Genomic DNA, 176947 nt, shown 5'->3' with positions numbered 1-176947 from the left:
GACGTTGTTTAGGGCTTGTCTTAAGAACATAAAAAAATCCGAGTGCACTGAATACACTCGGATTTTGACATCCTCAGAGGATCGTTCAACCGATCATTTTTGGCTTAACTGATCGGCATTACGCCGGCTGGCGAGCTTTTTAATGATAAGCTTGACCCGCTTACATCGTGTAAGTGTATGGTGCCTGAATACCCAATGGGATACCCAGTGCCCAGTAGGCCAGCAGGAATAGTGACCAGCCAATCAGCATGGCAATCGAGAATGGCATCATCAGAGACGCCAGGGTACCGATACCTGTTGACTTCACGTAACGTTGGCAGTAAACCACTACTAGCGGGAAGAACACCATCAATGGAGATATGATATTTGAAACCGAGTCACCCACACGGTACGCGGCTTGTGATAACTCCGGAGAGATACCGACCGCCATCAGCATAGGTACCAGGATAGGACCAATCAGAGCCCACTTTGCCGATGCAGAACCAATTAGCAAGTTGACAGAAGCCGTTAGCAAGATCATACCAACGATCGTTGCTTCACCAGGTAAGTTCATGGCTTTTAAGCCTTCTGCGCCGTATAGCGCCAGCATAGTACCAATGTTTGACTGGGCAAAGGCAGACAGGAACTGGGCACAGAAGAAAGACATTACGATATAGGCACCCATAGTAGACATCGTATCCGCCATTGCTTTGATAATGTCGTTACTGGTCTTAAACGTGCCAGAAACTTTACCGTAAACGTAGCCCGGAATGATAAACAAAATAAAGATCAACGGAACGATAGACTTCATAATCGGCGCAGAGAATGCCGTGATCTCACCTTCAGGAGAACGCAGTGCCGAGTTCTCCGGCATCAGCGCAGCAACCAGGAGGGCAATACCCGCCATCATTGCCCAACCTGCGTAACGGAACGCTTTTGATTCCAGTTCGGTAAATGATCCCAGATCCGGTGCTTTTTCTGCGTCATCATCAATTGGCGTATTGGCAAGGCGTGGCTCGATAATTTTTTCCGTTACATACCAGCCAATAGCTACAATAAGTACTGACGACAAACCAGTGAAGAAAATGTTTGCCAGCGGGTTCACCACATACTCAGGATCTAGAACCTGTGCTGCAGTTTGAGTGAAACCAGCCAACAGCGGATCAATGCCCGATGGAATAAAGTTGGCAGAAAAACCACCCGATACACCAGCAAACGCTGCTGCAATACCTGCCAGAGGATGGCGGCCCGCTGCGTGGAAAATGATACCACCTAGCGGGATCACCAGTACGTAACCTGCATCCGCAGCTGTGTGCGATACAATCGCGACAAGAATCAGCATTGGAGTAAGAAGTTTTGCTGGCGTGAAGTTCAGCATCTTCTTCAGACCGGTGGTAATAAAGCCAGAAGAGTCCGCAACACCGACACCCAGCATCGCAACCAGGACAATACCTAGCGGTGCAAAACCCGTGAAGGTAGTTACCATGTTAGCCAGGAAGTTTGCTAATGCTTCACCGGTCAGAAGGTTGTTGATTGCTAGAGCTTCGCCGTTTCGCGGGTTGATAAGGTCGAAAGATACATTCGACAAAAGAGCGGATGCGGCCCAGGTAATGATAAGAGCCCAAAAAAACAAAATCGCAGGATCGGGGATTTTATTCCCTGCGCGTTCGATAAAGTTCAGGAAGCGATCCATGCCACTCGGCTTCGGTGACGGTGCTTTATTAATTGCTTGGTTACTCATGGTAACTCCATAATGAATGATGTTGGTTTCATGGCCTTATTGAATAGTTATAGCGGCCCGTTCTCAACCGAACATTCTATAAAATAGCCGCCTGCAAAGCACAAGATTCTGGCCATTTTTCCATATTTGGAGACATATATTGCAAAAAAAGCAAATCAATTAAACATAATAAAAACAGCAACCACCCAAAGCACTTAACAGCTCAGAAACCTTCCTGCAACCCAGTTAAATTCCCATAAAAACAGGTAATTAGTAAGCATTATACTGTTCACGCAATCAATACAATTGACCCGTTAGTCAAATTCACTGTATCGCGCAATCATTGTTTTCAGTTGCACCGATTGTACTTGCCCACTTCTGTCGTCCCAGCTTGCCTCAATGACAATAGTCTTCACGCTGCCTGACACTGTGCTGCTGGGTACTTCCCAACTCAGGGTGTAGCCAGCACTTACGGACATTCCCGGTATAATATCGGTAGCAAAATCTGCTACCGGAAGCGTCGACAACGCCGCAGACGCCCCTCGGGTTCGAAACCATTCCAACTTACTTTCAGCTAAGTTGAGCGCATCAACACTACGCTTAGCGTAATCGGCTTGCTGCTCAGCATAGGTTTGCAGCTTGATCAATCCCATCGCTCCTACCCCTATCAGCACAAACGAGATCAGCACCTCAATTAAACTGAACCCGGTTTGTCTACGCATCCATTTGGGCTTATTTCGCATACCAGCTTCCTTGTTTCCATCGCGGAACGACATTCGCATTCCTGGAGTTATCGATAATCGCCTTGCTATAGCGGAAATCTAAAGAGTCAAAAAACAGCGCTGCCTGCCCTTCCATATCAAAATACTGACCACCACTCACGGTAAAGGAGCCATGCTGGTAATATGCGGCGATGGTTCGGTATGACTCCTCAAACACACTTGGCACATGATTCACATAACCATCCGCTACCAGTCCACTCCAATCACTCAATGTTGGCGTGTAATCATAATTAAAATGAAAAATAACCCCGCGGAAATTATCCGTTGTGGCACCGGAAGACGGCGGCCCCATCACGGAAAACAGCCCGTCATGGACCATCACCGTTACCCCATTGGTATTCTGGGTCGCCGCGACCAAGTCGTTATACTCCGCACTCGAGATCTCACAACTTCCCTCGACCCAAAGATGATGGTTACCGCTGTTAATCTGGTTGGTCAGCTTAGTGCCGCAATCAGGCAGCACGTGGGCAGTACCTGCGGCCGACAAAACCCGAAAGGTCCCGTTATCGCGGACCTTGTTGTGCTCTTCCGCTTTGACACCGAAAAAGGATTCAAATGGCTTGACCGTTTCATCGTGAACGAAGTCTTTTCCTGCCCCGGTACCTCCGACGGATGAGGAGAGATGATCATTCCCAGCGACATTGGCACAATCCTGACTGGCCGGGTTAGAAAAGTCCGGATACGGTGACTCACCGTGAATCACCCCTTTGTTATCGACCACTGCTGAATAAAAACGGTTTTTGTAGCGGAGCGCCACACATTCCCAGCCATCGGCACCAAGCTCTCCGGGATCCGGGGTTGAGAACGTCGCACTGGAATGAAAATACACATCAGCGCTAGACTGCATTGCCCCAAAGCCCAGATTGCCGCCCACCAGTATTTCTTTACGTAGCAATGCGCCCTCAACCGCTGAACTGACCTGATAACCATTGGCTGTGGCGGTAAACTCTGGAATCGTACCAAAGCCAGAGCCACAATCGGTAACCGTCACCGGTACGCTGTTCAATGCTTTATACTGCGCCCAGCCACACTCTATTGCGCCCTCCGCCAGCCAGTGTTGCTGACGGCTCTTGACTTCATTTTGCGCCCTTTTTATCTGGAAAAACACACCTCGGTAAGCCCCCAGTACAACCACCAGCGTTACCATCAGCAACACACCCGTCACAAGTAATGTAGCGATACCAGACTCTCTATATTTCATTGCCAGTTCCTGTGTTTTATCTTTATCGCCACGGTCTTATTCACACTCGGGTTTGCCGTAAGCTGTCCAGTCATGCGAACTGTGGTAAAAGCACTGCTGACGCTCTCTCCAGCAACGGCATAGGTCTCGGAAGCAAAGTCCGTGACATTAATTTGCAAAGGATCAAAGACCGAAAAGCAGACACCTTTGTATCCAGACTGCGCGGCAGATAAGAAAGTCATTGGTGAAGGTTGTGATTTCTCGCAAATCTTAACCACACCCACGCCAGAAGAGAGCGGCTCATAGAGATACGCCGTACTTCTTAATGCATCACTGCCAGATGAAGCCACCCGGTAAACGTAGCCAATCATGTTTGGAGAAGTGTCAGAATGAATCGTCGCACTGGCCCCCGACAAAACTAAGGAGCCAGCATTGAGGCCGTCATACCCGGCTCGCTGTGCATCTTCTTTAATTTGCTGCAGGGTGCTGTTCATGTTCTGCAAAAGTAACAATTCCTGACCTCTTTGGTTTGCAGCTCGTACAGAGGAAAGGAATAGTGATCCGATCAACCCAATCGCGATCAGCGCCAACATCGAGGCCACCATAAACTCGATCAACGAACTGCCTTGTTGATTATGAACACGCGGGGTAACCATACCGGGCTCCTCTCTGACCACAAACAATGATTCGGCTCGCGCCAAAGGAAGCTTTGAGCTTTAACACTGACGCACTGTTAGCTACAGGATGAAACGTGACAGAGCCACTCTTGATTTTGCCGCGAACACCATCAAATTTGATCTGGTTTGAGGAAAAACCAGCAACGGAGAAAGAGATATTTGAGTACGGATTCCCAGAGAAAACCATCAGTGTATTCCCTGTACCAGGAGTAGCCGCATCGGTCAAAACCACTTTCCAGTTTCCGGTAGTGTCAGGCTCTGCCGACATTTCAATATGTGCCCATAAATCCTGGTTGCGAAATACCGCTTCAGCCTTAGCCTGATACAAATAAGCCTGCAGAGAATCTGCCAGCCGTTCCATCTTCATTCGCTCCGCCAGACTCGAAAAGCTCGGAGCTGCAAAAACTAACAGGCAGACCATCACCGCCAACGTTATCAACAGCTCCAGTAAAGTAAAGCCGCGAGGTGTTTCCCAATTTCCCATGCAAACCACAGTGCGTACGTTATTCATCCTTGCCTTGATGCTAACACCTACAAACAATAGACAGGACTTGTATAAGGAACTCCTCGTGATGATTCGAACTTCTGGCTGTAAACACTACAAAAAGCATGTAAATGGGATGACACTGATCGAATTAGCCATCGTCGTGGCGATCATCTCTATCTTGGCGACAGTGGCTTACCCTTCCTACCTTAACCATGCTTTGAAATCCCATCGAATGGTTGCACTTGGTGATCTGTCACGACTCCAATTGGCACTGGAGTCCTCTTACGACGGAGGGTACAACTGGAATCAGCTTATCTCTGCCGGACAATGTTTAGTGTGTGATTCGGATCCTGACCGGTATGCCTTCAGTATCATCAGTGCAGCCTCGCCGGTTTATACCATTAAAGCGACAGCCCTTTCACAACAAGGCCAAAATCAAGACACCTGCTTTAGTGGTGGCAATGTAACGGAAATCACGCTGACCTCATCGAATATCGCCTTACCTGAAGCATGCTGGAAGTAAGCCAGGCCTGTTCAAGCCGGCTTTTCATTCAGACGCTGATAAACCCGTGAACGTGAGCGTACTACGCCAGACGATATGCCAAGCCCTTTGCAGTGCGCGCGAGCCTGACTCCCCCGCTCGACAACATCGTAGCCTTTACACGCCTACCATGCTCTATACAAGGTTAATCGCAGATGATGCTGATTGCGGTCGGAGAGGGAGCCCCCGGCTATAGGAAGTGAGATTGTCTGCTTTTGTTACGGAAAGCCCCCCCAGTACAACCTCAGCCACCCCTTCATTCACGACTTAAAAAAAGACAAAAACCACACATCAAATTGCGCATGAATGAACTATACACTCCGATTTTGACACGAAAATGGGCAACATTTAACCGAGATTGCGAACTCAATCACAACAGAACGGCAGATTTAATTTTATCCGATTAATTAACGACTTCTTCTCCTGTGAGCCAGATCGACAAAGCAGCCAGAACCCATCAGAAGCTTAGAAAATATAACCTTTAAAGTAAGTAACCACTAACACACGACCATCATGACAAGTTTGGCTGCGACGCATATCAATGTTTATTTTTCACACAAACCGGCTTTAAACAGGCAAAAAATGACGTTTATGACGGAGTTAATGGCCGTTTTTACGTTTTTGACGGGAATCGAGTTTGAATTTTTACTCGAGAAGGTGTTTTCTTACCCCTGCCTAAGGCCTACAGGCCACTCTTAGACTTCAGATGAAACTGCAGAGGTAGGTCTTGGCGAGTGTTTATCAATTGATGACATTCAATTCCATAAGTGAAATGAAAGCAAATAGTAAGGAACAGCTATGCTTGCCAATATTAAAAAAACAGCACTAGCAACAGCAATTATTGCAACCGCTACAACGGGTTTTGCCTCAGTAGCCACTGCAGCAGAACGCAGTGAACTGACCATCCACCCTAAAGAGTTTACAACCTTCGTTCGTAACTTTAACCCATTCCTGGGTGCGACGAACCTACACACCACCACAGACTTTATCTACGAACCTCTTGTGATCTTCAACGAGATGCACGGCAATACACCAGTATTCCGTCTCGCTGAAAACTTTAAGATGTCTGACGACCTGATGAGCGTCACCTTCGATATTCGCAAAGGCGTAAAATGGTCTGACGGCAAAGCATTCTCCGCCGATGACGTGGTTTACTCTTTCAACTTGGTTAAAGAAAAGCCAGAGCTAGACCAATCAGGTATCAACTCGTGGATTACCGGTGTTGAAAAAGTCAACAATTACAAAGTTAAGTTCCGATTGGCTGAAGCGAACTCAAACGTGCCTTACGAAATTGCCAAAGTACCAGTTGTACCTAAGCACGTATGGAGCAAAGTGAAAGATCCAGCCACCTTCACTAATGAAAACCCGGTAGGTTCTGGTCCTTTTACCGAAATCGACACCTTTACTCCACAACTTTACATCCAGTGTCAAAACCCGAACTACTGGGATGCAGCTAACCTGGATGTTGATTGCTTACGTGTACCTCAAATCGCGAACAACGACCAGTTCCTGGGTAAAGTGGTTAACGGTGAAATGGACTGGACATCGTCATTCATTCCTGACATCGATCGTACTTATGCTGCGGCCAGCCCGAAACACCACTACTGGTACCCGCCATCAGGCACCCAGGCGTTCGTAGTCAACTTCAAGAACCCGGATCCGGCCAAGAAAGAAGCCCTGACTAACGTCGACTTCCGCCGTGCCTTCTCTATGGCCCTTGATCGTCAAACTATCATTGATATCGCGTTCTATGGCGGCGGTACAGTGAACGATTTCGCATCAGGCCTGGGCTACGCATTTGAAGCGTGGTCAGATGAAGCAACGCACAACAAGTACAAAGGCTACAACACGTACAACGTTGAAGGTGCGAAGAAGCTGCTAGCTAAAGCGGGCTTTAAAGATGTCAACAAAGACGGCTTTGTTGATACGCCTTCAGGTAAGTCTTTCGAGCTTCTCATCCAATCACCGAACGGCTGGACTGACTTCAACAACACCGTTCAGTTAGCTGTTGAACAGTTGGCTGAAGTTGGCATCAAAGCACGTGCTCGTACACCAGACTTCTCGGTATACAACCAAGCGATGCTGGAAGGTACTTACGATGTGGCGTACACCAACTACTTCCACGGCGCGGATCCACACTTGTACTGGGACAGCGCTTACAACTCGAAGCTTCAGTCGGGTGATGGTATGCCTCGTTTCGCAATGCACTTCTACAAGAATGCAAAACTGGACAACTTGCTGAACAGCTTCTACAAAACAGCTGACAAGCAAGAGCAGCTAGAAATCGCTCACGGCATTCAGAAGATCATCGCCCAAGACCAGGTAACCATCCCTGTGATGTCTGGTGCGTATATGTACCAATACAATACTACTCGCTTCACAGGTTGGTGGAACGAAGAAAATCCAAAAGGCCGTCCAAACATTTGGGCTGGTATCCCAGAGCGTCTACTGCATGTACTGGACCTAAAACCAGTTAAATAAGTCGCCGTTCTATCCTCGCGGCACACACTCGGTGTGCCGCTAATAAAAAATCCCCTCTCACGAAACCGTTATATGGCGCTCGTCGTCAGGGGATTTTTCGCTCTAAATTTCGCTAGGGGCGACCTGAAACCAGAAACAGGGAAAAAATCTGGGTGAGTAAGGTGTGAGTTATGGGTTATTTTTTCAGACGTTTGTCATTTTATCTTGTCGCGCTCCTGGTTGCGGCGACGTTAAACTTTATCATTCCGCGAGCAATGCCCGGTGATCCTGTCACCATGATGTTTGCCAACGCTTCCGTTCAGGTAACACCAGAACGTATCGAAGCAATGAAGCAACTGCTTGGCTTTGTCGACGGTCCTATTTACGTTCAGTACTTATCGTACATCAAGAACATTCTCAGCTGGGAGTTGGGGACATCAATCCAGTTCTATCCGCTATCGGTCAATAAACTGCTTGGCGGCGCGTTCGGCTGGTCACTCTTCCTGGCGGGTAGTGCTGTAGTACTTTCATTCTCGATTGCATCAATATTAGGCATCTTTGCTGCGTGGAAACGTGGTAGCAAATATGATGCTTTTGTTACTCCGGGTACACTCATCGTGCAAGCCATTCCTCAAATGGTTATCGCGATGCTGGCGCTGTTTACCTTTGCTATAGGGCTTAAATGGTTCCCTTCTGGCTATGCTTACACGCCGGGTACTGTACCGGACTGGACCAGCTGGGAGTTTTTGAAGAACGTCGGCTATCACGCTTTTCTGCCGCTATTCTGTGCAACCATCGTTCAGATTGGTGGTTTCTTAGTCAATATGCGGAATAACATGATCAACCTGCTCGCTGAAGATTACATCACGATGGCGAAAGGTAAAGGTTTAAGTGAGAACCGCGTGGTGTTCAACTATGCCGCACGTAACGCACTTCTTCCGAGTGTTACCGCCCTTTCTATGTCTCTGGGCATGGCCATCGGTGGTCAGCTTATTATCGAGATGATCTTCAACTATCCCGGCCTGGGCACCGTACTTCTGAATGCGATTCACGCACGTGACTATCAGGTACTCCAAGGCCAGCTAATCATCATGACCATGTTCATGCTCTGCTTCAACCTCACTGCAGACATGCTGTACATGATTCTAGACCCTCGCCTACGCAAGGGAGGCAAATAATCATGAAAAATCTATTCAAACTTATTTTAGGTAATGCATTTGCTCGCGTGGGGCTAGGCATTGTATCCATGTTCCTCTTTGTCGCAATCTGTGCGCCACTGCTAACTCAGCACGCACCAGACAGACGTACGGGTAATCCACATGAATACCCAGGGTTTGTTGTCAAACAGGCACAAAACAACCCGGATGGCTGGGTAGCACAAAACCTGGCAGATGATCGCCGCACCCTGCTGATGTCCAAAGATGGTGACCACCTGCTCGGCACCACCCGAATGGGCCGTGATGTATGGTCGCAAGTCGCCTACGGCGCACGCGTCTCGCTCGGTGTGGGTTTTGGCGCCGGCATCATTGTCTGCTTCCTTGCCACGGTTATAGGTATCTCAGCAGGCTACTTTGGCGGACGAGTTGACGACATCCTCAGTGCCGCGATGAACATCATGCTGGTGATCCCACAGTACCCGTTACTGTTTGTTCTCGCTGCATTTATCGGTGAAGCCGGCCCGCTCACCATAGCCCTGATTATCGCCGGGACATCCTGGGCCTGGGGCGCACGTGTGGTCAGGGCTCAAACCATGGCCTTGCGCGAGAAAGAGTTTGTCAAAGCAGCGGAAGTTCTGGGTGAGTCATCTTGGCGCATCATTTTCGTGGAAATTCTGCCCAACCTGATCCCGATTGTCGGCGCAAGCTTCATCGGCTCAGTCATGCTGGCCATCAACACCGAAGCGGTCATCTCGTTCCTGGGCTTGGGTGACACCAATACCATCAGTTGGGGCATCATGCTGTACAACGTACAAACCTCTTCGGCGATGCTTATCGGCGCATGGTGGGAAGTCTTGGCACCATGTATCGCGTTGACATTACTGGTAACCGGCCTGGCATTACTGAACTTTGCAGTTGACGAAATCGCCAACCCGCAGCTTCGTTCCCACAAAGGTATGAAGCGTTGGAAAAAAATGGCGGAAAAAGACAAAAAAGAGCGTGGGCCACAAGAGTTGACCCCACAAAATGCACTATGGAGCGGAGATAAATAACCATGACTGCACCACTCATTTCTATCCGTAACCTATGTGTTGACTACATTACAGATGCCGGCGACGTCCGTGCCTGCAACAACGTCAGCTTTGATATTGCCCCGGGCGAAATATTTGGCCTCGCCGGAGAGTCAGGCTGTGGTAAGTCCACCGTGGCTTTCTCGCTGATGCGCCTGCATAAGCCGCCCGCATTCATCACCGGTGGTGAGGTTATCTTCGATGGCGAAGACATCCTTCAATACAGCGATGGCCGCATGCAGTCATTCCGCTGGAGCGAAATGTCGATGGTTTTCCAGAGTGCGATGAACGCGCTCAACCCTGTTCTCACCATGGAAGAGCAGTTTTGTGATGTGATTATGCGTCACACGAATATGAACCGGGAGCAGGCCAAAGCGCGCGCCGCCGGTTTACTGGAAATCGTCGATATTCACCCAAGCCGCCTTAGCGACTACCCCCACCAGTTCTCAGGAGGTATGCGTCAGCGCTTGGTTATTGCTATCGCATTGGCGTTAAATCCTAAGATGATCATCATGGACGAGCCGACCACAGCACTGGATGTGGTGGTTCAACGTGAAATCTTACAAAAGATTTATGCGCTGAAAGAAGAGTTTGGCTTCTCTATTCTGTTCATCACCCATGACTTGTCATTGATGGTCGAGTTCTCGGATCGGATTGGCATCATGTATTCAGGTGAGTTGATCGAAGTTGCGCCTTCTAAACAAATTCTGGAAAGTCCATACCACCCGTATACCAAAGGGTTGGGTAGCTCTTTCCCTCCATTAACCGGCCCGAAAACCAAATTGACAGGAATTCCAGGTAATCCATTGAACTTACTTGAAATCCCACAAGGTTGTCGTTTCCAAGCCCGCTGTGACCGAGTCCACGAAGCTTGTACGAGAGTGCCAACTCAGCTACGCGAAATAGAACCCGGCCGTTTATCCAACTGCCATCTATACGGTGAAACCATCGCCAAGGCCAAAGTTTAACCTGACTGTCGCAAGCTAAGACCCAATTACACTGGAGAGAATTATGAGCAAACAACTCGGCGACCTGCTGATTGAAGGTAAAAATGTCGTCAAGGACTTTCCTTTAAACAGTAACTCGCTTAAACAAACCAAGATGCGGGCAATTAACGACGTATCGTTCAAAATGTACAAAAGCCGCGGATTGTCTGTGGTGGGTGAATCTGGTTCAGGTAAATCCACCACCGCCAAAATGATCGCTAAAATGTACGCTCCGACCGACGGCATTATCGAGTACAAAGGCCGCGACATTCAGGACATCACGTCCAGAAACGACTTGATGAACTATCGTGAAGGCGTACAGATGGTCTGGCAAGACCCGTTTGGCTCGTTAAACCCGACCCATAACATTTTCCACCACATTGCACGCCCTTTGCTGATCCACAAAAAGGTGTCACCGGGCAACAAGAAAGAACTCGAGGAGCGTGTTTACGATCTGTTAGAACAGGTCGGCCTGATCCCGCCTAAGGAAACCGCGCAGAAATTCCCCCACCAGCTGTCCGGAGGCCAACGCCAACGGGTTAACCTGGCACGTAACATTGCCGTCGGCGCAGAAGTCGTCCTGGCCGACGAACCGACTTCAATGCTGGATGTGTCTATCCGTGCCGGTGTACTCAACCTGATGGAAGAGATGAAGTTTGAAAAGCAAATGTCACTGCTCTACATCACCCACGACATCGCCACCGCCCGTTACATTGCCGAAGATCTAGCGGTGATGTATGTCGGCCATATGGTTGAATGGGGCGATACTGAAGAGATCATCCACGATCCACAGCACCCCTACACCCAGTTATTGGTTTCGGCGGTACCGGATCCGGCCAAATCGATTCACGAAAAACTCAAAGGCAACAAGGGAGAAATCCCGCTTTGGACACCTGAATCCGTAGGCTGCCCTTTTGCCGGCCGCTGTGTCCACGCAACAGACAAGTGCCGCGAACGCCTGCCTGATGTGACCCAACTGTCTGACAACCATTTTGTGCGTTGTTATTTATTTGAAAAATAATCATCACCCGGGTCAGGACACTCCTGACCCCTTTTCCCTTGATATATTGCTATTTTTCTGGAGATGTTAAATGCTGCTACTGACCAACCACATTGGCTATGAACTCCAAGGGCCCAAGAAGGCAGTGATTCAGACGAGCCAGCCTCGCTTATCCTCCTACACTGCATTGCTTGTCTGTGCACAGAGCCATCAAACCATTGCCAGCCTGCCGATAGAGCAACAAGGTAAGGTTGGCCACTGGCATCAAGGCTATTTCTATACCATCGACTTCTCCGAATTTGCCACTCCGGGTCATTACTATCTCCGCTTTGAACAACTGCGATCCGCTTCATTTGAGATCGCCGGGCATGTGCTACTGGATCGCACTTTATCCGACGTCATTCATTACTTTAAATCGCAGCGCTGCGGTGGCGTGTTTGATCAGCAAGACCGTAACGTGCCTTTATTAAACAGCAGCCGCACCACCGACGTCCATGGTGGATGGTACGATGCATCCGGAGACGTAAGTAAATATTTGAGCCACCTCTCTTACGCCAACTACCTCAACCCGCAACAAACCCCGATGGTGGTTTGGAACATGCTCAAAGGCCTGTCATTACTCGAACACAACGACAGTCTCGCCGCTTTTACCCGTGCCCGTCTGACAGAAGAGGCCCTGTTTGGTGCTGATTTTCTGGTTCGCATGCAAAGTGAACACGATTACTTCTACATGACCGTATTTGATAAGTGGAGTAAAGACACCACACAACGTGAGATTTGCGCCTACGCAACTCAGCTCGGTCACAAATCGGATGACTACCAAGCCGGTTATCGGCAGGGGGCCGGGATCAGCATCGCAGCTCTTGCGGCAGCCGCCCGCTTAGATATACAGGTAGAATACCACCAGCAAAATTACCGGGATGCCGCTGAGCGTGGTTACTGGCACCTTAGAGAGCACAATACGCAATATCTCAATGATGGCGAAGAAAACATTATTGACGAATATTGTGCGTTGCTGGCAAGTGTTGAACTGTTCAAAACAACCCGACAAGATCGTTACCTGGCAGAAAGCCGCATGTGGGCGAAACGCCTGGTAGCCCGTCAAACCAGCGACGAGCAAATCCAGCATTACTGGTCAGCAAACCAAGACGGCAGCCGCCCGTACTTCCACGCGGCAGAGGCAGGCCTGCCCGCTATAGCCTTATGTGAATACTTAGCCATTGACGACGATCTCGAGGTAGCCGCAGAGGTGACACAAGTCCTCCATCAGGCATGTGAATTTGAGCTCTCGATCACCAATAAAGTGACCAATCCATTTGGCTACCCGCGCCAATATGTGAAAGGCGTAAATGAGGCCAAACGTGACGCGTTTTTCGTCGCGCACAACAACGAATCCGGCTACTGGTGGCAAGGTGAAAACGCCCGGTTAGGCTCACTGGCCAGCATGGCCTACCTCGCGCAACCTTACATCAGTGACATCAAACTAAAAACTGAATTACACCATTTTGCCCAAGATGCCCTGAACTGGATCGTAGGCCTGAACCCATATGACATGTGTATGTTAGACGGGCATGGCCGCAACAACCCAGATTACCTTCCTCATCTTGGTTTTTACAACGCCAAAGGCGGTGTATGCAATGGCATCACCGCCGGCTTCGAGGATGAAGAGGACATCGCCTTTAATCCACCTGAACACAAAGATGACATGCTGCAAAACTGGCGCTGGGGTGAGCAATGGATCCCACATGGTGCCTGGTACTTACTCGCGATCATGAGCCAGGCTCAGCACATCTCGCATTTATGTCACTCTCAGACACTGACCGGGAAATAATCATGGGGATGTACTTTGTAGGTATTGATGGCGGTGGTACTTCATGCCGCGCTCGGATCAAAGACGCGTACGGCAACGTTATCGGTGAAGCGAAAAGTGGCAGCGCCAACATCATGCTGGGCGCAGAGATCGCCATGGAATCAATCATCACGGCCATTTCACTGGCGGCCCAACAAGGCGGTTTAACGACTAATGACTTTGCAGCGATGCACATCGGGTTGGCACTCGCCGGCGCAGAACATAACGCCTCATGGCAAGCCTTTATGTCACTGCCCCACCCGTTTGCCAGCATGACATTAAATACCGATGCGTATGGCGCTTGTATCGGCGCACATAACGGAGAAGACGGTGCGATCATGATCGCCGGTACCGGCTCTTGTGGCATTTTCCTGCAAGGACTGGAACAACACGTCGTTGGGGGACGTGAGTTCCCTATCTCAGATCAGGGCGGCGGTGCGGTAATGGGGTTACGCCTGATCCAGCAGGTGTTGCTGGCCGAAGACGGGATCCGTGACAAAACCGCCTTGGCAGAACATGTCATGGGTCACTTTGACCATGATGTTGATAACGTGGTGGCCTGGTCGAAACAAGCACTACCACGTGATTACGGCCAGTTTTCTCCGGCGGTTTTTCACCATGCCGAGCAGGGAGATACGCTGGCGATCGAGATGTTGAAGCAGACCGCAGCCGACATCGAGATGTTCCTGATCGCATTAAACAAGCGAGGTGCCACGCGTATTTGCCTGATGGGCGGTATCGCCGAGCGCATCTTGCACTGGTTATCTCCCTCGGTTCAGCAATGGGTGGTCATGCCACAGTTTGATGCGATTGAAGGCGCACTGATGTTTGCTGGCAAACCAGAGCATAACCTGTACACGCTGACGCTAGAGTAGGAGCAGATATGGAATATCGTGTTGATTTGGTTGTTCTGTCCGAACAGAAGCAAAACTGCCGCTTTGGACTGACTTTTCATAACTTAAGCGATCAGGATCTGCATAACTGGAGCCTGACTTTTGCCTTTGATCGCTACATTCTTCCCGACAGCGTTTCTCACGGCGAGCTTAATCAAATAGGCAGTTTTTGCACCTTGAAACCTGAAGAGATGCTACTCGCTGCAAACCATCACTATTACTGTGAATTCAGTATTGGTTCAAACCCTCTGCGCTACTACTCGGATGGGTTAAAAGAAGCCATCCTAAACCACGTGGTTAACGGTCATCATCAGCGCGTCAGCGTTGATGTGACACCTATTATGTTAGCTTCTCCGTATCGTGAACGCAGCGTTATCCCTGAGAGTTCAGCGCATCCTCAGCCACTCCTGCCGAAACCCAATAACATCAAAGTAAACGACCATAACTTTATCTTTGATGCTCAAGCGGGAGTGGCGGTGTACAGCGATCTGGCCTGCTCAGCCAAAAACTGGCTCCTGGATGAACTGCAACGCATTCATCAGTTTGCACTGACCTCCTCTCACAGCAGCAAAATTCTGTTCAAAGGCAATCCAACACTGGATAAAGGTTGTTATAAGCTGAACATCACGCCAGCGGCGATCAAAATTGAGGCCGGCTCGCCCTCGGGATTTACTCACGCTTGTGCGACCTTACTGCAGCTAATCCAAGTGGATAACGCATCCGGTGCCATGACCGTTGCTTGTTGCTCAATCAAAGACAGCCCGCGTTTTCGCTATCGCGGAATGATGCTCGATTGCGCTCGCCATTTTCACTCGGTAAAACAGGTCAAGCGCTTGATCAACTTTCTCGCCCATTACAAATTCAATACCTTCCACTGGCACCTGACCGACGACGAAGGCTGGCGCATCGAGATCAAGTCGCTGCCCGAACTGACCGATATCGGCGCATGGCGCGGGATTGATGAAGCTATCGAACCGCAGTTCAGCCATTTGTCTGAGCGTTATGGGGGATACTACAGCCAGGAAGAGATCAAAGAAGTGGTGGCCTACGCCGCAGAAAGGAGCATCACAGTCATCCCTGAAATTGATGTGCCCGGACACTGCCGCGCCGCGATCAAATCACTGCCACATTGGCTTGTGGAAGCCGAAGACACCACCGAGTATCGCAGTATTCAGCACTATAACGACAACGTCCTCAATCCGGCCCTGCCCGGCAGTTACCAGTTCATCGACAAAGTGCTGGAAGAAGTCGCGCTCCTGTTTCCGGCGCCTTACGTTCACATTGGCGCCGATGAAGTACCCAATGGGGTATGGTCCAAAAGCCCGGCTTGCCAGGCGCTGATGGAACAACAGGGTTACACCGATCACAAAGAGTTGCAGGGCCACTTTTTACGCTATGCCGAAGACAAACTGCGCAAACTGGGTAAACGCATGCTCGGCTGGGAAGAAGCACAGCACGGTAGCAAGGTCAGCAAAGATACCATTATCTACTCCTGGTTAAGTGAAGATGCCGCATTAAACTGCGCTCGTCAGGGTTTTGATGTGGTGTTACAACCGGCGCAAACCACCTATCTGGACATGACGCAAGATTATGCACCAGAAGAACCCGGTGTGGACTGGGCAAACCCGCTGCCACTGGAAAAAGCTTACAACTACGAGCCATTAGCCGACATACCGGCGAATGATCCGATCAGAAAGCGCATTTGGGGCATCCAAACCGCCCTGTGGTGCGAAATCATCCACAACCAATCACGGATGGACTACATGATTTTCCCTCGCCTGACCGCCATGGCAGAAGCATGTTGGACTGAAAAACAACACCGCGATTGGACCGACTATTTATCACGTCTGAAAGGACATCTTCCCCTGCTCGACCTGCAGGGGGTGAATTACCGCAAACCGTGGAAGTAATACCAAGCCAGATGCTGATACATCGCGCTTAAAGAGTTTTTAAATTTATGGCTGCAGGCGCAGCTTAGTTAAAAGGAAATACACAAATGAAATACGGCTATTTCGATAACGAGAATCGTGAATACGTCATCACTCGCCCTGACGTACCGGCACCATGGACCAACTACCTGGGTACTGAAAAGTTCTGTACCGTTATCTCGCACAACGCGGGTGGCTACTCGTTCTACAACTCTCCAGAATACAACCGTGTTACTAAATTCCGTCCCAACGCGACATTCGACCGCCCTGGGCACTATGTTTACCTGCGTGATGATGAAACCGGTGATTACTGGTCAATTTCATGGCAGCCGGTAGCCAAAAGTCTGGATGAAGCCAACTACGAAGTGCGTCATGGTTTGTCATACTCTAAGTTCAAGTGTGAATACAACGGCATCACCGCAACCAAAACCCTGTTTGTACCAAAGGGTGAAGATGCTGAAATATGGGATGTGGTAATTAAGAACACCTCTGACAAACCACGTACCATCAGTGCATTCTCATTTGTTGAGTTCTCGTTCAGCCACATTCAATCTGATAACCAAAACCATCAGATGTCTCTGTACTCTGCGGGGACGGCATACAACGAAGGCGTAATTGAGTACAACCTGTACTACAACACCAACGACTTCGAAGGCTTTTACTACCTTGCTTCAACGTTTGATCCAGATTCATACGACGGCCAGCGTGACAGCTTCCTCGGCCTTTACCGTGACGAAGCCAACCCGTTAGCGGTAGAACAAGGTAAGTGTTTCAACACCGCGCAAACCTGTTACAACCACTGTGGCTCTCTGCACAAGCTATTCACTATCCAACCAGGAGAAGAAGTTCGCTTCGCTTACATCCTAGGTATCGGTAAAGGCAACGGTGAGCGTCTGCGTGCGAAATACCAAGATCTGGCAGAAGTCGACAATGCATTCGCAGGTATTAAAGCACACTGGGATGAGCGCTGTGGCAAATTCCAAGTGACATCGCCAAACGAAGGCCTGGACACCATGATCAACGCCTGGACGCTATACCAAGCGGAAACCTGTGTGGTGTGGTCTCGTTTTGCTTCATTCATCGAAGTCGGTGGCCGTACTGGTCTTGGTTACCGCGACACGGCACAAGATGCAATTTCAGTCCCTCATGCTAACCCGGCCATGACGCGCAAGCGTATCGTTGACTTGCTACGTGGTCAGGTGAAAGCGGGTTACGGCCTGCACCTATTCGATCCCGACTGGTTCGATCCAGAGAAGGCAGACGTTAAACCCTCCAAATCGCCAACGGTTGTTCCTACTCCGTCTGATGAAGATAAGATCCACGGTATCGAAGACACCTGTTCTGATGACCACCTGTGGCTGGTACCAACCATCTGTAAGTACGTGATGGAAACCGGTGAGCACAGCTTCTTCGACGAAGTGATCCCTTACGCAGATGGCGGCGATGCAACGGTTTATGACCACATGAAAGCCGCACTGAATTTCTCGGCTGAATACGTAGGTCAAACCGGTATCTGTAAAGGCCTGCGTGCCGACTGGAACGACTGCCTGAACCTAGGTGGTGGCGAGTCTTCAATGGTGTCTTTCCTACACTTCTGGGCACTGCAAGAGTTCATCGATCTGGCCAAATACCTGGGCAAAGACGCGGACGTTGAGAAATACACTGAAATGGCAGCCAACGTTCGTGAAGCGTGTGAAACCCACCTTTGGGACGACGAAGGCGGCTGGTACATCCGCGGCCTGACCAAGAATGGTGACAAGATCGGTACAGCGCAACAAAAAGAAGGCCGTGTCCACCTAGAGTCAAACACTCTGGCGGTTCTGTCTGGTGCGGTGTCTCAGGAACGTGGTGAGAAAGCGATGGATGCAGTCGACGAGAACCTGTTCTCTGAATACGGCTTACACCTAAATTCACCGTCATTCGCGACACCAAACGATGACATCGGCTTCGTCACTCGCGTTTACCAAGGCGTAAAAGAAAACGGCGCAATCTTCTCGCATCCAAATCCATGGGCTTGGGTAGCGGAAGCGAAACTGGGCCGGGGTGACCGTGCAATGAAATTCTATGACGCACTCAATCCCTACAACCAAAACGACATCATCGAAAAACGCATTGCTGAGCCTTATTCATACGTGCAGTTCGTGATGGGCCGTGACCATCAGGATCACGGCCGCGCCAACCACCCGTGGCTGACCGGAGCCTCTGGCTGGGCCTACTTTGCGGTCACCAACTTTATCCTTGGTGTACGCACCGGATTCGATGGTCTGACTATCGACCCGTGCATCCCAACCGACTGGCCGGGGTTTGACGTCACTCGCCAGTGGCTGGGGGCAACATACCACATCAAAGTGGTCAACCCAGACTCAGTAAGCAAAGGCGTTAAGTCAATTACAGTGAACGGTGAAGCGGTAAATGGTACATCGGTACCAGTTCAAGCTGAAGGTTCAGTAAACGAAGTTATCGTTACTCTAGGTTAATCATCTTTTAGGGGAGTCCTTCTCCCCTTTTGATTTATCCGGTGCACTTGAGTTTGATCAGTGCATCGGTTCGCTAGCAAAGATTTAAGATGCGGTGGGATTCCGCTCTTCTCGAGGATCGAATTATGATCAAATTTGGTACAGGTGGCTGGCGTGCATTTATCGGTGAGGAATTCACTAAAGATAATGTACGTTTAGTTGCTCAGGCAGTCGCAAATATTACGAACAACGAATCCGTAGCTGATCGTGGCTTTGTGATTGGCTATGACCGTCGCTTTCTTTCTGATAAGGCTGGTCGTTGGTTCGCTGAAGTATTAGCTGCAAACGGCATTGTGGTCAGCTTCATCGATAAATTTGTTCCGACCCCTATCGTGATGTTCAAAGCGAAGGAAATGGGCTGTGCTTACTCAGCATGCATTACTGCATCGCACAACCCGGCGGATTACAACGGCATTAAAGTCTTCATTGAAGGCGGTCGTGACGCTGATGAAATCATCACACAAAAAATCGAATCACAAATATCAACGTTAACCGCACAAGACGTAAAAAGCGTCGACTTTGAACAAGCGGTTGAAGACAAACTGATCCAAGTGATCAACCCAATGAACGAGTTTGTCGACTCCATCATCGACTTTATCGACATTGAAGCGATCAAAAAAGCCAACCTGCGGGTCCTGATTGACCCAATGTTTGGCGTGGCAAAAAATGCCCTGCAAACCGTCCTGATCAACGGCCGCTGTGAAGTGGACGTGATCCACGATGGTAAAAATCCCGATTTTGGCGGGTTAATGCCGTCACCCAGCGCTGCCACACTGTACCGGTTGATGCACCTTGTCGCCCATGAAGGCTACGACATCGGTATCGGTACCGACGGGGATGCTGACCGGCTGGGGATTATCGACGAGAAAGGCCACTTCATTCATCCCAATGAAGTACTGATCCTGCTGTACTACTACCTGTTGGAATACAAAGGCTGGAAGGGTTCGGTAGTACGTAACCTCGCCACCACCCACTTGCTGGATAAAATCGCCGCCGATCATGGTGAGCAGTGTTTTGAGGTTCCAGTAGGCTTTAAGCACATCAGCTCTCAAATGGAAGCTGACGATTCATTGATTGGTGGCGAAAGCTCTGGCGGTCTAACTATTCGCGGTCACATCAAAGGTAAAGACGGCGTATTCGCTTCCAGCCTGTTGGTAGAAATGATTTCAGTAACTGGCAAAAAGCTTTCTGAGTTGCTGGATGAAATCTACGGTAAGTACGGCTATGCATACATGGCTGAAGGCGATTGCAAGTTCAAACCGGCGCAAAAAGAAGTATTGTTCAACAAGATTTATGTTGAAAAGCAGTTGCCTGAGTTTGAGTTTGAAATCGAAAAAGTCAGCTACGACGATGGTGCGAAAGTGTACTTCAAGAACGGCGGTTGGATCATCGCCCGCTTCTCTGGCACTGAGCCTCTGTTACGCATCTTTGCCGAAATGCAAGATAAAGACACGGCAGAACGTGTTCTTCAACAGTTCAAAGGTTTTCTGTCTTTGTAACTGCCCCGGTGCCTGCTCCGGGCACCAAACCTATAGGTGAAGAACAGTTGCCCGGCACGATTGCCGGGCTTTTTTGCCTAAGCGTTAGAAAGCCAGCACGCCCAGGGTTTCTACTTTAACCGCTACAGGCTGGCCAATATTCAAAGGCTCAGAAGAAGTCGCCAGCAATAAACTGCCCTGAACATCAATAACGTAGCGGCAGTGATCGCCCATAAACTGTTGTTCAGTGACCGTCACACTGCTATCCTCGGCGGCACTGATTTGCACATGTTGAGGCCGGAGCAATAGCTCGCATCCGGTGCCCAGTTCGATAGGATGCTGCGCGGTTGCCTCAATCAGCCCCAGCTCAGTATCAAAACCGGTTTCAGACACCCGTTTGGCGCGTAAATAACTGCCTCCACCGAGGAAATCCGCCACGAACTTACTCGATGGCTGGTAATAAAGCTCGCTTGCGGTGCCGTACTGCTCAATCACCCCATGGTTCATCACTGCCATCTTATCCGAGAAGGCAAACGCCTCTTCACGACTGTGAGTCACGAAAATGGCCGTCACGCCCTGCGCCTTGAAAATCTTACGAATTTCAGCGATCAACTCATGGCGGACTTGGGTATCAATATTGGAAAACGGTTCATCCAACAGCAAAAGATCCGGTTTGTATGCCAGAGAACGGGCAATGGCGACACGCTGCTGCTGGCCCCCTGAAAGCTGGTGCGGGTAACGCTCGCCATACCCGGACAAATGCACCAGCTCTAACATTTCCTCAACTTTGTCTCTTTGTTCCGCCCCAGGTAGTTCACGCAGACCAAACGCGATATTCTGCGCGACCGTCAAGTGAGGAAACAGCGCGTAGTCCTGAAAGATCATGCCAATATTGCGTTGCTCGGGCGGCAACCAGTTATCTCCGTCATCGATCAGGGTACAATTCAGACTCATGGTGCCGGAGCTAAGAGGAAGCAGACCGGCGATCGCTTTCAACAGCGTAGTTTTACCACAGCCACTGGCTCCCAACAGGCAGACGATCTCACCCTGCTCGACTTCCAGTGATAATGATTCGAGCACCGTTGTCTGCTCATCGTATTTACAGGTCAGATTTTTAATCGATAATGCGCAGCTCATCAGTGGGAATGCTCCAGTGAACGGTTAACAATAACTAAAGGCACCAAGCCAACCAGCACCAGCAAAACCGCCGGCATAGCAGCCAGTTCAAGGTGTTCGTCAGAAGCGAAGTTATACACATAGGTTGCTAGGGTTTCAAAATTAAACGGGCGCAACAGTAGCGCGGCATTGAGTTCTTTCATCGACTCAATAAACACCAGCAACCCTGCAATCAGCGCGCCCCGGCGGACCAACGGGAAATGTACCCGCCACAGCATGGTATTAGCATTACAACCCATAGTTCTCGACGCCATATCAAGCGATGGGGAGACTTTACTCAAACTGCTCTCAATACTGCCGATGGCGACCGCAGAAAAACGCACCACCATGGCGAATATCAGCGCAAACATTGAGCCGGAAAAAATCAGCCCCGGCCGGTTCCAGGCCAGATAGCTGGCAATGTCGTTCACCATATGATCCATAAACAACACCGGCACCATGACTCCGATAGCCAGCACAGTACCAGGAACAGCGTAGCCCATTGACGACAGACGCATAAACGCCAGGCTCTTGCGCCCCGGATTCACGCGCTGGCAGAAATTGACAACCAACGCCACCGCGACACCAATGACCGCAGCGGTAAACGACACCGAGAGGCTGTTGACTGCGTATTCGCGAAACTCTGCGGTCCAACTCTGAGCAAAGTACTGGTATGCGTAAATTAGCAGTTGCCCGAGCGGAAAAATAAACGCCACACACACCAGCCCCCAGCACCAGACCAACGCCAGCCATTTTTTCCAGCCTTGCAGCTCATAGCGAAAGTCTTCACGGCTACTGAACTGATTCTGGAATAACTTCTGCCTGCGACGGCTGTAACGTTCTGAACTGAGGAGTACGATCACCACCAACAACATTATGGCCGAAATCTTGGCGGCAGCCGTTAAACTGGAATAACCCAGCCAAGTATCGTATACCGCAGTGGTCAGCGTATTGACGGCAAAGTAGCTAACGGTGCCGAAATCCCCCAGCGTTTCCATGGCCACTAATGACAGGCCGACTGCAATAGAAGGGCGCACTAACGGCAATGAGATACGACGGAAACTTTCCCAGGGAGAGCACTTCAATAGCCGGGCAGACTGAAGCAACGACACATTCTGCTCCATAAACGCAGCGCGGCACAGCAGGTAGACATAGGGATATAGCACCAGCGACAGCACGATAACCGCACCACCGAGCGTGCGTATGTCCGGGAACCAGTATTCCCCCGGCCCCCAGCCGGTAATATCACGCAACAACACCTGGACCGGTCCGGCAAAATCAAACCAGTCGGTAAAAATATAACCGACAATATACGCTGGCATCGCAAGCGGCAGCACCAGTGCCCACTGCAAAAAACGTTCACCGGGGATGCGGCACATGGCCATCACCCAAGCGGCTGGAATACCAAAGAAGGTAGACAGTACCATGGTACCCACGACCAGCACGATCGTGTTATACGCGTAGGTAGGCAAGACCGTGGAGATCAAATGAGAGAACAGCTCATTAGTTTCGCCAACAGCGGTGGTGAATATCGCTAAGATCGGTAAAACCAGTAACAAAGCGAGCACTCCACTACTGGTTTTCCATAGGTAATTTCTTTCTTTCATCGCCTAATTACAACGAGGCGGTATGAAACTTAAATGCGTTTGCAAATAAATCTCATATCCCTTTCACAAATTAAGGGTATTTATACCTATATACCCGAATGACTTCAAGCTGTTGTGTCCAAAGCCGTGAGCTAAAAAAACCACAACCCCAAGCCGGTCATGACAGAACGACTTGAGGTTGTGCGTAAACGAGATCTCGCCTGAACAGTTACAGGTCAAACTTCACTTCATCCAACAACTTGATCGCCGCTTCATGGTACTCGGCAATTTCGTCGAGAGAAATCGTGTCGGCTTTAAAATCGCCCCAAGATGCCACCAGCTCAGAACGCTTCACCCCCACTTTCACCGGGTACTCGTAGTTCACTTCGGCATACATGCTCTGCGCCTTATCACCCGACAGGAATTCCATCAACTTGACCGCATTGGCTTTGTTCGGCGAGTACTTCGCCATCGCCATGCCAGAAATGTTCACGTGCGTACCGGTACTGTTCTGGTTAGGGAAATTGATGTACACCGCATCTGCCCATGCTTTCTGCTGTTTGTCATTGATCATCTTACCCAGGTAGTAGCTGTTACCCAGAGATACGTCACACAAGCCTTCTTTGATCGCTTTCACCTGAGCACGGTCGTTGCCCTGAGGTTTGCGCGCCAGATTGGCCTTCACCCCTTCCAGCCAGGCTTTCGCTTCTGCTTCACCCTTGTGTGCTATGATTGAAGAAACCAGCGAGACATTGTACGGGTGCTTACCGCTGCGGGTACAGATCTTACCCTTGAACTCCGGCTTTGCCAGGTCAGCATAGTCAAAGTCCTCCCCCAGACGGCCAACACGGTCGCGCGAAGAGTAAACACTACGGGTACGTGTGGTTAACGCGAACCACTCATTGTCAGTATCCTGGTACTGAGCAGGAATGTTCTGCTCTAACACATCACTTTCGACAGGCTGGACTAGCTTTCTGTCAGTTAACTCGGCTAAGCGGCTGATATCCGTAGTCAGTATCACATCTGCCGGGCTGTACTCGCCTTCTTGGGCCAGTTTTTCGGCTAAACCTTTTTTAGCAAACTTAACGTTTACTTTGATGCCTGTCTCTTTAGTGAACTCGTTGAACATTGGTTCAACCAGGAAAGGTTGGCGGTAAGAGTAGACGTTCACTTCTTCTGCTGCGATGGCGGTTGGGGCAATCAGTACGCCCGCGATTGCAGAAAGAGTCAGCACTTTTTTCATCGGGTCAATCCTCAAGTGTTGTAATGATAATATTTCTCAGTTGTGTTATTATATTCATGTTGAGTTAGAACACAATATCAACCAACAAAAAAAAACCCGCTCAGGTGAGCGGGCTTTTGATAGTTTTGTTGTTAAGTCTGTATCAGATCACATTATGGCGATCTATTGTGACGAGCTATTTCACCGTGACAAACTCAGGGTAGGCCCCTACACCACAGTCGTGCATATCCATACCTTCCATCTCTTCTTCTTCTGTTACACGAATACCCACTGTAGCCTTCAGGACAGCCCATACCACTAAGCTTGCACCGAATACCCAGGCAAAGATAACTGCAGCTCCAAGAAGCTGGGCACCGAAAGTCGCATCACCGTTGCTCAGAGGTACCACCATCAGGCCAAAGAAACCACACACACCATGTACAGAGATAGCACCGACCGGATCATCAATCTTCAACTTGTCCAGGCCAATGATACTAAACACCACCAATGCTCCTGCGACTGCACCGATTGCCAGTGCATTCAATGGTGAAGGAGACAGAGGGTCAGCAGTGATCGCCACCAGACCGGCCAGCGCACCGTTAAGGATCATCGTCAGATCCGCTTTACCCCAGGTAGTTTTACACACCAGTAGTGCCGCAATTGCACCTGCTGCTGCTGCCGCGTTCGTATTTAGGAAAATCTGCCCCACCGCGGTTGCGTTTTCAAAGTCAGAAACCATCAACTGAGAACCGCCGTTAAAGCCAAACCAACCGAACCAGAGAATAAAGGTACCCAGTGTGGCCAGTGGCATGTTAGAACCAGGAATTGGGTAGATTTCACCGTTTTTGCCGTATTTACCTTTACGAGCGCCGAGCAACAGAACACCGGCTAACGCTGCGGCGGCCCCCGCCATGTGTACAATACCTGAGCCTGCGAAGTCGCTAAAACCTGCTTCTGACAAGAAGCCCCCCCCCCATGTCCAGTAACCTTCCATTGGGTAGATAAACGCCGTTAATACTGCGGAAAAGATCAGGAAAGACCAAAGCTTCATACGTTCCGCCACCGCACCAGAGACGACAGACATTGCGGTTGCGACAAATACCACCTGGAAGAAAAAGTCCGATTCCAGTGAGTGGTCAGCCCCTTCCCCCTGGGTACCAATCAATGCGCCGAAGGAAGGCAGCCAGCCGCCTTCATCATTGCCGACATACATAAGGTTATAGCCGACCAGCAGATAGGTGGTACAAGCAATTGCGTAAAGGCAAAAGTTTTTGGTCAGGATTTCAGTGGTGTTTTTCGAGCGGACCAAACCCGCTTCCAGCATGGCAAACCCGGCTGCCATCCACATTACCAACGCACCTGAAATAAGGAAGAAAAAGGTGTCGAGTGCGTAACGTAACTCCGTTACCGTAATTGTTAAGTCCATAATGATTCTCCAATCCCTTGAATTCTTAAAGCGCTTCTGCGTCCATTTCACCCGTACGGATACGTACCGCATGATTCAGGTCGTAGACAAAAATCTTACCGTCGCCAATTTTTCCGGTCTGTGCGGCTTTAGTGATCGCTTCAACCACACGCTCTACGTTGTCGGCATGCGTCGCGATTTCTAATTTTACTTTTGGTAGAAAATCGACCTGGTATTCAGCCCCTCGATAGAGCTCAGTGTGACCTTTCTGACGACCGAAGCCTTTCACTTCAGACACGGTCATCCCTTCAATGCCGACATCCGCTAACGCTTCGCGCACATCGTCCAGTTTGAATGGTTTGATAATGGCACTAATAATTTTCATTGAATCCTCTCTGAAACTGTCATCCTTAAACAGTTGGATTAATCCAATCTACGTGCCAAGTTTTTATCTTATTGTTTTTTAAAGCAATTAATCAAATTAATACTGCAATCCAAAAAAAAATCGCACCATCATGGTGCGCCCTCTTCCCAACGATAAAGCAACCGCTTCACGGTTACCCAAAACTGTGCATTAAATATTCAAAAAGTCTTTCCACTGCTCAATTAGGCCCGCGAAATCCTCAATACCACAGCTGGCGGTACTCTCTGCATCATAGAAATCAAACTCGCTTTCCATCTCAACATCATACTCATACCCCAGAGTATTCTCTTGTACCAGGACTTCATCCCCCTGAAGCGTCAACGTGATTTCCATGCCGGTCAGGCTATGCTCTTCAGCGGGCAAAGAAAAAGACTGCTCAATCAACGCTTCCACCTGAGCAATTTTTGCCGGATCTTTCCCAATTTCTTCTTGCAGCCAACGGCCTACAATCTCATGCCCCATACTGCATTTGACATAGTACTCGCCCATCAAGGTATTACGGATGAATTCAAATTCCATCGAGATTGCCTTTACGTATCAAATTGGTGCGGAGTATAACCAATTAAACCAACATTCCCAACTGGCTTCATGCGTCTTTGTGGCGAACGGAATCCGACATTTCATTCTGCTTCAGGAATAAAAAAAGCACCTCTGTTGAGGTGCTTTTGAAACTGGCTGACGCTTATGCCGGTTCTTGGAAGATCACTTGATCCGCCTTCTTGGTGTACTGTTCCATACGGTGGAAGTTAAGGTAACGGTAGGTATCTGCTGCCGTCGCATCAATCTGATCCATGTAGGCCAGGTATTCATCTTTGGTTGGGATCTTACCAAGTATCGCCCCTACCGCCGCCAGCTCCGCAGATGACAGGTAAACATTTGCCCCTGTACCCAGACGGTTCGGGAAGTTACGGGTTGAGGTAGACATCACGGTCGCTTTGTCTGCAACACGTGCCTGGTTACCCATACACAACGAACACCCCGGCGTTTCGATACGCACCCCGGCACGGCCGTAAATGCCGTAGTAGCCTTCTTCCGTCAGTTGGTCACGATCCATCTTGGTTGGCGGCGCCACCCACAGGCGGGTATCAAGCTGACCACTAAACTTCTCCAGCAGTTTACCCGCCGCACGGAAGTGGCCAATATTGGTCATACAAGAGCCGATGAACACTTCATCAATCTGCGTACCCTGAACTTCCGACAACAGGCGCGCATCATCCGGATCATTTGGTGCACACAGAATCGGCTCATTAATGTCAGCCAGATCAATTTCGATGATGTGCGCGTATTCCGCATCAGCATCCGCTTCCATCAACTCAGGGTTAGCCAGCCACTCTTCCATCGCAGTGATTCGACGCTCGATAGTACGACGGTCACCGTACCCTTCGGCGATCATCCACTTAAGCATGGTAATGTTCGAGTTGAGATACTCTTCGATAGACGCTTGCGATAGCTTAACCGTACAACCTGCTGCTGAGCGCTCTGCCGATGCATCAGACAGTTCGAATGCCTGCTCAACGGTCAGGTGCTCAACACCTTCGATCTCCAGCACGCGGCCTGAGAATTCGTTGATTTTACCGGCTTTCTCAACCGTCAACAGACCTTGTTGGATTGCGTAGTAAGGGATCGCGTGTACCAGGTCACGTAGCGTGATACCCGGCTGCATTTCACCTTTAAAACGCACCAGGATTGACTCTGGCATATCCAGTGGCATCACACCGGTAGCTGCGGCAAAAGCAACCAAGCCAGAACCGGCCGGGAATGAGATCCCCAGAGGGAAACGCGTATGCGAGTCACCACCAGTACCGACGGTATCAGGCAGAAGCATACGGTTCAGCCATGAGTGGATAACACCATCACCCGGACGCAGAGAGACACCGCCACGGTTCATAATGAAATCAGGCAGTGTGTGGTGGGTGTTCACGTCGACGGGTTTTGGATACGCAGACGTGTGACAGAATGACTGCATGACCAGATCAGCCGAGAAACCAAGACAGGCAAGATCTTTTAGCTCGTCACGCGTCATCGGACCGGTGGTATCCTGAGAACCGACGGTGGTCATCTTAGGCTCACAGTATTGACCTGCACGTACACCTTCTACGCCACACGCTTTACCTACCATTTTCTGTGCAAGGGTGTAACCTTTATCAGAAGCAGAAGGATCAACCGGCTTAGCAAACAGATCGGTTTCTTCCAGGCCAAGAGAAGTGCGAGCACGGCTAGTCAGGCCACGGCCGATGATCAGTGGAATACGGCCACCCGCACGCACTTCATCCAGCAATACTTTGCTTAGTTCAAAGCTGGAAATCTCTTCGCCGTTTTTGCGCACAACGCCTTCGTATGGGTAGATATCAATCACATCACCCATGTTCATGCTTTGTACGTCCAGCTCAATCGGTAGTGCACCGGAGTCTTCCATAGTGTTGTAAAAGATTGGCGCAATCTTACCACCCAGGCAGATACCGCCTGTGCGTTTGTTTGGTACGAATGGGATGTCTTCCCCCATAAACCAAAGCACTGAGTTGGTGGCCGATTTACGTGAAGAACCGGTACCAACAACATCGCCCACGTAGGCGAGTGGGATGCCGTCTTTTTGCAGCTCTTCAATTTGCTTGATAGGACCAACGCTGCCCGGCTCATCTGGGTTGATACCTTCTCGCTCCATCTTCAGCATCGCTTTCGCGTGCACTGGGATATCTGGACGAGACCAGGCGTCTGGAGCTGGCGACAGGTCGTCGGTGTTGGTTTCACCGGTCACTTTAAATACTTTAACGGTAATCTTTTCCGCTACTTTCTCTTTCGCTGTGAACCATTCAGCATCCGCCCAAGATTGTAGAACTTGCTGTGCGAATGTATTGCCTGCTTTGGCTTTTTCTTCAACATCATAGAAAGCATCAAACATCAACAGGGTATGCGATAACGCTGTCACTGCGATTGGCGCCAGTAGGTCATCATCAAGGAACTCAACTAACGGAGCGATGTTGTAACCGCCCTGCATGGTACCCAGTAGCTCGGCGGCCTTTTCACGGCTCACCAGTGGTGATTCCACTTCACCTTTTGCAACAGCCGTCAGGAAACCTGCTTTTACATAAGCAGCTTCGTCCACACCGGGTGGAATACGATTCTCTAGCAGGTCAAGAATGAAGGCATCTTCACCTTGTGGGGGATTTTTCAGAAGTTCAACAAGTCCGGCAACTTGTTCTGCGTCCAGCGGTTTAGGAACAACTCCTTCAGCAGCACGCTCTGCGACGTGTTTACGGTAGGCTTCAAGCACGACTTTTTTCCTCTCATTGCGGTTCCTCCTTTTTATTACTGTTTTTCAAAGTAAAGGAGTAAACATCCTTGGAAATTGGCTCTCCATTGCCCTTGTTTTCATTCAATTCAGATTGAGAAACAGCGCCGTAGAGGCCAAACTGTGGGCGAAAGAATAGCAAATTTAACCTTAAATTAAAATCTCATCATTTTGACCAACATAGCAACTTACGACTAAAGTCCTGTGATTTCTGGTTAAATATGCGCAGATTTCACTGCATTTCACCCGGTTAATTGAACGAAGTTCCCACGATCAGGTACACCGCGTCCAGGTTTTTCTCGGTAAGTCCATAGGCCAGCATAATCGGCCCTACAGGCGAGTCGATACCGGCAAAGACTGAAGCGGCATTATATAACGGCGCTTTGTTCAGTTTCAGATCATTATCTGACCACACCCCGCCATGTTCTAATGATGCGCCCAGATAAACCGGGGCGTTAAACAGGCCGAAATCGTTATCAAACCATTTGTAGCGATAGACCAAACTGGTAAAAAACAGGTTCTGGCCAATCAGGCTGTTTCTTGGGATACCGGATAAATTGAGGAATCCGCCCAGCTCCCTCGGATCGAGTGGCAACGAGGAGTTTTTGCTTTCCACGAAACTGTATTCCACTTGTCCGACTAAAGTATGACGCTGATAACTGGCTGCACCTTTTATATGCGCGGCAATTTCATACACCGTATCTTCCTGGACATCTTCGACATCCGTGTATGTGAGCCCATCCGGGCTTCTGTCGTGAGACACCAGGTAATCCAGCCCGACCAACAGACCCCGGGTAGGGAAGGCAAAATTATCCAGGGTATCAAGCCGGTAACTGGCGAACAGCCCTAAGCGATCAAACTCGGCCGTACCGGCAGATGCCAAGGTCGTATACTCTACTTGGCCTTCGGAATAACGTCCGCCGAGGCGCAGTTCCTGCCATAAGGTAGGCTGGTAACCCAGCGCCAGTTCGGTGACAAACTCACCGTAGGAGACCGGCAGGTAGTCATTCACCGAACCAATATCCGGCTTATCAAAATCGGTTAGCGGGGCGTTGCGGCGTTCATCACTGATAGCCAACCGGGCAGCAGTAAACACCTTCTGACTGGACAGCACCGGCGAATAGAGCTCGGTTTCGATCAACTTATCGGTCCCCATTTCGACGTTAAACGCAAGCTCGGCACCATGCTGGTTGAGATTGGTAAAATTGGTCGACACCCCCACCCCGTACTGGCTGTCAGTATTAAAGTCATCCTCAAGGAAAAAGCGGAAATTAAGGTAATTCGGCCCCCAGGACTTCTCATGGACATTGACCACCAACTGGTTCAGCCCATCAACTTGCTCATACTGGTAGGTGATCAGTTCAAACCGGTCTAAGGCGTACAGGTTTTCTACCGCTTGCTCTATCTCTTCTGTGCTCAGCGCGCTTCCAGCTTCCAGGGCAAGGCGGTTCATCAGCAAGACATCACTATAGTGGGTGTCATTATTGATCACCACTTGGTCGACCACACGCTCATCACCATAGCGCAGTTGCTTGCGTGCCTGTTGTTTGTGCTCGATGTACTCCTGGTAGTCAGCGTCGGACAGCGCCAACCCCTCCAGGCGTGGCTGCATACTTTTGGCAATCTCGTAACCGGCAAGATAGGCCTCCGGCATTTTGCCAAATTCAACCGTTTCCATTTTGCCGACGTTAGGGCGTAAATAGACATCTCTGTCGCCCATCACCTGCGCCTGCTCCTGGGTGCTGCGACGCACCAGATAATTAGACAGCTGATCAGCGACTGTCAGCAGGCCGGTAAACTCTTCGGCCGTTTTATAGTCGGTGCTGATGTCCACCGCAATAACAATATTCGCACCCAGAGAGCGGGCCAGATCCACCGGCATATTGTTGACCACCCCACCGTCCACCAGCATGTGGCCATTGAGGTGATATGGCGGCAGCGCTCCGGGAACCGACATACTCGCCATCATCGCGTCCACCAGATAACCGTTATCAATCACGACCTCTTCCAGCTCCAGAATGTCGGTCGCCACTGAGCGGTAAGGGATCGCCAACTGATCAAAACTGTCAAACCGGCCAAGGTTGCCCGTGGTTTCCCGCAAAATACGCAACATATTCTGCCCCTGCACCACACCGGTCGGCGCGCGAATCTGCCCCCAGCGCAGTCCTAAATCGGTGGTGATTTGATAACGGTCTTCAAACTCTTTATCCCGGACCCGGCGTTGGCTGCGATCGACCCGATCACGATAGCCGCTGTTCCAGTCGATGCTGTAAATGAAGCTCTCAATTTCATCGGCGCTCATCCCTGTGGCATATAAGCCTCCGACGTATGCGCCCATACTGGTCCCGGTAATGATATCGATCGGAACCTGCATCTCTTCCAGCGCTTTCAATACCCCGATATGTGCCGCGCCCTTGGCACCACCACCAGCCAGTACTACAGCAACTTTGTCTCGTGGTTGCGTCGCCGCCAGGCAGGCAGACGCCAGCATAGCGCTGACCAGCCAGGCCAGGGCATAGCGGACAACTCCCTTAGCGGGGTTGATTGTGATGATTGTTCGCATCCCGGTCGTGGCCCCTTATTCTGTTAATGGATTCTTTTTACTAAGAAACCCCTCACTTAACAAGTCAGCAATACAAAATTTTCCAATCCTTACCAGTCAAATAGTCGATTTAACCAGTTGGACTGCTTTTGACACTGTTGCTTAACCTGCCCGGTTTGATCCCATACCGGTAACTTGTGCTCACTGCGGCAGTTGATTTGCAATGCCCCTTTGGCGGTCACATCAAAGCCGATGGTCGTGACCTCTTTAGGCCATGGCAGTTCAAGCCTTTCAGGTATGCGTGCCTCAAGGTACTGCGCGTAGACGCGCAACGCCCCACTGGCTCCGGTCAGGTGAATGGGCTTGTTGTCGTCCCGGCCAAGCCAGATGGTGGTCACTTCACGCCCGTCAATACCGACAAACCAGCTATCGCGGGTATCATTGCTGGTACCGGTTTTACCCGCAAGTGCAGCCCAGGCAAAGCGGTTCTGCAGATACCGGCCCGTACCCAGTGCAACCCCTTGTTTCATGGCATAAGTCGTCAACCAGGCTGCCTGCTCATCCACAACTCGAGAGGCGCGAGGCAGAGACTGGTACAACACATTGCCCTGCAGGTCGACCACCGAGCGCAGAGCCGTAAGCGGGGCGCGCTTACCAGAGTTGCTCAGGGTCTGATACATTTGCGCCACTTCAAACGGGGTTAACGAAAAAGCCCCCAAAAACATCGACGGCAATGGCCGTATCTCATTTTTGTCGATCCCCAGCTTCTCAAGAGTGGCCGATACTTGTGGGATCCCCAGTTGCATCCCCAAACGAACCGTCGGCACATTAAGCGACTTGGCCAGGGCGAGGTAAAGCGGTACGTCGCCACGGTATTTGCGATCATAATTACGAGGCGTCCAGACTGAGCCTTTGCTGCCCTTAAGGCTTAATGGTGTGTCGGATAAGGTCGTGGCTAAATTGTATTTATCTGGTTGCTCAAGTGCGGTCAGATAAACCGCTGGCTTAACCAAAGAGCCGATTGGGCGGCTGGCATTCAGGGCGCGATTAAAGCCGTCATAACCAACCCGCTTCCCGCCAACCATCGCGCGCACCTCACCACTGTGGCGGTCGACCGCCACGGCCGCCGCTTCCAGTTCATTACCGGCCCGCTTCTCCAGTTCAGGCAGCTTTTTCGCAATCGCTTGTTCAAGCTTGTTTTGTGAAACCGGGTCAAGTGAAGTAAACACTCGTAACCCCGCCTCAGCAACAAAGCGGTCACCCACTTTATCGTTCAGCTCTCTGCTTAACTGCTGGAAATAAGCTGGCTGACGGCTGGCGATCTTCGGCTTGGCCTGAATATCCAGCGGGCGGCTGGCCGCTTGTTCATACTGACTGGCCGTTAGCATGCCTTGCTGCATCAACAAACGCAGCACCAGATCTCGCCGCTGCTTGGTACGTTCCGGGAATCGCTGCGGATGGTAATATGACGGGCCTTTTACCATGCCGACTAACATCGCAAGCTGGTCAATACGCAGCTCCTGAACAGGCTGGCCAAAGTAATAGCGTGAAGCCAGGCCAAACCCGTGGATCGCTTCACCACCACTTTGGCCGAGATAAACCTCGTTCAGGTAAGCTTCCAGAATACGGTCTTTACTGTAGCGGTAATCTAAGATCAGCGCGATATAAGCCTCACGAACTTTGCGCCACAAGGTTTTATCACGGGTTAAGAATAAGTTTTTCGCCAACTGCTGGGTCAAAGTACTGCCACCCTGCACAGTCCGCCCCGCCTTGATGTTCGCCACCAGCGCCCGGGCAATCGCCAATGGCGCCACGCCGTCGTGCTGGTAGAAATCGCGGTCTTCAGTCGCCAGCAGCGCATCGACCAGGATCTCGGGAAACTGCTCGCGCCGCACGAACAAACGCTGTTCGCTCTGATCTTTTTCCAGCATACCCAACATCTTGGGCTCAATGCGCAGGTAGCCTAAATCCCCGTTTGACGCCAGTGACTCAATCCGGCGTAGGCCAGCCTCACCGAAGTGCAGCATTACATGTCGATCCGGCTCCGGGCCGTCGGTGAACTCAAACGGCCGGCGGATCAGTTCAATTTTGCTCGAGGATGAAGAGTATTCCCCCGGGTAACGCGGCTGGCTGACTTTACGGTAATTCAGCACGTCCAGCTCGTTACGCAGCTCTTGAATCGTTATGTTGTCGCCCGGGCTTAAGTTGAGAATGCGCGCGTACACCACGGTCGGCAACTCAAACAGCTGACCATCAAAACGATCTCGCACCACGCTGTCGAGGTAAATCCCTAAGAAGACTAACAACGCCACGCCGACCAGAACCAGCTTACAGCATAATAACCAGAGCGTTTTAAACCATGATTTGTTCCTTACGGCGCCTTTTTTTGGCCGTGGTGACTTGCGTGTTGGTTTCTGTCTGGGTGAACCCGCTTTGCGGGTGCTGGTTTTTTTGGCCTTAGTCTTATTCGCGGAAGGGGTCTTAGATGTCATTGAGTTAACTATCGATTGATTATTGCTACATGGTGGGTGGAATGACTAAGCCAAACCGACTCCATTTTGTCAGGTTGTATCAGGAATTGACAGTACTAATTGCAGGTCACCAAGGGGCAGCTTGGTGACCGCAGCCGCAATGAAAAACTGGCGCACGTCAGAGGGGGGAGACCGGCCTCGCTGTTGACAGGTGAAGCAATTAAAGGCACCCCAGGGATCCCATCACCCCCTGCTGAGCAACCTTACACTTAAATCCGGCTTATCTACTTGTTTTTTTTACCGAACCGGGGCAGGAATCACACCCGCCGCCACAGGGATTACCCGTCTTGAACAGCTTGCGGTAAATAAAGTATCCGGCCCCTAAAACAGCGCCGGCAACAATGACGATATCGTAAAAATTACTATTCGGATCGTACATGCTCTCACCTCACATTTTTAACCGGAATTTCATCAGGCAACTTCTTGCGGCCGAGCTGGTCTTTAAAGCCCAATAGTAGCAACACGCCCAGACCGGTAAAGTAAACCAGTGACATGACCTCGATACCTTGCAAGTTGAAACGAGTACCAAGCGAGTAAACCATGGTTGCGACAGTAAAGCCGATCAGTGTTGGTAAGACTATCGAAAGCATCATCCACTTATACTCCCCAGACTGAACCTTAATCATCATCACCGTAGCCAGGCAAGGCGGATAGAGGATAAAGAACAGGATCAATGCCACCGCCGCGATCTCGCCGTGCGCTGCCAGCTCAGAGGAGCGGCTCATCCGCTCTTCCAGTTTTTGGTTGCTGCCTTCATCCGGCTGGAACAGCACTCCTAACGTGGCCACACTGCTTTCACGGGCCGCAAAAGAGGAAAAGAGTGCAACGTTGATTTTCCAGTCAAACCCGGCCAGCTGAGTGACCGGTTCTAACCAGCGACCGAAACTCCCCAGCAAAGAAGCTTCTAAACGTGATTCTTTCATTTCCCTGCGGATCTTTTTACGCTCTGACGCCAGCTTTCTCAATGCACGGTTGACGGTTCTGGCCGACTTGTCCCCTTTCGGTGGGGCAACCACGGTATAGAAGTCACGATTTCTGGCTTTAAACTTGTCACCAACCCGTTGGGAAGCTTCCGCCCCTTTAGTGTTAAGTTTGGCTCTCTTAAAGTCCGTATAAAAATCCACCAACGCCGGCAGTGAGGTTTCATCATACTTGTCCGCATAAGCCGTTGTACTGATCGCTTGGTCAAACTTCACCACCGCCTGTTCGGCACGCAGCTTAAACCCGGCCTGCTGTTCTTCAGGGACTCCGGGGAACTGCAGTAACACAAAAATCACCGTTGATACCGCCAGCACTATGGTGCCCACTTTACGGATATACATCCAGGTGCGCTCTAATGAGCGCGTTACAACACTGCACACGGTCGGAATGTTATAACGCGGCAACTCCATAACAAACGGCGCGGTTTCGGTTTTACGTAACACTGTTTTGGTCAGAAGTTTGGCCACTAACAGGGCGGCGATAATACTGATGGTTGAGATGTAAAATGTCATCAGTGATTTTGATTCAACGAAGAAAATACTCAACAGCAGCGTGTAGAGCGGGATCTTCGCCAGACAGTTCATGTAAGGCACCGTCAGTATCGTCGCCAGCCTTGCCCGGTTATCCGGAATACCTTTGGTCGCCATCACCCCGGGCACCGCGCAGCCACCGGCAAAGACACCAGCTAAGATCATCGGCAGGGTACTCTGGCCATGCAGGCCAAATTTGTGCAACACCTTATCGGAGATAAACGCAATCCGGGCCATATAACCGGAATCTTCCAGTATGGCGATCAGCGCAAACGGGATCAGAAAAATGGGAATGTAGTTGAGCAGGGTGTTGGCCGAATCGACAATCCACAAGCCCAGCGAACGGACATAAGGATCATATAAAAAACCAGCCTCAGGCAGAAGGCCGGCAATGATCTCGCGCAGCGCTGCCAGATAAGGCCACCAGTAATTGGTCAACTCGTAACCGTAAACGATAGAGCTCTGGTAGATAACAAACACGGTGGCGATCAGGAAAAAAGGCGCAGCAAACTTGTTCAGTACCACCGCATCACAGCGTTGGGTAAAGTTTTTTTCTCAGGGTCACACCTGGCGAACTCAACACTCTGAGATAAAAGCCGCGTCACCATCAACTGACGCTGAGCAACAATATAGTCGTTAATTTCACTCCCGAGAGTTTGCTTAGCTTGATACTGTAATTGACGGATCAGACTGCTGATTTCATTCATTGATTGTGGATCCAGTACCAAACCAAGCCACTTGATTGCCTCTTGATCATTTTCCAGCAGGCACTGTTGCATTAACTCTATCCGCCGCTTCTCAGGCTCACTTTCAACTGATGTATACCCCGACCTCTCAGCTAGAGAAGCCAACCACCCTAGACATGAAATTAGTCTTTGGCCACCCGATGGAAAACGGCCATGCGATGGACATGGGTCAACCTGAAGAGTTCTTTGTTCAGTTTAAAGACAAGAAAACCGATTTACGCAAAGATCTGAAAAAGATCACCTGGGCAGGCCACGAGAACAAAGCGGATGCCTACCAGGTCGAATACAAAGTTCGCCGTAACGGTGACTACATCTTCGGCCTGGTTCCCGCTCCATACTACGAAGCGGGTGAAGACATCTATATCCAGCAAATCACCAAGCGCTACATTAATAAAGGCGGCCTTCCAACCGGTTGGGATACCCCGCTGGGCCTGAAAACGGAGATTGTACCTAAGAACAAACCTTACCAAGTGTTCGCTGGCAGCACCTTTACCGGCCAACTGCTTGCTGAAGGCAAGCCAAAAGCCGGGGTTGAGTGTGAAATTGAGTTCCTCAACACTGACGTGGATCCGAAAGCCAATGCATTTGGCCAAGACACCTACCGTGCCACACCAGCCTCAGCGATTGTCCGCCATTACCGATGAAAACGGGATGTTCATCTTTGGTGTCCCTGCAGCCGGTAAGTGGGGCTTTGCTTGTCTGGGGTCAGGTCCGGATACTGAGCTCCAGGGTAAAGAACTTTCACAAGACGCGGTACTTTGGATAGAGGCTCAAGAGCTGTAAATCCAACCTGCGGATAATTACTCAAATAACCACAAAGCTGGCCGTATGCCAGCTTTGTCTGTTTTAGGCTGGATAATAGCAATAAGCCAGGTAGCGTTAACCCTTGCTCGCTATCCGGCTTATTGCGGCTATCGATGATTCAACTGTCTTTTGGTTTTGGTTGTGGCAATGTGATTGGCAGGATCATCAGGCCAGACATGCTTGGGATAACGCCCTTTCATCTCTTTTTGCACCTCTCGGTAGCTGCCTTGCCAAAAGGCGGCCAGATCAGAGGTCACCTGAAGAGGACGCTGAGCAGGAGAAAGCAGTTCCAGCACCACGGGTTTGCGCCCTAATGCCACGGTAGGTGAACGGCTTTCACCAAACACTTCCTGCATGCGTACAGACAACACCGGCGCGTGACCAAACTGGTAACGAATGCGCTTTTTCGAGCCCGTCGGCAAGCGATACTCTTCAGGTAACCATTGGTCGATGTTTTGATTCAAAGGCCAGCCTAGCCGGGCGTTCAATGCCTCCACCAGGTTTACTTTAGCTAACTCTTTCACCGATGAAACCGAGCTCATATAAGGCTCTAACCACTCTTCTAGACTATTGAGCAAACTGGATTCATCAAAACTCGGCCACTCTTGTTCCGGCAGCCACTCTGCAGCGCAGCGTATCCGTTCCAGCAACCCGCACGCAGCCGGTGTCCAGTTTAAGGCTTGTAAGCCCTGGCGACGGACATAACTGAGTAACGCCTGGGCCATTTTATCTTTGCCCGGGCTGGGCAATGCTTCACGCTTAATCACCAATTGACCCAGCTTGAGCTGGCGTTCAGCAATCAGGCGGCCTCTGTTGTCATCCCAATCGACCATATCAAGCGAGGTAAAAAGCGCCTCGAAGGTATCTTGTAATGCGTGGATATCTAACTCACACGCCAGGTTAATTTGGCTTGAGTTCGAATGGGTACGCAGCAAATCCATGGCCACTAAATATTCACAATCGCCCAAAGTTTCTTCAGGGCGACACTCTGCTCCGTGACCATTAGCGAGGGTAAAACGGCCGTGCTGATTAACGCGTTGCTGGGCAATACGATCCGGGAAGGCCAAACTCAACACCAAAGATAAAGCATGCTCATCCGCCGCCGCCAGGCTGAATACCGAACCCAGTTTGGATGCCAACGTCTGGGCTCGTTTCAACAACATCGATTTTTTCGCGTGAGAGCCACTCACCCAGCGGTACAGACTGTGTGCGATGTTGCTAACATTCCGTTCGGGCTCTTCAAGAAGGGCGACCGCGGCCAGCGCCGTATGTAACAGCTTGTCGCTGTGGTGTTGGGACTGAACCAGCATCGCTGCCAAGCGAGGCTCAATACCCAGTTGATGCGCCAGTTTACCCTCTGGGGTTAACTGCCCCTGCGCGGTGAGCAGCCCGAGCGACACCAGCAGTTGCTTCGCCTGCGCTAATGCCGCCGGGGATGGGATGTTGAGCCACTTCAGCTCACTGATATCCCCGGCCCCCCAAAACGCCAGTTCCATCACCAGGCTGGCTAAGTCAGAGTACAAAATTTCCGGCTGCGGCACTTCTGGCTGTTGCTTAAACTGGCTTTCGGAATACAGCCGCACACACAGACCGGCTTCAATCCGCCCGGCCCGCCCGGCCCGCTGTACTGCCGAAGATTGGGCTATACGCACCTGCTCCAGGCGCGTTATGCCGGTTTTTAAATCGAAACGTGCAACCCGCTCCAAACCGGAGTCCACGACTATCCGAATCCCCTCAATGGTCAATGACGTTTCGGCAATATTGGTAGCTAACACCACTTTACGTTGGCCCGCTTTTGGCGCAGTGATCGCCCGCTGTTGCTCAGCAAAGCTAAGCTGGCCATACAGCGGGCAGATTTCGACATTACCCGGCAGTTGCGACAATCTTTCCGTGACCTGTTTTATTGCCGCAACCCCGGGCAAAAACGCCAGTAATGAGCCGGTCTCTTGCTGGAGCAGGCCTTCGATCTGTTTGGCCACCACTGCCGGCAAATGTTCGTTTACCCCTAGCGGGCGGTAACGCGTTTCCACCGCAAAACTGCGCCCTTGCGATTCAATATAAGTCGCTGCCGGCAGCATCGTTTTGAGCGCTTGGTCATCCAGCGTAGCGGACATGACGACCAACTTGAGATCGTCGCGCAACGCCTCCTGTACTTCCAGGCTGAACGCCAGTGCCGTGTCAGCGTGGATACTACGTTCGTGGAACTCATCAAAGATCAGTAAATCCACCCCGGCCAACTCCGGATCGTGCTGGATCATTCGGGTCATGATCCCCTCAGTGACGATCTCAAGACGCGTCTGGCTGCTGACTCTAGCCTCTCCCCGAACACGATAGCCGACCAGCTGGCCGACCGACTCGCCCAGCTGCTGGGCCAGATAACGGGCTATATTACGCGCTGCCAATCGCCGGGGCTCAAGCATAATGATCTTGCCCGGAATGACGTTATTCAATAACAGTTGTAATGGGAAGTGGGTAGATTTCCCCGCTCCGGGGGCCGCTTTCAGGATCACCTGGGGTTGAGTTCGGACCGCCACGAGCAACTCGGGCATCACGGCTTCAATCGGCAGTTGTGACAAAGGAAATACCTTGTGTTGTAATGATGGCACCATTGTACATAAAAACATTCCCGTCTAAATAAGCAAAATGCATTTCGAACCCGCTCTAGAGTCCGCCACTCTGCTCAAACGCTACAAACGCTTCCTGGCTGATATCCAACTGGCCAGCGGTGAAGTGCGCACCATACACTGCGCCAATACCGGCGCCATGACCGGCTGTGCTACCCCCGGCAACACGGTGTGGTATTCCACCTCCGACAATCCAAAACGCAAGTACCCCAACAGCTGGGAACTGAGTGAAACGCCGCTCGGCCAGCGCATTTGCGTTAACACCGCCCGCGCCAACCAACTGGCCGTCGAAGCGATTAAAAATAATGTGATCTCAGAGCTTTGTGGATATGACACAGTTCAAACTGAAGTCAAATATGGCAATGAAAATAGCCGAATTGATATCTTGCTCCGCGCAAGCAACAAACCTGCGTGTTATATAGAGGTAAAAAGTGTCACGCTCCTCGATGAAGCTTCGTCAGCGGGGCAAGGGTATTTTCCAGATGCGGTCACTACTCGTGGACAAAAGCACCTGCGAGAACTCACAGAAATGGCACAAAATGGAAGTAGAGCCATACTTTTATTCACTGTTTTACATTCGGGTATTGAAAAAGTCTCTGCGGCACACCATATAGACGCTCAATATTCAAAATTACTCAAACAAGCACAAGACGCAGGAGTGGAAGTTCTCTGTTATAAAGCTGAACTGAGCAATACTGAAATCAGACTCGTTTCTGCTATCGACTTTGTCAGTAAATAGCAAAAAAATGATGTCACCTTCACATTGGTGATAAGTTTGCAAATCAGTCATTGCCTGCACTGCCTCTTTTTGCTATAGATACCCGCCTTAATTCGACTGAGCCCCAGTTGACTAGGTGTAAGTAGGAGATGCTGTATGCCAGAATCAAAGAAAAAAGCGTTAGGCATCCTAGCCATTGCCGGTGTGGAGCCATATCAGGAAAAGCCTGGTGAAGAATACATGTCACCAGAGCAAATTGATCACTTTCAAAAGATTTTAGAAGCTTGGCGTAACCAGCTCATGGAAGAAGTTGACCGTACAGTGCATCATATGCAAGATGAAGCCGCAAACTTCCCGGATCCTGTAGACCGCGCTTCTCAAGAAGAAGAGTTCAGTCTTGAGTTACGCAACCGTGACCGTGAACGTCGCCTGATTAAAAAAATCGAAAAAACTCTCGATAAAATTAAGGACGATGATTTTGGTTTTTGTGAATCTTGTGGTGTTGAGATTGGCATCCGCCGTCTTGAAGCACGCCCGACAGCCGATCTTTGTATCGACTGTAAAACACTGGCCGAAATTAAAGAAAAGCAGATGCAAGGTTAACCAGGCATCATTAGGATTAAAAGGGAGCTGCGGCTCCCTTTTTGTTTTAACACCTCAAGTTAAGTGATACACCATGGCACGTTATGTTGGACGCTTTGCGCCATCGCCTTCCGGCCCATTACATTTTGGCTCTCTGGTTGCGGCATTAGGCAGCTATTTCCAGGCCAAAGCCAACCAAGGCCTCTGGCTGGTAAGGATGGAAGACCTCGATCCTCCCAGAGAAATGCCCGGCGCCGCAGACGCCATCCTGCGGGCACTGGAAGCCTATCAACTGCACTGGGATGGTGACGTGGTCTATCAGAGCCAGCGACATCACCTTTATCAGGCCAGGATCGACCAGTGGCTTACTGAAGGCGCAGCCTATTACTGCCAGTGCACCCGTAAGCAAATCAAAGCACACGGGGGGTTCTACCCTGGAATATGTCGTGATTTAAGCTTGACCGAAGGCGCGATCCGGCTAAAAATGACCCATCCGGTCGCCAGTTTCACCGATCAGAAGCATGGCCGAATCCAGATACCACCAGCGCTGGTGGATGAAGATTTTATTATCAAGCGCCGTGATGGCTTATTCGCATATAATCTTGCCGTGGTCCTGGACGATATTGATCAGGGGATCACTGAAGTCGTTCGCGGCGCCGATTTAATTGAGCCAACAGGCCGCCAAATCAGCCTGTACCGTGCATTAAATCAACCAGAAGTCAGCTACTTACACTTACCGTTAGCGATGGACATCAATGGCAATAAGCTGTCTAAACAGAACCGTGCCACCGCCATTGATATTGATAATCCAAAGCCGACACTGCTGCGTGCCATGGCATTCTTAGGCTTTGAAATTAGCGCTGAGGTAGCCGGGGCAGAAATTCATGAAATACTGCGCTGGGGGTGTGAAAATTGGCACTTAGAGCAGCTTCCCGCACAGTTCGAGATCACAGCGTGATTCTCAAATGCCACCATGTAAGCTATTATTAGCCGCAAATTTAGCCCTGAGGGCTGAGAAAACTAACCAAAGCAAGATTGGATTAAACCCAGTTATTGCCAGATGCACATGAATACAAACGACTATACACCCAGCGGTTCGGAACACTATCCAGAACTCGCGCTCAATGTCATTACTCGTGAAGAGCACAACATTTCGCGCAAGCAAATCAGTGACAATGCGCTCAAGGTGCTGTACCGGCTGCATAGTGCCGGTTTCAATGCTTTTCTCGTCGGCGGTGGGGTTCGAGACTTACTCTTGGGACAAAAACCCAAAGACTTCGATATTGCGACCAATGCCACGCCTGAACAGATCAAGCATTTGTTCAAAAACTGCCGCTTGATTGGCCGTCGCTTTCGCCTTGCCCACATTATGTTTGGCCGCGACATTATTGAAGTCGCCACATTCCGCGGCCACCATCAGGAACAGAAAAATAAGAACATCTCCCAGCAGTCAAAACAAGGCATGCTGTTGCGCGACAACGTATATGGAAGCATCGACGAAGATGCCGAGCGTCGCGACTTTACCATCAATTCGATGTACTACAATATCGCCGACTACTCGATCCACGATTATGCGCGCGGGATTGAAGATCTCGAAGATCGTTTAATTCGTTTAATTGGTGACCCTGAGACCCGTTACCGTGAAGATCCGGTCCGCATGCTGCGCGCGATCCGTTTTGCGGTGAAACTCGACTTTGACATCGAAGAAGACACCGCTGCGCCAATCGAGCACATGGCACCGCTGCTGCAAGAGATCCCATCAGCACGGCTTTTTGAAGAATCGCTCAAACTGTTGCAATCCGGTAATGGTTTGGAAACCTACCACCTGCTGCGCGAGTACAACCTGTTTCAACAGATGTTTCCAGCGATTGCGGAGTTTTTAACCGAAGATTACTCGTCACTCACCGAGCAGATGCTGGATTTAGTGTTAGACTCCACCGACATGCGCATCGAAGACGGCAAGCGCATCAATCCGGCGTTTATGTTCGCCGCCATGTTGTGGTACCCGCTGTGTGACCTGGCGGACAAGCTGATGGAGCAACGCAACCTCTGTCACTATGACGCGGTCATGGAAGCCAGCAACATCATCTTAGATGAACAAGTACGTAGTATTGCCATTCCACGCCGCCACACCGCGACCATTCGTGAAATCTGGCAGTTGCAGCTACGACTGCCGCGGCGTAACGGCAAACGCGCACTCCGCTTAATGGAACTGAATAAGTTCCGCGCTGGTTTTGATTTCCTCGAAATGCGCGGCGAAGTTGAAGGTGGTGAGACCGAGAAACTTGCCAAATGGTGGGAAACTTTCCAAAATGCCGGTCGGGAAATGCGCCATGCGATGGTCAATGACTTAGATGGTGTTCCGTCAAAACCGGGCCAGCGCCGCCGTAAGCCTTCGCGCAAAAGAAAGAGCAAGGCAAAATCATGATTACCGCGTACATCGCCGTCGGCAGCAACCTGGCCAACCCGGTCCAGCAAGCTATACAGGCCATTGCAACATTAAAATCGTTGCCTGAATGCGAATTTGTCGCCGCATCATCGCTGTACAGCAGTACACCAATGGGGCCACAGAACCAGCCCGATTACATCAATGCGGTGGTGGCGATACAAACCAGATTGACGCCACTTGAACTGCTCGACTGCACTCAAGCCATCGAACAGGAACAAGGGCGTGTCCGTAAAGAAGAACGCTGGGGGCCAAGAACCTTGGATCTCGACATCATTCTTTATGGCAATGAGGTGATCGATTCCGAAAGATTAACCATTCCCCATTATGGAATGAGAGAACGTGAGTTCGTGCTCTACCCTCTTGCGGAAATCGCACCAAGTTTACAACTCCCGGATGGGACAGAGCTGAGCGCGCTACTGGAAAAAGTAGATCGCAACGGTCTCAATATTTGGCAGTCATAGCCAACTCCTGGTAAGGAAAAACAATGAAGAAAATATCCATCAACGACCTGATGAAATGGAAACAGGAAGGTCGTAAATTTGCAACTTCTACCGCTTACGACGCGAGCTTTGCTCAGTTATTTGAAAGCCAAGAAATGCCGGTACTACTGGTCGGTGATTCTTTAGGCATGGTACTACAAGGCAAGAACGACACTCTCCCTGTAACGGTTGACGACATCGCGTACCACACTCGCTGTGTGCGCGCAGGCAGCCCTAACTGCCTGCTGATGGCTGACATGCCATTTATGAGTTACGCCACGCCAGAGCAAGCGTGTGAGAACGCAGCACAACTGATGCGCGCCGGCGCCAATATGGTGAAAATTGAGGGCGGTGACTGGCTGGTAGATACAGTTAAAATGCTCACTGAACGAGCGGTACCGGTATGTGCCCACTTAGGCCTGACTCCACAATCAGTCAACATCTTTGGTGGTTATAAAATTCAAGGCCGCGATCAGGAAAAAGCCGACCGCATGGTCAAAGACGCCCTCGCGTTACAAGCAGCGGGCGCACAAATCGTTCTGCTGGAGTGTGTCCCTGCCGAGCTGGCAGCACGGATTACTCAGGTGCTTGATGTGCCGGTGATCGGCATCGGTGCGGGTAATGTTACCGATGGGCAGATCCTGGTCATGCACGACATGTTTGGTATTTCAGCCAACTATATGCCGAAGTTCTCAAAAAACTTCCTTGCTGAAACAGGCGATATGCGCGCTGCCGTGGCAAAATACAAAGCAGATGTTGAAAGCGCGGCTTTCCCAGATGACGCTCATACCATTGCCTAGAGGATAAACGCATGCAAACTTTTGCGGAAATTTCAGCCGTTCGGGAACAGATCAAAACCTTCAAGCGTGAAGGTCGCAAAGTGGCGTTTGTGCCCACCATGGGCAACCTGCACGAAGGTCACCTGACGTTAGTACGTAAAGCACGTGAGTACGCTGATGTCGTTGTGGTAAGCATCTTTGTCAATCCGATGCAGTTCGATCGCGCCGACGATTTGAACAACTATCCACGCACCCTGGAAGAGGATTTGAGTAAACTCGCTGGTGAAGGGGTTGAACTGGTATTCACACCAACGTCTGAGATCATCTATCCCGAAGGACCAGACAAACAAACCTTTGTCGAAGTGCCGGGGCTTTCAACCATCCTCGAAGGCGCTTCCCGCCCGGGCCATTTCCGGGGGGTTACCACCATCGTCAATAAACTGTTCAACATTGTCCAGCCTGACGTTGCCTGCTTTGGGGAAAAAGACTTCCAACAGTTAGCAGTGATTCGCAAGATGGTAGCGGATCTGGCGATGGATATTGAAATCGTCGGTGTTCCTACCGTGCGTGAGATGGATGGCCTGGCAATGAGTTCGCGCAATGGCTTACTGACATTAGACGAACGTCAGCGCGCACCGGTACTGGCGCGTACCATGCGCTGGATCAGCAGTGCGATGCGCGGTGGCCGGGACGATTACGCCTCGATCATCGAAGATGCCAACGATCAACTGCGTGCCGCTGGCTTGCAGCCAGATGAAATCTTTATCCGTGATGCCCGAACCTTACAGGCCATCACCTCGGAGAGCACTCAGGCGGTGATCCTGATGTCAGCGTTCTTGGGCCAGACACGCCTTATCGACAACCAGACGGTCGATTTGACGCCGGAAAATAAAGAAGACACCGATCCGGGTAAAGCAGACGAAACCAGCGCTGAGTAAACGCTTAAAAAATAAAAAGGTCGACTCCAGGTCGACCTTTTTGATCCAACCAACAATGCTAAGAGCGCAAGCCGATCCCTTTTGTCACCAAATAGTGCGCCACTGCATACAGTATCAGCACAAAAATCCCCAGGACACTAAATGACGTCGCAATCCCGACATCCGATACGCCAAGGAAACCGTAGCGAAACGCGTTGACCATATAAACGATCGGATTCAGCTGAGACACGCCCTGCCAAAAATCAGGCAGCAAACTGATTGAATAGAATACCCCGCCCAGATACGTCAGGGGGGTCAGCACGAAGGTGGGAATGATCGAAATATCATCAAATGTTTTGGCAAACACCGCATTGATTAACCCACCCAGGGCAAACACCACTGAGGTCATCAAGACCGTCGCGATAATGATCCCCCAGTGTTCCACCTGCAGATCAACAAAGAACAGCGACACAAAAGTGACTATGGTTCCGACCAGCAGGCCACGTACCACACCGCCCATGACAAAACCAAGGATAATCACGTAATTGGGTACCGGTGCCACCAGCAGCTCTTCAATGTTGCGCTGGAACTTGGAACTAAAGAACGAAGACGCGACATTCGAGTAGGAGTTGGTGATCACTGACATCATGATCAGCCCGGGCACAATGTACTCCATATAGCTGAAACCGTTCATTTCACCGATACGCGACCCGATCAGGCTACCAAATATAATAAAATACAAGGTCATGGTGATCGCCGGAGGCACCAGAGTCTGCACCCAAATCCGCGTAAAGCGATTGATTTCTTTGGTTAACAGGCTACAAAAAGCCGTCCAATACAGTTGATACATTTACTCGTTACCTCCGCGCACAATGCTGACAAACAGCTCTTCCAAACGGTTGGCTTTATTGCGCATCGACAGCACTTTTACCCCGTGCTCAGAGAGCTGACTGAATACCGAGTTCAGCCCCTGGCTCTTGTCCAGCTCAATTTCCAGAGAACCATTGACCATCATCTGGCTATTCACCCCATCAAGGATTGGCATCTCGCCATCAAAGTCGACATCGAGAATAAAGGTTTCGACACTCAGCTTGCCTAACAACGCTTTCATGGTGGTGTTTTCAATCAGTTCACCATGGTTGATGATACCGATATTGCGGCACAGCATTTCTGCCTCCTCCAGATAATGGGTGGTCAGAATGATGGTGATCCCCTGCTCCTGATTGATCTCTTTAAGGAAATCCCACATTGAGCGACGTAATTCAATATCCACTCCCGCGGTGGGCTCATCCAGGATCAGCAGTTGCGGCTCATGCATTAAGGCCCGCGCAATCATTAAGCGGCGCTTCATCCCGCCCGACAGGTTACGCGCGCGCTCTTTGCGCTTTTGCCACAAATCGAGCTTGGTCAGATACTTCTTCGCCCGCTCTTTTGCCAAAGACTTCGAAACTCCGTAGTAACCGGCTTGCTGGATAACAATCTGCTCAACGGTTTCAAACTGATTGAAGTTAAACTCCTGCGGAACCAATCCCAGATTTTGCTTGGCCAGCTCCAGATCGGTGTCAATGTCATAACCAAATACTTTAGCCTTGCCGGAGGTTTTATTCACCAACGAAGCAATAATACCAATTGTGGTAGATTTCCCGGCACCATTAGGCCCTAACAGCGCGTAAAAATCGCCCTTTTTTACGCTGAGGCTGATCCCTTTCAGCGCTTCGAAACCGCCCGCGTAAGTTTTGCGTAGCTGTTCAATTTCTAATGCATACATAGCGTTACACTGCCATTTTCCTAATTGGTCTGCCGTTACCCATTCTCACTGAGCGATATCAAGTGTCGGGAACGGCATCGTGTACATAAGATCGCCTAGTCTATCGTCGAATCACGATTAACACAATCAGCCCCTCCGGCTTTTTCCAGCTACAACCATAACTTTGCTGCGCTTACCATTTGCAGAAAAAACACCGCTGGTATAAGCCAGCGGTGCCTCCTTAGTTACTCTGTCAACTACTCTGGCTGAAGATGGGCAGGTTTCGCTCCGACATATGCCAGCGCCGCATTCAGCGCTTCATAACGGAACTTAAATGCATTCTCACTCGCTATCAGCTCAAGCACATGAAACTTCTCTAACTGCTCACGGGTACGTTGATTCGGGCACAGCAGATACACTTCACAATCCGCATCCAGCGCATCTTTAATCGCGTTCTCTAATGCCAGGCCAACCGTCACATCGATCATCGGTACATCGGTCAAATCAAGAATCATGACTTCATAATCCGAGATACTCGAGTGCTGGCGAGAAATCGCTTTAGATACGCTGAAAATCATCGGCCCGGACAGATAGAAAAACAACACCTTACCGGCGGCACGATCCAGCAGCCCTCTTTCACTATCCGTCAGCGGCACATCATCCTCATCCGCATCACTGATGGCCTTCACCTGGCGCGCTTGTTCACGGCTCAAACGTTCAATGATAATGATGTTGGAGATGAACACTCCAAGGCCAACGGCCACAATTAAATCGACAAACACCGTCAGCAGCATGACACCGTACATCACCGCCATACCGGGGAAACTGACTTTGTGCGCACGTTGGATGAAACTCCAGTCGAGAATATTGAAACCCACATAAACCGCGATACCGGCCAATACTGCCATCGGGATCGGTTCGGTCAGGCCACCGGCCACCAGCACCACCAGCGCCAGCACCAACGCCCGGCAGACACCGGACAACGGCGAACGCGCACCCACCTGAATATTGGTCACCGTCCCCATGGTTGCCCCCGCCCCGGGCAGCGCGCCGAATAACCCCGATACCATATTGGCCAGCCCCTGACCACGTAACTCCTTATCCGAGTCGTGCTCTTTACGGGTCAAAGAGTCTCCAATCACCGCGGTCAGTAAGGTGTCGATACACCCCAGTGTTCCCAAAACCAGGGCGTCAATAACCATCTCAACCACAATCTCCGCATTGATGCTTGGCATGATCAGCGAAGGCAAACCCGCCGGGATCTCACCAATACGGCGAATCGACTGGCTATCAAACAGCAGGACAGATAGCAGAGTGACAATAACCAAGGCTACCAGCTGCGCCGGAACATATTTACGATACGATTTGGGAAACAGGAACAGAATAGCCAGGGTCAGAACACCGAGAAACAACTCACTAAACTTGAGATCCGCGATGATCTCCGGTAACGCGGATAATGTCCCCGGCACCCCGCCGGGTGGCGCGGCATGCCCTAGCAAAGGGGATAGCTGGAGAATGATCAGAATCACACCTATTCCTGACATAAAACCTGAGATAACGCTATATGGCATCAAGGTAACGTATTTACCCAACTTCAGGGTTCCGAGTAACACCTGAAAAGCCCCCGCCATCATCACCACGGTAAACGTCATCGCCATCCCGGTTTCCGGGTATTTGGCCATCATGCTCGTGAGTACCGCAGTCATGATCACGGTCATCGGCCCGGTAGGTTCTGAGATCAGTGTCGACGATCCACCGAATAACGAGGCAAACAGACCGACCAGTATGGCCCCCCATAACCCAGCTTCTGCCCCGGCGCCGGACGCGACGCCAAATGCCAGCGCCAGTGGCAGAGAAATAATCGCGGTAGTTACACCACCAAACAGATCCCCTTTCACACTAATATCTTCAAATCGATTGCCGAGCACCGTACCTCTCCCTGAATCAAAATAATGAATCGAACAATAAGCGCCATCAATCTAACAAACCATTTGGGCAAATTTAACAATTATTCGGCGATACAAAATGTCGGGTCTATTGGTTCGCTGAATGATGGCCACCAACTACAGGCATTTCCCCCCATAAACACGTCAGATGAGTTCATTTTGGCCAAATTTTAGCGAGCTTGGAATTGTAACATTGTGTATAGTAAAAACTACGAACGCATGACTAACCAGAAGTGCGCGCGTGCATTGTGAAGCTGTAGGGAAGTTATTAGCAAGATGCCAGAGATTAAACAGTTATTTGAGAACAACTCTAAGTGGTCAGAGGAAATTAAATCTGAGCGGCCGGAATATTTCGCGAAACTGGCTCAGGGCCAAAAGCCGGATTTTCTATGGATTGGCTGCTCAGACAGCCGCGTTCCTGCAGAGCGGCTAACCGGCCTCTATTCAGGCGAACTGTTCGTCCACCGCAACGTCGCCAATCAAGTGATCCATACTGATTTAAACTGCCTTTCTGTGGTGCAATACGCGGTAGATGTATTGAAAGTGAAACATATTATCGTATGTGGCCACTACGGATGTGGTGGGGTCAATGCCGCGATCGACAATCCACAACTGGGTTTGATCAATAACTGGCTATTACACATTCGCGATCTGTACTTTAAACACCGCAGCTATCTTGATCAGATGCCAGCAGAGGATCGGGCGGATAAGCTGGGTGAAATCAACGTCGCAGAGCAGGTGTATAACCTGGGCAATTCGACCATCATGCAAAACGCCTGGGAACGAGGCCAGGATGTGGAAATTCATGGCGTCGTATACGGTATTGAAGATGGAAAACTGGAATATCTGGGTATCCGCACTCACTCCAGAGAAACGGTGGACGCTTCTTACCAAAAAGCAATGGCGACCATACTGAATAGCGACAATAAGCTGTTATGTCGCTAATTCCAGCTGAATACTGAACAAAAAACAAAACGCCCATGACTCAATGGGCGTTTTTTGTATTCGCTAACTAGGTTCGCAACCGTTATTCTTGCGGTACGACTTTACCGATGTAAGGCAGATGACGGTATTTCTGAGCGTAATCGATACCCACGCCAACGACGAACTCATCTGGGATAGCAAAACCAACCCAATCTACCGGCACTTCCACTTCCCGGCGAGACGGCTTGTCGAGCAGTGTGCAGATCGCAATCGACTTTGGCTCACGCAGCGACAAGATTTCAGTGATCTTGTTCAGTGTATTACCGGTATCAATGATATCTTCAACAATCACAACATCTTTGCCTTTGATGTCATCATCCAAGTCTTTAAGAATACGAACGTCACGCGAGCTTTCCATGGTGTTACCATAGCTTGACGCCGTCATGAAATCCACTTGGTGAGTCAGATCGATAGCTCTTGCCAGGTCGGCCATAAAGACAAATGAACCACGTAGCAACCCTACCAGCACCAAGTCTTCACTCCCTTGGTAACGCTCAGTAATTTGCTTGCCTAATTCGCGGATACGCTCCTGAACTTCTTGCTCAGAAATCATAACTTCTACTGTATGTTTCATGCTGTGCTCAATTTCTTTGTGGGTTGAGGTAACTCGTACGCAAACGATCACCTTTGTTGCGGCGTGTAGTGTATCACCACAACCACAGGCTGGAAAGCCACATCCTTTTTTCATTTTTCCGACCCAAACCTGACGATATCGGACACAACTTGCTGCAAAAACAGGGTAATAATGACATTACTGTCTATAAATTATACTTAAACTATTGACCTTACTCATATGCACCATTACACTCATCAATGGCTTACACAACTATTAAAACAATCAATTAGGGAATAATCCCCATCAATCAACTCTAATGGCAAGGAATACATATGGACTCAATAGCTAAGAGACCTCGCACACGGCTTTCACCAATCAAACGTAAACAGCAGCTGATGGAAATAGCGCTGGAAGTGTTTGCTCGCCGCGGTATTGGACGTGGTGGCCATGCTGATATTGCCGATATCGCACAGGTCTCTGTCGCAACAGTATTTAACTACTTCCCTACCCGCGAAGATCTGGTAGACGAAGTACTGAATCACGTGGTACGTCAGTTCTCTAACTTTCTGTCAGACAATATTGACCTTGATCTGCATGCTCGTGACAACATCAACAACATCAGCAGTGCAATGATCGAGTTGGTCACCCAAGATTGTCACTGGCTTAAAGTGTGGTTCGAGTGGAGTGCCTCAACCCGTGAAGAGGTATGGCCACTATTTGTCAGCACTAACCGTACCAACCAACTGCTGGTACAAAACATGTTCATCAAAGCGATTGAACGTGGTGAAGTGTGCGATCAACACCAACCGGAACATTTGGCGGACCTCTTCCTGGGGATTTGCTACACCCTGTTTGTCCAGGCGAACCGCGCAAAAGATGAAGAGCAGCTTAGTACATTAGTGCAGAGCTATCTGGATATGCTGTGTATTTACAAACGTGACCACTAGAGTATGGTTTGCTAACGCATAGCGATTAAAGCTTGTCATTCGACAAGCTTTTTTTGTAACGCAGAAACAAAAAACCGCTGAATATTCAGCGGTTTTTTCTCAAGCAGGCAACTAACTATTTTTTCTTCTTCACGGCTTTTTTGTTCGGCAGATCAGTGATTGAACCTTCAAACACTTCGGCAGCCAAGCCGACTGACTCATGCAGCGTTGGGTGAGCATGGATAGTAAGCGCGATATCTTCAGCATCACAACCCATCTCGATCGCCAGACCGATTTCACCCAGCAGTTCACCACCGTTAGTACCCACGATCGCGCCACCAATTACGCGGTGAGTTTCTTTGTCGAAAATCAGTTTGGTCATACCATCGGCACAGTCAGATGCGATGGCACGACCAGATGCCGCCCAAGGGAAGGTGGCCACTTCGTACTTGATACCTTCTTCTTTGGCTTCTTTTTCTGTCTTACCAACCCAAGCCACTTCTGGCTCAGTATACGCGATTGAAGGAATAACCTTAGGGTCGAAGTAGTGCTTCTTACCCGAGATAACTTCAGCCGCTACGTGACCTTCATGCACACCTTTATGAGCCAGCATTGGCTGACCAACGATGTCACCGATCGCGAAAATGTGAGGAACGTTGGTACGCATTTGCTTATCAACGTTAATAAAGCCACGCTCATCAATTTCAAGGCCGGCTTTCTCACCATCAATCAGCTTACCGTTTGGTACACGGCCGATAGCAACCAGAACCGCATCGTAGCGCTCTGCTTCTGCCGGTGCTTTCTTACCTTCCATTGATACGTAGATACCATCTTCTTTTGCTTCAACTGCGATTACTTTGGTTTCCAGCATCAGCTTAAACTTGTCTTTGATGCGCTTGGTGTACACCTTAACGATATCTTTGTCTGCCGCAGGGATCACCTGGTCAAACATTTCTACCACATCAACTTTAGAGCCTAGCGAATGGTAAACCGTACCCATTTCCAGGCCGATGATACCGCCCCCCATGATCAGCAGTTTTTCAGGCACTTCTTTGAGTTCAAGAGCATCCGTTGAATCCCAGATACGTGGGTCTTCATGCGGGATAAATGGCAGTTTAATTGGGCGAGAACCGGCTGCAACGATAGCGTTGTCAAAGTTTACTACGGTAGACTCGCCTTCACCTTCAACAAGGATCGAGTTAGGGCCAGTAAACTTACCGTAACCGTTCACCACCGTCACGTTACGCATTTTAGCCATACCGCTCAGGCCGCCAGTTAGCTGGTTAACCACTTTTTCTTTCCAGATACGGATCTTGTTGATGTCTGTTTGCGGCTCACCGAATACAACGCCGTGGTCAGCCATCGCTTTCGCTTCTTCGATAACTTTAGAAACATGCAGCAGTGCTTTAGATGGGATACAACCCACGTTAAGACATACACCACCAAGCGTGCTGTAGCGTTCAACAAGTACAGTTTCAAGACCTAGATCCGCACAACGGAAGGCAGCGGAGTAACCAGCAGGACCAGAACCAAGTACAACAACTTGGGCTTTAATTTCTTTGCTCATTTTGACCTCTTGTAGTCATTATCCCTAACAGGCTGAGTGGGTATCGATTTTTTTGTGTTTAGAGTAATTCGCTTTAAACAATTATTTTCAGACCGCCAACAGTTTACAGAGATGTTAATGGTGTGAAAAGTAAATCAATTTAGCCTGTGAGCCAGACAACAATTCAATTATGAAAACCCTGTAGCCAGTCAGGGAGATAACCAAATTGTCGATAATTATGATTAGCCGAGGCGGCTAAGTTGCCGCCTCTTTAACATCGGTGCTTAATTAAAGAACCAGACGACGAATGTCAGACAGACATGCGTTTAGGTAAGTGATAAAGCGTGCACCTTCAGCACCATCGATCACACGATGGTCGTATGACAGAGAAAGTGGCAGCTGTAGGCGCGGCTCAAACTCTTTACCGTTCCATACCGGTTTCATCTCTGACTTAGACACACCAAGAATACCGACTTCTGGCGCGTTGACGATTGGCGTAAATGCCGTACCGCCGATACCACCCAGGCTTGAGATAGTGAAACAGCCGCCTTGCATATCCGCCGCCGTCAGCTTACCGGCACGGGCTTTCTTAGACACCGCCATCAGCTCTTCAGACAGCTCGTAAATGCCTTTCTTGTTCACATCTTTAAATACAGGAACCACCAGGCCGTTTGGCGTGTCTACCGCGATACCGATGTTAACGTATTTCTTCAGAATCAGGCTCTCACCATCTTCTGACAAAGACGAGTTAAACGCCGGGAACGCTTCTAGTGCTTTCGCTGCCGCTTTCATGATGAACACCAGTGGCGTGATCTTCATGCCAGAGTCTTTCTTCGCTTCAAGCGCGTTTTGCTCTTTACGGAATGCTTCTAGCTCCGTGATGTCTGCGTTATCCCACTGGGTAACGTGCGGGATCATGACCCAGTTACGGTGTAGGTTAGCACCTGAGATCTTCTTGATCTTAGATAGCTTCTGAACTTCAGTTTCACCGAACTTGCTGAAGTCCACTTTTGGCCATGGTAGTAGGCCAAGAGCACTGCCGTCACCTTTGCCAGATGCTGCTGCACCTGCGCCAGACTCAAGACGCTTAAGAGCATCTTTAACGTAAGCTTGAACGTCTTCTTTCAGGATACGGCTCTTACGGCCAGTACCTTTAACCTTAGACAGGTTAACGCCGAATTCACGCGCCAGACGACGAACAACTGGAGATGCATGTGCGTAATCGTGGTTTTCCTGGAAGTCACCACCTGCAGGAGCTTCAGCTTTTGCTGCTGGAGCAGATGCCGACGCAGGAGCTGGTGTTGCTGCCGGTGCTGGCACTGCTACAGGTTCCGGAGCTGCGCCCGCCACAGGAGTCCCTGCGACTTCAAATACCATGATCAGCGAGCCAGTAGACACTTTGTCGCCAACTGCAATCTTAATCTCTTTAACTGTACCTGCGAATGGTGCCGGTACTTCCATAGACGCTTTGTCACCTTCAACCGTGATGAGAGATTGCTCCTCGATCACTGTGTCGCCAACGGCAACCATGATTTCAGTCACTTCAACTTCATCGCCACCGATATCTGGTACGTTAACTTCTTTGTTAGACGCAGTTGCTGGAGCCGCAGCTGGTGCTGCTGGCGCTTCAACGGCTGCAGGAGCTAAAGCCGCTGCACCTGCTACTTCAAATACCATAACAAGAGAGCCAGTTGTTACTGAATCACCTTCAGCAACCTTGATCTCTTTAACAGTACCTGCGAATGGTGCTGGTACTTCCATAGAAGCTTTGTCGCCTTCTACAGTTAGAAGTGATTGCTCTTCTTCTACTGTATCGCCAACTTTAACCATAATTTCAGTAACTTCTACTTCATCGCCACCGATATCAGGAACGTGAACTTCTTTTAGTTCTGCTGCTGCCGCTACAGGTGCAGCTACTGGGACAGCCTCTGCTGCTGCAGCCGGAGCGCCGGCCGCCTCTGCTTCGACATTTTCTTCAACAAACAACATGATTAGAGAACCGGTAGAAACCTTGTCGCCTTCGGCAACTTTGATCTCTTTAACGATACCCGCTGCCGAGGCAGGCACTTCCATAGACGCTTTATCGCCTTCAACCGTGATCAGAGACTGCTCTTCTTCAACCTTGTCGCCAACGCTTACAAGAATCTCAGTAACTTCAACCTCATCCGCACCGATGTCTGGTACATTAATTTCGATTGCCATTTCTTATCTACCTTCTGTATTAAGCGTTGTGTTATGCGTAAAGCGGGTTAGTTTTTTCAGTGTCGATGTCGAACTTCTTGATTGCTTCAGCAATGGCAGATTTCTCAACTTCGCCACGTTTCGCCAGTTCAGTCAGCGCTGCGACTACCACGTAACCTGCGTTTACTTCGAAGTGACGACGTAGGTTTTCACGGCTGTCTGAGCGACCGAAGCCGTCAGTACCAAGAACTTTGTACGACTCAGCAGGAATGAATGCACGAACCTGCTCTGCGTAGTTCTTCATGTAGTCAGTTGCGGCGATAGCTGGCTCGTTGCCCATCACTTGTGCAATGTAAGGCACTTGCGCTTGTGCTTCTGGATGAAGCATGTTGAAACGCTCAGCATCTTGACCGTCACGAGTCAGTTCGTTAAATGACGTTACCGAGTAAACGTCAGACGCGACGCCGTAGTCATCGCTTAGGATTTGCGCGGCTTTACGTACTTCGTTCATGATAGTGCCCGAGCTCATTAGCTGAACTTTAGCCTTGTCACCAGCGTACGTTTCTAGCTTGTAAATCCCTTTGCGGATGCCTTCTTCAGCGCCTTCTGGCATTGCTGGCATGGCGTAGTTTTCGTTCATAACCGTTAGGTAGTAGAACACGTTTTCTTGGTTCTCACCGTACATGCGACGGATACCGTCTTGCATGATAACGGCAACTTCGTACGCGAAGGTTGGATCGTAAGAGATACAGTTAGGCACTGTGTTCGCCATAATATGCGAGTGACCGTCTTCGTGTTGCAGACCTTCACCGTTCAGCGTTGTACGACCAGCAGTTGCACCTAATAAGAAGCCGCGAGCCTGTTGGTCACCCGCCATCCATGCCATGTCGCCAACACGTTGGAAACCAAACATAGAATAGTAGATGTAGAACGGGATCATTGGCAGATCGTTGGTGCTGTAAGACGTCGCCGCCGCCACCCAAGATGCCATTGAACCCAGCTCGTTGATACCTTCTTGCAGAACCTGACCAGAAGTCGCTTCTTTGTAGTAAGAAACGATGTCGCGATCCTGTGGCGTGTAGTTCTGACCGTGCGGGTTGTAAATACCGATTTGACGGAACAGGCCTTCCATACCGAACGTACGGGCTTCATCACAAATGATAGGAACGATGTTCTTACCAATGTTCTTGTTCTTAAGCAGGATATTAAGAGTACGAACGTAAGCCATGGTGGTAGAGATATCACGCTTCTGTTCAGTTAGTAGCGGGGCAAACTCTGCTAGCTCTGGTACTTTGAACTCTTGAGTAAAGTTAGGCAGACGCTGTGGCGTGTAACCTTTTAGTGCTTTACGACGAGCATGTAGGTATTCGTATTCCGCGCTGCCTTCTTCAAGTTTCAGGTACGGAAGTTCTTTCACCGCTTCGTCAGTCAGGATGTCCTGAAGACCCAGACGGTCACGCAGGTGTAGTACGTGAGTCATGTCCATCTTCTTAACCTGGTGTGCGATGTTCTTACCTTCAGCCGCTTCCCCCATGCCGTAACCTTTAACCGTCTTGGCCAGGATCACCGTTGGACGACCTTTGGTCTGTTCTGCGTTTTTGTATGCCGCGTACAGTTTAGAAGAATCGTGACCACCACGCTTAAGTGCGAAGATTTCTTCATCCGTCATATCGGCGACTAGTGCAGCTGTTTCTGGATACTTACCAAAGAAGTGCTCACGTACGTACGCGCCATCTTTAGATTTAAATGTCTGGTAGTCACCGTCTACTGTTTCGTTCATCAGCTGTAGCAGCTTGCCGGTTGTGTCTTTAGCAAGTAGTGCATCCCAGTTGCTACCCCAGATAACCTTAACAACATTCCAGCCAGCCCCTTTGAATAGACCTTCTAGCTCTTGAATGATGCTACCGTTACCCATTACCGGGCCATCCAGGCGCTGCAGGTTACAGTTTACCAGGAAGCATAAGTTGTCTAGCTTCTCTCGCGCGGCAAAAGAAAGTGAACCACGTGATTCTGGCTCATCCATCTCACCGTCACCGAGGAAGGCGTATACACGTTGAGCTGACGTATCTTTCAGGCCACGGCCGTCCAGGTACTTAAGGAAACGCGCCTGGTAGATTGCAGAGATTGGCCCCAGGCCCATAGATACGGTCGGGAACTGCCAAAACTCTGGCATCAGTTTAGGGTGCGGGTAGGATGGGATACCTTTACCGTCGACTTCCTGGCGGAAGTTATCGAGCTGCTCTTCAGTCAGACGACCTTCAACGAATGCACGGGAGTAAATACCTGGAGAGATATGACCCTGGTAGTATACTAGATCGCCACCGTCCGTCTCATTTGGAGCGCGGAAGAAGTGGTTGAAACATACTTCGTAGAATGCAGCAGAAGACTGGAAAGACGCCATGTGGCCGCCTAGCTCCAGATCTTTCTTAGATGCACGTAGAACGATCATGATTGCGTTCCAGCGGATGATGGAACGAATACGGCGTTCAAGTGTTGTGTCACCCGGGTAAGCTGGTTCTTGATCTGCTGGAATCGTGTTGATGTAGTTGGTTGTGATTCCAGTTGGCATGTCAACACCGTCCAGACGTGCTTTGTCCAGAACTTGTTCTAGTAGGAACTGAGCACGTTCTACACCTTCTTCACGTACAACTGACTCAAGTGCTTGTAGCCATTCTTGAGTTTCCAGTGCATCTACGTCATGCTTCATATCAGACATGGCGATCTATCCTTCTGTTGGTTGGATCTACTTGTTTAAGTAACACTCTTACGAGTGGTTACCCTGCTGAATTCGACGTAGAGAACGCTCTCGCCGAGACTCTTCTCGAGTCAAATCCAACAATGTTTCTTCGATATAAGCCAAATGTGAGTGCGACATTTCTCGTGCCTTTTCCGGTTGACCAGAAACAATCGCGTCGACGATATTGGCTCGGTGTTTACTGACTTTCTCCACCACTTCTTTTCGGCGGTGTAGTAATTTCAAATTCTGCAGAACATTTTGCTCCAGCAGAGGAGCAAGGCTTCGAACAATATGCAACAACACAACATTGTGCGCCGCCTCGGTTAACGCGATCAAAAACTGCATCACAGCGGCCGCTTCACCTTCAACATTGTTATTTGCCTGCTCTTGGCTGATAACCTCCAAAGAGGCTTGGATGCGCGCAAAATCTTCTTCGGTACCACGCAACGCTGCAAAATACGCAGAGATCCCTTCCATCGCATGACGCGACTCCAGCAGATCAAGCTGAGTTTCAGAGTGACTAGACAACAAATTCAGCAAAGGATCGGAAAAGCTCTTCCAGATATTTTCGCTAACGAAAGTGCCACCGCCCTGACGGCGGGTCAGCAGACGCTTCGCTTCCAAACGCTGGATGGCTTCACGGACCGAAGGACGAGACACATCAAACTGCTTAGCCAGCTCGCGCTCTGGTGGCAACTGTTGCCCCGGAGATAGTGTTCCTTCCACAATCAACCTTTCTAACTCTTGTTCAATAACATCAGAGAGTTTTGGCTGACGGATCCTTTGATAAGCCATATTTATTGTTCTTCTACTCTTGTGCAGGTAATTGGTAATACCAATTTTAAGTTGATGCAGAAATTAACATAATTAAAACGCCACTGTCCAGCCAAAAATTGACCTAAATCATAGAACCAGGCACAACAGAACAACCTGATAACATTTGACCATTAAAACAACAACCAAATTGATCTTACCAATTTCACAAATAAAACAGCCGGGCGAATGACGTGCTAGTGATTTTTGGTAAAAATACGGAAAATGAGTCAACATCCGATCAGCATTCGTGGACAGCTGACAAAACCAGAGACGCAAATGTTGTTATTTTTAAACAACTGATCATATTTCTCATATTAAAAAAGGCATACACCTTGGTATGCCTTTATGATTTTGCCCTGGGCAATTTACACTTTAGCTACAATTCTATTGCGCGAGCATCTGACGATATTTCACCCAGTTAAAGCTCAGGCCAGGATCGGCTTTTCTCAATGGGGCTATGTACTGGTGACCGGTGATTCTCGGGAGAGTAATTTGCGGGTAGGTCTGCATCAGCGCATGCGTTAATTCAGTAAGTGATTGATATTGTTCCTCAGTATAAGCAACAAACTCGGTCCCTTCTAACTCCACACCGATGGCGTAATCATTACAGCGTTCCCGGCCCGCAAAGCTCGACTGCCCTGCATGCCATGCCCGATCTAAAAACGATACAAACTGGACAATCTCACCATCACGCTTAATTAAACAATGTGCCGAAACGCCCATTTTGTGAATCACCGCAAAAAATGGGTGTGCATCAGGATCAAGCTTGCCGGTAAAAAAGTCTTCTATATAAGCACCACCAAACTGACCCGGTGGCAAACTGATGTTATGAACCACCAGCAGAGAGATATCTTCAGCATCCAGGCGCGTATCAAAAAACGGTGAAGGCATGCGTTTGGCTGTCGTCAGCCAGCCATCCTTGATAATTGGGGACATATCAACCTCTCTAGTTGTAGGGGCTGTTAACCTTTCACGGTTAAATTTTGTTCGAGATAAAAGCGTTTTAACCGCGGCGAGAGGCGGACGGCTAGTTGTTTGTAGCCTAGTCATTCTAAGCAAAATCCTCTCAACAAAGAGTAAAACGCTTTTAGCGGGGGCGCCCAGCTCGAACCCTTCGGGCAGCGTTTGTGGCTCCTTTCTACGGCGTTATCGGCTTTATCAGGTAGAACAACTACATTTCAAAGCCTCAGCCTTGTATAAAGAACCCACAAACTGCTGCAAAAATCAGCTTGAAAGGTCAACCGACCCTAAATTAACTGCTGAAATTCTTGACACTCGAGAGTATCATGCGTTGCCATCTCCCTTTCAAGATAAGATTTGCGATGAAGAACACACATAATAGCCAAGAACGCCTGGAATATTTGAAGCAACAACTTCCTTTAGAAATTACGCGCGCCGTCGCAGATACCCTGAAAGAAGATCTGGGCGGCAGCCTGGATGCTGCGCAAGATATTACTGCAGCGTTGATCCCGGCTGACGCAGTGAACACCGCCACCATCATCACTCGCGAACACGGTGTGTTTTGTGGCCAATTATGGGCAGATGAGGTGTTTAAACAACTTGGCGGCCGGGTCACTATTGAGTGGCACGTTAAAGATGGCGACAAGGTAGAGCCTAACCAGACCCTGTGCACCTTAACCGGGCCAGCGCGCGATCTGCTCACCGGCGAACGCAACGCAATGAACTTTATTCAGACTCTGTCAGGCTGCGCCACCACAACCGCTAAATACGCCGAGAAAATAGCCCATACCCACTGCCGGCTGCTCGATACCCGTAAGACCATCCCGGGGCTACGTAGCGCACTCAAATACGCCGTGGCATGTGGCGGAGGCTTTAATCATCGCATAGGTGTGTTTGATGCGTACCTGATCAAAGAAAACCATATCATCGCATGTGGCGGCATTACCCAGGCGATCACCACAGCCAAGACACTCAATCCGGGTAAGCCTGTCGAAGTTGAGACAGAGAGCCTCGATGAACTGAACGAAGCGATTGAAGCCGGCGCCGATATCATCATGCTGGATAACTTCACTACTGAGATGATGCGTGAAGCGGTAAAAATCAATGCCGGGCGTGCCGCACTGGAAAACTCCGGCAACGTCACCCTGGAAACGATCCAAGAGTATGCGGAAACCGGGGTCGATTACATTTCGGTCGGCGCGCTGACCAAACACCTCAAAGCGATGGACTTGTCGATGCGTTTTCAATAACGCGCTCAGCCCTTATTGCGCTGGGATTATCCTTCCTCACCCCCATTGTTAAAGAGAGCCGACGGCTCTCTTTTTTACACCTCTCTCGCAAAACACTGCACCTCATATGCAACCTTGCACTAAAGACTTCTATCTCCCTCGCGGGGAGATTGGTTGTGTATTTTCTCACCCTCTGAGGCTTTATAACCTTTTCGCCAATGCGCACGCAGGGAAAATCACATAAGGAAAATACGCAATGAAACAAACCAAACACAACCAACAACAGGGCTTTACCCTGATCGAGCTGATGATTGTCGTGGCGATCATCGGGATTTTGGCTGCCTTCGCGGTTCCGGCTTACTCGGATTACACGCAACGAACCCGTGTGGCCGGTGCAGCCGCAGGAATCAGTGGTTTTAAAACAGCCATTGCCATGTGTGCTCAGGATCTTGGCCAGCTTAACGGTTGTGACCAAGCCTCAAATGATATCCCGGCACAAATTGCCGCAAATAATAATGGTGCGACCATTGCATATGTGGACGAGTTAACGGTTGCAAATGGCATTATCACCATGACCACTACCGGTGTTGATGACGCAGGCAACAATCTAACGCTAACCTTAACACCGACTATTGGCAATGGCGTTGTCCAGTGGGACCTTGATGGTACTGGTTGTACAACCGCTGGACGCAGCATCGATTGTTCAGGTAACTAATGCACTCCAACCTCTCTACGCTTCTTCGCCAGTCGGGGCTCCTGACTCTGGCTGAGGAAGAATCGTTAACCGAGCAGGTTAAAGCTTCCGGCATCTCAATGCCGGAGGCTTTGCTCAGTTCGGGATTAATGACCTCGACCGAACTCACGGAACATTTGAGTTCAGTGTTCGGGTTATCCACCACCACCCTAGCACAACACGAGTACGTTCCGCTTTGCCAACAGTTAGGCTTACGCGAGCTGATCACCCGCCATAACGCGCTACCGCTCAGGCGCACGGCTTCAATGTTGCTCCTGGCGGTCGCCGATCCGACCAACTTACAGGCCGAAGATGATTTTCGCTTCGCGACCGGTTTGCCGGTCGAGCTGGTCCTGAGTGATTTTCGGGAACTCCAGGCCGCTATCCGGCGTCTCTATGGCCGCGTTTTAGGCCACGAACAATCAGGCCTAAAGGAAATCAACCAGCAGGAGCTGGCCAATTTAGTCGATGTTGGCGCGGATGAAATCGAGGATATTGAAGATCTCAGCCAGGACAAATCACCGGTGAGCCGTTACATCAACCAAATCTTGTTAGATGCGGTCAGGAAAGGCGCGTCAGATATTCACTTTGAACCGTATGAAAACAGGTACCGAGTGCGGCTGCGCTGCGACGGCATTTTAATCGAAATCCAACAGCCACCCAGTCACTTAAGCCGCCGCCTGTCGGCACGGATAAAAATCCTGTCTAAACTCGATATTGCCGAACGGCGCCTGCCGCAAGACGGGCGGATCAAACTCAAAATTAGTCAGGACACCGCCATTGATATGCGGGTATCCACCCTGCCGACCCTGTTTGGGGAAAAAATCGTCCTGCGCCTGCTTGACAGCAGTTCAGCCTCACTGGATATCGACAAGCTAGGCTACAGCGAGCAGCAAAAGCAGCTCTACCTTGATGCATTGCGCCGCCCGCAAGGCATGATCCTGATGACCGGCCCGACAGGAAGCGGCAAAACCGTCTCTTTATATACCGGGTTAAGCCTGCTCAATAAGCCAGAGATCAACATCTCGACGGCAGAAGACCCGGTAGAAATCAACTTAATGGGCATTAACCAGGTTCAGGTTAAGCCTAAAATTGGTTTTGGCTTTGCACAAGCGCTGCGCTCTTTTCTGCGTCAGGATCCTGATATCGTGATGGTCGGCGAGATCCGCGATTTAGAGACCGCCAAAATCGCCATCAAAGCGGCGCAAACCGGGCACCTGGTCCTGTCGACCCTGCACACCAACTCTGCAGCAGAAACCGTGATTCGCTTGGCCAATATGGGGATTGAAAGTTTTAACCTCGCCTCTTCGCTGAGTCTGATCATTGCACAGCGGCTGGCGCGAAAACTCTGTCCTCACTGCAAGCAACCACAAGCACTCACCGCTCAATTACAGCACCTTGGCATCCGCTCGGCAGACAATATCTACCAGGCAAACCCCGACGGCTGCAGTGAGTGTACGCATGGCTATTCCGGACGCACCGGTATATACGAAGTGATGCGCTTTGACGACGCGTTGTCGGAAGCTCTGCTCAAAGGCGCTTCAGTCCATCAACTTGAAAAACTGGCGGTGGCCAACGGGATGTCCACATTAAAAATGTCGGGCATCGAAAAGCTCAAACACGGCATCACCAGCTTGAGTGAATTGCAGCGGGTGGTCTACTTCTAATTAACCAGTTCTAGCAGGCAGTTATCGATTCTATGAAAACCACCACACCTCAACTCAAAAACTTTCGTTGGAAGGGCATCAACAACTCAGGGAAAACCACCTCAGGTCAGACGCTGGCGTTGAGTGAAATGGAAGTACGTGAACGGCTGGAAGCCCAACACATCAAAATCAGGAAGTTGAAAAAAAGCAGTGTTTCTGTTTTCACCAAACTGACTCAGCGGGTAAAAGCCAAAGACATCACGATATTTACCCGTCAGGCGGCCACTATGCTGGCGACAGGTGTGCCGATTGTACAAGCGTTACGCCTGGTCTCAGCGAGCCACCGCAAAGCAGAGATGAAATCCATTTTGATCAACATCTCTAAGGCCGTTGAAGCGGGCACCCCGATATCCAAAGCGATGCGAAATGCCAGCCGTCATTTTGATCCACTGTATACCGATTTGATCGCCACGGGCGAACTGTCGGGAAACCTCGCCCAGGTGTTTGACCGGCTCGCAACCTACCGGGAAAAAAGTGAACAACTACGCGCCAAAGTCATCAAAGCTCTAATATATCCAACCATGGTGGTGCTGGTGGCACTCACGGTCTCTTACATCATGCTGACTATGGTGATTCCGGAGTTTGCCAAAATGTTTACCACTTTTGGCTCACAACTTCCTTGGTTTACCCGTCAGGTTCTCAGCCTGTCGGCCTGGATGCAAACCTGGGGGCCGTATCTGGCTTTGGGTGCACTCGGTTTACTCATCGTATCCAAACTGCTGACCAGCCGCTCAACACGCTACCGATGGCTATTGGCTAAAACCAGCTTAAAGATCCCGGTGTTAGGCGGGGTACTGTCCAAAGCCGCGATTGCCAAGTTCAGCCGTACATTAGCCACCAGCTTTAGTGCCGGTATTCCCATCCTGACCAGCTTGCAAACCACCGCCAAAACCTCAGGTAACCTTCACTACCAACTCGCCATTGAAGGTGTCTACCGCGATACTGCCACCGGTATGCCGATGTACATCGCCATGCGTAACAGCAACGTGTTTCCGGAGCTGGTGCTGCAAATGGTCATGATTGGTGAAGAATCAGGGCAACTCGATGATATGTTAAATAAAGTTGCGCACATCTATGAGTTTGAAGTGGATAATACGGTCGATAACCTAAGCAAGCTACTTGAGCCACTGATTATTGTGTTTCTCGGGGTGGTTATCGGCGGACTTGTCGCAGCAATGTACTTACCTATCTTTAACTTAATGAGTGTCTTAGGATAAAATAACCGCATTCTACTCATTTCGTCTAAGCCACACGACTGGCTCAGGCAACCCTGTAAAGAGAAACATATGGAAGTTTTCCATTACTACCCCTGGTTATTTGTTCTGTTTGCCACCCTGTTCGGTCTGATCATTGGTAGTTTCCTCAATGTGGTCATCTACCGACTGCCCAAAATTATGGAACAGGAATGGCGTCGGGAATGTGCAGAGTCTTTCCCCGAGTACCATATTGAGGCGCCGCAAGAAACCCTGACCCTCAGCGTACCCCGATCATCCTGCCGCGAGTGTGGCACCCCAATCCGCATTCGTGACAATATTCCGTTGCTCAGTTGGCTGATGCTGAAAGGCAAGTGCCATCAATGCCAGGCCCCCATCAGCATTCGCTACCCGCTGATCGAACTACTCACCGCGATTTGCTCTGGGTTTATCGCTCTCCAGTTTGGCTTTAGCTACTACACCATCGCGCTGATCTTTTTTAGCTTCGTGTTAATCGCGGCCACCTTCATCGATCTGGACACTATGCTGCTTCCCGATCAGCTGACCCTGCCTTTGGTCTGGGCCGGAGTGGCACTGGCTCTCACCGGGATCAGCCCGATAAACCTGCAGGACGCCGTGATTGGCGCGATGGCCGGTTACCTGTGCCTGTGGACGGTATTTTGGGGATTCAAACTGCTGACCGGCAAAGAAGGGATGGGCTATGGAGACTTCAAGCTTCTGGCAGCACTCGGAGCCTGGTTAGGCTGGCAAGCACTGCCGCTGATCATTTTGCTTTCATCGGTGGTGGGCGTCGTGTTTGGCCTGATCCAGCTACGCTTACAAAAGCGTGGCATCGACAAAGCATTTCCGTTTGGCCCCTACCTTGCGGTGGCAGGTTTTATCTGCCTGGTGTGGGGAGATCAAATCCTGACCTGGTACTATACCGCGATTTTAGGAGGGTAAATGGCATATGTAATCGGCCTGACCGGAGGGATTGCCAGTGGCAAAACCACCGTGGCCAACCAGTTCAAACAGCAGTTCGGCGTGGATATCGTCGATGCCGATATCGTTGCACGTGAGGTTGTTGAACCCGGAAGTGCGGGGCTGGCAGCCATCGTTGAGCACTTTGGACCAGATATTCTCCAGTCGGACGGGACACTGGATCGTCCCCAACTGCGTGAGCGGATTTTTTCTTGTCCGGAAGAAAAAGACTGGCTCAATGCTTTGCTCCACCCGATGATCAGAGCCAAAATGGTCGACGACTTGATGCAAGTGCAGTCTGATTATGCGTTGCTGGTGGTGCCTTTATTGGTCGAAAACCAGCTCCAGGGCTTATGTGACCGCATTCTGGTTGTGGATGTGGCTCCTGAAACCCAGATCAGCCGCACGATGAAACGCGACAACGTGACCGAAGCGCAAGTCCGCGCCATCCTCTCTTCACAGGCATCAAGGCAGCAAAGGCTCGCTCTGGCGGACGATGTGGTGAAAAATAACCCAGGTGACCCGGATCTTTTGCTTCAAATCACAAATTTACACGAAAAGTACCTAGCCATGTGTAAGAAAAATCTGCGAAAATAGCAATGAAACTCACCAAGGCTTATGTCGATGACCACGCACAAATTTGAACACCCTTTAAATGAGAAAACTCGTATCTACTTAAGAGTTGAGTCTCTGCTGCGTCAGGCTCACTTGGCCTCTGGTTTCACCGACCAACATCAATACCAATTGTTTTTCCGTTCGCTGTTTGATCTGCTGGAAATCTTCGAGCAGATGCAACTCAAGAGTGAACTGGCAAAAGATATTGAAAAGCAGCGCCAGACCTATCGCCACTGGCTGCATGTTGATGGTGTGGATCAAGACGCACTCAGGGCACTTTTGCAGGAAATCGACGTTGTCCACAGCCAGTTAATGGCAGCCGAACGTTTCGGCCAGGCCTTGAAAGACGACCGTTTTCTCAGCTCGATACGCCAGCGCTTTAATCTGCCGGGCGGCTCATGCTGTTTTGATCTCCCCGCGCTGCATTATTGGCTGCACCTGCCTATTGAACGCAAAACCCATGATGCCCAGCAGTGGCTGACCAGCCTCAAACCCCTATCTGACGCATTAAACTTATGGCTCAAATTGACCCGGGAGACCGGCCATTTCAACGCGCAGATGGCTCGTGCCGGTTTTTTCCAGAGTGATGCTGATGGGGCGAACATCCTCCGCCTGCACATACCAATGGACTACGGGGTCTATCCAATGATTTCCGGACATAAAAATCGTTTTGCGATAAAATTTATCGCCTTTGAAAGCGGTCAGGCCTGTGTCCAGGACATCGAATTTGAGCTGGCGGTTTGCTGTTAAGCCCATCTGGCACTACCTTTACCATGAAGACTCAAATCCAGTTTGGATGGAGTAAATGAATTATGTCAAAAATCACGATTGTACAATGCCCACAATGTGGCACCGATGTGGAGTGGGGAGAACAAAGCCCTTACCGACCTTTCTGCAGCAAAAAATGCCAGATGATCGACTTCGGGGAATGGGCAGATGAAGAAAACGCCATCCCTGGCGCTCCGGACATGTCAGACAGTGACGGCTGGTCTGAAGACCAATATTGATTCAGAACGCCGCACCTGAAGAAGAAAAAAGAGCTGATGTGAAAACATCGGCTTTTTTTGTGGGGCAGAGGAAAAGGTGCCTATATACAGAAGTGTATTTTTGGCTCAAAACGCCGATAACTTTCGTTCCGTCTAGAAAGAGCGTTCAGCCTAAGAAGAGGAGCGGAGTTTCTCTGAAGGCAGACCTGCGCCAGTAAATGACCAGCGATGACAACGGTAGAAAGGGAAATAGCCAGTTATGAGCAAACATAAAAAAACGGAGCCCAAATGGACTCCGTTTATGATGAGAACGCTAGTTATAGCATTACTTCTTAGCAAGTTTCTCTTTAATACGAGCAGACTTACCAGAACGCTCACGTAGGTAGTACAGCTTGGCACGACGTACTGCACCGCGGCGTTTAACTTCGATGCTATTAACAACTGGAGAGTGAGTTTGGAACGTACGCTCAACACCTTCACCGTTAGAGATCTTACGTACAGTGAAAGCAGAGTGAAGACCACGGTTACGGATTGCGATTACAACGCCTTCGAACGCCTGTAGACGCTCACGCTCACCTTCTTTTACCTTAACTTGTACAACAACAGTGTCACCTGGTGCAAATTTAGGCAGGTCTTGTTTCATTTGCTCTTGCTCAAGAGCTTTGATGATGTTACTCATTTTCTAAATTCCTAGAATAAACTGATACTAAATTAATTAGGTTACTGTGCATGATGTTCACGAATGAACTCAGCAAGTAATAGTTCCTGTTCGTCAGTCAGAGCTAGGTTTTCCAGGAGCTCTGGTCTTCTTTCCCAGGTACGGCCCAGCGACTGCTTGAGTCGCCAATGACGAATGTCCTTGTGGTTGCCTGACATCAGTACCGCAGGTACCTCTTTGCCATCCAACATTTCAGGACGCGTATAGTGCGGGCAATCTAACAAGCCATTAGCAAAAGAATCTTCTTCCGCCGACGCGAAATCTCCCAATACTCCCGGTATAAACCGAGAGACAGCATCAATCAACGTCATGGCTGGTATTTCACCACCCGTCATCACAAAATCCCCAATCGACCATTCTTCATCGACTTCAGATTGAATGATGCGCTCATCTACCCCTTCGTAACGGCCACAAATCAGAAGTAAATTCTCATTGCTTGCCAGTTCTTCAACTCCCTGCTGGTCGAGCTTGCGACCTTGGGGAGAAAGGTAAATGACTTTCGTCTTACCCGGTGAGGCCTGTTTGGCAGTCTGAATGGCATCGCGCAACGGCTGAACCATCATCAACATACCCGGACCACCACCGTAAGGTCGGTCATCGACAGTGCGATGTTTGTCGTGGGTGAAATCTCGGGGATTCCAAGTTTCAACCGACAAAAGACCTTTTTTAACCGCTTGACCTGTTACTCCAAAATCAGTAACAGAACGGAACATTTCAGGAAACAGGCTAATTACGCCAACCCACATGTGTCTCTCGCTCTGTAATTTGGAGATCAGAATCCAGGATCCCAGTCAACTTCGATCCGTTGAGCTTCGCGATCAACTTTGATGATCACTTGCTCTTCAAGGAACGGAATTAATCGTTCCTTTTGCCCGAAAGCATCTTTAAGATTTGCTTTAACCACCAGAACATCGTTTGAGCCAGTTTCCAGAATGTCACTCACAACACCCAGATCGTAACCTTTAGTGGTTACCACTTGCATTCCAAACAATTCGCGCCAGTAGAATTCATCTTCTGACAGTTCAGGCAGTACCGCAGGGTCAATAGCAATTTCAAAGTTGGTCAGTAAGTGCGCGTCTTCGCGAACATCCAGACCTTCCAGCTTAGCCACCATACCTTTGTTATGGCGCTTCCAGCTTTCTACTTTGTACTCAACCCACGTCCCTTTATGGTTAATAAACCAAGGGCTGTAATCGAAAATGCTTTCAGCATTGTCTGTGTAGGAAAAAACCTTAAGCCAACCACGAATGCCGTAAGTAGCACCAAACTTGCCTACAACAATCTTATCGTTGCTCATTGTTTCTTTACCTTTCATCGACATAAACTAGTTTCTACTTCTAACAGTAAAATTAAGCCGCTTTTTGAGCGTCTTTAACTAGCTTAGCTACGCGATCAGATACAGATGCGCCTTGGCTAACCCAGTGGTTAACGCGGTCTAGATCTAGACGTAGGCCTTCTTCCTGACCTTTAGCAGTTGGGTTAAAGAAACCAACTTTCTCGATGAAACGGCCAGTTGCAGCGTTGCGGCTGTCCGCTACTACGATTTGATAAAATGGACGCTTCTTAGCGCCGTGACGTGCCAAACGAATGGTTACCATGTCGTCCTCTTTGCTTTCTCAAAAATAAAATTAACCCCAAAAACCATTCAACAAACTGAATAATCTGGGGTCTCGTGCCAAAATAAAGCTCCGGAATTTTACTCTTATCCCGAAGCAATGCAAGGGGTTTAGTTACTTTTTCACCAACATAAAACGAATTTTCAGTTTGTGATGTAGCTAACACCCTGAAACTAAAGTGCTGCGCAATCGTTTAACGACCGAATGGATTGAAGCCACCGCCTCCACCCATGCCGCCCATCATGCCTTGCATATTGCGCATCATGCCTTTCATACCGCCCTTCTGCATCTTCTTCATCATCTTCTGCATCTGGGTGAACTGCTTGAGCAGACGGTTAACATCCTGAACCTGAACACCCGAACCAGCGGCAATACGCTTTTTGCGCGAACCTTTGATGATTTCCGGACGCTGACGCTCTTTCATCGTCATTGAGCTGATGATCGCTTCCATCTGCTTGAACATCTTGTCGTCGACTTTGTCTTTGACGTCAGATGGCAGCTGCGACATACCGGGCAGTTTATCGAGCATACCCATCATGCCACCCATGTTTTGCATCTGCCCCAGTTGCTCACGGAAGTCTTCTAAGTCAAAGCCTTTCTTCTCTTTGAACTTCTTCGCCAGCTTCTCGGCTTTATCCTGATCAACGTTACGTTGCAGGTCTTCAATCAGTGACAGGACGTCACCCATGCCCAGAATACGTGATGCAACACGATCCGGATGGAATGGCTCTAGTGCGTCAGTTTTTTCACCCACACCCAGGAACTTAATTGGCTTGCCAGTGATATGACGTACTGACAGCGCCGCACCACCACGGGCATCACCATCCACCTTAGTCAGGATCACACCAGTAAGTGGCAGCGCATCACCGAAGGCTTTGGCGGTATTCGCCGCGTCCTGACCGGTCATGGCATCGACCACGAACAAGGTCTCAACCGGGGTAATGGCAGAATGAAGCTGCTTGATCTCAGCCATCATCTCTTCATCGATGGCCAGACGACCTGCGGTATCGACAATCAGCACGTCGTAGAATTTCTTCTTGGCATGGTCGATAGCCGCGTTGGCAATATCAATTGGCTTTTGGTCTGGTGACGATGGGAAGAAGTCAACGCCAAGATCAGACGCCAGCGTTTCCAACTGCTTGATTGCGGCAGGACGGTAAACGTCGGCAGAGACGACCAGCACTTTCTTCTTGTCGCGCTCTTTGAGCAACTTAGACAGCTTACCTACCGAGGTGGTTTTACCAGCACCCTGCAAGCCAGCCATCAAAATAACCGCTGGAGGCTGCGCCGCCAGGTTCAGCGCTTCGTTTGACTCACCCATCACCGCTTCAAGCTCAGCTTGAACGATCTTGATGAATTCTTGACCCGGCGTCAGAGATTTCGAGACCTCGACGCCCACCGCGTTTTCTTTTACGCGTTTAACAAACTCACGCACCACCGGAAGCGCCACGTCCGCTTCCAGCAGCGCCATACGGACTTCACGTAGAGTGTCTTTAATATTCTCTTCGGTCAGACGACCTTTGCCGCTGATATTTTTCAGCGTTTTGGATAATCGATCCGTTAAATTCTCAAACATTGTTGTCTCTTCGCTAAAAATGGCGATTAATTACCATGAGTATACCTTAGCCAACGTCGCAGTCATACCCGGTATCGGTCTGTATTAGCATGAATCGCATCAACTTACTAATTGCAATATCTCATCTCTCGCGATTGGTGGTGCATATAACGTAGCCCAAACCTGAGATGCAAGGTATAATTCGCGCCATTATGCACAACGACATTTGGGATTCATGGATAGCTTAATTGCCATTGCTGCCGCGATACTGTACCTGCTCGCAATTGCGACCATCATACCGGGCCTCTCACAACAGACGGGGATCAAAGCCCAAACGGTGTTGGTCAGCGCCGTTTGCGCGCTGTTTTTCCATGCCTGGTTACTCAGCGATCTGATTTTGGCAGGTTCTGGACAAAACTTCAGCATTCTCAATGTGGCATCTTTGATCAGCTTTATCATTTCACTGGTGATGAGTATCGCGATGTTAAAAAATCGCATCTGGTTCTTGCTGCCGGTGGTCTACAGCTTTGCCGCCATCAACCTCTCTGCGGCTGCGTTCTTACCCAGTACCTTTATCAAGCATTTAGAAAACGACCCAAAACTGCTGATTCATATTTCTTTCGCCCTGTTCTCCTACGCGACCCTGACCATAGCGGCCTTGTACGCACTGCAGCTGGCCTGGCTGGATCACAAGCTCAAAGCGAAGAAATCCCTGGCTATTAATCCCAACCTGCCGCCGCTATTGATGGTGGAACGCCAGTTGTTCAAAATCATTCTGATCGGTAACCTGCTGCTGACCGGAACCTTACTCACCGGTTTTCTCTTCGTACAAGATATGTTCGCCCAGGGTAAGGCCCACAAGGCCATCTTGTCATTTGTCGCCTGGGTAGCCTATTCCATCCTGTTATGGGGCCACTACCAAAAAGGCTGGCGAGGAAAAAAAGTCACCTGGTTTGCCGTGGCTGGCGCAACGCTGTTAACCCTGGCGTATTTTGGCAGTCGGTTTGTCAGAGAAATTATTTTAAGTTAATCGCTGTCGGGTGTGGACCCAGGACCACAAGTGGTGTGATTCATTGTTTCGTTGCCACGCTAAGTTATTGGCGTAAAACCACACCGGCAAGGTTATTTGGGGATAAATAAGGAGCCGATGGCTCCTTTTCCTTTATGTTACACAGTAAATAAAATAGAGTACCGCTTACTCAATTGACATCCAGACCGAATTCGGTCATTAATTAACCAAACAGCAAAAAGGAACAGCAACGTTTTGGACGACATATCTACGGGTATCTTATTTGCGCTACTCGCGTGTCTCATCGTTATTTCAGGTTACTTCTCCGGTTCAGAAACAGGGATGATGTCTTTGAACCGTTACCGCTTAAAGCACTTGGCCAATCATGGTCACAAAGGGGCCAAACGAGTCGAAAAGCTCCTTGGCCGTCCGGATCGCTTGATCGGACTGATCCTGATTGGTAATAACCTCGTCAACATTCTCGCTTCGGCTATCGCCACCATTCTCGGCATGCGTCTTTACGGTGATATTGGTGTGGCTATCGCTACCGGGGTCTTAACTCTGGTGGTGTTGGTGTTTGCTGAGGTGACACCCAAAACCATCGCCGCGCTGTACCCTGAACGAGTTTCCTATGCGAGCAGTATCCTGCTGAGCATTTTGATGAAATTACTCTCACCACTGGTATTACTGGTCAACTTCATCACCAATGGCTTTATCCGCTTGCTCGGAGTCAAAACCGAACATACGGTAGAAGATCACCTTAGTTCCGAAGAACTGCGCACAGTCGTTAATGAAGCCGGCGGCCTGATCCCGCGGCGTCACCAGGATATGCTGGTATCCATTCTTGATCTGGAACACGTAACGGTTAACGACATCATGGTGCCGCGTAATGAGATCACCGGTATCGATATCAATGATGACTGGAAATCCATCGTACGTCAGTTGACCCACTCGCCTCACGGACGCATCGTTTTTTACCGTGACCAGATTGACGAAGTGGTCGGGATGCTGCGTTTACGCGAAGCGTACCGTCTGATGTTAGAAAAGAACGAGTTCAATAAAGAGACGTTACTGCGTGCCGCTGATGAGGTTTATTACATTCCGGAAGGCACCCCGCTCAATGTCCAGATGTTAAAGTTTCAGCGTAATAAGCAACGCATCGGTTTGATTGTTGACGAGTACGGCGACATCATTGGCCTGGTTACGTTGGAAGACATTCTGGAAGAGATTGTCGGCGAGTTTACCACTTCGATTGCGCCGAGCCTGTCCGACGAAATCTCGCCGCAGGGCGACGGTAGCTTCCTGATTGAGGGCAGCACCAACATCCGTGATATTAACAAGGGCCTGAAATGGAAGCTCCCCACCGATGGTCCCCGGACACTCAACGGGTTGATCCTCGAGCACCTTGAAGACATCCCAGAAAGCCACCTCAGCGTTCGGGTCGCCGGACACGCAATGGAAATCGTCGAACTGGATGAAAACCGGATCAAACTGGTGCGGGTTTACCCCAAGCGCAAAAAGAACAACGACCAGTAAAACAAAAGAGCCTGATGACTGCATCAGGCTCTTTTTTCATCACAGAGGTTAAAAGCGAACTTACTCGACCCGGAGCTCTTTAAGCATCGCTTCCGGCAACGCCAGTTCGTCGTTTTTGTTCACCGAGATACCCGCCGCCAAAATGTTGTTCGCGATTTGCTGCGCTTCTGCCAGTGAATGCATTGCTGCGGTACCACACTGGTACTCGTTCAGCTCAGGAATTTTGCTTTGGCTTTCGACTTTCAATACATCCTGCATTGATGCCAGCCAGGCGTCCGCCACTTGCTGCTCTGACGGCGTACCGATCAGACTCATATAGAACCCGGTGCGGCAGCCCATCGGGGAGATATCGATGATCTCCACCGAGTCACTGTTTAAGTGATTTCGCATAAAGCCGGCGTACAAATGCTCTAAGGTATGGATACCTTTCTCCGACAAGATCTCTTTGTTCGGCGCGGTAAAGCGCAAATCAAACACAGTAATGGTGTCCCCTTTCGGGGTCTGCATGGTCTTTGCCACCCGAACTGCGGGTGCCGCCATGCGCGTGTGATCTACTGTAAAACTATCTAATAAAGGCATTACATCTCTCCTGATTGTAACGACCAACTCGGGTTCCGGGTTGATACATAGATTAATTTAGCACCGGTCAGGGCTAAAAAAACCAGCTGCTGTTGTCTTCGAGTTCCTGACGACATTGCTTCAGCTGCCAGCCATAGGTTTTTGCTGTCTGTTCGACGCGGCGTGCGACTTTGATCAGCTGGGGCTTACCTTTATAAGTACCGCGCTTAAAACCACCCCGGCCTTCATGATAAGCAAGATACTGGTTATACGGATCCCACAGTGATATGCCCAGTTGGCGGCGCGACTCATGGGTATACCAACCGACAAACATCATCGAATCATCAAAGTTAGTACGCGATCCCCCCTGGCGGGTCGCCGTCTGGAAATCCTGCCACGCCGGGTCCTGCGCCTGGGCGTAACCGTAAGCGCTGCTTACGCGCCCCCATGGAATAACCCCTAACAGGTAGTCTTTCGGTGGTTTGGCATTGTGACGAAAACTACTTTCCTGGCGGATGATCGCCATGGCAACATGGATCGGAGTACCCCACTCCTCTTCCATGTCTTTGGCATCCTCATACCAGCCGGACTTTTCCCGGAATATCTCACACAGGTTTTCCTGCTGCGTCGGAGGTGCCGTGGCACATCCCACCAGCATCACGTCACTGATTATGGCAAGCAGTAGTAGTCTCATCGGCAATCCCGGTCCTCCAATCGTGTTACTGCTCTAAATAAGCAAAATAATGCGCTAAGAACTCATCAAATGATTCATTGTCACTTTGTTCAGCCTGGTGCTGTTTACTCACCGAGCTGGTCACTTCCGTTTCCATCTCATCTTGAGAGTAGTGCTCGTAGCGATGAGCGAGGTTTTCGCTGCGGTAACGCTTACCCAGCGCACACCCTACCTTACCTAAACCACCAAGCTCTTTAGTCAGTGCCAGTAACTGGCCAGAAATAGTTAACTCTGGGTTTTCAATCCACGCTTCCAGCTTGTCGCACACCGCCTGGTAGGCGTTGCCACCATTGGTGGCATCCATCTCGACGGCGATTTGGCGTAGCTCAGCAAAAACCCGGTGTGCCCAGTTTTGCAACGACAGACGTTCACCATGACAGCCAATTTGCAGCTCCAGGCCTTTTTCTCGTCCGGCGACAATCACTTTATTCCAGTTATCACGCCAGCATTCCAGCTCACAGTTGTCCATCGGTTCTGAATCGGACAACGCCGCCCAGGTGAGGAACAGATCCAAGAAACGCACCTGATCTTCACTCACCCCGATCGCACTGAATGGGTTAACATCCAACGAGCGGATCTCAATATACTCCACCCCGCCACGTTTTAACGCATCAGACGGTTTTTCACCACTCTTGGCAACCCGTTTCGGGCGAATTGGCGCATACAGTTCATTTTCGATCTGCAAAATATTCGCATTCAGCTGGCGATACTCACCATCGACTTTAACCCCGATCTTGGCGAACTGCTCCGAAGGGTGACGAATCGCATCGTTCAGCCCTTCCAGGTACTGTTCAATGCTGTTAAAACCGATCTTCAACACGCTTTGGGCACTGTTGGTGTAACCCAAATCGCTCAAACGCAGTGAAGTGGCATTGGGCAAATACAGCGTCCCGCCAATTTTTTCAAACGGCAGGTTAGTTTCGCGCCCCTGAATAAACGATCCACACAGCGCCGGTGATGCGCCAAAGAAATATGGGATCATCCAGCCAAAACGGTAGTAATTGCGGATCAAAGCGAAGTACGCGGCAGACTTGGCCTCTTGGCGCTGAAAAGCATTTTGCTCACCGTACAGTGCGTCCCAAAACGCCTCTGGGAACGAAAAGTTGAAATGCACACCTGAGATGATCTGCATCAAGCTGCCGTAACGGCGCTTCAGCCCTTCGCGATATAAGGTTTTCATTTTTGCCGCATTAGAGGAGCCATACTGAGCCAGTTGAATGTCGTCTTCACTCCCGACGTAACAGGGCATAGATAACGGCCACATTTTTTCATCACCCATCTTGGTTTGGGTGAAGTGGTGGATATCTTTGAGCTGAGACAGCAGCTCAGGGATCTGATGCGATACCGGGGTAATGAACTCTAGCAGGGATTCAGAAAAATCGGTGGTGATCCACTGATTGGTAAAGGCGGAGCCCAGACCTTGCGGGTGTGGTGTCATCGCCAGGCGCCCATCGTGATGGTAACGCAAAGTTTCTCGCTCAACACCGCGTCCAAACTGCTTAAATACTTCCGGGTTTGATGCAACTTGTGCTAGTCGCGCAGCAAAATCTGTCAAAATGAGAGTCGCTTATATTGGGAGCTGACCACCTACCATGAGCGGCAAGCAGGCGCTAGGTTACTGATACCTCTTCGATCTAGATAAATCACCTCAATCAACAAAGTCATTTATCTGGATCGAAGAGCGGAGAGTCTCCTCTCCGCTATTAAATGTGTACTCTATCTTATGATTTCAAGCTCTTCCACGTGTTTCCCCAACTTTTCAAACTGAGGGCGTAACGTTTTTGCGTCTCCCACCACCACAATCTGATAGTCATTCGGGTCAAACCAGCGCTGCGCCAGCGTGTTTAGTGTCGCTTTGTCGACACTGTCAACAATCGCATTACGCTGCTGAAGATAATCCTTGTCCAGGTTAAATCTCAAGATGTCACTGATAAGCTGAGCTTTCTGGCTCGGCGTTTCATATTTCAACGCGTCTTTTTGCCCGACAGCCTGGCGCATAAAGGCCAGTTCCGCATCCGTCATCCCCGACAAGGCGTACTCATTCAGTTCACTTTCCATCTCAATCACGGATGCCACCGTCGAATCAGCACGAACCTGAGCAGTGAAGACGACCGAGCCTCTTTCCACATTACCGGAGAAATATCCATAAGCACCATAAGTATAACCTTTGTCTTCACGCAGATTTAGGTTAATTCGGCTGTTGAAATTTCCGGCTAAGTTGAAGTTGGCTAGCTGAGATAAATAGAACTCTCCGGTCGCGTCATACGGCATCCCCTGGCGAACCATCATGATCACGCTCTGCGGTGCACCTGGTTTATCAACTAAGTGGACTTTCTGCTCGCCAAGCTCAGCAATCGGTTGGGTTTGATAGCCCGGGGCGGCGCTGCCTTGCCAGTCAGCCCAGAATGCCAGCTGCTGCTCAAGCTCTGGTTTACGGATGTCACCGACCACCACGATTTGCGCACTTTGCGGCGTATAGTGCTGACGGTAAAACGCGCGGACATCGTCCAGCGTCAGGGCACTTAATCCCGCGCGGGTGCCATCCTTCGGCCGCGCCAACACACTGTCACCATAAAGTACCTGGCGGCTGGCCTGTGACGCCATCCAGGTCGGTTTTTGTTGTTCATACACTAAACCTTCCAGCGCCTGCTTTTTCACCCGGGCAAAATCTTCTGGTTTAAATGCCGGGAAGTGCAGCATTTCTTCGACGATATTCAGGGTTGGCGTGAGGTTTTTCGCCAATGCCGTAACACTGACATCGGTGGTGTAGCCCGTCGCGGCTATCGTAATTTCACTGCCTAATTTGTCGAGTTCAGCCTGCAACTCCTCCATGCTATGTTTCGTCGTGCCTTCCTGCAACATGGCCGCCGTCAGTTGCGCCAACCCTTCCTGGCCAGGTGCCACATAACGGGTGCCCGCCGGCAGGCGGAACTGCATCATCACGGTCGGCGTTTCACTGCTGACCGTACCAAGCAAGCTAGAACCGTTCTCAAACTGAATGTCATACAACTCCGGCATCGTGGCTTTTACCGGCTCACCGACAGTGGGCTGCACAGAGCGATCAAAGTCATCTTGTGCACGGCGATAAGCCAGTTGCTCATCAGTGATTTTTTCATACTCTGGTAAGGTTCGGGCAGGGGTAACAAAGTTTGCCGGTTTAACGGCCATCTCTGCCTTACCCTTCGGTACCACGCTCAGGGTTACTTTGGCTTTTCCGGCAACAAAGTTCTGATATACCTGACTGACCGATTCTGGCGCAACGCTACGAATCTGCTCCAGCTGGTGTTCAATCCGATCAGGCTGACCAAAGAAAGTCTGGTTAGAGGCAAGTTGGGTGACCTTACCTTTGACACTTTGCAGGGCGAAGATCGCATCAGCTTCCGCTTTACCTTTCAGTTGCTCCAGGCGGTCTTCACTCACCCCCTGCCCGGCAAACTTATCTAATGAGCCCAACAGCTCTTGATACAGTTGGGCAAGATCTGCCTGATTGCCTGAATCCCCCATCGCATACACATAAAAGTTACATGCCAGCTCAGCACAATCGTGGAATGAGCCCGCATCAACCGCTTTTTGGGTTTTGACTAAATCTTGATAAAGGTAACTGTTGCTGCCGCTACCCAAGACACTGGCGAGTGTATCTAGTGAAGCCTGACTCTCTTCGCCGCTGTAAGTCGTAGGCCAGGCCACCATCACCATCGGCTGCTGGATGCGGTCTTCCAGAGTAATGTATTTATTTTGGCTGAGCTGAGCCGGCTGCTTGGCGGCATTGTCGACTTCCGGCCCACGAGGGATGGAACCAAAGTATTGATTGACCCACTCCAGTGTTTGCTCAGTATCAATGTCACCGCCAATCGTCAGCACGGCATTATTGGGGCCGTACCAGCGCAAAAAGAAAGCTTTAAGATCGTTTACATCAACACGATCGAGGTCCTCGACATAGCCGATGGTTTGCCAGGAATAAGGGTGGCCTTCCGGGTACATGGCTTCAGCGATCCGTTCCCACATCAGCCCGTAAGGACGGTTATCATAGCGCTGGGCCCGTTCATTTTTGACTGTATCGCGCTGGATCTCAAATTTGCGCTGTGATACCGCATCTAGCAAGAAGCCCATGCGATCCGATTCCAGCCACAACATTTTTTCCAGTTGGTTAGCCGGAACGGTTTCAAAATAATTGGTACGGTCGCGATTGGTGGTTCCGTTGAGCGTTCCGCCCGCTTCGGTAATGATTTTGAAATGCTCTTGATCACCAACGTTTTCTGAACCTTGGAACATCATATGCTCAAAGAAATGCGCAAAGCCCGATTTACCGATATCTTCACGCGCGGAGCCGACATGGTAAGTGACATCCACATGGACCAGCGGATCCGAGTGCTCTGGTGACAATATCACCGTTAGTCCATTATCAAGTTGATATTTCTGATAAGGGATTTTGACTTTTCCCTCTTCCGCTTGCGACGCTTCGACAAATGTCACGCCATCTGGCAACGAAGACACTGGCGCGTTTGATACACATCCCGTGATCACTAAAAGTGAACACGCGCCAACCCAAAACATTCTCATCTGTTTTCCTTAATCCTTAAAATATTCCAAAGTAAATGGCAGCAAGTAGGCCATATCTGGCAGCTTTGCCGATAAAAATAACGATAACGCACGGCAAAAGGTTCATTCTCAGCCAGCCTGCCGCGAGACAAAGCGGGTCGCCAATCACGGGCAGCCAGCTAAGCAGCAAACCCCAATAGCCATATTTTGATAACCATTTCAAAGCAGTATGACCATGCTTTTCGGTCTGAGTTCGATTGGGAAGCCATAAACCCAGCCAGTAGTTGGTTAATCCACCGAGCGTATTGCCGATGGTGGCAACAAAGATCACCGCCAATACCGTGTACTGGTTCAGCGAAAGGGTGGCAAGCAAACCCGCTTCCGATCCGCCCGGCAACAAAGTAGCACTCAAAAAACCTGTGACAAACAGAAGCCACAGGGCAGAGTCCGAAAACCACAGCGCCACTTGCGCAAAAGCAACGTCAAAAACATCTAACATCTCATATCAAGCAATACCTTGCCCCGTGTATGGCCACTCTCCACTTGGCGGTGGGCGTCACTCACCAGCTCCATCGGGTAAATTTGCTGGACTTCAGTTTTAAGCAACCCAACCCCGACCATATACAACAAGGTATCCAGTTGCTGCGGATCCGGCTCAACCAGCATACCGCTGGCGTCAAAGCCCAACAGTCTGGCTTTATCACAGATCAACTCGGCACTAATGGTCGGTACAGTGATCACCCGGGCGTGGTCTTTAAGGCATTTTAATGCATCCAAGGCGCTGTCTCCGCCAACTAAATCGATCAGGACATCAACGTCTTCCACCCGCTCAGACACCGGAGCAAACTGGTAGTTAACCGCATGCGCCCCTAAGGTTGCGAGAAAATCCAGGTTCTGCTCACTGCAGCTGGTGAACACTTCCGCTTTGGCCGCTACTGCAATTTGCACCGCGAGATGACCGACCCCGCCGGCGCCGGCCAGAATTAACACCCGCTCACCTTCTTTGACTTCTGCTTTGCTCAGGGCTTGCGCCGCCGTCTGCCCGGCCAAGGGGAGCACCGCGGCAGCTTCGAGTGTCACTGAATCCGGCACATGACACAACTGCGTCTCTGGCACACACACGTATTGGCTGTACCCCCCGCCTTCAAGTGGAAAACCAATGAAACCTGACACGGCGTCCCCCGGAACGAACTTACTGCAGCCTTCGCCACATCGCGCCACTTTGCCTGAAATATCGTACCCCGGAACCCAAGGGAGTTTGTCTTGGTTCTGCTGTGCGGCCCACCCGAGCCCGGCCCGGGTTTTAACGTCAATCGGATTCACTCCGGAAAATGAGACTTTAACCAGCACTTCACCCGGTTGTGGCGTTGGCATGATGGCTTTTTCTATCGCAAGGACATTTGCGTCACCGAATTCGGTAATAACGATCTGTTTATGTTCCATAACCGATTCCCTGAGAGAAATAAAAAAAGGGATGCAAAAGCATCCCTCTGACTATAAACCATTTTGTTTGGCGAAGTTAATCATCAAAGCACAAATTGCCTGATGATCAACCTTGCCGGCTTATCCTTCACCTGACAGCCATCAGCCAACCAGCGCGAGCAATATACCAGCCGCAACGGCCGAACCAAGCACCCCGGCAACATTAGGTCCCATCGCATGCATCAGCAAAAAGTTCTGCGGGTTAGCCTGTAACCCCACTTTGTTCACCACGCGTGCGGCCATCGGCACCGCAGACACGCCTGCGGCCCCAATTAACGGGTTGATATCCTCTTTGGAGAACCTATTGAGTAACTTCGCCATTAACACACCGGCACCCGTACCAATACTGAACGCCACGGCACCGAGTGCCAAAATCCCCAAGGTTTCAAAATTAAGGAATTTATCCGCCTGGAGTTTAGAACCCACACCCAGGCCAAGGAAAATAGTCACAATATTGATCAGTTCGTTCTGAGCGGTTTTCGACAAACGATCCACCACTCCGGCTTCACGCATCAGGTTACCTAAACAGAACATCCCGACCAGAGGGGTCGCCGACGGCAGAAACAGGATCGTCATCATTAATACCGCCAGCGGGAAAAGCACTTTCTCCCACTTGCCAACATGACGAAGCTGCGCCATCTGGATAGTACGCTCCTCCTCAGTGGTCAGCGCTTTCATGATCGGTGGCTGGATGATCGGTACCAGGGCCATGTAGCTGTATGCTGCCACCGCGATAGCACCAAGCAGATCCGGCGATAACTTACTGGCAAGGAAGATCGCGGTTGGGCCATCTGCACCACCAATGATCGCAATCGATGAAGCATCCGCCATGGAGAACTCCATACCGGGCACGTAGTTAAGTAAGATCGCCCCGAACAGGGTAGCAAAAATACCAAACTGCGCCGCAGCCCCCAGCCACAAGGTTTTCGGGTTGGCAATCAGGGCGCCAAAATCCGTCATCGCCCCCACACCCATAAAGATCAGCAGCGGGAACACCCCGGACTCAATCCCGATGTGATACACGTAATAAAGCAAACCACCCGGCTCTGTAAAACCGGCATTAGGGATATTGGCCAGCACTGCACCAAAGCCGATCGGTAACAGCAATAGCGGCTCAAAACCTTTACTGATCGCCAAAAACAGCAGGAGACAGCCCACTACGATCATACATATCTGACCGAACTCAAAGTGAGCGATCCCTGTTTCAGACCATAAGGTCATCAATCCGTCCATGATACTCCCTTACGCCAGACTCAACAGAGGTGTACCTACTGTCACGGCATCACCTTCTTTAACATTCAACTCTTGCACCACCCCGCCACGGGCAGCGCGGACTTCCGTTTCCATCTTCATTGCTTCCAGGATCAGCAGCACATCGCCCTCGGCAACTTCCGTACCCGGCTGAACGTTCACTTTGAAGATATTCCCCGCCAATGGTGCCGGTACCGGTTCAGCCGTGCTGGCAGCCGGAGCTGGCGCAGACTGCGCCGCCGATGTAGTCGGAGCCACTGACGTCAGTTCACCTTGCGGTCCGACTTCCACTTCATAAACCTGACCATCTACGCGTACGCTGTAAGTTTCCACACCTCCTGATGCCGGAGCGGCCGGAGCTGGTGCAGGCTGAGCACTTGCCAGCGTAGGAGCCGGTTCAAAGGCTTCAGGGTTACCTCGATTTTTAAGGAATTTCAGGCCGACTTGCGGGAACAGAGCATAAGTCAACACATCATCAACGCGCTCGCTCGCAAGCTTGATGCCTTCTGACTGGGCTTTCTCCATCAAATCAACCGTCAGTGTTTCCAGCTCAGGCGCTAGCAGATCCGCCGGTCGGCAGCTGATCGGCTCTGCCCCATCCAGCACTTTGGCTTGCAGTTCGGCGTTGACCGGAGCCGGCGCAGCGCCGTATTCACCTTTCAACACCCCCGCGGTTTCTTTAGTGATACTCTTATAACGTTCACTCGTCAGGACGTTGATCACCGCTTGGGTACCAACGATCTGAGAGGTTGGTGTCACGAGAGGAATAAAGCCGAGATCTTCCCGTACGCGTGGGATCTCTTCCAATACCTCATCAATACGGTCAGCCGCGCCCTGTTCTTTCAGCTGGCCTTCCATATTGGTCAGCATGCCACCCGGAACCTGAGCGATCAGAATTCGGGAGTCGACCCCTTTCAGCTGACCTTCCCATTTCGCGTACTTCTTCCGCACGTCACGGAAGTAGGCGGCGATCGGCTCGAGTTGGTCAAGTTTCAGGTTAGTGTCGCGCTCGGTGCCCTGCAGCATCGCAACGACCGTTTCGGTCGGGGTATGGCCGTAAGTGCAGCTCATCGAAGAAATCGCCGTATCGAGAATATCAATCCCGGCCTCAACCGCTTTGACTGCGGTTGCCGTCGACAAGCCGGTCGTCGCATGGCAATGCAACGCCAGCGGCACATCACAAGAGGCCTTAATACGGGTGATCAGCTCTTCCGCTTCATAAGGCTTGAGCAGGCCAGACATATCTTTAATACACAATGAATGGCAGCCTAAGTCTTCCAGACGCTTGGCCAGATCAACCCAGGTATCACTGTTGTGTACCGGACTGGTGGTGTATGACAGCGTACCTTGTGCGTGCGCCCCAACGTCTACCGCTGCTTTAACGGCTTTCTGGAAGTTGCGTACATCGTTCATTGCATCAAAAATACGGAATACGTCCATGCCGTTAGCGTGGGCACGCTCGACAAATTTTTCTACCACGTCATCGGCATAGTGTCGGTAGCCCAAAAGGTTTTGACCACGCAGTAGCATTTGCATTGGTGTGTTAGGCATGGCTTTTTTCAGCTCACGCAGTCGCTCCCATGGGTCTTCACCAAGAAAACGGATACAGGCATCAAACGTTGCGCCCCCCCAGGTCTCTAAAGACCAGTACCCCACTTTATCCAACTCCGCTGCGATAGGCAGCATATCCTCAATACGCATACGCGTAGCAAATAGTGACTGATGGGCATCACGAAGGACCACATCAGTGATAGCTAGTGGTTTAGACATGCTCATAAACTCCTTTTAAATCCTTTTTCGCTTACTTCACGACCGATGCGCGATGCTGATGAATTGCAGCAGAAATCGCCGCCACAACTTGTGGACTAACAGCTGAAGTGGTTGATGGAACTTTGGTAAGTGGTTTTGGTGCAGCGATCGGCTCTGGTAGCTCTTCCGGTACCAGCTTCGACATAAGCCGAACGAGATAAACTAGAATAGTGAGGAAAGTAAATACAACCGCCATCCCAGTCACCATTAAGATGGCTGCGTCAGCGAGCAGGCTTCCAATATTAGTCATGTTGCTTCCTTTCTGTGTCATCCTGACATCGTGCAGGATAAGAACAAATTAAATCCCGACCCCCGGATTATCTCGATTGGTTAAATTTTGTCAATTTTGTTTAATAAACCTTTTAAACAATCTTATAAATTGACTAGCTATTCACTAGCAAGATCACAGTTCGTGTCAAAAACAGGGGGACAACACACTGATTAATTTGTATTCAGAATACTGCAAAGCGAGGAAGAAAACTGAGATTGAGATTTCAAAACCGAGGGTCGGCTTTATTAATAAAGCCATTATAAAACAGAAACATACCAACCATTAACCATCACTCAACAAGTCGCAAACAAAATGCTCACACTTACACAGGCGTAGGGTAATGGGTATCCGATAAACGCGCCATCAGCGGATAACAAACCACTGAATGAAAGCACAAACCGCCGATAGCGCAACAACGGCACCAGGGCATTAACTAAGTGACGGTAAGCAAAGAGTATCGATGTGATACATTTCACCACTGGGCAAGATACTCAGGGAAGTCGTCTGCAGGAAAAATAATCGGCAGGTACAAAAAAGCCTCGCGATTGCGAGGCTTTAATATAAGTGGCGCGTCCTGGAGGATTCGAACCTCCGACCGCCTGGTTCGTAGCCAGGTACTCTATCCAGCTGAGCTAAGGACGCACGGGTGTTCAACAAGTCATACTCATCAAACCAAATTATGGCGCGCTCGGGAGGATTCGAACCTCCGACCGCCTGGTTCGTAGCCAGGTACTCTATCCAGCTGAGCTACGAGCGCGCAATGTTCGATATCGGCGTTGGCCAATATCAGGATTCCTTTATATCAAGGGAAACCTAAAGAGTGGCGCGTCCTGGAGGATTCGAACCTCCGACCGCCTGGTTCGTAGCCAGGTACTCTATCCAGCTGAGCTAAGGACGCACGGGGTGTTCAATAAGTCATACTCATCAAACTAAATTATGGCGCGCTCGGGAGGATTCGAACCTCCGACCGCCTGGTTCGTAGCCAGGTACTCTATCCAGCTGAGCTACGAGCGCGCAATGTTTGATATCAACTGTAGTCAATATCTGGGCAATGCCCTAATTCTGCTCAATGCTTTTGAAATATGGCGCGCTCGGGAGGATTCGAACCTCCGACCGCCTGGTTCGTAGCCAGGTACTCTATCCAGCTGAGCTACGAGCGCGCAATTTGTGAAGCATATCACATCGATTTTCTTTAAGAACAAAAAAGATTGACTGCCACGTCAATCAATGGCGGTGAGGGAGGGATTCGAACCCTCGATACGGCTACAAACCGTATACTCCCTTAGCAGGGGAGCGCCTTCAGCCTCTCGGCCACCTCACCTATTTTTTTGTTCTAAAGAGTGGCGCGTCCTGGAGGATTCGAACCTCCGACCGCCTGGTTCGTAGCCAGGTACTCTATCCAGCTGAGCTAAGGACGCGCAATACACTTTAGTACAGTGTCGCAAGAATGGCGGTGAAGGAGGGATTCGAACCCTCGATACGGCTACAAACCGTATACTCCCTTAGCAGGGGAGCGCCTTCAGCCTCTCGGCCACCTCACCGTCTTGCGGAGGCACATATTACGTTTTACCAAAAATAAGTCAAACACTTTCTTTGAAAAAATTGGCAAAAAACTGCTAACCGTTGGCTATTTAATCAAAGTGATGATTAATCGAACTTTACCACTCTATTTAAGTGAAAAAAAGCGCAATTTCACTTAGCTTTATCGCATTAAAAAGGCTAACCCTAGGGTTAGCCTTTATCATGCAAACTTAGCTCTGTATACAGGAGCGAATTAGTAGTTACCTGACGTAACGTTACCAGTGCCTTTTTCAGCTTGAATGCGCATGTAGATTTCTTCACGATGAACTGAAACCTCTTTTGGAGCATTTACGCCGATACGCACTTGGTTACCTTTTACACCAAGAACCGTTACAGTCACTTCGTCACCAATCATCAGTGTTTCGCCTACGCGGCGAGTCAAAATTAGCATTCTTTGCTCCTTGAGTAATCTCTAAATTCTCTAAATTTTCTTGCTACAAAGCCATTATCCAACAAAAGTTATATTTCAGTAAACTCCCATGTCACCGAATTCAACCTAAAAAGGCATGTTTTTGCTGAATGTTTAAGGTATCACTGGCAGTAATGTAAGCATCATGCAGAATATTGGCCGCCTGATCGACATACTCTGGTAATAAGACTAGCATCATTGTCAGGGCATCGGTTGAGCAAAAGTTAATGTCAATTTCACTTTCAGCCAATAAATCACAGGCATGGTCAACCAATCCATTAGCTTCCAGCCCCACGGCTGTCAGTAAACTCACTTCTTCACTATTACGGATTTTGTCACTGAAAACCAGCTCCAATTTGGCACGGGCATCTTGTTTTATCATGATACCTGCTCGATCTGCATCCTCGATCACATTCCAAATATCAATACCGATCATCTGACACTGTTTCATCGCCCCGGAGAGGTGCTCCTTATCCACGTGAATGATGGCAAGATCGCGCTGTATCGCAATTCCGGCAACAGGACGAGAGCCTGACTCACCCTTGACCAAACTTCCTTCGTTCACATCAAAGGTCGAAAGCACTCGCAGTGGAACATTGTGTTGCCATGCATACTGCACAGAAGGCAAATGCAGAACCTTAGCTCCTTTGCTGGCCATAGCCTCCATCGATGGAAAATCGATGATGTCCAGCCTCTGCGCATCCTTCACAACCCTTGGGTCGCAGGTATAAATACCATCAACGTCGGTAAAGATTTGACACTCATCGGCTTGCAATGCACCGGCCAGTGTCACTGCACTCGTATCTGAGCCACCTCGACCTAAAGTGGTGATATCCCCATTTTCATTTACACCTTGAAAACCAGCCACAATTACAATCTGATCTTGCTCCAGCAATTCGGTAATTGTCATGGTATCAATATGCTTAATCGTCGCGTCATTGTGATGATTATCCGTCACAATGTTCGCTTGTGCTCCGGTAAGTGAGCGAGCCGCATGGCCTAACTTATTAAGTGTCATGGCCAGAAGAGCCATTGACACTTGCTCACCAGCAGAGAGCAAAACATCAAGTTCTCGAGCTGTTGGTACACTGTCGACTTGTTTCGCCAGTTCCATCAGTCGGTTGGTTTCGCCAGACATTGCGGAAACCACAACGACAACTTGATTACCATCATTTTTCGCCTTAATGATGTGTTCAGCAACCTGATGGATTCTTTCAATCGAACCCACAGAGGTTCCGCCAAACTTTTGCACGATAAGGGGCTTTTTCACCAGTCTTCACCTTCCCAAGACCAAAGTCTCATTCGGACCGCTCAATACTCAACCAGTTAAATATTATGAGCAGTTGTTATAGCAAAAAACCAAGCGGCTTTAATCGGCTTGTATAAATTTCCGCCAATTAAACCACTTGGTCACAATAAAATAGTTACGCCCAATCAAAGAAAAAGTGATTGGGCGAAAAAGATCACGCGTTATAGACGCTCAGTCAACCACGGCTGTACAGACTGAATAGCCTCAGGCAGCGCAGCAACATCTGTACCACCAGCTTGAGCCATGTCTGGGCGACCACCGCCTTTACCGCCAACTTGCTCAGCAACCATCTTAACCAGGTCACCCGCTTTCACTTTGCCGATAAGGTCTTTAGTCACACCGGCAATCAAGCCAACTTTGTCACCCGTCACGTTTGCCAGCAGCACTACGCCTGAGCCCATTTGGTTCTTAATATCATCAACCATTGTACGCAGATTCTTGCTGTCAGCCCCTTCCAGTGCCGCAACCAGGACTTTCGTACCATTGATTTCAACCGCTTTGCCCATGATGTTGGCGCTTTCTGCCGCTGCCATCTTGTCTTTTAGCTTCTGAATTTCTTTTTCCAGCGCTTTGGCTTTTTGTGCCGACTCAGCCAGCTTTTCTTCGTACTTAGCGGTTTGAGCTTCGATTGCGTCTAACGCAGCGTCACCCGTGACCGCTTCGATGCGACGGATACCTGCCGCGATACCACCTTCTGAAGTGATCTTAAACAGACCAATATCACCGGTGTTAGACGCGTGGATACCACCACAAAGCTCAGTAGAAAAATCGCCCATCGACAGGACACGGACTTCGTCATCGTACTTCTCGCCGAACAGTGCCATGGCACCTTTCTGCTTCGCCGATTCAATGTCCATCACGTTGGTTTCAATCGTGTGGTTATGACGAATTTGTGCGTTCACCAGGCGCTCAACTTCTTTCAGCTCAGCGGCGGTTACTGCTTCCAGGTGTGAGAAGTCAAAACGTAGGCTGTCTGCTTTAACCAGCGAGCCTTTCTGCGTTACGTGCTCACCAAGAACCTGGCGAAGTGCTGCATGTAGCAAGTGTGTCGCTGAGTGGTTCAGAGAGATTGCTGCGCGACGCTCTGCGTCAACGATAGTCGCAACTTCATCACCTTTCGCTAGTACGCCTTCCACCATTACACCGTGGTGTGCGATTGCGTTGCCCAGCTTTTGAGTATCTTCAACGCGGAATACACCAGCTTCAGTGCGGATTTCACCAGCGTCACCACTCTGACCGCCTGACTCAGCGTAGAATGGGGTTTCACCAAGAACGATGATGGCTTTGTCGCCAGCTGATAGAGAATCAACTTCGTTACCTTCAACAAACATCGCCGCGACTGAGCTAGAGCCTTTCGTACCGGTGTAGCCACAAAATTCAGTTTGCGTATCAACTTTGATCGCTGCGTTGTAGTCAGTACCGAACTGGCCTGCTTCACGCGCACGTTGACGCTGCTCTTCCATCGCTTTCTCGAAACCTTCTTCGTCAATCGCGAACTCACGCTCACGGGCAACGTCGTTCGTTAAGTCAGCTGGGAAGCCGTAAGTGTCGTAAAGCTTGAATACTGTCTCGCCATCCAGCACTTTGCCATCAAGGTTATCTAACGCTTCGTTTAGAATCGCCATGCCGCGCTCAAGTGTACGACCGAAGTTTTCTTCTTCGATGCGCAGTACTTTTTCAACCACGGCTTGCTGACGCTTCAGCTCTTCGCCCGCAGTTCCCATGATGTCTGCCAGCACGCCAACAAGTTTGTGGAAGAATGCGCCTTGTGCACCTAGCTTGTTACCGTGACGAACTGCACGACGGATGATACGACGCAGGACGTAACCACGACCTTCGTTTGAAGGCATCACGCCATCAACGATCAGGAATGAACATGAACGGATGTGGTCAGCGATAACGCGCAGAGATTGGTTAGATAGATCTTGGTACCCAATCACTTCAGCCGCTGCTTTGATCAGTGTTTGGAATACATCAATTTCGTAGTTTGAGTGAACGCCTTGCATGATTGCAGAGATACGCTCAATACCCATACCAGTATCTACCGATGGTTTTGGTAGCGGTTCCATCGTGCCGTCGGCTTGACGGTTGAACTGCATGAATACGTTGTTCCAGATCTCGATGAAACGATCACCATCTTCTTCAGGTGTGCCAGGACGGCCACCCCAGATGTGCTCACCGTGATCGTAGAAGATTTCTGTACATGGGCCACAAGGACCAGTGTCACCCATTTGCCAGAAGTTGTCTGACTCGTATGGTTTACCACCTTTCTTGTCGCCGATGCGGATGATGCGGTCTGCTGGAACACCAACTTTCTTGTTCCAGATATCGAATGCTTCGTCGTCTGTCTCGTAAACCGTTACCAACAATCGCTCTGCAGGAAGCTTAAGCGTTTCTGTCAGAAATTCCCATGCAAACGAGATCGCGTCTTCTTTGAAGTAGTCACCAAAGCTGAAGTTGCCGAGCATTTCAAAGAAAGTGTGGTGACGAGCGGTAAAGCCAACGTTTTCCAGGTCGTTATGTTTACCACCAGCACGTACACAACGCTGAGCCGTAGTCGCTCGAGTATAAGCTCGTTTTTCCAAGCCTAAAAAACAATCTTTAAACTGGTTCATCCCTGCGTTAGTGAACAGCAAGGTTGGATCGTTATGTGGTACTAACGATGAACTTTCTACTATGTGGTGTCCTTTGCTTTCAAAGAACTTGAGGAACGCGTTACGAACCTCGTCAGTGCTCATGTACATGCAGCTCTTCCTGAAAATAGTCGAGTTAGAATTTTGCCGTATTGTAGACCAAGCAATCAGCTACGACTAGTTTTCTGACAGAAAAGAGACACTGGAAGAAAAAAAATGAGCAGAAACAGATAATCACATGACAAGCTAATGGTTAAATATCGTCTTCAAAACTCAGCGCATAGCTGATTTGGTCAAAATCATAGCCGCGATACTGGAGAAACCGTACTTGTTTGGCGTATTCTTTCTGATCTTTGGCTTTAATTCCCTTGAACTTCTTTTCTGCTGCCATTCTTGCCAATTCAAACCAGTCTTGTGGCTCTTGTGCCATCGCCATCTCGACAATCGATTCAGCAACGCGCTTTTGGTTTAACTCTAGGCGGATACGCCGCTCACCATGCCCCTTATAGACGTGCTGGCGGATTTGGCTTTTGGCGTAACGCAAGTCATCCAAATAGTTGTGGTCTAAACAAAAATTGATCGCAGCTTCGATATCGGCTTGTTCATACCCCTTCAGAGCCAGCTTTTGGTACAGCTCGTACTGACCATGATCCCGGCGGCTTAACAGCTGAATCGCAGCTTCTTTACTCGATAATGTCGGCGCTTGACGCTTTTGGTACATGATGATCCTAAAAGTGTTTTTGCTGTACGACTTGCTGGCTGGTCAGCTAACTGACTGGCCCTGTCGCTTTAATACTTTCTATTCAACAGATACAACAAAGCCCCGCATTGCAGGGCTTTGTTACTATTTAATCAATCCGCAGATTAAAACTCTTCTTCTTGCTCTGGCACCTCTGCAGCTTCGGGAGCTTCTGGCTGTGCCGGAGCCAATAACATTTCACGCAGTTTAGCATCGATCTGCTGAGCTGCTTGTGGGTTCTCTCGCAGGAACTTACACGCGTTCGCTTTACCCTGACCGATTTTATCACCGTTGTAGCTATACCAGGCACCGGCTTTCTCAACCAGTTTGTTCTTCACGCCCAGGTCAATCAGCTCACCTTCACGGTTGAAGCCCTGACCGTACATAATTTGCGTGTTCGCCTCTCTAAATGGCGCCGCAATCTTGTTCTTAACCACTTTGATGCGCGTTTCGTTACCAACGACTTCATCACCTTCTTTGATAGCGCCGGTGCGGCGGATATCTAGACGCACAGAGGCATAAAACTTCAGCGCATTACCACCTGTAGTGGTTTCTGGGTTACCAAACATCACCCCAATCTTCATACGGATTTGGTTGATGAAGATACACATACAGTTGGACTGTTTCAGGTTACCGGTGAGCTTACGCATCGCCTGAGAAAGCATACGTGCTTGTAGGCCCATATGGCTGTCACCCATTTCACCTTCGATTTCCGCCTTAGGTGTCAGCGCAGCCACAGAATCGACCACCATCACATCAATCGCACCAGAACGAGCCAGGGCATCACAGATCTCCAGTGCTTGTTCACCGGTATCTGGCTGTGAAACCAACAGTGCATCGATATCGACGCCAAGCTTTTTCGCATAAACCGGATCCAGCGCGTGCTCTGCATCGATAAAGGCACAGGTTTTACCTTCACGTTGCGCAGCGGCGATCAGCTCAAGTGTCAGGGTAGTTTTACCAGAAGATTCAGGGCCGTAAACTTCGACAATACGTCCCATCGGCAAACCACCGGCACCCAAAGCGATATCCAGAGAAAGAGAACCGGTTGAAATGGTCTCTACATCCATTGCGCGGTTATCACCAAGGCGCATGATAGAGCCTTTACCGAATTGCTTTTCAATTTGACCTAGCGCAGCGGCGAGCGCTTTCTGTTTGTTCTCGTCCATTACTTTCTCCGGTTTGTTCATCTTTTTCGGGCGACGAATCGTAAATCATTTTCGGCAGATGCCCTGCTCAATAATGTCAGTCATTATACTGTTGATTCATACAGTGTCCATACCTGTATGCAAAAAAATTGGCTCCGGATCGTACTCCTGCGATCTAACCTCTTCCTGGATCAGAAATTGCTCACCGCGGTCAGATCTTGGCAAGATGCTGCTGCAACTGTGTTAAAGCATAGCAGACCGCCTGCTCGCGGACTGCTGCGCGATCGCCACTCAACAGTAGGCTATCCACCTGCATCCAACCGGTTGTATCGGCAAACGCAAAGCAAACCGTGCCAACCGGTTTCTCGACGGTTCCTCCGCCCGGGCCGGCAATACCGCTGATGGCAACAGCTATCGATGCTCTGGAATGCGCCAGTGCCCCCCGGACCATTTCAACGACCACCGCTTCACTGACCGCACCATGGGCTTCAAGTGTGTCCGCGCTGACCCCGAGCATCTCCATTTTGGCTTCATTACTGTAGGTGACAAACGCCCGGTCAAACCACTGGGAGCTGCCCGCAATGTCCGTAATCGCCGTGGCCACCCCGCCCCCGGTACACGATTCTGCGCTGGTCATCACCAGCCCGTGCTGTGCCAATAATGCCCCGAGATCGGCGCTCAGTTTTGTTGTTCGTTCCATGCTCAAAATGCCCTTTGTCTCTTTTTACTTGATAGGGATTCACGTATCCTAAGCCGCTACGGAAATAAACAAAAGAACTTACCTGTGAAAGCTGAACAAAAACACACTCCTGATGCAGAGGTGTTATTGTCTTTATTTAACAATAACATATAACAAACCATCTCAATTATATATACTTTTACCTACACTTATAAAGTGTTCACGGCAAAACTTATCCCCCCGAGCCTCAATTCCTCACAAAAACATTGCCACGTTCGGCAACATACCGCCCATTTATAGAGAAAATACAACCCCAAACATAAGAAACAAATGGCACATCAATTGCTTCAAAGATAAGTCATCAATCTTTTAAGGAGTTAAGCTATGCCATTAAACCTACATACGAACTCTGTTGCTACCTCTACACAGAAGCACCTTAGAGCATCAAGTATCGCTCTCAAGGACTCAATGAATAAATTGAGCTCTGGTTCTAACATAAATTCGGCGAAAGATGATGCTGCTGGGCTGCAGATATCAAACAGACTTCAAACTCAAAGTCGAGGACTTGAAGTCGCATTAAGAAACTCTAATGATGCGATATCTACGCTAGAAGTCGCTGATGGTGCTCTCAACGAATATACAAATATATTGTTCAAAGTTAGAGATCTGTCGCTCCAGTCTTTAAATGGTTCTCTTGATAAGAATGATAAAGAAGCTATTCGAAATGAAATAACACAATTAGGAAAGGAATTAACAAGAATTGCACAAACCACTGAGTTTGCAGGAAAGTCTTTGTTCACGGGACATTCTTCGTATGATCACAGCATGACGTTTCAAGTGGGAAGCGACTCAGGACAAGCAATCACAGCAACCTTACCTGTATTAAGTTGGATTCAAGAGGTGGCAATAACTAGAACTAGCCACGACACATCTTCGTTAGCGATTGGTTCAAATTTCGAGATTCCTTCAGATTGGAGGACTGAAACTGGTGATTTCATAGAGTTTATTTACTCACCACAAAAAAATGGACAGACATCATTAAGAGTCGACTTTGAATCAGGCAAGTCTGCCGAAGATATCATTCATACTCTAAACTCTGCTCTTGAAGGTGGTGAAGCAAAGTTCTTTCTTGCAGAAGAGATTAATAGTAAAGGGGAAAGTGTTCACAAAATCGGCTATAGCAGGGAATATGACCCTTTTGCTTCAGTAAAACCCATATTAGGCATCGCCTCTCAAAATTTTCAGTCAATGCCTAGCAATAATTTGATATATACGACAAACCCATGGCTTTTAGGTGAATATGGAGCAATATCTTATGACCAGTTAATTTCTTTTAAGCCAGACGTTGCTACTAAATTCAATAATCACTATGAAAACGCTCTAGTTCATGCAACCGACCAAATGTTGGCAAAAGTTGATTCATATCGCTCTGGTATTGGAGCGACTAACAATAGGTTAGAGAATGCAATCAATAACCTAACAAGCCAAAACATCAATACAACCGAGTCGAAAAGTAGGATAAAGGATACTGATTTCGCCAAAGAGACCACTGAGTTAACTAAGCAAAAGATCCTCAATGACTCAACCACAAGCATATTGGCACAAACACAGAATATCCCTAAAAGTGTCTCCCAATTATTAGCTTGACGGTGGCATTCATAGTGAACCCACCGTCTAGTGTATAACCTAATATATAGCTATATAAGCCATAGAGTGTTTAGTCATAGTGCTCTATTCGCTTAATAGCACATCTCTTACGTAAACTAGCCCACTTTTGATTTGATACTCCTAGGGTAAATTTAAACTCTGAGTAGTCGTGACTATCCATAAATAGTAGGTATTCAGAAAGCTGCCTCCCTCTTAAAAAGTACCCTTTCTTATTACCATCACTATCAATAGTTACCTCTTTGCCATAAAGCTTATGTGTGTAGCTGAGAACTGCAACTGAATCAACAATGTCAAACGGATCACGCTTATACGGTCTATTTTCAGTTCCTTCCAAAAACTGATTTTTATAGTGAAAAACTCGTGATTTTTTCAACAACCCATATGCCATATCGTTATTTTCTGTATCTGGTAAGACGATGTGGAAATGTGGCAACCATGCATCAGCATACGAGTGATAATCAATTTCCATCATCCCCCAGATCGGCCCAGTGAACCCAAATTCACGCAACGCACGCCCAAACCACTTCTTCATTGCCTTCACTTCAAAATACATAAAATCAGGTGCTGTAATGCTTTTTTGATACGGAACTACCGTTAGTAAGTGCCATTTATCAATGCCTGACTCAACGACTGAACATACGACCGGATTTACCAACTCAATTCTCAAATCTCGATTGCAAAGCTTACACGCCAGACTGCCACATGGCTCTCCACCATCGATACAGTCTTCCAGACGAAACCGTAGTTCATCAAACAACCTACCGCTACTTTTTAACGCTCCAATTCTTCGTCGATTTTCTTCAATCGCTCGCTCTGTTGTCTCAAAGTTATCCATTTCTTCAATAAACATCTTCATTGGGCTTCTCCTAAGTCAAAGTCCAGCACTCTTGGACGTGACAGAATCCACTCATCGACTTCAGACTCAAACCATCCAACTCGCCTCGTGTTTGAACTGCTGTCACCATCATCAAGACGCACAGGTGAGGGGAATAAACCTTTTTCAATCTTTCTGTAGATGGTTGATTTGCTGATCGAAGTTTTCTTTATGACTTCAGTTAACTGGATAATTCGAAGAGTGTTCATGACTTACTCCTTGTGTATTTAAGTCATAAACGGATTTACATTTTTTAAAAATCAACCAACCAAACTGTATTTTTGTGACTATCACAAATTAAAAATCTCAAACAAACTCGTAAATAATAGCTATACTTAAACATATAGCTGTTATTTTGTGATTATCACAAAATAAAAACTTATAGGGATATTGAATGTCTACCAAAAAAACAACTGAATTAACGAAGAGCGTTCAGCCAAAAGAATTCGAAAGATTAGAAACCGGGGTAGTCATCTTAAGCGAACAAATAAAGGAGCTATTTGAGGCTCTGAGTACGAAAAATGAGAGCGATACTACAAAAGCAGCCACGGCTAGGAAGCAGAAAAGCTCAGCTAAGAAAAAAGCTTCAGGTTTTACGTCAAAAACTATCCATTTATCAGAAAGTGCGCTTGAACGGATGGAAGATTTAGCTGTGGCTTTGGGTCATAAAATTGGAGATAAAGGACTTAGCAGTGAACAACTATCAATGTTGGTTCACTTCCTCCTTGACAACTATAAACAACCTGAGGACATCGAAACTCCTAAGACAGCTAAGGGACAGTACGTTTATCGTTTACATCAGATTCTAAAATACCGAAGTACACAAATGAGTGACACTATGAGTGAAATCGTTAACTTCATGAAAGAGAAGAAGTATGTAATTCCTAAACTCTATGGAAGCTCTAGCCAAGTAGATAAAAGTCAAAAATATAACTGGAACAAACAGCTGATTACTTCAATTTTGGATTCAGACCAATTGAATCCGCAGATTAAGAAGCTCAACATAAAAGCCAAGAGAAATGGTAGAAAAGTCGTTCGTAGAAAGATACCAAAAACACAACATTCAAGTGAGAATCAGACCAAAATTGAGGGAATGCCAACTTCCACAGTGATAACTCTTCAAAAGGTTCAATCTATTTTTGATCAATCGTCAATATGTCTCTTAGGAAGAAGACTTACTGATGATGAGATTTTAGACAAGTACGGAGTGGAGAAAATAGTACTACTGAGAAGAATAATGAATCACTACAAGTCTAATTCAACGATAGTACTTGAACAGTTCATGAATGAACTAATAGCAAAAAATCGATAGCTCAAAGGAACATTCAATGCGTGTTAAGGATGCATCAATCATCACCAGTGCAGGACGATTACTCTAAGTTGGTTCTACCCCAACGGTTTGCTAGAGCAATAAATAAATAAATAAATAAATAAATAAATAAATAGTGCTCATTTCCTTTTCTTTAGATACAAAAAAGCACCACTTTAGACGGAAAGTGATGCTTAACCTAAAACACTATAACTTAGTTAGTGAACAGTACCATCATTCGCTGCGTCTTTTGTTTCTAGTTGTTCTACAGGTGGAGTATTAGGTTTTAACTCCACAAGATACCACTGATAAAAATCTGCATTGCGAGCAACTCCAACATCTTTAAAGTCTTTGATTTCATAACCCCTGTGTCGCAGATTTTTATTGGCCATACGACGGTATTGGTGAATGTTGCTTACAGCCGAAATAGCCGAAAGCTCGTCACTTTTGATACCAGGATTATTAAGAACAGTCTCAACCATTACTTTCAGCTTCGAGTTCTTACGAAAACAAGACGCTAGTTTTTCAACTTGATCTTCAGAAGGGAAAATAGGAGTGTATCCGTAGATTTGAGGCAACGGCATGCCTTGCAGTTTAAGTGCTGCAACACTGTCTTTAGAAATAAACATAAGTTTAAATCTCCACTTTTTAGTTTAGTAAGAATGCACGTTCGTCAAATGTGCATTTGTTCTCGCTGCTACTGAATCGGTCGTCATTTCCGAAAGTAGTTACTTACAGTAAGGTATGTACATCCGTCCATATACAATTCTTCACTGTCAATCTTTATCATAACACTAAGTTATTGATTTTGTCAATACCCAAACGCAACAAGCCCGCCGAAAGTGGACACGGCAGGCTAGATGCTTATTTATAGTCGATATGCTTACTATCATTCGACTAAATGTTAACCACACAATTGGGTGACGAGCCCGTGGTCTAATTTTTAAGTATTGAATGACGAGTTCAACACTGATTTATTACCACTACACACATCAAGTGTAGTTGACGGACTACGATATGTATAATGATGGTAATTCTGTTATGAGCGATAATATCCTTTATCTGCTTTGGCTTTCCTTATGGGTAAGAGGTATAACGCCGCATTAAGGTGTGAGCAACATAGTTAGTAACCTAAACCATTGCACTGTAAACACGATATCTATTCAGTTGCATACTAAAAATACAACGCGTCGGCAACCACTCTTGAATGCATTGTTAAGTCTGACTTTATGTCAGGCTAACGATCGCGTCAATACCCCTATGGTTGGGCGGGCATACTACTCATTTTTCAACTGATGTCAAATAAAATCACTTCATAAACTAACGCTAAAGCGCCTCAATTTTGTCACAAGTCCCAATCTATGGGACTTTCGAATCTAACCATCAATTTCCCCTAGAATCGCTTAAAACACGTTTGAGGGCGTTTTCTGCCCCATTTAAAAAATCAAATTATTTTGCTTTTTCTAGAAAATGTGATTTATCGTCACATTTTAGGTGCTTCGTATTACATCAATATGCCGCAATATTCATCATTTCAGTTTATCAATTACGTAAAGTGAGGGCAGAAAGTCCAGTGCAGTCTCCGATTAGGTCAAGCTAAACCACCAGGGCCACCAGATGTTGTACGAGTGGTTTAAGCTACAGCTACAGTGAACTCACTCATTAAAGAATCTAAATGGTCTGCCCATTTTTGCAACCAAACTCTACACTCATCCTCATAAGAATGAAGGTCATAAGTCCCATTAATTCCTTCCTTTGTATGACCTAAAACGGCTTCAGCAACCTCTGACGGACATTTTTTGCGAGCAAGTCCGGTTCTAACCGTTCTTCTTAAATCATGGGGAGTCCAATTGGGGATATCCAACATCATACCTTTCTGCTTCAGACTCCAGATTTTTTCAGATAAGTGTTTTTGCTGAACGGGTCTGCGAGTCCTCTGAGATTGAAAAACGTAATCATTTTGATCTCGTTCTTGGTATCTGTTCTGTAGCCACTCAGCAGCTTGATCAGAGAGCATTACATGACGAACAAGACCAGTCTTAGTTTCCCTTAGAAATAGAGTTTTATTATTAAAGTTGACATCTGCCCAAGCTAAGGAGCATACCTCACCTGTTCTACAACCAGTCCAAAGCGTCAACCTGAGGATCCCCTTTTGGTTCTTACTAAAACCAGAGCTTGGTAACCAACTCAAAAACTGAACGATTTCTTCATCATTAAAAAAGCGTTTTCCTTTGCTGCAAGTTAATTTCACCTTGGATATTTTCAAGCTATCTTTGGCTTGCAACGCTGGATTTACAAATTCATAAGGTAAGTAACCAGTTGAAATCGCGTAACGATACGCCGAAGTCAGTTCTCTAAGGACATAACCAGCTTGAACATTAGCTCCGCGCTCAACGATCCCCATAACCAAATCGGATATATCTTTACGACTGAGGTCAATCGCGAGCCTTGAGCCAATTGGTTTTACAACATCCTTGTACAACGTTCGACGAGTCTCCTTCTGTCCTTTGAGTTTCCTATTACTTGAGCCTTCAATGTAGCTCGTCAGGTATTTATCAACCAAATTTTTCACGCTGATCTTAGCGTAGCGCTCTGATTCCTGAGCTTGAGTCTCTAGGAGCTTCTGTTTTTCCTGTTCTCTTTTGGGGCACTTACCTGCATCCCTGATAGCTTTTAAGCGCTTGAGCTCAACCCTAGCTTGCTCCAAAGACATGTCTGGATAAGTGCCAAGTTTAGCTTGTGTTATCTTGTTATTTGCCGGAGAACGGTAGCGATAAGTAAATGTCTTACGTCCAGTTTTACCAACATTGACTCGCAAACCTCTATACTCACCGATATCAACCAACGTTTTCCCACCAGCTTTATGGTTTCTAATTGCTCGATCACTAAGAGGTTTGTTACTCTTTGCCTCAGTCATGTTTGTATAATCCTTAACTAATAAGCAAACAACAGAATATGACTATTTTAGTGTAGGTTAAATACAAAAGCTACACTAAAACCTACACTTAATTGTGGGATTCACTGACACTACGTGACACTCCATGAGACTTAAAACCAAACACGGTTGGTCGTAACGCATTGAATATTATTATGAAAAAACCAAAAAAAGCCAACAAAAACAACACCACCAACCATAAACACACACCTATGATGCAGCAATACCTGAAGCTCAAAGCTGAGAACCCGGATATTTTGCTGTTCTACCGCATGGGCGACTTCTACGAGCTGTTTTACGATGATGCCAAACGCGCGTCGCTGTTGCTTGATATTTCGTTGACCAAGCGTGGTTCGTCAGCAGGAGAACCCATTCCTATGGCCGGTGTTCCATACCATGCGGTTGAAGGTTATCTGGCTAAACTTGTTCAGCTTGGTGAGTCAGTCGCGATCTGTGAGCAGGTCGGTGACCCAGCCACCAGCAAAGGGCCGGTCGAACGTAAAGTGGTTCGTATTGTCACCCCCGGTACTGTTACCGATGAAGCATTACTCTCGGAACGCCAGGATAACCTGATCGCAGCCATCTATCACCACAACGGCAAGTTTGGCTACGCCACACTGGACATCACCTCAGGACGCTTTCAGCTCAATGAACCCGAGACTGAAGAGGCGATGGCGGCCGAGCTGCAGCGTACGGCCCCCCGTGAACTGCTGTTTCCGGAGGATTTTGAACCGGTTCATCTGATGTCAAACCGCAACGGCAACCGCCGCCGTCCGGTGTGGGAGTTCGAGCTGGACACTGCCAAGCAGCAGCTTAATCAGCAATTTGGCACCCGCGATTTGGTCGGCTTTGGTGTGGAGCATGCAGTGCTGGGGCTGAGTGCTGCCGGTTGCCTGATCCAGTACGTTAAAGACACCCAGCGCACCGCCCTACCCCACATTCGTTCACTGACCTTTGATCGCCAGGATCACTCAGTGATCCTAGATGCCGCAACCCGGCGTAACCTGGAACTGACACAAAACCTCGCCGGTGGCACGGATAACACGCTGGCGGAAATACTTGATCACTGTGCGACCCCGATGGGCAGCCGGATGTTAAAACGCTGGCTACATCAACCGATGCGTTGCCGCGACACCCTTAACCAGCGTCTTGATGCGATTGGTGAAATCAAAGAACAAAGCCTGTTTACTGACCTGCAGCCGATCTTCAAACAAGTTGGTGACATCGAACGGATCCTGGCTCGCCTGGCACTGCGATCGGCACGCCCCCGCGATCTCGCCCGCTTGCGCCACGCCATGCAACAATTGCCCGAACTGGCGTCAGTCAGCGACTCATTTGTCCATCCCTATCTGGTCAAACTGGCTCAGTTTTCCTCGCCAATCGATGAAGTGTGTGATCTGCTAGAACGTGCGATCAAAGAAAACCCACCGGTTGTGATCCGCGATGGCGGTGTGATCGCAGAGGGCTACAATCAGGAGTTGGATGAATGGCGTAACCTGGCCGAAGGAGCGACCGAATACCTTGAACAGTTAGAAGCCGAAGAGCGCGATCGCCATGGCATCGACACTCTCAAGGTCGGCTATAACAATGTACATGGCTTTTTTATTCAGGTCAGCCGTGGGCAAAGTCATCTGGTTCCGCCACATTACATTCGTCGCCAAACCCTGAAGAATGCCGAGCGCTACATCATCCCGGAACTTAAAGAGCATGAAGACAAGGTGCTCAACTCGAAATCAAAAGCCCTGGCGGTTGAGAAACAGTTATGGGAAGAGCTGTTTGATTTGCTGATGCCGCAGCTTGAGCGCATGCAGAACCTGGCTTCGGCCATCGCGCAGCTGGATGTATTGCAAAACTTTGCAGAGCGGGCCGACACGCTGGATTACTGCCGGCCAACCTTAAGCGATGAAGTTGGCATGCATATTCAAGCCGGGCGACACCCGGTGGTCGAGCAAGTCACCACAGATCCGTTTATTGCCAACCCGATTGAGCTGAACCCACAACGCAAGATGCTGATCATCACCGGTCCGAATATGGGCGGTAAGTCAACTTACATGCGTCAAACCGCATTGATCGCTTTGATGGCCCACATCGGATCCTTTGTACCGGCAGAATCGGCGCAAATCGGTTGTTTAGACCGTATCTTTACCCGTATTGGCGCATCCGATGATCTGGCTTCCGGCCGCTCCACTTTTATGGTTGAGATGACTGAAACCGCCAACATTCTGCACAATGCCACGCAACACAGCCTGGTGTTGATGGATGAAATTGGCCGCGGTACCAGTACCTATGATGGTTTATCACTGGCATGGGCCAGTGCTGAATGGCTCGCCACCCAGATAGGAGCGATGACGCTATTCGCCACCCATTATTTTGAACTGACCGAACTGCCTAACCAGCTGGCAAACTTGGCCAATGTGCACTTAGACGCAATAGAGCACGGCGACAGCATTGCCTTTATGCACGCCGTTCAGGAGGGAGCGGCCAGCAAATCATATGGTTTAGCGGTAGCCGGATTGGCCGGGGTGCCGAAAGCGGTGATCAAAAATGCACGCCAAAAACTGTCTCAACTGGAGCAGTTAAGTCATGACAGCTCCTCGCCACGCTCAAGCGGTGTCGATATTGCCAACCAGTTGAGCCTGATCCCGGAAGCCAGTGAGGTAGAACAAGCGCTGGCCAATATTGATCCTGACGACATGACACCACGCCAGGCGCTTGAAGAGCTTTATCGGTTAAAAAAGTTGCTCTGATCTAGAGCAGAATATTAAAAAAGGCGATGGTCACCCATCGCCTTTTTGTATACTGGTCAGTGCTTAATCATCTTCGACATTAAACAGGTTTTCCATATTCAAACCTTGTTTAATCAACACTTCACGCAATCGACGCAAACCCTCGACTTGAATTTGACGCACACGTTCACGGGTTAAGCCAATCTCTCTTCCCACCTCTTCCAGGGTCGAAGGCTCATAACCCAGCAGCCCGAAGCGTCGTGCCAACACCTCTTTCTGTTTCGGGTTCAGCTCTTCCAGCCAATGGATCAGAGAAGATTTAATATCGTCATCCTGAGTGGACACTTCAGGATCCGAGTTGTTGCCATCAGGGATAATATCCAGTAACGCTTTTTCGCCGTCGCCACCTATCGGGGTATCCACCGAACTGATGCGTTCATTCAGGCGCAGCATTTTACTCACGTCCTCAACCGGGATATCCAGTTGTGCAGCAATCTCTTCCGCAGTCGGCTCGTGATCCAGTTTCTGTGACAGTTCACGCGCAGTACGCAAGTAAATGTTGAGTTCTTTCACCACGTGGATTGGCAAGCGAATAGTCCGGGTCTGGTTCATCAATGCGCGTTCGATCGTTTGGCGAATCCACCAGGTCGCATAGGTTGAAAAACGGAACCCTCTTTCCGGGTCAAATTTTTCCACCGCCCGGATAAGCCCCAAGTTGCCTTCTTCAATCAAATCAAGTAGCGCAAGTCCGCGGTTACTGTAACGGCGGGAAATTTTTACCACCAAACGCAAATTACTTTCGATCATTCGTTTGCGCGCAGCCTCATCACCACGCAGGGCGCGGCGGGCATACAGAACTTCTTCTTCGGCGGTTAACAGTGGTGAGAAGCCAATTTCACCCAGATACAGTTGGGTGGCATCAAGGCTTTTAGCGCTCGCATCAAACTCCTCGCGAGTCGCTGATTTTTTTTTGCTGGATGGTGATTTATCTTGGTTGCGGCCGAGAGTCTCCATGCTCTCCTGGTCGTACTCGAATTGTTCAACTTTGGTTACTGTGCTGCTGATACTCATAACGCCCCCCTGGCGAGTTAGCAAGACATCACAACTCAATATGTCGCTAAATGATTTCGCAAGTTGTTATTCAAAGCTTAAGGTAAATAGCGTTTTGGATTCACCGATTTACCCTGATAACGAATTTCAAAATGCAGTTTTACGGATTTTGTTCCGGAGCTACCCATGGTCGCTATTTTTTGACCCGCTTTAACATTTTGTCCTTCATTCACCAGCAATCTGTCGTTGTGTGCGTATGCGCTCAAATAATTTTCGTTATGCTTTACTATGATCAGGTTGCCATAACCACGCAGCGCATTCCCCGAATAAACGACGGTGCCAGGTGCGGTAGAAACGATGGATTGGCCTCGCTGTCCAGCAATATCAATCCCTTTATTCCCTTGTTCTCCCGCGGAAAAACTCTTAATTACTCTCCCTTTTGTCGGCCACAACCACTTCGACACCTTGTCGTTATTTGCCGTACTGGTTGGTGCTTTCGGTTTAACATTTTGCTTACCTTTCGAACCAACATACTCCTTTGTCTGTGATTGTTCAACCTTCTTTATCGGCTGTTTTTGTGCGACTTTTGCCTGGCTTGGTTTAGGCTTTGCGCTAGAGTTTTTGCTTGATTTTTGTCCTGTCGCCGATGTTGCCGGTTTGCTTACCGGCGGCGGAACCTTAACAACCTTAGGTGGGATAACAGGGGCGGCGGTTTTACCATACTTTGGCGCATTGTATGCGGGGGCCCAAAGTTTGAGCTTCTGCCCGGGAAAAATCGTGTAAGATCCGGAGAGGTCATTGTAACTCACCAAATCATTTACATCTTTATCTGTGATGTAGGCAATAAAATAAAGGGTATCGCCTTTCTGTACTTCGTAGTAACTACCGCGGTAGCTGCCTCGCTCAACACTGGAGTAATCTTTGTTGAGACTCGAAACCGGCGCAGGCGAATGCGCCGCGCAGCCCACCAGCCCCGCAGCTAACATCATACTCAGTCCAAACCGCCTTAGTCCCCACTTCACTGTGTAATGTTCCTTACGCCAGATCACCGGCAATTAATGGCACAAACCTCACCATAGCAACCACGGTAGACAAAAACTGGTCTCCTTTACGCTCAATCTTTAACAACTGCTGATCATTTTCCCCGACAGGGATGACCATAATGCCCCCGTCTTTTAGCTGCTGCAGCAAAGCATCCGGCACGCTCTCGGCCGCCGCCGTCACAATAATCGCATCAAATGGCCCTTTGGATGCCCAGCCTTGCCATCCATCAGCATGTTTAGTCGAGACATTATAGATATCAAGCTGTTTCAAGCGGCGCTTAGCATCCCATTGCAATGACTTGATCCGCTCGACCGAATAAACATGATCCACCAACTGCGCCAACACCGCCGTCTGATAGCCAGAGCCGGTGCCAATTTCCAGTACCCGGCTTTGCTGTTGCAACTGCAGCAACTCTGTCATCCGCGCCACAATATAGGGCTGGGAGATCGTTTGTCCTTTGCCGATCGGCAGGGCATTGTTGTCGTACGCCTGGTGCATCATCGCCTGAGAAACAAAACACTCACGCGGCAAACGATGCATAGCGTCCAGTACACGCTGATCTTTGATACCACTTGCAATAAGAAATTCTATTAGCCTGTCAGCCTGTGGATTACTCATGATTACTCTTCCTTTAACCAGCTGTCCATTGCTCGCAATGACTCATGGGCCGTTAAGTCGACCTGCAGCGGGGTCAGTGAAATTTGCCCATGCTCAATCGCATAAAAATCTGTCCCTTGACCCGCATCTTGCTCTTTGCCCGGTGGACCTAACCAATAAATATCATGGCCTCGGGGATCTTTCTGCTTAATCATATTCTCAGCGTGATGACGAGCGCCTAAACGGGTGATTTCAATGTCACCAAGATTTTCTAACGGCAAATCAGGCACGTTAACGTTCAACAGACGATTCGTTGGAATTGGCGAGGCTAAGTGCTGCTCTACTAATTGACGGGCTATTTTTGCGGCAGATTCAAAATGACACTTTCCAACCAGTGAAAAGGCTATCGACTGAACGCCAAGAAAGTGCCCTTCCATGGCGGCAGCAACGGTACCCGAATACAGCACATCATCACCTAAATTTGCCCCATGATTAATACCTGACAAGACAAGATCTGGCAGGTTATCCTTCATTAACTCATTTAATGCAAAATGAACGCAGTCGGTTGGCGTACCTTGTACCGAGTAAATGTTTGGCGCGATCTGTGTAACTCGCAATGGCTGTTCCAGGGTCAACGAGTTTGAAGCACCGGAGCGATTTCGATCCGGTGCAACGATGGTCACTTCTGCAATGCTTCGCAGTTCATCAGCCAAAGCATGAATTCCCTGAGCATGCACACCATCATCGTTACTGATCAGAATTCTTAAAGGTGTGGCATTTAGTGAGTCCAGTTCCATCAGTATTCTCTTTCTATTTTTACCTCATTAACCAACTCACGAACAATCGACGTGGCAAAAGACCCCGCATCGAGTGAGAAGCTCAACGTGATATTATTACCTTCGACGTTCCAGGCTAAATCTTTTGGTTTTAACGCAATATCCCGACGCTCATGACGCATGCGGTTACCGCGAATCAACGCCATTAGATCAGGCTCCTCATCCAGGAACGGTTGTTCCAACGCGAGAGCTTGTGCTTGAGTCGGTAATGCATTATCACCCGCTAGTGCTGCGGTAATGGCAGCTTCACCCTGTTCAAACTGCGCTTGAAGTTCAGCCTGGTTACCAGCATCGACAGGCACAAGGCCAGCTGCAGTTTGCGCAATATCACCATCGATAAATTGATCAAATACGTTGCGCTCCAGGCGCGCAGAAACAATTCGGTTGAAAATCCAGGAACGGGCCGCCGATAAGTACAAGCTACGTTTATTCTGATTACGGGTACGAACGTTCTCCCGCCCCCAACGGCGCGCTTCTTCCAGATTGTTGCCATTATTGCCAAACCGCTGGCTGCCAAAATAGTTTGGCACGCCGATTTGTTTCACTTGTTCAAGGCGTTGTTCTACATCCGCTACGTCGGTTACTTCAGACAAAGTAATCACAAAATCGTTGCCGACCAGATCACCCGGACGGAGCTTTTTGTTATGTCGATCAGTGGCTAAAATTTCAATGCTTGGATACCGGGCTAAAAATGCGCTGAAGTCTGGAGTATCACCTTTGGGCAAATGAACACTTAGCCACTGCTCTGTCACGGCGTGACGATCTTTCAGCCCCGCCCAGCTGACGTCTTTCGATTTAACGCCGCAGGCTTTGGCCAGTTCATTAGCGACAAAACTGGTGTTCTCGCCAGTTTTGCGAATACGCACCATTAGATGCTCACCTTCTCCTGCGAAAGAAAAGCCAAGATCCTCGCGAACCTGAAAATGCTCTGGTCGCGCTTTAATTTTTGCTGATGCAACTGGCTTTCCCGTCAGGTAAGCCAATGAAGATAATATGTCTGACATGATATTTTTCCGCTGTTGTCACAGCTTTGGGGAGCAAATTGTTAGGTTATTGCTTAAACAGAAGCACAACCGCTTCTGTTGCAATGCCTTCTTTACGTCCAGTAAAACCGAGACGTTCTGTCGTGGTCGCTTTTACGTTGATGTTGCCGATGTCGGTTTGCAAATCTTCGGCAATAGCGGCACACATGGCGTCAATGTGAGGAGCCATTTTGGGAGCCTGGGCCATTATCGTAATATCCGCATTACCCAGACGATAGCCCTGCTCTTTCACCCGGCGGTAGACATCTTTGAGCAGTTCACGGCTGTCCGCGCCCTTCCACTTATCATCCGTATCAGGAAAGTGACGGCCGATGTCGCCGGCCGCAATCGCGCCCAGCAGAGCATCACACAAAGCGTGCAAAGCAACATCACCATCAGAATGAGCGATCAATCCTTGCTCATAAGGGATCTGTACACCGCCAATGATAACCGGACCTTCGCCACCAAATTTATGAACATCAAAACCGTGACCAATTCGAATCATTACTTATCCTTTTTTGACTAACCGCGCTGGCGGCTTAGATAAAACTCGGCCAGGGCGAGATCTTCTGGTTGAGTGATTTTTATATTATTCGCATTGCCCTGGACTAAAGCCGGTGTTTCCCCCAACCACTCCAAAGCAGATGCTTCGTCGGTAATTGCCACGCCCTGCTGTAGTGCGTCAGCCAAAGCTTCTGCTAATTGCCGGGTTTTAAACATTTGTGGCGTCAGTGCGTGCCACAGTGCTTCTCTGTCTACCGTATGATCAATATCCTGCACTGAGTTGGCTCGCTTCATGGTGTCTCTCACAGGCGACGCCAGAATCCCGCCGGTTTTGTGAGCGCTGCAAACATCAATCAAACGATCAATATCTGCTGTAGCTACACAAGGTCTTGCCGCGTCGTGAACCAATACCCACTCGCTCTTAAGCTGTGCAGTTACATAGTTCAGCCCTGATAACACCGAGTCGGCTCTTTCTTTACCACCAGCCACGCGAATAACGTCTGGGTGCTGAGCAATCGACAACTCTGGGTAGTATGGGTCACCGTCGGTGATGGCAACGACGACTTTAGAAATCTTCGGGTGAGAAAGCAGTTTCTCTACGGTGTGTTCTAATACCGCTTTACCATTGATCAACAAGTACTGTTTCGGCCGATCGGCCTTCATTCTGCTGCCAACACCGGCCGCAGGTACGATCGCAATCATAGGTGAGGTGAAATCCGACATCTTAATGGTTGTCCTCGCCAACAATACGGTAGAATGTTTCGCCTTCTTTAACCAGACCTAACTCATGACGAGCGCGCTCTTCGATTGCATCCAGCCCTTGTCTTAAGTCATCAATTTCGGCGAACATTTCGCTGTTACGCGCTTGCAGCTTGCCATTCACCTGCTGTTGTACTTCAATTTCCCCTTTTACCGTATAGTAGTCCGACATCCCGTTTTTACCAAACCACAGGGTATATTGAAGCCAACCAAACAATAACGTAAGGGCTATAACAAATATTCGCATATCGCTGCTAACATTCTGTACCGGAAGGAATTAGATAAGCTGACATATATAGCATAAATGTGGCTTTGCCTCTAGGGCGGGAACCAAGACTCACGCTGTCCTTATTATAACGTGTAAGTTCTGACACTGCGCGTATCATCCATCGCTAACCTTGGATAACTCCAGAGACAAAAACGCCCCGCATGTACGGGGCGTTGGCAAACGCGATAAAGCTAAACGGTTAATTCAACAAGGAGTTAACCCTGGCCTTTAACTGCGTTTAGACCGCTTTTTTGTAACGTAGCAGGAGCGCGCTCACCTGGCACTTCCTGCCAAAAACAAAAACCCCCGCCGTAGCGAGGGTTTCAAAAAGCTATTTAGCTAAACTAATTCAATAAGAATTAAGCTTGGCCTTTAACTTCTTTAAGACCGTTGAAAGGAGCGCGCTCACCTAGAGCTTCCTCGATACGGATTAGTTGGTTGTACTTAGCAACACGGTCAGAACGGCTCATAGAACCAGTCTTGATTTGACCTGCAGCAGTACCTACCGCTAGGTCAGCGATAGTTGCATCTTCAGTTTCGCCAGAACGGTGAGAGATTACCGCTGTGTAACCTGCGTCTTTAGCCATCTTGATTGCAGCTAGAGTCTCAGTTAGAGAACCGATTTGGTTGAACTTGATAAGGATAGAGTTAGCTACGCCTTTCTCGATACCTTCAGCAAGGATCTTAGTGTTAGTAACGAACAGATCGTCACCTACTAGTTGAAGCTTGTCACCTAGTAGTTCAGTTTGGTGCTTGAAGCCATCCCAGTCAGACTCGTCCAGACCGTCTTCGATAGAAACGATTGGGAACTGGTTAGCTAGCTCAGCTAGGTAGTGGTTGAACTCTTCAGAAGAGAAAGTTTTACCTTCGCCTTTCATGTTGTAGATGCCAGCTTCTTTGTCGAAGAACTCAGATGCAGCACAGTCCATAGCAAGAGTAACGTCTTTGCCTAGCTCGTAACCAGCAGCTGCAACAGCTTCTGCGATAACTTCTAGAGCTTCAGCGTTAGATTTAAGGTTAGGAGCGAAACCACCTTCGTCACCAACTGCAGTGCTGTAGCCTTTAGACTTAAGAACTTTAGCTAGGTTGTGGAATACTTCTGCACCGATACGTAGACCTTCTTTAAGAGTCTTAGCACCAACTGGTTGGATCATGAACTCTTGGATGTCAACGTTGTTGTCTGCGTGCTCACCACCGTTGATGATGTTCATCATTGGTAGAGGCATAGAGAACTGACCTGGAGTACCGTTTAGCTCAGCGATGTGCTCGTATAGAGGCATGCCTTTAGCCGCTGCAGCAGCTTTAGCGTTTGCTAGAGAAACAGCTAGGATAGCGTTCGCACCGAACTTAGATTTGTTTTCAGTGCCGTCTAGTTCGATCATTACTGCATCGATTGCAGCTTGGTCTTTAGCGTCTTTGCCAACTAGAGCTTCAGCGATTGCGCCGTTTACAGCTTCAACAGCTTTAAGAACACCTTTACCTAGGAAACGTGCTTTGTCACCGTCACGTAGCTCAAGAGCTTCGCGAGAACCAGTAGATGCGCCAGATGGAGCTGCCGCCATACCTACGAAACCGCCTTCTAGGTGTACTTCAGCTTCTACAGTTGGGTTACCACGTGAGTCGATGATTTCACGACCTAGAACTTTAACGATCTTAGACATTAATGTTTCCTCTCGTTCAAATATAAATGTCAAATTTAAAAGGCAGCAGCACAACCTTCGCCGCCGCCCGTATCCTTTTTACTGCTCGAATTCGCCGCGTGCGTTTTGACCCGCAGCCTTAACGAAACCTGCAAACAATGGGTGCCCATCGCGAGGAGTCGATGTGAATTCTGGGTGGAACTGAGCCGCTACAAACCATGGGTGAGCCGGGTTCTCAATCATTTCCACTAGTTTTTTGTCCGCTGACAGACCTGATACTTTCAGACCCGCTTTTTCGATTTGCGGACGAAGAACGTTGTTTACTTCGTAACGGTGACGGTGACGTTCATGGATCGTCGCGCTACCGTATAGTTCACGAGCTTTGGTACCTTTCTCCAGGTGACACAGCTGTGAACCAAGACGCATCGTACCACCCAGGTCAGACGTTTCAGTACGTTCTTCTACGTTACCCGCTTCGTCTACCCATTCAGTGATCAAACCTACCACAGGGTACTTAGTGTCTTTGTTAAATTCTGTTGAATGTGCACCTTCCATACCCGCTACGTTACGCGCGTATTCAATCAGTGCAACCTGCATGCCCAGACAGATACCCAGGTAAGGAACTTTGTTTTCACGAGCGTATTGTGCTGCGCGAATCTTACCTTCGATACCACGGTCACCGAAGCCACCAGGTACTAGGATTGCATCTAGACCTTCAAGTACTTCTACGCCTTTCGTCTCAACATCTTGAGAATCTACGTATTTAATTGTGACGTTTAGACGGTTTTTCAAGCCTGCGTGTTTAAGTGCTTCGTTTACTGACTTGTAAGCATCTGGTAGTTCGATGTATTTACCGACCATACCAATAGTTACTTCGCCAGTTGGGTTCGCTTCTTCATAGATAACCTGTTCCCATTCAGACAGGTCAGCTTCTGGTGCGTTGATACCAAAGCGAGCACAAACTAGGTCATCTAGACCTTGAGACTTAACCAGTTGAGGGATCTTGTAGATTGAATCTACGTCCTTCATTGAGATTACCGCTTTCTCAGGAACGTTACAGAATAGCGCAATTTTCTTACGCTCGTTCGCTGGGATCATACGATCAGAGCGGCAAACAAGAATATCTGGTTGGATACCGATAGATAGCAGCTCTTTAACAGAGTGCTGAGTTGGCTTAGTTTTCACTTCACCTGCCGCTGCTAGGTAAGGAACTAGCGTTAGGTGCATGAACATTGCACGTTCACGGCCTAGTTCTACAGCAAGCTGACGGATAGCTTCCATAAATGGTAGTGATTCGATATCACCTACCGTACCACCGACTTCAACGATAGCAACATCATGGCCTTCAGAACCTGCGATTACGCGGTCTTTGATAGCGTTAGTGATGTGAGGGATAACCTGAATGGTTGCACCTAGGTAATCGCCGCGACGTTCTTTACGTAGTACGTCTGCATAAACACGACCAGCAGTGAAGTTGTTACGCTTAGTCATCTTGGTGCGGATGAAACGCTCGTAGTGACCAAGGTCAAGGTCAGTCTCTGCGCCATCTTCCGTAACGAACACTTCACCGTGTTGAGTTGGGCTCATTGTGCCTGGATCAACGTTGATGTAAGGGTCAAGCTTCATCATAGTCACTTTAAGACCACGAGCTTCTAGAATAGCTGCAAGAGATGCTGCTGCAATACCTTTACCTAGAGAGGATACAACCCCGCCAGTAACAAAAATGTAATTTGTCGTCATGTTTAACCTGAAATTGGTTGAATGAGGGAAATGGAGTGCTTCTGGACGGGACGTAAATATACCAGAAGCTCCTTACCGCGACAACGTGAAATCTATCACACTGCAATTTTTTATTTTTTGCTTCAAATCAAAGTCGGGGCCCGAGCCTAGCGTAACTCTTCTTGCTTGACCTGATCCCACATCTGATCGAGCTCATTTAAACTAAAGTCGGTCAACTGTTTACCGTGTGACGCCACTATAGCCTCAACACCGCGAAAACGTCTGGCAAACTTCAGGTTCGCTTTTGCCAAAGCCACTTCCGGATCTTTACCCAGATGTCGGGAAAGATTTACCGTCGCAAACAACAAGTCACCCAATTCGAGCTCAATTTTACTCTCATTAGGGGAGACCTGAAGCGCTTCTTCCATCACTTCTTCAATCTCTTCTTGTACTTTGCCGACCACAGGCCCTAATGAATCCCAGTCAAAACCATATTTCGCACACTTTCTCTGAATTTTTGTAGCACGCGAAAGCGCCGGTAATGAGTTTGGTATTGAGTCTAGAATACTTTCTTCAGCTTTGCCTGTTTGTGCTTTCTCTTTGGCTTTTTCTGCTTCCCAGTTAGCGCTGATCTCTTCTTCTGAATCGAATTCAACTTCAGAAAAAACATGTGGATGGCGGCGGGTCAACTTTTCGTTGACGGTTTCCACCACATCAGAGAAATCGAACAGCCCCTGCTCTTTTGCCATCTGGCTGTAGAAGATCACTTGGAACAACAAGTCACCCAGTTCTTCTTTCAGGTTTGGCCAGTCACGGTTTTGTATCGCATCCACCACTTCATAAGTTTCTTCAATCGTGTGTGGCACGATGGTGTCAAACGTCTGCTTGAGATCCCAGGGACAACCCTGTTTAGGATCTCGCAATTGAGTCATGATCTGTTCTAACTGTTCAATGGGATGGCTCATTTCTCTTATCCTCTAAATAAAAAGGTGAGCAGCCCACAGCGCTCACCTTTCTTGAATAACCCCGCATGATTGCGTCAAGTTTGCCGATGTTCCTTAGCCAAGGCGTTTCACCGACATCACATCTTTGATCTGTTCGACGCGCGCCGTGATCCGGTTAAGTACCTCGATATTGGTCACTTCCAGATCAAAATCCATGATCGAAAGTTGCTTACGGTAATCCATCCGGCTCTTCATGCTGGTCACCTTGATTTTTTCATTGGCGAACAGGGTGGTGATGTCTTTTAGCAAGCCGCCCCGCTCCATGGCTTCAACACGGACCGTCAAAATATACGAACCAACAAAACCACTGCCCCATACAGTATCAATGATCCGCTCCGGTGCGTGAAGGCGCAGCTCCTCAAGCTGTTCACAATCGCTACGGTGCACGGAAATACCGCGCCCCTGAGTAATGTAGCCACAGATATCATCACCGGGGATCGGTTGACAACAACGCGCCAGGTGAGTCATCAGATTATCGACCCCTTCGACCACCACCGCATCTTTCTTCGGCCGGTTTTGTGCAGGGGCTTTTAACCCGGCGCCTTGCAGTTTTTCCAGTGCTTGCTGGTCTTCTTCTTCGGCGGTCGGTTTGTTGACCAGGGCATTAATGTGGTTGATGATTTGGTTAATGCGTAAATCACCACTGCCCACCCCAACATACAGCTCATCCGGCGTGTTGACGTTGAAGCGTTTTAACGCGTACTGCTCGGCATCTTTCAGTGTCGCGCCAATCTTCGCCAGTTCATGCTCAAGGATTTCCCGGCCGGCTTCTAAGTTTTTCTCGCGGCTTTGCTTACGGAACCATGCATTAATCTTGGCGCGCGCCCGGCCAGAATGGACAAAGCCCAATGAAGGATTGAGCCAGTCCCGTGACGGGTTAGGTTCTTTGGCTGTGATGATCTCGACCTGATCGCCCATCTGGAGCTTATGGGTGAACGGCACTATGCGACCCGCCACTTTGGCCCCGATACAGCGATGACCCACTTCAGAGTGAATGTGGTAAGCAAAATCGAGCGGTGTCGCGCCCATCGGCAGATCAACCACATCACCACGCGGGGTAAAGGCATACACTCGGTCATCAAACACCTGGCTGCGCAGCTCATCCAGCATTTCACCGGAGTCAGACATTTCTTCCTGCCAATCCAGTAGTTTACGCAACCAGGTAATTTTCTCATCGTAACCACTGCGGCTGCTGGCACCTTCTTTATATTTCCAGTGCGCTGCAACCCCCAGCTCCGACTCTTCATGCATTTGCTTGGTGCGGATCTGGATTTCGATCGTTTTGCCTTCCGGGCCTAAAATCACCGTATGGATCGACTGGTAACCGTTTGGTTTTGGGTTGGCCACATAATCATCAAACTCACTTGGCAAGTGCTTATATTTGGTGTGCACCACACCAAGCGCGGCGTAACAGTCCTGCAGTTTATCCGCAATGATACGCACCGCACGCACATCAAACAGCTCATCAAAAGCCAGGCTCTTTTTCTGCATTTTGCGCCAGATACTGTAGATGTGCTTTGGTCGACCGCTCACTTCGGCATTGATGCCACAAACTTGCATCTCTTGAGTTAAGTCATCAACAAAGTCTTTGATGTACTGTTCACGAACAATACGACGCTCAGCCAGTTGCTTGGCGATTTGCTTGTAGGTTTCTGGTTGCTGATAACGAAATGCGTAATCTTCGATTTCCCATTTCAACTGACCAATACCAAGACGGTTAGCCAGTGGCGCATAGATATTCGCACACTCTTTTGCTGCAGCACGACGAACGTCGTCCGGCGCTTTTTTAACTTCAATCAGGTTGCAGATACGTTCCGCCAGCTTAATGACCACGCAGCGGAAATCATCCACCATCGCCAGCAACATACGACGAACGTTATCCACCTGAGACGACGCCGCGCCGCCTTCCATGGTAACGTTAAGTTGCCCGATAGCCGCCATTTCCTCGACGCCATCAATCAACTTAATGATCTCTTTGCTGTATTTTTCTTCAAGCACTTCTCTATCAAAAGCACCGCTTGAGACCAGAGGAAACAGTTGCGCCGCCACTAACGTCGCTTTGTCCATCGACAAGGTGATCAAGATTTCGATCATCTCCCGTCCACGCCACAACAAAAGCTCTGCCTGCTCGTGATCCGCCAAAATCGATTGGCAATCACGATACACTTCGGTTAAGCGTTTCGCTGTGTTCTTCTCTTGTTCCAGGCTAGCCACCCAGCTTTCGAGTTCAAACTGTTCATTTTGGTTTAAATGCGCGCTTCTTACCGCAACCATCTCATCATCCTAATTATTATATCTGAGTGATTTGACTAACGACTTCCCGGTTAGTTCTTGGGCCAACTGCAACTGCTGGCTTTGTGACCATTATTTCAACCTGATCACCGATACCTTGCTTCAAGCTCAGGACTTTTCAAATAGTGCCATCGATTCCAGATGGCTGGTATGGGGGAACATATCCAGCATACCGAGTTTGGTTAACTGATACCCCTGCTCCAGCAGGCTTTGACTATCCCTTGCAAGGGTAGCAGGATTACAGGAAACATAAACCACTCGCTGCGCTCCCAGTGCTGAAACCTGATCGATGATCCCACTTGCGCCAGCGCGGGCCGGATCCAACAGCACTTTATCAAACGATTTTGCTGCCCAAACCTGGCCCGCAAAATCTTGTTCAAGGTTAGCGTGATAAAATTCCACGTTTTTGATTTGGTTCAACGATGCATTAGTTGCGGCTTTTTTGACCATCTCCGCCACCCCTTCGATACCCACCACCTGCTGGGCAAGTTTTGCCAGCGGCAGGCTGAAGTTGCCTAAACCACAGAACAAATCCAGAACACGCTCATCACTCTGCGGGTCTAACCAGGCCAGCGCTTGTGCGACCATTTTTTGATTCACATCCTGATTCACCTGGATAAAGTTATTCGGCGTAAACGGGATGGTCACTCCAACTTCCTGGTAATAAGGTTCTTCGCCAGATACCCGCACTAGCTGGTCACTGGCCGGCATCAGATACAATGTCGCCTGATGCTCCGACGCCAATGCCATCAGGGCTTGCTGCTCACTCTCACAGAGCTTACCGCTATAGCGCAGGGTGATGCACGGGCCGTTATCGCCCAACACCAACTCCACGTGGCCAAACCGCTCCGGCTTGCTGAAACTGCCTAGCAGCTGATAAATAGGTAACAGCAGTGCATTCAGTTGTGGTGCCAGCACCGGGCAATCTGTAACCCCGGTGACGTGCTTGCTCTGTTTTTTACGAAAACCAAACTGCAACTGACGGGTTTTCTTATCGACCTGCAAGCTAACCCGGGCCCGGCGTCGATAGCCACGTGCAGGCCCCACCACAGGTGGTTCCAGGTCCATCTCACGACCGGCAAATTTTTGCATCAACTGGCGTAAAGTCTGCTGCTTGTAAGTCAATTGTGCCGAGCTATCCAGATGTTGCAAATCACAACCGCCACACTGCTGATAATGGGGGCAAAATGGCTCGATACGCTCAGCGCTCGGTTTTAGAACTCTGATCAGTTGGCCTCGGGCAAATTTACTTTTTTCCTCAACCAACTGAGTCAGCACTTCCTCACCCGGTAATGCCCCATCGATAAACAACGGTTTTTTCTTCAGATAAGCAATACCCGCACCATGGTGGTCCAATCGCTCTACCTGCACCGCCTGATGACGGGTATTAAGTTGTGTTTTCTTTTTAGGTTGAAAAATACGTGCCATGCTGTTTGCCTGAGTTTTCTTTAATTGCGCTACGGCTTCACTATTCTTAAAGCCAGCCGTTGTATGAACCGAGTGACTTGATTATGCTTATCGTTTATTCGATGACGTCACTGCGTTACCCAAGCCGGCTCACACCGCTTGAGGAATATGACGTTATTTTCCCATATCCCGACTCCAATGTAATTAGATAACATGACCAGATATGGCTTACGAGCCCGTGTAATTACACTAACATTAGCCCCCACTCTGATTATTGGTTTATTGCTCAGCGGTTTTTTCTCATTTAACCGTTACCAAGATTTAGAGAACCAGGTCATTACCACCGGCAACAGCATTATTGAACCACTTGCCATTGCCAGTGAAACTCACCTTTTATCTGAAAGCCGTGAATCCGTGCGCCGGCTGATCAGCTATGCGCATCGCAAAAATTCTCAGTTGGTGCGCAGTATTGCCGTTTTTGATGCGCACCACGAGCTGTTCGTGACCTCCAACTTCCACCCTAACTTCGAAGCGCTGACCTTTGCCAAAGATCAACCCATTCCCAAGCTGGGTAACTCTGAAATCTTTGATAACTCATTAATCTTGCGCGTACCAATCCTGTCGGAGGGGCGTTACCTGTCAGAGTTAACGCATGAAAGCGAAGGCAGCAAAGCGATTGGCTACATCGCCGTGGAACTGGATCTTTCGTCATTACGGCTACAACAATATCAGGAAGTATTCTCGGCCTTCCTGGTACTGGTGCTCGGACTGGGACTGGCCAGCGTCTTTGCCTCACGCATGATGCATGAAGTCACTCAACCGATCACACACATGAAAAATGTCGTCGACCGCATTCGTCGTGGTCACTTAGACGTGCGTATCGAAGGCAAAATGCATGGCGAGCTGGATCAGTTAAAAAACGGCATCAATGCCATGGCGGTGTCCTTGTCTGAGTACCATGTTGAAATGCAGCACAGTATTGATCAGGCAACTTCCGACTTACGTGAAACATTGGAACAGCTCGAGATCCAGAACGTAGAACTAGACATTGCGAAAAAGCGTGCTCAGGAAGCCGCGCGGGTGAAATCCGAATTTTTGGCCAATATGTCTCATGAGCTGCGCACCCCACTCAATGGCGTGATTGGCTTTACCCGCCAGATGCTCAAAACGCAACTGAGCAATAGCCAGACCGATTACCTGCAAACCATTGAGAAGTCAGCAAACAACCTGCTGAACATCATTAATGACATTCTTGACTTCTCCAAACTGGAAGCCGGCAAGCTGGCCCTGGAAAACATTCCGTTTGATTTCCGCGAGAATCTGGAAGAGGTGATCAATCTGCAAGCCACCAGCGCTCACGAAAAAGGGCTGGAAATCACGCTCAAAATTGATCCTAAAATACCGGCCGGGCTGGTCGGTGACCCGCTACGCATCCAGCAGGTGCTAACCAACCTGGTCGGCAACTCAATCAAGTTCACCGAACGCGGCAATATTGATGTCAGCGTTGAGATGCGCTCGCAGTCGGGCGACGCCGTTGAACTGCAATTTATGGTACGTGACACCGGTATCGGCATTTCAGAACGCCAGCAAGCCCAGCTTTTCCAGGCGTTCAGCCAAGCCGATGCCAGTATTTCCCGTCGTTATGGCGGGACCGGGTTAGGTCTGGTGATTACCCAGAAACTGGTCAGCCAGATGGGCGGCGAAATCAGCTTAACCAGCCGTCTGCACCAAGGCTCGACCTTCTGGTTCACCCTGCGCCTTAATGCCACGGACATGCCAATGAGCGATCTGATTGATGCCGGGCTGCTGACGGGCAAACAACTGTTACTGGTTGAACCTAACATGCAGGCGGCCTCCGTAACGCAGCAAATCCTGACTCAGGAAGGCATCATCGTCACTTACCGTGCTGCATTGCCTGATAATCAAGAACATTACGATTATGTGTTACTTAGCCTAGCGGCGAACCAGAGCTACGATGAAACCAGCGTCGCTGAATGGCTGACCCGGGCAGCAACATTAGCGCCAAGTGTCATTTTAGGTACTCCGAGTACCGAGCTGGCGTTAGCCGACTGGGTAATGAACCACTATCAGGTTCAGTGTCTGACCAAGCCATTTTCACGCAGAAAACTGTTACAAAGCCTGGTAACCGATCAGCTTGAGCTGCCATCCCCGGGCTACCTCCCGCCAGCGAACAGCATCGATGAACGTTTACCCTTAACAGTACTGACCGTGGATGATAACCCGGCGAACCTTAAACTGATCTCCGCACTGTTAAAAGAAAGAGTCGAAACCGTCACCTCATGCAGTAATGGCCAACAGGCGGTCAACCTGGCAATGGAGAAGAAATACGATCTGATCTTTATGGATATTCAGATGCCGCAAATGGATGGTGTGACCGCTTGCCAGCATATCAAGGCCCTTGAGCTGAACAGGGATACACCGGTGATCGCCGTCACTGCCCATGCCATGGCCGGAGAACGTGACCGTTTACTTGCTGCCGGGATGGACGATTACCTGACTAAACCAATCGAAGAACACGTTTTGCAGCAGGTACTGGTGCACTGGGACCCGCACACCAGTAACGAGCAGGTCGATAAAATCGCACCAAGTTATGTCGAGCAAGACGACGACGCCCCGACAGCCACACCCTCACCGGCGATCCAAGATGTGATCATTGACTGGCAGGCCGCCCTGAAACAGTCGGCCAATAAAGAAGATCTGGCCAAAGATATGCTCCGGATGCTGATCGATTTTATTCCTGAAGTGGACGCTGTGGTGGAGCAAGCCCTTGAGCAGAGTGATTTTTCCCGGGAAGATCTGATCCATGTGATTCATAAACTGCACGGCAGCAGTTCCTATTGCGGTGTGCCGCGGCTGAAGTCGCTGTGTGCCACCATTGAGCAGAGTCTTCGCTCTGAGATAGCATTGGAAGAGATCGAGCCGGAAATGTTTGAACTGCAAGACGAGATGAATAAGGTAACCACCACCGCCAAGTTGTATCTCCAGTAACCGTGTGGCACCCCAACTAAAAAAGCCAGAGCATCTGCTCTGGCTTTTTGCTTGGTCAGGATTATGACTCGAATATCACCGTCGCCACCGCATAATGGCGCTCGTCCGAAATCGTCACATGGGTATGTAGTACACCGCTTGCCTGCGCAAGCTGCCGCGCTTTACCAGACAGGCTCAGCAATGGCTTGCCGTTGGCATCGTTCGCCACGCTAAAATCATGGAATGTCACTCCTTTAGCAATGCCGGTGCCAAGGGCTTTCGCCGCAGCTTCTTTTACCGCAAACCGCTTGGCCAAGTAACGTGCCTGTTGGGTTAACCCGCTAAACACCAGCATCTCATCATCCGACAGTATACGCCGGGCAAAGGCTTCACCAGTGCGGCTCAACGCCTTTTCAATCCGCTCAATTTCAGCGATGTCCGTTCCGAGACCTACAATTGCCATTCAGTACGCCTGTTTATGCGTTATTGCGCGCCGCTGTCATGACGGCTTTCATGTCCGCCACGGCTTTTTCCAGCCCGTCAAACACCGCGCGGCCAATGATCGAATGGCCAATGTTCAGCTCATAGATTTCCGGCAGCGCCGCAATCGGAGCCACATTATGGTAAGTCAGGCCGTGTCCGGCATTAACCGTGATACCAAGATCATGCGCATAGCTGGCACCCGCGGCAATCTTTTTAAGTTCAGACTGTTGTTCAGCTTCACTGGTGGCATCCGCGTAATGACCGGTATGTAATTCAATAAATGGTGCTCCACACGCTTTGGCTGCATCGATCTGCTGACGGTCGGCATCAATAAACAGCGACACTTTGATCCCGGCTTGAGTGAGTGTTTCTGTCGCCGCTTTGATCTTGTCCAGTTGACCGACTACGTCCAGGCCACCTTCGGTAGTAAGCTCTTCGCGCTTCTCCGGAACCAGACACACATACTCAGGCTGAGTCTTGAGTGCAATGTCTACCATTTCATCAGTGACCGCCATTTCAAGGTTCATGCGAGTCTGGATGGTTTCACGCAAAATACGCACATCACGATCGACAATATGGCGGCGATCTTCACGCAGGTGAATCGTAATACCATCTGCGCCTGCACGCTCGGCCACTTCAGCCGCATGGACCGGATCCGGGTATTTGGTTCCACGTGCGTTTCGCAGAGTCGCGATATGATCAATATTAACGCCTAAGTAGATTGAGCTCATTTTTCATTACTCCGTGCTCTGGGAATCTGTGTCTGAATGAATAATTCACGACTTTTTAAAGGTTTACCGCCAAGATACGGCTTTAAGGCTATACGTGTAAAGCGTTTTGCCGCTTTTAACTGTGCTTTAGTGACAAAGCGCCGCTCACTGATGGCAATCAGTTCGTCACCGAAAAAGGTCAGGTTGTCTCGCCGCACGGAGGCAATAAAACCTTTTTGCTCTCGATAACGGTAAGTCATCCCAGGCTCCACCGGCTCCCCGGTTCCCGCGCAATGGAGAAAATCCACCCCGTAACCCAACGCTGCCAACAATGCCAGTTCAAACCGGCGCAGGGCCGGCTCCGGGTTGTCACACTGGGCAAGCTCTGTCAAAGCCTGCAAGTAGTCATGAAACAAGGCCGGCATCGCCACTTCAGCCGCAAGTACCCGGGCGACGAGCTCGTTTACGTACATCGCCGAATAGAGATTGATTCCTGTCAGTGGCAAACCGAGGCTGATCGGCTCAGCCTGGCGCAAGGTTTTCATGGCCGCATTGCCAGACCACTTTAGGAGCAGCGGCGTAAACGGCTGCAGTGCACCTTTCAGGCTCGAACGCTTGCTGCGAGCCCCCTTTGCCATCAACGTGATACGGCCATATTCCTCGCTGAACACATCAAGGATCAAGCTCGACTCACTGTACGGCCGGCGATGCAGGACAAAGCAGCGTTGTAAACCTTCTGAAGACAGATTGCTCATTTCAATCAGTGTGCCTAAGGAACATAAAATAAAAAAATAAGGAGCCAAACGGCTCCTTATATGTGTCAATGCTGGAGCGAAGTGACTTCGCGGCCAAAATTACAGATCGTCAATGTAACCCAGTGAGCGCAGTGCACGTTCGTCATCTGCCCAACCTGATTTCACTTTCACCCAGGTCTCCAGGTAGACCTTGCGGCCAAACAACTCTTCCATATCCAGGCGGGCTTCACGGCCGATGGTCTTGATCTTCTCACCACCTTTACCGATCACCATTTTTTTCTGGCCGTTACGCTCAACCAGGATCAGGGCATTAATGTGGAAGCCGTCCGTTTCCGGGTTGTAATCAAAACGTTCAATCTCCACCGTGACCGAATATGGCAGTTCATCACCGGTAAAACGCATCAGTTTTTCACGGACGATTTCCGACGCCATAAAACGCTGTGAACGGTCCGTAACGTACTCTTCCGGGAAGTGGTGCGTCGCTTTAGGTAAGTGATCACGCACGTGCTTACGCAGTACTTCAATGTTCTTACCGTGTTTTGCCGAGATAGGCACAACATCGACAAAGTCCATCTTTTTCGACATGTCCATCATGTGCAGCATCACGTCGTTACGATCTTGTACGTTGTCGACTTTGTTGACACACAGTACCACCGGGAAGTTCGACTTCTGCAGTTTAGTCAGCACCATTTCGTCGTCGTCAGTCCAGTGCGTTCCGTCAACCAGAAAGAACACCAGATTGACATCGCTCAGTGACGAGTTCGCCGCGCGGTTCATCAAACGGTTAATCGCGCGCTTTTCTTCAATATGCAGTCCCGGCGTATCAACGTAAATCGCCTGATAATCCCCGTCGGTGTCTACGCCCATAATACGGTGGCGCGTAGTTTGTGGCTTACGAGAAGTGATGGAGATCTTCTGCCCCAACAACTTATTCAGCAGTGTCGATTTGCCCACATTCGGGCGACCAACAATGGCAATAAAGCCACAGTGTTGGTTTTCTGGTGAACTCACTTCACCATGGGGGGATGCGAAAAATGCATCAATATCGAATTCGTTATCAACCATTTGTTAATTGCCCAAGTGCTGTTTCCGCGGCCGCCTGTTCTGCCTTGCGACGGCTGGTGCCTTTACCGACAACAGGTTTATCCATACCTGCCACTTCACACTCAACCGTAAACTCCTGGTTGTGTGCTTCACCTTTAATATTAGTCACTGTATACACTGGCAACGGTTTTCTTCTGCCCTGCAAAAATTCTTGCAGGCGGGTCTTGGGATCTTTTTGCGATACGCCAGGCTTGATTGCCTCCAAGCGTGACTGGTACCAGCTCAGAACAATAACGCGCACTTGTTCCAGATCACTATCAAGGTAAATCGCACCGATGATGGCTTCAACCGCATCAGCTAAAATGGAGTCACGACGGAAACCTCCACTTTTCAATTCACCTGGACCTAATTTTAAGTAATCTCCTAGCCCGAACTCTCGGCCCAGCTCCGCCAACGTATGACCACGCACTAATGTGGCGCGCATACGACTCATATCCCCTTCATTCACCTTGGGAAAGCGGTGATACAAATCATCTGCGATAACAAAACTTAAAATTGAATCGCCCAGAAATTCAAGACGTTCATTGTGTTTACCATGGGCGCTGCGGTGTGTCAGCGCCAAATTGATCAGCCCGGCATCCTGAAACTGGTAGCCGAGCATTCGCTCTAGTTTCTCAATTGGAGAAGTCATACTCTCTCGATACAAATTGGTTAGTGAATGCCACCGATGCGGTTAAAACGCACACCAGTTGGGATCCATGATGGCAGAACGCTATCTGCGTTACGCTCAAACTCAAAGCTGATCCAAATCGCAACAGCTTTACCTACTAAGTTGGCTTCAGGGACAAATCCCCAGTAACGGCTGTCAGCACTGTTGTCACGGTTATCCCCCATCACAAAGTACTGGCCTTTCGGCACAACCCACTCGTTCACTCCCGGGCGTGGCTGATAATTTTGCACACGATCACGAGTTAGCGGGTTAACCAGGACGTGGTGTTCCACCTCGCCCAGTTTTTCCTCCATCTGGATAAGAGGAATCCCGTTTTGAATAAACTGGCTCTCTTGTACGTTGCTCAGTTTGACGGGCTTACAAACCGACTCACCCCGGGCTTTGACACACAGTTCTTTACGGCCAGAGTAACGTACCGTGTCTCCCGGCAGGCCTACGACACGCTTAATGTAGTCAACACTTGGTTGTGGCGGGTATTTAAATACCACAATATCGCCGCGCTCCGGCTGACCGGTCTCGACCAGTTGTTTACGCCATACCGGATCTTTCAATCCATAGGCGTATTTTTCCACCAGGATAAAATCGCCGACCAACAGCGTCGGCATCATCGAGCCCGATGGAATCTGGAACGGCTCATAAATAAAAGATCGCAACACCAGTACAAAGGCAATCACGGGAAAGATGGAGACACTGTTCTCAACCCACCAAGGCTGACGCTCCACCTGCTGTAACGTTGCTGAATCCAGGCCGTTAACCGTTTGAGCTTGAACCTCTGCCACTTTGGCACGGCGCTGCTTTGCAAACACCAGCTTTTCCAGCAGCCAGACAATCCCAGTAACTAACGTCACAAGGACCAGGATCAGTGAGAATGTATTCGCCATCAAATTCCCTTATCTAAAAATACGAAAGTGAAAGGGTAGCAACCCTTTCACTTAAATAATCATTCTTGTTTGTACCTACATACAACCCGATGCTCTGGTTATGACACCGTAACCATCACCGAGTTCAACTTCTGCCAGAGGCTGGCACCGGTGCACAACCTCTGCGAATGGTATTTCAGCGATGTTTGACCTTAGGCCAGAACCAGTTGCTCTTTAGTCTTTGCCGACATGAAGAATGGCCAGGAACGCTTCTTGAGGCAGCTCGACGTTACCGATCTGCTTCATGCGCTTTTTACCTTCTTTCTGTTTCTTCAGCAGTTTTTTCTTACGGCTGACGTCACCACCATAACACTTGGCGATTACGTTCTTGCGCAACTGCTTCACGGTAGAACGGGCAATAATATGGTTACCAATCGCGGCCTGAATCGCAATATCGAACATTTGACGAGGAATGAACTCTTTCATTTTCTCGACCAACTGACGGCCACGGGTCTGAGACTGGTCTTTATGGGTAATCATCGCCAATGCATCGACCGTATCACCGTTAAGCAATACATCCACACGCACCATGTTCGACGCTTCAAAACGCTGGAAGTTGTAGTCCAGAGATGCGTAACCACGCGAGGTTGATTTCAGGCGGTCAAAGAAATCCAGCACCACTTCGGCCATTGGAATATCGTAGGTCACCGCCACCTGGTTACCGTGGTACACCATATCGACCTGAACACCACGCTTCTCAACACACAGAGTAATCACGTTGCCAAGGTAGTCAGCTGGTACCAAAATATTACAGCGGGCAATCGGCTCGCGGATCTCGTTGATATCGTTAACCGCTGGCAGTTTTGCCGGGCTATCAACATACAGGAGGGTACCGTCGGTCTGCTCCACTTCATACACTACCGTTGGTGCAGTGGTGATCAGATCCAGATCGTATTCACGCTCCAGACGCTCCTGAATGATCTCCATGTGCAGCATACCAAGGAAACCACAACGGAAACCAAAGCCCAGTGCCGCCGAGTTCTCTGGCTCGTAGAACAATGACGCATCGTTCAGGCTCAGTTTACCCAGCGCGTCACGGAAACTTTCGTAATCATCAGACGATACCGGGAACAGGCCCGCGTATACCTGAGGTTTTACTTTCTTAAAGCCCGGTAGCGGTTGTTCACAACCGTATTTGGCCAGTGTCAGCGTATCACCCACTGGTGCGCCCAGGATGTCTTTAATCCCACACACTACCCAACCTACTTCGCCAGTGCTCAGAACATCAGTATCCACTTGCTTAGGTGTAAAGATACCCAGACGGTCTACCCCCCACACCTGACCGGTACTCATGACTTTGATCTTGTCGTTCTTCTTCAGGACACCGTTTTTAATCCGTACCAGAGAAACTACGCCAAGGTAGTTGTCGAACCAGGAATCGATGATCAACGCCTGCAGCGGTGCTTCAGGATCGCCTTCCGGCGCAGGAATCGCAGAAACGATATTTTCCAGAACGTCTTCAACCCCAAGGCCGGTCTTTGCCGAACAGCGGGTTGCTTCCATTGCATCAATACCAACGATTTCTTCAATTTCTTCTGCAACACGCTCAGGATCGGCCGCTGGCAAATCAATCTTGTTCAGGATTGGAACGACTTCCAAATCCATTTCGATCGCGGTGTAACAGTTGGCAAGTGTCTGCGCTTCTACGCCCTGGCCGGCGTCAACAACCAATAATGCGCCTTCACACGCTGCCAGAGAGCGAGATACCTCGTACGCAAAGTCAACATGTCCGGGAGTATCGATAAAGTTAAGTTGGTAAGTTTCACCATCTTTAGCGGTGTAGTTCAGTGTCACACTCTGAGATTTGATGGTGATGCCACGCTCACGCTCCAGATCCATAGAGTCCAGAACCTGAGCTTCCATTTCACGGTCGCTTAAGCCACCACAAACTTGGATTAAACGGTCAGATAGGGTCGACTTACCATGGTCGATGTGGGCGATAATCGAAAAGTTACGAATGTGCTTCATGATTTGGTGTGACTAAGCTCTTTTAAACTGGGACATAAGAAAGCCATTTAACGATGGCATTTCATTCAAGTTGGCAGATTCTACCCAATTTCGTTCACGGACGCACCTTATTTAAAGTGATGAACGATTCATGCTCAACGGATAGCGGCGCCAAGCACCCGAATCAGGGTGACCTGACGCCGGGATGCGTCTTCAAGCGGACGGGAAACTCGTTTGGCAATACCGACACCAAGGGCGGCAAACACTACCGAAGTCAGGATAATACCCCCCTCGCCAGCCGAGAGCACGGGAGCCAACACAAAGTGGCCAAGCAGTGCGCCGAAAATGAGGCCGAACATAGGGAGAAGATAAACAGCCATCGCTGATTTAATCAGGCTGGATTCAGGAAGGCCTATCTCGACCATCTGGCCGACTTGTACCGGCTCACACGTGTCGAGCTGCCAGTGCAGCGTTTTGTTACCAATCGCTTTGGTCACCACTCCGGTACCACAGCTTTTTTGCGACGAACAACTGCTGCAACTGGTTTGTTGCTCACAGCTTAATGTTACTTGATATTTGCCACTGTGACGGACAACCTCTGTCACGGTGGCGAGTGCGGTCATCATTGTTCGTTACTCTTGGTTACATTAAATGTGACCGACTGAGCAATCCGCTGCGCTGTCGCCGGTGGAATATCCCCGACAACGGAAATTTCATACTCCCCGCGCACAAAACTGTGCAGCGTCCTGCGCCCCTGACGGACCAGTTGCCCTTTGAGCGAATGCTGATCTTTGTTGGCTACATACACAGAAAAATCAAACAGACCGTCTGAATAAAGCTGGCTCTCAACCATTTGGTCTGTAACAGCCATGCGGTAACGGTTAAGTTCGTTCGGCTCAAAACCTTCCGGTATCCAACCAACACGCCAGTTGCTCTTGCTCAGCTCACCTTTGGGCATGGTTAACACCGCTGGCAACTGCACATTCTGCAAACCGCTCATCAGTTCAGCAATTTTGGGGTTTACGGTATAAGAGATAGCGCGGTACTGCTCAAGCATTTCACCATCACGATCCAGTAAATCGGCCCGCAACGGTAACTTGCTTTGCTCATCGATCCACAACACGTAGGAATAGCGTAACCCGTCTTTCGGCACAATACGCAACACTTGCGTCGCTACACCGGCTTCGCGCGCGCGCCCGACCTGAACGTAATCATAATACAGGTTAAGTTCATCAATATTGGTGTTAAGCATCGGCATGATCGGCGCAACCATCTTGCCCGATTCAATGGTAAACGGCTCCGCTCCGGTTTCAATGTAGCTGATTTCGCGTCCTCGGCGAATCACTTCCCGGACTGGACCACTGAGGTACACCAAATGCGCATATTGCTCCTCATCATGCGTAGCATGGCGATACAGCAAAGGTTCAATGCTGTTGGTCTTAATAAGGATATACGAGATTTCGTAACTTAAATTTTGGCTGGCCTCGCTCATTTGATGCAACAAAGCCTCCGCCGGCTTTTCGACAGCAAAGGCTTGAGGAGACATCATACTGAACAGAGCGCAAGCGCTGATCAGGAATTTTTTCATTCACTATCCGGTGTCAGAGGAGCATCTTGCATCGATGCTTCACTGTTAATTCTTAGCTGCAGTTCATAATCGCGTAGCATAGCATGAACGCGCTTACGTTGCTCCTGCATATTGGCTTCACCCACCGAGCGCTCAACGGATTCCCGCGTCAGGCTGACAGGCTCAGCACTGCCGGCAAACGGCACAGTTTCCAGCACAGGTAGCTGATCAAACTGAGATTGTACGTCATCACCACCGCCGTATTGCTGAACACCAAAAATCACCACCAGCGAGACACTCGCGGCTACCGCGACCTGGCCAAACTGAGATAACCAAGCCGGTAACTGGCGTTTTGCCTTTAGCGGCTCGGGTTGTGACTCCCGCGGCACCTCTGTGATTGAAGTGACGTTGGCACTGTACTTATCGATGGCACGGTGTGCAGGCTCATCTTCCAACGCTAACGCAACGCTTTCAGCGATATTCCACTCAGGTTTCTCCGGCGCTTCACCCCGCATCACATCACCAATCAAGTGATAATTCTGCCAAGCTTCTAGGCTCTCTTGGTCTTGCTCTAACGTTTGAATCAGAGCTTTATCGACCAGTTCTCCATCCATGAGAGCTGAAAGTTTTTCTTTGTCAGCCATTATTTTCACCATAGTTATTACTTGTACTAGCGCTGCAAAAGAGGCTTAATTTTCTTTTCCACCGCTTCACGAGCACGGAAGATACGAGAGCGTACCGTTCCCACCGGGCAATCCATTACAACAGCAATCTCTTCGTAGCTTAAGCCGTCAAGCTCACGCAACGTCATTGCTGTCTTTAAATCTTCAGGTAACGCTTCGATTGCACTGAACACAACCCGCTGCAATTCTTTGGACAACGTTAAGTTCTCAGGGTTCGATATTTCTTTCAGTGCATTACCTGTTTCATAAAATTCAGCTTCTTCAGCATCAACATCGGTCGCCGGAGGCCTTCTCCCTTGGGCTACGATGTGATTTTTCGCAGTATTCACCGCTATTCGATACAGCCACGTGTAGAACGCACTCTCCCCACGAAAAGTGGGAATCGCTCGATAAGCCTTGATAAATGCTTCTTGTGCTACATCCGGTACATCGCCGGGATTACTTACGTATCGGGAAATAAGATTACACACCTTGTTCTGGTATTTCGTCACTAACAGGTTGAATGCTTGCTTATCCCCATTCTGAACTCGCTCAATCAGTACTTGATCGGTCAGCTGCTCGTTCATTCGAGCGGATACTCCTATTTGTTATGCCCTAATCTTCTCAGATATGGGTACTTATTATGCAAAACGCAATATTGACACCACTGCTTACTTGAGCACCATTGTGAGACTCCGACATAGGCGAGAAAGTTCCGTCGCTTGTCTTAAAATTTGTCATTATTTGGTCATGGTGTGATGCCGATACCCCTTTCACGGCTCAATGCTGACTGTCAGTATATTGTGACAGGCGAGCATCTTGGCTTGATTTGGGTATAATGAATGATCTCTGTCTCAGATTGTGCTGGGTAGGGATAAGAAAAGCAATGGCATTGACAAACTATTACTTTTCGTTTGCTCGGCTTTTGGCTGTCTGAATAACGCAATGTCACTTTAAGAACTCAGTAAGCATCACGCCCCATTGCTCATGCATGAGGTGGTAAACCATCAGAGTGGCTTAAGTCACCAGAGTAAAGGACATTCCGTTAAGTTTCCCAACTTAGCCCAGAGCGGCGGATGTCGCGTCAATGGAACGCACACGATGTGCAACAATCATTTACTAGGTGACCAAGGTTACCTTAGCTTGGGATTATAAAAGTTATATGAACGCAAACCGTGAACATGAATGTGATGTGTTAGTGGTAGGGAGCGGTGCAGCAGGCTTGTCGTTAGCCTTGCGGGTTGCCAACCATTGTAAAGTAATGGTACTGAGTAAAGGCCCACGTAGTGAAGGGGCAACGTTTTACGCCCAAGGCGGAATTGCCGCGGTCTTTGATGAATCCGACACCATTGAATCCCATGTCGAAGATACCCAGATCGCCGGAGCCGGGCTCTGCGATAAAGAAACGGTACAATTCATTGCCGAGCACTCCAAAGAGTGTGTCCAGTGGCTGATCGATGGCGGCGTGCCATTTGATCGCGAAGACAATGATTCCGATGACGAACCGCGCTACCACCTGACACGCGAAGGTGGCCACAGCCGCCGTCGCATTCTCCATGCCGCCGATGCAACCGGTATGGCAATGCAGACCTCATTGCAGGACAACGCCCATAACCACCCCAACATTCAAGTACTGGAACGTTATAATGCGCTGGATCTGATCACCGAAGACCGAGTTGGCGGTGATAAACAGCGCGTCATCGGCGCGTACATCTGGAACCGCAACGCCGAGCAGGTTGAAACCGTCCGGGCCAAGTTTGTGGTCCTTGCCACCGGCGGCGCCTCTAAAGTCTACCAGTACACCTCCAACCCGGATGTCTCGTCCGGAGATGGAATCGCCATCGCCTGGCGTGCGGGCTGCCGGGTGGCGAACATGGAGTTCAACCAGTTCCATCCGACCTGCCTGTATCACCCGGAAGCACGCAACTTCCTCCTGACTGAAGCACTGCGCGGTGAAGGCGCCTACCTGCGCCGCCCTGATGGTTCACGCTTTATGCCAGACTTTGACAAACGAGAAGAACTTGCCCCACGCGACGTAGTGGCACGCGCCATTGACTTTGAAATGAAGCGCCTGGGTGCGGATTGTATGTTCCTCGACATCAGCCATAAACCGGCCGAGTTTATCACCAAGCACTTCCCAACCATCTATGCTCGCCTGCTGGATCTGGGCATTGACATGACCAGCGAGCCAATCCCGATTGTTCCGGCCGCACACTACACCTGTGGCGGCGTCATGGTGGACAGAAACGGCTGCACCGATCTGACAAACTTGTATGCAATTGGAGAAGTCAGTTATACCGGTCTGCACGGCGCCAACCGAATGGCCTCCAACTCCCTGCTCGAATGTGTCGTCTATGCCTGGTCAGCGGCCAAACACATTCTCAGACATGTAAAAGCGGTAGACTTACCCCCATCCCTGCCATGCTGGGATGACAGCCAGGTAAGTAACAGTGATGAAGAAGTGGTTATTCAGCACAACTGGCATGAGCTGCGGCTGTTTATGTGGGATTACATGGGTATTGTGCGTACCGATAAACGGCTTGAACGCGCGCTGCGCCGGATCCAATTGCTGCAGCAAGAAACGCACGAGTATTACAGCCATTTCCGCGTATCCAACAACCTGCTTGAACTGCGCAACTTATTACAGGTGGCTGAGCTGATGGTGCGTTGTGCAATGCAGCGCAAAGAAAGCCGGGGCCTGCACTACACCCTAGATTACCCAGAGCAGTTAGAGCACAGCGGGCCGACCATTCTGACCCCCAATGACTAGTGTGACGCTATTCATCCTCACTAAATGGGAGCTCAGGCTCCCATTTGCTTATCTTGCCATTGGCGCAGCAACAGCACTAAGCGGCGGTAATCCGTTTCCGGGCAACTGTCACGCCAGATAGTGATCAACTCCTGGTTGTGCAAATGCAACGATAACTTGCAGGCCACAACTGAGAGATCTGCCCGCTTCAGCTTGAGGCTCCGGCAACCGTTGATGATCTCGCCTCCCAGAGAAATTTGCCAGTGGCCCAAAGCCGGAGTTCTGACCAAACCGGTCAATCTATTATGCCGCAACAAAGTTAATAACAGATAAATCGATAACACCAGTGGGACAGCAGAGAGGATCACCGCCCAAGTTAAACTCCCGAGAATAAGGAGATTGACGACCTGGGCGTATAACGAAGGGGTCAGGGTAAGATTAACGTACCTTACTGAGGTTATGAGCGACAATTTTGTCTACCATCGCAGCATGGCCGAGGTTTTCGCTACGGCCGTGACCCATGATCCAAGTAAACAAGTCTGGGTCATCACACTCCAGTAACGAGACAAAATCACGTTGCTCCTGCTCAGTGAGTGATTCAAAACACTCTTCAAAAAACGGCATAATCACCACGTCCAGCTCAAGCATACCACGACGACATGCCCACTTGATGCGCGCTTTTTCTTCCGCAGTGTACATTCAGTTTTCCTTAATCGATATCTTATTACTGAGCGGAGTGTAACAAGGCTTGTAAGGTGCAACTAGTGTGCGGGTCACAATCTTGTAACCTATGCCGGTGAAAACCAAAAGCCTCAGAGTCTCGCTTGGCCCCGATGTTTTACCCTACCAAATACAAGGACATGCCCCTGCCCACACCATATGACTAGCAACGTCCCGAGATGGGAGGCTGACAAATTGCCGTTCGCGGATTAACATAACGGAAAAATATCTTCAAAAGGCTTGATTATCATGGAATGGCAAAACCGCTTTGCACCCCTTAATTTAACTGCTCATAATCCACTTCCAGATCTGTCTGTTTCTCTACTAGACAACTTTGGCATGATCACTGTGGTGGGAGATGATAAAAAATCATATCTACAAGGGCAGCTCACCTGTGATGTCGTATCACTGGAGCAACAGCAATCAACCTTGGGTGCTCACTGCGACGCAAAAGGCAAAGTCTGGAGCACTTTCCGCCTGTTCCACCACCGGGATGGCTATGCAATGCTGCAAGCGAAATCAGCCATCGACGTCGAGCTGCATGAAATCAAAAAATACGCGGTGTTCTCGAAAGTCACCATCGAGGAATCAAACGACGTAATTCTCGGTGTCGCTGGCATCAGTGCCGATACATTCGTTACCACGCTGAGCGAAGAAAGCGGGGATGTACGTAAAATCAACGGTGGCACGGCAGTAAAAGTAGCATCAAACCGCTGGCTGATCGCGGTAACAGAAGAAGCGGCACAGGCACTGATTGAAAACCATCAGGCAACCCTGACATCTCGTGAGCTATGGACCCGGTTCGACATCGAAGCCGGGCTGCCCGTACTGCCTGCAGCGGCACAAAATGAACATATTCCGCAAGCGCTCAACCTGCAGGTTTTGGGCGGCATCAGTTTCACCAAAGGCTGCTACACCGGCCAGGAAACTGTGGCACGTGCTAAATACCGCGGCATCAATAAGCGCGCGATGTATATTGTTCAAGGCACAACTCAGGAGCCACTGGGTCAAGCACAGGTTGAACTCGAGCGCAGTATCGGAGAAAACTGGCGTTCGGTCGGCACCCTGCTGGCACACTACCAGTTCAGTGACAATCAAGCGATTGGGTTGATTGTGCTACCGAATAACCTCGAGGCAGATACCCGCCTGCGTATCGTCGGCCAGCCAGAATCAAACTGGGTAATCGCCCCTTTACCTTATAGCCTCAATGATGAGTAAGCCGCTCCACACACCACTGATGCAATTTTTGACCGAAAGACGGATCCCCTTCCGTCTTTTGCCGCATCAGACGCCGGCAACCTCGATCGACGATGCGGCACGTCAGCGTGGTATCCGGCCGTCACAGATGGTTAAGGCGATGCTGTTACGCGATATGGACAACGACTATGCGCTGGCCTGCGCGCCCGGCAACCGCAGTGTGGATCCGAAAAAGGTACGCGCCCTGCTTCAATGCAGGCGTATGACCTGTGTCGACCAAACCGATGTCGAAATCATCACCGGCTACCCGGTTGGCACGGTCACACCGCTACTGCTTAAAACACCCATGCCGATCATCTTTGATCCGAGTTTATTACTGGAACGTGAAGTCACCATCAGCAGCGGTGACCGCATGGCGGGACTGGCGTTATCTATTAAGGATCTGCTGCGCTTATGCCAGCCAACGCTGGCTGAGATTTGTCGCCCATAACCAAGTTTACTGCAACTATCATTCTGCGTTGCATGCGCTTTGTGACTAGAGCCATGTCTTTCATACAACATTAAAGGAATTTTTAGTCACATTTAAAACATAAATAGTCACAGGGGTAAAATTCAGATATGCTGCTTTTGTTGGTCTGCTTTACTTTACGAAGCTGGCTGACTGAAAGTGATTTGGCTGATTTGTGCGACCAGGTCTATCAAGTGAGTCAGACACTTTTGTGTAATGCATCTGTGACTATTCGCCCGCTATCGCGGGCTTTTTTTTGTCCATCAGCCCGTAAGAGCCGATCTAAAGTAAAACGAAGCTACAGCAATACCGGCTAACCTGTTAAACGCCATTACTCAAACGGACTCATAAGCACAGCCTTTAGCACAACACTTAGCAAACAAAAAATTTTCACCTATTCTTTAACATGTAACAAAACCATGGCTAACTACATCTCGTACTAACAACTAAGTGGGTCGTCCGGTTCCGACGATAAGTATTTTTTGGGGTAATCCTCACGTTAATTGAGATATGACGCTACAAAACTGTCTATAGCAACACAAATATCTAACGCAAGTCATCCACACTTTATTTAACACTATTTCGGTCACACTATTTTTGCCGTCCTGAACGTAGAATATCAGGGCTAAGTAAGAGAAAAGGAAAGGTAAATATGAGACTGTTTAAGCGCTATACACCAGGTATGATTGCTAAACACATTAGTCGTCTTTTCAAGGGAAGAATTTATATTTACGGCGTCGGCAGATTTGAATTTGATAACGGCAAATTGATATTGCCAGAGAAGGCGGAGAAGCGTCACTTTCAGGCAGTCAAGGAGATCAACCAAGAAGTCATGAAACTCCGCTGTGCATACGCTTAGCGAATACATCAGACAAAAAAGGCTGGAGAACCAGCCTTTTTTTATGTCCATTTTTATACCCACGCAGACTTATTGGCGCGCCAGATCCGGGAGATCACCTTTCAATCCCAGAGCTCGCTTCATGATCTCGTCTTTGGCCCCTGGCAACGAACCAGCAAGGCTCAGCCCCAGGCCGCGCACCAGTTTCTTCGCTGGGTGAGCGCCGGCAAACAAATCACGAAACCCCTGCATCGCGACGATCATTTTCATCGCTTCCGCTTTACGCCAGCGTTCATAACTGCGTAAGGTTCGTTTACGGCCGATATCTTGCCCTTGTTTCCAGAGCTGCAGTACCTCTTGCGCCAGGCTGGCAGCGTCTAACAGGCCAAGATTCACCCCCTGCCCCGCTAATGGGTGAATTGTGTGGGCCGCATCGCCCACCAGCGCCACCCGCTCCAGAACAAAGTCCCGTGCATAGCGCATCTTGAGCGGAAACGCCGCCCGCTCTCCAACCACAGCACACATACCAAGGCGAGCATCAAATTCACTCGTCAGAGCCTTGTTAAAGTCCTCCTCTGACATAGCGAGCAACTGTTCAGCTCGTTGTGGTTCGGTAGACCATACGATTGAGCACATGTCCGGCTGCGACATCGGCAAAAAAGCCAAAGGACCCTGAGGCGTAAAAACCTGCCGGGCGACTCCTGCATGCGGCTCTGCCGTTTTGACATTGGCCACGATCGCGCTGTGGCCATAATCCCAATGGGTTAATGGTATATCCATCTGATCCCGCAGCCAGGAATTTGCACCGTCCGCCCCGACCACCAGTTTCGCGGTCATAGCCTGCCCATTGTCCAAAGTCAGCCAGCATTCCTGCTCACCAAGCGCAAGAGTGGCACAACGGGCAGGCATAAACAGGGTTGCATTGTCTTGTTTCTCCACCAGTTCCAGTAACGCCAATTGGATCACACGATTCTCGACGATATGGCCCAAATCCGGCTGCGCTAAACTGTCGGCATCAAAACCAATCTTACCAAAGCTGTCTTGCTCCCACACTTCCATCGCCTGATAAGGCGAAGCCCGGCGCTGCTCGATGCCTTGCCAGGCACCTAATTTTTTCAGCATGGTTTCACTTGAGCGGCTAAGTGCGGAGACTCGCACATCCGGTAGTTCACCTAAACGGCGGTCCGGAACACTTCCTTCAATCACCGCCACCCGCATATCACTGTCTTTGAATGCGGCCGCAAGTGCCAGGCCAACCATCCCTCCGCCGATAATGGCGATATCTACACTTTGCATCATAGCTTGTTGGTATCCAGTTCGTGCGGCCGTCTATCGCTTCACTAGGCCGAGCGTGCGGCGCAGTAACGGCTGCTTAAAAATAGAAAGATTGTCCATTGCGGCCAACGCGATATTGCGGCCGACTTGCATCGCTGGTAAGTCATTAGAGAATACATGCACCAATGCGCTGGTTAACCAAATCGTCTCATTGCGATCTTGTTCCCGACGCTGGCTGAATTGTCGCAACCCCCGATAACGACCGGCATCATCGCTTTGTCTGACCACCTCTTCGGCTAAGGTCGCCACATCGCGGATCCCGAGGTTGAAGCCTTGTCCCGCGATCGGGTGCAAGGTTTGCGCCGCATTTCCGACTATCGCAAAGCGGTGGGCAATGTTCTGCCGACGATGACGCAGTAAAAGTGGATAGCTGGCTCGTTGGCCGACCTTTTCCATTCCCCCCAGGCGCCAGCCAAAATCCTGCTGTAAGCGGGTAAGAAATTCTTGTTCTGAGAGTGCCATGACCATTTGAGCCTCATCGGGACGCAGACACCAAACCAAAGACATACGGTTATCGCTCATTGGCAGTAGGGCAAGCGGTCCATTCTCGGTAAAGCGTTCAAACGCTCGCCCTTGATGCGGAGCTTGAGTAACTATATTGGCAATCACCGCCACTTGCTCAAAATCGTGCTCGGCCAACGCCAGGCCGATTTGCTGGCAGCATCGCGATACCGCGCCATCAGCCGCAACCAGCAATTTGGCCTCAATACTCTGACCACTGCCTAACTCCACCGAGACGTGATCCACATCGCGGGAAATATGCGCCACCGAATCGGGGCAGTAGAGGGAGATAGCCGGACTGCTTTGCAAGCGCTTGTGGTAAACCTGTCCGACATCAGCCAGTTCAACCACATAGCCGAGCGCTTCAAGTCCAACTTCCTCGTGGGTAATCTCGGTCATTCCGGCATGTGAACGGTCGGAAGCATGAATATGCCGGATTGGCGTGGCAAAGGGTTCGATGGCCGCCCAAAGGTTAAAGTAACGCAAGATATTGACGGTGCCGTAAGACAGCGCGATGGAGCGCGAATCAAACCCGGGGTGGTCACCGGCGTGCGCCTTAAACGGTTCCACCACCGCGATACGTAATGCCCCCTGAGACAAACGGTCGATCGCCAGTGCCAGTGTTGCCCCAGCCATCGCTCCGCCCGCAATGACTACATCATATTGCGCCATGTTAACCTCTGCTCAGTCCTCAGTTAATGCAGCGTTGGCTTACTGCTTTCGTTGCTGGGACGAACGCCAAATTCAGCGTGGATCGTCAATACGCACGCTTTAACATGCTCAATAACCTGTTCAAGCAGCTGGGCTTGCTCTTCAAGATCATCGTCTTCATCAATGCCCAGCTTGGCGATCTCCTCCAGATCCGCCAGCGCTTCTTTGGTCTCTTCGCTCGCTTTGGTTAACGACACGCCTGATAAGCCAAAGCCTGAGAGAAAGTGATTAACAAAATCAGAGACACTGTCAGCCAACGCAAACAACGCTTCTTCGCCGCCCTCTTCCGGCAACAACAATGACAGCTCCATTGAGGTTCCTGTCAGCTCATTAGCTGTTACGGAAAAAACCGCCTGCGCTAACGCCAGCACGGTTGTCGGCCATCCCATCCCTTCATTGGTATAATCAAACAGGATCGGCTGCCAGCTCTGATCGTTTGTCGCCAAACCGCCACTCAGCATTCCGGTAAGCAGGCCATGTAACTCGGCAGGAGTCACCGCCAGGCTTGTTGATGTCAGCTCCGCAGCGATGGTCTGATAATCTGGAAGGGTGATTTCACTCATAACTGGACTCATATTGTCGAATAAACCTCTATCCTACCATCAAGCCAGGATGTCGGGAACGACTAACAATTTCAATTTTGGCCAGGAAATATCCAATTTGTCCAAATCCTGTCTGATCACTTCAACATTTCTCTTTCTGTGATGGGAAATGCTTGAATCTTAATAGCGCTTTTCCTATAGTTTCCCCCTCGGTAGTTGTGGATAGCAATACCTTAGATAGCGCGATATAGAGTTTATTCATCATGAGCAATCAAGCGGTCGACGTTGAAATTCTTGGCAAAGTGACACGGGTAAATTGTCCAGCAGGGCAAGAGGACTCCCTTATTGCTGCGGCAAAAGATCTTGATCGCCGATTGAAAGAAATGAGCGAACGTACTAAGGTAACCAATGAGGTCCAGCTACTGACATTTGCCGCCTTAAACATCTGCTATGAATTGCGCAGTAAAGCGCATGAGTCAGACGGGCATCAGCAACAGATAGCTGAGCGAATGGAAAAGCTCACCGTGTCATTGGAACACGCGTTAAGCAAAGTAAAGCAAGGACAGCAGTAGACAAAATTTACCCTGGGGTGTGCGTCAGCAGGATGTAAGTCCCTGAGCCGATAAGCAATACCTAAGGGTTAGTAATTGGTAGCTATTGAGCAAGCTTGGCATGTACCGAGAAGCCTACGGTTATCATTGCTGATCCGCCTTGAACCAGCTGGTTCAAGGGTCACAATCCTCAACGGCACTCTGGGGTACCTTCTATGTCACAAGCGTCACGACAAGATTTCCGCAAACTGATCCGCGAAAAACGTAACGCGTTGTGCAGTGACACCCAATACCAGGCCGGACTCGATCTGGTCCAGCAATTTACTCAACTCCCAGAAATTCACTCAGCCCAGCATATCGCGCTGTATTTATCCGCCGATGGTGAACTCGACACCAAACCGCTGATCCAGTGGTTGTGGCAAGAGAAAAAATCCATATACCTGCCGGCTATCCACCCCTTTGCCAAAGGCCACCTGTTGTTTCTTAATTACTTAAATGATGATCAACTGGTCTACAACAAGTACGGCATCTTAGAGCCCAAACTCGATATCCGCCACCTGATCCCACAAGGTGAACTGGATCTTATCCTGACCCCACTGGTCGGCTTTGACAGTATCGGCCACCGCCTCGGCATGGGCGGCGGTTACTATGACCGCACCTTGGCTCACTGGTTTGCCACCGGAAAAGGGGCCAAACCTATCGGCATTGCCCATGACTGCCAGCATGTTGACCGACTTCCCATCGCCAGCTGGGATGTGCCTTTACCTAAGATCGTGACGCCAAGCAAAATTTGGAGCTGGGAAACCACCGCATAAAATGGGCAATTTTAATTCAAATCGCTATAATCACGCCGCAAACATTAATGAACATCTATGCAGGAGATTGGCATGACCCAAGATGAAATGAAAAAAGCGGCTGGTTGGGCAGCACTTAAGTATGTTGAGAAAGGCAGCATTGTCGGTGTTGGCACCGGATCGACCGTAAATCACTTCATCGATGCCTTAGGCAGCATCAAAGACGACATCAAGGGTGCCGTATCGAGCTCTATTGCTTCGACCGAGCGCCTCCAGGAGCTGGGAATTGAAGTCTACGAATGTAATGACGTCGCGAAACTGGACGTGTATGTCGATGGTGCGGATGAAATTAACCCTACGCGTGAAATGATCAAAGGTGGTGGCGCAGCGCTGACACGTGAGAAAATTGTTGCCGCGATCTCTGATAAGTTCGTGTGTATCATTGACGATACCAAATTAGTTGATGTATTGGGCCAATATCCACTGCCAGTAGAAGTGATCCCAATGGCACGCTCCTACGTGGCGCGTGAACTGGTTAAACTAGGCGGCGATCCGGCCTACCGTGAAGGGGTGATCACCGATAATGGCAACGTGATCTTAGATGTGCATAACCTGCGTATTACCAATCCAAAAGAGCTGGAAGACAAGATCAATGGCATTACCGGCGTTGTGACCGTCGGCTTGTTCGCCCACCGTGGTGCAGACGTGGTGATCACCGGCACACCGGAAGGGGCGGTCATCGAAGAATAATCACCCCAAACAGAGATTCGCCAGACTTTATCGCTGAAAGTTCGTGAATTTCTGTCATTTCATTACAAGCGGTGCCTCAAGGCACCGTTTTTTGTTTCTTATTTTAAGAAAAGTATGCCTTATTCCGTAATTTTCTTACCCAAAGCAAAAATTTTTTGATACTTTAATGGTCAGAAGACGCACAAGGAAGCGTTTGTCTTCCTACAAAACTGTTAATTATCCCCTTTTTAATAGTTTTGCCCGATGTGCGCCACATTAGCCCACCTTTCCATTTTAAGGACGAGAAAAATGGCCAAAGTTTCACTGGAAAAAGAAAAGATTAAAATCCTTTTACTTGAAGGATTACACCCTTCTTCAGTTGAAGTTCTTCAAGCAGCTGGTTATAGCAACATTGAATACCATAAAGGCTCTCTTTCAGAAGACGAGCTGATCGAGGCGGTGAAAGATGTCCACTTTATTGGTATCCGCTCCCGAACCAACCTATCGGAAGAGGTCATCAATGCGGCAAACAAACTGGTTGCGATTGGCTGTTTTTGTATCGGCACCAACCAGGTGAACCTGAAAGCGGCAGCCAAGCGCGGTATTCCAGTGTTCAACGCCCCGTTCTCGAATACCCGCAGTGTGGCGGAGCTGGTTCTCGGTCAAATCCTGCTGCTGTTGCGTGGTATTCCGGAAAAAAATGCCTTGGCTCACCGCGGCATCTGGAAAAAAAGCGCTGACAATTCCTATGAGGCTCGTGGCAAACGCTTAGGTATTATTGGTTACGGCCACATCGGTACCCAACTAGGTATCATTGCTGAAAACCTCGGTATGCGCGTCTATTTCTACGATATCGAAAACAAACTGTCTCTGGGTAACGCCACTCAGGTTCAAACCATGAGTGAACTGCTCAATAAGTGTGACGTCATTTCACTGCATGTTCCGGAAACCCCTGAAACCAAGAACATGATGGGTGAAGAAGAGTTTGCCCGCATGAAGCCAGGCGCAATTTTGATTAATGCTGCGCGTGGTACTGTGGTAGACATCCCGGCGCTGTGTCACAGCCTGGAGTCTGGTCATCTAGCCGGTGCCGCCGTCGACGTGTTCCCGGTTGAACCTAAAACCAATGCCGATCCGTTTGAATCACCATTAGCCAAGTTTGATAACGTGATCCTGACGCCACACGTGGGCGGTTCAACCCAAGAAGCCCAGGAAAACATCGGCGTAGAAGTCGCAGGTAAGTTAGCCAAATACTCTGACAACGGCTCAACGTTATCGAGCGTTAACTTCCCAGAAGTATCACTACCGCAACACCGTGAGTGCTCTCGCTTGTTACACATTCACCAAAACCGCCCAGGTATAATGACCCAAATCAATACCATCTTTGCCGAAGATGGGATTAACATTGCAGGTCAATACCTGCAAACCGCGGCCGATATCGGTTATGTAGTGATCGATGTAGAAAACGGACGCTCAGAAGAAGCGCTGCGCAAACTAAAATGCATCGAAGGCACGATTCGCGCGCGTATCCTGCACTAAAGCTAAGCTTAAGGCGATACTGTCACAGGTATCGCACAGACAAAACAGGGGGCCTAGCCCCCTGTTTTTTTTAACTTTCACGCTTATTTGATCTTATAAACCACATCAACCTGATCGCGGATCACCAGAGTAGAGTCCTGATAACTGCTTGCGCTCTGTTTGGCATCCATCGCCATGCTGCGCATCAAAACGGGTTCGACGTACATCTGGCTGTAGTTGATCTGCCAGATATCACCCAGTGTCTTGCCAAACCCTTGCACCAGTGAGGTGGCTTTTTCCTGAGCATCTTTGATCGCGGCTAGTCTTGCTTTCTGTTGATACTCTGCCTCGTTACTGACTTTCAGTTGAATCCGGTCAACTTGGTTAATCCCCACATCGAGCGCCATATCCAGATACTGGTTGAGATTTGCCAAGTCATTCACCGTCACATCAATACTGCGCGATGCCCGATAACCAACCAGTTCAGCTTTACCGGATTTAGGGTAATGGTACTGGGGAGCCAAATATAAGTTCGAGCTCGAGATGTTATCTTTCGGTAACCCGGCTTCAGTGAGATTGTGTAAAAACGCTTCGACGGTTTTATCGACAGATTGCTTAGCTTGTTCTGCGGTCATCGTCGTATCAACCACCTTAACGGAAAACGTAGCCATGTCTGGTGTCGCGACAACCTCACCAAACCCCTTGGTAGTCAAGTGAGCAAACTCTGGCGCATTGGCTACAGCCGGCACACTCATCATACTGACCGATGATGCCAGTAAAAACGATAACACTCTCATTATACAAATCCATCCATACTAGTTTCGCTTCATCATAGGAGATTTTGTCGAATATCCAAGCTAGCCAGCCTATTTCTAACACAAGTTTGACTCAAGAATTCCCCATAGCTAAGCAACCGACTCCAAGCCAGACACGGTTACTGAGGCAAATTGGCGCTCGCATAGCCGACAATGGCTTCTGAGATCTCTCTGAGCACACCGGTCTCTAGTTGCCAGTGGTGCCAGTAGATCCGGTAAGACATTAAGAAGCCGGGGGTAATATCAATCAAAGTACCATTGTCTAATTCATTACTGATCTGTATGCGCGGAATAAGGCAATAGGCCACACCAGCCAGCGCCATCTTTAAAAACGCCTCTGAGCTGCTGATGTTATGCTGGATGACACTATCAGGATGAACATTAAAGTGTTGCGACAGAAACGATTTATGCAGGTCATCATACTGATCGTAAGACACGGCCGGGGCCCGGCTAAGGGTCTGGCTGTTGACGCCCTGGGAGAAGTAGCGCTGGTAGAACTCCGGGCTCGCCACACATATATAATCAATTCGTCCCAGATAGTCAGCCCGACAACCAGGCATGGCGTGTGACTCCAGACTAATGGCCCCCGCCACCTCACCACTTTTTAATTTTTCAATGCTGCGTGATTCACCATAAATGGTCAGCTTTAACTCAACCTGACGTGTTTTCATCACATGCTGCAACGCTGGCAATAACCACGTCGCCAGACTATCGGCGTTGGTCGCCAGCGACAACTGTACAGGACGGTCGCTGGCCTCATTGTTCAATTCAGGAACAATTTCGTGTTCAAGCAGGCGAACACGGCGATACAGACCCAATAACTTCTTGCCAATTGGGGTCGGCTGTGGCGGCTGAGCCCGGACCAACACCGGCTGAGCCACAAACTTTTCCAGTTGTTTGATCCTTTGGGATATCGCGGATTGAGAGATAAACAGATGCTCAGCTGCCCGTTCAAAACTTCCCTGGTGGACCACTGCGTCCAACGCTTCTACCCATTTATAATCCAGTCCACGCATAACGTCTTTCCTGTTACTGCACACCCCACATAAGCACAACTTATATATGATTAAAATCATTAATTATACTTATTTTAGCGAAAACGTTATCTTCCCACCTCAAAATAATTTCTATTTTTATGCTGAGGTGGTTTGTGAGTATTTGGGTTGTATTACAAGGATTTGGCTTAGGCGCATCGATGATTATACCTATCGGCGCCCAAAATGCTTATGTACTCAATCAGGGCATCAAACGCCACCATCACCTCACCACCGCAACTATCTGTAGCATTCTGGATATGGTATTCATTTCTCTCGGGATTTTTGGTGGTGGTGCCATTCTGGCGCAAAATGAAATCCTGCTAACCTCGGTCACGCTGGGCGGCATTGTGTTCCTTAGTGTGTACGGTTTGCTGTCGCTGAAAAGCGCATTCAAACCCACCCACGCATCCGAATCGAAAGGCGACGTCACCGCCCGAGGTCGCCGTACCGTGATTTTAGGCGCATTGGCAGTCACCGTATTAAACCCACATTTGTACTTAGATACCGTGGTGATCCTTGGTTCCATTGGTGGCCAGTTTGAAGGTAACGATCGTATCGCCTTTGCCATCGGCACCATCATGGCGTCGTTTGTCTGGTTCTATTCCTTATCACTTGGCGCAGCCAGACTGGGCCCTACGCTATCGAAACCAAAGGTAAAAAGAGGCATTGATATTGCGGTCGCTGCAATGATGTTTACCATTTCGCTTGTACTGGCAAACGAGTTAATCACTAAATACTGCTAAAGCAATAAACTGGAACGAAAGGCGACATGGAGTCACTTAAGCAAATACATCAAATCAATCGAGAGCGACTTAACTCACTCTCCATTCCCTTTCGAGAATGGCAGCATGAAGCCATTCTCGACTTCGAAACCGACATAAATGTGGCCGCCAAGCTTGGCTGGAGTGGCATACATACCAAGAGCTTATTTCTTAAACTCAAAGGCCAGGGCTACGCCGTTTACCTGACCGACAAAGATTCACGGCTTGATGCTAAGCGAATCAAAGTCATCACCGGTAAACGTCCATCGATTTGCAGTGACGATGAAATGGTCGCGCAACTGGGCTGCCTGCCTGGGGCCGTCTGCCCGATTGGTTTGCCTGAGCATGTTTCCATCATTGTCGACTCTCGCCTCTATCAACATCAGGAACTGCTCTACACCCCCGGCTTACCTGAATTCACCTTTGGCTTTGCAGGCCAAGCACTCAAGCGCCTGCTACTGGCAGGTAACAATACCCTTTACGAGCTATAAAAAAAGCGAGGCCGGTGCCTCGCTTTTCATGTTCTCTATGGATTAAGCATCGACTTTGTTCAGATGCACATCCATTTGCGGGAATGGAATTTCAATGCCGTTGGCATCCAGAGCTTCTTTGATCGCTTGCATCGAATCAAAGTACACCGCCCAGTAATCAGCCGTGTTCACCCACGGGCGTACGACAAAATTAACCGATGAATCCGCCAGCTCCAGGACACCAATTGTCATGTCCGGATCTTTTAAAACTCGGCTGTCTTTTTCCAGCGTTTCACGGATCACCTGCTTAGTCTTCTGTAAGTCGGCTTGGTAAGAGACGCCAATCACCAAATCAATACGACGGGTAGCATGACGTGAGTAGTTGGTGATCGGGCCACCAATCACGCCGGAGTTGGGTACCACCACCATTTTGTTGTCCGGTGTTTTCAACACGGTCTGAAAGATCTGAATCGCTTCAACACTACCGGCAACCCCGCCAACTTCGACATAATCCCCGGATTTAAATGGACGGAAGGCAACGATCAACACACCCGCCGCAAAGTTAGATAGTGAGCCTTGTAACGCAAGACCAACCGCTAAACCGGCCGCACCGATAACCGCAACGATAGAAGCAGTCTGTACGCCAACCCGGCCTAGTGCAGCGATGAGTACAATCACGAACAACAAGTAACGAACCAGGCCATGGATAAACTCCACCACCGCTTTGTCCATGTTCTTCTTATCCAGTACCTTAGCAACACTGCCTGCGACCGCTTTGACAATTATGTTACCAATAAAAAGGATAAGCAGCGCCGAGACAATATTCACTCCGTACTGGATAATTAGATCCGAGTTACTGGTTAGCCACTTTTCCGCTTCCGTCAGCCCATTCACTAATGGAGCCTCAACGCCCAATGATTCACCTGCCATATTTTGCATCCTCAAATTACAACTTATATAAATCCTATTGCCGTTTGTTTATGAGCCAAATTTATCAAGGCCACAACAACAACATCGTCAGCGGCCCACTGAAGAGCGCCGGAATTTTGGCACAATAGCCTAAACCATACTTTTTGCAAAGTGATTAATAACAAAGCCTAATAAGACAAAATCTTATCAGTTTATTCTGATATCAATATGTTACAGAGTACGCAAAAGCTTTACATTTCGCCACCATTTTATCTGCCAGATCGGCAACTGTTATCGCAAAAGGCATAATGGCTCACTAATAGGCGTCCTCCTCTGATATGCAATGACCAGAGAAGTAACTAGTCTACTAACTGAATAACAATTACAGATACAAAAAAGCCCGCTTTAACAGCGGGCTTTAGCATCATTCAACGAGAACGAATTATAGTACGTCTACTGCGTTTAGGTCAGCAAATGCTTTCTCTAGGCGAGCAACCATTGAAGCTTGACCAGCACGTAGCCATACGCGTGGATCGTAGTACTTCTTGTTAGGCGCAGATTCACCAGTTGGGTTACCGATTTGACCTTGTAGGAAATCACGGTTTTCAGCTTCGTAAGTACGGATACCATCCCAAGTTGCCCACTGTGTATCAGTGTCGATGTTCATTTTGATAACACCGTAGCTGATTGACTCTTTGATTTCTGCTTCAGTTGAACCAGAACCACCGTGGAATACGAAGTTTAGAGCGTTTGGTGCGATACCAAATTTCTCTGCACAGTATGCTTGAGAATCACGTAGGATAGTTGGAGTAAGTACAACGTTACCAGCTTGGTAAACACCGTGTACGTTACCGAAAGATGCTGCGATAGTGAAACGGTGGCTGATTGGGCTTAGTTTCTCGTATGCGTATGCAACGTCTTCTGGAGAAGTGTACAGCTCAGACTGATCCATATCAGTGTTGTCTACGCCGTCTTCTTCACCACCAGTACAACCTAGTTCAAACTCTAGTGTCATACCCATTTTTTCCATACGCGCTAGGTACTTAGCACATATTTCGATGTTCTCTTCTAGAGACTCTTCAGAAAGGTCGATCATGTGAGAAGAGAATAGTGGCTTACCAGTTTGAGCGAAGAACTCTTCACCTGCGTCTAGTAGACCGTCGATCCATGGAAGAAGTTTCTTAGCAGCGTGGTCAGTGTGTAGGATTACTGGCACACCGTAAGCTTCAGCAACTGCGTGTACGTATTTCGCACCAGCGATAGCACCAAGGATTTGTGCACCTTGACCTTCAAGTTTCACGCCTTTACCAGCGAAGAAAGCAGCACCGCCGTTAGAGAACTGAACAACAACTGGAGCTTTAACTTTAGCAGCAGCTTCAAGAACACCATTGATTGAGTCAGTGTTCACTACGTTTACTGCTGGAAGTGCGAAGTTGTTTTCTTTTGCAACTTCAAAAACTTTCTGTACGTCGTCGCCAGAGATAACACCTGGTTTTACGAAATCGAAGATCTTAGACATGGATTTAATCCTATTTATCTGTCGTTTTAAAAATAAAACTTGTTAAGTTTAAATTCTTGCAAACGTTTGCTCACAACTGGCGCTATTGTAGCAAAAAACTGTGATGTGCAGCAAACAAGAAAGCGGGAGAGTAACTCCCCCGCTTTCACTTAATTACTTAGCGCGCTCTTCTAGCATCGCAACTGCTGGTAGTACTTTACCTTCTACGAACTCAAGGAATGCACCGCCGCCAGTAGAGATGTAAGAAACGTCAGCTTTGATACCGAACTTGTCGATAGCCGCTAGCGTGTCACCACCACCTGCTACAGAGAAACCTGCAGACTGAGCGATTGCTTCAGAGATACCTTTAGTACCTGCTTCGAAGTTCTTGAATTCGAATACACCTACTGGGCCGTTCCATAGGATAGTTTTCGCGTTACCGATGATTTCAGCCAGAGCCGCCGTTGAATCTGGGCCAAGGTCGAAGATCATGTCGTCGTCAGCAACTTCAGAAACGTGCTTGATTTCAGCTTCTGCGTTTTCGTCGAATGCTTTCGCACATGCAACGTCAGTTGCAACTGGGATAGAACACTCTTTCATTAGCTTTTGAGCGGTTTCAACCAGGTCTGCTTCGTACAGAGACTTACCTACGTTGTGGCCAGCTGCAGCGATGAATGTGTTCGCGATACCGCCACCAACAACTAGTTGGTCAGCAACTTTAGATAGCGACTCAAGAACGGTTAGTTTAGTAGAAACTTTAGAACCACCAACGATAGCCACTAGTGGACGCTCTGGGTTATCCATTGCTTTACCTAGCGCTTCAAGTTCTGCAGCCAGTAGAGGACCAGCACATGCTACCGGTGCATTCATACCAACGCCGTGAGTAGACGCTTGTGCACGGTGAGCGGTACCGAATGCATCCATTACGAACACGTCACATAGTGCAGCGTATTTCTTAGATAGCTCTTCGTCGTTTTTCTTCTCGCCTTTGTTAAAGCGAACGTTTTCCAGAACAACTAGTTCACCAGCGTTTAGCTCTAGACCGTCTAGGTAGTCTTTCGCAAGTTTCACTTCGCAATCTAGTGCGTCGTTCAGGTAGTTAACAACAGGTTGTAGAGAGAACTCTTCAGCGTATTCACCTTCAGTTGGGCGACCCAGGTGAGATGTAACCATCACTTTCGCGCCTGCTTCTAGGCATAGTTTGATAGTTGGAAGAGATGCGATGATACGTGCATCAGAAGTTACTTTACCGTCTTTTACTGGCACGTTTAGGTCAGCACGGATGAATACACGTTTACCTGCTAGATCCAGGTCAGTCATCTTGATTACAGACATGATGTGTCCTCTCAAATATTTAATAATTAAAGTTTTTGAAAACTCGGCAATCCTGCCAAGCCTGTTAATTCTTCAAACTGGTTACTGATATGGAGATACCGGCATTTTATTTCAAGATCTGAAATAAAAAATCTCCATATTCTTGCTCACCTAATACTCCACCTGTGAACAAGCTTGCATTGCTAACGCCGTATCCAGCATACGGTTAGCAAAGCCCCATTCGTTATCGCACCAAACAAGCATTTTCACTAACTGCCCGTTACTCACTCGCGTCTGAGTTCCATCAACTATCGCACTATGGGGATCGTGGTTAAAGTCGATAGAAACGAGTGGCGATTCAGTATAGTCAACAATGTCGTGTAATGTACACTGAGATGCGTTAACAATGGTTTGATTTACGTCATTAACTTTCACATTTGTACGAATTGTGACACTTAAATCCATCGCGGTCACATTAACTGTCGGCACGCGCACGGATATCGCCTCAAATTTGTTAGAAAATTTCGGGAATACCCGTTCAATCCCTTTGTGCAACTTGGTGTCTACCGGAATAATCGACTGGCTCGCCGACCGTGTACGGCGTAAATCGGTATGGTAAGCATCAATGACCTGCTGGTCATTCATCGACGAATGGATGGTGGTGATGGTCCCCGATTCAATGCCAAACGCCTCATCCAGCACTTTAATCACCGGCACAATACAGTTGGTGGTACAAGAACCATTAGAGACGATTCGATGTTCGTCCTTCAAAGTGTGGTGGTTGACGCCATAGATAATGGTGTTGTCCATATCATTGGCTCCCGGGTGGGAAAACAGCACTTTTTTCGCGCCCGCTTCAATATGCGCTAATCCATCCGCTTGACAGCCATAAAAACCGGTACAATCGAGCACGATGTCCACTTCTAAATCGTGCCACGGCAGCAACTCGATTTCTGCCAGATGCAGGATTCGGATCGGGTCATACTCACCGCTATTGTGATGAATGTACAGGTGCTCCTGATCATGCGACACTTTTTTACCAAAGCGTCCATGACTGGTGTCATATTGCAGCAGGTGTGCCATCGCCTCAGGTTGAGCAAGCTCATTGACCGCGACTACCTTAATTTGCTGATCTTTGCCACTCTCATAAACAGCTCGCAGCACATTACGACCGATACGTCCAAATCCATTGATCGCAACCTTTAGCATTTTTCCTTCGCCTTACCTAAATTTTCGTGTCACAGATAGTACCTGATGCCAAGACGGAACGCATTAAGTAACTGTTCTCCGTCGCGGTAAAATATCTTTTCATTTCAGTGACTATTCATACTGGTAACATAGTGATCTTTTATGCAACACACTCCACAAATACTTTAGCTCATTGTTTGACCAGCAAAAGGAAATGCGTATGTCCGTTTTTCCCGCTATTCACTTTTGTCAGCGATGCAGCAGGGAAACACCGCACGGTGCAGTTCTGGTGCGCAAACCAAGCCGTTACGCCCCCCCTGCTTGGGTTCTCAAAGCTCTGGGATAACACCTTTATTAACGGCAGTGATTGCTACGCTATGGATCGCTATGTCACCGCTAAGGAGTGTGGACACAAAGAGAAGGATAACTGTGGGGAAACGGGTTTGAACAGGCACAAAAAAACCGAGCAGTAACGCTCGGTTTTTCTTTTACCTGCGTAAGCTTACGCGAGTAGTTCTTTTGCTGTGTTCACTACGTTTTCGACAGTGAAACCAAACATTTCGAACAGCTGATCAGCAGGTGCAGATTCACCGAAGGTGCTCATACCGATGATCTTGCCGCCAAAGCCAACGTACTTGTACCAGAAATCCGCGATGCCCGCTTCTACTGCGATACGTGCTGTTACGTCTGATGGCAGTACAGCTTCACGGTAAGCGGCATCTTGCTTGTCGAATGCATCGGTTGATGGCATTGAAACCACGCGTACTTGCTTACCTTCAGCGGTTAGTTGCTCAGCTGCTTTCACTGCCAGTTCAACTTCAGAACCAGTAGCGATCAGGATTAGCTCCGGCTTGCCAGCGCTGTCTTTCAGGATGTAAGCACCTTTGGCGATGTCCGCTAGCTGCTCAGCATCACGCTCTTGCTGGGCCAGGTTTTGACGAGAGAAGATAAGTGCTGATGGGCCATCTTTACGTTCAATCGCCAGTTTCCATGCTACGGCAGACTCAACCTGGTCACATGGACGCCATGTGCTCATGTTTGGAGTCAGACGCAGAGACGCCATTTGCTCAACTGGTTGGTGAGTTGGGCCGTCTTCGCCAAGACCGATAGAGTCGTGGGTGTAAACCTGGATGTTCTGAACTTTCATCAGCGCAGCCATACGCATTGCGTTACGAGCGTATTCCATGAACATCAGGAAGGTTGCGCCGTAAGGAACAAAACCACCGTGTAGCGCGATACCGTTCATGATCGCCGTCATACCGAATTCACGTACACCGTAGTGGATGTAGTTACCTGAGAAGTCGCTCGCTTCCAGAGACTTAGAACCAGACCACATAGTCAGGTTAGAAGGCGCCAGGTCAGCAGAGCCGCCCATGAATTCTGGCAGCATCTGACCAAACGCTTCCAGTGCGTTTTGCGATGCTTTACGTGATGCGATGTTGGCTGGGTTTGCTTGAAGGTCAGCAATGATTTGGCTTGCTTTCTCTTCCCACTCAGCTGGAAGTTCACCGTTTAGACGACGCTTTAGCTCTGCCGCTTCTGCCGGGTAAGCTGCTGCATACGCATCAAACTTCGCGTTCCAAGCGGCTTCTTTCTCAGCACCGGCTGCTTTAGCGTCCCACTCAGCGTATACGTCTGCTGGGATTTCAAATGCTGGGTGTTCCCAACCCAGGAATTCACGCGCTGCAGCGATTTCTTCCGCACCTAGTGGCGCGCCGTGACAGTCGTGTGAGCCAGATTTGTTTGGCGAACCAAAACCGATGATAGTTTTAGTACAAATCAGCGTAGGGCGAGGATCCGCTTTTGCCGCTTCGATTGCTGCGTTGATCGCTTCAGAATCGTGACCATCTACTGCCGGGATTACGTGCCAACCGTAAGCTTCAAAACGCTTAGGCGTATCGTCAGAGAACCAGCCTTCAACGTGACCATCGATAGAGATGCCGTTGTCATCCCAGAATGCGATCAGTTTGCCCAGACCTAGCGTACCAGCCAGAGAACATGCCTCGTGTGAGATACCTTCCATCAGACAGCCGTCGCCCATGAACACGTAAGTGAAGTGGTCAACGATGTCGTGGCCTTCTTTGTTGAACTGAGCCGCTAGCGCTTTCTCTGCCATTGCCATACCAACAGCGTTGGTGATGCCTTGGCCCAGAGGACCAGTCGTTGTTTCAATACCTGGTGCGTAGCCATACTCTGGGTGACCTGGAGTCTTAGAATGCAGCTGACGGAAGTTCTTAAGATCGTCGACAGACAGCTCGTAACCGCTCAGGTGTAGTAGAGAGTAAATCAGCATTGAGCCGTGGCCGTTTGATAGTACGAAACGGTCACGATCAGCCCACTCTGGGTTAGCTGGGTTGTGGTTTAGGTGAGAACGCCAAAGAACTTCAGCGATATCAGCCATACCCATAGGTGCGCCTGGGTGGCCAGAGTTAGCTTGTTGAACACCATCCATGCTAAGAGCGCGGATTGCATTTGCCAGATGTTTACGAGAAGACATGTCTGCTCCTGAGTGCATTAAGCGAATTAATAAGAAAATGTCGTAAGACGGGATTGCGCGCTATTGTCTCAAAGCCCCTGAGTTACTGCAAACGTTTTACTGAGCATTTTCTCTGTTTTTAGCCGTTCATTTCTGCCTTTGAGCCGCCGAGCCATACATCCGCGCCAATTAAAGCAAACGTTTAGTTGATAAGTAGTGTGAATTCCATAGCAAAAAGAACTTGTAATTCGGGCGTTGCAACATAAAATAGACGTCTAGATGTAGAAACAGCTACAAATCGTCTTATTACTTGGGCGGCGAGAGGTGACTCTGGCTGCCGTAACCCTTTTTAATTGGAGCTATCATGGCTAAGCACCTGTTTACTTCTGAGTCGGTTTCAGAAGGTCATCCAGATAAAATCGCAGATCAAATCTCTGATGCAGTTCTTGATGCAATTCTAGAGCAAGACCCAAAAGCACGTGTTGCTTGTGAAACGTACGTAAAAACCGGCATGGTAATGGTGGGTGGCGAAATCACCACATCTGCATGGGTCGACATCGAAGAGCTGACTCGTGAAACCGTGCGTGAAATTGGTTACGTTCACTCTGACATGGGCTTCGATGCCGATTCTTGTGCGGTACTGAACACCATTGGTAAACAGTCGCCAGACATCAACCAGGGCGTTGACAAAGCGGATCCAAAAGAACAGGGCGCGGGCGACCAGGGCATCATGTTTGGTTACGCTTGTAACGAAACTGAAGTGCTGATGCCGGCACCGATCACTTATGCACACCGTCTGATGCAGCGTCAGGCCAAAGTACGTAAAAACGGCACACTGCCGTGGTTGCGCCCGGATGCAAAATCTCAGGTGACTTTCCAGTACCACCAGGGCAAGATCGTAGGTATTGATGCTGTAGTTCTGTCGACTCAGCACTGTGATTCTATTTCAACCGAAGCACTACGCGAAGCGGTTATGGAAGAGATCATCAAACCGGTACTGCCTTCAGAGTGGCTGAACAAAGAAACTAAATACTTCATCAACCCAACCGGTCGTTTCGTGATCGGCGGCCCGATGGGTGACTGTGGCCTGACTGGCCGTAAAATCATCGTAGATACCTACGGCGGTGCAGCCCGTCACGGTGGCGGTGCTTTCTCTGGTAAAGATCCATCAAAAGTGGACCGCTCTGCCGCATATGCAGCGCGTTACGTAGCGAAAAACATTGTAGCAGCGGGTATGGCTGAGCGTTGTGAAATCCAGCTTTCTTACGCGATTGGTGTTGCTGATCCTACCTCTATCATGGTGGAAACGTTCGGTACTGAAAAAGTATCACACGACATCATCATTGAAGCGGTACGTCAGTTCTTCGACCTGCGTCCATACGGTCTGCAAGAGATGCTTAACCTGCTGCAGCCAATTTACAAGAAGACAGCGGCTTACGGCCACTTTGGTCGTGAAGAGTTCCCTTGGGAAGCTACCGACAAAGCTGCCCTGCTGCGTGAGTTTGCGGGCCTGTAATCCTCGCCAACCCGTACTAAATTCAGCCCTCGCCTCAGGCGGGGGCTTTTTTATCTCCGTTCGCTTTTTAAACCTGCCCGCAATCGATCAGCGTTTGCTCAATGCCAAACCTTATGGTCATACTCAACTACACTTTTTCACGCTGCCGTCCCCGTCTGGGCTGATCACCATTCAGACTAAACACCTCCGCTTAAGGTTGTACAAAAAAACAGCCAATAATTTGTAAATTTGCCTATCTGTGCCAATAGTTAAAATAATGTTAACTGCGGTAACTGGTCCAGTTAACCAACAGACATCAGATGCCAACCGCGGCAAAGTCAAGTGTAAAGCCAGGCATCAAGCAGGGCTCTGGTTTCGTGTCAGGTGCCACCAAGAGAATTTATCAAGGAGGAGTTATGCCTCGTACTGTCAACCCATCCGACTTCCGGAATAAACGAAAGGAAGTCCCAGATAATGAATACGCCAGAACCATTGCTTGTAATCAGATCAGTATTTCAGCGCCTTTCCACTGGCTCGCACTCGGCCTGCACGATTTTGTCCGCATGCCGTTAATCAGTGCGTTTTACGGCATCTGCTTTATGGCTGCCGCCATTGGTATTGTGTTACTGGTCCAGTGGCAAGGCACGCATTTGGTCGTAATGCCGAGTTTGGTGGTGTATATGCTGATCGGCCCATTCCTCGCGCTGGGATTGTATGACGCCAGTTGGGAAAGAGAAAAAGGCCACAAAGCCAGCTTACTCCACTCGATGAAAGCCATCGGCCGTAACTCCTCTTCCCAATGGGCGTTTGCCGTCCTGCTGGCGGTGTGTATGATTTTCTGGATGCGTATCGCCGCTCTGTTGCATGCACTTTATCCTTCCGTACAGGGTGCCCCGCTGACCGAGTTCCTGCCTTTCCTCGTCATTGGCTCATTAGTAGGGTTTGTGCTTGCTTGTGTGGTGTTCAGCATTTCCGCATTTTCTATTCCGTTAATGATGGAACGTCGCGTGGATATGATGACCGCGGTATTCACCAGCTTTAATGCGGTGCGCTCCAACCTCGGGGCGATGATCGTTTGGGCGGCCGTCATCTGTGGGGGTATTTTGATCGGCTTTGCTACCTACGGTATCGGGATGCTGTTTACCATGCCGATTCTCGGTTATGCCACCTGGCATGCTTACCATGCGATCATCAAGAAAAAACACACACCATAGATAACAGATGCTATGATCCGGCCCTCGCAATTGCGGGGGCTTTTTATTGCCACGTTAAGATTGAATGGAGAGAGCAGTGGACATAGAACTGAGCTATCAAGCCCAGCAGGTGATGGCAGATTGCGTTGCGCTCGCCGAACACGCCTTTGAACGCTCCTTCCCTTTCCCTTCGCTAACATACAGAGTGCGGGGTAAAGCCGCAGGTAAAGCCTACCTTCAACTCAATGAGATTCGCCTGAACCCTAAGCTCTTCCAAGAGAACCCGCAAGCTTTCTTGAGCGAGGTGATCCCGCACGAAGTCGCCCACTTGATCACCTTTCAAGTGTATGGCCGGGTTCGCCCGCACGGAAAAGAATGGCAGGGAGTGATGGAGGCCGTATTTAAGGTGCCAGCCAAAACTACCCACAGCTTTGATGTTGCCTCAGTGCAAGGCAAGACCTTCGAATACCGCTGCAGCTGCACCACCTACCCACTCTCGATTCGTCGTCATAACAAAGTGCTACGCAAACAGGCGGTCTACTCCTGCCAGAAATGCAGCCAGCCGCTGAGCTTTACCGGTGTGCAACTCTCTTAAACGCCACCAGGCACGGTAAACTCAGGCTTCCTTTCTACAATTATTATCGACTTACTCAGCAACATGAGCGAAAACTGCGTGGTAGAATAATTAACGTCATACTTTTTAAAGACTTTAATTATGAAATACTTGTTATCTGTGTTGCTGATAGTGCTCGCCGGCAGCACCATGGCTGCGCCGCCAACGTCATTTTCTGCCGCCAAACGCGAAGCGGTAAAAATCTATCGTGACCACCCCACCAGCTTCTACTGTGGTTGTGACATCCAGTGGCAAGGCAAAAAAGGAATACCAGACCTCAGCTCTTGTGGTTATCAAGTCCGTAAACAGGAACGGCGTGCCTCACGCATCGAGTGGGAACATGTCGTCCCGGCTTGGCAGTTCGGCCACCAGCGGAAGTGTTGGCAAACCGGCGGACGGAAAAACTGCTCACGCCATGACAAGGTGTTCCGCCAAATGGAAGCCGATTTGCACAACCTCACTCCCGCCATCGGAGAAGTCAATGGCGATCGCTCTAACTACAATTTCAGCCAGTGGAATGGCGTGGAGGGAGCCAGCTATGGCCGCTGTGAAATGCAGGTCAACTTTAAACGACGTAAAGTAATGCCACCCGATCGCGCCCGTGGTTCGATTGCCCGCACCTACCTGTATATGAGCCAAGAGTACGGTTTCAAACTGTCTAAGCAGCAGACTCAGTTGATGAATGCATGGAATAAAACCTACCCGGCCGACAAATGGGAATGTGAACGTGATAAGCGAATTGCCAAAGTTCAGGGCAAACATAACCCGTTTGTCGAGCAGGCCTGTCGGGCACAGTAGGACTATTTTTCGCTAGGGAGCGGTCATTATCTAGCATGGGGGGCTCTTGCCCCTTGTTTTTTCCCTTCAAAGCATCCATGTTAGTCTCTAACTACATGTGCATGCAGGAAACCCAAACACGATGCGTATCCCCCGAATTTATCACCCAGACACCATCCTACAGCTTGGCACGCTCGCTTTGAGTGACGATGCTGCCGGCCATATTGGCCGGGTGCTGCGGATGAAAGAGGGCCAGGAAGTATTGCTATTTGACGGCAGTGGTGCTGAGTTTCCCGCGGTGATCAGCGAAGTCAGCAAAAAGAACGTGATGGTCGAGGTCACCGAGCGGGTTGAGCGCAGCAGCGAATCCCCGTTGGATTTGCACCTCGGCCAGGTCATCTCTCGTGGTGAAAAAATGGAATTCACCATCCAAAAGTCGGTAGAGTTAGGGGTTAACACCATTACTCCACTGATTTCTGAGCGCTGTGGCGTCAAACTGGATCAAAAGCGCTTTGAGAAAAAACTCGCCCAGTGGCAAAAGATCGCCATCAGCGCTTGTGAGCAATCAGGCCGCAATATCGTGCCAGAGATCCGTCCAATCATGAGCTTAGATGAGTGGTGTCAGGAGCAGTATGACGGCCTCAAGCTCAATCTGCACCCCCGCGCCAAATACTCGATCAATACCCTGCCGACGCCGGTGGAAAAAGTGCGCCTGTTGATCGGACCTGAAGGTGGCCTGTCGGCCGAAGAGATCGAGATGACCCGCGATCACCAATTTGAAGAAACGCTATTGGGTCCACGCGTTCTACGCACCGAGACCGCCGCGCTTACCGCAATTACAGCCTTACAAGTTCGTTTCGGCGATCTTGGTTAACACGGAGAACAATAATGCTCAAACTCGGAATTGTAATGGATCCAATCTCGTCCATTAACATTAAGAAAGATTCTAGCTTTGCCATGCTGCTTGAAGCACAGCGCCGCGGCTACGAAATTCATTATATGGAGATGGGCGATCTTCATCTCGATCAAGGCGTAGCTATCGCAGACACTAAAATCGTTACACTTAAAGAAGATCCTGCTGGTTGGTATGAATTTGGCTCCGAGCAGAGCATTGAGCTGTCAGAACTAGATGCCGTCCTGATGCGTAAAGACCCGCCGTTTGATACCGAGTACATCTATGGCACCTACATCCTTGAGCGCGCTGAAGAGCAAGGCACTCTGATTGTCAACAAACCTCAGAGCCTTCGTGACTGCAACGAAAAACTCTTTACCGCCTGGTTCCCGGAACTGACGCCGACGACGATCGTGACACGCAAAGCGGATAGGATCAAAGCCTTCCGCGAACAGCATGGCGATGTGATCCTGAAACCGCTCGATGGTATGGGCGGCGCCTCTATCTTCCGGGTTAAAGACAATGATCCTAACGTATCGGTGATCATCGAAACCCTGACCAATAACGGCGAGTACTACGCAATGGCACAAGCCTTTGTGCCGGACATCAGCAATGGTGACAAACGTATTCTGGTAGTCGACGGTGAGCCCATGCCCTACTGCCTGGCGCGCATTCCGGCCGAAGGAGAAACCCGCGGTAACCTGGCGGCAGGCGGCACGGGAGAAGCGCGTCCTCTGAGTGAAACCGACAAACAAATCGCCCTGGCGGTAGCCCCGACCCTCAAAGAGAAAGGCCTGATTTTCGTTGGTCTGGATGTGATTGGCGACAAGCTGACCGAAATCAACGTGACCAGCCCGACCTGCATTCGCGAAATCGAATCTGCGTTTGATATCTCGATCACCGGTAAACTGATGGATGCGATTGAACGTCGAGTCCAGGGCGAATAATTCAAACTGTAGTAGAGTTAAAAGAGAGTCAGAGAAAAAATCGCTGACTCTTCAACCTGTCATGTTCACGCTACTTGGGTATAACGAGTCAGAAAGGTCGATATGCAAATGAACCTCACAAACCACTTCTTAGTGGCCATGCCGGGGATGAAAGATCCCTACTTCCAGCATCGCGTGATCTACGTGTGTGAACACAACGAAGAGGGCGCGATGGGGCTCATCATCAATGCGCCTGTGGACATCACCGTCGGCAATATGCTCAAGCAAGTTGATATCCAGCCCGTCCACCCGCGCCTGTTTACCGAAAGCCTGGAAAGACCGGTGTATAACGGTGGTCCGGTCTCCGAAGACCGCGGCTTTATTCTGCACAAACCCAAAGATTATTATGAATCCAGCATTCAGATGACCGACGAGCTTGCCGTCACCACTTCGCGCGATATTCTTACCGTACTGGGGACCGAAGCAGAGCCAAGCGATTATCTGGTCGCACTGGGTTACTCTGGCTGGAGTGCCGGGCAACTGGAATCCGAGCTGGCAGAAAACTCCTGGCTGACCATCAAAGCCACACCAGAGATCATTTTCGAAACCCCAATCAATGAACGCTGGAAAAAAGCGGTAGAAAAGCTCGGCATCGATCCAAGTCAGCTTTCAGCACAATCTGGCCACGCTTAGGCATAAATTAAAACTCAAACCAATTACATTCCGAGACACAGCATGTCACGTACAATTATGGCTTTTGACTTCGGCACCAAGAGTATTGGTAGCGCCATCGGTCAAGAAATCACAGGCACCGCCTCGCCTTTAAAAGCATTTAAAGCCAATGATGGGATTCCGAACTGGGATGACATCGAAAAACAGATCAAAGAATGGCAACCTGACTTGTTAATTGTCGGATTACCCACGGATCTGCACGGTAAAGATTTGGCCACCATTACCCCGAGAGCGAAAAAGTTTGCCAACCGGCTCCACGGCCGTTTTGGTTTACCGGTCGAACTGCATGATGAACGCCTCTCCACCGCCGAAGCGCGAGCAGAGCTGTTTGACATGGGCGGCTACAAAGCCTTATCAAAGGGTAATATCGACTGTCAGTCGGCGGTGGTAATTTTAGAAAGCTGGTTTGAAGCGCTCTGGAGCGAATAAAGCAAGAGTGACGACAAGCTGGTCTGCGAAATAACAGTAAAAAGGTTGGCGTAGCCAACCTTTTTACTATCATCAGTCCATGTCAATTTTGACATTGGTTAAGCTGCCCGATGCATACAATTCGCCACGCTGCGTTTTCAGCATCAAACGCAGATCATTGGCGGAATCGGCACTGTGCAAGGCATCTTCTTCGCTGATCTTACCCTGCATAACCAGTTTGTACAGTGACTGGTCAAAAGTCAGCATGCCAAACTCGTTCGAGCGCGCCATGGTCGCCTTAAGTTCATGCAGATCACCCCGCCGGATCAGATCAGACACTCGCGGGCTGTTGAGCAGAATCTCAAACACACCATGACGCCCCTGGCCATTTTTATCCCGGATCAACTGCTGGCCAATCACCCCCTTGAGGTTCATCGACAGATCAAACAAGAACTGCTGTTTTTGCTCATTAGGCACCAGATGCAGGATCCTTTCCAGGGCTTGGTTGGCATTATTGGCGTGCAGGGTCGCCATACACAAATGTCCGGTTTCTGCGAAGGTCATTGCATATTCCATGGTTTCCCGGCTGCGGATCTCACCAATCAAAATCATATCAGGCGCCTGACGCAGCGAGTTCTTTAATGCCACTTCATAACTCTCAGTATCGAGCCCGACTTCACGCTGGGTCACAATACAGCGCTTATGCTCGTGGACAAACTCAATCGGATCCTCAACGGTGAGGATATGTCCGGTTCGATGGCTATTGCGGTATCCGGTCATTGCCGCCATGGTGGTAGACTTACCCGAGCCGGTAGCGCCGACCACCAGCACCAGGCCACGTTTCGCTATCGCCAAATCCTGCAGCACCAACGGCAGTTTCAGCTGCTCAAAGGTCGGGATATTAGTTTCAATCCTGCGGATCACCGCACCCGGTAATTCACGCTGGAAAAAAGCACTGACACGAAAACGCCCACAATCTCTGACTATCGCAAAATTCGATTCACGACTATGACGAAACTCCTGACGACGTTCTGGCTCCATCGCACTATCAAGTAACAATGCCACGTCACGCTCAGAAAGTTTATCGCCCTGCGGCCGCAGTTCCCCATCGACCCGGAAAAGTATCGGCGCACCAACGGTGATATATAAATCCGACGCCTGCAGCGCCAACATGCCTTCGAGATATTTATTGAGTTCCATCATTCAATCCATTGTTACAAGAGTTGCTGAGTTTCCAACTCGATCTTTTTGTCGACCTCTTCCCGGGCGACTACTCCCTGGGCCGTTAGCTGACGGGCATTTTGTTCCATGGTCTGCATCCCATGCACCGCACCAGTTTGAATGATAGAGTACATCTGCGCGACTTTATCCTCGCGGATCAAATTACGAATTGCCGGTGTCGCCATCATGATCTCGTGGCAGGCAACACGACCGCCTCCGACACGTTTCAGCAGCTTCTGGGCGATGACTGAGGTCAGTGATTCAGAAAGCATGGAACGCACCATGTCTTTATCGCTGCCGGGAAACACATCGATGATCCGGTCAATGGTCTTTGCCGCCGAGCTGGTGTGCAGGGTACCAAAAACCAAATGCCCGGTTTCTGCTGCCGTAAGCGCTAAACTGATGGTTTCTTTATCACGCATCTCCCCGACCAGAATCACGTCCGGGTCTTCACGCAATGCACTGCGCAACGCATTCTGAAAGGTGTGCGTATCACGATGAACTTCACGCTGATTGATCAAACACTTGTTATTGGCATGAACAAATTCAATTGGATCTTCAATGGTGAGAATGTGCTTGTTGTGATTGCGGTTAATGTAGTCAACAATGGCAGCCAATGTGGTCGATTTACCCGAACCAGTCGGGCCGGTAACTAACACCAGCCCTTTTTCATTATTGGCAATTTTCCTGAAGATCTCTGGTGCATCGAGATCGTCTAAGGTTGGAATCCTGCCAGGGATGGTTCGGAACACCGCCGCACACCCACGAGACTGGTGAAAAACATTGACACGAAAGCGACCGACGTTATGCAATTCAAACGAAAAGTCGACTTCGAGTTTTTCTTCGAATTCACTGCGCTGGGCATCGTTCATGATTTCAAAGACCAAACGATGCACTTCTTGGTGAGTAAACGCAGGAATGCCTAACTTTCTTACATCGCCATCAATACGTACCATAGGTGGTACACCTGCAGAAAGATGTAGATCTGAGGCATTATGCTTTACACTAAAATCCAGTAACTCAGTGATATCCATTTAAAATCCTTAAACAAAAAGAACAGCTATGAGTAGTATTCAACAAAACATTGAACATATCACCTCTCAAATCCGCCGTGATGAAGAAAAATGTGGCCGATCTCCAGAGTCAGTGCAACTTTTAGCGGTCAGTAAAACTAAACCTGTCGAGGCAATTCTCGCAGCGCGTCAGGCTGGCCAGATGGCGTTTGGTGAAAACTATGTCCAGGAAGGCGTCAGCAAAGTCGAGCATTTTACCCAGCAGCATCCGGAGCTTGATATCGAATGGCACTTTATTGGCCCTATCCAATCTAACAAGTCACGCCCGGTAGCCGAGCATTTTGATTGGGTGCACACCATTGATCGCGCTAAAATCGCCCAGCGACTCAACGACCAACGCCCAACAGAACTCAAACCTCTGCAAGTTCTGATTCAGGTCAATACCAGTGGCGAAACCTCGAAGTCCGGCGCCAGCGATGAAGAGGTATTTGCACTGGCAGAGTTGATTTCTCAACTGCCAAACCTCACTTTAAGAGGACTGATGTCGATTCCGGCGAATGTCTCGGATTATGAATCACAGTTGCACGCATTTAAGCAGCTGGCCGATCTCAAACACCGATTGGCACAACGGTACCCAAACCTTGATACCCTGTCGATGGGCATGAGCGGTGACATGACCGCAGCCATCGAAGCAGGAAGCACCATGGTACGCATTGGTACCGCCATTTTTGGTGCCCGAGATTACAGTACCAACAAAAGCTGATCCCTGACTTCGCCATTCTTCAGGTATACACCGCAAGACTAACTGCTATACAGGCTCAGCCATTATACATACGGAAAGATAATATAATCACAAGATTTAACGATTTGGGAAACGAACACATGGAACACAAGAAGATCGTCTTTATCGGCGCTGGTAACATGGTAAGAGCCATCATCTCCGGCCTGATTGCCAACGGCTACCCGGCTCATCGCATCATGGCCACGGCACCATCAGAAACTCGCCGTTTGCCCCTGGAGCAGGAGTTTGGTATTAAAACCACCAGCGACAACCTGCAAGCCGCTGCGGCAGCGGATGTGATTGTGTTATCGGTTAAGCCCCAGATGATGGCTGAAGTGTGTAAACCACTCCAGGCCGTCGATCTGAGCCACAAGCTGGTCATTTCCATTGCTGCGGGTATCGGCTGCGAACGCCTGAACCAGATGCTGGCCAGCAAGCTGAATCTTGTTCGCGTCATGCCTAACACCCCTGCTCAACTCGGACAGGGGATGAGTGGTCTGTTTGCACCTGAACATGTTTCTGAGGCCGATAAGATGTTTGCCACTCAGCTGATGCAAGCGGTTGGTCAAGTGTGTTGGGTCGAGCAAGAATCCGGCATCAACAGCATCATTGCCGCCGCCGGCAGTGCGCCCGCTTATTTCTTCTTGTTTATGGAAGCAATGCAGGCAGAGGCCATGGCACAGGGCTTTGATAAACAGACCGCCCGCTTACTGGTACAGCAAGCGGCATTAGGCGCTGCGAGCATGGTTGTGGCCAACCCGGAGAGCGAGTTAGCAACACTGCGTGAGAACGTAACATCAAAGGGTGGCACCACAGCCGAAGCGTTGCGTACGTTCAACGAACACCAGTTGTCTGACATTGTAGCGAAAGCCATGCAGGCTGCTGTTACCCGTGCTGAAGAAATGGAAAAACTGTTTTAATCTCTGAGCCCAAGGCTCACTAATGTTAAGGGTACCTTATGAATTCAATGAGTTTCCTCATCTCAACCCTATTTGACCTCTACATCATGGTGGTGATTTTGAGGATCTGGTTGCAGGCTGCACGTGCAGATTTTTACAACCCGTTTTCGCAATTTATTGTTAAAGCGACTCAACCTGTTGTTGGGCCACTGCGGCGCTTTATCCCGTCGCTAGGCAGTATCGACCTGGCCACAGTGCTGTTTGCTTATGTGCTGTGTGTGCTTAAGTTTGTTGCACTGATCCTTATTGCCTCAAGCGGTTCGGTCTCTTTCAGCACCGACTTCCTGTTGCTGGGTGTGCTTTCTCTGCTGAAAGCGGCAGGCGGTTTGCTATTCTGGGTATTGCTGATCCGCGCTATCCTGAGCTGGGTCAGTCAGGGCCGCAGCCCAATTGAATATGTGTTCCACCAACTGACCGAACCGATGCTGGCCCCTATTCGCCGCATTATTCCTCCTATGGGTGGTTTTGATCTGAGCGTCTTGGTGCTGTTTGTCGCGCTGCAGTTTGCCAACTTCCTGATGGGAGATATGATCGGTCCCATCTGGTACCAGCTATAATGTCTGTAGCTGCATGGCATGATGGCGACGATATCGTTCTCCGGTTATACATTCAGCCCAAAGCCAGCCGGGATAAAATCGTTGGCTTACATGGCGATGAGCTGAAAATCGCTATCACAGCACCACCTGTTGACGGTAAAGCCAACGCTCATTTGAGCAAGTTTTTAGCCAAACAGTTCAGGGTTGCTAAAGGCTTGGTTGAGATAGAAAAAGGAGATCTGGGACGCCACAAACAAATCCGGATATCGTCCCCCGCTCAGATCCCTGAAGAAGTTAAAGCCATCTTGTGATGGCTTTTTATTTACATTATTCGCACGTTAAGGAAATCACGATGAGCAAATGGATCTCGGCACTTCTGATTGGCTTGATGGCCCTGCCGGTTTGGGCAGAGCAGTACAAGAGCATCAAAGATCTTGAGGTGCACTACGTCGCCTTTAATTCCACCTTCCTCACACCACAAATTGCCAGAAATTATCAGATCAAACGTAACGGGTATGTGGCGGTGGTCAATATCAGTGTTCTGGATGCCTCCTCACTGGGTAAGCCTACGCTGGAGGCCAAGATCCACGGTAAAGCAAGAAATTTAATCGGCCAGACGCAAACCTTAACCTTCCGCCAGGTTAAGGAAGGCGAGGCGATTTACTACCTGGCGGAGTTTCCGATCACTCATGAAGAAACTTTTAGCTTCGATATTGACGTTAAAGCTGGAAACAAAGGCTCAGGTAAGCTTAAATTCACCCAGAAGTTTTTTGTTGAAGAGTGATATGTCGAAGAGTAATTGGGTTGTGATGATCTAAATGCTTTTGGACACCCGTAGACCAAAAACTATTTATACCAATCTGGATAATTAACGGTTTAGCAAGTTTGCGTAGAATAAATTGCCCAGAGCGAGGCATAGATTGAAGTAACCCGTGGTTCTAACTCCCCAATCTATACCGCCGCTATCAGCGATTTTAGCCCGCATAACTGAACTGTGTGTTAGGTAAATTGGTATCTTGGGCAGAACAGCACGTTCTCCCCTTATCGCTACAGAAAGAGACGACCATGAAAAAAATAGTGCTAGCAACAGGTAACCAAGGCAAAGTTCGTGAGATGGCAGATCTGCTGTCAGATTTCGGTTTTGAAGTATTGGCGCAAAGTGAGTTCAACGTATCTGAAGTAGCGGAAACGGGCACCACGTTTATTGAGAACGCGATCATTAAAGCACGACACGCCGCGCATGAAACGGGCCTGCCAGCAATCGCTGACGACTCTGGCCTGGAAGTTGACTTCCTGAAAGGAGCTCCGGGCATCTACTCGGCACGTTATGCCGGTGAACAAGCATCAGACCAGGAGAACCTGGAAAAGCTGCTTCAAGCAATGGACGGGGTAGCTGAAGATCAGCGCACGGCACGCTTCCACTGTGTACTGGTATTGATGCGTCACGAGAACGATCCAACCCCGATCGTTTGTCACGGCAAATGGGAAGGCCGTATTCTTACCGCAGCCCAGGGTGAAAACGGCTTTGGCTATGATCCCATCTTCTTCGTGCCAGAAGACCACTGTGCATCAGCAGAGCTAGAACCAGCACGTAAGAAGCAGTTGTCTCACCGCGGCAAAGCGCTGAAATCGCTGTTCGCACAACTGTCTGAGCACGTTTCTCTGTAAAACCGAGCGAGTTTGACCATGTTAACGCCCCCAGCACTGAGCCTGTATGTCCACATCCCATGGTGTGTACAGAAGTGCCCGTATTGCGACTTTAACTCACACGCACTCAAAGCGGAGATCCCGGAAGAGGATTACATCCATGCTCTTCTGGAAGATCTGGATAGCGACATCGACAAATATCGCTTAAACGACGCACCGCGTCCGCTACATTCGATCTTTATCGGCGGTGGCACACCAAGCCTGATCTCAGCCGAAGGGATCGAACGCCTGCTCAAAGGCATCGAAGCACGTATTCCGTTTAAACCGGATATCGAGATCACCATGGAGGCCAATCCCGGCACCATTGAGGCAGAACGTTTCGCCGGCTATCGCCAAGCCGGTGTGACACGCATCTCGATTGGTGTGCAGAGCTTTGAGCAGCAAAAACTCGAGCACTTGGGGCGGATCCACGGCCAGGATGAAGCGATCAATGCCGCCAGGCTGGCCCACCAAATCGGCTTGAACAGCTTTAACCTCGACTTAATGCATGGCCTGCCAGACCAGAGTATCGAACAAGCATTGGCGGATCTGGACAAAGCAATAGAACTGGCTCCACCGCACCTCTCGTGGTATCAGCTCACCATCGAACCTAACACCATGTTCTACTACAAGCCACCGACGTTACCTGACGACGATGACTTGTGGGACATTTTCGAACAAGGGCATCAGAAACTCACCGCCGCCGGTTATGTGCAGTACGAGATTTCCGGCTACAGCAAGCCTGGCTATCAGTGCCGGCACAACCTTAACTACTGGCGTTTTGGTGACTACCTGGGGATCGGCTGTGGATCGCACGGTAAACTGAGTTTTGCTGATGGGCGCATCATCCGCACCACTAAGATCAAGCACCCGCGTGGTTATCTGGCAGCGTACCAGAACATGCTCAAACCATATCTGGACAGTGAGCAGTTGGTGGCCGATGAAGACCGCCCGTTTGAGTTCTTTATGAACCGCTTCCGTTTGATGGAAGCCTGCCCGAAACAAGATTATGTCAATACCACTGGCCTGCCATTAAGTTCGATTCAGGAAACCATCGAGTGGGCATTAGAGATGGGTTATCTCAGTGAAACCGACACCCATTGGCAGATCACCGAAAAAGGCAAACTGTTCCTTAACGATTTGCTGGAAGCGTTTATGGCGGAACAAGACGAAGACTAAGCCAAGCTGAAAACCGAAAGCCTCTCAACTGAGAGGCTTTTTGCGTTGCTAACGCTAGAAAATCGAACGGCCGATACGCTCAGATAACAGCTCAAGCGCTTTAGTACCAGCCAGCGAGTTACCCGACGCATCCAGCTCCGGCGACCATACCGCAATCGTCATTTCACCCGGCACCACGGCGATGATGCCACCACCAACACCTGACTTGCCCGGCATGCCGACCCGGTAAGCAAACTCACCCGCGCCATCATACAGGCCACAGGTAGCCAGTAAGGCATTCAGTTGCTTGGTCTGCACCGGCGATACTACCGGCTTGCCGGTTTGCACCGAAGTGCCTTTATTTGCCAGGTAGCTGAAGGTTTTCGCCAAATCAACGCAGCTCATCTTCAGCGCACAGGCATGGAAGTAATTTTGCAGTACCGGGATCACCTCATTTTCAAAGTTGCCAAACGAGCGCATCAGGTAAGCAATCGCAGCGTTGCGATCACCATGCATCATCTCCGAAGCTGCCACGACTTTGTCATAAACGATATGGGTATCACCAGACAGCTGGCGAGCAAAATCCAGTAAACGCTGCCGCGGCGCAGAAAGGCGGCTCTGTAACAGATCGGCCACCACAATAGCACCGGCATTGATAAATGGATTACGTGGAATCCCCTGCTCCATCTCAAGCTGGATCATCGAATTGAATGCCTGACCCGACGGCTCTTTACCAACCCGGGTCCAGATCTCTTCCTGCTTGTACAGGCACATCGCCAGGGTCAAACTCAGCGCTTTCGAGATCGACTGGATCGAAAACGGCTCTTCTGCATCGCCGGCTTTGATCACTTCACCTTGAGTCGTATAAACCGCAAGGCCTAACTTGTCGTTCGGCACTTTAGCCAGCGCCGGAATGTAATCGGCCACTTTTCCCTGGCCAATCAAAGGGCGAACCTCCGCCAGGATATCTGTCAAAATTTGTGCTGTAGGTTTCATTCTCTACCTTCACTCTCGCAGGGCTCAGAGGTAAAAAAAGCCAACGTTGAAGTTGGCTTTTCCATCAGACTCACTGTCATCAAATCAACTAGGGCTTCACCGCCACAATAATATTGCGGTTGATAGATTGATCAACCCGGTGAAGATAACCGATATACGGATCTTCGGAAAGCACCTGCCACCCTTGCTGTTCAAACAATGCCGCCACCTCTTTCCATTTCAGGGTGAACTCATTAAAAGACAGCACCACTGCACCATGCTTTTTCAGTACCACTTTCCATGCAGGCAGTGCTTGCTGCAAAAGCTCCAGTGGGCTGCGGTTTAACTTGCTGTCTTTAGCATTCTTGCTGCCGTGCTGCACACCATAAGGCAGGTCAGAAACCATCACATCTACGGAGTTCTTCTTCACCACCTGATCGGCAATCCGGGTATCAGCGGAATACAGCTTCATGGTTTGCACCTGGCCTTTATTGTACTCTGCCTTATCCGCAGCCGCCTCAATCAGGAAACCATCCGCGACTTTCTTACCAGCAGAAGTGCGCTTTTCTTTGCTCACCTTATGCTTGAAACGACCGTTTTTCATGAACTTAACGATGAATGTCTGGATCTCCTGAACCCATTTGGCATTGATCTCAACACCGACGACATTCAGACCGTGAATCAAACCTTCAAACAGGGTTGTACCTTTACCACACATCGGGTCCATCAGCGTTAGCGGTGTGCTGCCGGTTTTGGCCGCACTCACCCCCAGGTTCACCATCAAACGCGTAAACTGCTCGTTGGTTTTACCAGTGTAACGCAGGATCTGGCTCATGCTCTCAGGAAAAGTATTGAATGCAGGCGCCTGAATTGGACGCAACAGGCCATCTTCTCGTACTTCAAACAACGCATAGTAGATGGAAGACGCGGCAATTTTGCGAGTCTGTTCTGCGCTCAGAGCCTCTTCACAAGAGAACACTAATGCAGCAGGTAACCCCACATCTTTATTGCCAATTTCAGTTACTTCAACACCTTCGGCAGCCAGAATGGCTTTCAGCTCCGAACAAGCGATGGTCATTGCGCTATCAAAATAAATACGGTTGTGACCCGGATTCGCTAATATCGCATAGTGGTACATCGACTGACTCCTTAAGCCGTGCGCTTGTATTTGATATCCCACACACCATGCCCCAGACGGTGGCCGCGGGCTTCAAATTTAGTTAGTGGACGCTCTTCAGGACGAGGAACAAAGTCGCCCTCTTCCGCGATATTGGCGAAGCCAGGTGCCTGGTTCATGATTTCAATCATGTGTTCAGCGTAGTTTTCCCAGTCGGTAGCCATGTGGAAGATCCCCTCGTTAGGGATAAGCTTCTGACGGACCATTTCAGCGAAATCAAGCTGAACGATACGACGCTTATGGTGACGTTTCTTGTGCCATGGGTCAGGGAAGAACAGCTGCAGCGTGGTTAGGCTGTCATCTGGGATCATATGCTCAAACACTTCCACTGCATCGTGGCACATAACACGCAGGTTAGTCAGACCAGCTTCGCGAGCATCGGCCAGGCAAGCCCCGACGCCCGGGCTGTGCACTTCAATGCCAACGAAGTTTTTCTCTGGCGCATTCTTTGCCATTTCAACCAGTGAAGCACCCATACCAAAACCGATTTCAAGCACCACTGGATTGTCGTTACCAAAAACTTCTTTCCAGTCAAGAAGTTCCGCTTTGTAATCGATACCCATGGTTGGCCAGCACTCGTTCATCGCGTTTTCCTGGCCCTTAGTTAGACGACCTTCTCGGCGGACGAAACTGCGCACTTTACGGATCAGTTTGCCGTCTTCGTTATATTCGTTAGTGGTTACTTCACTCATTGATTTTGCCTGCACATTGATTAATCAAAGCGGGGATTATCCAAAGAATTTACTTAGGTGCAAGTATTTGTTGACCAGCCCTGCAGTAACGTGCCAACAACGACCTTACCTGGAGCTATATCCCTACAGTTTATCTGTTGTACTTACCCTGCATTCTGTGGTGCAATTTTGCACCTAATCAATCATACAATACAGAGCAAGTCGTGACACCTTTCGCAAGTGCCATATTAAAATGGTATGACGCATATGGAAGAAAAGATCTTCCGTGGCAACAAAATAAAACTGCCTACAGTGTCTGGTTGTCTGAAATCATGCTTCAGCAAACTCAGGTCACTACCGTCATTCCCTATTATCAACGTTTCTTGGAACGATTCCCGACCGTTATCGATCTGGCTAATGCTGAACAGGATGAAGTTCTGCATCTCTGGACCGGCCTGGGTTACTACGCACGTGCTCGTAACCTTCATAAAGCCGCTAAAGAGGTCGCCCATAAGTATCACGGTGAGTTTCCGCTTGATATTGAACAGCTGAATGCTTTGCCGGGAATTGGCCGTTCAACCGCTGCTGCCGTGCTTTCATCGGTTTATAAGCAACCGCACGCCATTCTGGACGGTAACGTCAAACGCACTTTATCGCGCTGTTTTGCGATTGCAGGATGGCCGGGACAAAAGAAAGTCGAAAACCAACTATGGGAAATTGCCCGAACACATACCCCGCAAGCCGATGTCGACAAGTATAACCAGGCGATGATGGACATGGGAGCGATGATCTGCACGCGCAGTAAGCCCAAATGCAGTCTGTGTCCGGTCAGCGATTTATGTGTGTCATACAAGCAGGGCAACATGCTCGACTATCCTGGCAAGAAACCAAAAAAAGACAAACCAGTGAAGCAAACACGTTTCGTGATGCTGCATTACCACAATAAGCAAGGCCACGAAGTGTGGCTGGAGCAGAGACCGCAAACCGGTATTTGGGGCGGACTGTTCTGCTTCCCGCAAACCGACCATGTTGATGAAGAAACAGATATCGGCCTGCTGCTGGAACAAAGGGGCATTGATGCGCATGACATCAAAGATCAGCAGACCCTGATCACTTTCCGCCATACGTTCAGCCATTACCATCTGGAGATCACACCGATTTTGATTGATCTGTCAAAGCAACCTGATGTGATAATGGAAGGTAGTAAAGGTCTTTGGTATAACTTATCTCAACCAGAAGAAGTGGGCTTAGCAGCACCAGTAAAACTATTGCTGGAAGCACTGCCTTACGAACTTCGTTAATTAAATACAAGGAGTCATTATGAGCCGCACTGTTTTTTGTGCTCGACTGAAGAAAGAAGGTGAAGGTCTCGACTTTCAACTTTACCCGGGAGAGCTGGGTAAACGCATTTTCGATAACATTTCAAAAGAAGCCTGGGCTCAGTGGCAGCATAAACAGACCATGTTGATCAACGAAAAGAAACTCAACATGATGGATCCAGAACACCGCAAACTGATCGAAACTGAGATGGTGAACTTCCTGTTTGAAGGCAAAGATGTTCACATCGAAGGCTACACACCACCGAGTGAATAACTCGAACTTGTTTTAAAACAATGACATCACAACAGCTTTTGTGATGTCATTTTTATTTTAACCTCCAGTTGTCATTACTTATGAAGAAAATTGCCGTTTTTATTTCCACAGCGCTGTTGTTGGCAGGTTGCAGTCGAGAGTTCGTAGAGAAGCTCTATGATGTCAATTACGAGCCCACCAACCGCTTTGCCAGGAACCTGGCCGAGCTTCCGGGTCAGTTTGAAAAAGATACTGCAGCACTGGACGCGTTGATCAACAGTTTTTCTGGCAATATCCAGAAACGCTGGGGAAAGCGTGAAATAAAATATGCGGGTAAAAGCAATTATGTTAAGTACATAGACAACTACATGAGTCGTGCCGAAGTCGACTTTAAAAAGGGCGTCATCACCATAGAAACCGTTTCCCCCACTGAACCACAAAAGCACCTAAAAAACGCGATAGTAACGACCCTGCTCACCCCTGACGACCCCGCCAACGTTGACCTTTTTTCCTCAAAGGAGATCAAGCTACAGGGACAGCCGTTTCTCTATAAACAGGTCATTGATCAGGACAAAAAACCAATCCAGTGGTCATGGCGCGCCAATCGATTTGCAGACTACCTGATCGCAAATAAAGTCAAAACCAAGGATGTGGATTTCAAAAAAGCTTATTACGTTGAGATCCCGATGGTGGAAGATCACTTCTCCCAGCGCAGTTATCAATATGCCGACATCGTACGCCGGGCATCAAAGCGCTATGACATCCCAGAGGATTTGATTTATGCCATCATCAAAACCGAGAGCAGCTTTAATCCGTATGCAGTAAGTTGGGCCAATGCTTATGGCCTGATGCAGGTAGTACCAAAAACAGCAGGTCGTGATGTCTTTAAACTGGTAAAGAACAAATCTGGTCAGCCGACTCCGGAGTACTTGTTCAATCCGGAAAACAATATCGATACCGGTACCGCCTATTTTTACATCCTGAAAAACCGCTACCTGAAAGATGTTCGTCACCCGACCTCTCTCGAATACAGTATGATCTCGGCCTACAATGGCGGAACCGGTGGTGTTCTCAACACATTCAGCCGGGATCGCAAACGCGCGATGCAGGATTTAAACTCACTGCAACCGAATCAGGTCTATTGGGCCCTTACCAAAAAGCATCCCAATGCCGAAGCCCGTCGCTACCTAGAAAAAGTTACAAATTTCAAAAAGGAATTTAACGCAGCGCAAACTTTGTAATGACAGTTGAATGAAAAGCAAACAAACAGACACTTTTTTGAAATTATTTAAAAAAAGTGGTTGACGCAAAGCAGGAAAATCCGTTTAATAGCGCTCCGTCGCCCGGATAGCTCAGTCGGTAGAGCAGAGGATTGAAAATCCTCGTGTCGGTGGTTCGATTCCGCCTCCGGGCACCACAATTTGTTTGTTGGTGTCTTAGACATCAATAAGTTATAAAGAATACAGTGTGCCGACTTAGCTCAGTAGGTAGAGCAACTGACTTGTAATCAGTAGGTCACCAGTTCGATTCCGGTAGTCGGCACCATTCTTTTGCCTCGATAGCTCAGTCGGTAGAGCAGAGGATTGAAAATCCTCGTGTCGGTGGTTCGATTCCGCCTCGAGGCACCATTATTTGGTGCTTCATCTCGAAAGAGATGACACAAATAATTCCCCCTTAGTTCAGTTGGTAGAACGGCGGACTGTTAATCCGTATGTCGCAGGTTCGAGTCCCGCAGGGGGAGCCACTTTCTAAGAGCTTCATTAAGAATGAGGTTCTGACAACGAAGAGCAAGTCTCTTCTACGAAAAAGAATACAGTGTGCCGACTTAGCTCAGTAGGTAGAGCAACTGACTTGTAATCAGTAGGTCACCAGTTCGATTCCGGTAGTCGGCACCATTCTTTTGCCTCGATAGCTCAGTCGGTAGAGCAGAGGATTGAAAATCCTCGTGTCGGTGGTTCGATTCCGCCTCGAGGCACCATTATTTGGTGCTTCATCTCGAAAGAGATGACACAAATAATTCCCCCTTAGTTCAGTTGGTAGAACGGCGGACTGTTAATCCGTATGTCGCAGGTTCGAGTCCCGCAGGGGGAGCCACTTTAAAAAAGCCGCATCACTTGATGCGGCTTTTTTGCATTCTAAACTCCTTTTTCCGTTTTGGCCTGATTGTTTACCATCCGCTTTCTGTTATTCCTACCTCCACCAATGGCACTCAGATCTTATTACGCGACCAAATTGCTTAGTAGCCCCGGCAGACTTTGAACGGAAGCTGAAAGATATCGCAAATATTTTGGATGGCAGACTGTTCTTGCCAAGCAAACTCACTGACTAGCACTAAACAATGCTACTGAAGCTACACGCAAAGCTAAGAAGGGCGTATTCTCGAATCGATAACTTTGCTGTTATGGTGGATGCAGGCCACAGCAAATCAACACCAAAGAGCTCTCTCATCTATTACTGGCTCGCACTGCGAAGCGTAACGACGCGAGCGGCAATCGGCTAGTTTGCGCCGTAACAGAGCATCAACACTAGCATCCTGAGAGTGGCGAGACAAACCAATTCCCGCCAAAGCACTCATTTAAGGTCAATTGTCTAATAAAATGCACATTTTCAGGTGTACTTTCTATTCATTTAACCAAACTAGCCGCTTTCAACATCTTAAAAAAAGCTCCTTCAGCTCTTTAATAGTGGCGTAACTTTAGCTAAAACGCGCAAAAACACCCCACTACGCACACAAAATCAGCAAACGATATTTTTTTTGTATTTTCCTGTTGACCTAAGAACGGAAAAACCGTTTAATACACCTCGTCGCCCGGATAGCTCAGTCGGTAGAGCAGAGGATTGAAAATCCTCGTGTCGGTGGTTCGATTCCGCCTCCGGGCACCACAATTTGCAATTGTTGGTGCATTAGCAACAGCAATATCAAGAATAATAAGTTTGGCCGACTTAGCTCAGTAGGTAGAGCAACTGACTTGTAATCAGTAGGTCACCAGTTCGATTCCGGTAGTCGGCACCATTATTCTTGTTGAAAAGATAATTCCCCCTTAGTTCAGTTGGTAGAACGGCGGACTGTTAATCCGTATGTCGCAGGTTCGAGTCCCGCAGGGGGAGCCACTTTCAAGTAATGAGCATTAGGCTTATTAACATTGAAATGTGCCGACTTAGCTCAGTAGGTAGAGCAACTGACTTGTAATCAGTAGGTCACCAGTTCGATTCCGGTAGTCGGCACCATCTTTTCCCCCTTAGTTCAGTTGGTAGAACGGCGGACTGTTAATCCGTATGTCGCAGGTTCGAGTCCCGCAGGGGGAGCCATTTTAAAAAAGGCCGCATCACTTGATGCGGCTTTTTTGCATCTTACTCTCCTGGTTTGTACCAAACCATGACCTCAAACCGAAGTGTCGCCATCAGCGTTGACTCGCGCAGTCCTGTCCCAAGACACGACCCTTCTGTATCTACCATTTAAATCCAGTTGCAAATCCACCGTTCACTGTGGTACCGGCGCCACGAATAACAAAGCCCAGTAATCGTACTGGGCTTTTTGAGCTTAAATTAATGAAACATAGTCGCTAACGTAAGAGTTCTGGAAGGCACGGCCTGCTACCCAGCCCTCTCCCTGGCTTGTAGAAGCCTTCTGAGCCAAAAGGTTAACCAAGCCCACCTAAACAGACATATTTCGTTTCCAGGTATTCATCTAAGCCTTGCTTAGCACCCTCGCGCCCAACGCCAGATTCTTTGATCCCACCAAACGGTGCCACTTCGGTAGAGATGATACCTTCATTCACACCGACCATGCCGTATTCCAGCTCTTCGCTGAAGCTCACTATACGCTTCAGGCTATCGGTATAAAAATAACAATCAAGACCATATTCCGTGTCATTTGCCATCGCCAGTACTTGCTCGTCATCTTCAAAAGTCAACACCGGCAATACGGGGCCAAACAACTCTTGCTGAACCATAGCCATACCTTGCTCTACGTTATCCAGAATGATTGGCTCCACAAAGCGACCTGTGAGCTTCTGACGACGAGTAGCGATCCTTGCTCCCTTCTTGCAGCGCTTGGTCGATAACCGCCTCCAGACGATGTTTAGAGGCCATTGTAATCACAGGCCCGACAGTCACACCAGAATCTAAACCGTTACCGACTTTTAGCGCAGCAAGTTTAGACAGAACTTTTTCCATAAATCGTTCTTTTATATCTTTATGAATATATAGACGGTTTGTACACACACACGTTTGCCCGGCATTACGGAATTTTGAGGCGATCAGCCCTTCTGCGGCTAATTCCAAGTCAGCATCATCAAATACAATAAACGGTGCATTGCCCCCCAGTTCCATAGATACGGCTTTAACAGTTTCACTGGCCTGCTTCATCAAAATTTTTCCGACACGTGTTGAGCCCGTAAACGAAATCTTCTTGATGCCAGGATCCGTCGACAATACCTGACCAAACTCTGCGGCTTGTTCCGAAATCACAACTGGCAGCAGAGGTTTAGGGATCCCAGCCTGATAAGCGAGCTCAACAACCGCAAGAGCAGTAAGTGGTGTCAGCTCGGAAGGTTTGATGATCATGCCACAGCCGGCAGCCAATGCTGGTGCGGCCTTGCGGGTGATCATCGCAATAGGAAAGTTCCAGGGGGTGATGGCCGCACAAACGCCGACAGGCTGCTTAATCGTCGTCAAGCGTTTGTCTGTTGTTGTTGCCGGTATCACTTCACCATAGGCTCGCTTCGCTTCTTCAGCAAACCACTCTACGAACGCTGCACCATAAGCCACCTCTCCCCGACTCTCTGTCAGTGGTTTCCCCTGTTCTAAGGTAATGATCGTCGCAATATCTTCTGCGTTTTCCCCCAACAACCCAAACCAGCGCTTCAAATATACTGAACGCTGTTTGGCGCTTAGTTGCGCCCATGCCTTTTGAGCTAGTGAGCACTGTTCAATGATCGACGCGAGTGCGCCTATTGCAGTTGGAGCTAGCCTAATGATTTCTTCTTCGGTAGCCGGGTTATAAACAGAAATTCCCGACGTCACGGAAAGATTTTCAAAAAGCTGATTTAATGTATTATTTTTTAAAAGCTGCATCAGTAATACTCGATTGGAACAGTGGCGACAGAGTAATACCCGTGCATCCTTAGAGTAAAGTAAACTTATCTTTCTTTTTATCCGTCCACGAATCTGTTGTGAAGCGCACCCTCCTCTTTTTCCTGCACAAAAACACCTGCTAAGTGACGGGCTTTTTCCGACGTCCGGAAACTTAATCAATCACGAACAACCAGAACAAGGGACTCACAATATTGTCTAACCAAGTTTCTGTATCAGTAATGCTGTTGGGCTCATTTAAGCGCCGTTAGCCCTTAACAAGGCACACAGAGCGCCAGAGGTGGTAAGCAAAATTCAAGCTAAATACTCGTCCTATATCCCGAGTACCAAAACCGAAAAAAACCTCACTATGGATCAGCAAGGCTTCTGAAAGGGAAATACCTGCCCACAGGGCTTTTTCGTAGGCATACGAAAAAGCCCCAGTCTTTCGACTGGGGCTTAAATAAGTGGCGGAGTGGACGGGACTCGAACCCGCGACCCCCGGCGTGACAGGCCGGTATTCTAACCAACTGAACTACCACTCCGCAGTGGCTTACCTGCTATTGGCAGGTGTCCAAAATTTAA

The 176947-nt window shown here is 49.3% G+C and carries 156 protein-coding genes, 21 tRNA genes, 1 other RNA gene and 2 pseudogenes; 78 read left to right on the top strand and 102 right to left on the bottom strand.

Going from position 1 to position 176947, the window contains the following annotated elements; translation table 11 throughout:
• Nucleotides 1-160 precede the first annotated feature (160 nt).
• The 5 genes from P2G85_RS11070 to P2G85_RS11050 form a co-directional block, all read right to left on the bottom strand.
• Complete coding sequence (locus P2G85_RS11070; protein ID WP_275864141.1) at nucleotides 161-1720, bottom strand: AbgT family transporter; 1560 nt, start codon at nucleotides 1718-1720, stop codon at nucleotides 161-163.
• A 293-nt stretch (nucleotides 1721-2013) separates the two neighbouring features.
• Nucleotides 2014-2442, bottom strand: a complete 429-nt coding sequence (locus P2G85_RS11065) for a prepilin-type N-terminal cleavage/methylation domain-containing protein (RefSeq protein WP_275864140.1) — start codon at nucleotides 2440-2442, stop codon at nucleotides 2014-2016.
• The gene (locus P2G85_RS11060) at nucleotides 2432-3682 is read right to left on the bottom strand and encodes a hypothetical protein (protein WP_275864139.1); all 1251 of its coding nucleotides are present in this window, start codon (nucleotides 3680-3682) and stop codon (nucleotides 2432-2434) included. Before P2G85_RS11060 ends, P2G85_RS11065 begins: the two co-directional genes overlap by 11 nt.
• Nucleotides 3679-4317 carry a pilus assembly protein PilW gene (locus tag P2G85_RS11055; protein WP_275864138.1) on the bottom strand — a complete coding sequence of 213 codons (639 nt, stop codon included), beginning with the start codon at nucleotides 4315-4317 and terminating at the stop codon, nucleotides 3679-3681. The genes P2G85_RS11060 and P2G85_RS11055 overlap by 4 nt, the downstream gene beginning before the upstream one ends.
• Complete coding sequence (locus P2G85_RS11050; protein WP_275864137.1) at nucleotides 4295-4822, bottom strand: GspH/FimT family pseudopilin; 528 nt, start codon at nucleotides 4820-4822, stop codon at nucleotides 4295-4297. The genes P2G85_RS11055 and P2G85_RS11050 overlap by 23 nt, the downstream gene beginning before the upstream one ends.
• Before the next feature lie 88 nt (nucleotides 4823-4910).
• Here P2G85_RS11050 and P2G85_RS11045 point away from each other — a divergent pair, with 88 nt between their 5' ends.
• The 11 genes from P2G85_RS11045 (at nucleotide 4911) to P2G85_RS10995 (ending at nucleotide 20724) form a co-directional block, all read left to right on the top strand.
• The gene (locus P2G85_RS11045) at nucleotides 4911-5348 is read left to right on the top strand and encodes a type IV pilin protein (protein ID WP_275864143.1); all 438 of its coding nucleotides are present in this window, start codon (nucleotides 4911-4913) and stop codon (nucleotides 5346-5348) included.
• 816 nt (nucleotides 5349-6164) lie between these two features.
• Entirely contained in the window at nucleotides 6165-7847 is a 1683-nt protein-coding gene (locus P2G85_RS11040; RefSeq protein ID WP_275864136.1) for an ABC transporter substrate-binding protein, read from the top strand.
• 170 nt (nucleotides 7848-8017) lie between these two features.
• The gene (locus tag P2G85_RS11035; RefSeq protein WP_275864135.1) at nucleotides 8018-9004 is read left to right on the top strand and encodes an ABC transporter permease; all 987 of its coding nucleotides are present in this window, start codon (nucleotides 8018-8020) and stop codon (nucleotides 9002-9004) included.
• 2 nt (nucleotides 9005-9006) lie between these two features.
• Complete coding sequence (locus P2G85_RS11030) at nucleotides 9007-10035, top strand: ABC transporter permease (RefSeq protein ID WP_275864134.1); 1029 nt, start codon at nucleotides 9007-9009, stop codon at nucleotides 10033-10035.
• 2 nt (nucleotides 10036-10037) lie between these two features.
• Nucleotides 10038-11021: an ABC transporter ATP-binding protein gene (locus tag P2G85_RS11025; RefSeq protein WP_275864133.1), complete on the top strand. Its 984-nt coding sequence runs from the start codon at nucleotides 10038-10040 to the stop codon at nucleotides 11019-11021.
• Between the two features lie 43 nt (nucleotides 11022-11064).
• Nucleotides 11065-12060 carry an ABC transporter ATP-binding protein gene (locus P2G85_RS11020; protein ID WP_275864132.1) on the top strand — a complete coding sequence of 332 codons (996 nt, stop codon included), beginning with the start codon at nucleotides 11065-11067 and terminating at the stop codon, nucleotides 12058-12060.
• A 70-nt stretch (nucleotides 12061-12130) separates the two neighbouring features.
• Nucleotides 12131-13870 (top strand): glycoside hydrolase family 9 protein, encoded by a 1740-nt coding sequence (locus P2G85_RS11015; protein WP_275864131.1) that lies wholly within the window; start codon nucleotides 12131-12133, stop codon nucleotides 13868-13870.
• Between the two features lie 2 nt (nucleotides 13871-13872).
• On the top strand, nucleotides 13873-14763 hold the full coding sequence (locus tag P2G85_RS11010) for an N-acetylglucosamine kinase (protein WP_275864130.1): 891 nt from the start codon (nucleotides 13873-13875) through the stop codon (nucleotides 14761-14763).
• Nucleotides 14764-14771: 8 nt separating this feature from the next.
• Nucleotides 14772-16691 carry a family 20 glycosylhydrolase gene (locus P2G85_RS11005; protein ID WP_275864129.1) on the top strand — a complete coding sequence of 640 codons (1920 nt, stop codon included), beginning with the start codon at nucleotides 14772-14774 and terminating at the stop codon, nucleotides 16689-16691.
• 86 nt (nucleotides 16692-16777) lie between these two features.
• Entirely contained in the window at nucleotides 16778-19186 is a 2409-nt protein-coding gene (locus tag P2G85_RS11000; RefSeq protein ID WP_275864128.1) for a N,N'-diacetylchitobiose phosphorylase, read from the top strand.
• A 125-nt stretch (nucleotides 19187-19311) separates the two neighbouring features.
• Nucleotides 19312-20724 (top strand): phosphoglucomutase/phosphomannomutase family protein, encoded by a 1413-nt coding sequence (locus P2G85_RS10995; protein ID WP_275864127.1) that lies wholly within the window; start codon nucleotides 19312-19314, stop codon nucleotides 20722-20724.
• An 84-nt stretch (nucleotides 20725-20808) separates the two neighbouring features.
• Here P2G85_RS10995 and P2G85_RS10990 read toward each other — a convergent pair whose 3' ends face one another.
• From P2G85_RS10990 to P2G85_RS10935, 12 genes are all read right to left on the bottom strand, one after another.
• Nucleotides 20809-21840 (bottom strand): ABC transporter ATP-binding protein, encoded by a 1032-nt coding sequence (locus P2G85_RS10990; RefSeq protein ID WP_275864126.1) that lies wholly within the window; start codon nucleotides 21838-21840, stop codon nucleotides 20809-20811.
• Nucleotides 21840-23465: an iron ABC transporter permease gene (locus tag P2G85_RS10985; protein ID WP_275864125.1), complete on the bottom strand. Its 1626-nt coding sequence runs from the start codon at nucleotides 23463-23465 to the stop codon at nucleotides 21840-21842. The genes P2G85_RS10990 and P2G85_RS10985 overlap by 1 nt, the downstream gene beginning before the upstream one ends.
• 208 nt (nucleotides 23466-23673) lie before the next feature.
• The gene (locus tag P2G85_RS10980; RefSeq protein WP_275864124.1) at nucleotides 23674-24687 is read right to left on the bottom strand and encodes a Fe(3+) ABC transporter substrate-binding protein; all 1014 of its coding nucleotides are present in this window, start codon (nucleotides 24685-24687) and stop codon (nucleotides 23674-23676) included.
• A gap of 175 nt (nucleotides 24688-24862) precedes the next feature.
• Complete coding sequence (locus tag P2G85_RS10975) at nucleotides 24863-26092, bottom strand: ammonium transporter (protein WP_275864123.1); 1230 nt, start codon at nucleotides 26090-26092, stop codon at nucleotides 24863-24865.
• A gap of 25 nt (nucleotides 26093-26117) precedes the next feature.
• On the bottom strand, nucleotides 26118-26456 hold the full coding sequence (locus P2G85_RS10970; RefSeq protein ID WP_275864122.1) for a P-II family nitrogen regulator: 339 nt from the start codon (nucleotides 26454-26456) through the stop codon (nucleotides 26118-26120).
• Nucleotides 26457-26645: 189 nt separating this feature from the next.
• Nucleotides 26646-27014 (bottom strand): YacL family protein, encoded by a 369-nt coding sequence (locus tag P2G85_RS10965; RefSeq protein ID WP_275864121.1) that lies wholly within the window; start codon nucleotides 27012-27014, stop codon nucleotides 26646-26648.
• A 163-nt stretch (nucleotides 27015-27177) separates the two neighbouring features.
• Nucleotides 27178-29766, bottom strand: coding sequence for a bifunctional aconitate hydratase 2/2-methylisocitrate dehydratase (gene acnB, locus P2G85_RS10960; RefSeq protein WP_275864120.1), 2589 nt, complete (start codon nucleotides 29764-29766; stop codon nucleotides 27178-27180).
• Nucleotides 29767-30034: 268 nt separating this feature from the next.
• The gene (locus P2G85_RS10955) at nucleotides 30035-32275 is read right to left on the bottom strand and encodes a patatin-like phospholipase family protein (RefSeq protein WP_275864142.1); all 2241 of its coding nucleotides are present in this window, start codon (nucleotides 32273-32275) and stop codon (nucleotides 30035-30037) included.
• A gap of 161 nt (nucleotides 32276-32436) precedes the next feature.
• Complete coding sequence (mrcB, locus tag P2G85_RS10950) at nucleotides 32437-34818, bottom strand: penicillin-binding protein 1B (protein ID WP_275864119.1); 2382 nt, start codon at nucleotides 34816-34818, stop codon at nucleotides 32437-32439.
• A gap of 259 nt (nucleotides 34819-35077) precedes the next feature.
• Nucleotides 35078-35236, bottom strand: a complete 159-nt coding sequence (locus tag P2G85_RS10945) for a FeoB-associated Cys-rich membrane protein (RefSeq protein ID WP_275864118.1) — start codon at nucleotides 35234-35236, stop codon at nucleotides 35078-35080.
• Nucleotides 35237-35240: 4 nt separating this feature from the next.
• Nucleotides 35241-36893, bottom strand: coding sequence for a nucleoside recognition domain-containing protein (locus tag P2G85_RS10940; protein ID WP_275864117.1), 1653 nt, complete (start codon nucleotides 36891-36893; stop codon nucleotides 35241-35243).
• Nucleotides 36884-37147: a hypothetical protein gene (locus P2G85_RS10935; protein ID WP_275864116.1), complete on the bottom strand. Its 264-nt coding sequence runs from the start codon at nucleotides 37145-37147 to the stop codon at nucleotides 36884-36886. Before P2G85_RS10935 ends, P2G85_RS10940 begins: the two co-directional genes overlap by 10 nt.
• A 38-nt stretch (nucleotides 37148-37185) precedes the next feature.
• Here P2G85_RS10935 and P2G85_RS10930 point away from each other — a divergent pair, with 38 nt between their 5' ends.
• Nucleotides 37186-37758, top strand: a complete 573-nt coding sequence (locus tag P2G85_RS10930; protein WP_275864115.1) for a DUF4198 domain-containing protein — start codon at nucleotides 37186-37188, stop codon at nucleotides 37756-37758.
• Nucleotides 37718-37897, top strand: a complete 180-nt coding sequence (locus tag P2G85_RS10925) for a hypothetical protein (RefSeq protein WP_275864144.1) — start codon at nucleotides 37718-37720, stop codon at nucleotides 37895-37897. Before P2G85_RS10930 ends, P2G85_RS10925 begins: the two co-directional genes overlap by 41 nt.
• Nucleotides 37898-38025: 128 nt before the next feature.
• Here the strand turns inward: P2G85_RS10925 and hrpB are convergent, their stop codons facing one another.
• Entirely contained in the window at nucleotides 38026-40494 is a 2469-nt protein-coding gene (hrpB, locus tag P2G85_RS10920) for an ATP-dependent helicase HrpB (protein ID WP_275864114.1), read from the bottom strand.
• A gap of 67 nt (nucleotides 40495-40561) precedes the next feature.
• Here hrpB and sfsA point away from each other — a divergent pair, with 67 nt between their 5' ends.
• From sfsA to panC, 7 genes are all read left to right on the top strand, one after another.
• Nucleotides 40562-41281: a DNA/RNA nuclease SfsA gene (sfsA, locus tag P2G85_RS10915; RefSeq protein ID WP_275864113.1), complete on the top strand. Its 720-nt coding sequence runs from the start codon at nucleotides 40562-40564 to the stop codon at nucleotides 41279-41281.
• 135 nt (nucleotides 41282-41416) lie between these two features.
• Nucleotides 41417-41863 carry an RNA polymerase-binding protein DksA gene (gene dksA / locus P2G85_RS10910; RefSeq protein WP_275864112.1) on the top strand — a complete coding sequence of 149 codons (447 nt, stop codon included), beginning with the start codon at nucleotides 41417-41419 and terminating at the stop codon, nucleotides 41861-41863.
• 73 nt (nucleotides 41864-41936) lie between these two features.
• Nucleotides 41937-42800, top strand: coding sequence for a tRNA glutamyl-Q(34) synthetase GluQRS (gene gluQRS, locus P2G85_RS10905; protein ID WP_275864111.1), 864 nt, complete (start codon nucleotides 41937-41939; stop codon nucleotides 42798-42800).
• A gap of 102 nt (nucleotides 42801-42902) precedes the next feature.
• Nucleotides 42903-44270: a polynucleotide adenylyltransferase PcnB gene (gene pcnB / locus P2G85_RS10900; RefSeq protein ID WP_275864110.1), complete on the top strand. Its 1368-nt coding sequence runs from the start codon at nucleotides 42903-42905 to the stop codon at nucleotides 44268-44270.
• A complete protein-coding gene (gene folK / locus P2G85_RS10895; RefSeq protein ID WP_275864109.1) occupies nucleotides 44267-44752 on the top strand; it encodes a 2-amino-4-hydroxy-6-hydroxymethyldihydropteridine diphosphokinase in 486 nt (161 codons plus the stop codon). The genes pcnB and folK overlap by 4 nt, the downstream gene beginning before the upstream one ends.
• Nucleotides 44753-44775: 23 nt before the next feature.
• Nucleotides 44776-45570, top strand: a complete 795-nt coding sequence (gene panB / locus P2G85_RS10890) for a 3-methyl-2-oxobutanoate hydroxymethyltransferase (RefSeq protein ID WP_275864108.1) — start codon at nucleotides 44776-44778, stop codon at nucleotides 45568-45570.
• An 11-nt stretch (nucleotides 45571-45581) separates the two neighbouring features.
• Entirely contained in the window at nucleotides 45582-46487 is a 906-nt protein-coding gene (gene panC / locus P2G85_RS10885; protein ID WP_275864107.1) for a pantoate--beta-alanine ligase, read from the top strand.
• Between the two features lie 58 nt (nucleotides 46488-46545).
• On the opposite strand, the gene P2G85_RS10880 is transcribed toward panC, so the two are convergent.
• The 3 genes from P2G85_RS10880 to P2G85_RS10870 all read right to left on the bottom strand — a co-directional run bounded on the left by P2G85_RS10880 (nucleotide 46546) and on the right by P2G85_RS10870 (nucleotide 50141).
• Entirely contained in the window at nucleotides 46546-47316 is a 771-nt protein-coding gene (locus P2G85_RS10880) for an ABC transporter permease (RefSeq protein WP_275864106.1), read from the bottom strand.
• A complete protein-coding gene (locus P2G85_RS10875; RefSeq protein ID WP_275864105.1) occupies nucleotides 47317-48234 on the bottom strand; it encodes an ABC transporter ATP-binding protein in 918 nt (305 codons plus the stop codon).
• 236 nt (nucleotides 48235-48470) lie between these two features.
• Nucleotides 48471-50141 carry a SulP family inorganic anion transporter gene (locus P2G85_RS10870; protein WP_275864104.1) on the bottom strand — a complete coding sequence of 557 codons (1671 nt, stop codon included), beginning with the start codon at nucleotides 50139-50141 and terminating at the stop codon, nucleotides 48471-48473.
• A 294-nt stretch (nucleotides 50142-50435) separates the two neighbouring features.
• Here P2G85_RS10870 and can point away from each other — a divergent pair, with 294 nt between their 5' ends.
• On the top strand, nucleotides 50436-51104 hold the full coding sequence (can, locus tag P2G85_RS10865) for a carbonate dehydratase (RefSeq protein WP_275864103.1): 669 nt from the start codon (nucleotides 50436-50438) through the stop codon (nucleotides 51102-51104).
• Nucleotides 51105-51186: 82 nt separating this feature from the next.
• Here the strand turns inward: can and hpt are convergent, their stop codons facing one another.
• Nucleotides 51187-51717 (bottom strand): hypoxanthine phosphoribosyltransferase, encoded by a 531-nt coding sequence (hpt, locus tag P2G85_RS10860; protein ID WP_275864102.1) that lies wholly within the window; start codon nucleotides 51715-51717, stop codon nucleotides 51187-51189.
• Between the two features lie 314 nt (nucleotides 51718-52031).
• On the opposite strand from hpt, the gene P2G85_RS10855 reads away from it, so the two are divergent.
• On the top strand, nucleotides 52032-52646 hold the full coding sequence (locus tag P2G85_RS10855; protein WP_275864101.1) for a LuxR/HapR/OpaR family quorum-sensing transcriptional regulator: 615 nt from the start codon (nucleotides 52032-52034) through the stop codon (nucleotides 52644-52646).
• A gap of 115 nt (nucleotides 52647-52761) precedes the next feature.
• On the opposite strand, the gene lpdA is transcribed toward P2G85_RS10855, so the two are convergent.
• The 5 genes from lpdA to ampD all read right to left on the bottom strand — a co-directional run bounded on the left by lpdA (nucleotide 52762) and on the right by ampD (nucleotide 60841).
• Entirely contained in the window at nucleotides 52762-54192 is a 1431-nt protein-coding gene (lpdA, locus tag P2G85_RS10850; RefSeq protein WP_275864100.1) for a dihydrolipoyl dehydrogenase, read from the bottom strand.
• Between the two features lie 267 nt (nucleotides 54193-54459).
• Nucleotides 54460-56373: a pyruvate dehydrogenase complex dihydrolipoyllysine-residue acetyltransferase gene (gene aceF / locus P2G85_RS10845; protein ID WP_275864099.1), complete on the bottom strand. Its 1914-nt coding sequence runs from the start codon at nucleotides 56371-56373 to the stop codon at nucleotides 54460-54462.
• 31 nt (nucleotides 56374-56404) lie between these two features.
• Nucleotides 56405-59068, bottom strand: coding sequence for a pyruvate dehydrogenase (acetyl-transferring), homodimeric type (aceE, locus tag P2G85_RS10840; protein WP_275864098.1), 2664 nt, complete (start codon nucleotides 59066-59068; stop codon nucleotides 56405-56407).
• Between the two features lie 48 nt (nucleotides 59069-59116).
• Complete coding sequence (pdhR, locus tag P2G85_RS10835) at nucleotides 59117-59884, bottom strand: pyruvate dehydrogenase complex transcriptional repressor PdhR (RefSeq protein ID WP_275864097.1); 768 nt, start codon at nucleotides 59882-59884, stop codon at nucleotides 59117-59119.
• 405 nt (nucleotides 59885-60289) lie between these two features.
• Entirely contained in the window at nucleotides 60290-60841 is a 552-nt protein-coding gene (gene ampD / locus P2G85_RS10830) for a 1,6-anhydro-N-acetylmuramyl-L-alanine amidase AmpD (RefSeq protein WP_275864096.1), read from the bottom strand.
• Between the two features lie 386 nt (nucleotides 60842-61227).
• On the opposite strand from ampD, the gene nadC reads away from it, so the two are divergent.
• From nadC to yacG, 8 genes are all read left to right on the top strand, one after another.
• Nucleotides 61228-62115, top strand: coding sequence for a carboxylating nicotinate-nucleotide diphosphorylase (gene nadC / locus P2G85_RS10825; protein WP_275864095.1), 888 nt, complete (start codon nucleotides 61228-61230; stop codon nucleotides 62113-62115).
• A 235-nt stretch (nucleotides 62116-62350) separates the two neighbouring features.
• Nucleotides 62351-62809 carry a prepilin-type N-terminal cleavage/methylation domain-containing protein gene (locus P2G85_RS10820; protein ID WP_275864094.1) on the top strand — a complete coding sequence of 153 codons (459 nt, stop codon included), beginning with the start codon at nucleotides 62351-62353 and terminating at the stop codon, nucleotides 62807-62809.
• Nucleotides 62809-64494: a type IV-A pilus assembly ATPase PilB gene (gene pilB, locus P2G85_RS10815; RefSeq protein ID WP_275864093.1), complete on the top strand. Its 1686-nt coding sequence runs from the start codon at nucleotides 62809-62811 to the stop codon at nucleotides 64492-64494. Before P2G85_RS10820 ends, pilB begins: the two co-directional genes overlap by 1 nt.
• A gap of 32 nt (nucleotides 64495-64526) precedes the next feature.
• Entirely contained in the window at nucleotides 64527-65750 is a 1224-nt protein-coding gene (locus tag P2G85_RS10810; protein ID WP_275864092.1) for a type II secretion system F family protein, read from the top strand.
• Nucleotides 65751-65819: 69 nt separating this feature from the next.
• The gene (locus tag P2G85_RS10805; protein ID WP_275864091.1) at nucleotides 65820-66689 is read left to right on the top strand and encodes an A24 family peptidase; all 870 of its coding nucleotides are present in this window, start codon (nucleotides 65820-65822) and stop codon (nucleotides 66687-66689) included.
• Entirely contained in the window at nucleotides 66690-67304 is a 615-nt protein-coding gene (gene coaE, locus P2G85_RS10800; protein ID WP_275864090.1) for a dephospho-CoA kinase, read from the top strand.
• Between the two features lie 27 nt (nucleotides 67305-67331).
• On the top strand, nucleotides 67332-68072 hold the full coding sequence (gene zapD / locus P2G85_RS10795; protein WP_275864089.1) for a cell division protein ZapD: 741 nt from the start codon (nucleotides 67332-67334) through the stop codon (nucleotides 68070-68072).
• A gap of 62 nt (nucleotides 68073-68134) precedes the next feature.
• Nucleotides 68135-68329, top strand: coding sequence for a DNA gyrase inhibitor YacG (gene yacG / locus P2G85_RS10790; protein ID WP_275864088.1), 195 nt, complete (start codon nucleotides 68135-68137; stop codon nucleotides 68327-68329).
• A gap of 304 nt (nucleotides 68330-68633) precedes the next feature.
• Here yacG and rplS read toward each other — a convergent pair whose 3' ends face one another.
• From rplS to ffh, 5 genes are all read right to left on the bottom strand, one after another.
• Nucleotides 68634-68987 carry a 50S ribosomal protein L19 gene (rplS, locus tag P2G85_RS10785; protein WP_275864087.1) on the bottom strand — a complete coding sequence of 118 codons (354 nt, stop codon included), beginning with the start codon at nucleotides 68985-68987 and terminating at the stop codon, nucleotides 68634-68636.
• 41 nt (nucleotides 68988-69028) lie between these two features.
• Nucleotides 69029-69772: a tRNA (guanosine(37)-N1)-methyltransferase TrmD gene (trmD, locus tag P2G85_RS10780; RefSeq protein WP_275864086.1), complete on the bottom strand. Its 744-nt coding sequence runs from the start codon at nucleotides 69770-69772 to the stop codon at nucleotides 69029-69031.
• 26 nt (nucleotides 69773-69798) lie between these two features.
• Nucleotides 69799-70347, bottom strand: coding sequence for a ribosome maturation factor RimM (gene rimM, locus P2G85_RS10775; protein ID WP_275864085.1), 549 nt, complete (start codon nucleotides 70345-70347; stop codon nucleotides 69799-69801).
• 28 nt (nucleotides 70348-70375) lie between these two features.
• Nucleotides 70376-70624 (bottom strand): 30S ribosomal protein S16, encoded by a 249-nt coding sequence (rpsP, locus tag P2G85_RS10770; protein ID WP_275864084.1) that lies wholly within the window; start codon nucleotides 70622-70624, stop codon nucleotides 70376-70378.
• Nucleotides 70625-70835: 211 nt separating this feature from the next.
• Entirely contained in the window at nucleotides 70836-72218 is a 1383-nt protein-coding gene (gene ffh, locus P2G85_RS10765) for a signal recognition particle protein (protein WP_275864083.1), read from the bottom strand.
• Between the two features lie 214 nt (nucleotides 72219-72432).
• Between ffh and P2G85_RS10760 the strand changes: the two genes are divergently transcribed.
• Together P2G85_RS10760 and P2G85_RS10755 are read left to right on the top strand one after the other, a co-directional pair.
• Complete coding sequence (locus P2G85_RS10760) at nucleotides 72433-73227, top strand: inner membrane protein YpjD (RefSeq protein ID WP_275864082.1); 795 nt, start codon at nucleotides 72433-72435, stop codon at nucleotides 73225-73227.
• A gap of 234 nt (nucleotides 73228-73461) precedes the next feature.
• The gene (locus P2G85_RS10755; RefSeq protein ID WP_275864081.1) at nucleotides 73462-74742 is read left to right on the top strand and encodes a CNNM domain-containing protein; all 1281 of its coding nucleotides are present in this window, start codon (nucleotides 73462-73464) and stop codon (nucleotides 74740-74742) included.
• Between the two features lie 60 nt (nucleotides 74743-74802).
• Here the strand turns inward: P2G85_RS10755 and luxS are convergent, their stop codons facing one another.
• From luxS to pncC, 23 genes are all read right to left on the bottom strand, one after another.
• Nucleotides 74803-75321 (bottom strand): S-ribosylhomocysteine lyase, encoded by a 519-nt coding sequence (gene luxS, locus P2G85_RS10750; protein ID WP_275864080.1) that lies wholly within the window; start codon nucleotides 75319-75321, stop codon nucleotides 74803-74805.
• A gap of 73 nt (nucleotides 75322-75394) precedes the next feature.
• Nucleotides 75395-75994: a hypothetical protein gene (locus P2G85_RS10745; RefSeq protein ID WP_275864079.1), complete on the bottom strand. Its 600-nt coding sequence runs from the start codon at nucleotides 75992-75994 to the stop codon at nucleotides 75395-75397.
• A gap of 25 nt (nucleotides 75995-76019) precedes the next feature.
• Complete coding sequence (gshA, locus tag P2G85_RS10740) at nucleotides 76020-77588, bottom strand: glutamate--cysteine ligase (protein ID WP_275864078.1); 1569 nt, start codon at nucleotides 77586-77588, stop codon at nucleotides 76020-76022.
• 161 nt (nucleotides 77589-77749) lie between these two features.
• Nucleotides 77750-80593 (bottom strand): pitrilysin family protein, encoded by a 2844-nt coding sequence (locus P2G85_RS10735; RefSeq protein WP_275864077.1) that lies wholly within the window; start codon nucleotides 80591-80593, stop codon nucleotides 77750-77752.
• 16 nt (nucleotides 80594-80609) lie between these two features.
• Entirely contained in the window at nucleotides 80610-81071 is a 462-nt protein-coding gene (locus tag P2G85_RS10730) for a YqaA family protein (protein ID WP_275864076.1), read from the bottom strand.
• Complete coding sequence (locus P2G85_RS10725) at nucleotides 81065-82015, bottom strand: NADP-dependent oxidoreductase (RefSeq protein WP_275864075.1); 951 nt, start codon at nucleotides 82013-82015, stop codon at nucleotides 81065-81067. Before P2G85_RS10725 ends, P2G85_RS10730 begins: the two co-directional genes overlap by 7 nt.
• A 141-nt stretch (nucleotides 82016-82156) precedes the next feature.
• On the bottom strand, nucleotides 82157-83287 hold the full coding sequence (locus tag P2G85_RS10720; protein WP_275864074.1) for a sodium ion-translocating decarboxylase subunit beta: 1131 nt from the start codon (nucleotides 83285-83287) through the stop codon (nucleotides 82157-82159).
• Nucleotides 83288-83296: 9 nt separating this feature from the next.
• Entirely contained in the window at nucleotides 83297-85075 is a 1779-nt protein-coding gene (oadA, locus tag P2G85_RS10715; protein ID WP_275864073.1) for a sodium-extruding oxaloacetate decarboxylase subunit alpha, read from the bottom strand.
• Nucleotides 85076-85106: 31 nt separating this feature from the next.
• Nucleotides 85107-85364, bottom strand: a complete 258-nt coding sequence (locus P2G85_RS10710; RefSeq protein WP_275864072.1) for an oxaloacetate decarboxylase subunit gamma — start codon at nucleotides 85362-85364, stop codon at nucleotides 85107-85109.
• 586 nt (nucleotides 85365-85950) lie between these two features.
• Nucleotides 85951-86027, bottom strand: a tRNA-Arg gene (locus P2G85_RS10705).
• Nucleotides 86028-86065: 38 nt separating this feature from the next.
• Nucleotides 86066-86142: transfer RNA gene (locus P2G85_RS10700), tRNA-Arg, on the bottom strand.
• 64 nt (nucleotides 86143-86206) lie between these two features.
• Nucleotides 86207-86283: transfer RNA gene (locus tag P2G85_RS10695), tRNA-Arg, on the bottom strand.
• A 39-nt stretch (nucleotides 86284-86322) separates the two neighbouring features.
• A tRNA-Arg gene (locus P2G85_RS10690) sits at nucleotides 86323-86399 on the bottom strand.
• A 69-nt stretch (nucleotides 86400-86468) separates the two neighbouring features.
• Nucleotides 86469-86545: transfer RNA gene (locus P2G85_RS10685), tRNA-Arg, on the bottom strand.
• Between the two features lie 68 nt (nucleotides 86546-86613).
• Nucleotides 86614-86706, bottom strand: a tRNA-Ser gene (locus P2G85_RS10680).
• Between the two features lie 20 nt (nucleotides 86707-86726).
• Nucleotides 86727-86803, bottom strand: a tRNA-Arg gene (locus P2G85_RS10675).
• Nucleotides 86804-86833: 30 nt separating this feature from the next.
• Nucleotides 86834-86926: transfer RNA gene (locus P2G85_RS10670), tRNA-Ser, on the bottom strand.
• Between the two features lie 233 nt (nucleotides 86927-87159).
• Nucleotides 87160-87357 carry a carbon storage regulator CsrA gene (csrA, locus tag P2G85_RS10665; RefSeq protein ID WP_275864071.1) on the bottom strand — a complete coding sequence of 66 codons (198 nt, stop codon included), beginning with the start codon at nucleotides 87355-87357 and terminating at the stop codon, nucleotides 87160-87162.
• A 100-nt stretch (nucleotides 87358-87457) separates the two neighbouring features.
• The gene (locus P2G85_RS10660) at nucleotides 87458-88645 is read right to left on the bottom strand and encodes an aspartate kinase (RefSeq protein ID WP_275864070.1); all 1188 of its coding nucleotides are present in this window, start codon (nucleotides 88643-88645) and stop codon (nucleotides 87458-87460) included.
• A gap of 200 nt (nucleotides 88646-88845) precedes the next feature.
• Nucleotides 88846-91428 carry an alanine--tRNA ligase gene (gene alaS / locus P2G85_RS10655; protein WP_275864069.1) on the bottom strand — a complete coding sequence of 861 codons (2583 nt, stop codon included), beginning with the start codon at nucleotides 91426-91428 and terminating at the stop codon, nucleotides 88846-88848.
• A 142-nt stretch (nucleotides 91429-91570) separates the two neighbouring features.
• A complete protein-coding gene (recX, locus tag P2G85_RS10650; protein WP_275864068.1) occupies nucleotides 91571-92038 on the bottom strand; it encodes a recombination regulator RecX in 468 nt (155 codons plus the stop codon).
• Nucleotides 92039-92181: 143 nt separating this feature from the next.
• Nucleotides 92182-93225 carry a recombinase RecA gene (recA, locus tag P2G85_RS10645; protein ID WP_275864067.1) on the bottom strand — a complete coding sequence of 348 codons (1044 nt, stop codon included), beginning with the start codon at nucleotides 93223-93225 and terminating at the stop codon, nucleotides 92182-92184.
• Nucleotides 93226-93415: 190 nt separating this feature from the next.
• Nucleotides 93416-93904, bottom strand: a complete 489-nt coding sequence (pncC, locus tag P2G85_RS10640) for a nicotinamide-nucleotide amidase (protein ID WP_275864066.1) — start codon at nucleotides 93902-93904, stop codon at nucleotides 93416-93418.
• 363 nt (nucleotides 93905-94267) lie between these two features.
• Here pncC and P2G85_RS10635 point away from each other — a divergent pair, with 363 nt between their 5' ends.
• Nucleotides 94268-95530: a flagellin gene (locus P2G85_RS10635; RefSeq protein ID WP_275864065.1), complete on the top strand. Its 1263-nt coding sequence runs from the start codon at nucleotides 94268-94270 to the stop codon at nucleotides 95528-95530.
• Between the two features lie 70 nt (nucleotides 95531-95600).
• On the opposite strand, the gene P2G85_RS10630 is transcribed toward P2G85_RS10635, so the two are convergent.
• Both P2G85_RS10630 and P2G85_RS10625 read right to left on the bottom strand, forming a co-directional pair.
• Nucleotides 95601-96407 (bottom strand): hypothetical protein, encoded by an 807-nt coding sequence (locus P2G85_RS10630; protein WP_275864064.1) that lies wholly within the window; start codon nucleotides 96405-96407, stop codon nucleotides 95601-95603.
• The gene (locus tag P2G85_RS10625; RefSeq protein ID WP_275864063.1) at nucleotides 96404-96634 is read right to left on the bottom strand and encodes an AlpA family phage regulatory protein; all 231 of its coding nucleotides are present in this window, start codon (nucleotides 96632-96634) and stop codon (nucleotides 96404-96406) included. Before P2G85_RS10625 ends, P2G85_RS10630 begins: the two co-directional genes overlap by 4 nt.
• Nucleotides 96635-96819: 185 nt before the next feature.
• On the opposite strand from P2G85_RS10625, the gene P2G85_RS10620 reads away from it, so the two are divergent.
• Nucleotides 96820-97737, top strand: coding sequence for a hypothetical protein (locus tag P2G85_RS10620; RefSeq protein WP_275864062.1), 918 nt, complete (start codon nucleotides 96820-96822; stop codon nucleotides 97735-97737).
• 215 nt (nucleotides 97738-97952) lie between these two features.
• Here the strand turns inward: P2G85_RS10620 and P2G85_RS10615 are convergent, their stop codons facing one another.
• Together P2G85_RS10615 and P2G85_RS10610 are read right to left on the bottom strand one after the other, a co-directional pair.
• On the bottom strand, nucleotides 97953-98363 hold the full coding sequence (locus P2G85_RS10615) for a hypothetical protein (RefSeq protein WP_275864061.1): 411 nt from the start codon (nucleotides 98361-98363) through the stop codon (nucleotides 97953-97955).
• A gap of 1004 nt (nucleotides 98364-99367) precedes the next feature.
• Entirely contained in the window at nucleotides 99368-100651 is a 1284-nt protein-coding gene (locus P2G85_RS10610) for a site-specific integrase (RefSeq protein ID WP_275864060.1), read from the bottom strand.
• A gap of 173 nt (nucleotides 100652-100824) precedes the next feature.
• Here P2G85_RS10610 and mutS point away from each other — a divergent pair, with 173 nt between their 5' ends.
• Nucleotides 100825-103416: a DNA mismatch repair protein MutS gene (mutS, locus tag P2G85_RS10605; RefSeq protein ID WP_275864059.1), complete on the top strand. Its 2592-nt coding sequence runs from the start codon at nucleotides 100825-100827 to the stop codon at nucleotides 103414-103416.
• Nucleotides 103417-103479: 63 nt separating this feature from the next.
• On the opposite strand, the gene rpoS is transcribed toward mutS, so the two are convergent.
• From rpoS to rlmD, 13 genes are all read right to left on the bottom strand, one after another.
• Nucleotides 103480-104466: an RNA polymerase sigma factor RpoS gene (gene rpoS / locus P2G85_RS10600; protein WP_275864058.1), complete on the bottom strand. Its 987-nt coding sequence runs from the start codon at nucleotides 104464-104466 to the stop codon at nucleotides 103480-103482.
• A gap of 77 nt (nucleotides 104467-104543) precedes the next feature.
• The gene (locus P2G85_RS10595) at nucleotides 104544-105467 is read right to left on the bottom strand and encodes a peptidoglycan DD-metalloendopeptidase family protein (protein ID WP_275864057.1); all 924 of its coding nucleotides are present in this window, start codon (nucleotides 105465-105467) and stop codon (nucleotides 104544-104546) included.
• Between the two features lie 13 nt (nucleotides 105468-105480).
• Entirely contained in the window at nucleotides 105481-106107 is a 627-nt protein-coding gene (locus tag P2G85_RS10590) for a protein-L-isoaspartate(D-aspartate) O-methyltransferase (protein WP_275864056.1), read from the bottom strand.
• 2 nt (nucleotides 106108-106109) lie between these two features.
• A complete protein-coding gene (gene surE, locus P2G85_RS10585) occupies nucleotides 106110-106883 on the bottom strand; it encodes a 5'/3'-nucleotidase SurE (protein ID WP_275864055.1) in 774 nt (257 codons plus the stop codon).
• Entirely contained in the window at nucleotides 106883-107926 is a 1044-nt protein-coding gene (gene truD / locus P2G85_RS10580; protein WP_275864054.1) for a tRNA pseudouridine(13) synthase TruD, read from the bottom strand. Before truD ends, surE begins: the two co-directional genes overlap by 1 nt.
• Before the next feature lie 46 nt (nucleotides 107927-107972).
• Nucleotides 107973-108449 carry a 2-C-methyl-D-erythritol 2,4-cyclodiphosphate synthase gene (gene ispF, locus P2G85_RS10575; protein WP_275864053.1) on the bottom strand — a complete coding sequence of 159 codons (477 nt, stop codon included), beginning with the start codon at nucleotides 108447-108449 and terminating at the stop codon, nucleotides 107973-107975.
• Nucleotides 108450-108466: 17 nt separating this feature from the next.
• Complete coding sequence (ispD, locus tag P2G85_RS10570; RefSeq protein WP_275864052.1) at nucleotides 108467-109171, bottom strand: 2-C-methyl-D-erythritol 4-phosphate cytidylyltransferase; 705 nt, start codon at nucleotides 109169-109171, stop codon at nucleotides 108467-108469.
• A 1-nt stretch (nucleotide 109172) separates the two neighbouring features.
• Nucleotides 109173-109454: a cell division protein FtsB gene (gene ftsB, locus P2G85_RS10565; protein ID WP_275864051.1), complete on the bottom strand. Its 282-nt coding sequence runs from the start codon at nucleotides 109452-109454 to the stop codon at nucleotides 109173-109175.
• Nucleotides 109455-109834: 380 nt separating this feature from the next.
• Nucleotides 109835-111136, bottom strand: coding sequence for a phosphopyruvate hydratase (eno, locus tag P2G85_RS10560; protein WP_182032042.1), 1302 nt, complete (start codon nucleotides 111134-111136; stop codon nucleotides 109835-109837).
• A 78-nt stretch (nucleotides 111137-111214) separates the two neighbouring features.
• Nucleotides 111215-112855 carry a CTP synthase gene (locus tag P2G85_RS10555; RefSeq protein WP_275864050.1) on the bottom strand — a complete coding sequence of 547 codons (1641 nt, stop codon included), beginning with the start codon at nucleotides 112853-112855 and terminating at the stop codon, nucleotides 111215-111217.
• A 146-nt stretch (nucleotides 112856-113001) separates the two neighbouring features.
• Nucleotides 113002-113799: a nucleoside triphosphate pyrophosphohydrolase gene (gene mazG, locus P2G85_RS10550; RefSeq protein ID WP_275864049.1), complete on the bottom strand. Its 798-nt coding sequence runs from the start codon at nucleotides 113797-113799 to the stop codon at nucleotides 113002-113004.
• 93 nt (nucleotides 113800-113892) lie between these two features.
• Nucleotides 113893-116112 carry a GTP diphosphokinase gene (gene relA / locus P2G85_RS10545; RefSeq protein ID WP_275864048.1) on the bottom strand — a complete coding sequence of 740 codons (2220 nt, stop codon included), beginning with the start codon at nucleotides 116110-116112 and terminating at the stop codon, nucleotides 113893-113895.
• Nucleotides 116113-116238: 126 nt separating this feature from the next.
• Nucleotides 116239-117558, bottom strand: coding sequence for a 23S rRNA (uracil(1939)-C(5))-methyltransferase RlmD (gene rlmD / locus P2G85_RS10540; RefSeq protein WP_275864047.1), 1320 nt, complete (start codon nucleotides 117556-117558; stop codon nucleotides 116239-116241).
• Between the two features lie 192 nt (nucleotides 117559-117750).
• On the opposite strand from rlmD, the gene barA reads away from it, so the two are divergent.
• Nucleotides 117751-120546: a two-component sensor histidine kinase BarA gene (barA, locus tag P2G85_RS10535; RefSeq protein WP_275864046.1), complete on the top strand. Its 2796-nt coding sequence runs from the start codon at nucleotides 117751-117753 to the stop codon at nucleotides 120544-120546.
• Nucleotides 120547-120607: 61 nt separating this feature from the next.
• On the opposite strand, the gene acpS is transcribed toward barA, so the two are convergent.
• From acpS to rpoE, 11 genes are all read right to left on the bottom strand, one after another.
• Complete coding sequence (gene acpS / locus P2G85_RS10530) at nucleotides 120608-120988, bottom strand: holo-ACP synthase (RefSeq protein ID WP_275864045.1); 381 nt, start codon at nucleotides 120986-120988, stop codon at nucleotides 120608-120610.
• A gap of 13 nt (nucleotides 120989-121001) precedes the next feature.
• Nucleotides 121002-121739 (bottom strand): pyridoxine 5'-phosphate synthase, encoded by a 738-nt coding sequence (pdxJ, locus tag P2G85_RS10525; protein WP_275864044.1) that lies wholly within the window; start codon nucleotides 121737-121739, stop codon nucleotides 121002-121004.
• Complete coding sequence (gene recO, locus P2G85_RS10520; protein WP_275864043.1) at nucleotides 121736-122473, bottom strand: DNA repair protein RecO; 738 nt, start codon at nucleotides 122471-122473, stop codon at nucleotides 121736-121738. The genes pdxJ and recO overlap by 4 nt, the downstream gene beginning before the upstream one ends.
• A 99-nt stretch (nucleotides 122474-122572) precedes the next feature.
• Complete coding sequence (gene era, locus P2G85_RS10515) at nucleotides 122573-123538, bottom strand: GTPase Era (protein WP_275864042.1); 966 nt, start codon at nucleotides 123536-123538, stop codon at nucleotides 122573-122575.
• Nucleotides 123531-124208, bottom strand: coding sequence for a ribonuclease III (gene rnc / locus P2G85_RS10510; protein WP_275864041.1), 678 nt, complete (start codon nucleotides 124206-124208; stop codon nucleotides 123531-123533). Before rnc ends, era begins: the two co-directional genes overlap by 8 nt.
• Nucleotides 124209-124228: 20 nt before the next feature.
• A complete protein-coding gene (gene lepB, locus P2G85_RS10505; RefSeq protein WP_275864040.1) occupies nucleotides 124229-125128 on the bottom strand; it encodes a signal peptidase I in 900 nt (299 codons plus the stop codon).
• 213 nt (nucleotides 125129-125341) lie between these two features.
• The gene (gene lepA, locus P2G85_RS10500; protein WP_275864039.1) at nucleotides 125342-127135 is read right to left on the bottom strand and encodes a translation elongation factor 4; all 1794 of its coding nucleotides are present in this window, start codon (nucleotides 127133-127135) and stop codon (nucleotides 125342-125344) included.
• A gap of 134 nt (nucleotides 127136-127269) precedes the next feature.
• Entirely contained in the window at nucleotides 127270-127740 is a 471-nt protein-coding gene (locus P2G85_RS10495) for a SoxR reducing system RseC family protein (RefSeq protein WP_275864038.1), read from the bottom strand.
• Nucleotides 127737-128702 (bottom strand): sigma-E factor regulatory protein RseB, encoded by a 966-nt coding sequence (gene rseB / locus P2G85_RS10490; RefSeq protein ID WP_275864037.1) that lies wholly within the window; start codon nucleotides 128700-128702, stop codon nucleotides 127737-127739. The genes P2G85_RS10495 and rseB overlap by 4 nt, the downstream gene beginning before the upstream one ends.
• Nucleotides 128699-129325: a sigma-E factor negative regulatory protein gene (locus P2G85_RS10485; RefSeq protein WP_275864036.1), complete on the bottom strand. Its 627-nt coding sequence runs from the start codon at nucleotides 129323-129325 to the stop codon at nucleotides 128699-128701. Before P2G85_RS10485 ends, rseB begins: the two co-directional genes overlap by 4 nt.
• A gap of 26 nt (nucleotides 129326-129351) precedes the next feature.
• Complete coding sequence (gene rpoE, locus P2G85_RS10480; RefSeq protein ID WP_275864035.1) at nucleotides 129352-129930, bottom strand: RNA polymerase sigma factor RpoE; 579 nt, start codon at nucleotides 129928-129930, stop codon at nucleotides 129352-129354.
• 575 nt (nucleotides 129931-130505) lie between these two features.
• Between rpoE and nadB the strand changes: the two genes are divergently transcribed.
• Nucleotides 130506-132113, top strand: a complete 1608-nt coding sequence (gene nadB, locus P2G85_RS10475) for an L-aspartate oxidase (RefSeq protein WP_275864034.1) — start codon at nucleotides 130506-130508, stop codon at nucleotides 132111-132113.
• 32 nt (nucleotides 132114-132145) lie between these two features.
• On the opposite strand, the gene P2G85_RS10470 is transcribed toward nadB, so the two are convergent.
• Together P2G85_RS10470 and P2G85_RS10465 are read right to left on the bottom strand one after the other, a co-directional pair.
• Entirely contained in the window at nucleotides 132146-132382 is a 237-nt protein-coding gene (locus P2G85_RS10470) for a hypothetical protein (RefSeq protein ID WP_275864033.1), read from the bottom strand.
• A gap of 148 nt (nucleotides 132383-132530) precedes the next feature.
• Nucleotides 132531-132791 carry a succinate dehydrogenase assembly factor 2 gene (locus P2G85_RS10465; protein ID WP_275864032.1) on the bottom strand — a complete coding sequence of 87 codons (261 nt, stop codon included), beginning with the start codon at nucleotides 132789-132791 and terminating at the stop codon, nucleotides 132531-132533.
• A gap of 270 nt (nucleotides 132792-133061) precedes the next feature.
• Between P2G85_RS10465 and ygfZ the strand changes: the two genes are divergently transcribed.
• The 3 genes from ygfZ (at nucleotide 133062) to P2G85_RS10450 (ending at nucleotide 135376) form a co-directional block, all read left to right on the top strand.
• On the top strand, nucleotides 133062-134030 hold the full coding sequence (gene ygfZ / locus P2G85_RS10460) for a tRNA-modifying protein YgfZ (protein WP_275864031.1): 969 nt from the start codon (nucleotides 133062-133064) through the stop codon (nucleotides 134028-134030).
• Entirely contained in the window at nucleotides 134023-134499 is a 477-nt protein-coding gene (locus tag P2G85_RS10455) for a YbaK/EbsC family protein (protein ID WP_275864030.1), read from the top strand. Before ygfZ ends, P2G85_RS10455 begins: the two co-directional genes overlap by 8 nt.
• A 670-nt stretch (nucleotides 134500-135169) precedes the next feature.
• Nucleotides 135170-135376: a DUF1107 domain-containing protein gene (locus P2G85_RS10450; RefSeq protein WP_275864029.1), complete on the top strand. Its 207-nt coding sequence runs from the start codon at nucleotides 135170-135172 to the stop codon at nucleotides 135374-135376.
• Nucleotides 135377-135445: 69 nt separating this feature from the next.
• Here the strand turns inward: P2G85_RS10450 and P2G85_RS10445 are convergent, their stop codons facing one another.
• Genes P2G85_RS10445 through P2G85_RS10435 form a run of 3 tightly spaced genes read right to left on the bottom strand, consistent with a single transcriptional unit; the run spans nucleotide 135446 to nucleotide 138465 of the window.
• Nucleotides 135446-136654: an FAD-dependent 2-octaprenylphenol hydroxylase gene (locus P2G85_RS10445; RefSeq protein WP_275864028.1), complete on the bottom strand. Its 1209-nt coding sequence runs from the start codon at nucleotides 136652-136654 to the stop codon at nucleotides 135446-135448.
• A 30-nt stretch (nucleotides 136655-136684) separates the two neighbouring features.
• Nucleotides 136685-137863 carry a 2-octaprenyl-6-methoxyphenyl hydroxylase gene (gene ubiH / locus P2G85_RS10440; RefSeq protein ID WP_275864027.1) on the bottom strand — a complete coding sequence of 393 codons (1179 nt, stop codon included), beginning with the start codon at nucleotides 137861-137863 and terminating at the stop codon, nucleotides 136685-136687.
• Between the two features lie 23 nt (nucleotides 137864-137886).
• Nucleotides 137887-138465 (bottom strand): YecA family protein, encoded by a 579-nt coding sequence (locus tag P2G85_RS10435; RefSeq protein ID WP_275864026.1) that lies wholly within the window; start codon nucleotides 138463-138465, stop codon nucleotides 137887-137889.
• Between the two features lie 242 nt (nucleotides 138466-138707).
• Between P2G85_RS10435 and zapA the strand changes: the two genes are divergently transcribed.
• From zapA to serA, 5 genes are all read left to right on the top strand, one after another.
• Nucleotides 138708-139016 (top strand): cell division protein ZapA, encoded by a 309-nt coding sequence (zapA, locus tag P2G85_RS10430; RefSeq protein ID WP_275864025.1) that lies wholly within the window; start codon nucleotides 138708-138710, stop codon nucleotides 139014-139016.
• Nucleotides 139017-139022: 6 nt separating this feature from the next.
• A non-coding RNA gene (ssrS, locus tag P2G85_RS10425) (6S RNA) lies at nucleotides 139023-139207 on the top strand.
• Between the two features lie 3 nt (nucleotides 139208-139210).
• Entirely contained in the window at nucleotides 139211-139810 is a 600-nt protein-coding gene (locus tag P2G85_RS10420; protein ID WP_275864024.1) for a 5-formyltetrahydrofolate cyclo-ligase, read from the top strand.
• A 72-nt stretch (nucleotides 139811-139882) separates the two neighbouring features.
• Entirely contained in the window at nucleotides 139883-140539 is a 657-nt protein-coding gene (gene rpiA / locus P2G85_RS10415; protein ID WP_275864023.1) for a ribose-5-phosphate isomerase RpiA, read from the top strand.
• Between the two features lie 288 nt (nucleotides 140540-140827).
• Nucleotides 140828-142057: a phosphoglycerate dehydrogenase gene (serA, locus tag P2G85_RS10410; protein ID WP_275864022.1), complete on the top strand. Its 1230-nt coding sequence runs from the start codon at nucleotides 140828-140830 to the stop codon at nucleotides 142055-142057.
• Between the two features lie 83 nt (nucleotides 142058-142140).
• Here serA and P2G85_RS10405 read toward each other — a convergent pair whose 3' ends face one another.
• Together P2G85_RS10405 and P2G85_RS10400 are read right to left on the bottom strand one after the other, a co-directional pair.
• Complete coding sequence (locus P2G85_RS10405; RefSeq protein ID WP_275864021.1) at nucleotides 142141-142833, bottom strand: oxidative stress defense protein; 693 nt, start codon at nucleotides 142831-142833, stop codon at nucleotides 142141-142143.
• A 137-nt stretch (nucleotides 142834-142970) separates the two neighbouring features.
• Nucleotides 142971-143867: a LysR family transcriptional regulator ArgP gene (locus P2G85_RS10400; RefSeq protein ID WP_275864020.1), complete on the bottom strand. Its 897-nt coding sequence runs from the start codon at nucleotides 143865-143867 to the stop codon at nucleotides 142971-142973.
• Between the two features lie 134 nt (nucleotides 143868-144001).
• On the opposite strand from P2G85_RS10400, the gene P2G85_RS10395 reads away from it, so the two are divergent.
• Nucleotides 144002-144631, top strand: a complete 630-nt coding sequence (locus tag P2G85_RS10395; RefSeq protein WP_275864019.1) for a LysE/ArgO family amino acid transporter — start codon at nucleotides 144002-144004, stop codon at nucleotides 144629-144631.
• Between the two features lie 26 nt (nucleotides 144632-144657).
• The gene (locus P2G85_RS10390; RefSeq protein WP_275864018.1) at nucleotides 144658-145140 is read left to right on the top strand and encodes a YbaK/EbsC family protein; all 483 of its coding nucleotides are present in this window, start codon (nucleotides 144658-144660) and stop codon (nucleotides 145138-145140) included.
• A gap of 42 nt (nucleotides 145141-145182) precedes the next feature.
• On the opposite strand, the gene mscS is transcribed toward P2G85_RS10390, so the two are convergent.
• The 4 genes from mscS to epd all read right to left on the bottom strand — a co-directional run bounded on the left by mscS (nucleotide 145183) and on the right by epd (nucleotide 150049).
• Nucleotides 145183-146049, bottom strand: a complete 867-nt coding sequence (gene mscS, locus P2G85_RS10385; protein WP_275864017.1) for a small-conductance mechanosensitive channel MscS — start codon at nucleotides 146047-146049, stop codon at nucleotides 145183-145185.
• Between the two features lie 421 nt (nucleotides 146050-146470).
• On the bottom strand, nucleotides 146471-147547 hold the full coding sequence (gene fbaA / locus P2G85_RS10380; RefSeq protein WP_275864016.1) for a class II fructose-bisphosphate aldolase: 1077 nt from the start codon (nucleotides 147545-147547) through the stop codon (nucleotides 146471-146473).
• Between the two features lie 153 nt (nucleotides 147548-147700).
• Complete coding sequence (locus P2G85_RS10375; RefSeq protein WP_275864015.1) at nucleotides 147701-148861, bottom strand: phosphoglycerate kinase; 1161 nt, start codon at nucleotides 148859-148861, stop codon at nucleotides 147701-147703.
• Nucleotides 148862-149011: 150 nt separating this feature from the next.
• A complete protein-coding gene (gene epd, locus P2G85_RS10370; RefSeq protein ID WP_275864014.1) occupies nucleotides 149012-150049 on the bottom strand; it encodes an erythrose-4-phosphate dehydrogenase in 1038 nt (345 codons plus the stop codon).
• A 199-nt stretch (nucleotides 150050-150248) separates the two neighbouring features.
• On the opposite strand from epd, the pseudogene P2G85_RS10365 reads away from it, so the two are divergent.
• A pseudogene (locus P2G85_RS10365) lies at nucleotides 150249-150501 on the top strand (hypothetical protein).
• Between the two features lie 29 nt (nucleotides 150502-150530).
• Here P2G85_RS10365 and tkt read toward each other — a convergent pair.
• Nucleotides 150531-152525, bottom strand: coding sequence for a transketolase (gene tkt, locus P2G85_RS10360; protein WP_275864013.1), 1995 nt, complete (start codon nucleotides 152523-152525; stop codon nucleotides 150531-150533).
• Between the two features lie 343 nt (nucleotides 152526-152868).
• Between tkt and metK the strand changes: the two genes are divergently transcribed.
• The 8 genes from metK to ruvX all read left to right on the top strand — a co-directional run bounded on the left by metK (nucleotide 152869) and on the right by ruvX (nucleotide 159561).
• Nucleotides 152869-154020 carry a methionine adenosyltransferase gene (gene metK, locus P2G85_RS10355; protein WP_275864012.1) on the top strand — a complete coding sequence of 384 codons (1152 nt, stop codon included), beginning with the start codon at nucleotides 152869-152871 and terminating at the stop codon, nucleotides 154018-154020.
• 395 nt (nucleotides 154021-154415) lie between these two features.
• Nucleotides 154416-155213 carry a DUF2189 domain-containing protein gene (locus P2G85_RS10350; protein WP_275864011.1) on the top strand — a complete coding sequence of 266 codons (798 nt, stop codon included), beginning with the start codon at nucleotides 154416-154418 and terminating at the stop codon, nucleotides 155211-155213.
• A 76-nt stretch (nucleotides 155214-155289) separates the two neighbouring features.
• Complete coding sequence (locus P2G85_RS10345; RefSeq protein ID WP_275864010.1) at nucleotides 155290-155787, top strand: SprT family zinc-dependent metalloprotease; 498 nt, start codon at nucleotides 155290-155292, stop codon at nucleotides 155785-155787.
• A 120-nt stretch (nucleotides 155788-155907) separates the two neighbouring features.
• Nucleotides 155908-156603: a deoxyribonuclease I gene (gene endA, locus P2G85_RS10340; protein ID WP_275864009.1), complete on the top strand. Its 696-nt coding sequence runs from the start codon at nucleotides 155908-155910 to the stop codon at nucleotides 156601-156603.
• Between the two features lie 121 nt (nucleotides 156604-156724).
• Nucleotides 156725-157456 carry a 16S rRNA (uracil(1498)-N(3))-methyltransferase gene (gene rsmE, locus P2G85_RS10335; RefSeq protein WP_275864008.1) on the top strand — a complete coding sequence of 244 codons (732 nt, stop codon included), beginning with the start codon at nucleotides 156725-156727 and terminating at the stop codon, nucleotides 157454-157456.
• 14 nt (nucleotides 157457-157470) lie between these two features.
• On the top strand, nucleotides 157471-158421 hold the full coding sequence (gene gshB / locus P2G85_RS10330; protein WP_275864007.1) for a glutathione synthase: 951 nt from the start codon (nucleotides 157471-157473) through the stop codon (nucleotides 158419-158421).
• A 108-nt stretch (nucleotides 158422-158529) separates the two neighbouring features.
• Nucleotides 158530-159093 carry a YqgE/AlgH family protein gene (locus P2G85_RS10325; protein WP_275864006.1) on the top strand — a complete coding sequence of 188 codons (564 nt, stop codon included), beginning with the start codon at nucleotides 158530-158532 and terminating at the stop codon, nucleotides 159091-159093.
• Nucleotides 159094-159135: 42 nt separating this feature from the next.
• A complete protein-coding gene (gene ruvX / locus P2G85_RS10320) occupies nucleotides 159136-159561 on the top strand; it encodes a Holliday junction resolvase RuvX (protein WP_275864005.1) in 426 nt (141 codons plus the stop codon).
• A gap of 72 nt (nucleotides 159562-159633) precedes the next feature.
• Here ruvX and P2G85_RS10315 read toward each other — a convergent pair whose 3' ends face one another.
• Nucleotides 159634-160740 (bottom strand): PilT/PilU family type 4a pilus ATPase, encoded by a 1107-nt coding sequence (locus P2G85_RS10315; protein ID WP_275864004.1) that lies wholly within the window; start codon nucleotides 160738-160740, stop codon nucleotides 159634-159636.
• A 14-nt stretch (nucleotides 160741-160754) separates the two neighbouring features.
• Nucleotides 160755-161795 carry a type IV pilus twitching motility protein PilT gene (locus P2G85_RS10310; RefSeq protein ID WP_275864003.1) on the bottom strand — a complete coding sequence of 347 codons (1041 nt, stop codon included), beginning with the start codon at nucleotides 161793-161795 and terminating at the stop codon, nucleotides 160755-160757.
• 28 nt (nucleotides 161796-161823) lie between these two features.
• Here P2G85_RS10310 and P2G85_RS10305 point away from each other — a divergent pair, with 28 nt between their 5' ends.
• The 7 genes from P2G85_RS10305 (at nucleotide 161824) to hemW (ending at nucleotide 166915) form a co-directional block, all read left to right on the top strand.
• On the top strand, nucleotides 161824-162537 hold the full coding sequence (locus P2G85_RS10305; protein ID WP_275864002.1) for a YggS family pyridoxal phosphate-dependent enzyme: 714 nt from the start codon (nucleotides 161824-161826) through the stop codon (nucleotides 162535-162537).
• A 119-nt stretch (nucleotides 162538-162656) separates the two neighbouring features.
• Nucleotides 162657-163475: a pyrroline-5-carboxylate reductase gene (gene proC, locus P2G85_RS10300; protein ID WP_275864001.1), complete on the top strand. Its 819-nt coding sequence runs from the start codon at nucleotides 162657-162659 to the stop codon at nucleotides 163473-163475.
• 38 nt (nucleotides 163476-163513) lie between these two features.
• Complete coding sequence (locus P2G85_RS10295; RefSeq protein WP_275864000.1) at nucleotides 163514-164071, top strand: YggT family protein; 558 nt, start codon at nucleotides 163514-163516, stop codon at nucleotides 164069-164071.
• Complete coding sequence (gene yggU / locus P2G85_RS10290; protein ID WP_275863999.1) at nucleotides 164071-164361, top strand: DUF167 family protein YggU; 291 nt, start codon at nucleotides 164071-164073, stop codon at nucleotides 164359-164361. Before P2G85_RS10295 ends, yggU begins: the two co-directional genes overlap by 1 nt.
• 41 nt (nucleotides 164362-164402) lie before the next feature.
• A complete protein-coding gene (locus tag P2G85_RS10285; protein ID WP_275863998.1) occupies nucleotides 164403-164834 on the top strand; it encodes a DUF4426 domain-containing protein in 432 nt (143 codons plus the stop codon).
• A gap of 281 nt (nucleotides 164835-165115) precedes the next feature.
• On the top strand, nucleotides 165116-165718 hold the full coding sequence (locus tag P2G85_RS10280; protein ID WP_275863997.1) for an XTP/dITP diphosphatase: 603 nt from the start codon (nucleotides 165116-165118) through the stop codon (nucleotides 165716-165718).
• A gap of 18 nt (nucleotides 165719-165736) precedes the next feature.
• Nucleotides 165737-166915, top strand: a complete 1179-nt coding sequence (gene hemW / locus P2G85_RS10275) for a radical SAM family heme chaperone HemW (RefSeq protein WP_275863996.1) — start codon at nucleotides 165737-165739, stop codon at nucleotides 166913-166915.
• Between the two features lie 54 nt (nucleotides 166916-166969).
• Here the strand turns inward: hemW and glsB are convergent, their stop codons facing one another.
• The 3 genes from glsB to trmB all read right to left on the bottom strand — a co-directional run bounded on the left by glsB (nucleotide 166970) and on the right by trmB (nucleotide 169738).
• Nucleotides 166970-167890, bottom strand: coding sequence for a glutaminase B (gene glsB / locus P2G85_RS10270; protein WP_275863995.1), 921 nt, complete (start codon nucleotides 167888-167890; stop codon nucleotides 166970-166972).
• 88 nt (nucleotides 167891-167978) lie between these two features.
• Nucleotides 167979-169007: a DNA methylase gene (locus P2G85_RS10265; RefSeq protein ID WP_275863994.1), complete on the bottom strand. Its 1029-nt coding sequence runs from the start codon at nucleotides 169005-169007 to the stop codon at nucleotides 167979-167981.
• An 11-nt stretch (nucleotides 169008-169018) separates the two neighbouring features.
• Nucleotides 169019-169738 (bottom strand): tRNA (guanosine(46)-N7)-methyltransferase TrmB, encoded by a 720-nt coding sequence (gene trmB, locus P2G85_RS10260; RefSeq protein WP_275863993.1) that lies wholly within the window; start codon nucleotides 169736-169738, stop codon nucleotides 169019-169021.
• A 203-nt stretch (nucleotides 169739-169941) separates the two neighbouring features.
• On the opposite strand from trmB, the gene mutY reads away from it, so the two are divergent.
• The 15 genes from mutY (at nucleotide 169942) to P2G85_RS10185 (ending at nucleotide 174598) form a co-directional block, all read left to right on the top strand.
• Nucleotides 169942-171018 (top strand): A/G-specific adenine glycosylase, encoded by a 1077-nt coding sequence (gene mutY, locus P2G85_RS10255; protein WP_275863992.1) that lies wholly within the window; start codon nucleotides 169942-169944, stop codon nucleotides 171016-171018.
• Between the two features lie 19 nt (nucleotides 171019-171037).
• The gene (locus P2G85_RS10250) at nucleotides 171038-171310 is read left to right on the top strand and encodes an oxidative damage protection protein (RefSeq protein WP_005381002.1); all 273 of its coding nucleotides are present in this window, start codon (nucleotides 171038-171040) and stop codon (nucleotides 171308-171310) included.
• Between the two features lie 80 nt (nucleotides 171311-171390).
• On the top strand, nucleotides 171391-172530 hold the full coding sequence (mltC, locus tag P2G85_RS10245) for a membrane-bound lytic murein transglycosylase MltC (RefSeq protein ID WP_275863991.1): 1140 nt from the start codon (nucleotides 171391-171393) through the stop codon (nucleotides 172528-172530).
• Nucleotides 172531-172630: 100 nt separating this feature from the next.
• A tRNA-Phe gene (locus P2G85_RS10240) sits at nucleotides 172631-172706 on the top strand.
• 52 nt (nucleotides 172707-172758) lie between these two features.
• Nucleotides 172759-172834: transfer RNA gene (locus P2G85_RS10235), tRNA-Thr, on the top strand.
• Nucleotides 172835-172841: 7 nt separating this feature from the next.
• A tRNA-Phe gene (locus P2G85_RS10230) sits at nucleotides 172842-172917 on the top strand.
• Nucleotides 172918-172957: 40 nt separating this feature from the next.
• Nucleotides 172958-173033 (top strand) — tRNA-Asn (locus P2G85_RS10225).
• Nucleotides 173034-173108: 75 nt separating this feature from the next.
• Nucleotides 173109-173184: transfer RNA gene (locus P2G85_RS10220), tRNA-Thr, on the top strand.
• 7 nt (nucleotides 173185-173191) lie between these two features.
• Nucleotides 173192-173267, top strand: a tRNA-Phe gene (locus P2G85_RS10215).
• Nucleotides 173268-173307: 40 nt separating this feature from the next.
• Nucleotides 173308-173383 (top strand) — tRNA-Asn (locus P2G85_RS10210).
• Between the two features lie 713 nt (nucleotides 173384-174096).
• Nucleotides 174097-174172, top strand: a tRNA-Phe gene (locus P2G85_RS10205).
• Nucleotides 174173-174226: 54 nt separating this feature from the next.
• Nucleotides 174227-174302, top strand: a tRNA-Thr gene (locus P2G85_RS10200).
• A 22-nt stretch (nucleotides 174303-174324) separates the two neighbouring features.
• Nucleotides 174325-174400, top strand: a tRNA-Asn gene (locus P2G85_RS10195).
• Nucleotides 174401-174441: 41 nt separating this feature from the next.
• Nucleotides 174442-174517 (top strand) — tRNA-Thr (locus P2G85_RS10190).
• 5 nt (nucleotides 174518-174522) lie between these two features.
• Nucleotides 174523-174598: transfer RNA gene (locus tag P2G85_RS10185), tRNA-Asn, on the top strand.
• A gap of 332 nt (nucleotides 174599-174930) precedes the next feature.
• On the opposite strand, the pseudogene P2G85_RS10180 reads toward P2G85_RS10185, so the two are convergent.
• Together P2G85_RS10180 and P2G85_RS10175 are read right to left on the bottom strand one after the other, a co-directional pair.
• A pseudogene (locus P2G85_RS10180) lies at nucleotides 174931-176368 on the bottom strand (NAD-dependent succinate-semialdehyde dehydrogenase).
• Between the two features lie 462 nt (nucleotides 176369-176830).
• A tRNA-Asp gene (locus tag P2G85_RS10175) sits at nucleotides 176831-176907 on the bottom strand.
• Nucleotides 176908-176947 lie beyond the last annotated feature (40 nt).

Source organism: Vibrio sp. CAU 1672 (assembly GCF_029223195.1).
Classification (GTDB): Bacteria; Pseudomonadota; Gammaproteobacteria; order Enterobacterales; family Vibrionaceae; genus Vibrio.
This window is presented reverse-complemented; position numbering and strand designations above follow the sequence as displayed.

What these genes read in the sequence shown, in the direction of transcription:
- P2G85_RS10400 (WP_275864020.1), bottom strand. Translation starts at nt 143,867, where the DNA reads ATGCGTGGACTGGATTATAAATGGGTAGAAGCGTTGGACGCAGTGGTC.
- P2G85_RS11000 (WP_275864128.1), top strand. Translation starts at nt 16,778, where the DNA reads ATGAAATACGGCTATTTCGATAACGAGAATCGTGAATACGTCATCACT.
- P2G85_RS10635 (WP_275864065.1), top strand. Translation starts at nt 94,268, where the DNA reads ATGCCATTAAACCTACATACGAACTCTGTTGCTACCTCTACACAGAAG.
- era (WP_275864042.1), bottom strand. Translation starts at nt 123,538, where the DNA reads ATGGTTGATAACGAATTCGATATTGATGCATTTTTCGCATCCCCCCAT.
- P2G85_RS10305 (WP_275864002.1), top strand. Translation starts at nt 161,824, where the DNA reads ATGAGTAGTATTCAACAAAACATTGAACATATCACCTCTCAAATCCGC.
- P2G85_RS10620 (WP_275864062.1), top strand. Translation starts at nt 96,820, where the DNA reads ATGTCTACCAAAAAAACAACTGAATTAACGAAGAGCGTTCAGCCAAAA.
- ygfZ (WP_275864031.1), top strand. Translation starts at nt 133,062, where the DNA reads ATGGAATGGCAAAACCGCTTTGCACCCCTTAATTTAACTGCTCATAAT.
- P2G85_RS10935 (WP_275864116.1), bottom strand. Translation starts at nt 37,147, where the DNA reads ATGCAACAGTGCCTGCTGGAAAATGATCAAGAGGCAATCAAGTGGCTT.
- serA (WP_275864022.1), top strand. Translation starts at nt 140,828, where the DNA reads ATGGCCAAAGTTTCACTGGAAAAAGAAAAGATTAAAATCCTTTTACTT.
- mazG (WP_275864049.1), bottom strand. Translation starts at nt 113,799, where the DNA reads ATGAGCCATCCCATTGAACAGTTAGAACAGATCATGACTCAATTGCGA.
- sfsA (WP_275864113.1), top strand. Translation starts at nt 40,562, where the DNA reads ATGCATTTCGAACCCGCTCTAGAGTCCGCCACTCTGCTCAAACGCTAC.
- P2G85_RS11005 (WP_275864129.1), top strand. Translation starts at nt 14,772, where the DNA reads ATGGAATATCGTGTTGATTTGGTTGTTCTGTCCGAACAGAAGCAAAAC.
- ampD (WP_275864096.1), bottom strand. Translation starts at nt 60,841, where the DNA reads ATGTCCCCAATTATCAAGGATGGCTGGCTGACGACAGCCAAACGCATG.
- P2G85_RS10420 (WP_275864024.1), top strand. Translation starts at nt 139,211, where the DNA reads ATGTCACAAGCGTCACGACAAGATTTCCGCAAACTGATCCGCGAAAAA.
- P2G85_RS11060 (WP_275864139.1), bottom strand. Translation starts at nt 3,682, where the DNA reads ATGAAATATAGAGAGTCTGGTATCGCTACATTACTTGTGACGGGTGTG.
- P2G85_RS10280 (WP_275863997.1), top strand. Translation starts at nt 165,116, where the DNA reads ATGAAAAAAATAGTGCTAGCAACAGGTAACCAAGGCAAAGTTCGTGAG.
- P2G85_RS10310 (WP_275864003.1), bottom strand. Translation starts at nt 161,795, where the DNA reads ATGGATATCACTGAGTTACTGGATTTTAGTGTAAAGCATAATGCCTCA.
- P2G85_RS10720 (WP_275864074.1), bottom strand. Translation starts at nt 83,287, where the DNA reads ATGGACGGATTGATGACCTTATGGTCTGAAACAGGGATCGCTCACTTT.
- P2G85_RS10880 (WP_275864106.1), bottom strand. Translation starts at nt 47,316, where the DNA reads ATGTATCAACTGTATTGGACGGCTTTTTGTAGCCTGTTAACCAAAGAA.
- nadC (WP_275864095.1), top strand. Translation starts at nt 61,228, where the DNA reads ATGAAGAACACACATAATAGCCAAGAACGCCTGGAATATTTGAAGCAA.
- mrcB (WP_275864119.1), bottom strand. Translation starts at nt 34,818, where the DNA reads ATGACATCTAAGACCCCTTCCGCGAATAAGACTAAGGCCAAAAAAACC.
- rpoS (WP_275864058.1), bottom strand. Translation starts at nt 104,466, where the DNA reads ATGAGTATCAGCAGCACAGTAACCAAAGTTGAACAATTCGAGTACGAC.
- P2G85_RS10625 (WP_275864063.1), bottom strand. Translation starts at nt 96,634, where the DNA reads ATGAACACTCTTCGAATTATCCAGTTAACTGAAGTCATAAAGAAAACT.
- P2G85_RS10375 (WP_275864015.1), bottom strand. Translation starts at nt 148,861, where the DNA reads ATGTCTGTAATCAAGATGACTGACCTGGATCTAGCAGGTAAACGTGTA.
- recO (WP_275864043.1), bottom strand. Translation starts at nt 122,473, where the DNA reads ATGAGCAATCTGTCTTCAGAAGGTTTACAACGCTGCTTTGTCCTGCAT.
- rnc (WP_275864041.1), bottom strand. Translation starts at nt 124,208, where the DNA reads ATGACTTCTCCAATTGAGAAACTAGAGCGAATGCTCGGCTACCAGTTT.
- rlmD (WP_275864047.1), bottom strand. Translation starts at nt 117,558, where the DNA reads ATGGCACGTATTTTTCAACCTAAAAAGAAAACACAACTTAATACCCGT.
- alaS (WP_275864069.1), bottom strand. Translation starts at nt 91,428, where the DNA reads ATGTACATGAGCACTGACGAGGTTCGTAACGCGTTCCTCAAGTTCTTT.
- luxS (WP_275864080.1), bottom strand. Translation starts at nt 75,321, where the DNA reads ATGCCTTTATTAGATAGTTTTACAGTAGATCACACGCGCATGGCGGCA.
- P2G85_RS10295 (WP_275864000.1), top strand. Translation starts at nt 163,514, where the DNA reads ATGAATTCAATGAGTTTCCTCATCTCAACCCTATTTGACCTCTACATC.
- P2G85_RS10285 (WP_275863998.1), top strand. Translation starts at nt 164,403, where the DNA reads ATGAGCAAATGGATCTCGGCACTTCTGATTGGCTTGATGGCCCTGCCG.
- zapA (WP_275864025.1), top strand. Translation starts at nt 138,708, where the DNA reads ATGAGCAATCAAGCGGTCGACGTTGAAATTCTTGGCAAAGTGACACGG.
- P2G85_RS10315 (WP_275864004.1), bottom strand. Translation starts at nt 160,740, where the DNA reads ATGGAACTCAATAAATATCTCGAAGGCATGTTGGCGCTGCAGGCGTCG.
- lepA (WP_275864039.1), bottom strand. Translation starts at nt 127,135, where the DNA reads ATGAAGCACATTCGTAACTTTTCGATTATCGCCCACATCGACCATGGT.
- acpS (WP_275864045.1), bottom strand. Translation starts at nt 120,988, where the DNA reads ATGGCAATTGTAGGTCTCGGAACGGACATCGCTGAAATTGAGCGGATT.
- rseB (WP_275864037.1), bottom strand. Translation starts at nt 128,702, where the DNA reads ATGAAAAAATTCCTGATCAGCGCTTGCGCTCTGTTCAGTATGATGTCT.
- pncC (WP_275864066.1), bottom strand. Translation starts at nt 93,904, where the DNA reads ATGGAACGAACAACAAAACTGAGCGCCGATCTCGGGGCATTATTGGCA.
- ftsB (WP_275864051.1), bottom strand. Translation starts at nt 109,454, where the DNA reads ATGCGAATATTTGTTATAGCCCTTACGTTATTGTTTGGTTGGCTTCAA.
- P2G85_RS10250 (WP_005381002.1), top strand. Translation starts at nt 171,038, where the DNA reads ATGAGCCGCACTGTTTTTTGTGCTCGACTGAAGAAAGAAGGTGAAGGT.
- oadA (WP_275864073.1), bottom strand. Translation starts at nt 85,075, where the DNA reads ATGTCTAAACCACTAGCTATCACTGATGTGGTCCTTCGTGATGCCCAT.
- panB (WP_275864108.1), top strand. Translation starts at nt 44,776, where the DNA reads ATGAAGAAAATATCCATCAACGACCTGATGAAATGGAAACAGGAAGGT.
- aceE (WP_275864098.1), bottom strand. Translation starts at nt 59,068, where the DNA reads ATGTCTGATATGAAGCATGACGTAGATGCACTGGAAACTCAAGAATGG.
- P2G85_RS10465 (WP_275864032.1), bottom strand. Translation starts at nt 132,791, where the DNA reads ATGTACACTGCGGAAGAAAAAGCGCGCATCAAGTGGGCATGTCGTCGT.
- P2G85_RS10390 (WP_275864018.1), top strand. Translation starts at nt 144,658, where the DNA reads ATGGAGTCACTTAAGCAAATACATCAAATCAATCGAGAGCGACTTAAC.
- folK (WP_275864109.1), top strand. Translation starts at nt 44,267, where the DNA reads ATGATTACCGCGTACATCGCCGTCGGCAGCAACCTGGCCAACCCGGTC.
- eno (WP_182032042.1), bottom strand. Translation starts at nt 111,136, where the DNA reads ATGTCTAAGATCGTTAAAGTTCTAGGTCGTGAAATCATCGACTCACGT.
- zapD (WP_275864089.1), top strand. Translation starts at nt 67,332, where the DNA reads ATGACCACGCACAAATTTGAACACCCTTTAAATGAGAAAACTCGTATC.
- barA (WP_275864046.1), top strand. Translation starts at nt 117,751, where the DNA reads ATGACCAGATATGGCTTACGAGCCCGTGTAATTACACTAACATTAGCC.
- P2G85_RS10405 (WP_275864021.1), bottom strand. Translation starts at nt 142,833, where the DNA reads ATGAGAGTGTTATCGTTTTTACTGGCATCATCGGTCAGTATGATGAGT.
- recA (WP_275864067.1), bottom strand. Translation starts at nt 93,225, where the DNA reads ATGGACGAGAACAAACAGAAAGCGCTCGCCGCTGCGCTAGGTCAAATT.
- P2G85_RS10615 (WP_275864061.1), bottom strand. Translation starts at nt 98,363, where the DNA reads ATGTTTATTTCTAAAGACAGTGTTGCAGCACTTAAACTGCAAGGCATG.
- lpdA (WP_275864100.1), bottom strand. Translation starts at nt 54,192, where the DNA reads ATGAGCAAAGAAATTAAAGCCCAAGTTGTTGTACTTGGTTCTGGTCCT.
- P2G85_RS10965 (WP_275864121.1), bottom strand. Translation starts at nt 27,014, where the DNA reads ATGGAATTTGAATTCATCCGTAATACCTTGATGGGCGAGTACTATGTC.
- P2G85_RS10990 (WP_275864126.1), bottom strand. Translation starts at nt 21,840, where the DNA reads ATGAGCTGCGCATTATCGATTAAAAATCTGACCTGTAAATACGATGAG.
- pcnB (WP_275864110.1), top strand. Translation starts at nt 42,903, where the DNA reads ATGCACATGAATACAAACGACTATACACCCAGCGGTTCGGAACACTAT.
- pilB (WP_275864093.1), top strand. Translation starts at nt 62,809, where the DNA reads ATGCACTCCAACCTCTCTACGCTTCTTCGCCAGTCGGGGCTCCTGACT.
- P2G85_RS10485 (WP_275864036.1), bottom strand. Translation starts at nt 129,325, where the DNA reads ATGGCTGACAAAGAAAAACTTTCAGCTCTCATGGATGGAGAACTGGTC.
- csrA (WP_275864071.1), bottom strand. Translation starts at nt 87,357, where the DNA reads ATGCTAATTTTGACTCGCCGCGTAGGCGAAACACTGATGATTGGTGAC.
- pdhR (WP_275864097.1), bottom strand. Translation starts at nt 59,884, where the DNA reads ATGGCTTATCAAAGGATCCGTCAGCCAAAACTCTCTGATGTTATTGAA.
- P2G85_RS10265 (WP_275863994.1), bottom strand. Translation starts at nt 169,007, where the DNA reads ATGTACCACTATGCGATATTAGCGAATCCGGGTCACAACCGTATTTAT.
- P2G85_RS11015 (WP_275864131.1), top strand. Translation starts at nt 12,131, where the DNA reads ATGCTGCTACTGACCAACCACATTGGCTATGAACTCCAAGGGCCCAAG.
- P2G85_RS10805 (WP_275864091.1), top strand. Translation starts at nt 65,820, where the DNA reads ATGGAAGTTTTCCATTACTACCCCTGGTTATTTGTTCTGTTTGCCACC.
- P2G85_RS10810 (WP_275864092.1), top strand. Translation starts at nt 64,527, where the DNA reads ATGAAAACCACCACACCTCAACTCAAAAACTTTCGTTGGAAGGGCATC.
- gshB (WP_275864007.1), top strand. Translation starts at nt 157,471, where the DNA reads ATGCTCAAACTCGGAATTGTAATGGATCCAATCTCGTCCATTAACATT.
- P2G85_RS10975 (WP_275864123.1), bottom strand. Translation starts at nt 26,092, where the DNA reads ATGGACTTAACAATTACGGTAACGGAGTTACGTTACGCACTCGACACC.
- gluQRS (WP_275864111.1), top strand. Translation starts at nt 41,937, where the DNA reads ATGGCACGTTATGTTGGACGCTTTGCGCCATCGCCTTCCGGCCCATTA.
- P2G85_RS10445 (WP_275864028.1), bottom strand. Translation starts at nt 136,654, where the DNA reads ATGATGCAAAGTGTAGATATCGCCATTATCGGCGGAGGGATGGTTGGC.
- pdxJ (WP_275864044.1), bottom strand. Translation starts at nt 121,739, where the DNA reads ATGAGCTCAATCTACTTAGGCGTTAATATTGATCATATCGCGACTCTG.
- relA (WP_275864048.1), bottom strand. Translation starts at nt 116,112, where the DNA reads ATGGTTGCGGTAAGAAGCGCGCATTTAAACCAAAATGAACAGTTTGAA.
- truD (WP_275864054.1), bottom strand. Translation starts at nt 107,926, where the DNA reads ATGTCAGACATATTATCTTCATTGGCTTACCTGACGGGAAAGCCAGTT.
- P2G85_RS10725 (WP_275864075.1), bottom strand. Translation starts at nt 82,015, where the DNA reads ATGGAACATAAACAGATCGTTATTACCGAATTCGGTGACGCAAATGTC.
- rsmE (WP_275864008.1), top strand. Translation starts at nt 156,725, where the DNA reads ATGCGTATCCCCCGAATTTATCACCCAGACACCATCCTACAGCTTGGC.
- P2G85_RS10985 (WP_275864125.1), bottom strand. Translation starts at nt 23,465, where the DNA reads ATGAAAGAAAGAAATTACCTATGGAAAACCAGTAGTGGAGTGCTCGCT.
- P2G85_RS10590 (WP_275864056.1), bottom strand. Translation starts at nt 106,107, where the DNA reads ATGAGTAATCCACAGGCTGACAGGCTAATAGAATTTCTTATTGCAAGT.
- P2G85_RS10980 (WP_275864124.1), bottom strand. Translation starts at nt 24,687, where the DNA reads ATGAAAAAAGTGCTGACTCTTTCTGCAATCGCGGGCGTACTGATTGCC.
- P2G85_RS11050 (WP_275864137.1), bottom strand. Translation starts at nt 4,822, where the DNA reads ATGGGAAATTGGGAAACACCTCGCGGCTTTACTTTACTGGAGCTGTTG.
- mscS (WP_275864017.1), bottom strand. Translation starts at nt 146,049, where the DNA reads ATGGCAGGTGAATCATTGGGCGTTGAGGCTCCATTAGTGAATGGGCTG.
- P2G85_RS11030 (WP_275864134.1), top strand. Translation starts at nt 9,007, where the DNA reads ATGAAAAATCTATTCAAACTTATTTTAGGTAATGCATTTGCTCGCGTG.
- P2G85_RS10710 (WP_275864072.1), bottom strand. Translation starts at nt 85,364, where the DNA reads ATGACTAATATTGGAAGCCTGCTCGCTGACGCAGCCATCTTAATGGTG.
- dksA (WP_275864112.1), top strand. Translation starts at nt 41,417, where the DNA reads ATGCCAGAATCAAAGAAAAAAGCGTTAGGCATCCTAGCCATTGCCGGT.
- rplS (WP_275864087.1), bottom strand. Translation starts at nt 68,987, where the DNA reads ATGAGTAACATCATCAAAGCTCTTGAGCAAGAGCAAATGAAACAAGAC.
- P2G85_RS11040 (WP_275864136.1), top strand. Translation starts at nt 6,165, where the DNA reads ATGCTTGCCAATATTAAAAAAACAGCACTAGCAACAGCAATTATTGCA.
- ispF (WP_275864053.1), bottom strand. Translation starts at nt 108,449, where the DNA reads ATGATTCGAATTGGTCACGGTTTTGATGTTCATAAATTTGGTGGCGAA.
- endA (WP_275864009.1), top strand. Translation starts at nt 155,908, where the DNA reads ATGAAATACTTGTTATCTGTGTTGCTGATAGTGCTCGCCGGCAGCACC.
- surE (WP_275864055.1), bottom strand. Translation starts at nt 106,883, where the DNA reads ATGGAACTGGACTCACTAAATGCCACACCTTTAAGAATTCTGATCAGT.
- P2G85_RS10350 (WP_275864011.1), top strand. Translation starts at nt 154,416, where the DNA reads ATGCCTCGTACTGTCAACCCATCCGACTTCCGGAATAAACGAAAGGAA.
- hemW (WP_275863996.1), top strand. Translation starts at nt 165,737, where the DNA reads ATGTTAACGCCCCCAGCACTGAGCCTGTATGTCCACATCCCATGGTGT.
- trmB (WP_275863993.1), bottom strand. Translation starts at nt 169,738, where the DNA reads ATGAGTGAAGTAACCACTAACGAATATAACGAAGACGGCAAACTGATC.
- P2G85_RS10325 (WP_275864006.1), top strand. Translation starts at nt 158,530, where the DNA reads ATGAACCTCACAAACCACTTCTTAGTGGCCATGCCGGGGATGAAAGAT.
- P2G85_RS11045 (WP_275864143.1), top strand. Translation starts at nt 4,911, where the DNA reads ATGATTCGAACTTCTGGCTGTAAACACTACAAAAAGCATGTAAATGGG.
- P2G85_RS11010 (WP_275864130.1), top strand. Translation starts at nt 13,873, where the DNA reads ATGGGGATGTACTTTGTAGGTATTGATGGCGGTGGTACTTCATGCCGC.
- P2G85_RS11055 (WP_275864138.1), bottom strand. Translation starts at nt 4,317, where the DNA reads ATGGTTACCCCGCGTGTTCATAATCAACAAGGCAGTTCGTTGATCGAG.
- P2G85_RS10730 (WP_275864076.1), bottom strand. Translation starts at nt 81,071, where the DNA reads ATGTTAGATGTTTTTGACGTTGCTTTTGCGCAAGTGGCGCTGTGGTTT.
- tkt (WP_275864013.1), bottom strand. Translation starts at nt 152,525, where the DNA reads ATGTCTTCTCGTAAACATCTGGCAAATGCAATCCGCGCTCTTAGCATG.
- P2G85_RS10970 (WP_275864122.1), bottom strand. Translation starts at nt 26,456, where the DNA reads ATGAAAATTATTAGTGCCATTATCAAACCATTCAAACTGGACGATGTG.
- ffh (WP_275864083.1), bottom strand. Translation starts at nt 72,218, where the DNA reads ATGTTTGAGAATTTAACGGATCGATTATCCAAAACGCTGAAAAATATC.
- epd (WP_275864014.1), bottom strand. Translation starts at nt 150,049, where the DNA reads ATGCTAAAGGTTGCGATCAATGGATTTGGACGTATCGGTCGTAATGTG.
- ubiH (WP_275864027.1), bottom strand. Translation starts at nt 137,863, where the DNA reads ATGGCGCAATATGATGTAGTCATTGCGGGCGGAGCGATGGCTGGGGCA.
- P2G85_RS11020 (WP_275864132.1), top strand. Translation starts at nt 11,065, where the DNA reads ATGAGCAAACAACTCGGCGACCTGCTGATTGAAGGTAAAAATGTCGTC.
- rpoE (WP_275864035.1), bottom strand. Translation starts at nt 129,930, where the DNA reads ATGAACGAGCAGCTGACCGATCAAGTACTGATTGAGCGAGTTCAGAAT.
- P2G85_RS10875 (WP_275864105.1), bottom strand. Translation starts at nt 48,234, where the DNA reads ATGTATGCATTAGAAATTGAACAGCTACGCAAAACTTACGCGGGCGGT.
- metK (WP_275864012.1), top strand. Translation starts at nt 152,869, where the DNA reads ATGGCTAAGCACCTGTTTACTTCTGAGTCGGTTTCAGAAGGTCATCCA.
- P2G85_RS11025 (WP_275864133.1), top strand. Translation starts at nt 10,038, where the DNA reads ATGACTGCACCACTCATTTCTATCCGTAACCTATGTGTTGACTACATT.
- P2G85_RS10745 (WP_275864079.1), bottom strand. Translation starts at nt 75,994, where the DNA reads ATGAGACTACTACTGCTTGCCATAATCAGTGACGTGATGCTGGTGGGA.
- glsB (WP_275863995.1), bottom strand. Translation starts at nt 167,890, where the DNA reads ATGAAACCTACAGCACAAATTTTGACAGATATCCTGGCGGAGGTTCGC.
- ispD (WP_275864052.1), bottom strand. Translation starts at nt 109,171, where the DNA reads ATGTCGGATTTCACCTCACCTATGATTGCGATCGTACCTGCGGCCGGT.
- trmD (WP_275864086.1), bottom strand. Translation starts at nt 69,772, where the DNA reads ATGTGGGTTGGCGTAATTAGCCTGTTTCCTGAAATGTTCCGTTCTGTT.
- P2G85_RS10930 (WP_275864115.1), top strand. Translation starts at nt 37,186, where the DNA reads ATGTATACCCCGACCTCTCAGCTAGAGAAGCCAACCACCCTAGACATG.
- P2G85_RS10495 (WP_275864038.1), bottom strand. Translation starts at nt 127,740, where the DNA reads ATGATGACCGCACTCGCCACCGTGACAGAGGTTGTCCGTCACAGTGGC.
- yggU (WP_275863999.1), top strand. Translation starts at nt 164,071, where the DNA reads ATGTCTGTAGCTGCATGGCATGATGGCGACGATATCGTTCTCCGGTTA.
- P2G85_RS11035 (WP_275864135.1), top strand. Translation starts at nt 8,018, where the DNA reads ATGGGTTATTTTTTCAGACGTTTGTCATTTTATCTTGTCGCGCTCCTG.
- rpiA (WP_275864023.1), top strand. Translation starts at nt 139,883, where the DNA reads ATGACCCAAGATGAAATGAAAAAAGCGGCTGGTTGGGCAGCACTTAAG.
- P2G85_RS10450 (WP_275864029.1), top strand. Translation starts at nt 135,170, where the DNA reads ATGAGACTGTTTAAGCGCTATACACCAGGTATGATTGCTAAACACATT.
- rpsP (WP_275864084.1), bottom strand. Translation starts at nt 70,624, where the DNA reads ATGGTAACCATTCGTTTGGCACGTCACGGCGCTAAGAAGCGTCCATTT.
- hpt (WP_275864102.1), bottom strand. Translation starts at nt 51,717, where the DNA reads ATGAAACATACAGTAGAAGTTATGATTTCTGAGCAAGAAGTTCAGGAG.
- P2G85_RS10555 (WP_275864050.1), bottom strand. Translation starts at nt 112,855, where the DNA reads ATGACGACAAATTACATTTTTGTTACTGGCGGGGTTGTATCCTCTCTA.
- P2G85_RS10945 (WP_275864118.1), bottom strand. Translation starts at nt 35,236, where the DNA reads ATGTACGATCCGAATAGTAATTTTTACGATATCGTCATTGTTGCCGGC.
- P2G85_RS10855 (WP_275864101.1), top strand. Translation starts at nt 52,032, where the DNA reads ATGGACTCAATAGCTAAGAGACCTCGCACACGGCTTTCACCAATCAAA.
- rimM (WP_275864085.1), bottom strand. Translation starts at nt 70,347, where the DNA reads ATGTCGATGAAAGGTAAAGAAACAATGAGCAACGATAAGATTGTTGTA.
- mutS (WP_275864059.1), top strand. Translation starts at nt 100,825, where the DNA reads ATGAAAAAACCAAAAAAAGCCAACAAAAACAACACCACCAACCATAAA.
- panC (WP_275864107.1), top strand. Translation starts at nt 45,582, where the DNA reads ATGCAAACTTTTGCGGAAATTTCAGCCGTTCGGGAACAGATCAAAACC.
- lepB (WP_275864040.1), bottom strand. Translation starts at nt 125,128, where the DNA reads ATGGCGAATACATTCTCACTGATCCTGGTCCTTGTGACGTTAGTTACT.
- P2G85_RS10955 (WP_275864142.1), bottom strand. Translation starts at nt 32,275, where the DNA reads ATGCTGGCGTCTGCCTGCCTGGCGGCGACGCAACCACGAGACAAAGTT.
- nadB (WP_275864034.1), top strand. Translation starts at nt 130,506, where the DNA reads ATGAACGCAAACCGTGAACATGAATGTGATGTGTTAGTGGTAGGGAGC.
- mltC (WP_275863991.1), top strand. Translation starts at nt 171,391, where the DNA reads ATGAAGAAAATTGCCGTTTTTATTTCCACAGCGCTGTTGTTGGCAGGT.
- yacG (WP_275864088.1), top strand. Translation starts at nt 68,135, where the DNA reads ATGTCAAAAATCACGATTGTACAATGCCCACAATGTGGCACCGATGTG.
- recX (WP_275864068.1), bottom strand. Translation starts at nt 92,038, where the DNA reads ATGTACCAAAAGCGTCAAGCGCCGACATTATCGAGTAAAGAAGCTGCG.
- P2G85_RS10455 (WP_275864030.1), top strand. Translation starts at nt 134,023, where the DNA reads ATGAGTAAGCCGCTCCACACACCACTGATGCAATTTTTGACCGAAAGA.
- P2G85_RS10820 (WP_275864094.1), top strand. Translation starts at nt 62,351, where the DNA reads ATGAAACAAACCAAACACAACCAACAACAGGGCTTTACCCTGATCGAG.
- P2G85_RS10735 (WP_275864077.1), bottom strand. Translation starts at nt 80,593, where the DNA reads ATGAGAATGTTTTGGGTTGGCGCGTGTTCACTTTTAGTGATCACGGGA.
- P2G85_RS10995 (WP_275864127.1), top strand. Translation starts at nt 19,312, where the DNA reads ATGATCAAATTTGGTACAGGTGGCTGGCGTGCATTTATCGGTGAGGAA.
- P2G85_RS11065 (WP_275864140.1), bottom strand. Translation starts at nt 2,442, where the DNA reads ATGCGAAATAAGCCCAAATGGATGCGTAGACAAACCGGGTTCAGTTTA.
- aceF (WP_275864099.1), bottom strand. Translation starts at nt 56,373, where the DNA reads ATGGCAATCGAAATTAATGTACCAGACATCGGTGCGGATGAGGTTGAA.
- proC (WP_275864001.1), top strand. Translation starts at nt 162,657, where the DNA reads ATGGAACACAAGAAGATCGTCTTTATCGGCGCTGGTAACATGGTAAGA.
- P2G85_RS11070 (WP_275864141.1), bottom strand. Translation starts at nt 1,720, where the DNA reads ATGAGTAACCAAGCAATTAATAAAGCACCGTCACCGAAGCCGAGTGGC.
- P2G85_RS10435 (WP_275864026.1), bottom strand. Translation starts at nt 138,465, where the DNA reads ATGAGTGAAATCACCCTTCCAGATTATCAGACCATCGCTGCGGAGCTG.
- ruvX (WP_275864005.1), top strand. Translation starts at nt 159,136, where the DNA reads ATGTCACGTACAATTATGGCTTTTGACTTCGGCACCAAGAGTATTGGT.
- P2G85_RS10610 (WP_275864060.1), bottom strand. Translation starts at nt 100,651, where the DNA reads ATGACTGAGGCAAAGAGTAACAAACCTCTTAGTGATCGAGCAATTAGA.
- P2G85_RS10760 (WP_275864082.1), top strand. Translation starts at nt 72,433, where the DNA reads ATGGATAGCTTAATTGCCATTGCTGCCGCGATACTGTACCTGCTCGCA.
- P2G85_RS10630 (WP_275864064.1), bottom strand. Translation starts at nt 96,407, where the DNA reads ATGAAGATGTTTATTGAAGAAATGGATAACTTTGAGACAACAGAGCGA.
- coaE (WP_275864090.1), top strand. Translation starts at nt 66,690, where the DNA reads ATGGCATATGTAATCGGCCTGACCGGAGGGATTGCCAGTGGCAAAACC.
- fbaA (WP_275864016.1), bottom strand. Translation starts at nt 147,547, where the DNA reads ATGTCTAAGATCTTCGATTTCGTAAAACCAGGTGTTATCTCTGGCGAC.
- can (WP_275864103.1), top strand. Translation starts at nt 50,436, where the DNA reads ATGCCAGAGATTAAACAGTTATTTGAGAACAACTCTAAGTGGTCAGAG.